Source organism: Bacillota bacterium (assembly GCA_013177945.1).
Lineage (GTDB): Bacteria > Bacillota > DSM-12270 > Thermacetogeniales > Thermacetogeniaceae > Ch130.
The window spans coordinates 1-192403 of the sequence record JABLXW010000013.1; the positions used below are offsets into that span (position 1 = coordinate 1).

General features: G+C 54.1%; 193 protein-coding genes, 8 tRNA genes, 1 other RNA gene, 3 pseudogenes, 2 riboswitches and 3 other annotated features. Of the genes and pseudogenes, 183 read left to right on the top strand and 22 right to left on the bottom strand.

Annotated elements, in window-relative coordinates:
* Nucleotides 1-455, bottom strand: a 455-nt coding sequence (locus HPY58_08140; GenBank protein ID NPV29611.1) for a hypothetical protein, incomplete at its 3' end; no start/stop codon positions are given.
* Between the two features lie 142 nt (nt 456-597).
* On the opposite strand from HPY58_08140, the gene HPY58_08145 reads away from it, so the two are divergent.
* Complete coding sequence (locus HPY58_08145; GenBank protein ID NPV29612.1) at nt 598-747, top strand: DUF1540 domain-containing protein; 150 nt, start codon at nt 598-600, stop codon at nt 745-747.
* Nucleotides 748-866: 119 nt separating this feature from the next.
* On the top strand, nt 867-1364 hold the full coding sequence (gene mobB / locus HPY58_08150; protein NPV29613.1) for a molybdopterin-guanine dinucleotide biosynthesis protein B: 498 nt from the start codon (nt 867-869) through the stop codon (nt 1362-1364).
* 54 nt (nt 1365-1418) lie between these two features.
* Here the strand turns inward: mobB and HPY58_08155 are convergent, their stop codons facing one another.
* Entirely contained in the window at nt 1419-2714 is a 1296-nt protein-coding gene (locus tag HPY58_08155) for a DUF1015 domain-containing protein (GenBank protein ID NPV29614.1), read from the bottom strand.
* Nucleotides 2715-2865: 151 nt separating this feature from the next.
* Between HPY58_08155 and HPY58_08160 the strand changes: the two genes are divergently transcribed.
* The 19 genes from HPY58_08160 to HPY58_08250 all read left to right on the top strand — a co-directional run bounded on the left by HPY58_08160 (nt 2866) and on the right by HPY58_08250 (nt 15806).
* Nucleotides 2866-3627 (top strand): histidinol-phosphatase HisJ family protein, encoded by a 762-nt coding sequence (locus tag HPY58_08160; protein ID NPV29615.1) that lies wholly within the window; start codon nt 2866-2868, stop codon nt 3625-3627.
* A 21-nt stretch (nt 3628-3648) separates the two neighbouring features.
* Complete coding sequence (locus tag HPY58_08165) at nt 3649-4656, top strand: sodium:calcium antiporter (GenBank protein NPV29616.1); 1008 nt, start codon at nt 3649-3651, stop codon at nt 4654-4656.
* Nucleotides 4657-4687: 31 nt separating this feature from the next.
* The gene (locus HPY58_08170) at nt 4688-5155 is read left to right on the top strand and encodes a RidA family protein (GenBank protein NPV29617.1); all 468 of its coding nucleotides are present in this window, start codon (nt 4688-4690) and stop codon (nt 5153-5155) included.
* Nucleotides 5152-5835 (top strand): LysE family transporter, encoded by a 684-nt coding sequence (locus HPY58_08175; GenBank protein NPV29618.1) that lies wholly within the window; start codon nt 5152-5154, stop codon nt 5833-5835. The genes HPY58_08170 and HPY58_08175 overlap by 4 nt, the downstream gene beginning before the upstream one ends.
* 15 nt (nt 5836-5850) lie before the next feature.
* Entirely contained in the window at nt 5851-6219 is a 369-nt protein-coding gene (locus HPY58_08180) for a YlbF family regulator (GenBank protein NPV29619.1), read from the top strand.
* A gap of 102 nt (nt 6220-6321) precedes the next feature.
* Nucleotides 6322-8709: a nucleotidyltransferase gene (locus HPY58_08185; protein ID NPV29620.1), complete on the top strand. Its 2388-nt coding sequence runs from the start codon at nt 6322-6324 to the stop codon at nt 8707-8709.
* Between the two features lie 34 nt (nt 8710-8743).
* Nucleotides 8744-10726, top strand: a complete 1983-nt coding sequence (locus tag HPY58_08190) for a glycoside hydrolase family 15 protein (GenBank protein NPV29621.1) — start codon at nt 8744-8746, stop codon at nt 10724-10726.
* Between the two features lie 88 nt (nt 10727-10814).
* Entirely contained in the window at nt 10815-11588 is a 774-nt protein-coding gene (gene cbiQ, locus HPY58_08195; GenBank protein NPV29622.1) for a cobalt ECF transporter T component CbiQ, read from the top strand.
* The gene (locus HPY58_08200; protein ID NPV29623.1) at nt 11567-12421 is read left to right on the top strand and encodes an ATP-binding cassette domain-containing protein; all 855 of its coding nucleotides are present in this window, start codon (nt 11567-11569) and stop codon (nt 12419-12421) included. The genes cbiQ and HPY58_08200 overlap by 22 nt, the downstream gene beginning before the upstream one ends.
* 66 nt (nt 12422-12487) lie before the next feature.
* A complete protein-coding gene (locus HPY58_08205; protein ID NPV29624.1) occupies nt 12488-12946 on the top strand; it encodes an arginine decarboxylase, pyruvoyl-dependent in 459 nt (152 codons plus the stop codon).
* Nucleotides 12947-13003: 57 nt separating this feature from the next.
* Nucleotides 13004-13846 (top strand): polyamine aminopropyltransferase, encoded by an 843-nt coding sequence (gene speE / locus HPY58_08210; protein ID NPV29625.1) that lies wholly within the window; start codon nt 13004-13006, stop codon nt 13844-13846.
* A 2-nt stretch (nt 13847-13848) separates the two neighbouring features.
* Nucleotides 13849-14730, top strand: a complete 882-nt coding sequence (gene speB, locus HPY58_08215) for an agmatinase (protein ID NPV29626.1) — start codon at nt 13849-13851, stop codon at nt 14728-14730.
* 132 nt (nt 14731-14862) lie between these two features.
* Nucleotides 14863-15093: a hypothetical protein gene (locus tag HPY58_08220; protein NPV29627.1), complete on the top strand. Its 231-nt coding sequence runs from the start codon at nt 14863-14865 to the stop codon at nt 15091-15093.
* A gap of 98 nt (nt 15094-15191) precedes the next feature.
* Nucleotides 15192-15267, top strand: a tRNA-Val gene (locus HPY58_08225).
* Nucleotides 15268-15303: 36 nt separating this feature from the next.
* A tRNA-Asp gene (locus tag HPY58_08230) sits at nt 15304-15380 on the top strand.
* 23 nt (nt 15381-15403) lie between these two features.
* Nucleotides 15404-15479 (top strand) — tRNA-Phe (locus HPY58_08235).
* Nucleotides 15480-15493: 14 nt separating this feature from the next.
* Nucleotides 15494-15568, top strand: a tRNA-Gly gene (locus tag HPY58_08240).
* 25 nt (nt 15569-15593) lie between these two features.
* Nucleotides 15594-15668: transfer RNA gene (locus HPY58_08245), tRNA-Cys, on the top strand.
* A 49-nt stretch (nt 15669-15717) separates the two neighbouring features.
* Nucleotides 15718-15806: transfer RNA gene (locus HPY58_08250), tRNA-Leu, on the top strand.
* Between the two features lie 93 nt (nt 15807-15899).
* Here the strand turns inward: HPY58_08250 and HPY58_08255 are convergent.
* The gene (locus HPY58_08255; protein ID NPV29628.1) at nt 15900-16139 is read right to left on the bottom strand and encodes a hypothetical protein; all 240 of its coding nucleotides are present in this window, start codon (nt 16137-16139) and stop codon (nt 15900-15902) included.
* On the opposite strand from HPY58_08255, the gene HPY58_08260 reads away from it, so the two are divergent.
* From HPY58_08260 to HPY58_08270, 3 genes are all read left to right on the top strand, one after another.
* On the top strand, nt 16080-16265 hold the full coding sequence (locus tag HPY58_08260) for a DUF4405 domain-containing protein (protein NPV29629.1): 186 nt from the start codon (nt 16080-16082) through the stop codon (nt 16263-16265). The two genes, HPY58_08255 and HPY58_08260, sit on opposite strands and share 60 nt — an antisense overlap.
* 40 nt (nt 16266-16305) lie before the next feature.
* Entirely contained in the window at nt 16306-17001 is a 696-nt protein-coding gene (locus HPY58_08265) for an N-acetylmuramoyl-L-alanine amidase (GenBank protein NPV29630.1), read from the top strand.
* 98 nt (nt 17002-17099) lie between these two features.
* A complete protein-coding gene (locus HPY58_08270; GenBank protein NPV29631.1) occupies nt 17100-18314 on the top strand; it encodes an NAD(P)/FAD-dependent oxidoreductase in 1215 nt (404 codons plus the stop codon).
* Here HPY58_08270 and HPY58_08275 read toward each other — a convergent pair.
* Complete coding sequence (locus HPY58_08275) at nt 18232-19221, bottom strand: L,D-transpeptidase family protein (GenBank protein ID NPV29632.1); 990 nt, start codon at nt 19219-19221, stop codon at nt 18232-18234. The two genes, HPY58_08270 and HPY58_08275, sit on opposite strands and share 83 nt — an antisense overlap.
* 54 nt (nt 19222-19275) lie before the next feature.
* Nucleotides 19276-20271, bottom strand: coding sequence for a DNA ligase (locus tag HPY58_08280; protein NPV29633.1), 996 nt, complete (start codon nt 20269-20271; stop codon nt 19276-19278).
* Nucleotides 20272-20365: 94 nt separating this feature from the next.
* Between HPY58_08280 and HPY58_08285 the strand changes: the two genes are divergently transcribed.
* The 24 genes from HPY58_08285 to HPY58_08400 all read left to right on the top strand — a co-directional run bounded on the left by HPY58_08285 (nt 20366) and on the right by HPY58_08400 (nt 45071).
* Nucleotides 20366-21010 carry a TrkA family potassium uptake protein gene (locus HPY58_08285; protein NPV29634.1) on the top strand — a complete coding sequence of 215 codons (645 nt, stop codon included), beginning with the start codon at nt 20366-20368 and terminating at the stop codon, nt 21008-21010.
* A gap of 17 nt (nt 21011-21027) precedes the next feature.
* Nucleotides 21028-21759 carry a TrkA family potassium uptake protein gene (locus HPY58_08290; protein ID NPV29635.1) on the top strand — a complete coding sequence of 244 codons (732 nt, stop codon included), beginning with the start codon at nt 21028-21030 and terminating at the stop codon, nt 21757-21759.
* A complete protein-coding gene (locus HPY58_08295) occupies nt 21737-21880 on the top strand; it encodes a hypothetical protein (protein NPV29636.1) in 144 nt (47 codons plus the stop codon). The genes HPY58_08290 and HPY58_08295 overlap by 23 nt, the downstream gene beginning before the upstream one ends.
* 59 nt (nt 21881-21939) lie before the next feature.
* A complete protein-coding gene (locus tag HPY58_08300) occupies nt 21940-23385 on the top strand; it encodes a TrkH family potassium uptake protein (protein NPV29637.1) in 1446 nt (481 codons plus the stop codon).
* A gap of 6 nt (nt 23386-23391) precedes the next feature.
* The gene (locus tag HPY58_08305) at nt 23392-23886 is read left to right on the top strand and encodes a DNA-binding protein (protein NPV29638.1); all 495 of its coding nucleotides are present in this window, start codon (nt 23392-23394) and stop codon (nt 23884-23886) included.
* A 130-nt stretch (nt 23887-24016) separates the two neighbouring features.
* Nucleotides 24017-24091 (top strand) — tRNA-Val (locus tag HPY58_08310).
* A 266-nt stretch (nt 24092-24357) separates the two neighbouring features.
* The gene (locus HPY58_08315; GenBank protein ID NPV29639.1) at nt 24358-25422 is read left to right on the top strand and encodes an HD-GYP domain-containing protein; all 1065 of its coding nucleotides are present in this window, start codon (nt 24358-24360) and stop codon (nt 25420-25422) included.
* 78 nt (nt 25423-25500) lie between these two features.
* Entirely contained in the window at nt 25501-26385 is an 885-nt protein-coding gene (locus HPY58_08320; protein ID NPV29640.1) for a hypothetical protein, read from the top strand.
* Nucleotides 26386-26448: 63 nt separating this feature from the next.
* Nucleotides 26449-26672, top strand: a binding site (T-box leader).
* Nucleotides 26673-26718: 46 nt separating this feature from the next.
* Complete coding sequence (gene thrS / locus HPY58_08325; protein ID NPV29641.1) at nt 26719-28647, top strand: threonine--tRNA ligase; 1929 nt, start codon at nt 26719-26721, stop codon at nt 28645-28647.
* 59 nt (nt 28648-28706) lie between these two features.
* Nucleotides 28707-28831, top strand: a sequence feature (ribosomal protein L20 leader region).
* 43 nt (nt 28832-28874) lie between these two features.
* Nucleotides 28875-29417: a translation initiation factor IF-3 gene (locus HPY58_08330; protein NPV29642.1), complete on the top strand. Its 543-nt coding sequence runs from the start codon at nt 28875-28877 to the stop codon at nt 29415-29417.
* Nucleotides 29410-29607, top strand: a complete 198-nt coding sequence (rpmI, locus tag HPY58_08335; protein ID NPV29643.1) for a 50S ribosomal protein L35 — start codon at nt 29410-29412, stop codon at nt 29605-29607. The genes HPY58_08330 and rpmI overlap by 8 nt, the downstream gene beginning before the upstream one ends.
* 22 nt (nt 29608-29629) lie before the next feature.
* The gene (gene rplT, locus HPY58_08340; protein NPV29644.1) at nt 29630-29983 is read left to right on the top strand and encodes a 50S ribosomal protein L20; all 354 of its coding nucleotides are present in this window, start codon (nt 29630-29632) and stop codon (nt 29981-29983) included.
* Nucleotides 29984-30071: 88 nt separating this feature from the next.
* On the top strand, nt 30072-30866 hold the full coding sequence (locus HPY58_08345; protein ID NPV29645.1) for an RNA methyltransferase: 795 nt from the start codon (nt 30072-30074) through the stop codon (nt 30864-30866).
* A 547-nt stretch (nt 30867-31413) separates the two neighbouring features.
* Nucleotides 31414-32436 (top strand): phenylalanine--tRNA ligase subunit alpha, encoded by a 1023-nt coding sequence (pheS, locus tag HPY58_08350; protein ID NPV29646.1) that lies wholly within the window; start codon nt 31414-31416, stop codon nt 32434-32436.
* Nucleotides 32437-32450: 14 nt separating this feature from the next.
* Complete coding sequence (locus tag HPY58_08355) at nt 32451-34865, top strand: phenylalanine--tRNA ligase subunit beta (protein NPV29647.1); 2415 nt, start codon at nt 32451-32453, stop codon at nt 34863-34865.
* Nucleotides 34866-34933: 68 nt separating this feature from the next.
* On the top strand, nt 34934-35218 hold the full coding sequence (zapA, locus tag HPY58_08360) for a cell division protein ZapA (protein ID NPV29648.1): 285 nt from the start codon (nt 34934-34936) through the stop codon (nt 35216-35218).
* Between the two features lie 33 nt (nt 35219-35251).
* Nucleotides 35252-36967 carry a DNA polymerase/3'-5' exonuclease PolX gene (polX, locus tag HPY58_08365; GenBank protein ID NPV29649.1) on the top strand — a complete coding sequence of 572 codons (1716 nt, stop codon included), beginning with the start codon at nt 35252-35254 and terminating at the stop codon, nt 36965-36967.
* A 19-nt stretch (nt 36968-36986) separates the two neighbouring features.
* The gene (locus HPY58_08370) at nt 36987-37928 is read left to right on the top strand and encodes a metalloenzyme (protein ID NPV29650.1); all 942 of its coding nucleotides are present in this window, start codon (nt 36987-36989) and stop codon (nt 37926-37928) included.
* 11 nt (nt 37929-37939) lie between these two features.
* Entirely contained in the window at nt 37940-38896 is a 957-nt protein-coding gene (locus HPY58_08375; protein ID NPV29651.1) for an NGG1p interacting factor NIF3, read from the top strand.
* A 75-nt stretch (nt 38897-38971) separates the two neighbouring features.
* A complete protein-coding gene (gene crcB / locus HPY58_08380; protein NPV29652.1) occupies nt 38972-39415 on the top strand; it encodes a fluoride efflux transporter CrcB in 444 nt (147 codons plus the stop codon).
* On the top strand, nt 39412-39792 hold the full coding sequence (gene crcB, locus HPY58_08385; protein NPV29653.1) for a fluoride efflux transporter CrcB: 381 nt from the start codon (nt 39412-39414) through the stop codon (nt 39790-39792). Before crcB (HPY58_08380) ends, crcB (HPY58_08385) begins: the two co-directional genes overlap by 4 nt.
* Nucleotides 39793-39825: 33 nt before the next feature.
* Entirely contained in the window at nt 39826-40146 is a 321-nt protein-coding gene (locus HPY58_08390; GenBank protein NPV29654.1) for a DUF190 domain-containing protein, read from the top strand.
* 4 nt (nt 40147-40150) lie between these two features.
* Nucleotides 40151-42718: a U32 family peptidase gene (locus tag HPY58_08395; protein ID NPV29655.1), complete on the top strand. Its 2568-nt coding sequence runs from the start codon at nt 40151-40153 to the stop codon at nt 42716-42718.
* Entirely contained in the window at nt 42711-45071 is a 2361-nt protein-coding gene (locus HPY58_08400) for an endonuclease MutS2 (GenBank protein NPV29656.1), read from the top strand. The genes HPY58_08395 and HPY58_08400 overlap by 8 nt, the downstream gene beginning before the upstream one ends.
* A 71-nt stretch (nt 45072-45142) precedes the next feature.
* On the opposite strand, the gene HPY58_08405 is transcribed toward HPY58_08400, so the two are convergent.
* Nucleotides 45143-47668, bottom strand: a complete 2526-nt coding sequence (locus HPY58_08405; protein NPV29657.1) for a penicillin-binding protein 1A — start codon at nt 47666-47668, stop codon at nt 45143-45145.
* Nucleotides 47669-47781: 113 nt separating this feature from the next.
* Complete coding sequence (locus tag HPY58_08410) at nt 47782-48519, bottom strand: GntR family transcriptional regulator (protein ID NPV29658.1); 738 nt, start codon at nt 48517-48519, stop codon at nt 47782-47784.
* 167 nt (nt 48520-48686) lie between these two features.
* Here HPY58_08410 and HPY58_08415 point away from each other — a divergent pair.
* The 7 genes from HPY58_08415 (at nt 48687) to HPY58_08445 (ending at nt 52657) form a co-directional block, all read left to right on the top strand.
* Nucleotides 48687-48774 (top strand) — tRNA-Leu (locus HPY58_08415).
* A gap of 247 nt (nt 48775-49021) precedes the next feature.
* Nucleotides 49022-49513: a hypothetical protein gene (locus HPY58_08420; GenBank protein ID NPV29659.1), complete on the top strand. Its 492-nt coding sequence runs from the start codon at nt 49022-49024 to the stop codon at nt 49511-49513.
* Between the two features lie 219 nt (nt 49514-49732).
* Nucleotides 49733-50236: a crossover junction endodeoxyribonuclease RuvC gene (ruvC, locus tag HPY58_08425; GenBank protein NPV29660.1), complete on the top strand. Its 504-nt coding sequence runs from the start codon at nt 49733-49735 to the stop codon at nt 50234-50236.
* The gene (gene ruvA / locus HPY58_08430; protein ID NPV29661.1) at nt 50233-50835 is read left to right on the top strand and encodes a Holliday junction branch migration protein RuvA; all 603 of its coding nucleotides are present in this window, start codon (nt 50233-50235) and stop codon (nt 50833-50835) included. The genes ruvC and ruvA overlap by 4 nt, the downstream gene beginning before the upstream one ends.
* A gap of 7 nt (nt 50836-50842) precedes the next feature.
* Nucleotides 50843-51898: a Holliday junction branch migration DNA helicase RuvB gene (gene ruvB / locus HPY58_08435; protein NPV29662.1), complete on the top strand. Its 1056-nt coding sequence runs from the start codon at nt 50843-50845 to the stop codon at nt 51896-51898.
* Nucleotides 51895-52437, top strand: coding sequence for an epoxyqueuosine reductase QueH (locus HPY58_08440; protein ID NPV29663.1), 543 nt, complete (start codon nt 51895-51897; stop codon nt 52435-52437). Before ruvB ends, HPY58_08440 begins: the two co-directional genes overlap by 4 nt.
* The gene (locus tag HPY58_08445; protein ID NPV29664.1) at nt 52430-52657 is read left to right on the top strand and encodes a DUF2905 domain-containing protein; all 228 of its coding nucleotides are present in this window, start codon (nt 52430-52432) and stop codon (nt 52655-52657) included. Before HPY58_08440 ends, HPY58_08445 begins: the two co-directional genes overlap by 8 nt.
* A 935-nt stretch (nt 52658-53592) precedes the next feature.
* On the opposite strand, the gene sigI is transcribed toward HPY58_08445, so the two are convergent.
* Nucleotides 53593-54309, bottom strand: a complete 717-nt coding sequence (sigI, locus tag HPY58_08450; protein ID NPV29665.1) for an RNA polymerase sigma-I factor — start codon at nt 54307-54309, stop codon at nt 53593-53595.
* 254 nt (nt 54310-54563) lie between these two features.
* On the opposite strand from sigI, the gene HPY58_08455 reads away from it, so the two are divergent.
* The 20 genes from HPY58_08455 to HPY58_08550 all read left to right on the top strand — a co-directional run bounded on the left by HPY58_08455 (nt 54564) and on the right by HPY58_08550 (nt 74161).
* The gene (locus HPY58_08455) at nt 54564-56009 is read left to right on the top strand and encodes a SpoIID/LytB domain-containing protein (GenBank protein NPV29666.1); all 1446 of its coding nucleotides are present in this window, start codon (nt 54564-54566) and stop codon (nt 56007-56009) included.
* Between the two features lie 21 nt (nt 56010-56030).
* Nucleotides 56031-57059, top strand: coding sequence for a tRNA preQ1(34) S-adenosylmethionine ribosyltransferase-isomerase QueA (gene queA, locus HPY58_08460; protein NPV29667.1), 1029 nt, complete (start codon nt 56031-56033; stop codon nt 57057-57059).
* A gap of 30 nt (nt 57060-57089) precedes the next feature.
* A complete protein-coding gene (tgt, locus tag HPY58_08465) occupies nt 57090-58217 on the top strand; it encodes a tRNA guanosine(34) transglycosylase Tgt (GenBank protein NPV29668.1) in 1128 nt (375 codons plus the stop codon).
* 74 nt (nt 58218-58291) lie between these two features.
* Nucleotides 58292-58495 carry a hypothetical protein gene (locus HPY58_08470; GenBank protein NPV29669.1) on the top strand — a complete coding sequence of 68 codons (204 nt, stop codon included), beginning with the start codon at nt 58292-58294 and terminating at the stop codon, nt 58493-58495.
* Entirely contained in the window at nt 58492-58935 is a 444-nt protein-coding gene (locus HPY58_08475) for a type II toxin-antitoxin system PemK/MazF family toxin (GenBank protein NPV29670.1), read from the top strand. The genes HPY58_08470 and HPY58_08475 overlap by 4 nt, the downstream gene beginning before the upstream one ends.
* Before the next feature lie 81 nt (nt 58936-59016).
* The gene (locus tag HPY58_08480) at nt 59017-59676 is read left to right on the top strand and encodes an HD domain-containing protein (GenBank protein NPV29671.1); all 660 of its coding nucleotides are present in this window, start codon (nt 59017-59019) and stop codon (nt 59674-59676) included.
* 67 nt (nt 59677-59743) lie between these two features.
* Entirely contained in the window at nt 59744-60952 is a 1209-nt protein-coding gene (gene secD, locus HPY58_08485; protein NPV29672.1) for a protein translocase subunit SecD, read from the top strand.
* A 20-nt stretch (nt 60953-60972) separates the two neighbouring features.
* Complete coding sequence (gene secF, locus HPY58_08490) at nt 60973-61842, top strand: protein translocase subunit SecF (protein NPV29673.1); 870 nt, start codon at nt 60973-60975, stop codon at nt 61840-61842.
* A gap of 46 nt (nt 61843-61888) precedes the next feature.
* A riboswitch (cobalamin riboswitch) is annotated at nt 61889-62074 on the top strand.
* Nucleotides 62075-62171: 97 nt separating this feature from the next.
* Nucleotides 62172-63242: a nicotinate-nucleotide--dimethylbenzimidazole phosphoribosyltransferase gene (gene cobT, locus HPY58_08495; GenBank protein NPV29674.1), complete on the top strand. Its 1071-nt coding sequence runs from the start codon at nt 62172-62174 to the stop codon at nt 63240-63242.
* 223 nt (nt 63243-63465) lie between these two features.
* Nucleotides 63466-64422: a cation transporter gene (locus HPY58_08500; protein NPV29675.1), complete on the top strand. Its 957-nt coding sequence runs from the start codon at nt 63466-63468 to the stop codon at nt 64420-64422.
* A 49-nt stretch (nt 64423-64471) separates the two neighbouring features.
* The gene (locus HPY58_08505) at nt 64472-64732 is read left to right on the top strand and encodes a LapA family protein (protein ID NPV29676.1); all 261 of its coding nucleotides are present in this window, start codon (nt 64472-64474) and stop codon (nt 64730-64732) included.
* Between the two features lie 73 nt (nt 64733-64805).
* A complete protein-coding gene (locus HPY58_08510) occupies nt 64806-66983 on the top strand; it encodes a bifunctional (p)ppGpp synthetase/guanosine-3',5'-bis(diphosphate) 3'-pyrophosphohydrolase (GenBank protein NPV29677.1) in 2178 nt (725 codons plus the stop codon).
* Between the two features lie 12 nt (nt 66984-66995).
* Nucleotides 66996-67445, top strand: coding sequence for a D-tyrosyl-tRNA(Tyr) deacylase (locus tag HPY58_08515; protein ID NPV29678.1), 450 nt, complete (start codon nt 66996-66998; stop codon nt 67443-67445).
* A gap of 11 nt (nt 67446-67456) precedes the next feature.
* Nucleotides 67457-68077: an MBL fold metallo-hydrolase gene (locus tag HPY58_08520; GenBank protein NPV29679.1), complete on the top strand. Its 621-nt coding sequence runs from the start codon at nt 67457-67459 to the stop codon at nt 68075-68077.
* A 56-nt stretch (nt 68078-68133) separates the two neighbouring features.
* Nucleotides 68134-69438 (top strand): histidine--tRNA ligase, encoded by a 1305-nt coding sequence (locus tag HPY58_08525; GenBank protein NPV29680.1) that lies wholly within the window; start codon nt 68134-68136, stop codon nt 69436-69438.
* Complete coding sequence (gene aspS / locus HPY58_08530) at nt 69417-71207, top strand: aspartate--tRNA ligase (GenBank protein NPV29681.1); 1791 nt, start codon at nt 69417-69419, stop codon at nt 71205-71207. The genes HPY58_08525 and aspS overlap by 22 nt, the downstream gene beginning before the upstream one ends.
* 61 nt (nt 71208-71268) lie before the next feature.
* A non-coding RNA gene (ssrS, locus tag HPY58_08535) (6S RNA) lies at nt 71269-71449 on the top strand.
* Nucleotides 71450-71488: 39 nt separating this feature from the next.
* On the top strand, nt 71489-72322 hold the full coding sequence (locus HPY58_08540) for a hypothetical protein (protein ID NPV29682.1): 834 nt from the start codon (nt 71489-71491) through the stop codon (nt 72320-72322).
* Nucleotides 72323-72433: 111 nt separating this feature from the next.
* Nucleotides 72434-73711: a phenylacetate--CoA ligase gene (locus tag HPY58_08545; protein ID NPV29683.1), complete on the top strand. Its 1278-nt coding sequence runs from the start codon at nt 72434-72436 to the stop codon at nt 73709-73711.
* Between the two features lie 18 nt (nt 73712-73729).
* Nucleotides 73730-74161: an ACT domain-containing protein gene (locus HPY58_08550; protein ID NPV29684.1), complete on the top strand. Its 432-nt coding sequence runs from the start codon at nt 73730-73732 to the stop codon at nt 74159-74161.
* Here the strand turns inward: HPY58_08550 and HPY58_08555 are convergent.
* On the bottom strand, nt 74149-75252 hold the full coding sequence (locus HPY58_08555) for a radical SAM protein (GenBank protein ID NPV29685.1): 1104 nt from the start codon (nt 75250-75252) through the stop codon (nt 74149-74151). The two genes, HPY58_08550 and HPY58_08555, sit on opposite strands and share 13 nt — an antisense overlap.
* A 258-nt stretch (nt 75253-75510) precedes the next feature.
* Between HPY58_08555 and HPY58_08560 the strand changes: the two genes are divergently transcribed.
* The 66 genes and pseudogenes from HPY58_08560 to HPY58_08885 all read left to right on the top strand — a co-directional run bounded on the left by HPY58_08560 (nt 75511) and on the right by HPY58_08885 (nt 133685).
* Nucleotides 75511-76131, top strand: a complete 621-nt coding sequence (locus HPY58_08560; GenBank protein NPV29686.1) for a Zn-dependent exopeptidase M28 — start codon at nt 75511-75513, stop codon at nt 76129-76131.
* A 41-nt stretch (nt 76132-76172) separates the two neighbouring features.
* Entirely contained in the window at nt 76173-77255 is a 1083-nt protein-coding gene (locus HPY58_08565) for a hypothetical protein (GenBank protein ID NPV29687.1), read from the top strand.
* 63 nt (nt 77256-77318) lie between these two features.
* Nucleotides 77319-77513: a DUF1858 domain-containing protein gene (locus HPY58_08570; protein ID NPV29688.1), complete on the top strand. Its 195-nt coding sequence runs from the start codon at nt 77319-77321 to the stop codon at nt 77511-77513.
* A gap of 135 nt (nt 77514-77648) precedes the next feature.
* Nucleotides 77649-78125: a hypothetical protein gene (locus tag HPY58_08575; GenBank protein ID NPV29689.1), complete on the top strand. Its 477-nt coding sequence runs from the start codon at nt 77649-77651 to the stop codon at nt 78123-78125.
* Nucleotides 78126-78313: 188 nt separating this feature from the next.
* On the top strand, nt 78314-78754 hold the full coding sequence (gene mraZ / locus HPY58_08580) for a division/cell wall cluster transcriptional repressor MraZ (protein ID NPV29690.1): 441 nt from the start codon (nt 78314-78316) through the stop codon (nt 78752-78754).
* A 34-nt stretch (nt 78755-78788) separates the two neighbouring features.
* Entirely contained in the window at nt 78789-79715 is a 927-nt protein-coding gene (gene rsmH / locus HPY58_08585; protein ID NPV29691.1) for a 16S rRNA (cytosine(1402)-N(4))-methyltransferase RsmH, read from the top strand.
* Nucleotides 79716-80183: a cell division protein FtsL gene (ftsL, locus tag HPY58_08590; protein ID NPV29692.1), complete on the top strand. Its 468-nt coding sequence runs from the start codon at nt 79716-79718 to the stop codon at nt 80181-80183.
* A gap of 15 nt (nt 80184-80198) precedes the next feature.
* Entirely contained in the window at nt 80199-82334 is a 2136-nt protein-coding gene (locus tag HPY58_08595; GenBank protein NPV29693.1) for a stage V sporulation protein D, read from the top strand.
* Nucleotides 82335-82401: 67 nt separating this feature from the next.
* Nucleotides 82402-83889 (top strand): UDP-N-acetylmuramoyl-L-alanyl-D-glutamate--2,6-diaminopimelate ligase, encoded by a 1488-nt coding sequence (locus HPY58_08600; GenBank protein NPV29694.1) that lies wholly within the window; start codon nt 82402-82404, stop codon nt 83887-83889.
* Nucleotides 83890-83892: 3 nt separating this feature from the next.
* Nucleotides 83893-85287 (top strand): UDP-N-acetylmuramoyl-tripeptide--D-alanyl-D-alanine ligase, encoded by a 1395-nt coding sequence (murF, locus tag HPY58_08605; GenBank protein ID NPV29695.1) that lies wholly within the window; start codon nt 83893-83895, stop codon nt 85285-85287.
* Nucleotides 85280-86257 (top strand): phospho-N-acetylmuramoyl-pentapeptide-transferase, encoded by a 978-nt coding sequence (locus HPY58_08610; protein ID NPV29696.1) that lies wholly within the window; start codon nt 85280-85282, stop codon nt 86255-86257. The genes murF and HPY58_08610 overlap by 8 nt, the downstream gene beginning before the upstream one ends.
* Before the next feature lie 3 nt (nt 86258-86260).
* The gene (murD, locus tag HPY58_08615) at nt 86261-87628 is read left to right on the top strand and encodes a UDP-N-acetylmuramoyl-L-alanine--D-glutamate ligase (protein ID NPV29697.1); all 1368 of its coding nucleotides are present in this window, start codon (nt 86261-86263) and stop codon (nt 87626-87628) included.
* Between the two features lie 12 nt (nt 87629-87640).
* A complete protein-coding gene (gene spoVE / locus HPY58_08620; GenBank protein NPV29698.1) occupies nt 87641-88741 on the top strand; it encodes a stage V sporulation protein E in 1101 nt (366 codons plus the stop codon).
* Between the two features lie 12 nt (nt 88742-88753).
* Nucleotides 88754-89881 (top strand): undecaprenyldiphospho-muramoylpentapeptide beta-N-acetylglucosaminyltransferase, encoded by a 1128-nt coding sequence (gene murG / locus HPY58_08625; protein NPV29699.1) that lies wholly within the window; start codon nt 88754-88756, stop codon nt 89879-89881.
* 129 nt (nt 89882-90010) lie between these two features.
* The gene (locus HPY58_08630) at nt 90011-91408 is read left to right on the top strand and encodes a UDP-N-acetylmuramate--L-alanine ligase (GenBank protein ID NPV29700.1); all 1398 of its coding nucleotides are present in this window, start codon (nt 90011-90013) and stop codon (nt 91406-91408) included.
* Nucleotides 91405-92322 carry a UDP-N-acetylmuramate dehydrogenase gene (gene murB, locus HPY58_08635; GenBank protein ID NPV29701.1) on the top strand — a complete coding sequence of 306 codons (918 nt, stop codon included), beginning with the start codon at nt 91405-91407 and terminating at the stop codon, nt 92320-92322. Before HPY58_08630 ends, murB begins: the two co-directional genes overlap by 4 nt.
* Nucleotides 92323-92327: 5 nt before the next feature.
* A complete protein-coding gene (murA, locus tag HPY58_08640) occupies nt 92328-93584 on the top strand; it encodes a UDP-N-acetylglucosamine 1-carboxyvinyltransferase (GenBank protein ID NPV29702.1) in 1257 nt (418 codons plus the stop codon).
* Between the two features lie 36 nt (nt 93585-93620).
* Nucleotides 93621-94406, top strand: coding sequence for an FtsQ-type POTRA domain-containing protein (locus tag HPY58_08645; protein ID NPV29703.1), 786 nt, complete (start codon nt 93621-93623; stop codon nt 94404-94406).
* Nucleotides 94407-94471: 65 nt separating this feature from the next.
* The gene (gene ftsA / locus HPY58_08650; protein ID NPV29704.1) at nt 94472-95701 is read left to right on the top strand and encodes a cell division protein FtsA; all 1230 of its coding nucleotides are present in this window, start codon (nt 94472-94474) and stop codon (nt 95699-95701) included.
* A gap of 22 nt (nt 95702-95723) precedes the next feature.
* Complete coding sequence (gene ftsZ, locus HPY58_08655) at nt 95724-96764, top strand: cell division protein FtsZ (protein NPV29705.1); 1041 nt, start codon at nt 95724-95726, stop codon at nt 96762-96764.
* A 158-nt stretch (nt 96765-96922) separates the two neighbouring features.
* Complete coding sequence (gene spoIIGA / locus HPY58_08660) at nt 96923-97873, top strand: sigma-E processing peptidase SpoIIGA (protein ID NPV29706.1); 951 nt, start codon at nt 96923-96925, stop codon at nt 97871-97873.
* 15 nt (nt 97874-97888) lie between these two features.
* Nucleotides 97889-98617 (top strand): RNA polymerase sporulation sigma factor SigE, encoded by a 729-nt coding sequence (gene sigE, locus HPY58_08665; GenBank protein NPV29707.1) that lies wholly within the window; start codon nt 97889-97891, stop codon nt 98615-98617.
* Between the two features lie 168 nt (nt 98618-98785).
* Nucleotides 98786-99556, top strand: a complete 771-nt coding sequence (gene sigG / locus HPY58_08670) for an RNA polymerase sporulation sigma factor SigG (protein ID NPV29708.1) — start codon at nt 98786-98788, stop codon at nt 99554-99556.
* Nucleotides 99557-99569: 13 nt separating this feature from the next.
* Nucleotides 99570-100193, top strand: a complete 624-nt coding sequence (gene spoIIR / locus HPY58_08675) for a stage II sporulation protein R (GenBank protein ID NPV29709.1) — start codon at nt 99570-99572, stop codon at nt 100191-100193.
* A 66-nt stretch (nt 100194-100259) separates the two neighbouring features.
* A complete protein-coding gene (locus tag HPY58_08680) occupies nt 100260-100523 on the top strand; it encodes a YlmC/YmxH family sporulation protein (GenBank protein ID NPV29710.1) in 264 nt (87 codons plus the stop codon).
* A gap of 140 nt (nt 100524-100663) precedes the next feature.
* Complete coding sequence (gene nrdR / locus HPY58_08685) at nt 100664-101137, top strand: transcriptional repressor NrdR (protein ID NPV29711.1); 474 nt, start codon at nt 100664-100666, stop codon at nt 101135-101137.
* Nucleotides 101138-101154: 17 nt separating this feature from the next.
* Nucleotides 101155-103167 (top strand): anaerobic ribonucleoside-triphosphate reductase, encoded by a 2013-nt coding sequence (nrdD, locus tag HPY58_08690; protein ID NPV29712.1) that lies wholly within the window; start codon nt 101155-101157, stop codon nt 103165-103167.
* Entirely contained in the window at nt 103160-103681 is a 522-nt protein-coding gene (gene nrdG, locus HPY58_08695; GenBank protein NPV29713.1) for an anaerobic ribonucleoside-triphosphate reductase activating protein, read from the top strand. Before nrdD ends, nrdG begins: the two co-directional genes overlap by 8 nt.
* A gap of 63 nt (nt 103682-103744) precedes the next feature.
* Nucleotides 103745-104548: a peptidoglycan editing factor PgeF gene (gene pgeF / locus HPY58_08700; GenBank protein ID NPV29714.1), complete on the top strand. Its 804-nt coding sequence runs from the start codon at nt 103745-103747 to the stop codon at nt 104546-104548.
* 61 nt (nt 104549-104609) lie between these two features.
* Nucleotides 104610-104825 (top strand): heavy-metal-associated domain-containing protein, encoded by a 216-nt coding sequence (locus HPY58_08705; protein NPV29715.1) that lies wholly within the window; start codon nt 104610-104612, stop codon nt 104823-104825.
* Between the two features lie 68 nt (nt 104826-104893).
* Nucleotides 104894-105829, top strand: coding sequence for a hypothetical protein (locus HPY58_08710; protein NPV29716.1), 936 nt, complete (start codon nt 104894-104896; stop codon nt 105827-105829).
* A gap of 51 nt (nt 105830-105880) precedes the next feature.
* Nucleotides 105881-106549: a YggS family pyridoxal phosphate-dependent enzyme gene (locus HPY58_08715; GenBank protein ID NPV29717.1), complete on the top strand. Its 669-nt coding sequence runs from the start codon at nt 105881-105883 to the stop codon at nt 106547-106549.
* A 26-nt stretch (nt 106550-106575) separates the two neighbouring features.
* A complete protein-coding gene (locus HPY58_08720; GenBank protein NPV29718.1) occupies nt 106576-107013 on the top strand; it encodes a cell division protein SepF in 438 nt (145 codons plus the stop codon).
* 3 nt (nt 107014-107016) lie between these two features.
* On the top strand, nt 107017-107862 hold the full coding sequence (gene proC, locus HPY58_08725; protein ID NPV29719.1) for a pyrroline-5-carboxylate reductase: 846 nt from the start codon (nt 107017-107019) through the stop codon (nt 107860-107862).
* Nucleotides 107859-108137 (top strand): YggT family protein, encoded by a 279-nt coding sequence (locus HPY58_08730; protein ID NPV29720.1) that lies wholly within the window; start codon nt 107859-107861, stop codon nt 108135-108137. Before proC ends, HPY58_08730 begins: the two co-directional genes overlap by 4 nt.
* A 3-nt stretch (nt 108138-108140) precedes the next feature.
* On the top strand, nt 108141-108446 hold the full coding sequence (locus HPY58_08735) for a YggU family protein (protein NPV29721.1): 306 nt from the start codon (nt 108141-108143) through the stop codon (nt 108444-108446).
* Nucleotides 108447-108515: 69 nt separating this feature from the next.
* Nucleotides 108516-108857 (top strand): hypothetical protein, encoded by a 342-nt coding sequence (locus tag HPY58_08740; GenBank protein ID NPV29722.1) that lies wholly within the window; start codon nt 108516-108518, stop codon nt 108855-108857.
* Nucleotides 108858-109177: 320 nt separating this feature from the next.
* Nucleotides 109178-109365 (top strand): annotated as a pseudogene (locus tag HPY58_08745) (hypothetical protein).
* A 107-nt stretch (nt 109366-109472) separates the two neighbouring features.
* Nucleotides 109473-109693, top strand: a binding site (T-box leader).
* A gap of 47 nt (nt 109694-109740) precedes the next feature.
* Complete coding sequence (gene ileS, locus HPY58_08750) at nt 109741-112554, top strand: isoleucine--tRNA ligase (GenBank protein NPV29723.1); 2814 nt, start codon at nt 109741-109743, stop codon at nt 112552-112554.
* A gap of 17 nt (nt 112555-112571) precedes the next feature.
* On the top strand, nt 112572-113036 hold the full coding sequence (locus HPY58_08755) for an ACT domain-containing protein (GenBank protein NPV29724.1): 465 nt from the start codon (nt 112572-112574) through the stop codon (nt 113034-113036).
* The gene (locus HPY58_08760) at nt 113002-114417 is read left to right on the top strand and encodes a PFL family protein (GenBank protein NPV29725.1); all 1416 of its coding nucleotides are present in this window, start codon (nt 113002-113004) and stop codon (nt 114415-114417) included. The genes HPY58_08755 and HPY58_08760 overlap by 35 nt, the downstream gene beginning before the upstream one ends.
* A 37-nt stretch (nt 114418-114454) precedes the next feature.
* Entirely contained in the window at nt 114455-114784 is a 330-nt protein-coding gene (locus HPY58_08765) for a hypothetical protein (protein ID NPV29726.1), read from the top strand.
* Between the two features lie 13 nt (nt 114785-114797).
* Nucleotides 114798-115322, top strand: coding sequence for a nitroreductase family protein (locus tag HPY58_08770; GenBank protein ID NPV29727.1), 525 nt, complete (start codon nt 114798-114800; stop codon nt 115320-115322).
* Complete coding sequence (locus tag HPY58_08775; protein ID NPV29728.1) at nt 115322-116047, top strand: conjugal transfer protein TraR; 726 nt, start codon at nt 115322-115324, stop codon at nt 116045-116047. Before HPY58_08770 ends, HPY58_08775 begins: the two co-directional genes overlap by 1 nt.
* Before the next feature lie 23 nt (nt 116048-116070).
* Nucleotides 116071-117249 (top strand): glycosyltransferase family 4 protein, encoded by a 1179-nt coding sequence (locus HPY58_08780; protein ID NPV29729.1) that lies wholly within the window; start codon nt 116071-116073, stop codon nt 117247-117249.
* Between the two features lie 117 nt (nt 117250-117366).
* Nucleotides 117367-117816, top strand: a complete 450-nt coding sequence (lspA, locus tag HPY58_08785; GenBank protein ID NPV29730.1) for a signal peptidase II — start codon at nt 117367-117369, stop codon at nt 117814-117816.
* 4 nt (nt 117817-117820) lie between these two features.
* Nucleotides 117821-118765, top strand: a complete 945-nt coding sequence (locus HPY58_08790; GenBank protein NPV29731.1) for an RluA family pseudouridine synthase — start codon at nt 117821-117823, stop codon at nt 118763-118765.
* A 107-nt stretch (nt 118766-118872) separates the two neighbouring features.
* Entirely contained in the window at nt 118873-119679 is an 807-nt protein-coding gene (locus tag HPY58_08795) for a hypothetical protein (GenBank protein ID NPV29732.1), read from the top strand.
* Nucleotides 119680-120040: 361 nt separating this feature from the next.
* Complete coding sequence (locus HPY58_08800; protein ID NPV29733.1) at nt 120041-120169, top strand: cyclic lactone autoinducer peptide; 129 nt, start codon at nt 120041-120043, stop codon at nt 120167-120169.
* A gap of 389 nt (nt 120170-120558) precedes the next feature.
* Complete coding sequence (locus tag HPY58_08805; GenBank protein NPV29734.1) at nt 120559-120840, top strand: nucleotidyl transferase AbiEii/AbiGii toxin family protein; 282 nt, start codon at nt 120559-120561, stop codon at nt 120838-120840.
* 176 nt (nt 120841-121016) lie between these two features.
* On the top strand, nt 121017-121931 hold the full coding sequence (locus tag HPY58_08810) for a copper amine oxidase N-terminal domain-containing protein (GenBank protein ID NPV29735.1): 915 nt from the start codon (nt 121017-121019) through the stop codon (nt 121929-121931).
* Nucleotides 121932-122772: 841 nt separating this feature from the next.
* Nucleotides 122773-123006: an AbrB/MazE/SpoVT family DNA-binding domain-containing protein gene (locus tag HPY58_08815; GenBank protein ID NPV29736.1), complete on the top strand. Its 234-nt coding sequence runs from the start codon at nt 122773-122775 to the stop codon at nt 123004-123006.
* Nucleotides 123000-123347, top strand: a complete 348-nt coding sequence (gene mazF / locus HPY58_08820) for an endoribonuclease MazF (GenBank protein NPV29737.1) — start codon at nt 123000-123002, stop codon at nt 123345-123347. Before HPY58_08815 ends, mazF begins: the two co-directional genes overlap by 7 nt.
* A gap of 91 nt (nt 123348-123438) precedes the next feature.
* A complete protein-coding gene (locus HPY58_08825) occupies nt 123439-123579 on the top strand; it encodes a hypothetical protein (GenBank protein ID NPV29738.1) in 141 nt (46 codons plus the stop codon).
* A gap of 110 nt (nt 123580-123689) precedes the next feature.
* The gene (locus tag HPY58_08830; protein NPV29739.1) at nt 123690-124196 is read left to right on the top strand and encodes a hypothetical protein; all 507 of its coding nucleotides are present in this window, start codon (nt 123690-123692) and stop codon (nt 124194-124196) included.
* Entirely contained in the window at nt 124180-125043 is an 864-nt protein-coding gene (locus tag HPY58_08835; GenBank protein NPV29740.1) for a GHKL domain-containing protein, read from the top strand. Before HPY58_08830 ends, HPY58_08835 begins: the two co-directional genes overlap by 17 nt.
* Before the next feature lies 1 nt (nt 125044).
* Nucleotides 125045-125712 (top strand): annotated as a pseudogene (locus HPY58_08840) (accessory gene regulator B family protein).
* Nucleotides 125684-126394: a response regulator transcription factor gene (locus HPY58_08845; protein ID NPV29741.1), complete on the top strand. Its 711-nt coding sequence runs from the start codon at nt 125684-125686 to the stop codon at nt 126392-126394. The pseudogene HPY58_08840 and the gene HPY58_08845 overlap by 29 nt, the downstream one beginning before the upstream one ends.
* Before the next feature lie 203 nt (nt 126395-126597).
* Nucleotides 126598-126726, top strand: a complete 129-nt coding sequence (locus tag HPY58_08850) for a cyclic lactone autoinducer peptide (protein NPV29742.1) — start codon at nt 126598-126600, stop codon at nt 126724-126726.
* Nucleotides 126727-126957: 231 nt separating this feature from the next.
* The gene (locus HPY58_08855) at nt 126958-127362 is read left to right on the top strand and encodes a hypothetical protein (GenBank protein NPV29743.1); all 405 of its coding nucleotides are present in this window, start codon (nt 126958-126960) and stop codon (nt 127360-127362) included.
* On the top strand, nt 127355-128143 hold the full coding sequence (locus HPY58_08860; GenBank protein ID NPV29744.1) for a hypothetical protein: 789 nt from the start codon (nt 127355-127357) through the stop codon (nt 128141-128143). The genes HPY58_08855 and HPY58_08860 overlap by 8 nt, the downstream gene beginning before the upstream one ends.
* 484 nt (nt 128144-128627) lie before the next feature.
* On the top strand, nt 128628-129290 hold the full coding sequence (locus HPY58_08865; GenBank protein NPV29745.1) for a hypothetical protein: 663 nt from the start codon (nt 128628-128630) through the stop codon (nt 129288-129290).
* Nucleotides 129291-129405: 115 nt separating this feature from the next.
* Nucleotides 129406-129822, top strand: a complete 417-nt coding sequence (locus HPY58_08870) for a transposase (GenBank protein NPV29746.1) — start codon at nt 129406-129408, stop codon at nt 129820-129822.
* Between the two features lie 410 nt (nt 129823-130232).
* Nucleotides 130233-130511 carry a hypothetical protein gene (locus HPY58_08875; protein ID NPV29747.1) on the top strand — a complete coding sequence of 93 codons (279 nt, stop codon included), beginning with the start codon at nt 130233-130235 and terminating at the stop codon, nt 130509-130511.
* A 305-nt stretch (nt 130512-130816) separates the two neighbouring features.
* Complete coding sequence (locus tag HPY58_08880; protein NPV29748.1) at nt 130817-132190, top strand: ABC transporter ATP-binding protein; 1374 nt, start codon at nt 130817-130819, stop codon at nt 132188-132190.
* The gene (locus HPY58_08885; protein ID NPV29749.1) at nt 132159-133685 is read left to right on the top strand and encodes a hypothetical protein; all 1527 of its coding nucleotides are present in this window, start codon (nt 132159-132161) and stop codon (nt 133683-133685) included. The genes HPY58_08880 and HPY58_08885 overlap by 32 nt, the downstream gene beginning before the upstream one ends.
* 83 nt (nt 133686-133768) lie before the next feature.
* Here the strand turns inward: HPY58_08885 and HPY58_08890 are convergent, their stop codons facing one another.
* Entirely contained in the window at nt 133769-134227 is a 459-nt protein-coding gene (locus HPY58_08890; protein NPV29750.1) for a nucleotidyltransferase domain-containing protein, read from the bottom strand.
* A 261-nt stretch (nt 134228-134488) separates the two neighbouring features.
* Here HPY58_08890 and HPY58_08895 point away from each other — a divergent pair, with 261 nt between their 5' ends.
* Nucleotides 134489-135745 carry a glycosyltransferase gene (locus HPY58_08895; GenBank protein ID NPV29751.1) on the top strand — a complete coding sequence of 419 codons (1257 nt, stop codon included), beginning with the start codon at nt 134489-134491 and terminating at the stop codon, nt 135743-135745.
* Nucleotides 135723-136475: an HAD-IIB family hydrolase gene (locus HPY58_08900; GenBank protein ID NPV29752.1), complete on the top strand. Its 753-nt coding sequence runs from the start codon at nt 135723-135725 to the stop codon at nt 136473-136475. Before HPY58_08895 ends, HPY58_08900 begins: the two co-directional genes overlap by 23 nt.
* Before the next feature lie 70 nt (nt 136476-136545).
* Here HPY58_08900 and HPY58_08905 read toward each other — a convergent pair whose 3' ends face one another.
* From HPY58_08905 to HPY58_08950, 10 genes are all read right to left on the bottom strand, one after another.
* Nucleotides 136546-136695: a CBS domain-containing protein gene (locus HPY58_08905; GenBank protein NPV29753.1), complete on the bottom strand. Its 150-nt coding sequence runs from the start codon at nt 136693-136695 to the stop codon at nt 136546-136548.
* A gap of 308 nt (nt 136696-137003) precedes the next feature.
* A complete protein-coding gene (locus tag HPY58_08910) occupies nt 137004-137837 on the bottom strand; it encodes a phosphoenolpyruvate hydrolase family protein (GenBank protein ID NPV29754.1) in 834 nt (277 codons plus the stop codon).
* 11 nt (nt 137838-137848) lie between these two features.
* The gene (locus tag HPY58_08915; protein ID NPV29755.1) at nt 137849-139192 is read right to left on the bottom strand and encodes a Tm-1-like ATP-binding domain-containing protein; all 1344 of its coding nucleotides are present in this window, start codon (nt 139190-139192) and stop codon (nt 137849-137851) included.
* A gap of 26 nt (nt 139193-139218) precedes the next feature.
* Nucleotides 139219-139977 carry a 2-phosphosulfolactate phosphatase gene (locus tag HPY58_08920; GenBank protein NPV29756.1) on the bottom strand — a complete coding sequence of 253 codons (759 nt, stop codon included), beginning with the start codon at nt 139975-139977 and terminating at the stop codon, nt 139219-139221.
* A gap of 24 nt (nt 139978-140001) precedes the next feature.
* Nucleotides 140002-140844, bottom strand: coding sequence for a phosphoenolpyruvate hydrolase family protein (locus HPY58_08925; GenBank protein ID NPV29757.1), 843 nt, complete (start codon nt 140842-140844; stop codon nt 140002-140004).
* A gap of 27 nt (nt 140845-140871) precedes the next feature.
* A complete protein-coding gene (locus tag HPY58_08930) occupies nt 140872-142188 on the bottom strand; it encodes a ribulose 1,5-bisphosphate carboxylase (protein NPV29758.1) in 1317 nt (438 codons plus the stop codon).
* Nucleotides 142189-142423: 235 nt separating this feature from the next.
* The gene (locus HPY58_08935) at nt 142424-143008 is read right to left on the bottom strand and encodes a glycerol-3-phosphate responsive antiterminator (protein NPV29759.1); all 585 of its coding nucleotides are present in this window, start codon (nt 143006-143008) and stop codon (nt 142424-142426) included.
* Between the two features lie 319 nt (nt 143009-143327).
* On the bottom strand, nt 143328-145343 hold the full coding sequence (locus tag HPY58_08940; protein ID NPV29760.1) for an ABC transporter permease: 2016 nt from the start codon (nt 145341-145343) through the stop codon (nt 143328-143330).
* Nucleotides 145318-146217 carry an ABC transporter ATP-binding protein gene (locus HPY58_08945; protein ID NPV29761.1) on the bottom strand — a complete coding sequence of 300 codons (900 nt, stop codon included), beginning with the start codon at nt 146215-146217 and terminating at the stop codon, nt 145318-145320. Before HPY58_08945 ends, HPY58_08940 begins: the two co-directional genes overlap by 26 nt.
* Nucleotides 146214-146594: a GntR family transcriptional regulator gene (locus tag HPY58_08950; GenBank protein ID NPV29762.1), complete on the bottom strand. Its 381-nt coding sequence runs from the start codon at nt 146592-146594 to the stop codon at nt 146214-146216. The genes HPY58_08945 and HPY58_08950 overlap by 4 nt, the downstream gene beginning before the upstream one ends.
* Nucleotides 146595-147078: 484 nt before the next feature.
* Between HPY58_08950 and pyrR the strand changes: the two genes are divergently transcribed.
* The 9 genes from pyrR to HPY58_08995 all read left to right on the top strand — a co-directional run bounded on the left by pyrR (nt 147079) and on the right by HPY58_08995 (nt 157369).
* Nucleotides 147079-147621 carry a bifunctional pyr operon transcriptional regulator/uracil phosphoribosyltransferase PyrR gene (pyrR, locus tag HPY58_08955; protein NPV29763.1) on the top strand — a complete coding sequence of 181 codons (543 nt, stop codon included), beginning with the start codon at nt 147079-147081 and terminating at the stop codon, nt 147619-147621.
* Between the two features lie 138 nt (nt 147622-147759).
* Nucleotides 147760-148701, top strand: coding sequence for an aspartate carbamoyltransferase catalytic subunit (locus HPY58_08960; GenBank protein NPV29764.1), 942 nt, complete (start codon nt 147760-147762; stop codon nt 148699-148701).
* Nucleotides 148685-149983 (top strand): dihydroorotase, encoded by a 1299-nt coding sequence (locus HPY58_08965; protein NPV29765.1) that lies wholly within the window; start codon nt 148685-148687, stop codon nt 149981-149983. Before HPY58_08960 ends, HPY58_08965 begins: the two co-directional genes overlap by 17 nt.
* Nucleotides 149984-149990: 7 nt before the next feature.
* A complete protein-coding gene (gene carA / locus HPY58_08970; GenBank protein ID NPV29766.1) occupies nt 149991-151058 on the top strand; it encodes a glutamine-hydrolyzing carbamoyl-phosphate synthase small subunit in 1068 nt (355 codons plus the stop codon).
* A gap of 43 nt (nt 151059-151101) precedes the next feature.
* Nucleotides 151102-154344, top strand: coding sequence for a carbamoyl-phosphate synthase large subunit (gene carB, locus HPY58_08975; GenBank protein NPV29767.1), 3243 nt, complete (start codon nt 151102-151104; stop codon nt 154342-154344).
* Nucleotides 154341-155141 (top strand): dihydroorotate dehydrogenase electron transfer subunit, encoded by an 801-nt coding sequence (locus HPY58_08980; GenBank protein NPV29768.1) that lies wholly within the window; start codon nt 154341-154343, stop codon nt 155139-155141. Before carB ends, HPY58_08980 begins: the two co-directional genes overlap by 4 nt.
* Nucleotides 155138-156091, top strand: a complete 954-nt coding sequence (locus tag HPY58_08985; GenBank protein NPV29769.1) for a dihydroorotate dehydrogenase — start codon at nt 155138-155140, stop codon at nt 156089-156091. Before HPY58_08980 ends, HPY58_08985 begins: the two co-directional genes overlap by 4 nt.
* A complete protein-coding gene (gene pyrF, locus HPY58_08990) occupies nt 156057-156794 on the top strand; it encodes an orotidine-5'-phosphate decarboxylase (GenBank protein NPV29770.1) in 738 nt (245 codons plus the stop codon). The genes HPY58_08985 and pyrF overlap by 35 nt, the downstream gene beginning before the upstream one ends.
* The gene (locus HPY58_08995) at nt 156773-157369 is read left to right on the top strand and encodes an orotate phosphoribosyltransferase (GenBank protein ID NPV29771.1); all 597 of its coding nucleotides are present in this window, start codon (nt 156773-156775) and stop codon (nt 157367-157369) included. Before pyrF ends, HPY58_08995 begins: the two co-directional genes overlap by 22 nt.
* Here HPY58_08995 and HPY58_09000 read toward each other — a convergent pair.
* Nucleotides 157366-159153 (bottom strand): fibronectin/fibrinogen-binding protein, encoded by a 1788-nt coding sequence (locus tag HPY58_09000; protein ID NPV29772.1) that lies wholly within the window; start codon nt 159151-159153, stop codon nt 157366-157368. The genes HPY58_08995 and HPY58_09000 overlap by 4 nt on opposite strands.
* 216 nt (nt 159154-159369) lie before the next feature.
* On the opposite strand from HPY58_09000, the gene HPY58_09005 reads away from it, so the two are divergent.
* The 28 genes and pseudogenes from HPY58_09005 to yfcE all read left to right on the top strand — a co-directional run bounded on the left by HPY58_09005 (nt 159370) and on the right by yfcE (nt 187664).
* Nucleotides 159370-162147 (top strand): cation-translocating P-type ATPase, encoded by a 2778-nt coding sequence (locus tag HPY58_09005; protein ID NPV29773.1) that lies wholly within the window; start codon nt 159370-159372, stop codon nt 162145-162147.
* A gap of 1 nt (nt 162148) precedes the next feature.
* Nucleotides 162149-163009, top strand: a complete 861-nt coding sequence (locus HPY58_09010; GenBank protein ID NPV29774.1) for a diaminopimelate epimerase — start codon at nt 162149-162151, stop codon at nt 163007-163009.
* Nucleotides 163010-163030: 21 nt separating this feature from the next.
* Nucleotides 163031-164200: an LL-diaminopimelate aminotransferase gene (locus HPY58_09015; GenBank protein NPV29775.1), complete on the top strand. Its 1170-nt coding sequence runs from the start codon at nt 163031-163033 to the stop codon at nt 164198-164200.
* A 98-nt stretch (nt 164201-164298) separates the two neighbouring features.
* Complete coding sequence (locus HPY58_09020; protein NPV29776.1) at nt 164299-165177, top strand: YicC family protein; 879 nt, start codon at nt 164299-164301, stop codon at nt 165175-165177.
* Between the two features lie 33 nt (nt 165178-165210).
* Complete coding sequence (locus HPY58_09025) at nt 165211-165480, top strand: DUF370 domain-containing protein (protein NPV29777.1); 270 nt, start codon at nt 165211-165213, stop codon at nt 165478-165480.
* 27 nt (nt 165481-165507) lie between these two features.
* Entirely contained in the window at nt 165508-166116 is a 609-nt protein-coding gene (gene gmk / locus HPY58_09030) for a guanylate kinase (GenBank protein ID NPV29778.1), read from the top strand.
* Entirely contained in the window at nt 166097-166306 is a 210-nt protein-coding gene (rpoZ, locus tag HPY58_09035) for a DNA-directed RNA polymerase subunit omega (GenBank protein ID NPV29779.1), read from the top strand. Before gmk ends, rpoZ begins: the two co-directional genes overlap by 20 nt.
* Before the next feature lie 37 nt (nt 166307-166343).
* Nucleotides 166344-167549: a bifunctional phosphopantothenoylcysteine decarboxylase/phosphopantothenate--cysteine ligase CoaBC gene (gene coaBC / locus HPY58_09040; protein NPV29780.1), complete on the top strand. Its 1206-nt coding sequence runs from the start codon at nt 166344-166346 to the stop codon at nt 167547-167549.
* Nucleotides 167550-167604: 55 nt separating this feature from the next.
* Nucleotides 167605-168813 carry a methionine adenosyltransferase gene (locus tag HPY58_09045; GenBank protein ID NPV29781.1) on the top strand — a complete coding sequence of 403 codons (1209 nt, stop codon included), beginning with the start codon at nt 167605-167607 and terminating at the stop codon, nt 168811-168813.
* A gap of 229 nt (nt 168814-169042) precedes the next feature.
* Nucleotides 169043-169228, top strand: a complete 186-nt coding sequence (locus tag HPY58_09050; GenBank protein NPV29782.1) for a hypothetical protein — start codon at nt 169043-169045, stop codon at nt 169226-169228.
* Nucleotides 169207-169782 (top strand): hypothetical protein, encoded by a 576-nt coding sequence (locus HPY58_09055; protein ID NPV29783.1) that lies wholly within the window; start codon nt 169207-169209, stop codon nt 169780-169782. Before HPY58_09050 ends, HPY58_09055 begins: the two co-directional genes overlap by 22 nt.
* A gap of 221 nt (nt 169783-170003) precedes the next feature.
* Nucleotides 170004-171998, top strand: coding sequence for a primosomal protein N' (priA, locus tag HPY58_09060; GenBank protein ID NPV29784.1), 1995 nt, complete (start codon nt 170004-170006; stop codon nt 171996-171998).
* 33 nt (nt 171999-172031) lie between these two features.
* Complete coding sequence (def, locus tag HPY58_09065; GenBank protein NPV29785.1) at nt 172032-172484, top strand: peptide deformylase; 453 nt, start codon at nt 172032-172034, stop codon at nt 172482-172484.
* Between the two features lie 22 nt (nt 172485-172506).
* The gene (locus tag HPY58_09070) at nt 172507-173445 is read left to right on the top strand and encodes a methionyl-tRNA formyltransferase (protein NPV29786.1); all 939 of its coding nucleotides are present in this window, start codon (nt 172507-172509) and stop codon (nt 173443-173445) included.
* Nucleotides 173446-173454: 9 nt separating this feature from the next.
* Nucleotides 173455-174249: a DUF116 domain-containing protein gene (locus HPY58_09075; GenBank protein NPV29787.1), complete on the top strand. Its 795-nt coding sequence runs from the start codon at nt 173455-173457 to the stop codon at nt 174247-174249.
* A gap of 44 nt (nt 174250-174293) precedes the next feature.
* Nucleotides 174294-175706 (top strand): 16S rRNA (cytosine(967)-C(5))-methyltransferase RsmB, encoded by a 1413-nt coding sequence (gene rsmB, locus HPY58_09080; GenBank protein NPV29788.1) that lies wholly within the window; start codon nt 174294-174296, stop codon nt 175704-175706.
* Nucleotides 175676-176452 carry a DUF3662 and FHA domain-containing protein gene (locus tag HPY58_09085; protein NPV29789.1) on the top strand — a complete coding sequence of 259 codons (777 nt, stop codon included), beginning with the start codon at nt 175676-175678 and terminating at the stop codon, nt 176450-176452. The genes rsmB and HPY58_09085 overlap by 31 nt, the downstream gene beginning before the upstream one ends.
* Nucleotides 176406-176792, top strand: a pseudogene (locus tag HPY58_09090) (FHA domain-containing protein). The gene HPY58_09085 and the pseudogene HPY58_09090 overlap by 47 nt, the downstream one beginning before the upstream one ends.
* Nucleotides 176793-178131: 1339 nt before the next feature.
* The gene (locus HPY58_09095) at nt 178132-179520 is read left to right on the top strand and encodes a hypothetical protein (GenBank protein ID NPV29790.1); all 1389 of its coding nucleotides are present in this window, start codon (nt 178132-178134) and stop codon (nt 179518-179520) included.
* Nucleotides 179521-179534: 14 nt separating this feature from the next.
* Nucleotides 179535-181349 carry a Stk1 family PASTA domain-containing Ser/Thr kinase gene (gene pknB, locus HPY58_09100; protein NPV29791.1) on the top strand — a complete coding sequence of 605 codons (1815 nt, stop codon included), beginning with the start codon at nt 179535-179537 and terminating at the stop codon, nt 181347-181349.
* Between the two features lie 22 nt (nt 181350-181371).
* Nucleotides 181372-182247 (top strand): ribosome small subunit-dependent GTPase A, encoded by an 876-nt coding sequence (gene rsgA, locus HPY58_09105; GenBank protein ID NPV29792.1) that lies wholly within the window; start codon nt 181372-181374, stop codon nt 182245-182247.
* Nucleotides 182244-182948, top strand: coding sequence for a ribulose-phosphate 3-epimerase (locus HPY58_09110; protein NPV29793.1), 705 nt, complete (start codon nt 182244-182246; stop codon nt 182946-182948). The genes rsgA and HPY58_09110 overlap by 4 nt, the downstream gene beginning before the upstream one ends.
* A 111-nt stretch (nt 182949-183059) precedes the next feature.
* Nucleotides 183060-183257 (top strand): hypothetical protein, encoded by a 198-nt coding sequence (locus tag HPY58_09115; protein NPV29794.1) that lies wholly within the window; start codon nt 183060-183062, stop codon nt 183255-183257.
* Nucleotides 183258-183344: 87 nt separating this feature from the next.
* Nucleotides 183345-183497: riboswitch (FMN riboswitch) on the top strand.
* A gap of 88 nt (nt 183498-183585) precedes the next feature.
* Nucleotides 183586-184692 (top strand): bifunctional diaminohydroxyphosphoribosylaminopyrimidine deaminase/5-amino-6-(5-phosphoribosylamino)uracil reductase RibD, encoded by a 1107-nt coding sequence (ribD, locus tag HPY58_09120; GenBank protein ID NPV29795.1) that lies wholly within the window; start codon nt 183586-183588, stop codon nt 184690-184692.
* A gap of 14 nt (nt 184693-184706) precedes the next feature.
* Nucleotides 184707-185354 carry a riboflavin synthase gene (locus tag HPY58_09125; protein NPV29796.1) on the top strand — a complete coding sequence of 216 codons (648 nt, stop codon included), beginning with the start codon at nt 184707-184709 and terminating at the stop codon, nt 185352-185354.
* Between the two features lie 24 nt (nt 185355-185378).
* Nucleotides 185379-186593, top strand: coding sequence for a bifunctional 3,4-dihydroxy-2-butanone-4-phosphate synthase/GTP cyclohydrolase II (locus HPY58_09130; GenBank protein ID NPV29797.1), 1215 nt, complete (start codon nt 185379-185381; stop codon nt 186591-186593).
* Between the two features lie 18 nt (nt 186594-186611).
* Nucleotides 186612-187097: a 6,7-dimethyl-8-ribityllumazine synthase gene (locus HPY58_09135; GenBank protein ID NPV29798.1), complete on the top strand. Its 486-nt coding sequence runs from the start codon at nt 186612-186614 to the stop codon at nt 187095-187097.
* 12 nt (nt 187098-187109) lie between these two features.
* Nucleotides 187110-187664 carry a phosphodiesterase gene (gene yfcE / locus HPY58_09140; GenBank protein NPV29799.1) on the top strand — a complete coding sequence of 185 codons (555 nt, stop codon included), beginning with the start codon at nt 187110-187112 and terminating at the stop codon, nt 187662-187664.
* 2 nt (nt 187665-187666) lie between these two features.
* Here the strand turns inward: yfcE and HPY58_09145 are convergent, their stop codons facing one another.
* On the bottom strand, nt 187667-187855 hold the full coding sequence (locus HPY58_09145) for a 50S ribosomal protein L28 (protein ID NPV29800.1): 189 nt from the start codon (nt 187853-187855) through the stop codon (nt 187667-187669).
* Nucleotides 187856-188084: 229 nt separating this feature from the next.
* Between HPY58_09145 and HPY58_09150 the strand changes: the two genes are divergently transcribed.
* The 3 genes from HPY58_09150 to recG are packed head-to-tail and all read left to right on the top strand — an operon-like array spanning nt 188085 to nt 192206.
* Nucleotides 188085-188438: an Asp23/Gls24 family envelope stress response protein gene (locus HPY58_09150; GenBank protein ID NPV29801.1), complete on the top strand. Its 354-nt coding sequence runs from the start codon at nt 188085-188087 to the stop codon at nt 188436-188438.
* 20 nt (nt 188439-188458) lie between these two features.
* A complete protein-coding gene (locus tag HPY58_09155; protein ID NPV29802.1) occupies nt 188459-190102 on the top strand; it encodes a DAK2 domain-containing protein in 1644 nt (547 codons plus the stop codon).
* Between the two features lie 46 nt (nt 190103-190148).
* Complete coding sequence (gene recG, locus HPY58_09160) at nt 190149-192206, top strand: ATP-dependent DNA helicase RecG (protein NPV29803.1); 2058 nt, start codon at nt 190149-190151, stop codon at nt 192204-192206.
* Nucleotides 192207-192403: the final 197 nt, after the last annotated feature.

Genomic DNA, 192403 nt, shown 5'->3' on the forward strand with positions numbered 1-192403 from the left:
GCGCCAAATTGACGCAAAGTGTTTGCCGCATCATTCAGTTTTGGACCGCTGCTCTGAACGGCCACGAGGATCTTGCCCTGCCGGACATCCTCTTCGTAATGACGCCCTTCTTCTGCCGGAATCCCCCAATCGACAAGGCCGCCTGCCAGCCCCCCTGTTGCGGCTCCCGATAAAAGTCCTGCAATGGGGCCTGCTGCCACAAGGGGGCCGATGCCGGGAATCACCAGCGCCCCCGCCCCGGCGGCAAGTCCGGCGAGGCCCCCCAGAACCCCGCCTGCGGCAATTCCCTCTGCTGCTGTATCCGCGTCTCCGCCCATTCGGAGCCCTTCTTCACCTTTTCCTTCGTCTCGGGCAAGGACCGAAATTTCTTTGTGAAAACCTTTGTTGCGGAGCTCCTGAACCGCCCTTTCCGCCTGGTCGCGGGAATCGAATACCCCCAGGACTACTTTTCCCATTGTAACAGTCCCTCCTGGTTTGAAGATTTTCTTTTTTATTATTCAACACCCCCCTGCAAATTATTCTCGATATCTTTGCATGAAAGAGGTTCATTTCGGGTAAAATGAGCTTAGTTAAGAGGATGAAAGGGAGGTGACCAGAATGCCGGAGATCAAGTGTACGGTAACCGAATGTGCTTATAACAGTGACGTGCAGTGCGGCGCTCCCATGATTCAGGTGGACCGCAACGGGGCAGCAAGCGCCGTCAAGTCAGATCAAACCAAGTGTGAAACCTTTAAACGGAAGAGCTAGGAGAATGGTTTGAGCATGCGGAAAAAAGCCGGTTGTCAAGGCAACCGGCTTGCTTGTTTTGCGGCCCTTTTTCGGGTAAGATTCAAGAAGAGCCGGAAGGAGGGTTGCTAACAGTTCAAATGATCCCTGTCGTCTCAATTGTAGGTTTTTCCAGCACGGGGAAAACGCGGCTTGTGCGGAAGCTGATCGAGGTTTTAAAAAACAGGGGGTACCGGGTTGCGGCGATCAAGCACGCGGCGCACGGGTATGATCTTGACAGCACCGGCAAGGATTCCTGGCACTACTACCAGGCAGGCGCCGACCAGGTTCTCATTCTGGGCCCGGAATCTCTGACGGTCCACACCCGGCACCGCAAGAAGCCGGCGCTGCGAGAAGTCTGCGAACGGATCGAGGGGGTGGATCTCGTTCTTGCGGAAGGGTTTAAGGGGGAGCCGGGCCCCAAGATCGAGGTTTTTCGAAAAAACTTTTCTCCCGCAAGGCTTTCCCTGGGCGGGGACCTGATCGCTGTTGTAAGCGATCTCCCTCTCCAGGAGGCCGTTCCCTGCTTTTCTCCGAACGAAGTGGAGAAGCTGGCGGATTTCATCATCAAGCACTTTTTGAATTCTCCCCAATCATGAGGCAGCCCCCCTCCTGCTCTGCAATTATTCGGATGCCCGGCAGAGTGCCGACTGTCAGGATCTCAGATCGTTGAGAACGAGGCCGGTAAGCAATTTAGGATAAAAATAAGTGGATTTCTGGGGCATTTTATCTCCTGCTGCAGCAACCGCCGTTACCTGTTCTATTCTTGTAGGGTTGAGAAAGAATACCAGCTGGCTCTCTCCCTTTAAAAGGGTGTTGAAAGCCTCCTCTTCATCCCGGGTGTAAGCCAGGTTCTCCTGACGGGAAATTTTTTCGGGCCCGATTCCGAGCAGTTCCTGAAATATCAGGAGATGGAGTGCTGCTACGTCAAGGCTGCACCAGGCTGCCGACATGTGGGGAGCCAGCGCCCTCACTTTTTGGTGATTTTTCAGGACCAGAAGGTAAGCGGCGGGTTCCCCCGTTCCCATAATAAAGGCGGTTTTTCCCTGTTGCTGCTGCACCCTTAAGATCTTCGGGACCGCTTCAGGTTCGGGAAGCGGGATTTTTTCAACGAGAAAGTCCTGCTCCAGCCGCCCTTTTAAAAGGGGCAGGTCGAGTTCCGGCAGGCTGTGGACAATTCTGTGTGTGGGCAGGATGACAAGGCCGGGGTCCCGGGTGTTCACAAGATACATGAGGATGTATGCCGCGCCCGGGTATTTTTCTTTTGTTGCCTCGTAAAATGCGAGAGCTGTTTCGTAGCGATGGTGGCCGTCTGCGATGTAGAGCACTCTGCCGGTGAAGGATGTGGTGATTTTTTTGTGGAATTCTGGATCGGTGCTTACCCAGACCCGGTGTTTTTCTCCGACCTCGTCCGTTAATTCGATTTCAGGGGGTCTTCTTTTTATCTGATTGAAGTCTTCTTCCAGCTTCAGTTCCGACTCCTCATAAAGGGCAAAAACGGGGCTGAAGTTGGCCCGGCAGGCATGCATCAGGGCAAGCCGGTCCGCTTTCGGTTTCGCCAGAGTCTCTTCGTGGGGGCGAATCTTTCCGCTCTCATAATTTTCTAGCTGCACGCGGGCAAAAAAGCCGGTTCTCCGGTGTATCTGCCCGCTCACGGAAAATTCCTGTTCGTAAAGATAAACGGCTTCCCTGGCCTCCTGCACCAGGATTCCTTCTGCCAGCCAGGCCTGGTAATCCCTTGCAGCTCTGAGATACCGGTTGTCGAGTTCGTTGTCGGTGGGGAACTGGTAGCCCAGCTCGAGGCGGATCATATTAAAGGGGTGTTTTTCATAATATTTTTTCTGGGCTTCAGAATCGATGACATCATACGGGGGTGTTACCACTGCTGCAAGATCCCCGATTTTTGCCAGATTGTAGCGCACCCCCCGGAATGGAATCACCTTTGCCATTTGTTTTCTCCTCTCCTTTTTTGCTCGTTTTATTTTATTATGTTTCCCGGAAGATGACAAGCTGGCCGTATTGAAAAGTCCCGAAATTCGTGTTTTAATTCAAAGTGTAGGTTTTTTCAGGACAACCTTTTACGGGGCAGGAGAAACTGCATTGCTGGTTGACTATCACATTCACGTTTTGGGCCACCGGGGCGGGTGCTATACCCGGGAGCTCTTGGAAGAATATTTTGCTGCCGCCCGGGCGCAAAAGATCGACGAAATCGGTTTGACCGAACATGATGAGTACGCGGCAGGCCTGGATCAAAAGGCGCTTGAAGAAGCGCTGGCCTCTTACCCCCATTTGAGCGTCAGGCTGGGCCTGGAAATCAGCTACTGGCCTGGAAGAGAAAAAGAAATCGCCGGCCTGGCGCAGAAGTATAACTTTGACTATTTAATCGGTTCCGTCCACCACATTGAAAACTGGATGTTCGACCACCCTGATTTTAGAGCCGCTTACTCGGAATGGGACTTTGCCCTCCTGTATCAAAGGTATTTCGGGTTGGTAGAAAAACTTGCCTCCTGCGGCTGCTTTGATGTTGTCGGCCACTTCGATTTGATTAAAGTCTTTGGTTACCGGCCCCCGGGAGATGTAGTCTCCCTTGCAGCACCTGCGCTCATGGCCATCAGAAAAGCCGGTCTTGCGGTGGAGGTAAACACTGCCGGGCTCTACAAGCCGTGCGGGGAGATCTATCCGGCAGAGGATTTGCTGGCGAGGTGCTATGAGTTGAATATACCCGTTACCCTCGGGTCGGATGCCCATCACCCTGGCGAGGTCGGGCGCGATCTGGTGTGCGTCCGGGACCTTCTATACCGGATCGGCTACCGCAAGATTGCAACTTTTTCTCAGCGCAGGCGGCTTCTCAAGCATTTATAAAAGTGAAGGGTTGGGCGGCTGATGCTTCTCTCTGCCTTGGAGTTGTTCTTCAGTTTGGGGCTTATTCTCTTCGCGGCAGAAGTATTTACAAACGGGGTTGAATGGCTGGGATTAAGGCTTCGCCTCGCCGAGGGGGCGGTGGGGAGCATTCTGGCTGCGGTGGGTACGGCGCTGCCGGAATCGCTGATCCCGTTAATTGCCTTTCTCCTGGGAAAGGGCGTGGAGCAGCAGCATATCGGGATCGGCGCCATTATCGGGGCACCTTTTATGCTCAGCACCCTTGCCTTCTTTATCAGCGGCCTGGTTGTGAGTGTCGATGCCGGCAAACGACCCGATTTTCCCAATTTGAGAATAGATCCCCGCGTGATCCGGCGCGACCTGGGCTTTTTCTTTGGCGGCTATTCCCTCGGGATCGGGGCCGCCTTTATCCCCGATCTTGCTGCGAAAAAGGTAGTCGCCGGCGGGCTCCTGCTCTGGTATTCCCTTTATGTTTTCTTGACATTGCGCGGCGGCTCTGCCGGGCAGCCCTCCAGCCTCCGGCCCTTGTTTTTTGGCGTTTCGAAGAAAAAGCCCGGGCTGGTTTTAATTTTATCCCAGATCGCCTTTGCCCTGGCGGTGCTCATCGGCGGAGCGCAGCTCTTTATCAGAAGTGTTTCTGAAATTGCCCGGATGCTGGGGGTACCCTCCTTTTTTCTTTCTCTGATCATTGCGCCAATCGCCACAGAGCTTCCAGAAAAATTCAACAGCATCATCTGGTTGAAACAGCAGAAGGATACCCTTGCCCTGGGCAACATCACAGGAGCGATGACTTTTCAGAGCACGATCCTCCCGGCTCTTGGAATTATTTTCACGGACTGGCATTTCGTTGCCGGGTCCTGGGCCCCCATCCTCCTGACCTTTGCTTCTGCCGGATTGGTGCTGATCAGCCTTTCAAATGGGAAAAAACTTACCTCGTATACGCTTCTGATGGGCGGCCTGTTTTATCTTATTTTTCTGGGAACAACCCTCTGTTCAAAAGGTTGGTTTTAGATAAATTTTTTCTTATAAGGTGGGGAGAGACATGGGAAAGAATGAGCAAAGGCTGCGGGAGCTTGGAATCGAGATTCCGGCTCCGCCTTTGCCGCAGGCGAGCTACCTTCCGGCAGTAAAGGCAAACGGCTTTGTTCAAACCTCAGGCCAGCTTCCCCTGCAGGATGGAAAGCTCGTTTACCAGGGGAAGGTGGGAAAGGACCTGACGGTTGAAGAAGGGGCGGCGGCGGCCCGGCTCTGTTGCCTCAACTGTCTTGCGGCAATCAGGAACCTCCTGGGGAGCCTTGACCTGATTGAGCAAATCGTCATGGTGAGAGGTTACGTTAACAGCGCCCCGGACTTTTCCGGGCAGGCCCTCGTGCTGGAGGGAGCCTCGAAGCTTTTGATTGAGATTTTTGGAGACTCCGGAAAACACGCGCGTCTTGCGGTTGGGGTAAGTGACTTGCCGGGCGGGGCTGCTGTGGAACTGGAACTTCTTGCTGAAGCAACGTCGCCATGAACTTGCTGCTCATTTTTACCACCTCCTATCTTGTCGCCCTTTCCGGAGCTCTCATGCCGGGTCCCATGTTCACGGTGACCGTGAAAGAGAGTCTGCTGCGGGGCGGCCGGGCGGGCTTCCTGATCGTGGGGGGCCACGGCCTCGCCGAAATTTTCTTGCTGGGGTTGTTTGCCCTGGGTTTGAGTCAGGTGCTCCAGGCGTTGTGGATTTCTGCCGTCGTGGGGATCGGAGGGGGAGCAGTCCTCCTTTTGATGGGTGCCGGCATCCTGCGCAGCGCGCTTTCCGCGCAAGATTATCTAGAGCTCCAGGAAAAAGAGGCTTTTGGCAGCTGGGAAGGCAGCGGGGGCCGGCGCTTCGGCTCCAGTCTGCGGCCCTTTGGAGAGGGCATCATCGTCAGCCTCGCAAATCCCACCTGGATCCTGTGGTGGTTTTCCATTGGCGTGCTTTACGTCACCCAGGCCCTGCGGTACGGGTGGCTGGGCCTGTTCGCCTTTTATTCAGGGCACATTCTGGCGGATCTGAGCTGGTACGTGTTTGTATCCTGCACGGTGGCGGCAGGCAAAAAGTTTTTAAGCCCCGCCGTCTACCGGGGGATTTTGGCCTGCTGCGGCGCCTTTTTAGTGCTCCTGGCGTTGTTTTTCGGCTATCAGGGAGTTCGCGCCGCGCTGAACCTTTTCTGACAGGGGGGAAGGGAAGTGAACGTTTATGACCGCGCCTACGAACTGGCGCGCGCTCTTAAAAAATCCGACGAGTACCGGGCCCTGCTTGAAGCGCGGGCGCGGGTCGAAGAAGACCCTAAAAATAAGGAAATGCTTCTCGAGTTCAAAAAGCGCCAGTTGAAAATTCAAAAGGAGCGCCTGCTGGGGAGGGAAGTAGATGAAGCGGAACTGCGGAGACTGGAGCAGCTTTCTGAACTCGTAAACCTGAATCCCACGCTGAAGGAGTTCCTGAGCGCGGAGTTCAGGTTCACCCGCTTGATGGGGGATATTCAGAAGATTTTGTCCGAACCTCTCTCGGAGTGGCTTCAGATGACGGAGGAAATGTTTGGCAGCGAAAAGGAATAGCAGGTTTTTGCTTTCGAGTGTGGAATTCTTTAATGGAGAGCTCGGGGAGGGGAGGGGATTCCTGTAAAGGCTGTGATCACGGCCGGGGGGAAAGGAGTTGGATTGCGGCCTTTAACCTGCAACAAGCCGAAGCCCTTGCTTCCTGTCCTCAACAAGCCCATCATGGAACATTTGCTGCAGCACCTCGCAGCCCAGGGTTTCCTGGAGATAGCCGTAACCCTCCAGTATCTGCCTGAATTGATTAAGGGATGCTTCGGAGAGGGGCAGCTCTACGGGTTAAGGCTCTACTACTTTGAAGAGATTTCTCCCCTCGGCACCGCAGGGGGGATTAAAAACGCGGAAAGCTTTCTGGATCAAACCTTTCTCGTCATCCCTGGCGATAATCTGGTTGATTTTGATTTTCAGCCGGCCCTTGATTTTCACCGGGCGCGGGGGGCCCTTGCCACCCTGATTTTGGCCGGAACCGGGGCAGGTGCCGGCGCGGGGCGCGGTGTTGTGGTCGATCAGGATGGGCTGGTTCTGGATGTGGAGACTTCCCGGGAGTCCGGTCGGGAAAGAATCGCCCCCAATTTTATCAGTACGGGAATATATATTTTCCAGCCTGAAGTCCTTCAGTATTTTCCCCGCGAAGCCATTTTCGACCTCCAGGCCGATTTGTTGCCCCTCCTCCTGCGGGAAAAGCGGCCCGTATACGGCTTCCCTGCCGGGGGTTACTGGTGCGACATCGGAGAGCTTCTTCAGTACCGCCAGGCCAACAGGGATTTTTTAAATGGCAGGGTGAAGCTGCCAGTTTCCGGCCGCCAGGTTCTTCCCGGTGTATGGGTAGGGGAAAACACCGAAATTCACCCCACAGCAGAGTTGAAGGCACCGGTTTATTTAGGCAGCAACTGTTATCTGGAGCAGAACGTATGTTTGGACAGCTTCTGCGTTATCGGGAATAACACGATCATTAAATCAGATTCCTTTCTCAAAGATTCAATTATCTGGAATAATGTTTATCTCGACCAGGGGGTTCAGCTGAAAGGCGCCACCATTGCCGACCACGTCCGGATTAAGGCGCGGGCGGTTGTGCATGAGGATGCCGTGATTGGCTACGACTCGGTAATCGGCCAGCGCAGCGTAATCCGGCCGGGTGTCAGGGTATGGCCCAGTAAAGTGATCGAGGACAACGTGAGTGTCTGTTCCTCGCTTGTTTGGGGGCAGCGGATGGGCAAGAGCCTTTTTGGCCTTTTTGGGATTAAAGGGCTGATGAACGTGGAAATTACGGCAGACTTCGCGGCAAAGCTGGCAGCGGCGTACGGGTCAAGCCTGCGGGCCGGGGCAAAGGTAGTGGTGGGTGCAGACGGCCACCAGTTTTCGCAAATCCTTAAGCGGGTTTTTACTGCCGGTCTTGTCGGGACCGGGGCGCGGGTTGTTGACCTGGGCCAGGTGACGACACCAGTCACGCGGTACGCCGTGAAGAGTTTGGGGGCGGACGGGGGGGTTCACATCCGGCAGGGACGCCCCGCACCGACAAATGAGGTTGTGATTGAGTTTTTCGATCAAAACGGGATTAACATCGACCGGAGCATGGAAAGGAAAGTCGAAAACACCTTTCGCCAGGAAGATTTCCGCCGGGCCGGGCCGGACCAGATAGGAGAAATCACCTTCTTCCCGCAGCTTCCGGAGGCGTACCAGCAGGCTCTCCTGCGTCTGGTGGACATCGACCTGATCCGCCGGCGCCGCTTTAAGATTGTTGTCGGATACGAGGACCCGGCCCTGGCGATGCTGGTGACCCCCCTTCTGGAAAAGCTGGGGTGCCAGGTTGCCGCGCTGCACTGGGTGCCGGGCAGCCGGGAAGAGGATCTGGCTCAGGTCGTGGGAAGGGCCCAGGCCCACCTGGGCGCCGGTCTGGACAGCAACACCGAGGTGCTGACCCTGGTAACCGAAGAGGGAAAGGTGGTAGGCGACGAGCTTTTGCTGGCCTTGGTTGCGCTGATTTATTTGGCAGGCGAGAGAGCGGCGACCCTGGGAGTGCCGGTGACGGCGCCGGATGTCCTTGAGCAGCTTGCAGGGGAAAGCGAGGGGCAGGTGGTACGTACGAAGGTCAATCCCAGGGCCCTGATGGAGGCTACAAGCGGAGCCTTCCAGCCCCTTTTCGACGCCGTTTATTTACTGGTTCTGGTCCTTGATTATCTTGCCCGGAAAGGCTGCACCCTTTCAGAAGTGGTCAGGCTGGTTCCTCCCTTCTACATCCACAAAGAATCCGTCTTCTGCCCGTGGGAGGAAAAGGGGAAAGTGATGCGCAAGCTTGTCGAAGAGGCGAGGGAGCAGCGGGCCGAAATGATCGACGGCGTGAAGATTTTCCATGAATACGGCTGGGTCGTCGTGCTGCCGGATGCTGACGAACCTGTCTGCAGGGTTGTTGCGGAGGCGCAGTCCCAGAAAGCGGCGGAGGAGATGGCTGCGAGCTACGTCCTGAAAATTAAGCAGATTCTGGAAAGTGCCTGACGACGCGGCGCGGAAGAGAAAAAGGGGGATGGCAGTGCCGCGGGAACTGGTTTTGGGCAACGGGTCTTTTCTTGTTAATTTCGACGGGAACTTGAATATGCGGGATTTTTACTATCCCTATGTGGGAGAACTGAATCACATCGGGGGAAGCAAAAACAGCATTGGAATCTGGTCGGAGGGGCAGTTTTCCTGGCTTGACGAGACGAGCTGGGAGAGGCGCCTTGCATACAAACCTGACTGCCTGATCACCAATGTTACGGCGAAAAATGACGCGATGGGCCTCGCCCTCGTCATGAACAGTACGGTGCACTACAGCGACAACGTTTATTTGATGAAAATGGCAGTTCATAATCTCCGCAAGGAAGAGCGCGAGGTCCGGATCTTTTTTACGCATGACTTTTCAATTGATGAGACCGAGGTGGGGGATACTGCCGTCTATAACCCCACACTGAATGCCGTTTACCACTACAAGAGGAATCGCTATATTCTGGTGAACGGGCGCACGAAGACCGAGGGCATTTTCCAGTACGCGACGGGAACGAAGCGCTTTCAGGGTGCAGAAGGAACCTGGCGCGATGCTGAAGATGGCATCTTAGAGGGAAATCCCATTGCGCAGGGTTCGGTGGACAGCACCATCAGTTTTCGCCTTTTTCTTCCTCCGCGAGGGGAGCAGGTTTTATATTACTGGATTGTTGTGGGGGAAAATTTCACCGAAGTGAGGAATTTGAACAATTATGTTCTTGAGCAAACCCCTCCTACCATTTTTGAGAAAGTCGAAACCTACTGGCAGCGCTGGGTTAACAGGCACACCTTTAATTTCGGCAACCTCACTCCAGAGATCATCGAGCTTTTCAAGCGCAGCCTCCTGATCATGAGGACGCAGATTGACCGGAAGGGTGCGATTGTGGCAGCAACCGATTCGGATATTCTGCAATTTAACAGGGATCACTACTGCTACGTCTGGCCCCGGGACGGAGCGCTGGTTGCCCTCGCCTTGATCAAGGCTGGCTACCCCGAGCTCACAGAGAACTTTTTTCTTTTCTGCCAGCGCGGGCTTACGGAGGAGGGCTACCTGCTGCATAAATACAATCCCGATGGAACACCTGGTTCCAGCTGGCACCCCTGGATCTGCGGCAGCAAACCCCAGCTTCCCATCCAGGAGGATGAAACGGCTCTCGTCCTCTTTGCCCTCTGGGAATACTACCAGCGGGTTCGGGATCTTGATTTCCTCCAGAGCCTTTACAGAAATTTAATCCTTCCTGCTGCCGATTTTCTGGTAAGATATATTTATCCGGAACTGAATCTGCCGATTGAAAGTTACGATCTTTGGGAGGAAAGAAGGGGGATCTTCACCTTTACGACGGCTGCAGTGTATGGGGGGCTGATGGCTGCAGCCAACTTTGCCCGCCTTTTTGCCGACGGCAGTAAAACCGAGGAATACGAGAGGACCGCCCAGCAGTTGCGGAAAGGGATGCTCGAACATCTTTACGATGACTCCCTGGGCCGTTTTATCAGGGGAGTTTACATAGACCAGGAAGGAAACCTCCACCGGGATTTAACCCTGGAAAGCAGCCTCTTTGGTCTTTTCGAATTCGGCGCTTTCGAACCTGCAGACCCGAAGGTAATTGCCACGATGCAGGCAATTGAGGCGGGTCTCAGGGTCAAAACGGAAGTGGGTGGAATCGCCCGCTATACCGATGATCACTATTTCCAGAAATCCCGGGACATTGAAAACGTCCCGGGAAATCCCTGGCTCATCTGCACCCTCTGGTTAGGTGAATGGTACATTGCCTGTGCCACGGCGCCGGAACATTTAAAGCGCCCCCTGCAGATTCTCCAGTGGGTTGCCCGCCACGCTTTAAAAACGGGGATTTTGCCGGAACAGCTCCACCCCTACACCGGGGAACCGGTTTCCGTTGCTCCCCTTACGTGGGCTCACGGCACCTTCGTTTTAGCGGTCCTGAAATACCTGGAGAAGTTCCACCAGCTTGGCTGGTACCACCAGCTGGAGTGGTAACTTCAGCCCGGTGCCGGCAACTGGTGCGAGCGGGAAGGGGAGATGAAGTCTGGATCAGGCCCACATCCATCTTGACGAATTTGCAAGAATGAAAACTTTCTTTCACAGCTTCGACCCCAGGGTGAAACTGATCAGCTGCCTGATTTTCCTGGTTGTTGCGGTTTCCCTCCGCACCCTTGCGGGGCTGGCGGCGGCACTTCTGGTGATCGGTTTTTTTATCCTGGGCTCCCGTTTGCCCGTAGGGCGGATTTTTAAGAGGCTTGGTTTGATCGTCCCGGTGGTCCTGATGCTTGGTCTTTTTCTGCCCCTCCTTAGGCCCGGAACCCCTTTCTTCCAGTTGAAGCTCGGGATCACGACGCTGACCTTTACCTGGGAGGGTTTGCAGGCGGGGGCCATCTTCATGCTCCGCTTCCTTTGCGGAGCCCTCCTGTTGATCCTGGTTACCTTCACCACTCCTTTTCACGTTTTGCTCCGCTCCCTGTCTGACTTGAAGATCCCCCAGATTTTTACCCAGCTTATCCAGTTCACGCTGCGCTACTTTTTTGTTTTATACGACGAGGTAATCCGGATGCAGCGGGCGCGGCGCGCCCGCAATTTCCGGCCGGCACGGTCTTTATGGAACCGCCACACTTTAGCCACGCTGGGGGGATTGGTGGGAGTGCTCTTTATCCGCTCCTTTGAACGGGGAGAGAGGGTCTACCACGCCATGCTGGCACGCGGCTTTCAGGGGGAGATCCGGACCCTTGACCACTTTGAGGTTTGCCCAAAGGATCTTTTCCTGGGCGCGGTTATCTTGCTTTTAGGTGGACTAAGCCTGATGATTGACCGGGGAGGATGGGTATGGCTGCACTTATTGAAGTAGAGGACCTGCATTTCCGGTACCACGATGGAACACCGGCCTTGCAGGGCATTACTTTAAAGATCGACCAGGGCGAAAAGGTTGCGATTTTGGGCCCCAACGGAGCAGGAAAGTCCACGCTGCTCCTTCACTTAAACGGAATTTACCACGCCCAGCAGGGGGTAGTCAGGGTAGCAGGGGAGAAAATTACCCGCGCCAACGAAAACTGGGTGCGGGGAAAGGTTGGTCTTGTTTTTCAGGATCCCGATGACCAGGTTTTTTCACCTACCGTCTGGGATGATGTAGCTTTTGGCCCCTTGAACCAGGGTCTGGACAGAACAACAGTTGAGGCGCGGGTCATGGAGGCCCTCCGGGCCGTCGGAATGTGGGATTTGCGGGCGAGGGCCCCCCATCATTTGAGCTACGGGCAAAAAAAGCGGGTTGCAATTGCGGGGATCCTTGCCATGAATCCGGAGATTATCATCCTCGATGAACCTACCGCCTTTCTCGATCCCGCAGGCCAGAGGGCGCTTTTTGAGATTTTGGAAAAGCTTCATGCGCGGGGAAAGACGATCATCATCGCGACTCACGATGTGGACCTTGCGGCCGAATGGGCCACTTCAGTTATTTTTCTCAAGGAGGGGAAATTGCTGGCCCAGGGCGACACCAGCCTTCTGGTGGAGGACTCCCTGGTACGGGAGGCGGATTTGAGACATCCCATCGTGAGTCAGGTATTCCGGCAGGTTCCCGCCCTGGTCATCCGCCCCCTCCCCAAGACGGTTGCAGAAGGCGCTCATCTGATCGCCCAGTTAGTTGGAGAAAAAGAGAGGAGGCGCGGGTTTTACATAATTTCTTGACACTCCAGATCTCCCTTGGTATAATCTGTCTAGTTTGCATTCATGATATGGGGGAAGGGTTAGAGGATGCTACCAGTGCCTAACCGTTATACCCTGGTCGCAGCGGCTGCAGAAGGAAAAAAGGAACTGACTGCCTTTGACCAGGCGCTTCTCAAAGCAGGAATTGGGAATGTAAATTTACTTCGCGTCAGCAGTATCCTGCCTCCGGGTGCCGAGTATACACCTGCCCTGGCGGTGCCTCCTGGTTCCCTGGTTCCGATTGCCTACGGATCCCTGGTAAGCGAGGAGAAGGGATCTTTAATTGCCGCCGCTGTTGCGGTGGGAGTTGCTGCGAAGGATTTTGGAGTTATCATGGAATTTGCCGGTTACTGCAGGCAAAGAGAGGCCGAGGACCGGGTTCGCGAGATGATCGAGGAAGCTTTTGCATACCGCGGGATGAAGCTTCAGGAAATCAAGGTAATCGGGGTCGAACACAGGGTAATTCACTGCGGGTGCGTTTTTGCAGGCGTCCCCCTCTGGTACTGACCGAACCCAATAAGCTGTCACCAGTCTAATTGAAGTAAGGAGCGCGAGAAGTCGGCAATGGAATTGTGGTTTACCGAAAGGCAGAAATCCGGTGTGGGAATAACTTGCAAAGTGCTTCGGATTCTTCACCGCGAGATTACACCCTACCAGGAAATCGTCGTGCTTGATACCGAACAATTTGGGCGCATGCTGGTTCTTGACGGAATGATTCAAACGACAATCTTCGATGAATTCGTTTACCATGAAATGCTGGCCCACGTACCCCTGTACACTCATCCTGCGCCTAGAGATGTCCTGATTATCGGAGGCGGAGATGGGGGAACGGCCCGGGAGGTCTTGCGCCACCCCGAGGTGGAAAAAATTACTCTCGTCGAGATCGATCGCAGGGTTGTGGAAATAAGCTCGCATTTCTTACCGGAACTGGCCTGTGCTTTCGACCACCCCAAGGTCGAGGTATGTTTTGAGGACGGCGTGGAATACGTGCGGAAAAAGGAAGCAAGTTATGACGTGATTCTGGTGGATTCCCCGGAACCCGTGGGACAGGCTGCCCGCCTGTTCAGCTCCGAATTTTATCAGGGGATTTTTCAGGCTCTCCGCCCTGATGGTCTTTTTGTTGCCCAAACGGAGTCCCCATTTTACAACAATGATTTAATTGCTAAAGTTTATCAAGAGGTCCACCGTATTTTTCCCATTGCTAAACTTTACCTGGCCGTGATCCCCACCTACCCGAGCGGACTCTGGAGTTTTACGCTGGGTTCTAAAAGATTCGATCCTGAAGCGATTTCCGAACATTGCAGCCTCTCCCGGGCATTTCGATACTATTCTCCGGAGATTCACCAGGCCGCTTTCAAGCTGCCGGCCTTTGTCAGAGCAATTCTTCCTCAGGGGGTAAAATCTTGAGGCTGAGCAGCCTTTGCACCCGGGAGAGGTACTTTCTTGAAGCAAAGGACTCCTATGAAGAGGCCAAAATTGTTTTAATCGGCGTTCCTCTTGATCTAACGGTTACCTTCCGCCCCGGGGCGCGTGAGGGGCCCCAGGCGATCCGCAGCGCCTCTCAGGGGCTGGAGGATTACAGCCCTTATCTCGACCGGACTCTGGTTGAGTGTGATTTCTACGATGGAGGGGATTTAATTTTACCTTTCGGGAACCTTGAAATTTCCTTTAAAAGGATCGAGGAAACCTGCCGGGTGCTCCTGGAAGATCAAAAGTTTCCCTTCTTCTTGGGCGGAGAACACCTCCTCAGTTTTCCGGTTGTTAGGGTCCTTGCGGAGTTTTACCCGAACCTTGCCGTTTTGCATTTCGATGCCCATGCCGATCTGCGTAATGACTATCTCGGTGAAAATTATTCCCATGCCACGGTGATCAGAAGAATTTGTGAAATTGTGGGGGGCCGGAACGTCTTTCAGTTCGGAATCCGCTCTGGAACAAAAGAGGAGTTTCTCTACGGCCGTTCCTTCACCAATTTCTATCCTTTTGTTCTGAGCGAGGCCCTGGAGGCCTGCCGGGCGCGCCTCACGGGGCGCCCCCTTTACGTGACGGTAGATCTCGATCTGGTGGACCCTGCTTTTGCGCCCGGAACCGGTACCCCCGAACCGGGGGGGTTCACCCCTCAGGAGGTCTTTGGGATTTTAGGCATCCTCCAGGACCTTCATGTGGTTGGCTGCGATTTCGTTGAACTGGCGCCGCCTTACGACACCAACGGAATCACTGCTCTGCTTGCCGCAAAACTGGTGCGGGAAAGCCTGCTGGCCTTCTCCCGAAGCCTGGCTGTCTTTCCGGGTTAGAGGTTGAGGTGAAACAGGCTCGGGTTTCTCTTTTTGATGAGGTTAGACTGCGGGGGAAGGAAAAAAGTTTTTCCAGGAGAATAAGTGATATTAACAGGCAAGATTTTAAAACGTGAAAGGAGGCTCTTGGAGATGTGTGAATGCTGTACGCCAAAGGAGCACCTTGGGCATCTTCACCTTCACGGAGTTAGGGAAAAAGGGTGGGATCACCTCAACGAAGCAGTGCAGGGGTTGCCCGGCGTTTTTCGGGCCGTGCCAGCAGATCACGGCGATGCCGAAGCAGTGATTCTCTTCGACCGGCGCGTGATTTCCGAGGAGCGCCTGAAAAATACTCTGAACGAAAAAGGCTTTCGGGTTTCGTGAGCTTTTTGGCCTGCCGGGTAACTGTTGACTTGAGGAAAAAGGGATGCTATAATAAAACTGCTCTTGAGAAGAGCATAAGGAAGGACTTGAGAATCAACGGGCGATTAGCTCAGCTGGGAGAGCACCTGCCTTACAAGCAGGGGGTCGGCAGTTCGAGCCTGTCATCGCCCACCACTGTGGCAACTTCCCGGCATGCTGCCGGAAGAATGCGGAGCTGTGGTGTAGTGGTTTAACACGCCGGCCTGTCAAGCCGGAGATCGCGGGTTCGAGTCCCGTCAGCTCCGCCATAACAAAAAATAGCAAAAGATTTGGCTCGGTAGCTCAGTTGGTAGAGCAGCGGACTGAAAATCCGCGTGTCGGCGGTTCGATTCCGCCCTGAGCCACCATTTGAGAATTATGGGCGGAAGTAGCTCAGTGGTAGAGCATCGCCTTGCCAAGGCGAGGGCCGCGGGTTCAAATCCCGTCTTCCGCTCCATTTTATAAATTAAGGGTCTCCACGAGGGCAAGTGGCGAAGTGGCAACGCTGCGGACTGCAAATCCGCCATGCGCCGGTTCGAATCCGGCCTTGCCCTCCATTTTTTCTGTCTTGAAATTTAAAGGTCGCGGAATGCTAAACCGGAGGATGCCGGGGTGGCGGAACTGGCAGACGCACGGGACTTAAAATCCCGGGGGCAGCAATGCCCGTACCGGTTCGATTCCGGTCCCCGGCACCAGCATTTTTAAGGGTTTCAGGGTTTCTAACCCCCTCTGCAAAAACCCCGACAAAAAGAAATTAACAACAATCTGACAACAATCAGAGCGCCCTATCAAGGTGCCCCAGGTTCGAATCCTGGATAGCTCACCATCTGGAAATCGGACGACGCAAGGTTTTGCGGCGTTTTTTCTTTTTTGCTTTCAGTTAACCGGAGGATCTTTTGCCGCCCAAATAACTTATCGAAGCGCTCTGCCGCTGCTTTCTGCCTGCCCCGGTAAAGCGTGGGAGCAGCATGCGCGGCCTGGGGCCTGTTTTCATATTCACGAGGCATACCTGGACGGATATTCACCATTTGCTGGCAATAATTTTTTCTTTACTTGTTTTTATTCACATATATCTGCACTGGGAGTGGTTTGTTTCAACAACGAGAAAGGTTTTCGGCCTGAGAATATGTAGAATATACTGGAAGTGGAAGTAAATGATACCTGAGAAAAATTCAGGTATCAGGAGGGGCGAAAATGCTTGTTGTGATCGATCCGGGTCATGGAGGAAGGGATCCGGGCACCGTTTCTTCAAAGGGAGATCTGGAGAAGGATCAGGTATTGCAAATTGCCTGCATAGTCAAAGATCTGGAGCCCGGTTTTCAGCATGAAGTAAGGTTTTATTTGACCCGGACCGGCGACTGGGACCTGAGCCTTGAGGCGAGGGCAAGCCTGGCGAACCGGCTCCGGGCCGATTACTTTATTTCTCTGCATCAGAACAGCGACCCCCTCCGTAAAGGAAGGGGAATTGAAGTGTTTGTCCTGGCGCCGGGTGGCGAGGGGGAAAGGCTGGGCAGAGTAATCCTCCAGAAGTTGGTTACCCGCACGGGCCTGGTTAACAGGGGCTTGAAGTTTGCGGGATTTACGGTTCTGCGGCAAACCAGCATGCCCGCTGTCCTGTGTGAATGTGGTTTTTTGGGAACCCCGGAAGAGGCGCAAATCGTGACCAGTCCCCTTTTCCACCAGCAGGCAGGGTTGGCGATCTGCGAAGGGCTGGCCGAGCATCTCCGCATTTCTTTTCACCCTCCCACTGTTTGGGACCCCGCAGCGGAAATTGAGAAGCTGCACCAATCGGGGTTGATTGTCTCCCCTCACAAACCAGATGAGCCTGTTAACTGGGGGGAGTTTGCAACCGTTCTCAACCGCATTCTCGCCAGGCACTCGAAGTCCTGAATGCCGTGTAAATTTTTTTTCTCCCTGGAGATGATATAGCTGAGCAGGAAATGCGGCCGGGAAAGCCAATTAGAGAAAGAGGAACAGGGGGACGGCAAATGGAGCAGAGGATTTGCGTTGTTGGAGGCGGACCTGCAGGTTTGGCGGCAGCGATTGAAGGGGCAAAGCTTGGGCTGCAGGTTGACCTTTACGAGCGAAACCGGATCGGGGACCACATCCGGTGCGCGGAAGGTTTTATTGATTCCCTGCGTTTATTGGGGCAGCCCGAAGCTGGTGTTCGGTTTAAGGTTGATGAAGCGATCCTGGAGGTGAAAAGGGAGTTTCGGGTCAACTGCAGGAAAGTAAACCTCTGGATGATCGACCGGGCGGAGTGGCAGCGTTTCCTCGGTGAGCGGGCCCGGGCGGCGGGTGTTAAAATTTACGAAAAAACAAGGATTACAAGAGAAGCTTTTCGGGAGCTGCAGAAGAATTACCGGTGGGTTATCGACGCCAGCGGTGTTCCTTCGATCAGTTCTCTCTGCTTTGGATTCCGCGATTATTACCGCCGGTACGGGGCGGTTACTGCCCAGTATGTAATTGAAGGAGACTTCTCCCGCCTGGGAAGGCGGCTTAAATTCAGGCTTTTTCCCGGCTACAGGGGGTATTACTGGGTTTTTCCAAAAGGCCGCGATGCCCAGGGGCGTGAAACCGCAAATGTGGGAATTGGCTGGTTCCGGCAGGGGATAAAGAAAAGCGACCCGGAAATTTCTTTGTGGCAAGAACTCAACCGGGTTTTGGTTCGGGAGCAGATTGAGGGGAAAGTCGTCAGGCGCCACGGGGGAATCGTGCCGATTAGGTTGCGCGAGCAGCTGCAGCACGGAAACGTCTTGCTGGTGGGGGATGCAGCAGGATGTGCTTCCCCCCTCCACGGAGGCGGGATCGATACCGCTTTCTTAACCGGCCGTCTGGCGGCAAGGTGGATTGCCTCCCGGCAGAATGGCCTGCCCGGGACGGATTTTTCCAGGTATGTCTGGCATATTTTAAAACCAAAGCTCGAAGTGGAGCAGCGCTTGAGCGAGCTCTGGCTGCAGCTTGATTTTGATACTCTCGACAACCTTGCCTGTTTTATCACCAGGGACTACAGACAGATCAGGGGGTGGGTTCTGCTCCGCCATTTCTGGATGCTGCTCCGGGACGCGGGAACCGGGATTCGCTTCTGGTCGGGACTGACCCGGGGAAAATGGGAAAGATTCAGGGTTCCGGGTCGGGCGGAACGGGAATCCCTCCCTGTTTCTGGAGCAGGAGGTAGGTGGCCTCATCAACCTCGCCGGTAACAGGAAGTCCTGCGCTTGCTTGAAAGTACCGGACCGCAAGAGCGGTTAAATGATTGTAGCGGCCGTCGCAAAGGGAGGGGTAGAGCCCCAGTTTTTTCAAGGAAAGCTGAACGTAGACCACATCGGGACCGAAGCATCCCCCGGTGAGAAGACGGCGCCAGATCTTTGTCGTCCAGTGGGGCGGCCCGATGATTCTGACCGGGGTATGGAGTTGAACCCATTCGAACACCTGGAGCACGTCTTCGTTGAACATGCGGATGCACCCCGCCGAGGTGGGAGTGCCGATGGTCCAGGGTTTATTTGTTCCGTGAATTCCGTAAATACCCCACGGCACATCGAGCCCGAGCCAGCGGACTCCAAAACCCCCGCCCCAGTTGTAGCCTTTGTGGATGATTTTCCAGTCTCCGACCGGGGTAGGGGTTTTTGGTTTGCCGACGGCAACGGGAAACTGCCGGAAAGCCTTGTTGTCGACCATCACCGTTAGGGTGCGCTTTTCGGTGTCGATGACGATTTCCAGATCCCCCGGCGGGGGGGCTGCAGGCAGGGTATTAGCCGGTTGTCCGGATGCTTTTAGAAGGGATGACCGGGCCAGCAGGTCCGCTCTTCCCAGGGGAAGCCGGTTTGCTCTCTGGTAAGAGGAAACTGCCGCCGCAGTGCGGGGGCCGTAGATTCCGTCGCAGGGGCCGGGATCAAACCCCATCTCCTTCAGGCGCAGCTGGAGTTCCAGAACATCAACCCCTTGCAGATAGGGATTTGTGAGGTATAAATCCCGATCGTGATCGCCGCATTTAGGCCCGCTTTGAGCAAATGATGCCTGGGGGGACAGAACCAGATTTGAGAAAATAACCGCACCAAGGACTACAATTGTTGTGACAAGAAACCTGAAAAACTTCTTGCGGGGCGCCACTGTTGCCGATTCTCCCTTTTCTTTGTTTTATTAATGTTTTATTAATATTTTTGGCTAAATTTTGAGTTTGAATACCGGGTAATTTTGCTGCAAGTTTCCGGGAGCAAGCTGGCAGGCCTCCGGCGGTTTTCTGACTATTTTTCTGAGAACCGGCTGGCGGAGCTTCAGGTCGGGTGTCCACTCTAGAAATTCGATTTCGACCACAACTTCAGGCAGCACCCAGACAACTTCTTCTTTGAAGCGAGGTGCGGGGACAAAAGGGCACCGGTCGGTGCGCAGAGAATTAAGCAGGGGGAGGAGTTCTGCTTCCCTCGTGAGGCCCGTTCCGACCCGTCCCAGATAATGGAGCTTATTTTCAAAAAATGCCCCTGCAAGGATTGCACTCAAAGTGCGATGCTTCAGGAGATAGCCGCCGACAACCGCCAGCTGCTGCCGGCGTGCTTTAATCTTCAGCCAGTGCCTGCTTTTCCTCCCGGGCAGGTAAGGAGCCTTTATTTCTTTTGCAACAATTCCTTCAAGCCCCTCTTTTTTGACGGCATCGAAAAGAGGCTGCCCCTTTTCCAGGAAAACCGGAGACAGGAAGCAGAAAGGCCCAGTTTCGAAGATTTCTAAAAGAAGTTTTTTTCGTTCACCAAGAGGCATATTGAGCAGTTCTGTTCCGTTGAGGTAAAGGAGGTCGAAGACGATATAGAGAGCGGGTATTTTTTTGGCGAGAAAGGAGATCCTGCTTTGGGAACCGGCGAGGCAGCGCTTCATGAGGAGCGGAAAGCTGGGCTTCCGGTCTGCCAGAACAACCATCTCTCCGTCAAGGACGGCCTCGCGCGCCCTGATGTGGCGGAAGAGATCTGCCAGTTCCGGGAATAATTTAGTTCTCTCTTGGAGATGGCGGTTCTGGAGCCGCACCGTTCGGTTCTCAATAAAGCTCAGCATCCGCATTCCATCCCATTTGATTTCAAAAAGGTGCTGGGGGGAGTTAAAGGGTTCGGGATATGATTGAGGTTCCATGGGTTTAAGCTGGCCGGGAGACCACTTCACTTTTTCCACCCCCATTTTTATTATTCCCCTTATCTCTGACAATTGACGCGGGGAGGCCCAGGTGCTAGAATTAGCGGGAGAACAAAGGTTTTAACGGGGGAGTTTATCCGTGCACGTAATCATAGTGGGATGCGGGCGCCTGGGGGCCCTGCTCGCCCAGATTCTTTCTGCCGAAGGCCACGATGTTGTTGTCATTGACCGGGAGAGCAGCGCCTTCGAGCGCCTTGGATCCGGTTTTAACGGAACGACCCTTGTGGGGACGGGGATTGACATCGATATTTTGCGCAAGGCCGGAATTGAAACTGCAGACGCCCTTGCTGCCGTGACTACTGACGATAACACCAACATCATGGCGGCGCAGGTGGCCCGGGAGCTTTTTCGGGTTCCAAAGGTGATTGCAAGGATTTACGATCCGGAACGGGAGCAGATTTACCACGAGTTCGGTCTGGAAACGGTATCCCCGATTACTCTTGCCGCGAGTCAAATCAGATACGCTTTCGACACAAAAGGGTTTCGGCACCGCTTCTCGCCGAGTGAAGACCTGGAACTTGTTGAACTTGAAGTTCCTGCGCAGTATTCCGGAAGGACAATCAAGGACCTGGAAATGGCGGGCCGCTTCCGCGTTGCAGGAATCCTCCGCCACGGGGAAGGTATTATTCCCCAGGAGAGTTTCGTTTTAGAAGCCGGCGATACAGTGTTGGGGTTGGCGGCCCGCAGCCACATTCCGAAGATCCGGGCGAAGTTACACCTTTAGGCAGGAGGAGGTCCATCATGAAGGTTCTGGTGGCAGGAGGGGGGAAGGTAGGGTACTACCTTGTGAAAACCCTGCTGGATGAAGGCCATGAAGTTTCACTGGTGGAGCGAGATGAAGGAGTCTGTCAGAATATTGCTTCAGAGCTGGACGTGCTGGTTATTAACGGCGACGCGACGAGCCTGGATATCCTCGCGGATGCGGGGGTTCAAGATGCCGATGTCATTGCTGCGGTAACCGGAAAGGATGAAGTTAACCTCGTCATCTGCCAGCTGGCGAGGCGCAGATTCGGCGTCCCCCGGACGGTGGCGCGGGTCAACAACCCGAAAAATCAGAGGGCTTTGGAATTGCTGGGTGTAGATGTTGCCGTGAGCAGCACTGCGGTGATCGCCCACTTCATTGAGGAGAGCCTGGCGCGCTGGCACTGGAAAACTCTCTTGACCTTCCACCGGGGAAACATGCACATTGTGGAGATGGAACTGGATCCTCATTCCCCGTCCGTGGGGAAAAGAGTGGAAGAACTCGAACTCCCACATGATTGCGTTTTGGTGGCGGTAATCAGGGGGCATGATGTACTGATTCCCAGAGGCAGCACTTCGCTTCAGGTGGGTGATGAAATTTTGGCGGTAACCCGCTCCGATACCCAGTTTGAGCTTGTCGAAAAACTTACCGGCAAAAAGCCGCATGGTCTTTTGCGTAAAGAATTAAACCGGATGGGGGCAGTCTTGCGTGGCAGAAAACCAGTCCGTTAAAAGGGCCAGGGGAGTTTTTTCTCCTTTTAACATTTTCATTGGGATTTTAACCGAATTGGGAGGGGTTGCCCTCCTGGTGGGGCTCGGTTTGTTGATCAGCTGGCTGGTGAAGGGCTTGTGAGGTTCCGGCGTTTGAAACTGGATTTACAGGTGATTATTTACTACACTGCCCGGATTCTGATGGGACTGGCAGCCCTCATGGTAATTCCCCTCATCACGGCTTTGTTTTTTCAGGAATGGAACATTGCGCTGGACTTTCTGATCGGCATTTTTTTGTCTTTAATTACAGCATATACGCTCACCCTGCTTGCGTCCCCGGAGGCTTACAAATCAAAACTTTCCTGGGTTGACGGCCTGGTGGCAGTTACCGTGGCCTGGCTGCTCGGGATGATCCTTGCTGCTGTCCCGTACTATTTAAGCGGTTTTTACGGTTCTTTTCTCGATGCAACCTTTGATGTGATGAGCGGCTTAACAACCACCGGTTTGGTGCTGATTCAGGATCTTGATCACGTGCCTTACGGGATTAACATGTGGCGGCACCTCCTCACCTTTCTTGGCGGGCAGGGAATGGTCGTCCTCGCCCTTACCTTTCTTTTTCGCGAAATTTCTGGAGCTTTTAAACTGTATGTAGGGGAAGCGAAAGATGAGCAGCTTCTACCCAATGCAAAAAATACGGCGCGGGTGATCTGGTTCATCAGCATTATTTACCTGCTCGTCGGCACCTTTATCTTCTGGGTGGCCGGGTTGTTTATTGGATTGTCGCCGCTCAGGTCCTTTTTCCACGGTTTGTGGGTTTTTATGGCGGCCTGGAGCACGGGAGGCTTCGCTCCCCAGAGCCAGAATGTTTTGTATTACCACAGCACCCTCTACGAACTGGTGACCGTTTTATTTTTTACGGTAGGGTCGTTTAACTTTGCCCTCCACTATACAATCTGGCGGGGAAACAGGCGGGAAATCTTCCGGAATCTGGAGATCATTTCCTTCTTTATTACCGTTAATCTTCTTTTCTCCCTCACCGCCGGGGGGTTGGCTCAGTCAGATGTTTACACCGGCTTCTGGGACATCTTTCGCAAGGGGTACTATCATCTTATTTCCGGCCATACGACAACAGGGTTTATGACAGTTTATGCTTCTCAATTCCAGGGGTGGAGCGACCTCGCTCTTATAGGTTTAATTATTTCCATGCTTTTTGGGGCGAGTGCCTGTTCTACGGCGGGTGGTTTTAAGGCCCTCCGGATCGGGATTATCTGGCATACTTTAATCCGAGAGGTCAAACGGGTGATCAACCCTGAGCGGGCTGTTGTGACCGAGAAGTTTCATCACTTGCGGGATGTTCTTTTGGAGGAGCGCCACATGCGAAGCGCCCTCCTGATTGTGATTCTTTATATCACTACGTTTACGATTGCCACCGTGGCAGGTGTTGCCTCCGGCTACCCCCTGATCCACTCCATGTTTGAAGCTGCTTCTGCAACCGGAAACGTGGGCCTGAGCATCGGGGTTGTCGCGCCTTCGATGCCCGGCTTGCTCAAAGCCCTTTACATTTTGGTGATGTGGGTGGGACGCCTGGAATTTATGGCAGTTCTGGCAGGAGTGGCCTTTATCATTGAGGCTTTTAGGAGGAAGTAGAATTTAATGGAACGGAGACTGGCCTGGTTTGCCCTTGGAGTTGCTTTGTTTTTTATCTTTCCGCGTCAGGTGTCGGCAGCGCCCGTCTCGAGTGCCGACCTCCTCAACTACGGAAGCAGGTACCAGGGAAAGCTTATTGAATTTGAGGGGGAAGTGATCGGCGATCTGATGAAGCGCGGGGAATATGCCTGGATTCCCGTCAGCGACGGCCTGAACACGATCGGTGTTTGGGCCCCTGCTTTATATGTAGAACAGATTAAATATGTCGGGAGCTACCGGTACCGGGGAGACAGGGTTCGGGTAATCGGGATCTTCCACCAGGCTTGCCGCCAGCACGGGGGGGACCTGGACATTCATGCCAAAAGTCTTGAGATCATCAAGCAGGGTTGCCGGATTTCGCATCCTTTGGACCGGGCGCGTGTTCTTGGCGCCGGAATTCTGGGCCTCTTTGCAGTTATTCTTTTCTTTGTCAACCGTTTCAGAGTGCGGGACCTTTCTTGATTTGGCTGATGGAACCTTGGTTGCCTGGTAGAATCCTTAATGGGGCCCGGGAAGGTGGGGATGCCTCTCAGGACATTTTTCCTGTTCTTGACCGGCCGCTTTTTTTAGGATATAATGAAGAGGCAAGCGTGGGCGCGTAGCTCAGTGGGAGAGCACCTCCTTGACGCGGAGGGGGTCGCAGGTTCAATCCCTGCCGCGCCCACCATTGTTTTTTCCCCCAGCATTCATGCGGGTTCTAGCTATTCCTGATTTCGCTTTTCTGGCTTTTGCCTGGATGCAAACACGGGAGTGATGCGGTTTTTCAGGAAGACAGGGGATGGTCATGAAGAGCTGGCGCGCGGTCGCAAATCTCGTCAGGCCAGCTCTTTTTTATTTTTTTAAATTTTTCTTAAATACTTTAGTATAATTTAGGACTTTCTGGTATAATAAGGCTGGAAAACAGGGAGGAAGGTTTTGTAGGGGGAGGTCAGGATGCGGCGGATACCCGTAGAAAAACTGGAGGCAGGAATGCAGTTGGCCCGGCCTATCTACAGTAAGGGAGGGCGGGTTCTGCTCGACAAAGGAATCAAATTAAAGGAAAGCTATATCAAACGCCTTGTCGAATTTGGCATCACCCATGTTTATGTTTACGATGAGCGGATTGGGGACCTGGATGTCAACGAAATCGTAAACGAAGAGACGCGGCTTCAAGCCGCAGAAATTGTCCGCCAGGCTGTTGCCAACATCAGGTTTGGCGTCGGTTTGAACGTTCGTGAGATTAAGCGGGTGGTAATGGAAATCATGGACCAGATCCTTTTCAACCGCGAGACCCTTGCCCACCTTTCCGAAATCAGAATTGTCGGGGAATTCCTTTTTCACCACTCGGTAAATGTGGCGATTTACGCTCTTTTAACGGGAATTGCTATGAGCTACAACAGCAGCCAGCTGCTTGATTTGGGGACAGGCGCCCTCCTGCATGATATCGGGAAAAGCAGGATGCCGGCCCGCCTCCTGAACAAATGCGAACCCCTCACGGGGCCTGAGGCAGAGGAAATGAAAAAACACACCGTTTACGGGTTTGACCTGCTCCGAAAAGAAAACGACTTGAGCCTTCTTTCGGCACACGTGGCCTTTCAGCATCACGAGCGTTTTGACGGCACCGGATACCCCCGCGGCCTGAAAGGAACGGAAATCCACGAGTATGCCCGCATTGCTGCTGTAGCCAATACGTACGACCTTCTCGTAGGCGGGCTTGAAGGGACGCGCCTTCTCCCTTACCAGACGGTAGAATATATCGTGGCACAGGCGGGGCACGCCTTCGACCCCGAAGTTGTGAAACTGTTTTCGACAAATATTGCCGTTTATCCCCTGGGGAGTCTGGTGCGTTTGAATACCGGAGAAAAGGGGGTCGTCATTCAGATTCCCAGGAATTATCCCACCCGTCCCGTTGTTAAGCTCCTTTATGATGGAGCAGGCAAACCATATCAGGGGGAGTTTCCTGAAGTCGATCTCCTTAAAGAATTGACTGTTTTCGTGGAAGAGGTGCTGGAAGAGTAATTTTTCTTGTATAACGAGAAAACCCCTTCCGTATAATAACATATCATGTATTGAAGAGAGAGGAAGGGGTGAAAGTTGTTGGCCTCTTATCTTACGCTTGGAACGGCTATATATAAAAACGAAGTGCGGGAACGGCTGAAGGCGGAACTCCTCTTTTTGACCCGCGAAGGTCTGTCTGTGGAACTGGAGGAGAAGGAAAGAGCCCCGTGGACGTTTTTCGTTCTCTGCGACTCCCATGAAAAAAAACGCGGGGAGAAAAGGATTGCCTGTCGTTTTGCTGTTGCCAAGGCAATTTCAGATCTCCTTGTCAACCATGTAGAAGTCATCTTCGTAAAGAAGCATGTTGACAAATGCTATAAACACTGGCTCTCCCACGAACGGGAGGAAGTGGCGAGCCGGGCTCTGGAAGTTCTCGAAAAACTGCGGGTTATCCGGAGAAACAGATTGCTGCAGAATCTCTACGACTACCTGGCCGACCATCAGGTTTTAATCATTGAAGGGTACGCCAGTTTCCGCTTGAAGGATTACTGGAACCAGCTTCGAAGAATGGTTAACCGGGTTGGCCAGGAGTTTTTGGCCGCAAAGGATTACCTTGAGTTTATCCGCCTGCTTCGCTATTTTATAGAGATTCAGGAGCCGAAAATTAAAGAAGTTCACGTTTTGATCAGTCCGGCGGGAACCTGCTACCTTTCTGATCAAAAAGGAAACATTATCCGGAAAGAGCTTCTCAAGGCCCCGTCCCTGGCCGTTAATAAAGAAGGGTTCAGCTATGAGGATTTTTTGCTGAGCATTTTAATTACTCTGGCACCCCAAAGAATTACCTTTCATGTTCCCGACCGGATCTGGCACTGTGAATCCCTTCAGGTAATTCAGCAGGTCTTTGGTGGTCGGGTGGCGCGCTGCGGCGGTTGCGAGAAATGCCAGCATCTGCCTGCCCTGCCCACGAAAATGCGAACCGATTGACAAATTGCTTTATCCGCCTTATAATTGCTCCGTAGGCAAACCTTCCGTAAAGTTAATATGGAAAAACGCACGATGAAGGGAAGAGTACCTTTACACTGGCCCCAGAGAGGAGGTGCAGCTTGCTGGAAGCACCTCTGGCAAAAGGTAAAGGGAAAACCACCCCGGAGGGTTCTCTGAAAAGCAGCACGCGTTAAGGAGAACGGCGGCACTCCGTTAGATGTGCAGACGAGAGGGCGGTCAAAAACCGTCAATTGGGGTGGAACCGCGAGGAAAATCTCGTCCCCGGTGGGGGATGAGATTTTTTATTTTAAAAGATCATCAGGAGGATGTGGTATGAAGGAGAATCTCGAACAGGGTCTAATCCCGGTTATTCTGAAGGATGGAAGTGTTTGCGAGGTCCCGCCCGGGAGCACCTGGGGTGATGTTGCTGCCGGGATCAGCAGAAGGCTAGCCAGAGAGGCGGTCGTGGCCAGGGTTGACGGGGAACTCCGGGATCTCCAGAGCCCTGCCCGGGCCGGGGAGAAGGTAGAGTTTCTCACTTTTGAGGCTGAAGCAGGGAGGGCGGTTTACCGCCACACTTCCGCCCACATTCTCGCCCAGGCAGTGAAGCGCCTTTTTCCCGAAGCCAGGCTCGCGATAGGTCCTGCCATTGAAGACGGTTTTTATTACGATTTTGACCTCGACCATTCCTTTACACCCGAAGATCTCGTGCGGATTGAGGCGGAAATGAAGAAGATTATCCAGGCGGACTACCCTGTGGTAAGAAGGGAAGTATCCCGCGCCGAGGCGGAGGAGTATTTTAAAAATCGGGGAGAAACGTACAAACTGGAGTTAATTCAGGAATTGCCTCCTGATGCCGGGATTAGTCTTTATCAGCAGGGGGAGTTTACAGATCTTTGTTTGGGGCCCCACCTGCCCCGGACGGGCATGGTCGGAGCCCTGAAATTGCTCAGCGTCGCCGGGGCCTACTGGCGCGGAAGCGAAAAGAACAAGATGCTCCAGCGGATCTACGGCACTTCATTCCCCAGACAGAAGGATCTGGAGGAGTACCTCAACCGTTTGGAGGAGGCAAAACGAAGGGACCACCGGAAGCTGGGGCAGGAGCTGGACCTCTTCGGCATCGTCGGGGAAGGGCCGGGATTCCCCTTCTTTTACCCGCGGGGGATGATTATCCGGACCGAGCTGGAAAACTTTTGGAGGGAGGAGCACCGGCGCCGGGGCTACCAGGAAATTAAAAGTCCGGTAATCCTGCACCGTTCGCTCTGGGAAAGGTCAGGCCACTGGGATCTGTATAAAGAAAACATGTACTTTTTAAAGATCGATGACGAAGACTTTGCCGTCAAGCCGATGAACTGCCCCGGCGCCATTCTTTATTATAAAACAAGGCTTCATTCTTATCGCGAATTCCCGCTCCGCATCGCTGAACTCGGCCTGGTGCACCGCCATGAACGTTCCGGTGTTCTGCACGGCCTTTTGCGGGTCCGCTGCTTTACCCAGGACGATGCCCACATCTTCATGCTTCCCAGTCAGGTGACAGATGAAATCATCGGAGTGATTGACCTTGTTGATTATTTTTACAGAACCTTTAATTTTCCTTACCGCGTAGAGTTGTCAACAAGGCCGGAGAAGGCCCTGGGCTCCCAGGAGGTTTGGGATCAGGCAACCCGGAGTTTAAGGGAGGCATTGGATAAAAAAGGAATTTCTTATCGGGTGAACGAAGGCGAAGGCGCCTTTTACGGCCCGAAAATCGACTTCCACCTGGAGGACTCGCTCGGACGAAGCTGGCAGTGCGGGACAATTCAGCTGGACTTCGTGAATCCTGAAAATTTCGATCTCACCTACATTGGAGAAGATGGGCAGAAACACAGACCGGTTATGATTCACCGGGTTGTTTTCGGGAGCATCGAGCGTTTTTTGGGGATCCTTACAGAGCACTATGGCGGGGCCTTTCCTGTCTGGCTGGCTCCCGTTCAGGTGAAAATAATTTCCGTTGCCTCCCGCCATGCTCCCTATGCGCATGAAGTCGCAAGATTTCTCGAAACAAGAGGAATCAGAGTGGAAGTGGATGATCGGAACGAGAGGGTGGGTTACAAGATCAGGGAGGGCGAACTCGAAAAGGTTCCGTATTTACTTGTCGTTGGTGACCAGGAAGTGGAGGCAGGAGTCGTAAGGGTAAGGGCGCGCGGCCTGGGGGATCAGGGTCCTGCCGTTCTGGAGCAGTTTTTCCGGCAGCTTCGGGAAGAAATCGAACAGAAGCAATGATTGACATGAACAAAACCTCGTGTTATACTAAACTCGGCTTTATTTCAGGAAGATCTGGCATGACAAAGCAGAAGCCACTCGCTTCTCACCTTAGGGCGCGTTGCTGCTAAGGTTCCCGGAGAAAAAAACCGGAAAAAGTTGCCTGGATCAAAAGCGGGTGGGATGCCCGCTTTTTGTCGTATTTTTTGCTGCATCTTAAATGTTCCTGCCCAAGGAGGTGACACCTGATTAACAAAGATTTACGGGTTAACGAAGAAATCCGTGCCCGGGAAGTTCGTTTAGTGAACAGCGACGGTCAGCAACTCGGAATTATGCCCCTCAAAGAGGGACTCCGCGTCGCAATGGAGCAGGGTCTGGACCTGGTCGAGGTAGCCCCGCACGCCAAACCCCCCGTCTGCCGGATTATGGATTACGGAAAGTACAAGTACGAGCAGAGCAAAAGGGAGCGGGAAGCCCGCAAGAAGCAGCGCATTATCAATGTAAAAGAGTTGAAGTTGCGGCCCAATATCGAAGAACACGACTTTCGGGTTAAGGTTAAGAACGCCCAGCGCTTCCTGATGGACGGGGATAAGGTCAAGATTACTTTGATGTTTCGGGGACGCGAGATCTCCCATGCCGAGTTGGGGCACAACCTCTGTCTCAGATTCTACGAGCAGGTGCGGGACCTGGCGGTTATGGAGAAAGAGCCGAAAATCGAAGGAAGAAACATGATCATGATCCTGGCGCCGAAAAACCAGGAGCAGGTGAAAGGAGATTTAAGAGATGCCTAAAATGAAAACTCATCGGGGCGCAGCAAAAAGGTTTAAACGGACTGCGAACGGACTCTGGAAGCGGGCAAGAGCATGGAAAAGCCACCTTTTGGCGAAGAAATCAAGCAGACGAAAGCGCCGGCTCCGGCACCCTGACCTGATCAGCGCTGCGGACCGGAAGCGGGTAGAGAGGCTTTTGCCTTATCTGTAAAAATTTAAGGAGGTTTTTGGTCATGGCGAGAGTAAAAGGCGGTCCGGTAACACGGCGCCGGCATAAAAAAATCCTAAAGCTTGCCCGTGGTTACCGGGGGGCAAAGAGCAAGTTATACCGCCCGGCACGCGAGCAGGTAATGAAATCCCTTTTTTATGCTTATGTGCACAGAAGGCTGCGGAAGCGGGATTTCCGGAAGTTGTGGATTACCAGGATCAACGCCGCTGCTCGTCTAAACGGGCTGTCTTACAGCAGATTTATGAACGGTTTGAAGAAGGCCGGGGTTGCCGTCAACCGGAAGATGCTTGCGGAGCTGGCCGTCAACGATGAGGCTGCTTTTGGAAAACTGGTAGATCTTGCGAAAAAGCACCTGTAGTTTGATATTTTTCTCCACACGAGTATGGTGTCCAGCCATACTTTTTTTATGGCCTTAACCAAATCCATCAGAGGAAGGGTGGCTCCTTGTGGAGCAGATGTTGAAAAAACAGGTGCTGCAGTTTGCCCGCAATCTGAAAAAACGAAGTGCACGCGAGGCCGGACGGCGCTTCCTTATCGAAGGGCCGAACTTTGTGGCGGAGGCCTTAAAAGCGGGGGTGTGCCTCGATTTTATTCTTTATACGGAAAAAATCCTGCGGCGGGAAAAAGGGAGAAATGTTCTCCAGCAGGCCCGCCTGCGCCGGATTCCTTCTTTCCTGATCGGAGAGCGGGAATTTCAAAGGCTTTCGGAGACAGAAACTCCCCAGGGGATTCTCGCGGTGGGAGCAAAGCCGGTCTGGCGGGAAGAGGAACTGCTTGCACAGCCCGAAGGAATATTTCTTGCCCTCGACGGCATCCAGGACCCGGGCAATCTGGGGACGATCATCAGGACCGGGGACGGAGTTGGGGTGAGTGCTGTTTACCTGGGGCGGGGGACGGTTGATCTGTATAACCCCAAGGTCCTCCGGGCAACGATGGGGTCGATTTTCCGCGTCCCTGCATTTTCTAAGGTAGACCTCTCTGAACTGCTTGAAAAAATGAGACGGCTGAACGTTTTTATTGTTGCCTCTGTTCCTCATGCCGGGGTGGCGTATTTTAGGGCAAACTTGAGGCACTCCCGCCTTGTCCTGGTCATCGGCAACGAGGCGCGGGGGATTAGCGCGGAACTCAAAACCTTGGCAGATGAAATTGTGAGCATTCCCACCCGACCTGAGGTTGACTCGCTAAACGCAGCAGTCGCGGCATCCCTGATCCTCTATGAAATTTACCGCCAGAAATCCTGAAAATTTTTAAAATGTCCAAAACCCCCGCGGCCGGGGGCGCCCCGGTCAAGTAGCTGTTGTGGGGAAGCAGAAGGTTGTGATATAATCCTGTCAAGGATGAAAGGAATTTTTCTGAGAGGATGTGGCCTTTTGTCCCTTCCGGCGCGCTTTTTCTGGCGTTTATTTGAATCAACCGGATCTGTTTATGCTTATATCCTTTACCGCAAGTTTTTGCTTCAATAACTTGAAATGCAAAAATCGGGTTGTAAAGAGTTATACCGGAAACGACCATGCCCGGGAGAGTAGGAATTGCCGGGTTCTTTCAGGGAGGTTGCACCCCAGACTGAAAGTGCGGCCAGAACCCGCATTCTGAAGTTCACCCGGAAGTCGCAGTGCTGAACGTTTTGAAGACCAGTAGGTGCTGCCGGTCTTCCCGTTAAAGAAGCATTGCCCTAAAGAGGGCCTCAGGGCCAAGAAGGGTGGTACCGCGCGGGCAAGACGAGCCTCCGTCCCTTGTGAACGGAGGTTTCTTTTTTATATTTTATTGTTGGGGGTGGATTTGAAAAAAATGGAGCAGAAGATACGCCAGATTAAGGAAAATGCTCTGTCAGAGCTGGAAAAGGCGCAGACTAAGGACTCGCTTCAAGCCGTAAGAATTAAGTATCTCGGCAAGAAAGGAGAGCTGACAGGGGTTTTGAGAGAGATGGGGGGCCTCCCTCCGGAAGAGCGCCCCAGGCTTGGCCAGCTTGCGAACGAGGTGCGAACCTTTCTCGAAAGCGAAATTGGCCGGAGGCTTTCAATTTTAGCCGAAAGAGAGAAGCAAAAGAAGCTGGAATCCGAAGTGATTGATGTAACCCTGCCGGGGCGCCCCCTGCGCCGGGGCCGCAAACACCCTCTAACCCTTGTCCTGGACGAAATCAAGCAGATTTTTACGGCAATGGGATTTGAAATTGCCGAAGGGCCTGAGGTCGAGTGGGATTATTACAACTTCGAAGCATTAAATATTCCTAAGGGGCACCCCGCCCGGGACATGCAGGATTCCTTTTATATCACCGGTGAAATCCTGCTGCGGACCCACACCTCACCGGTTCAGGTGCGCACCCTGGAGAAAACGGTTCCCCGTGTTCCGGTGCGGATTATCGCGCCGGGAAAAGTCTACCGGAGGGATGATGATGCCACCCATTCTCCGATGTTTCACCAGGTGGAGGGCCTGCTGGTTGACAGGCGGTGCACCTTCGGCGACTTGAAGGGAGTCCTGCTGGCCTTTGCCCGCCAGATGTTCGGAGAGGACCGGGAAATCCGGCTGCGGCCGAGCTTTTTCCCTTTTACCGAACCCAGTGCCGAGGTTGATATCTCCTGCATCAGGTGCCGGGGAGAGGGGTGCCGGGTGTGCGCGGGAACGGGCTGGCTTGAAATACTGGGGGCAGGAATGGTGCACCCCAAAGTTCTTGAAAATGTTGGTTACGATCCGGAAGAGGTGGTGGGTTTTGCCTTCGGCATGGGAGTTGAGCGGATTGCCATGTTAAAGTATGGAATTAGCGACCTGCGCCTCTTTTTTGAAAATGACATCCGGTTCTTGCACCAGTTTTAAGGGGGAATGAAATTTTGCGCGTCTCGTATCACTGGCTGAAAGATTACATAGATCTCAATCTTTCTGCAGAGGAACTGGCGGAAAAGTTGACAATGGCGGGCCTCGCCGTGGAGGGAGTGGCCCCTCCGGTGCCCGGTTTAGAGCAGATTGTTGTGGGTAAAATTACTGCGCTTGCTCCCCACCCCAACTCGGAACACCTTTTGATATGCAGAGTGGAAACAGGTGCCGGAGTTTTGCAAATCGTGAGTGGGGCCCCTAACCTGGAGGTCGGGATTAACGTTGCCGTGGCGCGTCCAGGGACGACTCTGCCCTCCGGGATGCAGGTAACAAGCCGTTTCATTAGAGGAATAGCTTCAGAGGGCCTCCTCTGTTCTGGTGCCGAGTTGGGCACCCAGGAATGGGGATACGGAGACGAGCGGGGGGTGCTTGTTCTGGACCCCGAGATTCCGCCGGGTACGAGGCTCGACCGCGCCCTTGGCCTCGATGACCAGATCCTGGAATTTGATTTAACTCCCAACAGGGGAGACTGCCTGGCGGTTGTCAATATCGCCCGGGAGGCCAGTGCGCTTACGGGCGGGAGGCTGGATTTTCCCGAAATCAGAGTTCACGAGAGCGGAGAGCGCACGGAAAACTTCATCCGGGTGGAAATCGCGGAGCCTGCCCTGTGCCGGCGCTATGCGGGCCGGATCGTGCGCAACGTGAAAATCGCTCCTTCGCCTCCCTGGCTCCGTTACAGGCTCAGGGCCGCCGGGATCAGGCCGATCAACAATATTGTTGATGTAACAAACTACGTGATGCTGGAGCTGGGCCAGCCCCTCCATGCCTTCGACTACGACCGCCTGCAGGGGGCTCAAATCATCGTGCGCCGGGCGCGGCCCGGGGAGAAACTGGTTTCCCTGGATGGAGTTACAAGGGTTTTAAATGAAGAGATGCTGGTGATTGCAGATGCCCGCACACCCGTTGCCCTGGCGGGCATCATGGGCGGGCTGGCCAGCGAAGTGACGGAGCAAACGCGCACCGTGCTCTTGGAAGCAGCCTACTTCGATCCCTTAAACATCAGGCGTACCGCGAAGCTTCTTGACATGCGGACCGAGTCTTCCCTGCGCTTTGAAAAGGGGATTAATCTTGATGGTGTCGTGCGGGCGCTCAACCGGGCGGCGCAGCTGATTGAACAGCTGGGTGCCGGAACTGTTGCGGCAGGGGTGGTCGACGAGTACATTCGCCCCGCTGCACCCCTTGCAATCCGGCTCAGAACTGCACGGGTGAACCATGTGCTGGGCACCAGTTTAACCCGGGCCGAGGTCCAGGAAATTTTGAGCAGGCTTGGCTTCATTTGCGAACTCTGCGGCCCGGACAGCCTCCTTGTAAACATTCCCCCCTATCGGGTTGATATCGGGGAAGAGATCGATCTAATCGAAGAAGTGGCCAGGCTTTACGGCTACGACCGGATCCGGGCGACAATCCCTGTTGGGGTTCTTTCTCAGGGGGTGCGCCGGCGGGATGAGGAGATAAAGGATTTAGTTGCTGAAGTGATGCTCAGCGCAGGTCTTGATGAAGCCATCACCTACAGCTTCATTAATGAGGGTTCCCTGGCAAGACTTGGACTCCCCGAAGAGAGCCCTTACCGGCAGGTAGTTCGCCTTAAAAATCCCCTCCGGGAAGAGCAGGGGGTTCTGCGCCCCCTCCTCCTGCCCGGTTTACTTGAAACGATTGCTTATAATTACAAGCATAAGCTGACGAATTTGGGTTTCTTTGAGCTGGGGAAGATTTTCGAGCCGGCCGGGGAGGGAGAACTCCCGCACGAAAAGTTCCATTTGGGGATTGCCGTATGTGGTGAAACTGATCGGGGCTGGCAGGAGCCGGGACAGGTGCGCGATTTTTACGAGGTCAAGGGGATCGTGGAGCATCTTCTGGCAACTTTGGGCATTAAAGACTTTGCTTTCCTGCCCTGGCGTGATTTCCCTCCTCTCCACCCCGGGCGCGCGGCGCAAATTTTTGTCGGTTCCCTGGAGGTGGGTTTCCTCGGGGAGCTGCACCCTGATGTTCTGGAAAATTTGGAAATTTCTGCCCGGGTTGTTGGATGCGAACTTGATCTGGCAAAAATCTTACCCCTGGCCGATTTGCGGAAGGTTTTTGAACCGCTCCCGCGCTACCCGGGCATCACCAGAGACCTTGCGGTTGTGGCTCCGCTTGAGGTGCCGGCCGCACGGATCACCGAGGTGATCAGGAAGGCAGGGGGTTCGCTCTTGAGAGAATGCCGGCTCTTTGATGTTTACCAGGGTCCTCAGGTGCCTGCAGGATCCCGGAGCCTCGCTTATTCGTTGTTTTTCCAGTCGCCCGACCGCACCCTGACCGACGAAGAAGTGTCGGCGATTCACCGGCAGATTCTTGAGGCCCTTGCCGCCCAGACGGGTGCAAGGCTCAGGTAAAGGCGGCAGGAATTCACTTTTCAAAGGGAGAAACATAACATATCAGGCGACCTGAGGGGAGGTTAATCATGGCCGGTAGGGAACAGGAACCCGGAGAAGAAAAAAGCAGGGTGACGGTTAAAATTTATGGAGAAGAGTATGTGGTGAAGGGATACGCGGAGCCCGAGTACATTGAAGGGATTGCTGCTTACGTTGATAAAAAAATGCGCCTGATCGGGCAAAAAAACCCCCATCTTTCGGTAAGCAAAGTGGCCGTGTTAGCTGCTTTAAACATCGCCGATGAGCTGACCAGGCTCCAGGAGGACTACGACAGCCTGGTGAGGCTGCTGGAGGAAGAAAAATCCCTGAAGTAGTTTAAACCGAAAAACCGAATTGGGAGACATCCGATGACCAATTGGGAGATAGGCCAGGTTTTTGACGAAATTGCAGATCTTCTGGAAATCCTCGGGGAGAATCCCTTTAAGGCCCGGGCTTATCGCAGGGCTGCCCGCGTCCTGGAAAACACCTACCTTGACGTAGAGCGGCTGGTGAAGGAAGACAGGCTTGAAGAGCTTCCCGGAATCGGGTCGGCGCTGGCGGCAAAGATTAAGGAACTTGTGGAAACAGGGGAGCTCCGCTATTACAAGGACCTAAAGCAGAAGGTGCCTCCGGGCCTCCGGGAAATGCTGCAGATTCCTGGAGTGGGAGCAAAGACCGTTCAGATGTTGTACCAGCACCTCCGCCTCGCTTCACTTGAAGAACTGGAGGCTGCCGCGAGGGCGCGGCGCCTTCGGGAGTTGCCAGGCATTGGCAAAAAAACCGAGGAGGCGATTTTGCGTGGAATTGAATCCATGCGGGAGCGCCAGAAACGCTATCCCCTGCATATTGCCACCGCAGTTGCGCGGGAAATCAAGAAATACCTGGAAAAGCAGGTGATGGTCGAAAAGGTGGAAGTTGCCGGAAGCTACCGGCGGGGGAAGGAAACCGTAGGAGATCTGGATTTCGTTGTGGCTGCCGACCATCCCTCCCTTGTTGTGAAGAAATTCGTTGAGGCTCCCTGGGTGCAGGAAGTCGTGGCAGAAGGAGAAATGAAGACAACGGTGCTTACCCGTTGGGGGATCCAGGCAGATCTTCTTGCAGTAAAACCGCCTCTTTTTATTTCGGCTCTTCAGCATTTTACCGGCTCCCCTGCCCATAACATCTCCCTGCGTGAGAGGGCGCGCGAGCAGGGTTGGAAAATCAGCGAATACGGGATTTTTCAAGGAGGGAAGCCTTGCCATCCGGAGTCAGAGGAGGATTTCTACAAACTTTTGGGAATGTCTTACATTCCTCCGGAATTGAGGGAGGACCAGGGGGAAATCGAGGCGGCCCAGCTTGATAAGCTCCCCCGTCTGGTTGAAAAAACGGATATCAAAGGGGATCTCCATGTTCACAGCGACTGGAGCGATGGGGTGAACACCCTTGAGGAGCTGGCGCTGGCAGCCCGGGCGCGGGGTTACCAGTATCTGGCGATTACCGACCATTCGAAGTCGCTGGGTGTTACCCATGGCCTTACGGAGGAGAAGCTGCTCCAGCAGCGGGATGCGATCTCCCGGTTGAATCAGGAGCTTAAAGGTTTTCGCCTGCTGGCCGGAATCGAGGTCGACATTCTCTCGAACGCGAAGCTGGATTTCGATGATAAAATTTTGGCGGAAATGGACCTCGTGGTTGCCTCCATTCATTCCGGTTTTAAACAGGACCGGGAAAGCTTAACCGAACGGATCATTGCGGCCCTGAAAAACGAACATGTGGATATTCTCGGACACCCTACCGGACGCCTGCTGGGGCGCAGAGATCCCTATCCTCTGGATATCACGCGGGTTTTGGAGGCGGCTGCAAAAACGGGAACAGCACTAGAAATTAACGCCTCTCCCGACCGCCTCGACCTCAAAGACGTTTATATCCGGGAGGGAAAAGAGTTGGGGGTACTTTTTGCGGTGAACACAGATGCCCACGAAATTTCCTACCTGGATGATATGCAGTACGGCGTTCTTACTGCACGGCGGGGGTGGGCCGAGGCAAAGGATATCATCAATACCTTTTCTTATCAAAAATTAAAGAGGTGGCTGAAAAAAAGAGGGTAGCAATGGGGTTGCACAGGCAATGAAGGTGCTCATGGTCTTTCTGGACGGTTTTGGTTTAGGGGAGCCGGATGAGATAAAAAATCCCTACGTCACGGCGCATACCCCCTTTCTGGACGAGATTTTAGGCGGACACTTCCTTTACCGGAGAGAGGACCCGCTCATAACCCCCCATGCGGCGATGATCCCGACAGAAACCGGGTTGGGAATTCCCGGTCTTCCCCAGAGCGCTTCGGGGCAGACAACCCTCTGGACGGGGGTCAATGCCGCGGCTCGGGTTGGGTTCCATGTGAACGGTTATCCAACGGGGCCCTTGATTAAAATTTTAGAAGAGGCCAGCATTTTCAAAAGACTCAAAGATTCTGGAAAAAGGGTGGCCTTCGCCAACGCCTACCGCCCCGAATATTTCGAGCAGGTGGCGCGGCGCCGGCGGCGCCACTCTACCTCTACGGTGGCTGCGCTGAGCGCCGGTTTAACCCTGCGTACCCTGGACGACCTCCGCTGCGGGAGGGCTGTCTACCAGGATATCACCAACGAAATTCTCTCCAGTTTGGGTTACGAGGTGCCCGTGATTTCTCCCGAAGAGGCGGGAGCGAGGCTGGCCAGGCTTGCCGCCGGCTACGACTTCACTTTGTTTGAGTATTTCCAGACCGATATTACCGGACACCGCCAGGATTTTTCCCGGGCCCAGCGCCTTTTTAGCCTGCTGGATGCTTTTCTAAAAGCTGTTGCCGATCATCTTGATCCCCGCGAGTTTCTTTTGCTGGTGGTGAGCGACCACGGCAACATCGAAGATTTGTCAGCAGGCGCCCATACTGTCAATCCGGTTCCCACCCTGATCATCGGCCGGGAAGCGGGGAGGTTCTGCGGTTTGGTGAACTCCCTGGAGGATATTACTCCTCTTGTTTTTGAAATACTAAGCGGGGAACGCAATTGCGGCAAACAGAGCCTTTTCACCAGTTAAGGGGGGATTTTGTGTTAATTCGGGAGATCTACGAACTGGCGCTGCAAAAGGGAATGGCGTCGGATCCGCGCGGGGAGGCCGAGGTTGCAAGAATTCTGGAAAAGCAGCGCAAGGAGTACGAGGAGCTGAAGGAAAGCGAGAAAAAGGAGTTTGATTTGGAGAAGCTGAAAAATCCTTACAGCGACACCCGGATTTTAAACGGCGACGAAGACCGGGAGGTCCGGGGAGTCTTGAGCGGAATCGATATCGAGGTCGGAGAAGTTCTCCTGGCCGACCGCTTGCGGGAAAAGGGGAGGCAGATCGATCTCATTATCTCTCACCATCCTGAGGGGAAGGCAATGGCCGCCCTCTATGAAGTGATGCACCTCCAGGAGGATATTTTAAACCGTTTAGGGGTGCCGATTAACGTTGCCGAGGGGATTTTGGCGGGGAGAATCGCCGAGGTCGCCCGCCGGCTGCTGCCCCTCAACCACAACCGCGCTGTCGATGTTGCAAGGCTTCTCGATCTCCCTTTGATGTGCGTGCATACCCCGGCCGATAATTTGGTGACAAAGTTTCTGGAGCAGTTTTTTGCAGAAAAGGCTCCCGAGACTGTGGGAGATATCCTCAAGACCCTCAAGGAGTTGCCCGAGTACCGGGAGGCGGTTAAGGTTAACGCCGGCCCAAAGGTGCTTGTTGGCAGCGAAAAAAAGCGGGCCGGGAAGATCTTTGTGGACATGACGGGCGGCACCGGCGGGGCCAAAGAGGCATTTGAAAAACTGGCAACAGCAGGGGTTGGAACGGTTGTCTGCATGCACATCTCTGAAGAGCACCGAAAAGAGGCGGAAAAACACCACATCAACGTGGTTGTGGCAGGCCACATCGCCAGCGACTCGCTGGGAATGAACCTTTTCCTGGACGAACTGGACCGGCGGGGAATTGAAATCTTTGCCTGCTCGGGTTTGATCCGGGTAAGCCGGGTCGAGTAAAACTCAACTCTGGGGGAAGAATGATTTCAGGAGGAAGCCCTGGAAAGAACCGGGGCTGAACTGGAGGATAGGCGCATGGAATTTTTTTGGGTAGGCCTGGGCGGCTTTTTTGGGGCCCTGGCCCGTTACGGGGTAGGAGAGGTGTTTCGCTTTTTGGGCAGCGGCTTTCCTTACGGTACGATGGCGGCGAATATTACCGGAAGCTTCCTTTTGGGTTTTATTCAGGTCCTGGCCCTCGAGAGGTTTTTGCTGAGCCCCCGCCTGCGCCTTCTGCTGGGAGTCGGTTTTTGCGGTGCGTACACCACCTTTTCTACCTTTACAAAGGAGACTTTTAAGCTCATCCATAGCAGGCTCCTGTTTGAGGCTCTTTTCTATGTTGGGGGAACGGTTATCCTGTGTTTGCTGGGGGCGTGGCTGGGTGTGGTTGCAGGAAGGGTTCTCTTTGCTCTGGAAAGCAGGGAGCTTGCGGGTAAGCTGAGTCAAACCCCTGGAGAAAATTTCGGGAATGGGGAGAAATGATGGCTCTTTTCTTGCTCAGCGTCGGTCTTGGAGGGGTTGCGGGTGCACTGGCACGTTATTACGCGGGACGCACCATCATGGAAAAGTGGGGCCGCACTTTTCCTCTGGGAACCTTTTTCGTGAACGTGACCGGTTCCTTTCTCCTTTGCATGATTTATGCCTGGACGGTTAAAGGGGGAGCCTTTCCACCTTTTTTGGAGGCCGCCCTGACAACCGGATTTCTCGGTGCCTATACGACTTTTTCCACTTATGCCTACGAAACTGTTAAGCTCCTGGAGGATCGGGAAAATTTGACGGCTTTTGCTTATGCAATTGGGAGTGTGCTGCTGGGGCTGGGGGCCGGTTGGCTGGGTTTGCTGGCGGGCTTCTGCTTGTAACAGAACTTTACCCTTTGTAGAGGAGGAAAAGGAATGCTGGAAAAGGGTTCGGCTAAGCTTTTAAAAATTTATACCGGGGAAAATGAACACTGGGAGGGCCATGCCCTTTATCACGCCCTTGTCCTCAAGTTCCGGGAACTCGGCCTGGCCGGAGCAACCGTTTACCGGGGGATGGAGGGGTATGGGCCGGAAAAGAGGCTGCGTACCAGCAGGATCCTGGACCTGTCGGTTGACCTGCCCATCATTATCGAGGTTGTTGACACCGAAGCGAATATTAACAGGGTTTTGCCTCTCGTGAAGGAGGCGGTGCAAAAGGGACTGATAATTATCAGCGATGTGGAGGTTGTAAAGTAGAATAATGCAAAAAAAGAAGCCGGAACTGCTTGCTCCTGCAGGTGACCCCCAGTCTCTTCGGGCTGCTGTAGAAAATGGAGCCGATGCCGTTTATTTGGGGGGGAAGTCCTTCGGGGCGCGCGCCTACGCAGAAAACTTTACCCGGGAAGAGCTTGCTGAAGCCCTCCGGTACGCCCATGTGCGGGGCGTGAAGGTTTACGTTACGGTTAATACCCTGGTTGACAACAGGGAATTCGGGAAGCTGGCCGATTACCTGTTTTTTTTGTATCAGGCAGGGGTGGATGCCCTGCTCGTCCAGGATTTGGGGGTGGCCAGGTTTGCGAGAAGCCTGCTTCCCGATTTTCCCCTCCACGGCAGCACTCAGATGACCGTTCACAATGCGGCAGGGGTCAGGTTTCTTGCCGGGCTTGGCTTTGCGCGGGTTGTCCTCGCCCGGGAGACCTCTTTTGCGGATTTGCGGGAGATCAGGCGGCAGGCGCCTCTGGAACTGGAGGTCTTCGTCCACGGGGCACTCTGCATTTGCTACTCCGGCCAGTGTCTTTTCAGCAGTCTGGTGGGGGGGCGGAGCGGAAACCGGGGCCGCTGCGCCCAGCCCTGCAGGCTTCCTTACGCTCTAGTCGACGGGAGAGGGAGGAACCTCGGCGCCGCCTGTTCCGGTGAACATCTGCTGAGCCCCAAGGACCTCATGCTCCTTCGGGAGCTTCCGGCTCTCGTTCAGCTCGGCATTGATGCCTTGAAGATTGAAGGGCGGATGAAGCGGCCGGAGTACGTGGCAACAGTAGTGAGAATCTACCGGAACGCCCTTGAGAGGGCCTTCCGGGACCCTGAGCATTACGAAGTGAGCCCGGATGAGGTTCGGGAACTGGCCCAGATCTTCAACCGGGGGTTCACCACCGGGTATTTTTACGGAAACCCGCGCCAGGCCTTAGTGGGCTACCACAGGCCCAGCAACCGCGGTCTTTACCTGGGGCGCGTCATTCAGGCAGATCCTAAAGAGGGCAGGGTTGCCTTCCGGACCCGGCTTCCGCTCCGGATCGGAGATGGGGTTGAGTTCTGGACAGGAGGGGGAAGGGAGGGTATGACGGTTTCCGGCCTTTTCGTCCGGGGAAGCTTTCGCAAAGAAGCGGAGCCGGGAAGCGAAGTGGAGCTTAGCGTTCCTTTTTCTGTGAGGCCGGGGGACCGGGTCTTTAAGACCCACGATCAGAAGTTGATTCGGCTGGCACGGGAATCTTTTACCGGGCCCTCGCGGCGGAGGGTGCCGATTGTTGTGAAGGTTCGCGCCCGAAAGGGAGAGCCCTTGCTTCTTGAGGCCTGGGATCCCGAAGGTCTTCACGCTGCGGTAAAGGGTAATCTCATCGGGGAGCGCGCCCTCAAGCACCCGCTCACACCGGAGGTGCTAAGGGCCCAGGTGGACCGCCTGGGGAACACTCCCTTTGCCCTTGCCGAACTTGAATGCGAAATCGAGCAGGACGTGATTTTTCCTGTGAGCGAAATCAACGCCGTCCGCCGCTCTCTTGTTGCTGCCCTCGCGGAGGCCCGGCTTCGGAGATTTGAACGCGTTCTGCCGGAAGAGGTTCGCAGCCGGGAAGCTTCTTTTTGGGACGCGTTGAGGATTCGGGCCAGAACCGCCGGAAAACCCCCTCGAAGGCCCCTGCTTGCGGTTGCCGTAGGCGACTATGCCGGCCTGGAGGCGGCCCTTGCCGGGGGTGCAGATGTTCTGTATTTTGGCGGTGTTTCTTTCCGGGGAAGGGAAGCCTGGGACCGGGAACGGATCGCGCGGGGTGCGGCGCTGTGCCGGAATCAGGGAGCTGCTGCCTGCCTGATCCTTCCCCGCATCTGGCAGGAGCGGGACCGGGCAGCCGTAAACGAATGCCTTGAAAGGGCGCAAGAGTTTAATTTTGACGGGGTGCTTGCAGGTGATCTGGGAGGCCTCTTTCTTGCTCTCCGCAAAAGTTTCCCGGTTGTGACCGACTTTTCGATCCCGGTTTTTAACGATGCCGCAGTTCTCCTGCTTCTAGAGCTGGGTGGGATGCGGTTTACGCTTTCTCCCGAGCTGAACCGGGAGCAGCTCCAAAATTTTGTTTTTCGGGAAACGACATTCCTCGAGTTGCTGGTACACGGTACAATTCCTGTCATGATCAGCGAACACTGCGCAGCGGGGGCGGTGACCTCAGGGGGGAATGGCTGTCATCGGGTTTGTCAGAAAACCCCGTGTTATTTAAAGGACCGCCGGGGATACCTCTTCCCCCTCATCATGGATGAAAACTGCCGGATGACCCTTTACAACGCCCGGGAACTCTGCCTGATTGAGCACCTTGATGAAATTTTAAGAGGTGGCTGCGGCGCCATCAGGCTGGAACTTCGTTTTTACCGGGCGGAACTCGTCCGGGAAATTACCGCGATTTACCGCGAGGCCTGTGATTTGATTCAGGCAGGCCGCTGGGAGAAGGAGCGGGGGAGGAAAGCCTGGGACCGCCTGGCCCGGCTGGCACCTCTGGGTTTGACCCGGGGCCACTATTTCCGCGGCGTCCTGGATGAAGATGGGGAAGGGGCGGAAGGTCTGGATGGATAGGTATACACTCAAAAAACTTGAGTTCCATAAAATAAAGGAAATGCTGGAGGCTGCCTGCAGCACCCCCTTGGGGATTCCCCGCGTCCAGAATTTGGAACCAACAGGCGAGTCTTTCGAGGAGGTTCTGAGCGGCCAGGCGGAAACTTCAGAAGCAGTTCATGTGCTCCGGTTGCAGCCGGATTTGAGTTTTGAAGGGGTTCATGACCTGGCCCCTTTTCTGAGGCGCGCCGTGGTCGGTGGAGTTCTCGAACCGCGGGAACTTTTGCTCTGCCGGGATACGCTGGCGGCGGCGGAAAGAATTAAAAAAGATCTTGCGCGCCTTCAAAAAAGCGCTCCGCACCTTGGCGAGAGAGCCGCAGGTCTGGAAGCGTGCAAGCCCCTTCAGGAAAAGATTGATCTGTGCCTCCTTCCCGGGGGAGAGATTGCCGATGCGGCTTCTCCCACCCTGGCCCGCCTGCGGAGGCAGATAAAGGATCTGGAGGCCAGGGCGCGCGCCCAGCTGGACGAAGTCCTCACCAGGCCGGAGTGGAGCAGGTTTCTCCAGGAGCCGATCTTTACCGTCCGGGGGGACCGCTACGTGGTCCCTGTCAAGCAGGAGTACCGCAACCAGTTCCCCGGTCTCATCCACGATCAATCGGCAAGCGGTGCCACCGTCTTTATGGAACCCCTGCCGCTTGTCAGGCTGATGAACGAACTGGCAGCTGCGCGGGCGGCTGCCCAGCAGGAGGAATTCCGGATCCTGGAAGAACTGACAAGACTGGTGGCTGCTTACCACGAGGAAATACAAAAAAACCTTGAGCTCCTGGGAAAGCTGGACTTTGCCTTTGCTAAAGGGCGCTTGAGCATCAGGCTTAAGGGGCGCGAACCCCAGTTTGCCGGAGAGGGTTGCCTTGTGCTCCGGGGAGCACGCCACCCGCTGCTGAAGGGGGAAGTGGTTCCCCTGGATATCCGGCTGGGAAAGGACTTTGACTGCCTGGTGATTACCGGGCCTAATACGGGGGGGAAGACGGTGGCCTTAAAAACGGTGGGCCTCCTCGTCCTCATGGCCCAGGCGGGGCTTCACATTCCTGCGGAGGAGGGGACTGTCCTTCCTTTTCTCCAGAATGTTTTTGCCGATATCGGAGATGAGCAGAGCATCGAGCAATCTCTCAGCACTTTTTCGGGCCACATGAAGAATATCGTCAGGATCCTTCAGGATGCCGGAAAGGGGTCTCTGGTGCTTTTGGATGAACTCGGGGCGGGAACCGACCCCGAGCAGGGCGCTGCCCTGGGGATGGCGATCCTGGAATATCTGATGCAGAAGGGCGCTTTGACCATCGCCACTACACACTACAGCGAGCTCAAGATTTTTGCGTATGCAAGGCCGCGCGCCGAGAACGCCTGTGTTGAGTTCGACAGCAAAACCCTGCAGCCCACCTACCGGCTCTCCATCGGGGTTCCGGGCGAGAGCAATGCCTTTGAAATCGCCCGGCGATTGGGGCTTTTTCCGGAGGTTGTGGCGCGTGCCCGGGACTTCCTGAAGCCGGAGCAGCGCGAGCTTTCCGAGTTGATCCAGCATCTCAAAGAGGACCAGGCCGCTGCCTCCGCAGCCCGGTATGAAGCCGAACAATTGCGCCGCGAAGTGGAGCAGCTGCGCAATAAGATTCAGCGGGAAGAAGAAAAAATCCGGGAGAAGGAAAGAGAGGTCCTGACAAAAGCCGCCTGGGAGGCCCGGGAGCTGGTTCGCACCGCACGCCGGGAGGCGGAGCAGTTGATTCGCACCCTGAGGGAGCAGCAGAGGCTGGGGGTTCAGGAAAGACTCAAGAGCGCCCAGGCGGTAAGAAGCAAACTTCGGGGCCTCGCAGAAAAAATTGAGGAACAGGCGGGCGAAGGGAGACTTCTCGCCCCGGGCGAGGTGATCGAAGACTTGAAACCTGGCGAAACCGTAGAAATCCCCCGCTTTAAGCAGCAGGGGGTTGTGCTTGAGAAGCCCACACCCCAGGGAGAAGTAATGGTCCAGGTTGGTGTTCTTAAATTGAACCTCCCTGTAACAGAACTGCGCAGGGCCCCCAAAACAGAAAAGCCCCGGGACGATACCAGGAGATTGCCGGATCTGGAGCAAAGAGCTGCAGTGGCACCAGAGCTGGATTTCCGGGGGCTCAGGGTTGAAGAAGCACTGGAAAAGGTTGATAGATACCTGGATGCGGCCTATTTAGCCGGCCTCAGCAAGGTTTCCCTGATCCACGGAAAGGGGACGGGGGCGCTGCGGGAGGCGATCCGCAGCTACCTTGCCAAACACCCCTTTGTGGCATCCTACCGCTCCGGAGGTTACTATGAAGGAGGGGCCGGGGTTACCATCGTCGAGTTCAAGTAAGCAGTGCCCGGCGGTGCTTTATTCGAATTCTTCCTGCTATCGCCGTTGGTTTCGGATCCTGCCTGTTTGTTTTAGTAATTCGTTGTTAAGTCCTGTGATTCTCTCCTCCGTGCTTCCAGGCCGGGCACCCACTGCCCGGTATTTGGTTCCCTTTGCTGGGGCTGGCTACCCTGGTTCCGGATGAAGGGAAGATTTAAAAGATCTGTTTTCTTTACCTGGTGATCTGGAAGCGAGCAGCGCAGCTGCGGAACCTCGCCGGCCGGGTATTCCCGCTCCTCTACAAATTCGGGAGGGCACCCTCCTGTTTCAAGCAGTCCAGGTTGATTCGCTAAATACGGAATTCCGTTGTGCCGCGGGTCGGTGCAGACTTTAACCCTGACCTTTTGCTCCGGTCCGATTCCGCTCCCATGCACCGTGCAGACCTGGGTGGGCAACTCCTCCCGCGCGTCTTCCGGTTTTACTTTTCCGTAGGGTTTTGGTCTTTTTAGAAAAACTCCACTGATGCGATTTGGGCAGTAAGGACCCGCCAGCTGTCCGGAGTCGGGGCAGATTTCTGCCCGGACGTGGACGTTGCAGGTTTGGGTTGGCACCGTCCCCTGCACAAACAGTTCGCTGATCAGGTCGCTTTCGGGGCAGAAGGCATTTGGGAGAAGCCCGGATTTGCCGCAGACCGTAGCCCGCACAAGGCCGGGGGGCTGCCGGAACTCCCGGATTGGGAGACCCGCGGTTGCCTTTTGCATCACTGTTTGCCAGATCTGGGCCGGAAAATTCCCTCCGTAAACCCCCTTCATTCCCTCTTCTTTGTCGAATCCCATCCAGACTGCTGCCGTGAACTCCGGGGTGTAGCCCACGAACCAGGCGTCTACGTCCCCCGAGGTGGTACCTGTTTTTCCTGCGACCGGGCGGTTTAACTGGGCCCTTCTTCCGGTTCCCGCTCTGACTACAGTGCGGAGCAAATCAGTTATGATGTAGGCTGTTTGCTCCGACATCACGACGCGCTGTTGAGGATGGGCTTCGTAAAGGACGTTCCCATTCCGGTCCTCGATTTTCCTTACTGCATGGGGGGGGATGTAAATTCCCTGATTTGCAAAGGCCGCGTATGCTCCCGCCATTTCCAGGGGAGAAATCCCGTAGGTGATCCCTCCCAGGGCCAGGGAGAGGTACCGGTCGCGTACGGGGTCGAGGCTTGTTATTCCCAGTTTTTTAGCAAATTCGTATCCGTAATCAACCCCAATGAGGTGAAGGAGATTTACGGCATAGGTGTTGATGGACCACTGGACCGCGACGCGCATCGGAATTAAACCCCGGTATCTGCCGTCATAGTTGTAAAATGTTTTACTGCCGTAGGTTGCCGGCACGTCGTCAAGAACCAGGGCTGTTGTATATCCCTTTTCCAGGGCGGGAACATAAACCACTATCGGCTTGATGGCGGAGCCAGGCTGGCGTTTGGCCTGGGTCGCCCGGTTGAAAGAGCGGAGCTGGGAGCCGCCGCGCTTGCGCCCTCCTACAAGAGCCTGAATTTCTCCGTTGTGGTGATCCAGGAGCACCATTGCTCCCTGCACCTGTTGTCTGTTTTGATCTGGGGGAAAGTAAGAATCGTTTGCGAAAACCTCTTCCATTTTCTGCTGGACCTGGGTATTCAGAGATGTATAAATTTTCAGGCCACCCCGGAATACCAGGTTTTGGCTTGCCTCCCGCGTCAGGCCCTGCTGCTGGAGAATCGCTTCTGTTTCGCTGATGACGTGGTCGGTGAAATAAGGATAGCGGTACGTATTTGTGAGCGCCCCTTCGTTGAGTTTTAACTTTTCGGCTTTCGCGCGTGCAGCTTCATGAGGGGTGATCTTGCCGTGCTCGACCATAAGGTCGAGCACAAGTTCCTGGCGCTGTTTTGCCAGTTCCGGGTTGCTGAGGGGGTTGTAATTATTGGGGCTCTTAACGATCCCTGCCAGCATGGCGCTTTCTGCAAGGGAGAGCTCCTTCGCGTTTTTGCCAAAATACAGCTGGGCTGCTGTCTGGATGCCATAAGCGCCGTTTCCAAAGTAAATCCGGTTCAAGTAGAATTCGAGAATCTCTTCTTTTGAGTAGCGGCGCTCAACTTCCAGGGCGAGAATCGCCTCCTGGATTTTGCGCTTGAATGTTTTTTCAGAGCTGAGGAAGGCGTTTTTCACAAGCTGCTGGGTGATCGTGCTCCCCCCCTCTGTTCCGATTCCTCCTTTGATATTGGCAATCAGGGCGCGTCCGATCGCCTTTATGTCAACTCCAAAGTGTTCATAGAAGCGTTCATCTTCTACCGCGATGAAAGCAGCAGGGAGGTAGGGGGGGAGTTCGGCAAGGGGAACCGGGGTGCGGTTTTCCTCGGCAAATACCTTGGCAGCAGGACGTCCGTACTTATCGTAAATAACTGTGGATTCGCTGCCGGCCAGCTTTGCAGGGTCCCAAGCCGGCAGGGTTGCAATTGCCCCGGCAAAGTAGCCGCAGCCTACACCTAAAAGGCTGAGGCCCGTTAACAGCAGGATAAGAAGCGCGACCCGGGAGAACTTTAATTTCCTCTTTTTGCTTTTTTTTAGCTGGTGAGCTTCTGTCTCTCTGAGCGGCATTTTCCTTCCTCCGCAACCCTGGGAAATCTGGTGGTTTCTAGTCCTATCTATGCAGGCTCTTGCTGTAATTATAACACAAAATAGCCTGCGGACTCCCTTTCCAAAAGAAGCCCTTAATCCCGGAAGCTCGAATCCCGGGGTTCGGTTAGTGCGGGCGAGAGCCCTGTAACCGGAGTGAGATTCAGTTCTCTGGTATGTTCAATTGCCTCCGGGGGGGCGATGACAATGAGGATGTCGCCCGGCTGGATGACTGTATGGGCTTCAGGTGAAACGATTTCTTTGCCGTTGCGCTGGATTGCGAGGACCGTCCCTCCTGTGCGGGCGCGAAACTGGACATCCTCCAGGCTTTTTCCTGCCAGTGGGGAGTTGTTTTCCACCCGGAACTCCTGAATTCGCTGAAGGCGTGTTGCCATTTTAAAGGTATAATCCAGGAGTTCGTTTGTAAGGCGGGCGATTTCTAAATCCAGTCTGCTTCTCTCTTCCAGGTATGTGTACAGGCGCTTTTGGATGTCTGCTAGGATCTGGCGCTGGCCGTATTCCGCCAGGTAGTTTTCTGCAGCTGCCGGGGACCGTACCGTGACCCCGACTCCGGGGTGGAGTTCCACGATTCCTCTTTCTTCTAAAATGGCAAGGGCGCGGCGGATTGTTTCGGGCGAGACGCTGTACCTTCCCGCAAGAGAGGAACGGCCGAAGATCCGCTGCCCCTCCTGATACTCACCCCTTACGATCCTGGTGGCAATGTCTACGGCGATGTTAATGTAGCGGGCTGAACGACTTCGATGCAGACTCTCGGGCACTTCCAGGTCATCCTTTCTTGAAGCTTTCTTGCTCTCTTGTAAAGTATAGCACATCGAATTTCCCCCTGAAAGATTAATTAATCAGAGTTATTTTGTGTTCGCTTTCTGCGCATTCAGAGATCCTTTGAACCGCCTCCTTCAGGCTGAAAACCCTTGAAAAAGAGAGGGGGGTCGGGTATAATATGCTTGACAGCCTTCAAAGGAATATTTTAAGGCTCAGTGCCGAAGTGGCGGAACTGGCAGACGCGGCGGACTCAAAATCCGCTGGGGCCCTACCCCGTGTGGGTTCGACTCCCACCTTCGGCACCAGGAAAATCAAGGCTTCAGGGCCTTTTGTGGCGGCGCGGTGTTGCCGCCTTTTTTGTCTCTTTTTGGTGAGTTGCCGCCCGTTTGCCCGCATCGGCGGCTTCCCTCTGTAAATAAAAAAACTCATTGCCGGCCAGGTGCGAACTGGTCTGGCCTTTAAAATCCTGGTATACTTAGCTTGAAACCTGACAGGGGGCATTCAGGATGAGCAAACTTGAGCGGAGGATTTTTGACTAGACCTGGGGCGTAGTTGATTACGGCCGCCCGCATCAAGAAACGCCGGAGCAACATCATTACAACGGAAGGGGTGAGTACCAGAATGGGCCCCGAGTGGGTGATTTCCGGTGTTCTGGCGAAGTCGGCGCGCCCGGGGCGGGAATTGGGTCGAGAGGCAAAGGTCCCCCGGGAGGTTGTTGACCGGTGGCTTGAAGTGGTGAGGGAAATGGGAGTCCGGTCCATCATCTGTTTGCTGGATGAGGACGATCTTGCCTGCTACTACGAAGATGTGCCCGGGGGGTTGCTGGACTACTACCGCCAGAATGCCTTCGGGGTGGCCCATCTCTCGATCGAGGATCCGGAGCACCACCCCGAGGGATGGGAGGCCCTGGAGAAAAGTCTCGAACAAGCCTGGCAGGTCTTTCAAGCCCTGCCCAAACCCGTTCTTGTCCACTGCAGCGCCGGGAAGACCCGGTCGCGTAAGGTTGCGGAATATATTTGCAAAAAAATTTCCTCTGAAGTTTAAGCTGAAGTTTGAGCACGGGCATGATTTTCTTAAACATGGTGTTCCCGGAGGCGAATGATTTTTCATCAGCGCGGAGAACTCCTCAAAGTGCCTGTACATCTCCTGGTGGTGTCCCTTGAGGGCTTTCCTGTCTCCCCGGTGGTTTTTTCTGGAAGCTTCCAGGACTTAAGCAGGAACAGGCGTTTCAGGAAAGAATTTAAACAAGAGGGAGGGATTGGCATGGTTATCCTGGGAATCGACCCCGGGGTAGTTTCAACAGGATACGGGGTTTTAAAAATCAAGGGGAGGCAGATCGAGATGATCGATTATGGTACAATAAAGGTTGACAGCAAAGGTGAATTTCCCTCCCGGCTGGCCGGTGTTTATAAAAGGCTGGAAGAAATTTGTGCCTGCTATCAACCGGACGCAATGGCGCTTGAAGATGTATTTTTTAACCGGAATACCAGGACGGCCCTTGCGGTCGGCCACATGCGGGGTGTGATTATGCTTGCTGCTGTTCACAGCGGCCTTGAGGTTTATACCTATACACCCCTGCAGATTAAGCAGGCGATTACGGGCTACGGGCGGGCCGGCAAGGAGCAGGTGCGGCGGATGCTGAAGATCATCCTGAAGCTTCCAGAACTCCCCCGGCCCGATCACGCCGCCGACGCCCTGGCGGCGGCCCTCTGCCACCATTACCTGCAGCAATACCAGGATCGGGTAACACTGGGGGAAGGCCGATGATCTCTTTTCTGCGGGGGAATCTCGTCTGCATCGAGGAAAACCGGATTACCCTTGATGTGCACGGGATCGGGTATGAAGTCTTCGTTCCTTCGGGTGTAATCGGGAGCCTTCCCTCTCCCGGGCAGGAGGTTGCGGTGCACACACACCTGTACGTCCGGGAGGAGTGCCTCCAGCTCTACGGTTTCCTCACTCCCCAGGACCGGATGCTTTTTCGTCTCCTGCTGAAGATACCCGGGATCGGCCCCCGTCTTGCCCTGACGATCCTGGATACCCTGCCGGGGGAAGAGCTTTTTTCCCTGGTCTCCCAGGGTGATCTTGAGGGGCTCCTCCGGGTCCCGGGAGTCGGAAAAAAGTGCGCGCAGCGGCTCATCCTCGAGCTTAAGGGGAAGCTTCCGGGCCAGCTTGCGCAAGGGGAGCAGGGAGGGCCCTCCTGCGCTCCGCCGGTTTTTGGGGAGGTTTCTCAGGCTCTTTTGGCTCTTGGCTACAGCCGTCAGGAGACCGACCAGGTATTAAAAAAATTAAAAGAAAGCAGATCAACTGCCTCTGCACCCGAACTTTTACGGGATGCCCTCAGGGTATTAGGCAAGGGGGAGGAGTAAAGGCGTTATGGAGGAGAGAATTGTTTCCGCGGCGCGCCTGCCGCAGGATGGGGAAGGGGATATTTCCTTAAGACCTCGCCTGCTCCGGGATTTCATAGGGCAGTCCCAGATCAAAGAAAACCTCGAGGTTTTTATTCGTGCGGCAATCATGCGCGGGGAGGCGCTGGACCACGTCCTGCTTTATGGGCCGCCTGGTTTGGGCAAGACCACTCTTGCCCACATCATCGCCCAGGAACTGGGGGTGCGTCTTTACCCCACTTCGGGGCCGGCTCTGGAGCGCCCGGGCGACATGGCAGCACTTCTTACGAATCTTGAACCCAACGAAGTCCTTTTTATAGACGAGATTCACAGGCTGCCCCGGGTTGTGGAGGAGATCCTTTACCCCGCCCTCGAGGAGTTCCGCCTTGACATCATCATCGGAAAGGGGCCCGGAGCGAAGTCCCTTCGGATCGACCTTCCTCCTTTCACCCTGGTCGGAGCAACCACGCGGGCGGGACTTGTCAGCCTGCCGCTCCGGGATCGTTTCGGGATTATTTTGAGGCTTGACTACTACCCAAAGGAGGATCTCTTTCAGATCGTGACCAGGGCCGCCTCTCTGCTGGGGATCGAATTGGAGGAGGAGGGGGCCTGGGAAATCGCCGGAAGGGCGCGGGGGACCCCCCGGATTGCAACCCGCCTCTTGCGCCGGATTCGTGATTTTGCGGAGGTTGCAGGCACCAAACGGATTTCCCTGGATCTTGTAAGGGCGGGCCTGGAGCGGCTGGAGGTTGATGAGGCGGGGCTCGATAAGGTTGACCGGATTCTGCTGACAACGGTCATCGAGAAATTCCAGGGGGGCCCGGTAGGCCTGGATACCCTGGCCGCCGCGGCGCGGGAGGAGCCCGGAACCATCGAGGATGTTTATGAACCTTATCTTCTGCAGATGGGTTACCTGCAGCGGACGCCCCGGGGCCGGGTGGCAACTCCCTCCGCCTACGCCCACCTGGGCATCAGCTACCCGCATTCGGGGGCATCCCCTTCCCTTCGGCAGGCAGCTCTTTTTCCGGAGGAGAATAAAAAATGAAGGTTTTACTGCACGTTTGCTGCGGACCCTGCGCGCTTTACCCTGTTCAGGATCTCCGCAGACGGGGCTATCCAGTTACCGGGTTTTTTGCCAACCCCAATATCCATCCCTACCAGGAGTATTTTAGGCGCCGGGAAGCCGCCCGGGAAATGGCCCGGCAGCTTGAACTTCCTCTTTGCTTTGAGGAAGATTACCGGCCTGAGGTCTATTTCCGGGAAGTCGTTTTTCGCGAAGCGGAGCGTTGCCGTTTTTGCTACCTGTTGCGCCTGAAAGAAGCCGCAAAACGCGCCCGGGAGGAGGGTTTTGAGGGTTTCACCACAACCCTCCTGGTGAGCCCGTGGCAGAAACATGAGCTGATCCAGGAGGCTGGAGAGGAGGCTGCGCAGGAGTTCAAAGTCCCCTTTCTTTATTTCGACTGGCGGTCCGGCTACCGGGAGGGCCGGCGCAAGGCGCGCGAGATGGGCCTCTACAGCCAGCAGTACTGCGGGTGCCTTTTCAGCGAAAGAGAACGGTACGCAGAGGTGAGAAAGAATGGATAACCTCGCGGCAATTGCGAAAATGTTGATGGTCTTCGGAGTTCTCCTTTTTTTGGGCGGAGGCTTCCTCCTCTTATTGGGCAAGATCGCGCCGCTGGGCAGGCTGCCCGGGGATCTTTTTGTGCAGCGGGGAAATTTTACCTTTTACTTCCCGCTTGTTACCTGTTTGCTCTTGAGCCTCCTTCTGACCTTGTTCCTCAATTTGTTCTTCTGGCGCCGCTGAAATCCCGGTCGGAGGCGCGACACGTTCCTGCGCGGCGCGCCCGTTTTCTTCTGAATCTTCTGAATGGGGCAGCAACGGAGTCTTTTCCTTTGAAGGTTTAACCTTCTCCTCCCCCGGCGGGAGTGAAGGGAATTGTTTCCCGGTATTTCCTGAGGGTTGGCGGCCCGGGGAGTCCGGCTGCCCGGAAGGAACAGCCTGGAGGAGATGGTTGAGAGCATCTTGATGTTTCCGGGTCAGGATTGACCACTTTTCTTCCCTCAACTCCGGAAGAGAAATTGTTATCCCTTTTTTTTGAGCTTCCAGGTGCAGGAGGTACCTGCCCGGCGAAATTCTTTTTTGTTGGGCTTCCACCCGGACCCGGGGGGAAATTGCTTTGACCTGATAGGGCACGGAAACAGGCTGGGCCTCCAGCACCCGGCTGATGGTCTCCATCACTTGAGCCTGGAATCCGGGAGGGATTTCTTTTGCCCGGCCCGGGGTAAAAGTGCAGAGCACGGGTTCGGGCGACTCGGGTTTCAGCCCTTTTGCGAGGATGAGGGTCAGCCCCTGTTTGAGATCGCTGCCCCGGAGGGCCAGTTTGGCAATCAGAGCTTCCCCCTCGCGATTTAAAGAACGGGCTTTAATAATTTCACCCTTCTCGTTAAGAGCAAGCTCAAGGCTGGGCCCGAAATCCAGGGAGACATAAGCGGCAGCCTGAGGAAGAAAAGTCCAGAAAAGCTGCCAGGTGAGCAGAGCAACCAGGAGGGCCGCTGCAAGGCTTGCCAGGCGGAGGTGCCTGGCCGGCCCGGGTCTGCAGATCACCTCGGCGCCGGGACGGTTCTCCGGAAAAGCATAGGGCACCCGGATGAATTCCCCGTCCGGCGTCAGAATGATGCTGGAACGGGATTCTTTTTTCACCAGCATTCCTTTAATTTCTCCCATAATGAACTCCTCCCTCAGGATGTCGGGGCTTGCGAGGCTTTGAGATAAGAAGCAAGGTAAATGTACTCATCAGACTTACGGTAGATTAAAGCCAGTCCGATAATATATGGACGGTGTTTCTCCAGGGTTTTCCGGCTGATGTTGCCCAGGTTGCAGAGCGCCTGAACGGGAAGGCGCTTCTGGGCTTGGAGATACCGGAAGAGCTCCCCGTCCCCGGCCAGGGTTCTGGCAATTTTCTGGAGAAGCGCCCGGGAGTCGCGGTGTTTGGGCGAAGTTCGGACGAGGTCTTTGAGTTCCACCCCATATGTTTTCAGTTCCTCTTCGTACTGGAGCAGTTCTTCCTCCCGTTCCCTTGCTGCAACCTCCTCCGCGAACTTTTCCCATGCGTTCTCCTTTTCCCCTGGCAGAAGTTCGGCTTCAAAGTCAAGATTGGTTAAACTCGAAGCGCGCTCCCGAGCTTCGCGCCGGAAGAAATCAACCAGGCGGCTCCTGATGACGAGCCTGGCGTACGCCAGGAAGGGGACCCCGTATTTAAGCTTAAAACTGTCAATCGCCTCGTTGAAGGCCAGGAGGGCGATTGAAAGCTCGTCATCTTCTCCCCAGTTCAGGTGTCTCTTGCAGATTGAACTGGCGGTTTTATGAATAAAGGGTTGGTGGGCTTCGAGCAATTGATTGCGCATCCGGAGGTCTCCGTTTTTTGCCTGGAGGACCTGTTCGTCAATCAGCCCCATGGCTGCACCTCACCCAGGGTTTCTTTGTTTAAAGTATAAACCACGCGAAAAAGGTATGGCTACTGTTTTTGCATACCGGTTGGGGGCAGGGGGCCTGGCCGGTTGCACCAGAATCGCGAACAGCTCTTTTGTTTTAAATACGAGGAAAGCGGCTTTTTTCGGGGAGGAAAGAGGGGAAGTCTGGGAGCAGGATTTTAAAAATCGGTTGCAGAAGTTAAAGGTGAAATTCACCAGCAAATAAGGATGGGGTGGAAATGGAGATGCGGAGGGAACACCTGGCCCTGTTCTGTCTCTTTGTGCTGACTGCCATCTGCATTTTCGCGAATCCCGACCGGGCAGCGGCCGCGGAAGCCCCTCTCATCCGGGTCGCCCTTGATGAGGGGGTTCCGGCTGCGGTGTTCAATGTGGTGCAGGGGGGTTATGCTCTGGTTGACGGGGCCTCAGGCATTTCCCTGGGCGCTCCTGCGCCGGGCGAGACCTGGTCCGTGACCGCCTCCGGGACCGCGCTTTTGGTTCAGGGGGGCGGCTTAACGAGGGCCGAGCCCTTTCAGGGACCCCTCCTCTTGCAGGCAAAAGAGAAGGAGCAGCTCAATCTCTTTGCATACAAGGGGGTCCAGTACCGGGGGGACCTGGTTGTGCAAAATCTCGGCGGCAGGCTCCTGGTGGTTAACCTGATCGATCTCGAGAGATATCTTTACGGTGTGGTGGGAAGAGAGATGGGAGGGGGAGCTGCTCCTGAGGCGTACTGCGCCCAGGCGGTTGTTTCCCGTTCTTATGCCCTTGCTATGAAGGGCCTCAACCCCTGGTATGATGTGGGGAAGGACGCAGCCACCCAGGTTTACGGTGGATACACCGGGGAGGCTGCATATGCCGTAAACGGGAAAAACCCTGTCGTGGAAGCGGTGGAGAGAACGAGGGGGGAGGTGCTTGAATATCTTGGTACACTGGTGAGGGCGTTCTTTCATGCCAATGCCGGGGGTCACACCGAAGATTCGGAGAACGTCTGGCTGGAGGCCCTTCCCTATTTGAGGGGCGTCCCCAGCCCGGCTGACGCCTACGCGGAAACTTACGGGAGTTGGGCCGCCGGCACCTACCGCTGGACGAAAACTGTGGAGCGGAAGGATTTGGAGGCAAAGCTGGGTATCGGCAGGATCAGGGAGATTCGGGTCTCCCGCTGCCGCACCACGGTGACCCGGGATCCTGTGACGGGCAAGTTGCGCAGGGAGTTTCTCCCGGGAACGCGCACCGTCTCGGGAAGGGTGACCGAAGTTACGATTATCGGGAGTGAAGGGGTGAAGAGTTTTTACAGAGATGGAATCCGCGCCCCCTTCGGCCTTAAGAGCACCCTGTTTGATCTTTCTTTTGAAGGAGGCCTCCGGGTCTTGAACGCACAGGGGGAGGTGCAGGCCCTTGCGGAGCCCGGGGTCTGGATCCTGAGAAAAGGGGACCGGCTGGTTTCTTTCCAGGATCGGGGAGACTTTTGCGTGATCGGCCGGGGGGGCAGGCTGAACTCTTCAGGCAGCTCGTTTGAAAGGCTGGTCTTTGCCGGGCGGGGGTACGGGCATGGAGTGGGTTTGAGCCAGTGGGGAGCGCGGGGCCTCGCGGTTCAGGGGTATACTTACCGTGAAATCTTGGAACTTTATTATAATCAGGGAAAAAACAACGGGAACCTCCAAATTGTCGGGAATTATGGATTCTGATACCGGGGAGATTTGCTTCTTGTGAAGGTAAGCGATTTCGACTACTATCTTCCTCTGGAACTCATTGCCCAGTACCCTGCCCCCGAACGAGAGGGCTCCCGTCTCCTTGTTTTATTTCGGAACACCGGTGAAATCCTCCACACCGTTTTTTCGGCGGTGCCGGACTATCTCGCGCCCGGCGATGTCCTGGTGCTTAACGAGACCAAAGTATTTCCCGCGCGCCTGATCGGAAGGAGGGCCGACACCGGGGGGCGGCTGGAAGTTGTGCTGTTAAATGAGAAGGAGCCGGGCCTCTGGGAAGCGCTGGTGCGGCCCGGGCGCCGCGCCCGTCCGGGTCTGACCCTGGTTTTTGGAGATGGGGAGCTTCAGGCGGAAGTAGGGGAGCGGACGGAAGCGGGGGGGAGGATGCTGAAATTTTCCGATGCCTCTGCTTTTTGGGAAAAACTGTTCCGAATCGGAGAGGTCCCTCTTCCTCCCTATATCAAGAGAAAACCTGAAAAAATAGACCAAGCGCGGTATCAAACTGTTTACGCCCGGGTGCCGGGTTCAGTTGCCGCGCCTACGGCAGGACTCCACTTTACTCCCGAATTGCTTCACAAGATTGAGCAGAAAGGGGTTCACCTTGTCCGCACGCTGCTCCACGTGGGCTTGGGAACCTTTCGTCCTGTCCGCGTCGAAGAGGTAGAGAGGCACCAGATGCACGCGGAATACTGGAAGCTGGAAGAAGGGGCGGCGAGCCTGATCAACGCGGCCCGGAGGCGGGGAAGCCGCGTGATTGCCGTCGGCACCACCGTGGTGAGGGTCCTGGAAACCGCCGCTGAGGGTGATTATGTAAAAGCCGGCGAAGGCTGGACGCGCCTGTTCATCTATCCTGGTTACCGTTTTCGCATCATCGACGGACTGATTACAAATTTTCACCTCCCCCGTTCTACCCTTTTGATGCTTGTCTGCGCCTTTGCGGGGCGGACGCGCGTCCTGCACGCCTACCAGGAAGCCGTAGCTCGCAGGTACCGTTTTTTTAGCTACGGTGACGCAATGTTAATTATCTGAAATTTTTGCTTCCGTGAGGGGGCTGCCCGGATGGGGTCGTTTCATTTTGAGGTGCTCAAAAAATGCAGGAAAACCGGGGCGCGTCTGGGAAGACTCCACACCGCAAGGGGGATTGTCCACACCCCGGCGTTTATGCCCGTTGGCACCCAGGCGACAGTCAAAACCTTGACTCCGGAAGAGGTAAGGGATCTGGGTGCGGAAATGATTTTGTGCAATACCTACCACTTGTATCTGAGGCCGGGGCCGGAGGTTATCCGGGCGGCCGGAGGACTGCACCGCTTTATGAACTGGAGAGGGCCCATTCTAACCGACAGCGGCGGGTATCAGGTCTTCAGCCTTGCCCCCCTGCGGGAGGTGAGCGATGAAGGTGTTCACTTCCGTTCTCATCTTGATGGTTCGCACCATTTCCTCAGCCCCGAAAAGGTGATGGAAGTTCAGGCAATTCTTGGTTCCGATATTGCGATGGTCCTTGATGAATGCCCTCCTTTTCCGTGCTCTTACGAGGAAGCCTTGAACGCCGTGGATCGAACAACACTCTGGGCGGAAAGGTGCCGCCGCGTTTCGCCCCCTCCCGGCCAGGCGGTTTTCGGAATCGTACAGGGGAGCGTCTTTCCGGAGCTGCGCTTAAGGTCTGCCCGCGCCCTGACCGCGCTCGATTTTGCAGGTTACGCAGTTGGCGGGCTCAGTGTGGGGGAACCGAAAGACGTGATGTACGAGATTCTGGAATATACTGTTTCTTTTCTTCCTGAGGATAAGCCCAGGTATCTGATGGGTGTGGGAAGTGCGGATTGCTTGCTGGAGGGGGTTTTCCGGGGGTTTGATCTTTTTGACTGCGTCCTGCCGACCAGGGTGGCGCGCAACGGAACGGCCCTCACTGCCTGGGGCAAGGTTGTCGTCCGGAACGCGGAGTATGCGGACGACTTTCAACCTGTAGAGCCGGGGTGTGGCTGTTATACCTGCCGGAATTTTACAAGGGCTTACCTGAGGCATCTTTTTAAAGCGGGGGAAATTCTGGGCCACCGTCTCCTGACGATCCACAACCTTTACTTCACCCTGAATCTTATGAAGAGAATCCGCCGGGCTCTTTGGGAAGATCGTTTTGAAGAGTTGCGGGAGGATTTTACGAATCGGATAATTCAACAAAATAACCGGAAATGAGACAAATGCCGCGGCAGGAACGCCTGAATTCTTGTCCAATATATGGTAAAAAGCCTGCCAAGGAGTTGATCAGGGTGGAGATTGGGTTGAGACCTGGTTGGAAGAAGATCTTAAAAGCCTGGCAGTTCTGGTGCCTGGAGGAGATCCGGAAAAGACGGTTGAAGTCTGATTACTTGAAGATCGCGCGCTTTTTGAGCGGTGCTCAAGATTGCTGGAAAGATGGAGAAAACAGACTTCTTTTGAAGATTGTCAGGGATGCAGGGGAGGGGCGGCGGTGATCGTTACCAGGGACGGTTTCTACATCGAACGGGGCGACATTTTCCTGATAGAACTGGGAACCGACGGGAACGGGGAGAAAATCAGGCAGCCCGTTCTCGTAATTCAGAACGACATCGGCAACCGCTTCTGCAATTCGGTAATCGTTGTCCCCCTTTATCCCAACCTTCAACTGAAGCACCTTTTGCTGGGAGTGGTTTTAGAAGCAGGAGGGGGCGTCGGTCTGGCGACGGATCATGTGGCCCTGTTTACCCAGATAAGAACTGTAGACAAGGCATGCTTTCGGAGAGATAATTTTTTAGGACACCCTGATGCTCAGGTGATGGCTCGGGTTGACGAAGCCATTAAGTTGAGCCTGGGCCTGAGCACGATTCAGCGTTTGCAAACCAGGCAGCAGCTTTTTCAGAAGTGGCGGATGCAAACGAGAAATAAAGTGTGCTGAAGAAAGGATTCTGCTGATAAAGGGCGAATATTATGCTCTGCGATCTTGGGTTCACGAGGAGAAGAGGAAGTGCATAAGCATCTGGTCACATTAGATGATGTTAAAAAGGACAGCTGCGTGGATACCCTGATTCGCGTGGGAAATGAAAATCTGGGAATTATGGGGTACACCGAGCACGGTTTCCGGCACCTGAATCTGGTGGCCAGCATCGCTTACAACGTTATGAAAAGGTTGGGCTACCCCCAGCGGGAGGCCGAACTGGCTGCCATTGCGGGGTACCTTCACGATATCGGAAATGTTGTGAACAGGAACGGTCACCACTGGTCGGGAGCCGTTCTTGCTTATTTTATCTTGAACAGGCTGGGAATGGATCCCGAAGAGGTCAGCACAATTGTTGCTGCCATTGGAAACCATGACGAGCAGACAGGACAGCCCGTCAGCAATGTCGCGGCTGCCCTGATTCTTGCAGATAAGTCCGACGTCCACCGGACGCGGGTCAGGAATCCGGAGCGCAGCAGCTTCGATATTCACGACCGGGTCAATTTTGCTGTTGAGCGCTCTTTTTTGCGGGTTGAAGAAGGAAAAAGGGCGATCATTCTGGAATTAGAGATCGATTCCAGGGTCAGCCCTGTAATGGACTACTTTGAAATCTTTCTCACCCGCATGCTGATGTGCCGGCGCGCTGCCAATTTTTTAGGTTGCAGGTTTGGCCTTCAAATAAACGGGAACAGACTCCTTTAAACTGGGGGAAGGTGAGGAAATTGTGAAAGCAAAAGGAACCGGGGAAAAGGCAGCCCCCATCAACTGGCTGGAAACGGGGAAACTTTTGTTCCTGGTGCTGCTCATCCTCTGTGTTGCTGTTTTTTCCGCGAGGCCCCTGGCAGCGCAGCTGCAGAGGCGTTTGGGGCTCGATCTCAAGGGAGGCGTTCATGTCGTTTACGAGGCGGTTTCCACCCCTGATGCTCCTGTGACTTCGGATTCGATCACCAGGCTCATCGGCATCATCAGGAACAGGGTCGATGCCCTGGGTGTTACCGAGCCCCTCATTCAAAAAGAAGGCGCGAGGCGGGTTGTGGTGGAATTGCCGGGAGTCAGGGATCCGGAGGAGGCAGTTCGCTTGATCGGGCGCACCGCCCATCTGGAATTTAAAACCGAGGACGGGAAAACCGTTCTGACGGGAAAGGATCTGAAAGATGCCCGTGCCCAGTTGAACCCTAACACAAACGAACCCGAGGTTCTCCTGAAGTTTAACAAAGAAGGGGCAAGAATTTTCGGTCAGGTCACAACGGCAAATGTCAAAAAGAGGATCGCCATTTACCTGGATGATAGACTCTTGACTGCTCCTGTTGTGGATGAGCCGATTACAACGGGCGATGCGGTGATCAGGGGAGGGTACCAGACCCTGGAGGAGGCCCAGCGGGAGGCGGTTTTATTGCGCTCCGGCGCTCTCCCCGTCAAGGTTAAATTGATGGAAAAGCGGAGCATTGGGCCTCTTTTGGGAAAGGATTCTCTGGATCGGAGCCTGCGGGCCGGGATCATCGGGGTTGCGCTCATTTTTATCTTCATGGTGCTTTATTACCGGCTCCCGGGTCTGGTCGCCGACCTTTCGCTGATCGTTTACGGCTTGATCGTAATCGGGGTTTTCCTTTTAATTAAAGCAACACTCACCCTGCCGGGAATTGCCGGTTTCATCCTCTCCGTCGGGATGGCGGTGGATGCCAACATCATTATCTACGAGCGCCTCAAAGAAGAGTTAAGAACGGGAAAGACTCTCCGTGCTGCGATTGACGCCGGCTTCCACCATGCCTTCCGCACCATTCTGGATGCCAATATTACGACTCTGATTGCGGCGGCAGTGCTGTACTACTTTGGTAGCGGTCCCATCCGGGGTTTTGCCGTGACTTTAAGCATTGGTATTTTAACCAGCATGTTTACAGCGATCACATTCACCCGTTTTGTTTTGCATTCGATCGCGCGGTCGCGGCTGGTGCTGAATCCTAAGGCTTACGGTGCCTGATTTGGGGAGGCTCAGATTTTATGAATTTAATCAAACTGCGCAAGTTCTGGTATCTCCTCTCGCTCCTGGTAATTATTCCAGGGTTGCTCTCTTTTTTTGCAAAGTGGCATGTTCTGGGGAAGCCGCTGAATTACGGGATTGATTTTACCGGGGGGAGCCTTATTGAGATCAGGTTCCAGCGCCCCGTGAATTCAGGGGAGGTCCGGGCCGTGCTCTCTGAACTGGGTCTGGCCGAGGGTGGCAGGGTCCAAACCACTGCCGGAAATGCAGTTCTCATCCGCACCCGTGACCTTACCCAGGAGGAGAGCGACAGGCTGCTCAAAGGCCTGGAACAGAAGGTGGGAGCCCTGGAGCTGTTGAGGAATGAAAAGGTTGGGCCCGCGATCGGCAAAGAACTCAGAAATAAAGCCATTTTATCTCTGGTAATTGCCTTTGCTTTGATGATCATTTACATCACAATCCGGTTCGAGTTTCGTTTTGCCCTGGCAGCAATTGCCGCCCTGCTGCACGATATTCTGGTGACGGTAGGTCTGGTTTCCCTGCTCTGGCTGGAGGTGGACGGCGCCTTTATTGCCGCCCTTTTGACCATAGTGGGTTATTCCATTAACGATACTATTGTCATCTTCGACCGGATCCGGGAAAACCTGGCCCAGCGGAAAAAAGAACCCCTTGATGAAGTGATTCACAACAGCATCATCCAAACCCTGGCCCGCTCCATCAACACCGTCCTGACCGTAATCTTCTGTTTGGTGGTGCTGATCATCTTCGGGGGAGTGACGATCAGGTCCTTTATGGTGACAATGCTGATCGGGGTGATCAGCGGCTGCTACTCATCGATCTTTAACGCCAGCCCCTTGTGGTACGATCTCCGGCGCCTCACCGGATCTTGAAATTTACTGGTGGTTGTGTTATTCTTACGTGGCAGGGAAAAGTGGAGAGATGAACAGGGCGACAGGTGCCCGCAAGACGGGAGAATAGGGAATCAGGTGAAAATCCTGAGCGGTCCCGCCACTGTAAGCAGGAACAAACCCAGGGTAGCCACCGGGCCGGCCCACCGGCCTGGGAAGGGTGGGGGAGGATGAACTGCGAGCCAGGAGACCTGCCTGTCAGCCGGATTTCCCTTACGGGATAAGGGAAAAACTGCGGGATGATGGCAAAGTCCCCAAACGGAATGGTTGGGGACTTTTTATGATGCTTTTTTATGATTAATTTTTTTAACATGGGAGGGTTTGCTTTGCTGCTGGAGAGCACGATTGGGAAGATCGGAGAAATCTGTGACGAGGCGCGGGCGAAGGCGCGGGAGAGGCTGGATCAGCTCACAAAACCCCGGGGGAGCCTGGGGATGCTGGAGGATGTGGCAGCCCAAATTGCAGGGATTACGGGGCAAAGCTTGCCCCGGCTTGAAAACAAGGCCGTCATCGTCATGGCGGGGGACCACGGGGTGGTGGCAGAGGGGGTAAGCGCCTATCCTCAAGAGGTAACTCCTCAGATGGTGCGGAATTTTTTAAGGGGCGGAGCGGCCATCAACGTCCTGGCGCGGCAGGCCGGCGCCAGGGTTGTTTGTGTGGATATGGGGGTGGCCGCGCCTCTTGACGAACCAGGGCTGATTAACCGTAAGATTGCCCCCGGTACGAAAAACTTTATCTCAGGTCCTGCCATGACGCGGGAGGAGGCGAGGGCGGCCGTTGAGGCGGGGATTGAGATCGCAAATCAGGCCATTTCAGAAGGGGTGAATTTGCTGGCAACGGGAGACATGGGGATCGGCAACACAACCCCCAGCACCGCGATTTTGGCCGCCTTTACGGGTTTCCCTGTTCCTTTGATTACCGGGAGAGGAACGGGGTTGGATCAGCCTGGGGTGCAGCGGAAGGTGGAAGTGATAGAGCAGGCTTTAAAGGTGAACAACCCCGACCCCCGCGACGGTCTGGATGTTCTGGCAAAAGTAGGGGGTTTTGAAATCGGGGGGCTGGCCGGGGTGATCCTGGGGGCTGCTGCGGCCCGCGTTCCGGTTGTGATAGATGGTTTCATCTCCGGGGCGGCTGCGATGGTTGCCCGCTCCCTTGCACCCCGCGCGGTTAATTACGTGATCGCCTCACACCTTTCCGAGGAGCCGGGTCACCGGGTTATGCTGACGTGGTTGGGGATAAAACCCATGCTGCAGATGCAGATGCGTCTGGGTGAAGGAACAGGAGCGGTGCTTGCCTTTCACCTGGTGGAGGCGGCCTTGAGAATTCTGCGGGAAATGGCCACCTTCGGCGAGGCCGGGGTAACAGGAGAGATGGTTGTTTAAGGGGGGGCCTTGAGAAAAATTTTCATTTAGTTGTGGCGGTCTGGAGGGGTGTGTTAGAATTTAAAAGACAAAGTCAGGCTGGATTTAGCTTATCCAGCCGGGCTCTTCAGGAGCAGCGGGTTTTCGGAGAACCCCGTGGGACTTCATCAAGAAAAAAGGAACTTGGTGAAGTCCCTTTTTATATGAGAAAGATGGCCAAAAGTTTGGAAAGGTGGTCTTGATTGTGAATGTATATGAAAAGGTAAGGGTGGCAAGGCTCTCGGTTTTTTCCAATACCCTGCTCGTTCTTTTTAAGCTGGTAGTAGGATTGATGATTAATTCTGTAAGTGTGCTTTCAGAGGCAATTCATTCCGGGCTGGATCTCCTTGCCGCCCTCTTCGCCCTCTTTGCCGTGCGTCAGAGCGGGAAGCCGCCTGACGAAGAGCACCAGTTCGGGCACGGCAAGTTTGAAAATGTGGCGGGAGTTCTGGAGGCGGTTCTGATCTTTCTCGCGGCGGTTTGGATTATCCGGGAGGCAGTTCAGAAGCTTTTCTCAGGGGCGCATGTGGCCGCTCCCCTCTGGGGTTTGATCGTGATGGGGGTGTCGGGGGGCGTCAATCTCATAGTTTCCTCGGTGCTTATGAAAACCGCACACGCCACGGACTCCGTTGCTTTAGAGGCAGATGCCTGGCACCTCAGAACAGATGTTTATACCTCTCTGGGAGTGGCTGCAGGGTTATTTCTCCTGTGGCTCACCGGGTTTCAAATATTTGACCCCCTGATTGCGATCGGTATTGCCCTGTTAATTGTTAAGGCATCCTTCGATTTAATTGCGAAAGCCCTTCTCCCTCTTCTGGATACCAAGCTGCCGCCCGAGGAAGAGAGAATTATTAAAGAAATCATCAGTCGGTACGGGCGGAGCTACGTGAGTTTTCATAAACTGCGAAGCCGGAAGGCGGGTTCAGAGCGCCATATTGACCTTCATCTTGTGGTCCCTCAAAACAGGAGTGTTGCTACAAGCCACGAACTGTGTGATGAAATTGAAAAGGCTATTCGTGAAAGGTTTGCGGATGTTCATGTTTTAATTCACGTTGAGCCCTGCCGGAGAGGGGACGTCTGTTTAACCTGTCCGGAACGCTGTGAATTGTTTCCGTGTCCGGGCGGCGGTTCTGAAAGGAATTTGCCAAAAGAGGGAGAATAATTTCGGGTAAAGCTTTGCTTTGAAGCGGCAGCCTCTGGAGGGTGATGAGATGCAGCGTTATACGATTGGGGTCCTTTTGTTTGCCCTGCTGATCTCGATTTTTGCGGTGCAGAACGCAGGCCCCGTCAGGATTAAGCTTTTTTTCTGGACGGTTCCCGAGATCCCCCTTGTCCTGGTGATTTTAGGAACGACCTTATGCGGGCTCGTTGTCGGGATTTTGCTCGCCCGTTTTGCCCGGAAAAGGGAAGCCCCTCCACGCGCCTCCTTTTCCAAAACCAGGGAAAGAACGAGAGATGAGGATGTTTCTTGACAAAGTAGTTAGAAAAAACATACGATAATCAAAAAAAGCGCTGATTTAGCAAGATTCGGGGGGTGGCAAAGGGATGAGCCTGCAGCGGCTCCTGGCAAAAATTGAGGGCTACTATCCTAAATTTGACGCGAGGTTGGTCGAGAATGCCTATTTTTTTGCCCAGGGCGCCCATGCCGGTCAATTTCGCAACTCCGGAGAGGCTTTTATCCATCACCCCCTGGAGGTTGCCTGTATTCTGGCCGAACTCGAGCTTGATTTGACAACGATTGTTGCCGGCCTTCTTCACGATGTTGTGGAGGACACCCGCGTTACCCTGGAAGAAATCGAGGCCCAGTTCGGCCCGGAAGTCAGTTTTCTTGTTGCGGGTGTCACGAAGCTGGGAAAAATCGAATACAAGTCCAAGGAAGAGACTCATGCGGAAAACCTGCGCCGGATGTTCCTGGCGATGGCGCGGGACATCCGGGTGATTTTGATCAAACTCGCAGACCGCCTTCACAATATGCGCACTTTAAACCATCACCCCGTTCCAAAGCAGCGTGAAATTGCCCAGGAAACGCTGGAAATTTTCGCACCTCTCGCCCACCGCCTGGGGATCTACAAGATCAAGTGGGAGATTGAGGACCTCGCCTTTCGGTATCTGGAGCCCGAAAAGTATTACGATCTGGTAGAACGGATCAAGAAAAAACGCCGGGAGCGGGAGGATTATATTAATCTTGTCATTGCAAAGCTCCGGGAACAGCTGGAGGAGGCGGGGATTACGGCGGAAATTTCGGGAAGGCCGAAGAACTTTTACAGCATTTACCGGAAGATGGTTGATCAGGGGAAGGACCTGGCAGAAATTTACGACTTAATTGCGGTAAGGGTTATTGTGAATACGGTCAGGGACTGCTATGCCACCCTGGGAATTGTTCATACGATGTGGAAGCCAATTCCGGGGCGGTTTAAGGATTATATTGCGATGCCCAAGCAGAATATGTACCAGTCTCTCCATACCACGCTGGTGGGGCCCCTGGGTGAACCTTTTGAGCTTCAGATCAGGACCTGGGAAATGCACCGCACTGCCGAATACGGGATCGCAGCCCACTGGCGTTATAAGGAGGGAGGACGCCCCTCAGACCCCCAATTTGAAGAGAAATTATCCTGGCTCCGGCAGATTCTGGAATGGCAGCACGACTTGAGAGATGCCAGAGAGTTTATGGAATCCCTTAAAATAGATTTATTTTCAGATGTTGTTTTTGTTTTTACCCCGAAGGGAGATGTCATCGAGCTTCCGGCAGGTTCGGTCCCGATTGATTTTGCCTACCGGATCCACACCGAGGTCGGTCACCACTGCATCGGAGCCAAAGTAAACGGGAGGATCGTGCCCCTTGATTATAAATTAGCCAACGGAGATATTGTAGAAATCCTTACCTCAAAACAAAGCAGCGGTCCGAGCCGGGACTGGCTCTCGATTGTTAAAACTTCCCATGCAAAAAATCGGATTCGCCAGTGGTTTAAAAAAGAAAAAAGGGAGGAAAACATCTTAAAGGGGCGGGAGCTTCTCGAGAAAGAGGTCAGAAGGATCGGCGCCGAGCCTTCGGATTTCTTCAAGCTCGAAGTAATGGAAGATCTCGCCCGGCGCTTTGGTTTCCAGAGCGAAGACGACCTGTATGCCGGAATCGGTGACGGAGCGGTTACCGCCTCCCAGGTTGTGGGGAAAGTCCGGGATGAACTCCGCAAAAAGGAAGAGGCGCAGCCCGTTCTTTCGATTTCCGAACCGCAGCTTTTGGCTAAAATTCCCGACCGTCCGAGACCGGTGACGACGGGAATCAAAGTAAAGGGAGAAAGAAATCTTGCCGTCCGCCTTGCCCATTGCTGCAACCCCTTGCCCGGCGATCAGATTATCGGTTATATTACTCGGGGGAGGGGCGTCTCCGTTCACCGGGTAGACTGCCCGAATATTGCTTATTATTACAGTGATGAAACGGAGCGGCTGATTGAGGTGAACTGGGATGAGGAAGCTCCGGCAACCTACCAGGTCGAGATTGAGGTCAAGGCCTTTGACCGGCCGCGCCTGACCACGGACATCATGAATACCATCGCAGATACAAAAACCATCATTAATGCGGTTAATGCCCGCGCGAAGAAGAATAAAATGGCTCTGGTTACCTTAAAGATCGAGATCCGGGACCTCGACCACCTCTACACCATTATGCAGAAGGTAAGCCGCGTGAGCGACGTCCTCGAGGTTCACCGGGTTGTGCCTTCGTGAGGGTGGATTTCTGTGCGTGCCGTTGTCCAGAGGGTGAGTCGGGCCTGGGTAAAGGCGGGGGGAAAGGAAATCGGTTCAATTGGGCGCGGTCTTGTTGTTCTGGTCGGGGTCGCGGGGGATGACGCGGTTGAGGACGCCCATTATTTGGCGGAAAAAGTCTTGAATTTAAGGATTTTTCCTGACCAGGCAGGAAAGTTTAACTATTCGGTGAGGGACCTGCCGGGGGAAATTCTGGTTGTTTCCCAGTTTACTTTATTTGGGGATTGCCGCAAGGGAAGGCGCCCCAGCTTTGCGGAGGCGGCGCCGCCTCCGGTTGCCCTTCCGTTGTATGAAGAATTTTTAGATGCACTCTCCAGAAGCGAGATCCGGATCGTTACGGGAGAGTTTCGGTCTGCGATGGAGGTTGGAATCGTCAACGATGGTCCTGTAACCATTCTCCTTGATAGCAAAAAGAAATTTTAGGAGGTTGCAAAATGGTTGTCAAATGCCTCGCGGTTGGCCCCATGCAGGCCAACTGTTATCTTGTCTGGTGCGAGGAGACAAAAGAAGCCCTGGTGATCGATCCCGGGGGAGAGGGAGAAAGGATTTTGGCAGAAATTAAGAGGGAGCAGCTTCAGGTTCGGTACATTGTAAATACGCACGGGCATGTGGATCACATCGCGGCCAACCGTGAGGTTAAAGAGGGAACGGGAGCCAGGATCCTCATCCATTCCGAGGATGCCCCTCTCCTCACCAGCCCCAATTTAAATCTTTCAATCTATGTAGGGATTCCGGTTCAGGGCCCCCGCGCTGACATGTTGCTCTGCGAAGGCGAGGAAATCACCGTAGGAAAACAGGTGAGGTTGAGTGTGCTCCATACCCCCGGCCATACCCGGGGAGGAATTTGTTTGAGCGCCGGTGACGCCATTTTCACCGGGGATACTTTGTTTGCAGGATCGATCGGGAGAACCGATTTTCCCGGCGGTTCTTACCAGGAGCTTCTGAATTCCATTAAAAGCAAGATTCTTCCAAATCACGACGATGTTGTAATCTACCCGGGGCATGGCCCCACTTCAACGGTAGGTTACGAGCGAAAGCATAATCCCTTTCTTTGATTAAACTTGTTGCAAGATGTGGCGGAAAGGCTTTGATCGCAAAGGAGTGGACTTGCATGGTAAGAGCACCCCGGGGGACAAAGGATCTGCTGCCGGGTGAGATTGAAAAGTGGCAGTACCTCGAAAAACTGGCCCGGGAACTCTGCAAAATCTACGGTTATCAGGAAATCAGAACCCCCATTTTCGAACACACCGAGCTGTTCCTGCGCGGAATTGGGGAAGAAACAGATATCGTTCAAAAGGAGATGTATACCTTTACCGACCGGGGGGGGAGAAGCATCACGCTCCGTCCTGAAGGAACGGCTCCGGTGGTGCGGGCTTATCTCGAGCATCGCCTTGATGCCCAACCCCAGCCTGTCAAGCTTTACTACCTGGGCCCCATGTTTCGCTACGACCGGCCTCAGGCCGGACGCTTCCGGCAGTTTCACCAGTTCGGTTTTGAGGTTTTTGGAAGCCACGATCCTGCTGTGGATGCCGAAGTAATTTCGCTTGCATGGGATTTTTTGAGCAGGCTCGGGTTGAGCGGGCTCCAGGTGGAGCTGAACAGCGTTGGCTGCCCTGCCTGCAGGCCTTCCTTTGCGGAGTCTCTGCGAACATTTTTTGGCATGCACCGGGACTCCCTTTGCTCTTTTTGCCAGGCGCGCTTGGAGCGCAACCCCCTGCGCCTGCTTGACTGCAAAATTCCCGGGTGCCGGGAGGTAGGCAGGGACGCCCCTTTGCTTCTTGATTATTTGTGCGATGATTGCTGTGCTCATTTTTCAAAGTTGCAGGACCTGCTCGGCGTCCTGAACATTCCTTTCCAGGTAAATGCCAGGCTGGTGCGGGGGCTTGACTACTATACCCGGACGGTGTTTGAAGTTTCCCTGGAGGCGCTCGGTGCTCAGAGTTCCCTTGCCGGAGGGGGGCGCTACAACAATCTTGTGGAGGCCTGCGGGGGGGAGCCGACACCTGGAATTGGCGTGGCGCTTGGGCTGGAACGCGTGCTGCTTGCCCTTGAAAAGCTGGGGGTCGGACTGCCTCTCGAAGCGCCGGAGCTTGTTTTTGTTGCGGCGGTTGGGGAAACGAATTTTCAGCAGCTAAACCGGGAGGCGCTTCGCCTTGTTGCCGAGTTGAGGCGCGCCGGGTATGCTGCGGATAAGGATTATCTGGGGCGGAGTTTGAAGGCGCAGATGAAGTTCGCAGGGAAAATAGGTGCGCGCTATGTAATCATAATGGGCGAAAAGGAGCTGCGCGAGGGGAACTTCATCCTGAGAGACATGAAGGAGGGAACTCAGTTTCTCCTGCGGCGGGAAGGGATTTTTGAATTTTTAGAGGATCTCAGAAACGGGGAGGAAGGCAAGTGGAAGGCCTCGGAGAATTAAAACGGACCCACGGGTGCGGCGAAATTCGCAGCCTGCACGCAGGCCAGGATGCGGTCTTAATGGGGTGGGTGCAGAGAAGGCGCGACCACGGGGGAGTAATTTTTTTAGATCTCCGGGATCGGAGCGGGGTTGTTCAGGCGGTCTTGAGTCCCGATCTCGATGCTCGCGCCTTTGAAAAGGGCCAGACCGTACGCGCCGAATATGTGGTTGCGGTCCGGGGGGAGGTAAGGCGCCGCCCCCCCGGCACGGAGAACCCCAACCTGGCGACTGGTGAAGTTGAGGTGGCCGTTGCGGAGCTCAGGGTTTTAAATCCGGCAAAACCGCTCCCTTTTTACCCTGGGGAAGCTGCTGATGTTGATGAAGCGGTGCGCCTGCGCTACCGTTATCTCGATCTGCGGCGCCCCGAGTGCTGGCAGGTCTTCAGGTTGAGACACCAGGCAACGATGGTGGTGAGGGAGTTCTTATCGAACAGGGGATTTCTGGAAATAGAAACCCCCATGCTCACCCGGAGCACTCCTGAAGGAGCGCGGGACTACCTGGTTCCGAGCCGGATTTACCCCGGCCATTTTTACGCGCTTCCGCAGTCACCCCAGCTCTTCAAGCAGGTCCTCATGGTGGCTGGTTTTGAGCGTTACTTCCAGTTTGCGAGGTGCTTCCGGGATGAAGACCTCAGGGCGGACCGCCAGCCTGAGTTCACCCAGCTGGATCTGGAGATGTCTTTTGTAAGCGAAGAAGAGATTTTCAGCTTGGTGGAGGAAATGCTTGCGGAGCTTTTTCGCGCGGTGCTCGGCGAAGAATTGGATGTTCCCTTTCCGCGCCTGAAATACCAAGAAGCCTTGAGCTGTTATGGTACGGACAAGCCGGATCTGCGCTATGGAATGAAAATTACCGATGTTTCGGAACTTGTAGGGAGCAGCTCCTGCCAGGTTTTTGCCAGGGCGGTGCAAGAGGGAGGAGTTGTGAAGGGGATCCGCGTCCCCGGGGGCAGCGCCTCTTTTTCCCGCCGTGCTCTTGATGAACTTGCCAGGCTGGTTGTGGGCTGGGGGGCGCGGGGGCTGGCATGGTTCCTTCTGGGAGACGAGGAGATTAAATCCCCCCTTGCAAAACTGTTTACTCCCCAGGAGTTGAAGGAGCTTGTGGCGCAGATGGAAGGGGAGCCGGGCGACCTTCTTCTTTTCCTCGCCGACCGGAAGGAGGTTGCCGAAAAGGTGCTGGGCCAGCTGCGGCTGGAACTGGGGAGGCGCCTGAACTTGGCCGATTCCCGCCGGTTTTCCTTTGTCTGGATCACTGATTTTCCCCTTCTTGAATATAATCAGGACGAGAAGCGGTACGAAGCTGTTCACCATCCCTTCACGGCTCCTTGCGAAGCCGACCTTCCATTTCTGGAGGAGGCTCCGGAGAGGGTTAGGGCAAGGGCGTACGATCTGATTTTGAACGGCACCGAAATCGGCGGCGGCAGCATCAGAAACCACCGGCGCGATTTGCAGGAGCGCATCTTTCAGGTCATCGGTCTCCCTCCCGGGGAAGCCGAAGAAAAGTTTGGCTTTCTGCTCGAAGCGCTTGATTACGGGGCTCCTCCCCATGGAGGCATTGCCTTTGGTTTTGATCGCCTTCTCATGTTGATGCTGGAACGCGAGACGATCCGCGATGTGATTGCCTTTCCCAAGACCCAGAGTGCCACCTGTCTCCTGACCCGCGCTCCGGCCCCCGTCGCCTTAAAGCAGCTTCAGGAGCTCCACCTTGTGTGCCGGGAGAAGATCCTTAAATAGGACGAGGGTTTTCTTGAATTAAGGGGGATGGTGTGATATTATTTTAACAGCCACAAGAGATAAAACCCTGCAATGTGCGTGGAAGTCAGGGAGTTTTGAGCCAACACCAATACAAGAGGAACCTGGGCTCTGGTTGTGGCTTGTAGGCCCTGCAGCAGGGAAACAAAAAGCAGCCAGGAGGGTACCACCGTGCGGAGCTGAGGTTCAGAAACGCCCGATTCCACGGCATTTGTGGGGTTTTTTGGTGGTCAAAAAGGCGACTTTCAAATGGGAGGTTGGCAATGACACCATTTGACTTTTTCTGGATTTTTCTGATTCTGGTGAGCTTTATTCCGATGATCAAACAGCACTATATTAATACCACCAGGCTTCGGCTTTTCAAGAGGATTGAAGAAAAGCGAAAATCCCGGGTGATCAGTTTAATCCACCGTCAGGAGTCGCTGAGTTTCCTGGGAATTCCTTTTAGCCGTTACATTGACATCGAGGACTCCGAACAGGTTTTGCGCGCCATCAGGCTCACACCCGATGATATGCCAATCGACCTGATCCTTCACACTCCTGGCGGCCTTGTGCTGGCGGCGGAGCAGATTGCCTATGCCCTGCGCAAACATCCCGCCAGGGTAACCGTTTTTATCCCTCATTATGCAATGTCGGGAGGGACTCTCATTGCCCTGGCTGCAGATGAAATCGTGATGGACGAGAACGCGGTGCTGGGTCCGGTTGATCCCCAGCTGGGGAAGTATCCGGCCGTTTCCATTCTTCAGGCGATCGAGCAGAAGGACCCCAACGAGATTGAAGATGAAACCCTCATCCTGGCAGATATTGCGAGAAAAGCAGTCCGGCAGGTTGAGGAGACGCTGCGCACCATTCTCAGCGATAAAATGAGCGAGGAGGAAGCAAGCCGGGTTGCGAAGGTTTTTACCGAGGGAAGGTGGACCCACGATTACCCGATCACCTGCGAGGTTTTGCGGGAACTGGGTCTTCCCGTCTCAACAGATCTCCCCAAAGAGGTTTATCTTTTGATGGATCTCTATCCCCAGCCTCCTCAGCGGCGCCCCTCGGTGCAGTTTGTACCTCTTCCTTACGGAAGGAGGGAACAGAACGGGGGCGCGTGATTTGCTGTTGACAAATGTTCTCCAGGTCCTTTAAGATCAGGCCATAGACTGGAGAGAGAAACGGGGGCGAGGAGGAGCGCAGAGGTGTACTGGAACGAAAAGTATGAATGCATGCCTCACGATGAGTTGCGTGCTCTTCAGGAAGAGCGCCTGCGGGCGACGGTGGAGCGGGTTTATTACGAAGTGCCCTTTTACCGGCGCGCTTTACAGGAGCGGGGTTTGGGGCCGCACGAAATTCGCTCCCTTTCCCTTGGTGATTTAACAAAACTTCCCTTCACCACAAAAGAGGACCTGCGCGATAACTATCCTTACGGCCTTTTTGCCGTGCCGTTGAGCGAAGTGGTGAGGCTGCATGCTTCTTCGGGAACGACCGGCAAGCCCACCGTGGTGGGATACACGCGGCAGGATCTCGATATCTGGGCCGAGGTGATGGCCCGCGCCCTTACCTGCTGCGGGACAACAAAGCACTCGATGATCCACAACGCCTATGGCTACGGTCTTTTTACGGGGGGGCTGGGTGTCCACTACGGTGCAGAGCGGATTGGAGCCTCGGTGATACCCGTGTCGGGGGGGCACACGAAGCGTCAGGTGATGATCATGAAGGATTTCGGCAGTACAATTCTCACCTGCACCCCCTCCTATGCCCTTTACATTGCAGAAGTAATGGAAGAGATGGGAATTTCCAAAGAGGATCTGAGGCTTAAGGGAGGCCTCTTTGGAGCGGAGCCCTGGTCCGAAAACATGCGGACCCAGATCGAGGCGCGCCTGGGGCTCACGGCCCTGGATGTCTACGGAATCAGCGAAATTATCGGGCCCGGTGTTGCCGTCGAATGCCCCGCAAAACAGGGCCTTCACATCTTCGAAGACCACTTTTTACCGGAAATCATCGATCCTGAAACCGGGGAACAGCTTCCCCCCGGAACACCCGGAGAACTGGTAATCACGACCATTACGAAGCAGGCACTTCCTTTGCTGCGTTATCGGACCCGGGATATCACTGCATTAATTCCCGGTCCCTGCCCCTGCGGACGGACTCACGTGAGGATGGAGCGTATTAAAGGCCGCACCGATGACATGCTGGTGATTAGAGGGGTTAACGTCTTCCCCTCCCAAATTGAAGAGGTTCTCTTCCGAATCAGCCATACCGAGCCCCATTATCTGATCATCGTTGAGCGCCGGGAGCAGCTGGACGAGCTGGAGGTTTGGGTGGAGGTTTCGGAGTCGGTTTTTTCTGATGAGGTGAAAAAACTCGAGCGTTTGGAATACCAGATTGCGCGGGAAATTCAGGATATTCTGGGAATTTCTGTAAGGGTAAAACTGGTGGAGCCGAGAACCATTGAACGGAGTGAGGGCAAGGCGAAGCGGGTTGTTGACCGCCGCCAGCTTTGAAAAGGGAGGAGGGGGCAGATGCCGGTTAAGCAGATTTCCGTTTTTTTGGAAAACAAGTGTGGTAGACTGGCCAGTGTAACAAGGGCGCTGGGCAGCCGCGATATTAACATCCGGGCCTTTTCGATTGCAGATACGACGGATTTCGGGATTTTGCGCCTGATCGTAAACCGGCCTGAGGAGGCTTATCAGGCCCTGCGAGATGAGGGGTTCACAGTGAGCATTACCGATGTGATTGCCGTCCGGATACCGGACAGGCCCGGCGGACTGGCAGATGTGCTGGAATTAATGCAGGAGGCGGGGGTCAACATTGAATACATGTATGCATTTGTAGAAAAAGTTTCGCGGGATGCCCTGGCCGTCTTCCGGGTTGAAAATGTGGATGCTGCCTTAAGACTGATGAGGGAAAAGGGGATTAAAGTGCTCAGTGGTGAAGAAGTCTACAATTTGTAGCGCACCTTGAGCCCATACCGGCGGGCGAGGTCGAGTGCTTCCCTGTATTCCTCGCGGGTGATGCGGCGATTCAGGGGAGGAAACTCGTGGGCGCGGTTTTCCGGGCGGTACTGGCTCATAATGTTGATAAACATCTGGGGAGATACGGTGGCAAGGTATCTCATGCAGCCTTCGGTTCCGGCCAGCCCGCCGGGAAGAACGAGATGCCGGACAATCAGGCCCCGTACGGCAATCCCCCGCTCGTCTACTACCAGATCGCCTACCTGCCGGTGCATTTCCCGGAGCGCAAGGCGCGCGATCTGGGGATAGTCGCGGACCCCTGAATATTTCTGGGCGATTTCCGGGTCGTCGTATTTGAAATCTGGCATGTAAATGTCGATGATGCCGTCGAGAAGCTTCAGGGTTTTTAAATCTTCGTAGCCCCCGCAGTTGTAGACCAGGGGAAGCCGCAGGCCTTTTTTGATGGCGAGTTCCAGAGCGGCCAGGATTGGGGGCACAAAATGCGTGGGTGTGACAAGGTTGATGTTATGGCACCTGTAGTAGTCTTGAAGCTCCAGCATGATTCCTGCGAGTTCTTCAGAAGTAACGGGCCGGCCGACACCCAGCCAGCTGATTTCGTAGTTCTGGCAGTAAACACATCTCATGTTGCAAAAGGTAAAGAAAATCGTGCCCGAGCCGTTGGTTCCTACAAGCGGCTGTTCTTCCCCGAAATGAGGTGCATAACTGGAAATAACAGCCTGGCTTCCGGAGCGGCAAAATCCCGTTTCCTCCTTTAACCTGTTGACTCCGCAATGGTGCGGGCAGATATCGCAGGCTGCAAGGCGCTCATAGCCCTCCTTGACTTTTCTGGAAAGCTCGCTGGAGCGGTAGGCTTGAAGGTAGCGAGGTTCCGGGTTCACTTGATTCACATCCCGAACACAATTTTTTCTATTTTGCCCATGGATTATACCACAATCCGGAGAAGGGAGAAAGGCAGGATACTTAAGCGAAGCGTCTATCTTTTTTTGCTGCTTTTTTTTGGGACAGTATTCTTTTGCGGCCTTTCTTTTTACAACCGGAGCTTTCCCGCGGTCCAAAGGCCGGAAGGGCATGGGGGAGTTTCGGAGCCATCGGGTGAGTTTGCGCTTTTTCACGTCCGAAAACTGGCATCCTTTTATTTTCAAGGGAGGGCGCCCGGCACAAAAGGGGGCTATCGGGCGGCCCGCTACCTGGCAGAGTGGTTTCAAAAGTCGGGCCTGAAGCCCGGGGGGGAAGGTGGAACCTACTATCAGACTGTATTGGGGCCCTGCTTTAAGCTGGCTATTCAGGAAAACCGGTGGAAACCCCAGATTTCAGGGGAAAAAAAGATAGTGAGCGAAAATGTTTTGGGGTTTCTCGGTGATGAGGCAGGCGCCGGCAGGGGTGTGGTTATCCTTTCGGCCCATTACGATCATCTGGGTGCGCTGAACGGAAATTTTTTTCCGGGCGCAAATGACAACGCCTCAGGGCTGGGAGTGTTGCTGGAGGTGGCGCGGGTTTTGGGGAGCCGCCCCGACCCTCCCAGGCACCGCATTCTTTTTGCCGCCTGGACCTTTGAGGAGGAGGGCCTCTACGGTTCCACCTTTTTCGCATCAACTTATCCGGCGGATAAAGTCAAGGCTGTAATCAACCTTGATTCGCTGGGCACCGGCGAGGCAAGGGAATTCCTTTTATGGACGCATCAGCAAAAAAATCCGCTGGCACCTCTGGTTACGGGAACAGGGGAGAAGCTCGGTTTGCGTCTTTCTTCCAGGGTTCTCCCTTCGCAAACACCTCACACCAGCGATCACCAGCCGTTTGCGGAGCGTGGCGTTCCTGCTGTAACCATTTTGTCACCGAACTGGCTGGAGAAAAATCATACCTTGCAGGATGTAGAGGGTGAAATCAATGCCGGTAAATTAGAGAATGCGGCGAGGCTGGTAGTCAGGGTTGTTGAAAAGCTGGCATACTAGCATGCCTTGAAGCAAATTACTTTGAAGGAGGAGAACACGGGATGGAATTTCGACCGGCCGGACTCGCGACGGGAATTGGAAGTCTCCCGCACACAGATCCCTTTTTTGCCGTCACCCTGGTCAGGAAGTACTTTCCCTACCTGCCGCACTGGCCCCAGCTCCCCAGGGCTACCCCAAAGGAGGGGTATCTGACGCAGTTCTTGCAGTTATTGCAGGAGTTGGGGCTTCTGCGGGTGCAGAGTGGCAACTGGGCCTGTTTTACCAGTGATGAGCCCTCCTGGGCCGAACGCCTGGCCCGGTTCTACGAGATTTACCTTCAAGCTGCTTCGGGAGAGGAGGAGAGCCTGGGCTGTTTTGCTTTCCCTCCTGGCGCGGCGGAAGGCTTTTACCAGCTTTGCAGGGATCTCGTGGAGAATGGGACAGGTGCGGCGCGTTTTCTTAAAGGCCAGGTTGTGGGTTTATTGACGGTGGGTTTTCAGCTTACCGATCCGGAGGGCCGCCCCGCCTACTACGACCCCCACCTGCGTGATGTTCTTTTAAAGCAGTTGTCGCTCCAGGCGGCATGGCAGGTGCGGACCCTGGGAGGGTTTGGGCTTCCGGTTCTTATTTTCATGGACGACCCGGTGATTTACAGTTACGGAATGTCAGAAAGGATTGGAGTCACCAGGGAGGAAATTATTGCTGCCTTGGGGGAATTTGCTGCCGTGGTCCGGGGTCAGGGGGGCCTGGCGGGGGTTCATTCCTGTGCCGACCTTGACTGGTCGCTTCTTTTAGAGGCCGACATTGATGTGATCAGCTTCGACGCCTACCAGTTTTCTGGAAGCTTCTCCCTTTATCCTGAGTTTATCCAATCCTTTCTGGCGAAAGGAGGAGTCATCGCCTGGGGTCTGATTCCAACCTCCAGCGAGATCTTAAAAGAGGATGCTGCTTCTTTAACAAGGCGAGCCTATCATCTTTTACACGACCTGCGTGAGAAAAAAGTAGACCTGGAATTGCTCCGAACCCAGGCGCTGGTTACTCCTGCCTGCGGAACGGGAACATTAACAGAAGAGCTTGCCCTTCGTGTTTATGAATTAACGGCAGATCTGGCATCCAGATGGGACGCAGTCTTCGAAAGGCTTTAACCCAAATTGCTTAGGAGCGGAACATATGGTAAAATTAGAAAAAAATCAGGGAGGGGAGAAGAGATGATCACCAAGGATATGACCATTGCCGAAGTTCTTGCAAGAAGCCCCCAAACAGCCGAGGTTTTTCTCTCCTATGGGATGCACTGTTTGGATTGCCCAACCGCAAGGGCCGAAAGTGTTGAAGAGGCAGCAGAAGCACACGGGATCAATGTAGAGGAACTCTTAAGCCAGCTGAACAGGTTGGCCATCCACTGAAAAAAAGAACCGGAGAAAAGAACTCCGGTTCTTGTTTTTCCGGAAAATTTTTGTTTCGGATACTGTATTCTTACATAAAAAAAGAAAAGATGGGGATAATTGAAATGTTAAAGATTAACAAGGAGGTGAATGGTAATGCCGGTTAAACTGGTGTGGCTGGCCCTGTTTTTCTTGCTGTGGGCGGTCGTGTTTCTGGTAGTGCCGCGGGACCGGATCGTCAATTTGCTTTTGCCGAGCTTTCTTGGAGGGACTGTGGTTGCGCTTGTTGTCAACCTGATCGGGGCATCGGTTTTGGGGTTGTGGCGCTTTCCGGTTGCCCTGGTGCCAGTCCTGGGCATCCCTCTTTTCTTTCTGCTGGCCTATATGCCGGCCATGTTATTGTTCCTTCATTATTGGGACCATCTGCCTGGAGGAAGCACTGAAAAGGTGCTTTATCTGATCACCTTCAGCCTTGCAAATACGGTTCTGGCATACTTCGCCCTCAGCCTGGGGTATGTCGTTTTCATCCGGTGGAATCTCCTTTATTTCTTTCTTTTAGCATTAGCTCTCTACGGATTGGTTGCTCTTCTCTTTTTTGCACCTGGTGTTCGCGCGGTGCTCCGAAAGATATAAAACCTGTTTCCTATCCCCCCATTTTTTTAAGATTTAATCTCCACCGCTCAGGTGGAGTTTCTTTTTAAGTCCTAAAAAATTTTTTAATTTTTTTTGATCAAGAAGGATTTTGCCGGGGGGACGGAGAATATGAGGTGGCAATGAGTGGTGGAAAGTGGTTAACTGGTTAATCAAAGTGGGGAGAAAGTGTGTTCATCGGTGAATACCACCACATCCTTGATGGAAAAGGACGGCTCATTCTTCCGGCAAAGTTTCGCATTCGCCTCGGAGATCGCTGCATCGCGACCCGGGGTCTGGATCACTGTCTTTTTATCTTCCCCCTGGAGGAGTGGCGCTCCCTTGAGCAGAGGCTGCGGAATCTTCCTTTGACCAAACCCGAGGCAAGGGCCTTTTCCCGCTTCTTTTTTTCGGGAGCTACGGAATGCGAACTGGATGGGCAGGGGCGGATTCTGGTTCCTCCTTCGCTTCGCACCTACGCGGGAATCAGCAAAGAAGTGGTCATTATTGGCGTTTCTACAAGGATCGAAATCTGGGCGAAAGAAAGCTGGCTGGAGTACTGCACGAAAGCGGAAGAAGCCTACGAGGAATTGGCGGAAAAGATGGGGGAGGGTGGCATGATTGGTGCCTGAGCTTGAGCACAAACCCGTCCTCCTGGCAGAGACCATGGAAATGCTCGCGGTGCAAGAGGCTGGGGTTTACGTTGACTGCACTCTGGGGTCAGGGGGGCACGCGCGGGAGATCCTTGCAAGGATGGGCCCCCGGGGGCGTTTGATCGGAATAGACAAGGACCAGAGTGCTTTGAGTCTGGCGCAGGAGGCGCTTGCCCCATTTCGCGACCAGGTTACTTTTGTCGCGCGGGATTTCCGGCATCTTCGAGATATTTTAACGGAACTGGGAATTTCCCGGGTTGACGGGATTCTATTTGACCTGGGAGTTTCCGCTTTCCAGGTGCTCGATCCCCAGCGGGGATTCAGTTACAGCCACGATGCCCCCTTAGACATGAGGATGGACCGGACGGCAAGCGTGACCGCATCAGATCTGGTAAATAATCTTGATGAAAAAGAGTTGGCCTCTTTAATTTTTCGCTACGGTGAGGAGAAGTGGGCGCGCAGGATTGCTTCTCTGATTGTCGCGCGCAGGAGAAAGGCTCCGATTACAACGACCGGCCAGCTTGTTGAGATTATTAAGGCCGCCATCCCTGCCCCCGCGCGCCGCAGGGGTCCCCACCCGGCCAAGCGCACCTTTCAGGCGCTTCGCATCGCCGTAAATGACGAGCTGGCCGGACTTGCCGAGGGCCTGCAGGCGGGGATTTCCTTTTTAGCTCCCGGAGGGCGGATCGTAGTTATTTCTTTTCACTCTCTGGAGGACCGGATCGTGAAAAACATTTTCCGGGACTATGCTTCTTCCTGTGTCTGCCGCGACCGCCGGGTGTGCACCTGCGGAAAGGGGATCTTGCGTATTTTAACCCGAAAACCTCTCACACCAACAAGCTGTGAAGTTAAACTCAACCCCAGGGCGCGGAGCGCGAAGCTGCGGGCGGCTGAAAGAATTGATTCTGCTGCGGGGTGTACTACCGGAAAAAAGAGGTGAATAGATTTGGTATTGGCAGAAAAGAGATCCTTGGCTTACTCCCCCGGGCCAGAGCCGGAAATCCGGCCTCAAAGAAAACCGTTTTTAAAATACGTCCAGGTAGCCGGCCTGATTTTGTCTCTTTTTGGTTTCGGTTTATTTTACACCTATAAACATACCAGGGTCATTGCCCTGGGGTACGAGATCGAGAAGGCAAGGCAAAATATTGCTGCTTTGCAAAGGGAGAACGAGCGATTAGAATTAGAAATAGCGAAGCTTCAGAGGCCTGAACGTATTGAGGAGATCGCAAGAACGAAATTAGGAATGGAAGAGCCTGAAAAAGTCCTCCTTGCATCCCTTCCTCCGGAGCCAGAGCGTACTGAGGGTGCACTTCAGGCAACTGCTCAAAATCGGGAAAAGGGATGGAAAAGGATAATCCTCCTTGTGGCTTATCAGTTCACTGGTCGGGCCGAAGCTTCGCCCCGCTGACGGGGTGAAAGTTGCTTGCCGAAAAGAAACATCGAAGTTCGGAAAAGGGTCACCGTTCTCTTTTTTGGCATCATGGCCGTTTTTTTTCTCCTGGTGCTGCGTTTGGCCTGGCTGCAGCTGGTGCGGGGGACCTGGTACCAGCAGCAGGCCCTCCGGAACCGGATCCGGGAGGTTGTGGTTGAACCCAAGCGGGGAGTGATTTACGACCGCAAGGGAAATGAACTCGCCGTCAGCATCAGCGCAGACGCGGTTTACGGAATTCCCGCCGAGGTGAAGCAGTCGGGAAAAGCTGCCTGGATCGCCCGGAAAGTGGCAGAGATCCTTAACATGAAGGAAAGCGAGGTTTACGAGCGCCTTACCAGGAACCAGCACTCGGTATGGGTTAAATTCAAGGTGGAGCCGGAGCAGGCGCGGGCCCTGCGGCGGTTGCGTTTGCCTGGAATTGGAATCGTTCCCAAGCCCCAGCGTTTTTATCCAAAGAAGAATCTTGCCGCTCATGTTCTGGGAATTGCCGGGGATTATAACCAGGGGCTGGAGGGGATTGAAGTGGCTTATGATCGAGAACTTTCCGGAATTCCGGGCCGCCTGCTGGTGGAGTACGACGCTGCAGGCCGGGAAATTCCCGAATCTACCCATAAATTTATTGAACCCGAGCAGGGTTTAAACCTTGTTCTCACCATTGACCAGACGATTCAATATTTCGCCGAACGGGAACTGGAAAAGGTGGTTCGGGAGCGCCGCCCGAAAAGCGCCACCATCATTGTGATGGACCCCCGGACAGGGGAAATTCTTGCCCTGGCCAACAGGCCCGATTTCGATCCCAACGAATATCACAAGTATCCTGCCCAGGCCCGGAGAAATATCGCCATTTCGAACAGCTACGAGCCCGGTTCTACCTTTAAGGTTGTGACCCTTGCGGCAGCTCTCGAGGAGGGTCTGGTCAGCAGAAATGACCGTTTTTTCGATCCGGGTTATATTAAAGTGGGGGACCGGATTATGCACTGCTGGCTCCCAGGTGGGCACGGGAGCGAATCCCTCGCGGAAGTTGTTCAGAATTCGTGCAACCCCGGGTTTATCTCGATCGGTCTCAGGGTGGGAACGGAAAAGTTTTATAAGTACATAAAGGCCTTTGGGTTTGGCCAGCCGCTCGGGATCGATTTGCCCGGCGAGGCGGCGGGGATACTCATGCCCCAAAAGAATGTCAAGCAGGTGGATCTGGCCAGCATGTCGATCGGCCAGGCAAATGCCGTAACCCCTTTGCAGTTGATATCCGCGTTTGCGGCGATTGCCAACGGGGGGAAGCTGATGAGGCCCCATCTGGTCAAGGAATTGCGGAACAGCAAGGGCGAGGTAGTCAAGCGTTTTCAGCCCCAGGTGATTCGCCAGGTAATTTCAGCAGAAACCGCCCGCGAAATGCAGGATCTGCTGGAAAAAGTGGTTTCCAACGGTACAGGCCGCAATGCTTATATTGAGGGTTACTCGGTTGCCGGAAAGACCGGTACTGCACAAAAACCAGCCCCTGGAGGAGGTTATTCTCAAACAGACTACGTGGCATCCTTTGTAGGTTTTGCCCCGGTTGATGATCCCCGCCTTGCTGTTTTAGTGGTGGTTGACACTCCGCAGGGTTACCCCTATTACGGAGGCACCGTCGCGGCCCCGATTTTCCGTGAAGTTGTCCGGGACAGTTTGCGCTATTTAGGGGTGCCGTTCCGCTATCAATCAAAAGAACCTGCTCCAGGCGAAGAGATGGCGGTTGTTCCCCCGGTTGTCAATTTGCCTGTTGAGGAAGCGGAAAGGGTTTTGAATGAGGCGGGCCTTGAAGGGGTGCGCGTCGGTCAGGGTAATCTGGTCTACCGGCAGGTGCCTGTAGACGGCGTAAAGATGAAGAAGGGGAGCAGGGTTCTCCTCGATCTGGAACAACCCCCCCAGGACTCCGGGCAGGAACTGGTTGTTCCCGACTTAAAAGGGAAAAGCCTCCGGGAGGCAGCCGAACTTTTAGGAATGATGAACCTTGTTCTGGTTTTTGAAGGAGAACCTTTTCCAACAGGAATAGCCGAGGAGCAGGAGCCGCCTGCCGGAGTCAAGGTTCCGCCGGGGAGCAGAGTCAGGGTCAGGTTTCGCCCCCCTTCGGTATCGGGTCCGGGTCCTTAACTAAGCCAGGGAAATTTTGGATAAAATAGAAATGAAAACTGTGGCAGGAAAACTGGGAGATGGTTGAATGGGAGTTACCTTTCAGGATCTGCTTCAGGGGATTGAAATTGCGGCTGCCAGGGGTTTGGAGACTCCTGTGGAAGGAATTCACTACGATTCCCGTCAGGTAAAACCTGGTTTTATCTTTGTGGCGATTAAAGGATTCCGCACCGACGGCCATTTCTATCTTGACGAGGCCGTGGCGCGGGGCGCCGTCGGGCTGGTTGTTGAAAGGGAGGTTCCGGTGCCGCCCGGGGCCGCCTGGGCGCGCGTCAGGGACACGCGGCGCGCCCTGGCTTCTCTTGCTGCGAATTTTTACGGGCATCCCAGCCGGGAACTTACCCTTATCGGAGTGACCGGAACAAACGGAAAGACAACCACAACCCATTTGATCGAGGCGGTTTTGCGTGCGAAAGGGATTAAGACGGGGCTGATCGGAACGGTTTGGAATAAAATAGGTGAGAAGGAACTGCCGGTTCTTCATACAACTCCCGAATCCCTGGAACTTCAATCTTTGCTCCGGGAAATGGTTGGTGCAGGCGTCGCGGCAGTTGCAATGGAGGTTTCTTCCCACGGCCTTTTTTTAAAGCGGGTGGCAGAATGCGAGTTTGACGCCGCCGTTTTTACAAATTTAACCCGGGATCACCTCGACTTTCACAAAAACCTGGATGAGTATCTGGCGGCAAAAATGCTTCTTTTTACAGGGCTCGGAAAAAACCGGACCAAAAAGCGGCCCTGTTATGCAGTTGTCAACATTGACGATCCTGCAGGCAGGGAAATCGCGCGCAGCGTTGACCTGCCTGTAATCACTTACGGAATTCGGGAGAATGCCGGCGTGAGGGCGGAAAAGGTCAACTTATCGGCAAGAGGAACTGAATTTACTGTAAGATACCAGAAAGAGGAAATACCCTTCTTCCTCTCGCTTCCGGGGGAGTTTAATGTTTATAATGGTCTTGCGGCAATCTGTGTTGGTCTTCAGGAGGGTGTTGAGGTATCATTTTTGCAGGAGACGCTTCAGAAGGCGAAAGGAGCCCCTGGACGTTTTGAGGTGGTGGAGCAGGGTCAGGACTTCACGGTAGTCGTCGACTATGCCCATACTCCCGATGGGCTGGAGAATGTCCTGCGCACCGCCCGTGCCCTTACCCAAGGCAGGATCATTACTGTATTCGGCTGCGGGGGGGACCGGGACCCCGGTAAAAGACCGCTGATGGGGAGGATTTCAGGTGAGCTGAGCGATTTTACAATTATCACCTCGGATAACCCCCGCAGTGAAGACCCTGTCCAGATCCTGGCTCAAATTGAAGCCGGGATCAAGCAGATACCGAATGCCAGGTATCTGGTGATCGAAGACCGCTATGAGGCAATCCGGGCCGCCTTGCATCACGCCCGCGCCGGTGATTTTGTGATCATTGCAGGGAAGGGGCACGAAGACTACCAGATCATCGGCGAGAAGGTGGTGCCCTTTAGCGATCGCTCTGTAGCCCGGGAAATTATCGCAAAGGAGATTTTAAGTTAGGAAATGGAGCCGCTTCGAATTGCCGAAGTTGTACGTGCTGTTAAGGGGCAGCTTGTTCAGGGAAATCCGGAAACGGTAGTAACCGGTATTGCCACGGATAGCCGGAGCGTGCAGGCGGGGCAGCTGTTTTTTGCTTTTCCGGGGAGCCGGGTGGACGGACATTCCTTCGTTGAGGATGCCCTGAGGAGCGGCGCCTCCGGAGCGGTGATTTCGAAGTCTGTTAAGGCTGCTGCCGACAAGCCCCTGGTCCTGGTTCCTGACACCTTTCAGGCCCTCCGGGATCTTGCCCAGCATTACCGGTCCCTTTTTCAGATCCCGGTAATTGCGGTAACCGGGAGCACCGGCAAGACAACCACCAAGGATTTAATTGCTGGAGTCCTCGCAACCCGCTTTTCTGTCTTAAAAACCGAAGGAAATCAGAACAACGAAATCGGGGTCCCTTTAACGATTTTACGTATTGAGCAGCCACACAATGCCGTGGTTCTGGAAATGGCGATGCGCGGGCGGGGAGAAATCGCCGAGCTTTGCCGGATTGCCCGGCCCCAGGTAGGAGTTATTACAAATATCGGAAAAACACACCTGGAAAGGCTTGGCACCCAGGCGGCGGTTGCCGAGGCCAAGGGGGAGCTCCTTGCGGCACTTCCCCCTGGGGGCTGCGCCGTCCTGAACGGGCAGGACCCCTGGCAGCTGACCCTGGCCCGGCGCTTTCGGGGAGATATCATTTTCTACGGCGTGGGAAAGGATTTTCCCGTTTGCGCCCTGGATATCAGGCTGCGCGGCCTGGAGGGGACGGAATTTCTTCTGCGGACCCCCCGCGGGGAAAACGTTTGCTTTCTTCCCCTTCCGGGCCGGCATAACGTTCTCAACGCCCTGGCAGCGGCAGCGGTGGGCCACCGGTTTGGCTTGACACCCGGGGAGATCAGCAGGGGTTTGGCGTCTGCTGCAGGAACCCGGATGCGGTTCGAGGTCAAAGAAGGCGCAAGAGGAAGCAAAATTATCGATGACACCTACAATGCCAGTCCGGCTTCTGTAATTGCGGCCTTGCAATTGCTCGCCGGGGTTCCCTGCAGGGGGCGGACCATTGCGGTTCTCGGTGATATGTATGAGTTGGGCTGGTATACAGTCCAGGGGCACCGGGAAGTGGGGAGGGTTGCCGGAGAATTGAAGCTGGACTGCCTGTGTACGGTAGGGGAATTAGCCAGGGAGATCGCCTGCGGGGCCCGGGAAGCGGGGATGGACCGGGAGAAAGTAAAAGTCTTCCTGGATAAGATGGAGGCGCTGGCCTTTCTCAGAGAATTTCTGGAACCGGGAGATCTTGTGCTTGTCAAAGGGTCCCGCGCTCTCAAAATGGAAGAAATTGTTGCAGGCCTCTGTGACCGGGTGATCTCCCATGGATGAAATTTTCCAGGCCGGAATCGCCTTCGGGATCAGTTTGATTATCACCTTGCTTTTGGGGCCCTTTTTTATCCCCCTCCTCTACCGTCTGAATTTCGGCCAGGAGATCAGGAATGACGGCCCCCGCTCTCACCTGCAAAAACGCGGCACCGCCACAATGGGAGGCTTCATGATTCTTACCGGGACGGCCCTGGCCAGTTTTCTCGTTGCCGGCTATGCTCCCCAGAACCTTCTTTTGCTGGGGGTTATGTTTGGATGTGGTTTGCTGGGGTTTGCAGACGATTTTTTAAAAGTAGTGCTCAGACGGCCGCTGGGCTTAAAGGCCCGCATGAAAATTTCAGGCCAGTTAATCCTCGGTTTTTTACTGGCCTGGGGTGCGCTTTTGCTCCAGAGAGGCACTTCGCTTCTGCTCCCCCTGGCGGGGCTTACCCTGGACCTCAAACTTTTTTATATCTTCTTCGTGGTCCTGGTTTTGGTGGCAACCACAAACGCCGTCAACCTAACCGACGGGCTCGACGGCCTGGCCGGCGGCTTGATTGTGATTGCAGGCCTGGCGTACATGATAATTGCCTGGATGACCGGGCAAAATCAGGCTGCTGTTTTTGCAGCTGCTTTAGCAGGGAGTTGCCTGGGTTTTCTCCGCTATAATTTTCATCCCGCCCGGGTTTTTATGGGGGATACCGGTTCCCTGGCTTTGGGAGGAGGTCTTGCCGGGCTTGCCGTTCTTACTCGTTCTGAACTGGTCCTGGTCATCATCGGAGGGGTGTTTGTTCTGGAGGCTCTTTCCGTAATTATTCAGGTTGTCTCTTTCCGGTGCACGGGAAGGCGGGTTTTTCGGATGAGTCCGCTCCATCACCACTTTGAGTTAAAGGGGTGGCCCGAGGTTAAGGTGGTCTACTTTTTCTGGCTGCTTGGTTTGTGTTTCGCAATTGTGGGGCTGCTGGCAATGCAGGGAATGGGCAGGAGTGTTTGAAAAATGCTTGATCTGAGGCAGAAAAAGGTTCTTGTAATCGGGATGGCGCGAAGCGGGCAGGCCGCCCTCCGCTTTTTGGCAGGCTCAGGAGCCCGGGTGACCGCGGCCGACCTCAAGCGCGAGGAGGAGCTGGGAAAAGAATTTCAGGAACTGAAAAAGCTCCCCGCAACCTTTGTAACCGGGGGTTACCCCCCGGTAAGGCCTGGCGAGTACGATTTGATCATTGTCAGCCCTGGCGTTCCCCCGACGATTCCTCCTGTTAAAAGGGCCAGGGATTTCGGCATCCCTGTTTGGAGCGAACTGGAACTGGCGGCGCGGTTTATCAAGCAACCGATCATTGCTGTGACAGGCACAAACGGAAAAACGACCACAACCTCGCTTTTAGGGTTTATTTTTCAAAAGGCCGGAATCAGGTGTGTTGTTGCAGGCAACATTGGGGTCCCTTTGATTCAGGAAGTTGAAAGGATTAATAAGAGCGGGGAGCATGTTGCTTACTGGATTGTAGAGGTAAGTTCCTTTCAACTGGAACTTATTGCTGCTTTCCGGCCGTGGATCGCAGTTTTTTTAAATTTGACTCCCGATCACCTTGACAGGCACGGCACCCTGGAGAACTACGGCAAAATCAAGGCCCGGATCTTCGAAAACCAGGGTCCCGGTGATTTTGCGGTGCTCAACCGGGATGACCCCTGGCTTGCGAAAATGCCCTCCCGCCTGAAGAGTCAGGTTTACTGGTTTTCCCGGCTGGGGATTCCAAATCAGGGAATCGGAAGGGAGGGTGACCGGATTGTTTTTGCCCGTCAGGGTGAAAAGGAGATTTTATGCACCACCCGGGATATCAGTTTGCCGGGGCCCCACAATCTGGAAAACGCCCTTGCGGCAGCTGCAGCCTCCCTTTTGGCGGGAGTGGAAAAGGAAGCGGTGGTTCAGGCCCTTTCCACCTTCCCCGGTGTCCCTCACCGTTTGGAACTCGTGCGAATTGTTAACAGGGTAAAGTATATCAACGATTCAAAAGGCACCAACCCGGAATCGGTTTTGAAAGCCCTTGATGCTTACCAGGAGCCGATCATCCTGATCGCCGGGGGAAAGAACAAGGGGAGCGACTTTCGCCTTCTTGCCGAAAAAATTCAAGAGAGGGTAAAGGCTCTTATTTTACTCGGCGAAGCAGCCCCTTTAATCCGGGAGGCGGTTCGTGCGACCGGATTTAGCCAGATCCGGGAGGCTGCCTCCCTTGCTGAAGCGGTTCGGATCGCCCACAGTTTCGCGCGGCCTGGCGATGTGGTTCTTCTTTCTCCTGCCTGCGCCAGCTGGGATATGTTTCGGGATTTTGAAGAAAGAGGCGACCTCTTCCGGCAGCTGGTGGCGCAACTTTAAGGGGGGGATGAGTTGAAACCGCGCAAAAAAGCCCCGGATTTTGTGCTCTTTGTGGTGACCCTTTTGCTTTTGACGGTGGGCGTGATCATGGTTCTCAGCGCCAGTTACGTAATTGCAGAGACGCGCTATGCCGACGGGTATTACTTCCTGAAAAGGCAGCTTCTGTGGGCCCTTCTGGGCATCGCCGGGATGACCACGGTGATGAAGATCGATTATTCGCGCTTTAAGAAATGGGCAACCCCCCTTTTCGGCCTGGCGGTGCTCCTTTTGGTTCTCGTTTTAATTCCGGGGGTCGGGATCTCGATTAAAGGGGCAAGCCGCTGGCTCGGGGTGGGCTCCCTTACCTTCCAGCCCTCTGAAGTTGCCAAACTTGCACTTGTCGTCTTTCTGGCAAAAAATCTTGCTGCCCGGCCAGATCAGATCAAGTTCTTTTTCCAGGGGTTTTTCCCCAAGATCCTGATCGTGGGACTCATTTGCGGCCTGATTCTTGCCCAGCCTGACCTGGGAACCGCGGTGGCCATTGCCGGAACCTCGTACCTGCTCTTTCTTGCTGCAGGTGCACGGAAAACCCATCTGGCCGGTCTCGCCCTTTTAGGGTTAGCGCTGGTTGGAGCTGCAATTTATGTGGCGCCCTACCGGATGGCACGTTTTACGGCTTTTTTAAACCCTTGGGCCGACCCCCTGGGAAACGGGTTCCAAACCATTCAGTCTCTCTACGCGGTAGGTTCGGGAAGGCTCTTTGGGATGGGCTTAGGGCAGGGGAGGCAGAAATTTCTTTATCTTCCTGAGCAGCATACCGATTTCATCTATGCCGTCTTATGTGAAGAACTCGGGTTTCTTGGAGCCCTTTTTGTTCTCCTGCTTTTTTTTGCCTTTATGTGGCGCGGCCTGAAAATCGCCTTAAAGGCGCCTGACACCTTTGGGGCCCTCCTTGCCACAGGGATCACCATCATGGTCGTGCTGCAGGCCCTGATAAACATCGGTGTTGTTACCGGGAGCTTGCCTGTAACCGGGATTACCCTCCCTTTAATCAGCTTTGGAGGCTCTTCACTCACTTTGAACTTAGTGGGAATTGGAATTCTGTTAAATATTTCTCAACATCTCGAAGAATAGGGGATTCAAGGGGTGCGTGTTTTAATCACAGGAGGAGGAACGGGCGGCCACCTTTATCCCGCCCTTGCCGTGGCAGATCTTTTGAGAGAAAAGGATCCTGCAGGAAAAATCTTATTTGTTGGAACCAGGACCGGCCTGGAGGGCCGTGTTGTTCCGGCGCGAGGTTACCCTTTCCGGGAGATTGCGGCGGTAAAATGGCCGCGCGGAATCTCCCTCAGGATGGTTAGCTTCTTGATTTCTTTAGGAAAGGGATATCGCCAGGGATTGAATATCATCAGGGAGTTCCGGCCCGAGGTGGTGTTCGCAACAGGGGGTTACGTTTCGGTTCCCCTCGTGCTGGCCGCGGCCCGCCTGAAAGTTCCCATTTTTTTGCATGAGCAGAACTCGGTCCCGGGGCTGGCCAATAAATTCCTGGCGCGCTGGGCGCGGGTTGTTTTCACAACATTTCCCCCCCGGTCCCGGGATTTCCCTCCCGGAAAGAGGGTAGTTTATGCAGGTCTTCCGGTCCGCAGAGAAATCCTTCAGACGGAGCGGTCTGCCGGAATCAAATATTTCGGTCTCGATCCGGCTCATCCCACTTTGCTGATTATGGGAGGGAGCCGGGGAGCGCGAAGAATTAATGAAACCATGCTGGAGATCTACCAGATGATTGGAAGGGGGCAAGTAGCAAACCTCCCGTTTTTGCAAATCATTCACATTACAGGAAGGGATGAGTATGAGGATTTCTGCAAACAGATGGAACAAAAGGGAATAAAAGAAGATAAAATTGGAAAATTACTTATTAAACCTTATCTGGAGGAAATGGAATACGCCTTGGCCTCGGCTGATTTAATCATCAGCCGCGCCGGGGCCGCAACTCTTGCAGAGGTGACGGCGCGGGGGATCCCTGCGATTTTGATTCCCTACCCCTTTGCCACCGGAAACCACCAGTACTACAACGCACTGTTTTTGGCCGAAAAAGGGGCGGCGGTTTTAATCCCCGAAAAAGACCTGACGCCCGTTTCCCTTCTCGAGCATATCGAGAAATTGGTTTTCGACCCCTCTTTGAGGGCGGCCCTGGGGGAGCAGGCCCGTCGCTTTGGCCGCCCTGAGGCCGGAGAAATAATCGCGCGCGCAATCATGAGATCAGGGTACAAGTAAAAGGAATTTGATAAGGGCTTGATTTTTTGGGACAGGCCCTGTAACCTCTTTGGAAAGAAAGACATAGAATGTTGTTGCAACCAGCTTGAAAACGGTTAAAGGCAGCGCAGCTAGGGAGGAGATGAAAGAGTGGACGGGAAGTGGTACCACTTTATCGGAATCGGCGGCGCAGGGATGAGCGGACTTGCCAGAATTTTGCTGGCATCCGGCATCCGGGTGAGCGGCTCGGATCTGGCCGCTTCGCCGGTGATCAGTAAGTTGAGGGAGAGCGGAGCCCAGGTATTCATTGGACACGCGCCGGAAAACCTGCAGGAGGGTGTTGACCGGGTTGTGGTCTCTTCTGCTATTCCTCCCTCGAACGTGGAGCTGCGCGCCGCCCGCGAGAGGGGCTTGGAGGTTATGAGCCGGGGTGAACTCCTTGCCCGGGTTATGAGCCGTTACAGAGGGATCGCCGTCGCCGGCGCCCACGGGAAAACCACCACAAGTTCGATGATTTCTCTTGTTCTTGCCCAGTGCGGGCTTGATCCCACCTTTATCATCGGAGGTGAGGTGAACGACATAGGCGGGAATGCGAAGCTGGGAAAAGGAGAATTCCTGGTGGCCGAGGCAGATGAAAGTGATGGTTCTTTTCTTAAGCTTGAACCCTATGCTGCTGTCATTACTAATATAGACAACGACCACCTGGATTATTACAAAAACGTTGAAGAAATCGCGCGAGCTTTTCAAAAATTTTTATCCAGCCTGAAGCCCGGGGGTTTTGCCGTGCTCTGCACCGACAACGCCCGGGTGAGAGAACTTAGACCCGGTAAAATTGAAGTACTTACCTACGGTCTTGAGGGCACCCCGGATTTCAGGGCAGAAGAAGTTACGCAAACCGGATTTAAAACACAGGCCGTAATTTTTCGAAATAATCGCAAGCTGGGCAGGCTCACCCTGGCCGTACCGGGCCTCCACAACGTCCAGAACTCCCTTGCTGCAATTGCCGTAGGAATGCGGCTGGGTTTGAGTTTCCCTGCTATTGTAGAGGCCCTCGCAACTTTCCGGGGAGCCCAGCGCCGTTTCCAGCTGGTTGCGCAGTTCAATGGAATAAGGGTTATTGATGACTACGCTCACCATCCTGCGGAAATCAGGGCATTGCTTCAGGCAGTTGTAGGATTGCAACCCCAGCGTACAATTGTTGTTTTTCAACCCCACCGCTACACGAGAACCTATTTCTTAAAAGAAGAATTTGGCGAAGCATTTCAGGGAGCCGACCTTGTGATCGTAACCGATATTTATGCTGCCGGGGAAAAACCCCTGGACGGTGTGACCTCTGAACTGATTGTGGAGGCCCTGAGAAAAAACGGGCAGCATGTCGTTTATTTAGGGCAGCTTGAGGCAGCAGAGGAGTTCCTCCTGCAGGAGCACCGTCCGGGTGACGTGATTCTTACGGTTGGGGCCGGAAATGTTTGGACTGTAGGGCAGAATTTTGCCCGGCTCTTAAAAGACAGGTCGCCGAAAAGGAGTCGAGATCCTCAGAGGATATGATGGACTGGAACAGGCTGGCAGAGGAACTCGGTCGAAAGGTGAGGGGCCGGGTATTCCCCCGGGCTTCCATGAAAGAGCATACCACCTGGCGGGTTGGGGGGCCTGCGGATCTTCTTTTAATTCCGCAGACTGAAGACGATGTGATCCGGGCCCTGGACTGCGCCGGAGAGAACGCTCTTCCGGTTACGGTAATCGGCAACGGTTCCAATCTCCTTGTTCGGGACGGCGGAATTCGAGGCTTGACTCTTAAAATAGCAAGGGGTCTCACCACTTGCCGGGTCAAGGAAGATAAAATCGAAGCCGGGGCGGGCGTTTTGTTGCCTCACCTGGCGCGGCTGGCTTTGCGAGCGGAGTTGAGCGGGCTTGAGTTTGCCCTGGGTATTCCCGCCTCCCTGGGCGGCGCCCTGGTGATGAACGCAGGCGCCTTCGGTCAGCAACTGGGAGACCTGGTGAGAGAAGTCCAGACCGTTGATCTTCGCGGGGCAAGAAGGGTTTGGGACCACATGCAGTTGTCTTTTTCCTACCGCCGGTCCTCTTTGCTGGAGCAGAACCTGATCGTTTTGAGGGCAGTGCTTTCTTTGAATCCGGCCCGCGCCTCCCTGATTGCGGAAAGAATGAAGCAGAACCTTGCCCGACGCAGAGAAACGCAGCCGCTGGGTTTGCCTACTGCTGGATGTGTTTTTCGCAATCCTCCGGGCCGCTACGCGGGGCAGTTAATTGAGATGGCGGGCCTGAAAGGATTGCGTGTGGGAGATGCCCAGGTTTCTCCGAAGCACGCGAATTTCATCGTGAACCTGGGGAATGCAACTGCAGGCCAGATTCTTGCGCTGATGGAGCTCATTCAAGAGAAGGTCAGGAGCCAGTTTGGTGTGAATCTGGAGCCGGAGGTGCGGATGGTGGGGGAGGAGGGGTGAGATGGTTGGAAAAGCTCATCATTTCGGGAGGCGTCAGGCTGGAAGGAGTTGTCACAATCAGCGGCGCAAAAAACGCGATTCTTCCAATTCTTGCAGCTTCCATCTTAAACAGCAGTCCCGTTTTTCTTGAGGGAGTTCCCCGCCTGGACGATGTAAAAACCATGAAAGAGGTGCTGGAGGCTCTCGGCGCAAAGGTGAAGTGGGAAGGGGATCTGATGGAAATAGATCCCACCACGGTTTGCTCCACCGAGGTTCCTCCCGAACTGATGCGCCGGATGCGCGCCTCCAACCTGGTGATGGGATCGCTCTTGGGGCGCTACGGCCGGGTCAGGGTTTCCTATCCCGGGGGGTGTACGATCGGCTCGCGGCCAATGGACCTGCACATTAAGGGGTTTGTTGCCCTGGGGGCGCGGGTTTGGGAAAAGCACGGTTTTATTGAGGCAGAAGCCCCCTGTTTGCTGCAGGGAACCGAAATTCACCTGGATTTTCCAAGTGTTGGGGCAACAGAAAATATCATGATGGCTGCCGTCCTGGCAAGAGGAACAACGGTGATCAGGAATGCCGCCCGGGAACCTGAAATCGTTGACCTCCAGAATTTTCTTAATAAAATGGGGGCGCGGATCAAGGGGGCCGGCCTTGATACGATCCGCATCGACGGTGTATCCACCCTGGGGCGAGAAGTTTTCTACCGGGTGATTCCGGACCGGATTGAAACGGGAACCTTCATGGTGGCTGCCGCCCTCACCCGGGGTGAAGTGCTTATTAGAAATACAATTCCCAGGCATGTGGAGCCTGTTGCTGCAAAATTGAGAGAGGCCGGCGTAAAAATTCAAGAAAAAGATGATGCCATCTCCGTGACCGGCGTCGAAAGCTGGAATGCTTTGGATATCCGGACCTTTCCCTTTCCCGGTTTTCCCACGGATATGCAGCCCCAGATGATGGTTTTTCTCAGCCTGGCTAAAGGAACGAGCATTATTACCGAAAATATATTTGAAAATCGCTTTCAGCATGTCGGCGAATTAAGGCGGATGGGGGCGCAGATTCACGTAGAGGGGCGGAGCGCGATCATTAAAGGCGTTCCGTACCTTACCGGGACGGCTGTCGAGGCCACAGATCTCAGGGCCGGGGCCGCCCTGGTGCTGGGGGGGCTGGCGGCGGAAAACACCACGATCGTTGAAGGCCTCCACCACCTGGACCGGGGCTACGAGAGGTTCGAAGAAAAACTCCGGCTTCTTGGCGCGAAAATCGCGCGCGAAAAATGAATTTCGCAATTTTTTTCTCCCGGGAGGGGACAGGCTTTGCACCGTTCTTGCAGATCCCGCAGGAGGAACACCCGGCTGGATGTGCGCAGCTTCTTGAGTATTTTAGAAAAGATTCTGATTTGCGCAACAGGCGTCCTGGCCTTATATTATTTCAGTCAGTCCCCTTTTTTTGCCTTGAAGGAGATCAAAGTTCAGGGGCTGAAGCGTCTGTCCCTGGCCGAGGTGAGCAGAGTCAGCGGCTTGAGCAAGGGAACCAATTTATTCCGAATAGATTTGCGCCTGGTTGAAAAACGTCTTCTCGCCCATCCCCTTATTGAACAGGTTGAGGTGAGGCGCCGCTTTCCGCGCACCGTCCTCATCGAAATTTCCGAAAGAGAACCACGTGCTTTGCTTTTAGTTAACAATGGCTTTCTTGTCCTGGATAAAAAGGGATTCTGTATAGATAAACTTACTTCTTTAGGATCTTATAGCCTTCCCATCATCACCGGCTTAAAGCCAGATTCGACTGCTTTAGGTGAGCGGGTGAGCCGGAACGGTGATCTGGCGGCTGTTTTAGGGGCTCTGGAAGCAGAGGTTCAACCCTTTTTTTCCGAGGTTAATCTGGCCGACTCCGATCACATCATAGGCTACAGCAGGGAAGGCATCCCAATTCTGCTGGGCACTTCTCAGGATCTGCCCGCGAAGTTCCGCCTCGCGGTGTCTTTTGCGGGGAGCTTGGAAAACGGCCAGCCTGTTGAATATATCGATCTCACGGCGATCCAGGCTCCTGCGGTAAAATACCTGGAAAACGAAACGGGGAGCAAGGAAAAAATGTTGAGGTGAAAGGGAAATCTTGATTCACGTTGAATTTTACCTTTTAAGTAAAAAACCGGGTGGAGGTGCCGTGATTGGCCCGGGGGAACACGATTGTTGGCCTTGATGCCGGAAGCACGAAAATTGCCGTGATTGTGGGAGAGGTTGGATTAGATGGACAGCTTCAGATCCTGGGTTTAGGAACCGTTCCCTCGGCCGGGATCCGGAAGGGGGCTATCATAGATATCGAAAGTACGGTGCGTTCGATCGAAGAGGCGATTGAAAAGGCGGAGCAGATGAGCGGACGCCCTATTGACGGGGGCTATGTCGGAATTACAGGAGCAGCCATTTCTTCCCTCAATAACCGGGGGGTTGTGGCGGTTTCCAGCCCCCACCAGGAAATTACCCAGGAAGATGTGGAAAGGGTTCTCCAGGCGGCCCGGGTAATAGCCCTCCCTCACGACCGGCGGATTATCCACGTAATTCCGCGGCAGTTTATCGTCGATGGAAATGAGAGTATTCGTGATCCCGTTGGAATGCTGGGAGCACGGCTCGAGGTGGAAACCCATATCGTTACCAGCACCCACGCTGTTGTTCAGAATCTTCTCAAGTGCTGTGAAAGGGCGGGCTTTCACGTCCAGGAATTTGTTTTAAACGCATATGCCTCGGGTGAAGCTGTTCTTTTCCCGGCAGAAAAGGAACTGGGCGTAGCCGTCGTCGATATTGGGGGTGGTACGACCGACATTGCCATTTTTGAGCAGGGTTCCCTTTGGTTTACGTCTGTCCTGCCTGTGGGCGGGGATTATATTACCAGCGATCTGGCGGTGGGGTTGAGAACTCCTTTAACTCAGGCAGAAATCGTGAAAAAAGAGTTTGGCTGCACCCTGCCGGCTTTAACCTCTGACAGCGAATATGTTGAAATTCCCAGCGTAGGGGGAAAAGAGATCCGGCGCGTTTCAAAGAAAACAATTGCAGATATCATTCAGCCCCGCGTGCAGGAAATTCTTGGTCTGGTTAAGGATCAACTGGAGAGATCGGGGTACCGGGGGTTGCTGCCCGGGGGGGTTGTTCTGACCGGGGGTACGGCTTTGACCGAGGGAATTGTAGAACTGGCCACCGAGGAGTTGCAGAGGCCGGTCCGGATAGGCTATCCTGAAGCGGTTGGCGGCCTTGCCGATGTGGTCTCGAGTCCGGTCTACGCAACGGGAATCGGGCTTTTGTTGTACGGCGCAAAAAGGCAGAACAGCTACAGAGAAGAATCAGAAGGGTTGTCCTGGAGGAGTTTGGTCAATAAGGTAAAAAAGTTATTTAAAGATCTTTTTTAGAAAGCGAGGGGTAAATGGGAAGATGCTGGAACTGGAGCTTGAAGTGAATCAATTCGCCAATATTAAAGTAATTGGAGTTGGAGGCGGGGGGAATAACGCGGTAAACAGGATGATTCAGGCCGGGCTTAAGGGAGTTCAATTCATTGCTGTAAACACCGATGCCCAGGCTCTGAGTTTGTCTCTCTCGGAACACAAGATCCAGATCGGAGCAAAGTTGACAAAAGGGCTGGGGGCGGGAGCAGACCCGGAAATCGGCTTCAAAGCTGCCCAGGAAAGCAGGGAAGAATTAATGCAGGCACTGCGCGGCGCCGATATGGTTTTTGTAACGGCAGGGATGGGAGGCGGAACGGGCACCGGAGGAGCTCCTGTAGTCGCCGAGGTGGCAAAGGAAATAGGAGCCCTGACGGTTGGAGTTGTAACACGCCCCTTCACCTTTGAAGGGCGGAAGCGGGCGGCTCAGGCAGAAAGAGGGATCCAGGAATTAAAATCCAAGGTTGACACCCTGATTACCATTCCTAACGACAGGCTGCTTCAGGTTGTGGACCGGAATACTTCTATTAACGAGGCTTTCCGGATCGCGGATGATGTCCTGCGGCAGGGAGTTCAGGGCATTTCAGATCTGATTGCAGTTCCCGGATTGATCAATCTCGATTTTGCAGATGTCAAGACGATTATGATGGAGACAGGCTCGGCGTTGATGGGAATCGGGAGCGCCCGGGGGGAAAACCGGGCGGTGGAGGCGGCCCAGATGGCAATTTCAAGCCCGCTTCTGGAAACCTCCATTGAAGGGGCGAAGGGGGTTCTCCTGAACATTACCGGGGGGCCCAACCTGGGTCTTTTTGAGGTAAACGAAGCAGCCGAAATTATTTCCCAGGCAGCCGATCCCGATGCAAATATCATCTTTGGTGCCGTGATTGACGAGAGCCTGGATGATGAAGTAAGGGTTACGGTAATCGCCACAGGATTTGATTCTAAACCGCTCCCCAAAGACTCGACGGTGATCGATCTGAGGTCCTTTACCTCCGAGGATCTAGATATTCCCGCCTTTTTGCGCCGCCGCTAGAATGGCCTGAAAAGCGAAATTTTAACCAGCCGGCTGAAAATCATCTGATTTCAGCCTTTTTTGTGCCCTTACAGTGGTAATTTTTGACATATTTTACTTTTTTGATCGTTTATAATAATCCTGGTCTGGGTGCAAACAGCTCCGCATATAAATGGTAAATGAGAGAGCAGCAGGAATTACATGAGGTGACCCCTGTGCCCGGAACTCCCTATATCTATGTTGATATGCTATTTTTAATCAATTTTTTAATGGATTATGCGGTTCTTTGGGCGGCAGCCCGCCTTGCCCAAGTCCGGATTGTACCCTGGCGGCTGGGGAGCGCGGCCGTTGCTGGCGCCCTGTACAGTGTCCTTGTTCTTCTCCCCGGGTTAAAATTTTTGTCCCCCCTCTGGGTCAGGCTTTTAATGTCTTTGTTAATGCTGATCATCGGGTTTGTGCCTTTGTCCTGGCAGAGGTTTGGCCAGCTGTTTCTTTACTTTTATCTGGTTGCTTTCACGATGGGAGGTGCCGTGCTCGGGTTTATTTATTTTATCGGCAATATTTCCATTCATCCCGCCTTTGGCAATCTTCCTCTTCCGTATCTCTGGCTTGCCGTTGCGCTGGGAACGGCAGTTCTCCTTGGCAAATGGGGGGCCGCTTTTCTCCAGAGAACCTTCCTGCAGGGCCTTTTAAAGGTTCCCGTGAGGATCAAAATCCAGGAGCACGAAGTAAGGGTCGACGGCCTGGTCGACACCGGAAATCAACTGGTAGATCCCCTCACGGGAGCACCGGTAATCATTGTCGAGTACGGGGTCCTGGCCCCCTTTTTGCCGGCAGGTATTAAAAATATATTCAGCAGTGGAGGGGAAGTGGATACGGTAAAGTTATCCGAAGGTTTTCAGGAAGAAGGGTGGCCGCTTTCCTTGAGGCTGATTCCCTTCACCACGATCGGAAAGCGCCACGGGATGCTGGTGGGGTTTAAACCTGCAGAGATATCGCTCTTCATAGGTGACCGTCAGGTGCGAAAAAACAATGTGATCGTGGGGATTTACAGCAGGCGCTTATCCCCGAGGGGGACCTACCGGGCCCTGCTCCATCCCGATTTGATTTATGCCTCGGCCAACTCTTAAAAAAGGGGGATCTTTATGGGAGTTATCAGGTTCCAGTTAGGCTGGTTTTTCAAGCTTTTATTGATTCGAGTCCTGCAGAGGTTGAGGTACCCTTCTCACCTTTACTATATCGGCAATCACGAAGCACTCCCGCCGCCCCTGACCAGCGACGAGGAAACGGTTCTCTTGAATCAATTAGAAACGGGGGACATTAGTGTCAGAAACGCCCTCATCGAAAGAAATTTAAGGCTGGTGGTTTATATTGCTAGAAAATTCGAAAGCACCGGAATTGGAATCGAGGACCTGGTTTCCATTGGCACGATTGGCTTGATCAAGGCGGTTAATACCTTTAAACCCCAGCGTAAAATTAAGCTGGCAACATACGCTTCCCGTTGCATCGAAAACGAAATTTTAATGCACCTGCGCCGGAGCAGCAAAGCGCGGGCAGAAGTCTCCTTTGACGAACCTCTCAATATAGATTGGGATGGGAACGAACTCCTTCTCTCGGATGTCCTGGGCACGGAAAACGATCTCATTTACCGGGAGCTGGAGGAGGAAGTAGACCGGAAACTTCTTTATCAGGCGATCGGTAAGCTTTCCCCCAGGGAGCGGAAGATCATGGAACTCCGGTTCGGGCTCTCCGGGGGGAAGGAAAAAACCCAGAAGGAGGTCGCGGATCTTTTAGGGATTTCGCAGTCTTACATTTCACGCCTCGAGAAGCGGATTATTAAGCGTTTGAAGAAAGAGATTTGCCGTTTTGAATAGTTTTAAAAAAGCTGATTTAAAAAAGCTGACATGTTTAAGTGAATGGGTTCAAAACCCATTTTTTTATTTTCAAGTTAAATTCCTCCGCTTCCCTTTTCGGTATAATTTGAGAGCACCCCGGTAATAATGAAGAACGACCAGAGCATTACTGGGGAGGATCGGAGCGGAATGGTTAACAAAGTTGAGATTTGCGGTGTAAATACAGCTAAACTCTCAGTTTTAACAAATTCCCAGATGCGTGAACTGTTTCTTGCGGTAAAGGCGGGTGACAGGTCGGCGCGCGAGAAGCTGATCAGAGGAAATCTTCGCCTTGTACTCAGCGTCATCCAGCGCTTTGCAAACCGGGGGGAGTATGTTGACGATTTATTTCAGGTAGGGTGCATCGGCTTGATTAAGGCAATCGATAACTTCGATCTCAGCCAAAATGTGAAATTTTCGACCTATGCTGTTCCCATGATCATTGGGGAGATCCGGCGCTACCTGAGAGACAACAATCCCATCCGGGTCAGCCGCTCCCTGCGTGATATTGCTTACAAGGCAATTCAGGTAAGGGAGTCGCTGATTAACAGGCACTCCCGGGAGCCTTCTCTGAATGAAATCGCCGGAGAACTGAATATTCCCAGGGAAGAAGTTATTTTTGCAATGGATGCCATCCAGGAACCGGTCTCCCTGTTTGAACCCATCTATCACGACGGTGGAGATCCCATTTTCGTCATGGATCAAATTGGAGATGAAAAAAACCAGGATGCCAACTGGCTGGAAAGGATTGCTGTTCGGGAAGCCCTCCGGAAGTTGAGCGACCGGGAAAAGCTGATCCTTGCCTTGCGTTTTTTCGAAGGAAAAACTCAGATGGAGGTAGCCGAGGAAATCGGAATTTCTCAGGCGCAGGTATCCCGCCTGGAGAAGGCAGCCTTAAATCACATGCGGAAATACATTTAAGGGGGGCGAAAAGATGAAGCACAGGTTGAGAGCTCTCTTGCTTTTGGGGATCTTGGTGACAGGAAGTCTCCTTTTTCGGGAGAATCTGCAGGCAAAGAAAGCTTATACAAGGGACAATTTGATCAGGCTCCACATCATTGCAAACAGTGATGAGGCGCGGGATCAGGCTGTCAAGTACCGGGTCCGGGATGCCCTGATTGAAAGCTTAAAGCCCAGGTTGAAAGGTTTAAATTACAGAGAAGTCAAGACCTATCTCGAGCAAAACCGCGTCCGGATTGCCAAAATTGCTGCCCAGGCTGCGGCTGCCTCCGGTTTTTCCTATCCTGTCCGGGTTGAAGTCGGGAGGTTTGAATTTCCTGCCCGCGCCTACGGGGATGTCGTGTATCCGGCAGGCAGGTACGAGGCAGTGCGCGTCGTTCTCGGGAAGGGAGAGGGAAGCAACTGGTGGTGCGTCCTCTTTCCACCCCTTTGTTTTGTAGATCTGTCAAGTGCAAACCAAACAAGTGTGAGTCAGGCAGCTGGGGAAGCGCTGACCCAGGAAGACGGTTCGGAACAGGATGTTTTCAGTCTCCGGCTGCGGGTTTGGGACTGGCTCCAGGATGAGGCCGAACACCTGGCGCGTTTGATCAGTTCTTAGAATTTTCCCCTCCGGCGACACAAACCACCTCCTCATTTCATATATTAATCCGAGGAGGTGGCAGCCATGGTAAAAATATCGGAACTCCGGCTGCGTGATGTAATAAATATTGTTGACGGAAAAAGGCTGGGGACGATTAAAGATATTGAGATTGACGTGGAGGCCGGAAAGATAAAAGCCCTTGTTCTCCCGGGAACCGCCCGCTTCTTAGGTTTTCTCACAAGGAGCGATGAAGTAATCGTTCCCTGGGAAAAAATTATCAGAATCGGTGTTGATGTGATTCTTGTAGAGCTGAATTCCTTTAGCCAGCCGAAGCGCTCCGAAACCTGAGACCCCGCACTTTCGGTTAAGGCTGTAGTCCCAAAAAAGATGGGACTTTTTTTATGGCCCGGCAAGCAGGAATTAAACACAAGATGTTGTAGATATTAGATAAAAGCACCCAATATCTTGTAACGCCGGGGGGAACCATTTTGCGTTGTCCTTACTGCAAAAAAGAGGAGTCAAGGGTCCTCGATTCCCGCTCTGCCGAAGATGGATATGCAATCAGACGCCGCCGTGAGTGTTTTCACTGCGGCCGGCGCTTTACAACGTACGAGCGGATTGAGGAGACCCCCCTGTGGGTGGTCAAAAAAGACGGGCGGAGAGAGCTTTTTAACCGGGAAAAGCTGTTGCGGGGGATGATGAAAGCCTGCGAAAAAAGGTACGCAACCTTAGAGACGCTGTCGGGTTTGGTGGATGAGATCGAGCGCACACTAAGGGAGGGCCCCGAGAACGAAGTTTTCAGCCAAACCATTGGGCATCTGGTCATGGAGCATTTGCGGAAGGTGGACAAGGTAGCTTACGTCCGCTTCGCCTCGGTCTACAGGGAATTTAAGGATGTCGGGGAAATCCTCACCTGTTTAGAAGAGCTGGGTGTTGAGAGAAAGACTGAAGAAATATGTTAGGAAGGGAGGAGAATCTTTTGTTTACCAGGATCAAGAAGAGAGATGGGCGGGAGGTCCCCTTTGATGATACGAAGATTACCGATGCGATCTTTAAAGCCGCCCGCGCGGTGGGAGGGGAAGACCGGGAAACCGCGGTTGCCCTGACCCTGGAAGTGCTCCGCATGCTGAAGCAGAGGTACAACGGGCAGATCTTCGGGGTTGAGGATGTCCAGGATGTGGTAGAAAAGGTTCTCATCGAAAAGGGTCATGCCAGGACCGCCAAGGCGTACATCCTCTACCGGGACAAGCGCACCCGGATTCGTGAAGCCAAAAGCGAACTGATGGATGTGGTGGAGGAGATCATTAAAGAGACCGACCGCGACAATGCAAATGTTGGAAACTCTCCCTCTGCAAAAATGCTGCAGATTGCCAGTGCCGCCAGCAGGAAGTATTATCTCTCCCGACTCCTGGATGACGATTTTTCCCTTGCCCACAGCCGGGGGGACATTCACATCCACGACCTCGACTTCTACGCCACCACTATAAATTGCCTGCAGATCCCGCTGGAGAGATTGCTCCAGGAAGGTTTCAATACCGGGCACGGCTACATCAGGCCCCCCAAGCGGCCGGGTTCGGCCACGGCCCTTGCCGCCATCATTCTCCAGAGCTCCCAGAACGATATGTTCGGCGGGCAGTCCTTTCCCTTTTTTGACCGCCAGATGGCTCCCTTTGTTGAGGGAGCGGATGAGAACGAGGTCTACCAGGCCATGGAGGCCCTTGTTTATAACCTTAACAGCATGCATTCCCGGGCGGGAAGCCAGGTGCCTTTTTCATCAATCAACCTGGGCACAGATACCTCCGAGGCCGGGCGAAAGGTGACACGCAACTTCCTGCTGGCCTACGAGGCGGGGCTGGGGCGCGGGGAGAACCCCATCTTCCCCAATGTGATCTTCAGGGTGAAAAAGGGCGTCAACTTCGACCCCGGAGACCCGAACTATGATTTATTCAAGCTGGCCGTACGGGTTGCCAGCAAGCGCCTGAACCCTACCTTCAGCTTCATGGACGCCCCCTTTAACGCGCCTTTTGGAGATCAGGTAGCCTATATGGGATGCCGGAGCAGGGTGATGGACAACCGCCGGGGGCCTGCTGTCACAACCGGACGGGGCAATCTTTCCTTCACCACCATTAATCTGCCGCGCCTTGCCATTAAAGCTGAGCGCAGCCTGAAAGCATTTTACCGGCTCCTGGACGAAGTTATGGAACTGGCCGTCAATCAGCTTTTCCACCGCTTTAAGGTACAGTGCAAATTGAAGGTGAAGGATCTTCCCTTTGTGATGGGACAGGGGCTTTATTTGGGTTCGGAGGGGCTCAAGCAGGAGGATTCCATAGAACCTGCCATCATCAATGGAACCCTTGCTGTCGGACTGATCGGACTGGCCGAGGCCCTGGTTGCCCTGACGGGTTACCACCACGGACAGTGCGAGGAAGCCCAGGCTCTGGGCCTGGAGATTGTCGCTTACATGCGCAAGAAGGTTGATGAGGCAGCTGAGAGATTTAATCTGAATTACACCTTGCTGGCTACACCTGCCGAAGGGCTGGCGGGCCGCTTCGTGAAGCTGGATCGCAAGGAGTTCGGGATCATCCCGGGTGTCACAAACCGCGAGTATTATACCAACTCTTTCCATATTCCTGTTTACCATCCCATCAGCATCTACGACAAGATCCGTCTCGAGGGCCCCTACCACAAATATTGCAATGCCGGTCACATCAGCTATGTGGAGCTGGCCTCACCGCCCCAGCACAACCCGGAGGCAGTTGAGGCCATCGTGCGCCACATGAGCTCATGCGGGATGGGGTATGCCGGCATCAACTACCCTGTTGATTTCTGCTGCAACTGCAACCTGTCCGGAGTGATCAATGAGAGCACCTGCCCCCGCTGCGGATCCGCCGAGATCCGCCGCATCCGGAGGATCACCGGGTATCTGAGCACCATTGACCGCTTCAACGACAGCAAGATTTGCGAATTGAACGATCGTCTCATCCATGGTTAGTGAGGTGGCTGCCGTGATAAGAATCGCGGGAATAACCAGAGAGAGTGTTGTGGACGGCCCGGGCCTGCGGTTTGTGATTTTCGCCCAGGGGTGCCCCCACCGCTGCGCGGGCTGCCATAACCCCGAAACCTGGGACTTTGAAGGCGGCCGGGAAGTGGATGAGGAAGAGCTTTTAAAATTGATCCAGGAGAGCAAATTGATCCGGGGTGTCACCTTTTCCGGGGGAGAGCCTTTTGCCCAGGCAAAGGGCTTTGCCTCCCTTGCGGGCCGGATTAAAGAAATGGGTTTGGATCTCGTCACCTATACAGGGTATACTTTTGAAGAGATTCTTGCGAAATCTAAAGAAGATCGGGATACGGAGCGCCTCCTGAAATTGACCGATCTCCTTGTAGACGGCCCGTATCTTTCACATGAGCGGGACCTCTCCCTGCCCTTTCGCGGCTCCCGGAACCAGCGTTTGATCCTCGTGCCTGCCTCTCTCGCGGCAGGAAGGGTGGTTCTTGCGGATCTTTAGACGGGAAAGGTTGATTTAAACAGGGGGTTTCGGAAACCCCGGGGCTTCAGGAGTGCAGGAGAAATGGCTTTTGTTTTAAAAAAGAAGGGCAGCGTCCCCTACCTCGTCGTGCCCCGTTTCGGGGGAAAGGCCCACGTCCGGGTTGTATTCTCTACGCGTCACGGGGGAATCAGCCAGGGCCCCTTCGCCTCACTCAATTTAGGTTTCCATACCGGGGACTTCCCCGCACGGGTTGCCGCGAACCGGAGGATCCTGTACAGCATCCTGGGCCTGAAAGAGGAACAAACTTTTACGACCCGGCAGGTTCACGGGAACCGGGTTTTCGTCATCAAAGACAGCCGGGATCTGGCCGTGAAAGGGTTGGTGGAGGCAGACGCCCAGGTAACAGCACTGAAGGGTGTGGCCCTCACCGGTTTTTTTGCCGACTGCCTTGCGGTTTATCTCTACGATCCGGTGGGGGATGTCATCGGTCTGGCCCACGCGGGCTGGCGCGGCACCGTGTCCGGCATTGCCCGGAAGTGTCTTGAGGCCATGAGACAACATTTCGGAAGTGAGCCGGAAAGGTGTTTTGCCGCCCTGTCTCCCGCTGCAGGTCCCTGCTGCTATGAAGTGGGAGAGGTGGTTGCAGACGCGGTCAGGAAGGTGTTTCCGGAGGAATGGGGGGTGCTTCTCCCGGCCGGTGCAGGCAGGTGGAAACTGGATCTCTGGCGGGCTAATTTTGAAATGCTGCATGAGATTGGCCTCAAAAGAGAAAATATTACTGTAAGCAGGCTCTGCACAATCTGCCGCCAGGATTTATTTTTCTCCTACCGGGGGAGCGGAGGGACCACGGGCCGGATGGCGGCCCTCTTGCTGCTTGAAGTATAAATACGTGTTTCAGGAGGAGAGAAGGATGTCTGAGCACAACTCTGTTCGGAAGGGAAAAGGCTTGAAAGATTTAACCCTGGTTGTTACGGGAATGAGCTGCGGCCATTGCAAAAAAGCGGTTGAAGAAGGGGTGAAAAGGCTGGCCGGGGTGGAGGAGGCGGTTGCAGATCTGGAACGGGGCCTGCTGAGGGTGACCTTCGATCCTCATAAGGTTTCTCTGGCCGAGATTCAGGACGCCGTAGTGGAGGCTGGCTACGGGGTGCAGCCTGCAAGGTGAGACAGGCTCGACATTTGAGAAAGGAGAGGCTCAAGAAAGCTGCCTGCGCAAGAAAAATCCGAATTTTCTTGGGTTTCCTCCTTTTTCTTGCGATCGGCGGGGCTTTCATTTTTTGGAGCGGTCGCCAGATTTACTACTTTTGCCTGACACGCGCGGTGCGCACAGCACCGGCGCAGGCAGGAACCCTTTCGGTTGCTTATCCGGCCGCGGGCATTGTTTTGCGCAGCGAAACAGTGGTAGCGGCGCCCATGCCGGGAAAGCTTATTCCGCTCGCGCCGGAAGGAAAAAGGGTTCGCGCCGGCGCCGTTGTGGCGCGTCTGGAGGGCTTGCCTGATTTAGAGCGTGCACCGGGCCGCGTGGAGCTGAGAAGCCCCCAGGCCGGTTTTCTCTGTTATCATTTGGATGGTTGGGAGGGGGTCCTCACACCAGATAACTGGGAGAGGCTCGATCCTTTACTTTTGTTTAAAAACATAAACAAAAACACAGGCCGGATTGAAAACATCGCCCGGGCCGTCAATACCGGGGAGCCGGTGTTTAAAGTTATCGATAACCTGGTCAGTCCCTGTTTAATTTTAAAAATTGAGCACGAGCGCCCCCTGACTTTCAACGCGGGGGATAAAGTTGACCTGGAGTGGGAGGGAGCGAAAAAGGGAAGGGGAAGGGTGCTTGCCTGGAGAAAAATACCGGGTGGGCTGGTTATCAATGTAGAGCTGCTTGAGGCGAATTCCAGCTTTCTATGCTCCCGTTTCTTTCGGCTCCGGGTGGCGGACCGGAAATACGAGGGGGTGATCGTGCCCGTCTGTTCCCTGGCCAGAACAGAGAAGGGGATCGGGGTTTACACCTCATCTCCTGTTGGATTCAAATTCCAGAAAGTTGACCTCATCGGGAGGCTGGGCGATCGCGCTGCGGTTCAGGGAATCAGCCCCGGTGTCGAAGTTGTTTTAAATCCGGAACTGTTAAAAAGGATCAAAAGGGAAAATATAATTTCTGGTGGAAGGATTTAGATATTCTTTGTCGAATGGGAGAAGGAGGTAAGCCCCTTGGCCGAACAGGTCATCCGGCGCCTGGAGCAGGTTGCTGCCAGGATTGCCCGGGCAGCTCAGCGGGCGGGCCGTAACCCCTCAGAGGTAAAGCTCGTGGCCGTGACTAAAGGAGTAAACACGGAGCGGCTGAAAAAGGTTTTACCTTACGGTTTGAGGGTTTTTGGCGAGAACCGTGTCCAGGAGTTTCTTAAAAAATACGAAATCCTGGGAGAACAGGCAGAGTGGCATATGATCGGCCACCTGCAGCGCAATAAGGCAAAATACCTGGCGGGGAAGGTTGCCCTGATTCATTCCCTCGAGAGCCTTGAACTGGCAAAGCTTCTCGATAGGCTGAGCCCCGCTCATGGCCGTTCGTGGCGGGTTTTGATCCAGGTAAACGTTGCCGGGGAGGCCACCAAATACGGTGTCGCCCCCTCAAGGCTGGGTCAGTTTTTAGATGCAATCAGGGATCTGCAGGGGTTGGAGGTATGCGGCCTCATGACCATTGCACCCTACTGCGAGGATCCGGAGGAGGTGCGGCCGGTATTCCGGAGGCTGCGGGAGCTGAGAGAAGAAATGGCAGAGACCAGGCGCTGGCTTAATCTGGAGCATCTTTCGATGGGGATGAGCAACGATTTCGAGGTTGCGGTAGAGGAGGGAGCAACCCTGGTAAGGATCGGGAGCGCATTGTTCGGCGGTTAAGTTTAGAAAACGCGGAAGGTGAGGAAATGAGTTCTGGTTGGTTTGAAAAAATCATGTCTTTTATCGGATTTGCAGAAAGCTACGAGGGTGAAGAGGATGAAGAGCCCATCCAGGCGGTGGCTGAGGACCGCGGGCGGAAGCGCGCCCCGGTTTTGAGTCTCCATACTTCGCCTGAGGCAAAGATTATCGTGGCGTCGCCAGTTGCCTTTGACGAAGCTGAAAAGATTGCAGGCCACTTAAAGAGCCGGAAGTCTGTAATCGTAAACTTCGAACATACTCCAAAAGATGTGGCGCAGCGGATTATTGACTTTTTGAGTGGAGCTGTTTTCGTGCTGAACGGCAGCACTTTAAAAATTACTGCGGAGACCTTTCTTTTTGTGCCCAGCAATTTTTCGATTCATTCTGAGGGTTTGGCAGGTGAGTGGAAGGAAAACCCTTTTTTGAGATGGGACCGGGAGGGGTAAAAGATCGCTGCTAGAAGAAAGGTTGGCGTCATCGGCGCCGGGGCGATGGGAAGCGCGCTTGTGGCAGGATTCTTACAGGCAGGCCTCGTAAATCCGGAGGACATTTTTGTCAGCGACATCAGGCGTGAATGCCTTGAGGTGCTGGCAGGGCGGTTACAGGTGGCGGTGACGGAAGACAACAGAGAGGTTGCCCGGGCCGGGGAGGTGGTGATCTGCGCCGTCAAACCTGCTCAGGTAAAATCTGTTTTAACCGAAATTGCTCCCTACCTTACCCCAGGCCATTTATTTATCTCGGTTGCGGCGGGAATCACGATTTCTTTTATCGAGGCCAGTTTGCCCCCCGGAATTCCCGTGCTCAGAGCGATGCCAAATGTACCCGCTTTGATCGGGGAGGGGATCACAGCCCTCGCCCTGGGCAAACACGCAGGTGCAAGGGAAAGGGAGGAAGGGGAGGCCCTCTTCGGTGCGGTGGGCAGGGTCGTTGTCCTGCCGGAGGAGAATATGGATGCTGTCACAGGTTTGAGTGGAAGCGGACCCGCCTATATCGCGATAATTCTGGAGGCTCTGGCAGATGGCGGGGTAAAGGCAGGGCTTCCCAGACAGGTGGCTTTTGAACTTGCTCTTCAGACAATGATCGGCACCGCCAGGATGATCCAGTGCACCGGGGACCACCCCGGTCTTCTTAAAGACAGGGTTGCCTCCCCGGGCGGCAGCACGATTTACGGGCTCCACGTCTTGGAGGCAGGCGGCCTGCGAGGTCTTTTGGTTGGTGCTGTAGAAGCTGCTTCGCAAAGAGCCAGGGCATTACAAATTTCTTTCGAGGAAAATAAAGGATCGAAGAACTCATGAATTACGGCCGTTTTCTGATTGCCTTGATTTCAGTTGGAGTAGAGATCTATGTATGGCTTATTCTGGCAAGGGTAATTCTTTCTTTTCTCCGCCCCCGCACTTTCAACCCGATCATCAGGTTTATTTACGAAGTGACCGAGCCCCTTCTTGCCCTTTGCCGTAGATTTTTGCCGGGCCCCGCGCTGGGCCTCGATTTTTCTCCTCTGCTGGCGATTATTTTTCTGGAGCTGATGAAGTACGCGCTGGTCAACCTGGTGGCGCGCTTGCTCCTCTAGGGGGTGCCGAACTTGAGGCCGTGGGTAAATCCGACCGGCAACTGTGTCAGAATCCAGGTTAAGGTGCAGCCCCGGGCGGCCAGGAACGAGATTGCAGGGGTGGCCGGGGATTATGTCAAGGTGAGGCTCACTGCTCCTCCCGTAGAGGGAGAGGCCAACAAACTCCTGCAAAAGTTTCTCGGAGAAGTTTTCGGGTGCGGGGCCGGGAATGTTAAAATTTTAAAGGGGTTGACCAGCTCAAGGAAGCTGGTGGAAATAAACGGTGTTACGCTCGAAGAAGTGGCCCGCCTGGTAGAAAGTTCTTCCTAACCGGAAGTATAATCACCCTGCCGTCCATCTCATACTAACTTTGAAAAAATAAAAAAAGGAGTGAGATGGATGGAGAAGGATAAACATGTGCTTCCCGATACTGATGATACCTTTGCCGCCCGCGTCAGGAGAACGGCCGGAGACACCGAGCGGGGAACGATTTACGGACCCGACAACGAACCGCTGACCCGGGTTGGTGTTGAAACTGCGAGGGAAATCACTCCCGGCAGGGCGGCGCCGGGGCGGGAGGCCGCACCGGGAAGGGATACAGGAACAAGGGATGTAGAGACCGCGCGGGAAATCACCCCGGGACGGGACGCGAGGCGGGACGCGGAAACGGCAAGGGAAGTCACCCCGACCAGGGTAGACGTGGACAGGGAAACTCCGGTAGGCCCCGGCCGCGCGAGATAGTTACGGCACTTCGAGAACAGCGAACGAACGAGGTCTTCCTCAAGAGAAGCACCTCGTTTTTTATTTTTGAAAAACCTACTAAGAGCATAAGGTCGTGAATTAGCCTTGGAAATCTTTTTTGGTCGATCCTTTTGTGTAAAATGTTTAGGGCAACCCTCAAAGACTGGTGCATTTTTAGGCAAAACTGCTTTTTTGCTTTATGTAAATTGCCAGTGTTTGCCAGTTTAAAGATCCTCAAGAGAAGGCACCCTCGCGCTGATGTCCACTACCGCGGCACTTCAATGGAAGAGAGCCTTGCGATGGTGGAGAAGGTGGCTTCGGTGATGACCCTGATCATCGGGGCGGTAGCCGCGATCGCCCTTCTCGTCGGGGGTGTTGGGGTGATGAACATCATGCTGGTGGCGGTTGCCGAGCGGACGCGGGAGATCGGAAGGGCCTCTTCTTCGGTCTTTACCCTGCCAGCCGGGCGGCGTCCTTGAGTCCCGCCGAGGCGCTCCGGCACCTTTAAAAACCTGCAAGAATGTATCGTGCTGTAATTCTTGACAGAAGAGCGTGAAATTCCGTATAATTACTTCGAAGTCGAAACCGGCACATGGTTTAAAAGGGAAAAGGGCGAACAACGCGATGAGCGGGACGTTTATGCTGTTTCCAGGGAGCAGCGAGCCGGGGAGGGTGCAAGCCCGGTCCTCATCAGGAGCAGCAGAAAATCACCCGGGAGTGCCCTCCTGAAAACTTTTCCGGTGATTAAGGAGGGCCGGTGGGGGCCGTTATTCCGATGCAAAAGAGCCTTCAAGGAAGGAAAAAGGGTGGTACCGCGGGAACCTCTCGCCCCTGAGGTGAGGGGTTCTCATTTTTGAGATTTTTAAAATCATGAGGTGAAGTGATGGAATACAAGGCAACATTAAATCTGCCCCGGACAGATTTTCCGATGAGGGCCAATTTACCTCAGCGCGAGCCTGAGATTTTGCGTTTTTGGGAGGAGGCGCACCTTTACCGGCAGGTTCAAAACAGCACTCGGGGAAAACCAAAATTTATCCTGCATGACGGCCCTCCCTATGCCAACGGTGACATCCATTTGGGCCATACCCTGAACAAAATTTTAAAGGACATAATTGTCAAGTACCGGACGATGACGGGGCATGATGCCCCCTATGTACCCGGCTGGGATACACACGGTTTGCCCATTGAGCAGCAGGCGATTAAAACCCTGGGTGTTGACCGGAATCAGGTGGATGTTTTAGAGTTCCGCCGCATCTGCAAGGAGTATGCCCTTAAATACGTGACCATTCAGCGGGAGCAGTTCAAGCGCCTGGGAGTGCAGGGGGATTGGGACAATCCCTATTTAACTCTGGAGCCGGCGTACGAAGCGGTGCAAATCGGAATTTTCGGAGAAATGGCGAAACGCGGGTTTATTTATAAAGGCTTAAAACCGGTTTACTGGTGTGCCGACTGCGAAACCGCCCTTGCGGAAGCGGAAGTGGAATATCAGGAAAAAGAATCCCCCTCTATTTACGTTCTGTTTCCCGTGAAAGAAAGCAAGGGGCTCTTCCCGCTTGACGACCGGACCTATATCCTGATCTGGACCACGACGCCCTGGACGATTCCCGGAAACACTGCCATCAGCCTGCACCCGGACTTCGACTATGTTCTGGCCGAGGTTGCCGGGATGAAAATCATCGTGGCGGAAAAGCTTTTGGCTCCGGTGAGCGGCATCAAAGGGAAAAAAAGCCCCCGCGTGCTCGGCGGCTGGAAAGGACGCCAGCTGGAAGGAATCCGCTGTGCACACCCCTTTTATGATAGGGATTCCCTCGTGGTGCTGGGTGAGCATGTAACCCTGGAGCAGGGCACCGGTGCGGTTCATACTGCCCCTGCCCACGGCATGGAAGACTTTGAGGTTTGCCAGGCGTATCACATTCCCGTTGTTTCCCTGGTGGATGGAAAGGGAATCTTTGTCTCCGAGGCCGGCCCCTTCGCCGGGATGAAGATCTGGGATGCCAATCAGAGTGTAATCGAGGAACTGGAGAGGCGGGGCCTGTTATACCACCAGGAAAAGATTGTCCACCAGTACCCCCACTGCTGGCGGTGCAAAGATCCCCTGCTCTTCCGGGCGGCAGAGCAGTGGTTCGCCTCAATTGACGGTTTCCGGAAAGAGGCCCTCAAGGCGATTGAAGAGGTGCAGTGGATCCCTGCCTGGGGAAAAGAGCGCATTTACAACATGGTGGCGGAGCGGGGGGACTGGTGCATTTCCCGCCAGCGCGTTTGGGGAGTGCCGATTCCCATTTTTTACTGCAACGACTGCCAGAGGACCATCATCAACGATCTGACCATCACCCGGCTCCAGGACCTCTTCCGCCGCTACGGCTCCGATGTTTGGTTTGAGCGGAGCGCGGAGGAGCTTTTGCCTCCCGGTTTTGTGTGTCCCGAATGCGGCGGAAAAGCTTTCCGGAAAGAGAGCGATACGATGGATGTCTGGTTCGATTCCGGTTCCAGCCACGCTGCGGTTTTGGAGCAGCGCCCGGAACTCAGGTGGCCCGCGGACCTCTACCTTGAAGGGAGCGATCAGCACCGGGGCTGGTTCAACTCATCCCTCTGCACCGCGGTGGCAACCCGGGGCGCTGCGCCATACCGGGCCGTTCTGACGCACGGTTTTGTGGTGGATGAAGAAGGGCGGAAGATGTCAAAGTCCCTGGGGAACGTCATTGATCCCCAGGAGTTAATCGAGAAATTTGGAGCCGATATTTTGCGCCTCTGGGTTTCCTCTTCAGACTACCGGAGTGATGTCGCTGTTTCCCAGAACATTATGAACCAGCTTGCCGAAGCCTACCGGAAAATCCGCAACACCTTCCGCTTTATGCTGGGCAATCTCTACGATTTCGACCCTGTTCGGGATCGCCTTTCTTATGAAGATCTAAGCCTGCTTGACCGGTGGGCCTTGCTGAAGCTGCATCGTTTGATCCAGAGGGTGACGAAGGCTTACGAGACCTACGAGTTCCACATGGTTTACCATGCCATCTCTAACTTCTGTGTTGTTGATTTGAGTTCCTTTTATCTTGATGTTACGAAGGATGCTTTATATTGCTCCTATCCCTCAAGCCGGGAGCGCCGCGGCATCCAGACCGTCCTTTACGAGATGGTCAACGTGCTGGCGCGCCTGCTGGCGCCTGTTCTGAGCTTTACGGCAGAAGAGGTTTGGGGCCATCTCCCCCGCGCCAGGGAGCAGTTCTTCAGCGTTCATCTGGCTCCCTGGCCTCAGGTTGACGGGCGCTGCCTGGATCAGGAACTTGAAGCAAAGTGGGAGCAGATTTTAAAGATCCGGGAGGAAATCACGAGGGCGCTGGAGGCTGCAAGAAAAGAAAAGGTAATCGGCCCTTCCACCGAGGCGTTTGTTTTCCTTTACCCCGAAAACGAAGAATCTGCTGCCTTCTTAAGAGAAATCGAAGCCGACCTGGCAACTATTTTGATTGTTTCCGGGGTGAAAGTTTACGAAACGTGGGTGGCAGCACCCGGGGGGTCCCTTAGTGCGGAGAACACCTATGCAATGAAGATCCTGATCCAAAGGGCTCCGGGCAGGAAGTGTGCGCGTTGCTGGCTCTACCACGAGTCGGTAGGCGCTTCAGGCGAGCATCCTGCCTTGTGTGAGCGCTGTTATCATGTGGTAAAACAGTACGAGTCCGGGGCGGCGGGTTCAGAAGCTTAGCAAGAAGGGGAGAAAAGATGCGGGAGGTTATCACGAGGGCAAAAATTGAAAAACTTGGCGACCAGAAAGAGCTTGTTTTCCCGGCAGGCACGATTCTTACGGAGGCAGCCAGGCAGTGGATTAAAGAAAAAGGAGTCAAAATTACCTTTAAGCACGAGGCTCCTCAGGAAGGAGAGGCGGCGGCCTCCGGCCGGGAGAGAGAGAAAGAGGTGAACCGGGCAATTGTCACCGTCCTCGGCCATGATAAGGTGGGCATTATTGCCGGGATTGCGGGGGTTCTGGCAAGTGTCAACGTGAATATTCTGGATATCAGCCAGACCGTTTTACAGGAATTCTTCGCGATGATCATGATCGTGGATCTTACAGGATGCAATGTTGATTTCTCCACTTTAAGGAAAATGCTGGAAGACAAGGGAGAGGAGCTGGAGTTAAAAGTAACCCTTCAGCATGAAGACATCTTCCGTTTCATGCATCGCGTCTAGGAAAGGAGAGGTGCTCTTGCCTTTTCCTTATACTCCGGAGGAAATCTTCGAAACGATCCGGATGGTGGAGTTAGAAAACCTGGATATCAGAACGATTACCCTGGGGATCAGCCTCCTGGACTGCGGGGGTTCTGATGTAAAAAAAATCGGAGCCAGGATTTACGATAAGATCCTCCGTTGCGCTGCCAATCTCGTGGAGGTGGGGGAGGAGCTGGAGCGCGCTTACGGAATTCCGATTATTAACAAACGGGTCGCGGTGACTCCCCTTGCCTTGATTGGAGGCAACTGTTCCGGTGATTATTTTTACCTCGCTCAGGTTTTGGAAAACGCCGCCCGGGAAATAGGTGTTAATTTTATCGGCGGCTATGCTGCCCTGGTTCATAAAGGCTTTACAGAAGGGGATCGAAGACTGATTGAGTCTCTTCCCCGTGCCCTGTCCCAAACGGAGCGCGTCTGTGCCGCAGTAAATGTGGGAACCACAAAAGCCGGAATCAACATGGAAGCGGTTTCTATGATGGGAAGGGTGATTAAAGAGACGGCAGAGCTTACCGCGGCGCAGGGGGGGATCGGCTGCGCGAAGCTGGTTGTATTTTGCAACGCACCAGAAGACAATCCTTTCATGGCAGGCGCCTTTCACGGAGTTGGAGAGCCTGAATGCACCCTCAATGTCGGGGTAAGCGGGCCCGGGGTAATTTTAAACGTGGTCCGCAGTCATCCCGACGCCGACCTCGGCACCCTTGCTTCTTTAATCAAGCAGACCGCATTTAAGGTTACGAGGATGGGGGAGCTCATCGGCCGCGCTGCATCCAGGAGGCTGGGGATTCCCTTCGGAGTCGTAGACCTTTCCCTGGCTCCCACTCCGGCGTTTGGAGACAGTGTTGCCGAGATCCTCGAAGCGATGGGGCTGGAGCGCTGCGGCGCCCCGGGCAGTACGGCGGCCCTCGCGATTTTGAACGATGCCGTTAAAAAGGGGGGCGCGATGGCCTCTTCTTATGTTGGAGGTTTAAGCGGAGCCTTTATACCGGTAAGCGAGGATGCCGGGATGGCGCGCGCCGCGGCTGAGGGAGCGCTTACGATTGAAAAACTCGAGGCAATGACCTGCGTTTGTTCCGTTGGTCTGGATATGGTCGTGATTCCAGGTGATACCCCGGCGGAAACGATTGCAGCTTTAATTGCCGACGAGGCTGCAATCGGGATGATCAACAACAAAACTACGGGTATCCGGATCATACCGGCACCCGGAAGGCAGCCCGGTGATTATGTCGAGTTCGGAGGGCTCCTGGGAAGAGCCCCGGTAATGCAGGTGAACAGGTACAGTCCTGCCGCTTTCATCCGGCGGGGCGGCCGGATTCCTGCGCCCCTTCAGGCCCTTACCAATTAGCCGCAGAAAATAATTGAAAACGTGATTTTTGGGGAGAATGAAGCCAGGGGTGCATCCGTTGCAGGGAATATGCTCTGATTTAATCAAGGCCCTGAAAGAAAAGATTGAAGAACTCTCCCTGAACATCGAGCGGATGAAACTTGCCGAGTATGTGGAACTGCTGAACAGACCGGGGCGGCTGTTGTTTGTCAATTTTATTTCAGGGGTGGCCCGGGGGTTGGGAATTGCGGTTGGTTTTACTCTCCTGGGAGCACTTGTTCTCTTTTTTTTGCAGCGCCTGGTTGTTCTCAATCTTCCTGTTCTGAGTGATTTTATCGCGGAGATCGTGCGTCTGGTTCAAAGTCAACTTCAGGGCGGAATCAAATAGGGAGGCGAGGAGATTGAGCGGAAATATCGTGGATGTTATCAAAAAACGGCGCTCTGTGCGGGCCTTTAAAGGAGAGCCGGTTCCCGAAGGGGTGCTGGCCCAAATTTTAGATGCAGCCCGGTGGGCTCCCTCTGCGGGGAACCTGCAGCCGTGGGAATTTTATGTCGTAAGAAATCAAGACACTAAGAAGGGGCTTGCAAAGGCCGCACTCGGCCAGATGTTCCTGGCCGAGGCGCCGGTGGTGATCGTTGTTTGCGCCGTTCCGGCCCGTTCGGGGCGCCGTTACCGGGAGCGGGGGGAAAAATTATACTGCCTTCAGGATACTGCTGCGGCCGTTCAGAACATTCTGCTTGCTGCTGCAGGTTTTGGCCTCGGTTCCTGCTGGGTGGGTGCCTTTGACGAGGAGGGGGCGCGCCGCGTTTTAGGTCTGGGGCCGGACTTGAGACCTGTTGCAATGGTTCCTCTTGGATACCCCGCGGAAGCGCCTTCCGCTCCAGGCCGCCGCTCCCTGGAAGAAATTGTTCATGTAGTGGATTAGTGCAGTCTCGAGATTACGGGAAACGGGGGATTAATTTGGAGCAGGATAAACTGAACTACTTTCGCCGGCGCCTGCGTTTGGAACGGGAGGAGGCTCTTGCCCGCCTTTCCCGCCTGGAGGAGGCGGAACAGCTGGGGGGTTTGCGCGATGCCCTTCAGGAGCTTTCGATGTACGACAACCACCCCGGAGATCTCGGAACGGAAACCTTTGAGCGGAGCAAAGACCTCGGGCTGCGCGACCTGGCGCGCGTCCGGTTAGGCAAGATTGAAGAGGCCCTTGAGAAAATTGAAAAGGGTGCCTACGGAATTTGTGAAGTTTGCGGGGAGGAAATTCCTGACGCCAGGCTGGAAGCGGTTCCGACCGCGGCGCTCTGTTTCCGGTGCCAGCAGGAGAGAGAAGAAAACGGCAGGACAAAGCGGAGGCCCGTTGAAGAAGGTGTGGTGATGCCGCCCTTCGGAGGGTTTCCCGAGGACTGGTTTTCTAAGGAGAACAGGGAAAGGATCATGTATGACGGCGAAGACAGCTGGCAGGAGGTGGCCCGCTACGGAACCTCTTCCGACGTGGTGCACGGGGAGTCTGGCCTTCCCCCGGAACTGGCAGAGGAAAAAAGGGGATCCGTAGAAGATGTGGAATCCCTCCCGTACTGGCGTGATCGTCGCGATGGGACATTTTACCAGGATTTCCGGGGACGGGATGACGAAGAAAGGCCGGGAGGACCCGTCTAGAGGTTCGGGGAGACGGAAGGGCCATGAAGATTGGAATTTTTACGGATAGCTACAGACCCTATGTAAGCGGAGTAGTTCGCTCCATCGAAACTTTTGCCCGGGAACTGATTAACCGGGGCCACGAAGTCTACGTTTTCGCTCCCCGCTACCCGGACGCCCGACAGAACGAGGAAAATATCTACCGCTTTCCTTCTTTTCGCACCCCCTTTCACCCGGAATTTTACATCGGTTTGCCTTTCCCCTGGCAGGCCAGGCAGTATGCGAGGAAATGGGGACTGGACATCATTCACGTTCATTCGCCTTTTTTGCTCGGGCGTTTGGGGGCGTCCTTTGCCCGGCGCTTAGATGTCCCCCTTGTCTTCACGTATCATACCCTGTACGACCAGTATATCCATTATTTTCCCTTCGCCCGGGGGCTTGCGCGGCACGTGGTGATTTACCTGGCCCGGGAGTTTTGCAACCGCTGCGACCTGGTGATCGCACCGACCGGGGTGATCAAAAACCTCCTGGAAGGCTACGGGGTCAGGCGTCCAATTGTTCCCATTCCCACCGGGATTCACCCCGAACGGTTTCAGGACGGAGATCCCAATTTTCTTTATGAAAATTTTGGGGTCCCGCGGGAAGACAGAGTTCTCCTTTTTGTGGGGAGACTGGGTAAGGAGAAAAACCTTGACTTCCTTTTGAGGGTCTTCAGTCTGGTGCTTCAAAAGCAGCGCGCGGCAACCCTGGTTCTGGTGGGAAGCGGCCCCGAAAAAGAGGCCCTGGGCGCTTTTGCGAAAGAGCTGGGAATTGGCACAAAGGTTGTTTTTACCGGCCTTCTCGCGCCGGATGTTGTGGCAGGGGCTTACCGGAGCGCGGATCTTTTTGTTTTTCCTTCGGTAACGGAAACCCAGGGTCTTGTGCTGCTCGAGGCGATGGCTGCCGGTTTGCCGGTTGTGGCAAGGGCGGCATTTGGTTCGCTGGCCATGGTCCGGGATGGGGTGACCGGGTTTCTCTGCAGTGAGTGTGAAGAAGAATTTGCAGCAAAAATCCTCCTTCTCCTTGAGCAGCCTTTGTTAAAAAGGCAAATGGGAGAGGCAGCAAGGGCGAGGGCGCTCTCCCTTTCTGCCGAAAAAATGGCGCTGCGTTTGGAAAAAACGTACCACGCCCTGCTCGAAGGTGATCGCGAACTCTTAGAAACTTTAGCTCGAGAGGAAATTTGATAAAGGGAGGAATAGACTTGGGGGTTACGGAAAAGAAGGTTAATAACAAGAGGCCTTTGCGGCGTTCAGCAAGGCCCTCGGCCGGTTAGAACTCAATTGACCGGAGGGGGCAGTTGCTTGGTCCGATTCGTAATTGTAACATTAGCGGCTTTTGCAGTTGACCAGTTGGGAAAGTTCTTCATCACGCGTCATCTTCGTCCGGGTGAATCGATCGAGGTTTTGCCCCGCATTTTTCACCTTACTTACATCAAAAATCCGGGCGGGGCCTTTGGGATCCTGGCCTATCAAACACAAATTTTCGTTGTCTTAAGTATTTTTACAGTGCTTTTGCTCGCGGTGGCCGTCTTTTACTGCAGGCAGGAGCGCAAGCCAGGCTGGAGTTTGGCGTTCCTCACAGCAGGAGTTTTGGGAAATTTGGTGGACCGGCTGCGGACCGGATATGTTATTGATTTTCTTGATTTTCGGGTTTGGCCTGTTTTTAACCCCGCTGATGTTTTTATTTTCATTGGGGCTGTCTCTCTTTTCTGGATATTAGTTGGTTTTCGAGGCACCAAAAAGGAATGGTGAGGGGATGAGTGAGGAAACCTACCGTTTTGAAGTACCTCCAGAAGCAGACGGCAAGCGGCTGGATTATTTCTTGAGCAGGCAAACCCCTTTTTTGAGCCGAAGCCAGGTGCAGCGCCTGATTGAAAAGGGTCTTGTCCTGGTAAATTTCCGGCAGGCGCGTTCCAGCTACCGGGTGCGGGCAAATGATCAAATTGAAATGAAGGTTCCTCCTCCCGATGAGGTTGCTCTCCGCCCCGAGTCCATTCCGCTGGAGATTGTTTACGAAGACGACGACCTGCTGGTTGTAAATAAACCGCCCGGGCTCGTTGTCCACCCTGCTCCCGGACACAGCGGAGGCACCCTGGTGAATGCGCTGCTCAATCACTGCCCCAATTTGCCGGGAATCGGGGGGTACCTGCGGCCGGGCATCGTCCACCGCCTGGACAAAGACACCTCCGGTCTGCTTGTGGTGAGCAAAACCGACCTTGCCCACCAGAGTCTGACTGCCCAGCTCAAGGCCCGCCAGATCAAGAGAAAGTACCTTGCTCTGGTGCATGGAGAAGTGCGCGAAGAAGAGGGCATGATCGATGCTCCTTTGGGGAGAGATCCAAAAAATCGCAAAAAGATCGCCGTAGTTCCGAACGGGAAGGAGGCACGCACCTTTTACCGCGTCAAAGAGCGGTTCCCCGGTTACACACTCCTTGACGTGGAACTGGAAACAGGGCGGACCCACCAGATCCGGGTTCACCTGGCTTACGCAGGGTATCCGGTCGCCGGGGATCCTGTCTACGGCCCCCGCCGCAACCCCCTCGACCTGCCCGGTCAGGCCCTTCATGCCTACCGGATCACGTTCACCCACCCCCGCACCGGGGAATTCCTTTCCTTTGAAGCACCGCTCCCCCCCGCCTTTGCTGCAGCCGTCACTATCCTGAGGGAGGCTGCGGGTGTTTCCCGGAAGACCTCCTGCTGAAAGATGAAAAGAAAAAATTTCTTTATTCGCAGCTTTGGTCACAAGGTGGCCCGGGCTCATTTGGCTCAGATAACGAAAGCCTAAAAAGTCAAAGGAGGCTGGCATTTATGTTGCGCGTAAACCCCAGGTGCAGACCCTGGTTCCGGTGCATGGCGGCCATTATGATGGCTTTGATTCTGGCCGGGATTTCCCTCGCGGTTTCCCCGGCACAGAAGAGCGTCTTTCCGGGGAAGGAGAACGCTGTTTATGCCGAAAAACCAAAAAACACCAGAGCAGAGGAGACTATCAAAGCCAGCGGCCAATTTGTCCGCTCCCACAAGGATCTGCTCAAAAGAGCTGTCCGGAGCCTGAAGAATATAGAACAGCCGCCTGACCAGATCGCTGCCTGGATTGAGGCAGTGCCTCTTACAGTTGGCGAACTGGAGTTCAGGAAAGGCCTAGCTGCATCTGCCGGCCCTGCGCTTGAAAAACGCGCCGTTGACGTTCTGTTTGAAGAAAAAGTTCTCCTGAACGAGGCCCTAAAGAGAAAGATACTTCCCACTCCAGAAGAACTCGACGCATTCCTGGCATGGGAAAAGAAAGAATACCAGACAAACCCGGAGTACCGCGCGGTAGTGGATCTGATCATCAAGGAATGGGGGCTTTCCGCGGCCGAGTACTGGGAAGAATACGAGTGGTACAACGCCTTCCGGATCACCATGTGCGACAAACTGTACAAAGCTGTGATTAAAGAAGCAGAAGAGGCCGGGCAACTCCTGAAACCGGACAGCAGCGGAGTAATAACCCCTGAAGTCCAGGAAGCAAGGGAATCCTACTGGAACCGTTACACTCTGGAACTCAAGAGAAAAGCAAACGTTCTGGTCAATCAGGGTGTTGTGAAGGAACTGAAATTCGACCGGAATTTTCGGGAATGAATTGTCGCTCTAACGCCTTGGCGGCCTTCTTTAGAACGCGAAAGGTTCTTTCCAAGTTAAGTCCGTTCCCGCGACATAATCCTGGATTCCGGAGACAGGGTTTTCTTAAGCAGGGGAAGGGAAAAGGAGTTGCGGGAAAGATTCACAATAAAATAGGAATCTGCCTCATTTCCCGGGGTTTCGTTGAGGATTTCTAACGGCAACCGTTGTTACAACGGCTATTTTTTATGTATACAAAGCCCGTTCGTGCACCATATAACCCGTTTGTGCCGCCTTTTGACCCGTTTGGGAAGATCAGGCAGGAATGCGTTCTTCCGCGTCTAAAGGGATCTTCAACACCGATTTCCGGGAGATTAGAGGTATGTTCGAGGCGGTTAAGACAAACCTTCTGCGATTTGCTTCAGCGCTGCTTCTGCTCGTAGCGGCAACGGGAGCAAGCACCGCTCGCTGGTTCCACTGGTATCAGCCGAAGCTGCCGGAAAAGGGATAACTGATATTTTTGTGGGGTCATTGAACTGACAGCCCTCGGTGAACCGGCAGGCCGTCAAACAACTCTTCACCGGTGTGAATACCCTTCTCTTGCAGAGCAAGGTATAGGCGAAATTAATTGTAGCCTGAACTCGGCTTTTGTAAAGGAAAGTACGAAAGGAGGAATAATTTACGACAAAAATAAAATATTGTTAAAACATTTACAAACCCGAGCAGCACCGATAAAAAGTACAGTGTTCAAATATTTAACCTGTATACAGATGTTTCTTTACAGGATATCGTCAGGTTTATAACAGGATACGGCATCTCAGATGCAGATTTTTTCGCATACTACAAGCTTTTTGTTAAAAAATATTTACCCGAACCCGGAACTGGAGGAGATATTTGACCATGTGGTTTGAACTCCTCAAGAAAGCTTTTTCTGTTTTGAAAGCGTCGGAGATAAAGGATAGCGAATGGACTTTCGGTGGAGGTACCGCCCTGGCACTCATCTTTCGTCATCGGGAAAGCAGGGACGTTGATATCTTCTTCAGCGACGCCCAGATGCTGACCCTGATCACCCCTCGCCTGAAGGAAGGTAGAGAGGCTGACAGACGATTACGTGGAGGGTTCATCGTTCCTGAAGCTGCGGTTCGGAGAAGGAAGATCGATTTTCTGTCACCCCTCACCTGATCCCCGGTTACTAACTTCAAAGTAAATGCAATGTTGCAGAGAAAATATACAGGTAGAAATCCCTGAGGAGATAGTGCTCAACTGACTCGGTGTTTCTGCAGTGGAATCATTTAGGTATTTGAAAATCTATTGAAAGGGGAGTTAAAGATTTGATTAAAAAGTTTTTGCTGGCAACTATGGCTTTTTTGTTGACACTGTCACTTGCCTCATCTGCTATTGCGGGTAACAATTATTGCTTGGCCAATGCTAAAGTTTTTGTTAATGGAAAACAACTTATATTTGATCAAGAGCCTATAATAACCAATGATAGAATATTAGTTCCAGTACGAGCTATTGCAGAGTCTCTAGGTGCAACCGTAGAATGGCAAGATCCCAAGGTAACTATAAAAAAAGGAGCAACAGAAATAATTTTAACCATTAATTCTGAAATGGCTCAAAGAGAAAACAGGAAAATATTCTTTATGGAACAGCCGCCAATTATTGTCAACGGGCGTACGATGGTATCTCTTCGCTTTGTAGCAGAAGCACTTGGGGCAAGTGTTGCCTGGGACGATAACACCAGAGCCGTTACCATTACATCGAATGGTGACTTTACGGCGTCCAACCAACCAATTGATGAAGGTGCTGGAGATAATTACTATAAATTATATGACCCAGTCATTGGTCCTGACACTGGTCCTATTCCTGAGGAAGCAAGAAAGTATGTTCTAGAACACAGACTTTTGAAAGACATAAGGAATATACAGTATGTTCCTACTCGTTTTCTTGAATTCGGAAGTTACGACACAATGATTTCCGGGACCGACGAATCTGGCCAGGAAAAGCTTGTTTGGTTAACCAAGAACAAGTATACAGGCGAGATTTCTGTAACAGGCTCGGTTTTTCCTGATAAAGGTATCTCTCAGGAAACGGTTATATCCACCCTTGAAAAAAAGGAAATAAAGAAAGAAAGCATTAAAAAGATATATATTGCTCCCTACGAAAAAAATCAAATCTATTGGTTTGTTATAGCGGAACAGGGAGATAAGAAATATTATTACTGTTTGGATTTCTACACAGGTGATATTATTATAGAAAATATTGTTACTTGATATAAAATGAACTACGATCAGGTCTATCGTCCGGGCACGAAAACATTGACCCTGACGCCACCCAGGCGATCAATGATGTCGGCGGTATCGGCGTGGACCGGGCTGACTGAGCGCTTTTCATGACCCATTATTGGGCTGGGAACTATGATCCGGGGCGATATGGTCCACCGTCCTGTCCAACCGACGGATGGATGTGGCAGAAAGGCACTGTGCAGAGGTAAAGATGCTTAAGCACAGGTTTTTACGGTTGCTTTTGAAAAGTGCTCTCTTTATCCTGCTTATTTTTTCCACTATCACAACCAACACCGAGGCGATAAGCGCCTCTGCATCGTGCTCCCATGCCATTTATAGTCACCAGCTGGCAGGTAATCTCCCGATGACATAAGGGCAAAGGGGAAGACCTGCACAGGAAGTGTGGTCTTTCGGAAAGAGCTGACTTTGAAGCTGGATCACCTATCTTAAACCCCAAGGAGAAAGAGGTGCTCATTCCGGTATTTACGTACGAAGAAAAAGGAACAGTAGCGGGCGCGGTTTACTCCTGCCGCTCCGGTGAAGTAGAAAAAGCAGGAAACTGCATCATACTTGTGGCTTACAGTCGGCGTGGCTCCGCCTTGCTCTGCGGTGCGCTCCTTCTCTATCGGAAACGGGGAGTTGAAAAGCGAAGGTAGAATTAGTGACACCCTTTCTGCCCGAAGCAGGCTTGCCGGTGACAGATTACTGCCCCTACCTCTGCACCGGCTTGAACTTGAAGCCTCCTCCACGCGCAGGGGCATTTATACACTTGTATTAATGGCATCGAAGGTTTATACTATGTATAAACAAAGAAGGAGTGAAAATCATCATGCAACCTCATGTGCAAAAGTGGGGCAATAGCTTGGGGATTCGCATCCCTTTAGCGCTGGCCCAAAAAATTGGCCTTAAAGAAGGCACACCGGTTGATTTAGAGGCAAAGGATGACGCAATTATTATCCGCCGCAAACGTTATAGCCTGGAACAATTGCTGTCCCAGGTTACACCTGATAATATTCATGGCGAAGTATATACAGGACCTCAGGTTGGGCGGGAAATATGGTAAACGAGGTGGAAACCTATATTCCTGAACGCGGTGATCTTGTCTGGCTCCGGTTCGATCCTCAGGCAGGACATGAGCAAGCCGGAAGGCGGCCGGCGCTGGTAATTTCCCCGCAGCTTTATAACGGTAAGGTGGGGCTGGCCCTTTTCTGTCCTGTTACTGCAAAGGCGAAGGGCTATCCTTTTGAAGTAGAGATACCTGCCGGTTTAAAGATTACAGGAGTGATCCTGGCAGACCAGGTAAAAAGTCTTGACTGGCGGGCACGGGATGCACAATTTGCCTGCAAGGTCCCGGCAGGGGTGATAGCAGAAGTTCAGGCTAAACTTCAGCTGTTGATTTCCTGACCCACTACTGTGCTTGTAGCCCGTCCATTGCTTCCCTCTTTTTTCCTGCCCCGCTTCTTTGCCCACCGGGTTTTTCACCCGCCTGATGCTTATGGGAATTCCTTCATCTCCTGGATTTGCGCCGGCACGGCCACCGCTTCCGGGGGCGGGGATCGGCCTGACCGCCAGGTGCGCCGAAATGGGCGGAGCCGATCTCATCGGCATCTACAGCACCGCCCACTGGATTTGGTGAGTAACAATTTGCTCATTTATACAGGAAATTGCCAGGAGATGGCGAAATATCCACTAAGACATTCGGCTCCCGGGGGGGCGGGGAGCGCCGGGAGAAAAGAGGCCTTGCTGATGGACAGGATGCCCTTTTACCTGGTGGTGTTTCATTCCATTCCGGAAACAGCCATCCTTATTTCTCTGGGTTTAATCTTAACCGGATATAAGCCGAAGCTGAAAAGCGTTCTGGTCATTGCTTCTCTTGAATCGTTAGTTTCCTTCCTGATCCGCAGCCTGCCGCTACTCCCCGGAGTCAATGTTTTCCTGCAGCTGCCCGTTTTGATCGTCTTAACGGCCTGCTGCTGCGGCCTGAGTTTGCTGGATGCGGCACTTGCCTCTCTGCTCGGCCTGGTCGTGTTAGCGCTGACGGAAACGGCGTTTAATTTTCTGATTTCTGCAGTTAGCGGGATTGCCGTCCGGCAGGCCCTTGAGGATCCCCTGCTGCGGGTGTTGTTCCCACTTCCCGAGTTTGTTTTTCTAACAGGAGCAGTGTTGATCTTGAGGCGATACAATTTAACTCTTTTCGATCTTCAGGAACTGAAGAATCTGGAGCAGTTGAAAGGTGATGAAAAAAAACAATAACTTATTTGTCGTCTTAACCATATTGATTTTCGCTGTAATCCTGGTAACTTTGGGGTTTTATCTTGAACGCCTGGTTGAAATCGGCCATGTGGTTTCCTCCGAAATAGCAGTTGCTGTCATTAATGCGGCGATTTTCACCATAGTGCTGTTCTTTCTCGTCATCTTAAGGAAGATGTTCTTACTGGAGAGGCACGAGAAATTCCTGAAGGTGAAAGAAATTTATATCGAGCATCTCCGGGAACTTGTCAGAGTGACGAGGGCCCAGAGGCATGATTTCGTCAATCACCTGCAGGTCGTTTACGCTTTGCTGAAGACCGGCAAAATCGAGCAGGCGCAGAGGTATATCGAAAACCTTTATCATGATGTCCGGATATCCGGGGAGATCCTGCGGGTGAATATCCCGGAGCTGGCGGCCCTGTTGCTGGTAAAGATGGGCATTGCCTCATTAAAGAACATCTCCTTCACTATCGAAGTCGATGCGAACCTGAGTACGCTCCGGCTGAGGCCCCTCGATTTGAACACGTTGGTCGGAAATCTGGTGGATAATGCCTTCGAGGCCGTCGAGTCTTTAGCTGCGGATAAAAGGACGGTTGCCCTGAGAATATTCGAGGCCGGCAGGCATTTTGTCTTTCAGACCGTCAATCCCGGTTTTATTGAGAAGGAACTCAGGGACAAAATATTTGAGCCGGGCTTTTCCACCAGGTCCGGCAATAGGGGATTCGGCCTGGCTTCCGTCAGGTCGGTGGTCGATAAAAACGGGGGGAAAATCCTGGTGAGCAGCTTCAAGGACCGGGGGACGAAGTTCACCGTGATTTTCCCTAAACAACAAAGGGGAAGGGGGCGGTAGCATGCCGACCATCCACGGACTGGCAGAAAAAGCCGCGGGTTACATCGTCCGCGAGCTGGGGAGCGACAGGCAAAAAGAGGGCATGCTGGTCTTCGGCCTGGAGCTGCTGCTGGGCTCGGCTCTGGAGTTTGCCCTGATCATGGCGCTGGCCTGTCTCTTCGGAATATTCCGGGAGACCCTGATCCTGGTTTTAACTGCAGGGACCCTGCGCCTGGTTTCCGGGGGCGAGCACTGCCAAGGGTATTACCGCTGTCTGATCGGGGGGACGGTCTTCTTTTTACTGATGGGCTGGCTGGTTAAGTGGCTGAAGTCCGCTATTGCTTTCCAGGGCCTTATTTTGTTAATGATAATTACCTTCATAGCGGTTATCGCGATCATTGGAAGTATGCCCCCGGGGAAACGGAAAACAAGCCGCTGACCGAAGCGGAGAGGGTCAGAGGCAGAAGGCTGTCTTTTGCAGTTGCCGGAATTTTCTTTGCCGTGGTGATTCTGCTGTTAATTCATAAAGCCGATCAAGCGTACGTGCTTCCGGTAATCGTTGGTGTATTATGTCAAAGCTTTACCCTCACCCCGTGGGGATACCGGTTTATCAGGTGGGTTGACGCCATGTTGAATTTCAGGGATCAAGGTGGTGTCGACAGTGGGCCTGAGGGTGCTGATAGCCGATGACAACCCGGCTACCGCAGCGTACTTGAAGAGGGTGATCGAAGAGGTGCCTGGGGTCGAAGTGATTTCCATCGCCGGGGACGGCAAGGAGACCATCAGGCAGGTGGAAATTTATCAGCCCGATGTGGTGTTTCTGGATATCGATATGCCGGGAATGAACGGATTGGATGCAGCCAGGGAGCTGGCAGAAATGCAGCCGGGCCTCTTTTTCGTTTTCGCCACCGCCTTTCCCGATTTCGCCCTGGAAGCGTTTGAGCTGTATTCCTTTGACTACATTTTAAAGCCTTTCGATGAGGCAAGGATCCGAAGGACGGTCCGGCGCCTGAAGGATAGAATTTGCAAACCCCAGAACCGGCGCAATGAATTTATCTTAATCAAATCGGATAAGCGCAAGCTGGTGATTCACCCGGAAGAAATTCTTTTCATTGAAGGCCGCCGGCACAAAATTCTCATTAAAACGGAAAAAGGGGAACACCTTGTACCAGGTAAATTGGGCGAACTGGAACGGCAGCTTGATCCCCTTGGTTTCTTCAGGTGCCACAAGGGATATCTCGTTAATTTAGAAAAGATCAGGGAAATTGTCCCTTCAGGTCAGGCATATAACATTGTTCTGCACTCTGGCGACAGGGTTTTCTTAAGCCGGGAGCGAGAGAAAGCCCTGCTTAAAAGGCTCGGAATAGAGTAGACTTTTTCCGGTAGTAGGATTTAGGATAAGCGAACGCGCATCATCATAACCGTTAGTTCAACGGTTATTTTTGTTTAAAATCCGTTCATGCAGCAATATCATCCGTTTGTGCAGCGATATGCTCCGTCTGGGAAGATCAGGCAGGAGAATGGTTTTCCACGTCTAAAGAGATTTGCAAAACCAATTTCCCGGAGGTGAGTAGCATGTTCAAACCGCTTAAGACAAATCTTCTGCGATTTGCTTCGGCCTTGCTCCTGCTCGTAGCGGCGACGGGAGCCAGCACCACTTGCTGGTTCCACTGGTATCAGCCGAAAGTGCCGGAAAAGGGATAACCAATATTCTATTTAGGGGTTATTCAATGAACAGCCCCCGATGAACCGGCAGATCGTTGACCATCATTCACAAGGGGCGAATACACTCCCTTTGCAGAGCAAAGGCGCAGGCATATTTATCTTACCTGTTACTCCACCTTTGTAAAGAAAGGCCAAAAAGAGGAAAGGTAATTCTTCTCTAAAGAGTGGCTCCTGTAGCTGGCAAATAGCCCGGGTATTGGGGGTATTATGATGAAAAAACTATTGACCTTTGTAATAGCTGTAACCATCATTTTCTCGCTCTATGTTATCTGGCTCAAAAGGAAAACCACTTGCTCATCCTGTGGCTTTGCCACCCTCGGTTTACCGGTTAACGAGCTTACATTGGCAATTCTTGCATTAGGTGGGTCATTGGTTATCGCTATCAGTTACTACCTTTCTCAAAAAGTGCGGGGATTTCAATACGTGAGCCTGGGCATTTCAGGCATTTCAGCCGCCGTTGCGTCTTTTCTGATGGCAGTCCAAATGAAGCGCATCATCTGTTGGCCGTGTCTCATCACAGACATTTTGTTTTATTTAATTTTTGTTTTAGTGTGCTTGGATACTTTTTGCCATCTTAAAGGAAAAATAAAATTAGGAGGGATTGAAAATGATTAAGATCCTTGGAAAGTCCTGGCAACGGGTTGTTGCGGTTATGCTAGCTGTCGTTATGCTAGCAACACCGGCAATTGCTGGTGTTGCTACTGCAAGTGTAACAGGTTTAATTTCTGGGAATGGATTATTATATAGGGACAAAAAGTCTAACGAGGTAGGTCCTGAAGCGAAAAAATTAGGAGTAAGATCATATAAGGTAGAGACTGATGGCGATATAACTATTGTAAACTATACCCATGAGTCAACTGCTAAAGGTGGCGTTTTACGCATAAACCGGTATGATAGGGAATATTTGGCATTAGAACTGAGAAATTCAAAGGGTTTGAGTAGTATTGAATGGGATTTACCGAACGGCAAGTTTACTTATATTGACACGAAAGGTCGGTCTGCAGTTTTTAAGTACAATTCTACTGAAAGAAAATGGTCGGCTGATAGTGATCTTTCAAAAAATATTGTAGACGAGAACAAATTCGATATTGCTCTTATGGCTGCAATAGCTGCAGATTTCGATCCGATAATAAGAACAAAACCAGCCGAAACTTCTTCCGAGATACAAATGCAACAGAGTCTTTGTAGTGATTACGAACACCCGGTCGTTGGCAGTAGTGTTGCTACTACGAGAAGTCTGGGATGTTATAAGGCGCGACAAGATGCTGCCCCTAAATGTTCCAATCAATGGTGCATTGGGTGCCATGAATACTTGAGCTGTGACTGTGCCTGTGGAATAGGTGATTATTTTTGCATTTGCTCTATAATTGGTTTTCCTTGTGAGCCATGTTATTGAAGCATATTGTCAGGCATTTATCACCACTGGGGAAGATTTTACTAAAAAATCTTCCCCAGCTTTACGTATTTTGGTAATAAGTTTTGGTAAATTCAGGTAGGGATGTACTATGAACAGTTTAGATGCTCTAGTTTTGCCACAAGCTTTAATAGTACTTCTACTGGCATCAATCTTAACAATATATTGGACTTGGCAACTTATAAGGTGTTACCGCCAGGAACCTGACGGAATAAATAAGGTAGCATGGCTGGTGTTTATCGCTTTAACTCATTCTGCAGGAGCTACCGTTTACTTATTGTATAGGTTGATTTATAAAAGGCGAGATGGAAATCATCAACGCAAGAGTTGGAGATAACCCCAAACTCCCTAACCTAACCGTTTTTCCGGTAGCGTAAAATCAATTGTGTAAAAAGGAAAAACCACAAAAAAGGGCGTACCCTCAAATATAGACAATTCCCAAAACAACCAAAAGGAGGGTACACCTTTGAAAATCAGTTTACCAGAAGAAATGCAGGATGTCGAGGTCAACGAGAAATGGGGGCAGGAAATTCTCATCAACGATCTGGCTCTCTATATCAGGCAGTTCATCAAACATGCCCTCCAAGAAGCAATCAAGCAGGAACTGACCAAATTTCTGGGTTACGAGCAGTACCAGAGGGGAAATGGCAAAAGGGATAACAACCGCAACGGGTATTACGAAAGGGATCTCCTCACCCGGTTTGGCTTGATTGAAGATATTCAAGTGGAGAGATGCGTAACGGCGAATTTGAATCGAAGGTTCTCCCTCGCTACAGGCGGAGAGAAGAAAAAATCGACAGGCAGATTATTAGATCTTTTCATCGGCGGGATCAGCACCCGGAAAATGAAGAAGATCACGAAGGAACTATTGGGCAAGGGTTATTCTCCCGGAACCATTTCCAGGATCAACAAAGAGCTGACTCAGGAAATGCGGGCCTGGCTGGAGCAGCCTCTTGAGGACAATATCATGTATATTTTCTTAGACGGCTTGAATCTTCCCGTAAAGAGGTTCACAGTAAGCAAAGAATCGCTTCTGGTGGCCATCGGCATCACCACCGAGGGTTACAGGAAGATCCTGGGGGTCCAGCTTGGAGAGAGATGCGCGCCTCCTCCTGGAGGGAGTTCTTGAAAGACTTAAAAAGGCGGGGGCTCAAAGGAGAAAATCTCATCATGGGAATCATGGACGGCCTGCCGGGCCTTGAGAGTGCCTTCACCGAGGCTTTCCCTAACACATCAGTGCAGAGGTGTGTCGTCCACAAGCTCCGGAACATCGCGGCAAAACTTTCCCGCAAAATCCGAAAAAGTTTTGTCTCGACCACGCCAAGCGCATCTTTTATGCCGGCTCCCATGAAGAAGCTGAAGAACGCTTTCATGCCTGGAAAGATGCCTGGGAGAAAATAGCGCCTACAGCCGTAGCGTGCCTGGAAAAAGACCTGCAAGCAGTGCTTCAGTTCTATACCCAGCCCAAGCCGTTGTGGAAGCTCCTGCGCTCCACCAACACCATTGAACGCACCTTCAAGGAATTTAAAAGAAGGACAAGGCAGATGGAAAGCCCTGAGGACTGCTGCCTAAGGTGCATTTTTGTAATATCCCTGAATCGAACCTGGTCGGAAAAGAGGATTGATGGGTTCTTGAAAATGCAGCAGAAAGTGGTTGCCTAAAAATGCTAATCTTTGAGGGTTGCCCTAAACATAAAAAATTTTACACAAGAGTATTGACACTACCTTAATCGGAAATCAAGGATCTGAATGAAGCCAGTATAACAAATTTCGATGCACGATTATAACACCGTATTAAGGAAAGTGGGGTCGACAAATGGAGAAATTAACGACCAACATGAGTTTATCATTGTGAACAACGACATAAGCCAAGTAGCAGGGTTCCATCAAGGGGTTCGGCAGTTGGGCTCTGCGTGTCGGGCCTTTTTTCTTTTTTGCTTTTTGGATTGAGCTCTATCAAGCTGGATGCGTTGTTAGCAGTAGAAAGATGATAGGATGCGGCGAAGTTGTTAATAATTTTTTGAGTATAAAGTTAATCATTTTATGAAGCTATCAATTTAAGGAGGGAACTCATGGATTTTAAGATCGTTCTCACATTAGTATTGTTGCTGGGTTTAATTTACTACTTTCGCCAAGCACATACTTCACAAAAAAACAAAAGCAGAATCATCGATCTTCTGGTAATCGGAGTTGTTCTTTTAGTTTCTCCAAGACTGAGTGCTTACATTGAAGCAAGTTTCTCCTCTCAGCCGGCCGGGATCAATGACCCTTTTGAAGTTGCCGGAATCTTGCTCTTTGCTTATGGATGGCTGATTTTGATTGTAGAAAAATTTTGGGAGGGACTCAAATGAAATTGTACAAAAGTATAAAAGTGTCTGGTGCAGCTTCGGTGATGATTGGGAATTCACTGTTCCTGCATGGCAAATTTCTTTACCTGGAAAAAACCTGGAGGCATCAGGTTTAGAATGTTGAAAATGGACCGATGGAAAACAGTTTTGTTTTTCGTGCTGATAATCGGAGCTGGAGGGTTGATGGTGGTTGGACAGCGGTTTAAAGAGGATTACGGTTAGGAGGTAATACATTGTCCGGGAACAGCAAAGAAATCTTTAGGAACACCGGGAAATCCACCCAACTCCGGCAATTCATGTTCGGGTTAATGCCGATCATTTTTATTGAACTGTTTGTAGTAGGGATCGCTGTCTATCTTTTATTGCCCAAAAGTTGGCCGCTTTTTCTGATCATTGCCATATTGCTTTCCTTATATTGCTATGCGGTTAACTCCATACGTTTAATGCTTCAATCTGCCCATGTTTTAACAGGCGACGAACTCTTCATCCGTTTGGGTTCGCGGTTTAAAAGCCGGATTCCGCTCCCGCTGGTGACTGCTGTTGAAAGGGCATCTCCGGCCTCGCTCCCCAAGCCCGATATCGCCGGCATTGCCGTTATCCGGGATGGAGATTGCCTGTATTGCCTCTCACGCACGAGCGATGTTATTCGGATCATGCTCTCAAAGCAGATCATGGTAAAAGCTCCGGCGGCGGGAAGCAGAAGCAGGCAGGGGTTGGTTCGGGAGATTTTGATCAACGCCGACGAGCCGGAGGGGTTTATCGAGAGACTAACTGCAATCACCGGTTCAAGGCAACGGCCCGATCCAGGAGTGTCCGGCAAAAACATAGTTCCTGGAGTTGGAGAAGAAAGAATATTAGTGGAACAAGCAATGAGAACCGGACTGTTTGAAGCAAACAGCACCCCTAACCTGGAGCTCAAGGGCCTGACCAGGTATTACGGTGATTACCCTGCCGTTCAAGACCTCTCTTTGCAGGTCTTTCCCGGCGAAATATTCGGCTTTCTCGGCGCAAATGGAGCAGGGAAGACCACCACCATCAAAATGATCACAGGCCTCCTGCGGCCGACGGCGGGAACGGTGCTGGCGCTGGGAGAGGATTTATGGAAACCGGGCGCGGCTGTTCGCCGTCGCATCGGATATGTTCCCGACTCACCGCTGGTTTATGAAAGGTTAACGGCAAGAGAGCACCTTACTATGGCAGGCTGCCTCTACAATCTGCCGCAGGACAGGATCAAGAAGAGAGTGGAAGAACTCCTGGCCATCCTTGACCTTCAGAATTGGGCCGATCAGATGATTGCAACCTATTCCATGGGAATGCAGCGCAAGGTCTCATTCGCTCTCGCCCTTCTTACCGATCCGGAGATTATTATTGTTGATGAACTTACCAATGCCTTCGATGCTCCAACTCTGGCCGATATCAAAGAAATTCTAATCAGTCTCAGAAACGACGGGAAAACGGTGTTTCTCTCCACCCATGTGATGGATGTTGCCGAAAAACTCTGCGATCGCGTGGGCATCATTCACAAGGGGCGGCTTATCGCCCTGGGCAAGGTGGAGGAGCTTTGCCGGGCGGCAGGGGTTGAAGGCGGTCTCGAGCCTTTGTTTTTAAAGCTTACCGGCATTCAGGCGAAAGCAAGGGGGTGGACTGCCAATGGGCAACTGGTGGACACTGGCAAAAAATAAACTCAAAGAAACCTGGAATGAGCGGATGCGATTCGGCCGCTCCGGCTTATGGTTCGTACTGTTAGAACTGGCAACACTCGTGATGATATGTTTTGGAATGGGTTCAGTCCTTAAAAACCGGGCGGATGGTCTGGAACCGGCGGGTATTTTGGGTTTCCTTACGGTAATGACTTTTCTGGTGGCCTTCGGCAACGGCTACCTCTTTTCCGAACGGATGCTGTTCGGACGCACCGCCCGGGTGGACCGGCTGCTTGCCGTAGCCCCGCGGGATGTCGTTTTGTCCACGGTCCTCGTTGCTTACCTGGCGAACCTGCGGCCGACCCTGCTGAGCCCTATTCTGATGGCCCTGGCGCTGGCGCACGCGTGGTTTCCTGAGAAGCAGATCCCTCTTTTGGGTCTGGCGTTTCTTGCCCCATTCTTCGGTACTGCCCTGGCGGTTTTGGCGGTCGTGCTTGTCAAGAAGTTCCTGAACAGGTTGAGCGGTCTGGCCTTCATCATCGCACCCGCACTGCAGGTCGGTGGGCTCGCAGGAACTGTGTGGCTGGTAATAGACCTGGCAGGAAGACGGACGATAACACGGGAAGCGTGGATCAACTTGCCGGCATTCCAGCACCTCCTTTGGTGGGCACCGGCACTGCTCATGACAGGCGGCATACTCCTTTTCGCCCTGGCGCGATTGGCGCATTTATGGGAGGAAACTCAGTGGCAGCTGGAAGGCCGGGGCAGCCGGAGGCAGGAAAAAAATCAAGTTCGCAGTATCCTGGCATTGCTGTCGGCTTTCCGTCTGCCGCCACCCATCCAGGCGGTTATATTGAAAGAATGGTTGTCCCTCAGGCGAAACCCTTTAACCACCCTCCGGATTGTGGCCTGGGCTATCATTTCACTGGCTCCACTTCTGTCCCCTGGATTACGCTCGTTGATTTCTACCTTTCCTTCTCCATTAATTGCAGTATTTGCAATCTGGTTTTTCTGCTTCGGGGAGCTGGTTGCCACGGCCTACCAGGCCGAGGGCCGCCGCCTGGGGCTGTTGTGGCTGGCGGCCGTTTCACCCGGCCAATTAGCTCTGGGGAAATTCTTAGCCTACCTTCCTCTGGCTTTGTTTGCAGCGGGAACGGCGGGCGTGATGATTTTAATCTTCAGTTTGCAGAGGGCATCGGCCTTGCCGATGATCATCCTTGCTTTTACCGGTACAGTGGCGGGAATCGCCCTGTCCCTGGCCCCGGCAAGCCTTTCCATGAATACGGTCAATTACCAGGGCAACTCTCTTACTGAATTGGCCTTCGAGCAAGTCCCTACAACGTTTTACAGCATTGCTTCAACAATCATCTTAGGGGGGCTCCTGGCAGCCTTTAGCATTGCGCCTGTTTTCCTGAAAAGCACCGGGATGGTACCGCTCTTCTCCGCTTGGATTGGTGCCGTTGCCGGTTCTGCAATCATAGGAATTGCGGGGATAGCAGCAGCCAGTTATTTGTTGAAACGGCGCTTTCTGTTGTAACAATCGCCTGGAGTAACTGTGCCGGGAGGGGTAAGAATTAAAAACTTACTGGAGCACTTCTTGAAAGTTCGGAGAGAAAAAGGTCAAGATCGTTTTTCAACTCTAAGGTGGTCATACTTCACGCTTCCAGGGCCTCCTTCAAGTAGCGCTTCCGGAGCGGGGGGCAAAATCGTAATACTCGATGGTGTCTGCTCCTGAAAGGCAACCCGGAGGTCTTCGTCTTTTTCAAGAATGCGAGTTCCATTACGGAGTACGCTATACTTAAATGAAAGGGGCGCCTCGTTTAAAATACGGAGATCGACGGGATAATGTATCAGTTCTTCCAGGGCGCTTTCCAGAGCCAACTCATAATAAGTGCCGCTTCCTGCTGGCACCGGAGAGAGATAGATAGCGAGATCAATATCTCCAAATGTTTCTTGCTCTAGAAATGAGCCATGGGCGTACGCGAAGCTTATCTCCGGTTGCGCCTCCAGAAGGTTTTTGATCTTGGCAAGGATTACCTCTTTTTTTCTTGCGCCAGGTAATACCTTTTCTTTAACAATTTTCTCACTCTAGAAATTTATCTAAATTTAAAGGATTTGCCCATCATATAATGAAAAACTGCTAAATTATTTGTCTATCCGCTTAATCTTTGGATTTGAAAATAATTAGCAAATAAATTATATTATTTACGAACAACCTCAATTAATTAACTAAGTTGTTTGTTCAAATACATTGCAAGTTGAGATTTATCAGAGGAATAGGGTTATCCACAGATCCGTAAATAAGGGTGGTTGGTTCTTTACAGCAAAAGGGGGGTAGTTATGAACTTTCATGGCAAAATGTTGTTTATCTCTGTCCACGGCGATCCTTTCGCCAGACTGGGCAATATTCAGTCGGGAGGTCAGAATGTCTACGTCAGGGAATTGGTACAGGCGCTTGATTCCTTGGGCATCGAGGTAGATGTTTTCACTCATTATTCAGATCCGAAGTTTCCCGAAGAGGAACCCCTGGGCAAGAACTCTCAAGTAATAAGGCTTCAGGCAGGATATAAAGGATTTAGATCCAAACATCAAATGTTACAGATCCTTCCCAAGTTCACGAGTGAGCTTAAACAATATATGGGGAAACGTAATAAATATACTTTAATACACAGCAATTACTGGCTGTCTGGCTGGGTAGGGTTACAACTGCAAAAGATCTATCGTATACCCCGGGTACATACCTCCCATTCGCTCGGAATCGTCAGAAAGAACGCTCTGGGTACGAATAACCCGTTGCTTTCAGTTCGCCTGCAAATAGAAAAAGAAGTGCTGCAGAAAGCGGATAAGGTGATAGCGACAACCCCTCTTGAGCAAAAAATATTATCCGACTACTACTCGGTAGATCCCCAAAACATATCGTTGGTGCCCTGTGGTGTAAACACCAATCTTTTTCATCCTGCTGAAGACAATAAGCCTCTAGGGCTGGTGAAAGAAAACAAAAAGATCATTCTTTTTGTGGGTCGGTTTGAGGAAAATAAAGGTCTGCAGGTTCTCTTAAAATCATTCGACATTTTAAAGAAAAAGCACCCCTCAACGGCGGCGGAGACCTTGCTGGTAATTGTCGGTGGTGATAGTTTGGATACACCACCGGCCTCCCTGAGCCCCGAAAAAAAGAAATATATGAAGTTCATTCGGGAAAATGGGCTTTCCGACCAGGTTGTCTTTACAGGGCCGGTACAACATAGTTCGCTCCCTTCCTGGTATGCCGGTGCATGGGTTACAGTGGTCCCTTCATATTATGAATCTTTCGGGCTGGTTGCCTTGGAGGCGATGGCCTGCGGGTGTCCTGTAATAGCTTCCCGTACCGGAGGTTTACAACAAAACGTTCTCCATGGTAAAACTGGACTGCTTGTGGAGCCAAAAAACCCGATGGATCTGGCAACAGCAATAAATTATCTGATTACGAACGAAAAGGCCAGGAACGAAATGGCGAAGCAAGCAGCACTTCATGGAAAAAAATTTACTTGGAAAAAAACAGCTTCAAACCTTGTAGCAATTTATAAGGAGGTTGCAGATGGCGGGAGAAAGTCCAAGTAAAAAACCTAAATATATCCTGGCAACAGATCTCGATGGCACGCTTGTGGGTAGCCGATCGGCATTGAGTGAGTTCAACCGCTTGATGTTAAAACACAAAAATGATATTCTTCTGGTTTACATCACAGGAAGAACCCTTATATCAGCTTGGCAGCTCATTGTTCAGGAAAACCTTCTGTATCCCCATGTGCTGATTACAGATGTGGGAACAGAGATTTACACTCCCCCCTGGTTTAGACCGGACCTGGTATGGGAGAGCCTAATGGCATCCAACTGGGACGAGAAAGAAATCAGGTCTGTAATTGAAAGGATAGAAGGCTTGCAAAAACAAGAAGTGCATGCAAGATTCCGGCTTGCTTACTATACTGACAGGACAACATTTAAAGAGACTGTTGCACGGCTTTTCGAATCTGTCAGACAGACCAAACTGCCTGTAACAATAGTTCCTTCTATGGGATACATCATTGATGCTATCCCTTCTTGTGCAGGGAAGGGGGCAGCGCTCCAATATGTACAGAAGCTTTATTGCATTAAAAGAGAGCATACCCTCGTTTGTGGCGACAGCGGGAATGACCTGTCCATGTTTTTAAAAGGGTATAAAGGAATTGTGGTCGGGAACGCCCAGCCGGAACTTAAAGAAAGTATCAAAAACATCCCTGATGAGATTTATTTATCCAGGTCACACTATGCAGAAGGAATACTGGAAGGTCTGAAATCATACGGGGTTATTTAACACCCCAGGTAATAACCCAACTCCTAATACGATAATTCCTGCAAAAATCAGACCGGTTATATTCTGTTCATCAAAAAAAACCACCCTCTTCTTTTAAGAGATAACGGTTATAAGCACTAACGATATCGCTTCTGGTAATAACACCTATCACTTTTCTGCTGCCCTTTTCTTCCACAACGGGAACTCTCCCAATGTCTCGCAGTGCAAATTTCCGTGATATTTCTTCCGCAGTTTAATTTGGATGGTACAGGGCTTCCCCAGTTAAGCCTGCCTGCCTGAGCATGAATCCGTCTATCCTAACTCCCCAGGTTATCCAGCCTTCGAGCTTTCCCACTTCACGCAAGGTCACCCACCTGGAGAGCCAACCCCGGTTAGCTCATTCCATGCTCTTCCTTCGGCCTTCTTCAGACCCGCCGTTGCCGGCGACGCCCTTGCCTGCGGATGGTCTTCCCGCTTACTCAGTGACAGGGTTTCTTTCAATCCACCGGCTCAGCAGGCATGCTGGGCGAACGTAAAACGGCTGGGGGTTTACCCCAGCCGGATCTCCTTGTACTGCCTGGTGATCTCCACTATCGCCGTCTCGGTGGGCAGGCGCTCACCGCTGGAACCGGCGGCATATCCCACCGCACCGGAGTTCATAATGGAATACCGGGCGGTTTCCACGTCCTTGAAGGGGCCGCCGTGGGTGAGAACGAGCACCTCCGGGTTCACCTCTCTGGCAGCCCTGCAGATCTCCTGGATGTGCCTGGTGGCATCCTCGAGGCTCTGGGACTTTTTCGCCCCCGTCAGGCCGCCGACGGTCACCCCCACAATGGCGCCGATCACGTCGGCGCCGGCTTCGGCCATGATCCGCCCCTCCTCCGGGGTAAAGGCCCAGGCCACCGTGAAGACATCCTTCCTGTGGGCGGTTCTGATCAGTTCCACTTCCCGGGAGAAGCCGATCCCCGCAGCCTCGAGCTGCTCCGCAAACTCCCTGCCGTAAATGCCCACAAAGGGCTCGTTGGTAATCCCGGAAAAGCCCATCTCCAGCAATTCGTCAATGAACTTTTCCATATTCAGGGCGGGGTCGTGGGCGCCGATCCCGGCGATGCACGGGGTTTCCCTCACCGCCGGAAGGGTCTCCCGGGCCATCCTAGCCACGTGTTCGTTGGCGTTGGAATAGGGGAGCCAAGCCAGCAGGGAGGGCTGACCCATCATCCGGTAGTAGGCGGTGCTGTAGACGCCGATGAGATCGGCTCCGCCCATTTCGGCGCACCTGGCGGTCAGGCCGATCCCCGCCCCGAACATGAGGAGGGCCTTTCCCTGCCGGACCTGGCCGCGCAGGCGCTCCAGCACCTCTTGCCGCGTATAGCGCTTAGCCACCGGAACACCCCCTAGAACGGAACGACGTAGGGAAGGTCCTGGTGGCTTCCCTTCTTCCACTTGCCGTTCAGCATCTCTTCCAGCAGTTCCGCCATCAGGTCGGCGAACTCGGGCTCGTTCAGGTGCCTGTCGACGATGATCACGTCGAGATTCGGCTTGTCCCTGTCAATGACCTTGCGCAGGGCGGATACGAAATAGCCGCTCCGCAGCGACCATCCGGGATGATCCGGGTCTTCCGCCCAAACGGGTCCCGGCCCGGGCCCCGCCCAGCCGAGATCCTTGTTCGGCGCCGGAAGGTCGCAGGCACCCCAGCCCCGCATCGGCACGCAGAGCACCGTCGGCCCCTTTGCCCTGTTGAGCTTTTCGGCGATATGCTCCCCGATGCGGTACGCCTCCTCGGTGGACACCCCGATGCACGTCACCATCGGGTTGTGGACGTAGAGGCCGCGGCCGGGCCGGTCGGTCTCCTTGAGCAGCCTCTCCGGCACCGTATCCTTGGGCCCGAAGTTGATCAGGTCGAGGCCGCCCGGTGCCACAACCTGGGGAATTCCCTTCTCCCCGGCGGCTGTGAGGCGATCCGGGCCCGCACTGAGCACGCCTCCCAGCAAAAAGTCACCGATCTCGTGGGTGGTGATGTCCAGGATCCCCACGATGTAGCCGTCCCGGATCAGTTCCTCCATCGACCGGCCGCCGCTGCCCACGGCGTGGTTGATCATAACATCGTAGCCCCGGTCCTCAAAGTACTTTGACGCCCGCAGAACGCAGGGGGTGGTGACCCCGAACATCATGCACCCGATGAGCGGCTTTTCTGCAACCGCCCCTGTTTCCGGAGCATTTGCCATACCCACAATGGCGCCTGCGGCGTTGTTCAGAATCCGGCGGGTCACCTTGTTGAGGCCGGCCTCGGCGATGGGATACATCAGGCAGAGGTCCTTGGTCCCCACGTAAGGGCTGACGTCCCCGGAGGCCATGGTGGTCAGCATGAACTTCGGGAGTCCGATGGGGAGGGTCTGCATGATGCGGGTGGCGATGCTCGCCCCCATGGACCCGCCGTAGGCGATCATCCCGTCCAGCCTGCCTTCCCTGAGCAGTCTGGCGACAAGTTTCGAGGCGGCTTCGACGATGATGTCGGAGGCCTTGCCCCGGTCCAGGGCGAAGATCTCCTCCTTTGTGCGGCCGATCTCACCCAGGACCTGGCCGATGCCGATGTCGGCCCAGCCCACTTCCCGCCCGACGCTCAATTCCAGTATGGTCGGCTCGCCGCCGGCGGCCCTGACTCGTTCGGCCAGGTACCTAATCTCCTGCCCCTTGGTATCCAGGATTCCCGCCACGATAATGCTCGGTCCCTTTCCCATAGCTTTGTCCTCCTTTCCGGACAACCTCAGGTTAAAGGCGTGAATTCGCAGGGATTGCTGTTGATGAGGACGGGCACCAGATCAGAAACGTCGACCCTGCTGCAGGAGGCAATGTCCTCCTCTCGTTTTATCTCCACCAAGCGCCGCCCGCTGCTAGACTCCATAAAGCAGGACCTGATGTCCGGGTAGGAGTCAAACAGCCGGTGGGCGGCCCGGGCGGCGTCGGAGACCATCAGATCAAGTTCCATTTCCTTTCCCGTACGCAGCAGGGTTTTGACCAGGTAACCGGCGCAGCAGGCATCGTCCAGGACGAATCTTCCCTTTTCGCCGGCGCAGACGATCCCGACTCCTGTACCGTGTTCCCGGACAAGCTCCAGTGCCCTCCTGCAGCAGGCGGATGCGTTGAGAAAACAGCCGATAAGCACCGCCCGGGAAAAGGCCGCCTTTTTGATTACCTTTGTCCCGTTGGTGGTGGTCAGAACGGCCTTTTTCCCCCGGAGATTCATCCCCTCCAGCTCAAAGGGGGAATTGCCGAAATCGAACCCTCTTACTGTCAGGCCGTTGCGTTCCCCGCCGATGAGCCACCCCTTTTCCCGGGCCAGGGCCCGGGCCCCGGCAACTGATCCTACAGTATAGACGCTCCGGCAGCCCTTATCCAGAAGAGTGACGATGGTGGAACTGGCGCGGATCACGTCCACCACGATGCAGACCAGGTCTCTCCAGGCAGGCCGCACCTCGGATGGCACCAGGGCAACGTCGACTAAAAGCGTGCCCATCCCCATCAAAGCTCATCCCCCTAAACTGCGGTTCTATTTCTTCAGCGGAACGTTCTTAAACTGGCGTACCGCCTCGGTGAGCGGCACCTCGATCGGAATGCGCTCGATGCTGGAGGCACCCAGGAAGCCTACCGCCTCGGTGTGCTGGTAGATGTAAGCGGTGTCCTCGGGACTGGAGATGGGGCCGCCGTGGGCGAAGATCATGATGTCCGGGTAGCCTTGCCTGGCCGCCCTGGTCATCTCCCGGATGAGCTCCGCGGACTGCTCCAGGGTCATGGTTTCGGCATACTTGGAGCCGATAGAACCCCCCTTGGTGAGGCCCATGTGGCAGATGAGGACGTCCAGCTGGGCCCGGCCGACCATGGCCGCTTCCTCCACGTTGAAGGCATAGCCGAGGGTGAAGAAGCCAAGCTCCTTGGCCAGCTTCAGGGCTTCAATCTCCACGCCGTAGCCCATTCCGGTGTCCTCCAGTTCCTTGCGGAACCTCCCGTCAATGAGGCCTACGGTGGGGAAGTTCATGACGGCCGAGAAGCCGATCTCCTTGAGCTGCTTCAGGTAATAGCGCATCTCCCGGGTGGGGTCCGTCCCGCAGATCCCGGCGATCATGGGGGTCTCCTTGATTACCGGGAAGACCCGGTTGGCCAGGTCGATGACGATCTGGTTGGCGTCCCCGTAAGGCATCAACCCGGCCAGGGAGCCCTTGCCGTCCATCCGGAACAGCCCGGAGTTGTAGACCCCGATCAGGTCGACACCCCCCCTCTCCGCAAACTTACCGGAGATCCCGGTGCCGGCACCGGCGATGATGACCGGTTTCCCCTCCGCAATGGTCTTCTTCAAGCGGGCCAATACCTCTTCTCTGGTGTACTGCTTTGCCATTTCCCGACAACCTCCTTGTTTTTTTATTTAAGCCTTGATTTCAAAGATGCCCGGCCTTTCCTCATCGGGATAGCCCCAGGCATCAAGCGCAGCCTTTAATTCGGGATGATCTTTGGCCGCATCCCGCAGGTCGATGCCGTTCATGGCGGCGTCGATTGCCTGCCGCATCGCCCTTCCCCCGGCCTCGGGGCCCATCGGGTGACCGTGAATGGCGCCTCCAGCCCCCAGAATGCAGTCGTTCCCCAGGTCTCTGATGATGGCGGGCACCACAGAAGGCATCACCCCGCCGCCCGGCATGGGAAAAGCCGGCTTAAAGTGCAGCCACTTACTTAAAAGATGATGCCCGATCTCCAGATAGCGTTCCCTCAGGAACGGGAATTTGCCGAAGGGGCTCGGGTAAACCACGATGTCGGCCCCTGCCAGCCGGGCCAGCTTGCCCAGGATGAGGTGGGAGCTCATACCGGAATAGGGGGATTCGTACATGGTTCCTGCAAAATCCAGGTGCGCCAGGATCGGCACGTTGATCTCCGGGTCCTCGGCCAGTGCCTGCAGCACCGAAATACCGACGGTCAGGTAGTTGAGCATGATGCCGTTTGCCCCGGCATCGATCGCCCGCCTGGCGTTGTCCCGGACCCTGTCGGCCCGGTCGGTAACGTTTACGGTGTAAAGCACCTTGTGCCCCGTCTCTTCGTAAATACGTCTGGCCTCCTCCATGTAGAGCCTGACCCTGTCCACCATCGGGCAGAATACCGGATCGGCGATCAGTTCATCATCCTTGACGATGTCAACACCCCCCCGGGCGGCACGGGAAAACAGCTTGGCGCCGACCTCCGGGGTGTAGCCGGTGCAGGGCTTGATCATGTTGTTCAACAGCGGCCGCTTTTCCACTCCCAGGATCTCCCGGACTCCCTTCGTTCCGAACTTGGGGCCCTTGAAGCCCTTCAGGAAGGGTGTGGGGAATTTGAGGTCCAGGAGCTTCAATTTCCCGGACATGGAGATGTTGCCGATAACAGTACTCAAGAGCATGGGGATCTGGGGGCCGAAATTCACCACCGGATAGGCGAGCTGGAAGACGAACTGCCTTGTCCTGGCTTCTGCGGGCACCTCAAACTCGTACCCCGGCACTTCGTAAATACCCACTACCTTTGCCACGTGCTTTTCACGCACTTCCGGGGTTTCTTCGGGGACCGCAACCCAGGTTCCTGTTGTTTGCTCTACCGCGATGGCGCTGATCTTCGAGACGATATCGCTCCCGACACCTGTTTCCAGATAGTAGGTGGCGATCACGTAACTGTCCTCTTTTTCGATCTGTTCAGGAATGGCAAGCATGTCCAATGACGACACTAAAATCTCCTCCTTGTCCGTGGGCCGTATCGCACGTAGCATTTAGAGTATCTCCCCAAATACACCGCCTTATCAGACCCTCATGGCAGCCATCACCTCGATCACGCCGGTGTAAACAAAAAGTCCCACCCCTGTAACCTTACGGTTACTCCAGGAGTGGGACTTACTCTCGTCTCTAGTCCCGGCTTAATATGACTTTCAGTTTATATCTTCGATATGAAATTTAAAACTCCTTCTAAAGATTTTCGACGTTCCACAATTTTTCCGCGCTGGTGTCCACGGCAACCGCTCCGGCCTTGAGAACCAGCCGGAGATCCTGGATGCCTTTGATCAGTCCCGCTGCGATAATCGGCTGTTGAAAGTGCTCCCTGAGCTCGTCCATCACCCGGAGCACGGCCAGCCCCGGCAGGACCTCGATGAAGTGGGGTTTCGACTGTTTCAAAACACTGATGCCGGTGGCGATGGAAGGGGAATCGTGGGCGAACAGCCTCTGCACCGTGAGCAGTCCTTCCTTGCGCGCCGCGGTGATCAGCTGGCTGCCAGGCGTGACTATCCCGGTGACCCGGGCCTTCTCTTTCAAGAACCTGACGGCGGTGTGATCCCTGCCCAGCCCGGCTATGAGATCCACGTGGACCAGCACCAGTTTGTTGTGCTTCTCCAGTTCACGGCCGATCTCTTCTACGTTGAAAATATCACCGGAAGAGATCAGAACAACCCGCGCTCTGCAGGAAAGCGCAACCGGCAGCAGTTCCTCCCTGCGGAGCGACGCAATCACCGGGTAGGCTTTGATCGCCTGCATGAATTCCGCTATCCGGGGCATCTCATATTACCCTTTTTCCTCAAAAGATTCAAATGTCGCCTTTTGATGAAAGCGAAATACAATTCAGGGGCCACCTACTCCTTTTTGGAAAAACCGAAGCTGCCGAGTTTGCCTTCAACGGAACGGCATTCGCGGATGCAGAATGCATAAGGTTCTGCTCTTTTATTTTTGCTGCTTTATTTTTAATTATACCACACCGGTTATATACGAAACATTTCAGTCAAGAAATGTCGTCGAAGATGCAAGGGGTGAGATAAAAAGGCCGGGAGGTGCATTGCTCCCGGCCTGATTAACGGTTTTCGGGTGTGATCCGAACTAATTAATCCAGCTGTTCCAGGTATTCTCTCAACGCCTCCGAAGCCGGCCAATCCCGCCGGATGGAGCGGTGGTACTGGAAGGCGCCCGCTGCCGTCTTTCCGTAAAAGGTTACTTCGACGGTTTTTCGCGGGCCGGGGCTGCCCTCGGGGCCGGATATGTAGAGCAGTTCCTCGATCAGCTGCCGGTCCCTGATCTCAATCTGCCCGGTCACCCGGCCGGTCTCATCAACCTCGGGAGGTACGCGATATTCCAGGACGGCATATTCGACCTCCTCCGGCAGCAGCGCGACTTTCTCATAATACCCCTTTTCGTTGAGCCAGGCAACAGCCGACCTGTAACTGGTTCGAAGGTTGTAGTATTCCGGAACCGGATGGTTTACCGGCATTCCGGCGGAGTACACGATGCTGGCATGCAGGTGCTCTCCGGTATCGGCGGTCATTTCTTCAAAAGTGGTGTTGAGCAAATCCTGCTTCAACCGGGCGGTAAACTCTTCGATTTCAGCCTTGTCTACCAAGAAGATCGGCCCTTTTGGGGTCCTGTCATCGTCGATCTCGATCATTTTTATCCTGGCAGGGTTCTGCACCAACACCGGGAACCTGGCCTGTTTATACTCCAGGGACTCGTACAGGGGTTTAAGAAGGGAGGCGTAATCCCTCTCGTCGAAGGAATACCGGCGGGCCAGATAGCCGTCATCCAGGATATAAACGAGGTAATGGTCAATCCCTTCTTTAGGGCGAGGATGCTTCAGCAACTGCCGGTGCAGGAGAATGATGTTTTTGATGTTGTTTCGATCTTTGAAAAAGGTGCCGCCTCTGTACCCTATGTTTTGCTCTCCGGTGCTTTCCTGCTCGTCTTGAAGCATCCAACCACCGATACTGGTGCCGAAGTAAACCTTCTTCACCTTTTCCGGGGCGGGAACCCGGTGCACATAACCGGTGGCGTCGGTGGCAATCCCCAGCAGCAGCACCGCCACCACCACGGCATATCCCAGGTAACCCTTGTACGACGACCAGACCTTCAAAGATTTCTGCAGCAGGGCCTCGGCCGTCAGGTACCCCAGCAGGGAACCCAGCACGTAGCCCAGGGCGATGACGGGGAAAGCGCCTTGATACGCGGCGGCAAAGTAGGCTCCCGCCAGCAGCATGGTGCAGGCGGTCACTCCGTACTTGAAAACCGGGCGCAGGACCGGAAAGGCAACCACCTCGCCGGCGGCTTCGGCGGGCCTCCACCTGTAAACAAGGAGGGCGACGGCCAGGAAGAAGAGGGCCGCCAGAAGGTATACCGCAACGGTTCCGGAAACGTTTTCGGCGGCGGAGAGATTCCTGGAAGTGGCGCCGGCAAACACCATTAGAGGAAAATTATACTGTAGTTTGTCGGGTTGGGTGATGACGGCATAGCCGTAAACCAGGTGCCGGAGGTTTTCGGACAGGAGCACGTGCAAACCGCTGGGCAGGACCTGCAGGATGTAGGTGAAGATGATGTGGGCAACAGTATTCCCCGTGAACATTCCTACAAAAACGGCGATGGAAAAGGTTAATGTGTCGAAAAGGGCCGTCATGCCCATCCACCGGAGAATGTCCCACGCCGTATAATACTCCTTCAAATGGGTAGCGGCATTCAGGGCCAGGAGCACCAGGCCCGTGGCCAAAACGGGCAGGAGCAGCAGCACCAGCCCCGCCGCTGTGTGGCTGAGAAAGAGGGTCTTCCGGTCGAGGGGGAGGCTGTGCAGGACTGCCGTTGCCCGTCCGTTGTGTAGATATTGAAAAAGCAGCATTGCCAGGATGACGGGCACGGTGCAGATCAGGAGGGCCTGCAGCCCGCTCCCGCCGGAGAAAATATCCAGCGAGCGCCGCAGCATTTCCCCGACCCATTCACTGTCTACGGGCAAATTCTTCATCATGTGGTCGAAGGGCAGGATTAAGAGCAGGGCGATGCCGTACAGGGCGCCGATCCACCAGAACCTTTTGAGATCGCTGGCAATCACTCCTTTACTAAATAAGGACACTTTGAATGTCATAGCCGATTCCCCCCAGCTCATAGATAAAAATCTCCTCCAGTGTCAACGGCAAAATATCCAGAACGACCGGGTTGGCCCGCCGCACCTCGGACAGAAGCCGGTCTTTATCCCCCCTCACAATCAACTGAAGGATGCTCCCGCTTTGCTGCCGGTGCAGAACCGTTTCCGTCTGAAGGAGGTCTGGAGGCACTTCTCCGGCAAACGCAACCTGAATTTTATGAATATCCGTCTTTAACTCATCGAGATCTCTTTCCACCAGGATTGTGCCGTTGTGCAGGATCCCCACATGATCGCAGACATCCTCCAGCTCCCGCAGGTTGTGGGAGGAGACCAGCACCGTGGTTTCGCGTTCGGCCACATCCTGAAGCACCAGGTTCCAGACCTGTTTCCGCATCACCGGGTCCAGGCCGTCCACCGGCTCGTCCAGGAGCATCACCCGGGGCATGGCGCAGATCCCCAGCCAGAAGGCCACCTGTTTCTGCATCCCCCGGGACAGACGGGTGACTTTTCTTCTGGGGTCGATGGAGAACACCTGCTTCAAGAGCCGGTATCTCTCCCAGCTCCAGGCGGGGTAGAGGCCGGCATAAAACCGGGCCGTTTCCTCAATGCTGTATTGGGAGAAGAAATAGAGCTCGTCGGGTACGTAAACCAGGTGCGCCTTAACCTCGGGATTCTCGTAAACCGCCCGCCCGTCGATGGTGACGGTTCCTGCATCCTGCCGGTAGACACCGGCCAGATGCTTGATGAGGGTGGTCTTGCCGGCTCCGTTAGGCCCCACCAAGCCGTAAACGGAGCCTTTCTTGACATTGATACTGACGTTCTCCAGAGCTTTGATTTTGCCAAAGCTCTTGCTGAGCTTTCTGACCTCTATCACTCAATCAGGCCTCCTTTCCTGTAGATGGCGCGAACGACCTCCATCAGGTGCTCGAGCGGTTCGTTCAGATACATCAGCTCAGAAACGGTTTTTTCCAGTTCCCGAAGCAGCTCCTCCCGCCGGGGGTTGTGGGCCGACCGGTCCTGTGGGGCGACAAAGCTGCCCTTGGCCCGGATGGAGTAAATGAACCCCTCCGCCTCCAGGTCCTTGTAGGCCTTCTGGATGGTGTTGGGATTGACGGTCAGCATCTGGGCGAGTTCGCGCACCGAGGGTAACCGCTCGTCCGGCTTCAACACCCCGCTGATGATCAGCGTCTTGATTTTTTCCTTGATCTGTTCGTGCAGGGGTCGGCGATCCCTGAAGTCCAGCTGTAACATAGGCACCTCCTCTCTGTATTAATAACATTAATACAGTTAATACAGTACTATAATATACCGGCCCCGGCAGGCTGTCAAGTCTTTAATCAAGACTTTAACTTAATTGAATATCGTTACCTACTTTTCCGCATCCTGAAGGATTAAACAACACCAATTCCGGGGTCAAAACTGATAGGACAGATCTTTGCGATTTGTTGTAGGACTTTGTAGTGCTGTTTCTGTGTCATCGCATTTTTAGACCGGCGGTTTTAAGAGTCCTGAGCGCCCCGTGCAGAACGAAGATCGTTTTACCCCAGAAAGGTTGACATCGATTGAAAAGATGTTATACTGTTTAAGAGGTTCCTTTAAGGTCAGTCCCGTGAGACTGACAAGGACGAAATACCGGAAGCGCCTGAAGTCCGTCTAAAAGAAGCCTGCCCTGCAAGGAACCTTGTAGAGCAGGTTTTTTTGTGAGGTTTTCAGCAAGGAGGAGATTGTGGTGCCCCTGCAGGAGAAGGCCCAGATTATGGATGCCGAGGGCATCCGGCGGGCTTTGACGCGAATCGCCCATGAAATTCTGGAGAGAAACAAGGGGACGCATGACCTCGTCCTGATCGGTATCAGGTGCCGGGGGGTTCCCCTTGCCCAGCGGATTGCGGCAAAGATTAAAGAGATCGAGGGGACTGCAGTTCCTCTGGGGACTCTTGATATCACCCTGTACCGGGATGATTTGAGCAGGCTTGGGTACCATCCGGTGCTCCGCAAAACGGAAGTTCCGTTCAGCATTACCGACAAGAAAGTAGTTCTGGTGGATGATGTGTTGTATACAGGAAGAACGGTTCGTGCCGCATTAGATGCCTTGATGGATTTAGGCCGCCCCCAGTTGATTCAGCTGGCTGTATTGGTTGACAGGGGGCACCGCGAGCTCCCGATCAGAGCGGACTTTGTCGGAAAGAACGTACCGACTTCACGAAGAGAGGTAATTTCCGTTCACCTCCAGGAGGTGGATGGAGTTGATAAAGTGGTGATAGAGGAGCCGGTTGAGTGAAGCAAGAGGTTACACCCTTTCAAACTAGTCCTGTGAGGCTAGAAAAGGGGTCGCACAAAGGAGAAAAACCTCTTTGTCTGGCCTCGCAGGAGGAAGGCAAGGAGGTTTTTTTGTGGGGAAAAAGAGGGGGGAAGGGATTTGAAGCTCAAGCGAAAAGATATTCTGGGCCTTCGGGATCTGAGTGTAGAAGAAATAAATCTGATCCTTGATACCGCAGAGCCCATGAAAGAAATTCTGGCCCGGGAGATCAAAAAAGTTCCCACTTTGCGGGGGCGCTCGGTAGTTACCCTTTTCTACGAACCGAGCACCCGGACGCGGACTTCTTTTGAGCTGGCGGCCAAATACCTGAGTGCCGACACGGCAAGCATTTCGGTGGCGACGAGCAGTGTGCAAAAGGGCGAAAGCCTGAGGGATACCGCAAAAACCATCGAGGTGATGGGGGCGGACGCAATCATCATCAGGCATTCCGTATCTGGCGCTCCCCATTTTTTGGCCCGGATGGTCGACGCCCGCGTCATTAACGCCGGAGACGGCGCCCACGAGCATCCCACCCAGGCCCTGCTTGATATGTTCACGATCAGGGAAAAGAAGGGCCGTCTTGCGGGGCTCAAAGTCGCTATTCTCGGAGACATTACCCATAGCAGGGTGGCCCGCTCCAACATCTGGGGTCTCACCAAAATGGGGGCGGAGGTGCGGGTGGTGGGCCCTCCCACGCTGATGCCGCCTTTTATCCAGGATCTGGGGGTAAAGGTTTTTTACAGGTGCGAGGAGGGGCTGGAAGGTGCGGATGTGATCAATGTTTTGAGGATCCAGCTGGAGCGCCAGCAGAGAGGCCTGTTTCCCAGCATTCGCGAGTATACCAGACTTTTCGGCCTTGACGAGAGGAAACTCCGTTATGCGAAGCCCGATGTCCTTGTTCTCCACCCGGGCCCTGTCAACCGGGGAATCGAGATCAGCCCCGAGGTCCAGGATGGCCCCCATTCCGTGATTAACGAACAGGTTACAAACGGGGTTGCGGTAAGGATGGCGCTCCTTTATCTCCTGATGAGCGGGGGTGAGGCTAATGAGCTTGCTTCTTAAAGGAGGCTTTGTGGTCGATCCGGTAAAGGGCACGACGTCCCGGCTTGATGTGCTGGTGGAAGGAGGAAAAATTGCCGCCCTTGCCCCGCAAATTGACGCTTCTGCCGGAGAAGTTGTTTTGGTAGATGGGTGCTACGTTTGCCCTGGTTTCGTTGACATGCACTGCCACCTCCGCGAGCCAGGCGAAGAGTATAAAGAAACGATCCTGACGGGGGCGCGGGCGGCAGCAAGAGGCGGATTCACCGCCGTTGTCTGCATGGGAAACACGAGGCCGCCGGCCGACAGCCGGGCGGTGATCGAGTTCATCAAAAGGCAGGCCGGAGCGGCTCCTGTTCCCGTTTATCCCGTGGGCTGCGCCACCAAGGAGCGAAAAGGGGAGGAACTTGCGGAAATCGGGGATCTTGCAGAAGCCGGTGTAGTTGCCCTCTCTGATGATGGGAACCCGATCATGAACAGTGAAGTTCTGAGGCGAGTGCTTGAATACAGTCTTATGTTCGATCTCCCGGTGATCAGTCACTGCGAGGATCAGAATCTCAGCGCGAACGGTGTAATGCACGAAGGCTTCGTCTCCACGGTGCTTGGCCTGCGGGGGATTCCCCGCGCCGCAGAAGAGGTTCATGTGGCCCGCGACCTGATATTGGCTGAAATGACGGGGGCGCGCCTCCACGTCGCCCACGTGAGCAGCGCGGGTTCGGTAGAACTCATCAGGGATGCCAAAAGGCGCGGCGTCCGGGTGACCGCCGAGGCGACTCCCCACCACCTCTGCCTGACCGACGAGGCGGTCCAGACGTTTGACACCAACACCAAGGTAAATCCTCCCCTGCGCACGAGACGCGACATCGAGGCGCTGGTTGCGGGGCTGCAGGATGGAACGATTGACGTCATCGCCACCGATCACGCTCCCCATTCCCTCGAAGAAAAGGAGGTAGAGTTCAATTACGCGCCCTTTGGGATTTCGGGCCTCGAGACGGCGGTACCCCTGGTGTGGGAGCACCTGGTGGCGAGGGGGATTTTAAGCCCGGTTCAGCTTGTGCAGAAGATGGCCTTCAACCCCGCGCGGATTTTGGGGCTGCCGGAGCGGGTGATTGAAGCCGGAAAAGAGGCCAACCTTACGGTGATCGATCCCGGTTTAAAGCTTCTGGTTCGGGTTAAGGACTTTGTTTCGCTGGGCAAGAACTCCCCCTTCGACGGCTGGGAACTCCGGGGCTGGCCCGTGCTCACGGTCGTCGCCGGGGAAATTGTTATGCATCGAGAAGATTGCGGAAGGAGAGAAGGGAATTAAACTTGAAATGATTGCATACCTTGCTTTAGAAGACGGTACGGTTTTCCAGGGAAAGGCTTTTGGAAGCGAAGGAAAGGAATTCGGAGAAGTCGTTTTTAACACAGGAATGACCGGGTACCAGAAGATTTTGACAGATCCCTCCTACTGCGGTCAGATTGTAGTGCTCACTTACCCCCTGGTGGGAAATTACGGCATTAACCGGGATGACTTCGAATCGGAAAGGCCCTGGGTGCGGGGTTTCGTCATTAAAGAGCTGTGCACCTATCCGAGCAACTGGCGCTGCTGGATCAAACTTGAAGAATTTTGCAGGCGGTACGGAATTATCGGTCTGGTCGGAATAGACACCCGGGCCTTGACGAGACGCCTGCGCAATTACGGTACGATGCGGGGGATCATTGCAACCGGAGAGCAGGATCCCGCCCGGTTGGTGAAGGAGGCAGGAGAGGCTCCACCTCTCTCGGGACAGGACCTCGTTCGCACCGTTTCCACCCCCAGGGCAAGGGTTTGGGGCGAGGGCCCCATTAAAGTTGTTGTCGTGGATTTTGGGGTTAAATACAACATTTTGCGTTCCCTGGTGCAGCGCAACTGCACTGTTTATTTGGTCCCGGCCTGGACTCCGGCCGAGGAGATCTTGAGCTACCGGCCGCGCGGGGTTGTTCTCTCCAACGGACCCGGCGACCCGAAAGATGTCTGGTATGCCGTTGAGGCGACCCGGAAGCTGATCGGGAAGGTTCCTCTGATGGGCATCTGCCTGGGGCACCAGATTCTGGGCCTCGCCTTCGGAGGAGATACGTACAGGCTGAAGTTCGGCCACCGGGGCTCCAACCACCCCGTGAAAGATCTGGAAACGGGCCGGGTTTACATTACTTCGCAAAATCACGGTTTTGCCGTAGACGAGCGGAGCCTCCCTCACGGCGAAGTTGTTGTGAGCCACCGGAATTTAAACGACGGTACGGTGGAGGGTTTGAAGCACCGGAAGCTCCCGGTGTTCTCGGTCCAGTTCCACCCCGAGGGGGCCCCGGGACCCCTGGATTCTACTTATCTTTTCGATCGTTTCATGTCATTCCTTGAATAAAAAGCAGGTAAATTTTGCCTGGTTGGAAGAGGAGGAACCAGTCATGCCCCGTAATCCGGAACTGAAAAGGGTAATGGTAATCGGCTCGGGCCCCATTGTGATCGGCCAGGCTGCGGAGTTCGACTACGCAGGGACTCAGGCCTGCCGGGCCCTCAAAGAGGAAGGGATCGAGGTCGTCCTGGTCAACAGCAACCCTGCGACCATCATGACGGACCTGGAGATGGCGGACAGGATTTATATTGAGCCTCTGACCCCGGACTTTTTAACAAGAGTGATCGCAAGGGAACGGCCCCAGGGCCTCCTTCCCACCCTGGGAGGGCAGGTGGGGCTGAATTTGGCAGTGCAGCTGGCCGAGGCCGGGGTCCTGGATAAGTATCATGTATCTCTTCTGGGAACACCTTTAGAGGCAATTAAAAGGGCCGAGGACCGCGAGCTTTTCAAAGAGATGCTCCGGGCCATTGGGGAACCGGTGCCGGAGAGCAAAGTGGTGGGTACGGTTGAAGAGGCCGTTGCTTTCAGCCGCGAGATCGGCTTTCCGGTGGTGGTTCGGCCGGCTTACACGCTGGGCGGAACGGGAGGCGGCCTGGCCCGGAACGAGGCGGAACTCCGGGAGATTGCAAGCCGGGGCCTCGCTTTAAGCATGATCCGGCAGGTGCTGATCGAGCGCAGCGTGGCGGGCTGGAAGGAGATCGAGTACGAGGTAATGAGGGATGCTGCGGACAACTGCATTACCGTATGCAACATGGAAAATATCGATCCGATGGGCATCCATACAGGTGACAGCATCGTTGTGGCTCCTTCCCAGACGTTGAGCGACCACGAGTACCAGATGCTCCGGACTGCCTCTCTGAAAATCATCCGTGCCTTAGGAGTCGAGGGCGGCTGCAACATCCAGTTTGCCCTCGACCCCGAAAGCTTCCGCTACTATGTAATCGAGGTCAATCCCCGCGTGAGCCGGTCGAGCGCCCTGGCCTCCAAGGCCACCGGCTACCCGATTGCCCGCGTTGCGGCAAAGATCGCGTTGGGGCTTCACCTTGACGAAATAGAAAACTTTGTGACCAGAAAAACGAGGGCATGCTTCGAGCCGGCTCTTGATTACTGTGTCGTGAAATTTCCCCGCTGGCCCTTTGACAAGTTCGGGGAAGCGGACCGCACGCTGGGCACCCAGATGAAGGCAACGGGGGAAGTGATGGCCATCGACCGGACCTTTGAGGGGGCGCTTCTCAAGGCCGTCCGCTCTCTTGAGCTTTCGGTAGCGGGGTTGTCTTTCCCGGGCCTGTGTGAACTTGAGACCCCGGTGCTGCGCGCAAAGCTCTCTGCTCCTTCAGACGAACGGCTGTTTCTGATTGCGGAAGCCATCAGGAGAGGGTTCAAGATCGAAGAGCTGAACGCGCTTACCGGAATTGACAGGTTCTTTTTAGCCAAGATCAGAGAAATTACCAAACTCGAGATGGCCCTTAAGGAAATGAAAGACGCGCGGCAGTTCGACCGGAAGGTAATCGCCAGGGCGAAGCGAATGGGTTTCAGCGACGCGATGATCGGCGAGCTGATGGGCATCGACCCTGCGGCGGTGAAGGGTTTCCGGGTGCAGCACGGAATCAACCCCGTCTATAAAATGGTGGACACCTGCGCCGGGGAATTCGAGGCTGTTACTCCCTATTTTTATTCGACCTACGATCTTGAGAATGAGGCCATTCCCACTTCCAGGCGCAAGGTTCTCGTAATCGGGTCGGGTCCCATCCGCATCGGGCAGGGAATCGAGTTCGACTACTGCTCGGTGCACTCGGTTTGGGCCCTCAAGGAGGAGGGAGTTGAGGCTTTAATCATCAACAACAACCCGGAAACCGTAAGCACCGACTCCGACACCGCAGACAGGCTCTACTTTGAACCCCTCACCCTGGAGGATGTGCTTCACGTAATAGAACGGGAAAGGCCCGAGGGGGTAATCGTCCAGTTTGGGGGCCAGACTGCCATTAACCTTGCCTGGCCCCTGGCGGAGGCAGGTGTTCCGATCTTGGGAACACCGGTGGAGAAGATTGACGAAGCCGAGAACCGCGAGAAGTTCGAGAGGCTGCTGGCGCGGCTCGGGATCCCGAAACCCCCCGGCCGGGGGGCCTCTTCGCTGGAAGCATCCCTCGCGATCGCGCGGGAGATCGGTTTTCCTGTGCTGGTCCGCCCCTCCTATGTTTTGGGAGGGAGGGCAATGGAAATCGTTTATGATGAAGAAGATCTGAAGACCTTTGTGGCCTCGGCCGCCGCTGTTTCCCCGCACCATCCGATCCTCGTGGATAAATATTTGCAGGGAAAAGAAATCGAGGTTGATGCCGTTTGCGACGGGGAAGATGTTCTAATCCCCGGCATTATGGAACACATTGAGAGGGCCGGGGTCCACTCGGGCGACAGCATTGCGGTCTACCCGGCGCGCCTTCCGGAGCATGTGGAGGCAAAAATTGTAGAAAACACGGTGAAGCTGGCCCGGGCGCTGGAGATCAGGGGCCTCCTCAACATCCAGTTTGTCTATTACCAGGATGAGGTTTATGTGCTTGAGGTCAATCCCCGTGCAAGCCGCACGGTTCCTTATTTAAGCAAGATCACCGGGATTCCAATGGTGCGGTTGGGGACAAAAGTCATGCTGGGGAAAAAGCTCCGGGATCTGGGATACGAAGGAGGACTCCTCCACCCCGGTGCGCTGGTGGCTGTGAAAGTTCCTGTTTTCTCTTTCGGAAAGCTGCACCAGGTCGACACCTACCTGGGGCCCGAAATGAAGTCTACCGGGGAGGTAATGGGGGTGGACACCTCCGTGCCCTGTGCCCTCTACAAGGGTTTGCTGGCGGCGGGTTGCTCTATCCCCCGCGCCGGGACGGTGCTTGTCACCATTGCCGACCGCGATAAAGAAGAAGCCCTTCCGATCGTGGAGGGTCTGGCCTCGCTGGGGCTTAAATTCTATGCCACCCGGGGAACGGCGCGCTTTTTAAGGAAGCACGGCATCGAAGTTCAGGAAGTGCGCAAAATTGAAGAGGGCTCTCCCCACGTGGTTGACCTGATCAGGGAGGGAAAGGTGAATTTTGTGATCAATACCCTCAGCGGGGGGGAGGGGCCGGCTCGGGACGGGTTCCAGATCAGGCGGGCCGCCGTAGAACACGGCATCCCCTGTCTCACCTCACTGGATACCGCAAGAGCCCTCCTGGGGGTGATCCACTTTTTGCAGAGCGGCGGAAAAAGCGCCATTATCGCTCTGGATGAGTATACTGCGCCTGGTTTTGCGAAAGCACTCGGGAAAGGATGAGGAAAATCGTGGGAAAACAGCCGGGAGAATATCAATGTGCGGTTCTTGAACAGGTCAGTGTCGCCCCGGGGTGCCTTCTTCTGTTCCTGGCCGCGCCCCAGATTGCCCGGTCCGCGGCGCCCGGGCAGTTTGTCTTGATCGGCTGCGGGACGCGGTATGACCCTTTTTTGAGGCGCCCTTTAAGCATCCACCAGGTAAAGAGGGAGCAGGGAGAGGTCGGCTTTCTTTATCGGGTCAGGGGAATCGGGACCCAATGGCTTGCCGAAAGACGCAAAGGCGATGTGGTTTCCCTGCTGGGGCCTTTAGGGCGCGGGTTTACCTATCCAGGGAGAGGAAAGAAGGGACTGCTGGTAGGGGCAGGGGTTGGAGTTGCTCCCCTCCTCTTTCTGGCCGGGGAGCTGGCCGCCCTGGACTGGAAACTTGCGATTCTGATCGGGGCGCGGACGAGGACGGAGATCTTTCGTTCCGGGGCCTTTATGGAGTACGGGACCGTCAAAACCGTTGCCGAGGATGGCAGCACAGAAAGGAGGGGCACAGTTCTCGAACTTTTGTACGATGAACTGAGGGAAGGTGTTTGGGATGGGATTTACGCCTGTGGCCCCCGCCCCGTACTTAAAGGGGTTCAGAGAATCAGCAAGGAAACCGGAATTCCGGCGCAAATCGCCCTTGAGGAGCGAATGGCCTGCGGAGTGGGTGCCTGCCTGGGCTGCGTTTGCCAGGGAGCAGGGGAGGCCCCGCGCTATCTGCGGGTTTGCCGGGAAGGGCCGGTATTCGATGCCTGGGAGGTGATTCTGTGATTGACCTCTCCGTGGAAATCGCCGGGATAAAAATGAAAAATCCCGTGATGGTGGCCTCCGGTACTTTTGGTTTCGGCGCGGAGTACGCCGCCTTTTTCGATTTAAGTAAATTAGGCGCCCTTGTAACCAAAGGGCTAACCCTGGAGCCCTGCCCCGGGAATCCTCCTCCCCGCGTCTGCGAAACCCCGGCGGGCATGCTCAATGCGGTCGGGCTGCAGAACCCCGGGGTGGAAGTTTTTCTCAGTGAAATCCTGCCGGCGATGAAAGCTTTCGGAGTCCCCATCATCGCCAACATCGCCGGTTTCACCGTTGAGGAATACGCGGCGCTGGCCTCCCGCCTCACGGTTCCGGGGATCGCAGGGATTGAGGTGAACATTTCCTGCCCCAACGTGAAAACGGGAGGGATGGCCCTGGGAACCGCGCCCGAACTTGCTGCCGAGGTTGTGGAGGCGGTTGTAAAAGCAACCCCCCTGCCGGTGATCGTGAAGCTCACCCCTAATGTCACCGACATCGTGGCCCTTGCGAGGGCGGTTGCAGAAGCCGGGGCGCACGCTCTTTCCCTGATCAACACCCTGCTGGGAATGGCCATCGATGTCAATACCAGGCGGCCCGTTCTGGCCAACATCATGGGCGGCCTGTCCGGCCCTGCCATTCGTCCTGTGGCGGTGCGGGCGGTCTGGCAGGTGGCCCGGGCGGTGGATCTGCCTATCATCGGGATGGGAGGGATCTGTACGGGCAGCGATGCCCTCGAGTTTATCCTGGCAGGAGCTTCCGCAGTTGCGGTGGGTTCGGCGCACTTCCGGGACCCCCTGGCTGCAGTAAAAATTCTTGCCGAACTGGAGCAGTACTGCATCAAGAACAAAGTTAAAAACTGGCAGGAGCTCATCGGTGCTGCCTGGAAGGAGGGACCTTTTTATGGATGCTCGAGAACGGTTGATTGTCGCCCTTGACGTTGAAACAAGAGAGCAGGCAGAGACTCTTGTGGGGGAACTGCGGGACTGCGTGGGGTTTTTCAAGGTTGGACTGGAGCTTTTCTGCCGCTACGGCCCCCCGGTGGTCTCCATGATCCGGGAGCAGGGGGCGCGCCTTTTTCTCGATTTGAAGTTCCACGACATCCCCCGGACCGCAGCGCAGGCCGCCCGGGCAGCGGTGAGGATGGGAGCTGCGATGCTTACCGTCCACGTCGCCGGGGGGAGGGAAATGCTGCGGTCTGTTGTGGAGGCCGTCCGGGCGGAGGCAGGGGCCGGCGAGGCTCCCAGGGTCCTGGGGGTTACCGTCCTGACAAGTCTCGGGACCGAACAGCTGAAAGACGACCTGGGCCTTTTCCGTTCACCCCTGGAACAGGTGCTCTTCTGGGCGGAGCTGGCAAAGAGCTGCGGCCTTTCCGGGGTTGTTGCTTCTGCCCGGGAAGCCGCGGCAATTCGAAACCGGTGCGGCCCCGATTTCTTAATCGTCACACCGGGCATCCGTCCGGCCGGTTCGGGAGGAGATGATCAAAAACGGGTCAGCTCGCCCGGAGAGGCCCTGCGGGCCGGGGCCGACTACCTGGTGGTGGGGAGGCCGATCTTGCAGGCTCCGGAGCCGCGCCGGGCTGCTCTGGCCTTGATCAGGGAAATGGAGGAGGGTTTGGCATGCCGGAACAGGAATTGTTAGAAGTTTTTCGGCAGCACGGGGCCCTGCTGGAGGGTCACTTCCTGCTGAGTTCGGGGCTTCACAGCGACCGCTACATCCAGTGCGCCCGGGTGCTCCAGTACCCCGAAGTGGCCGCGGACCTGGGGAGAAGGCTTGCAAGTTGCTTCCGGGGCCTTCCCGTGGACCTCGTGGTGGGCCCGGCTTTAGGGGGGGTCCTGGTGGCGCATGAAGTGGCGCGGGCCTTGAAGGTCAGGGCGCTCTTCACCGAGCGCGAGCAGGGAGTGATGACTTTGCGCCGGGGTTTTGCGGTGGCACCCGGTGAAAACGTCCTTGTGGTTGAGGATGTTGTTACCACCGGGGGCTCAACCCGCGAGGTGGTTGCGGTAATGCGGCAAGCGGGCGCAAGAGTTGTTGGAATCGGCGCTCTGGTGGACCGCCGCACCGGGAGCCTGGACTTCGATGTCCCCTTTCATGCCCTGTTGACGTTGCAGATTGCAACCTACTCCCCGGAGTCATGCCCCCTTTGCCGGGAAGGAAAACCGCTGTTGAAGCCGGGGAGCAGGGAACAGATACAGGTAGAGGAGCGCCGCCCCTAACCTTCCGGGTTGGAAAGACGCGGCGCTTTTTCGGGCTCCTCCGGATTAACGAAGATGGTTTCGTAATTTTCGTAAATGACAAAACCCGGACGCGCCCCGGTCGGTTTTGAGACATTTTTGCGGTTCGTGTAGTCCACAGGCACCTTGGAGGAGTGGCGGGCCTCGCTGAAATAGGCGGCAAGGCGCGCCGCCTGTTCCAGAGTTTCCGGCGGAATAGTCCTTCCCGGCTGCGCCTTCACAACCACATGGGCTCCTGCCGTGTCTTTTGCATGAAGCCAGAGGTCCTCATCTTTAGCCAGGCGCATGGTGAGGTAGTCGTTCTGCCTGTTGTTTTTGCCAACCAGGATCTCGAATCCATCAGGTGAGGTAAACCGAAGGATCTGGGGCCGCAGTTTTGAAGTCTGCCCTTTTCCTTTCACCTGCTTCTTGTTTTTAGCCTTAAGATACCCCTCCTCCTCCAGCTCTGTTCTAATTTCATCCAGTTCCTGGAGGGTTTCGGCCTGGTCGAGGGCGTTGCGGATGCTGGCCAGGTACTTTTGTTCTTCCTCCGCCTGCGCGATCTGTTTCTTTGCGAAGTTGAGGGTGTTCCGCGCCTTTGCATACTTGCGGAACAACTGCTGGGCATTCTGGCTTGGCGTCAGAGACGGGTTCAGTTCGATTTCAACGGGAGGGGCGTCCGGGTCGTAAAGATTGGGAAGAACTACCTGCTCCTGGCCGCGGGGTATCTGGTGGAGGTGGGCAAGGAGCATTTCTCCCTGCAGGCGGTACTTTTCCGCCTTTTCTGCTTCTGCCAGTGCCTGCCGGGAAAGACTGATTTTCTTGAGGCAGCGCTCCTCTTCTCTCTTGACCGTGCTTTTGAGTGTACTCAGGAGCTGCTGAAAGCGGCCGAGTTCCTGGCGGGCGGCGTAGTACTGGTCAAGGGCCTGATTCATCGATTGCTGGGCCACCGCACGGAGGCCCTGATACTGGACTAAGGGAACAGGAGCGCAACAGATCGGGCGGTTTCCCTCGTAAATCAGGGTTGGCCTGGATTCCCCGCGAAGCAGGGGAGGAACCAGCTTCTGGAACGCCAGCCAAAGCGCCCTGAGTTCGTGTTCACCGCAGTACTCCAGGCGGAGGTCGCAGTCAAGGCCGGCGCGCACCGTAATTTCGCGCCCCAGGACGGGCCCGATCCCTGCAATATGGTGCGTGAGAAGTTCGGCAAGCGTTTCCCCCCAGGGGCCTTTGAGCAAAGTCTCGCGAAATTTATCTTCATCAAGGTCGAGCGGGTGGATCTTTTCCTGGGCGGGAGGGGGAAGATAGGGACGGCCTGGCAGGACCTCCCGATAACGGCTTAAAGCGTGGGAGTAGCGTTTGATCCCGTCTATGATTGTTTCTGTTTTCGGCTCGAGAAGAATGATGTTGCTGTGCTTTCCCATGATTTCGACGACCAGGGTGCGCTCCTGCGAGACGCCGCTTTCCTCCAGCCGGGTAAAGGTAAACCTGAGGATGCGGTCGAGAGCAATTTGCTCGATCCGCAGCAGGCGGCTCCCCTCAAGGTGCTTCCTGAGCACGAGGCAAAAGAGGGGGGGAGACGGGGGATTTTTCTTTTCTTTCTCCGTCAGGTGGACCCGCGCCCCCTCTGCCTGGGCGGAGAGGAGAAGGCGGTAACCCTGCCCCGGCCGGCGGATGTTCAGGATGATCTCGTGCTGTTCGGGCTGGAAGACCCTTTCGACCTTTCCCTGAATCAGAAGCTCCTGAAGTTCCCGTACGATTAAGGAGAGCGTAACTCCATCCGGTGACATGAAAATCCTCTTTTCTCGGCCCGCTCTTTTGGTAATTCCCTTTGCAGTATAAGCCCCTTGGTTCCTGCCCGTCAAGCATTTGCCTTTGGTTCTCCTTGCATTTTCCCTCTTTTGCGAGATTTTGCCCGGACGGGACGGTCTGGTTTAAAGCTCCGGTATTTTCTAAATTCCCCCTGAATATGAATTTGTAGAAAAAGATACCGGAGGGAGCAATTGATGGAAAAGGGTCCCGCCTGGCATGCTTTGGAGATTCAAACTGTTGTCGACACCCTGGTTACCGATCTCGAGAGAGGGCTTTCTCTTAAAGAAGCTGCGCGCCGATTCAGGTTTTTTGGCCCCAACAAGCTCGCCGAACAAAAGCAGGTTTCCCCCTGGCTCATTTTTTTCTCCCAGTTTAAAAATTTTATGGTGGTGGTGCTTTGCGGAGCCGCCGTCATTTCCCTTTTTTTAGGGGAAACGGCTGATGCCTTTACCATTGTGGCGATAATTTTTCTTAACGCCTGCCTGGGTTTTATCCAGGAGTTTCGGGCGGAACGCACCCTCGCGGCTCTAAAGCAGCTTTCATCTCCTGAAGCGACGGTAGTTCGAGACGGTTTGGAGGTGCGCATTCCTGCAACGGAACTGGTGCCCGGAGATTTAGTGAAACTGGAGGCGGGGGACCGCGTCCCCGCAGACCTCCGCCTGATCCAGGCAATCGGTATGGAGGTCGAGGAGTCAATTCTGACCGGTGAATCGGAACCGGTTTCCAAAGATGCAGGAGTAGTTCTCCCTGTTCATGCAAATTTTGGCGACCGGCTCAACATGGTTTTCCAGGGCTGCTTGATTACAAAAGGACGCGGTCAGGGTCTTGTCGTGGGCACCGGAATGAACACGGAAATGGGAAAGATCTGCGGGATGCTCAAGGAGGTCGAACAGGGTCCCACCCCCCTCCAGCGCCGCCTGGAAAGGCTGGGAAAAGTGCTGGTTGTGGTTTGTCTTGCCCTTTGCGCCTTGATTACGGTTTCAGGTATCATGCGGGGAGAACCGGTTTACGAGATGTTTTTGTCCGGGGTAAGCCTTGCTGTTGCGGCGATCCCCGAGGGCTTGCCTGCAATTGTGACCATCGCCCTTGCGACCGGAGTGCAGCGGTTGAGCAGGCGGGCTGCAATTATGCGCCAGTTGCACGCTGTTGAGACGCTTGGGTGCACCACGGTTATCTGCTGCGATAAAACAGGCACCCTCACGCAAAACGAAATGACCCTTCAGGAAGTTGTTTTCCCTGATTGTAAATTCTATCTCTCCGGAGCCGGTTACCGGCCGGTAGGCGATTTTTTTGATCAAGAGATGCAGAGGGTTGAGGTTCAGGATCATCCCCAACTGCTTCTTTTTCTGGAGATGGCAGCTCTTTGTAATAACGCCCAACTGTGCCGGGGTGAAGTCACCCGGCCCGGCTTTTTAAGATGGAGGCGCTGGGAAGTTAAAGGAGATCCCACCGAGGGCGCCCTGCTTGTTGCGGCAGCAAAAGGAGGAGTATGGAGGGAAACCCTGGAACGAAGGTACGGGGCGCGGCTCGATGAGATTCCTTTTACGCCAGAACGGAAGATGATGAGTGTGATCTACCGGAACCGGAAGGGCAATCGAAGTGTCTTAGTAAAGGGTGCGCCTGAAGTGATTTTGGCCCGTTGCCGGACCGCTCTGAGCGGAGGCCGGGAAATTCTTTTAACCTCTTCCTTAAAGGAAAAGATCCTGGAGCAGGGGCAGAACATGGCCGGCCGGGCGCTCCGGGTCCTGGCCTTTGCTTATCGAGAAGTAGATTACCATACTGGGGGAAGCCGGGCTGAGGAGAAGGAAAAACTGGAGCAGAATTTAACTTTCGTCGGTTTAGCGGGAATAAAGGATCCCCACCGCCCTGCCGCCAGGCGTGCTGTAGAGATCTGCAGAAAAGCGGGAATCAAGGTTGTGATGATTACCGGCGATCACCCCCTTACCGCCCTTGCTGTTGGAAAGGAGCTTGGGCTGGCCGGGGGGGATCAGAAAACCGTCCTCACGGGCCGGGAAGTAGAAGAGATGAGCGAGGAAGAATTAGTAAAAAATTTAAACCGGGTTCAGATTTTTGCCAGGGTTTCTCCTCTCCATAAGCTCCGCATCGTTCAGGCCTACAAGAGGGCCGGGGAGATTGTCGCCATGACGGGAGACGGGGTCAACGATGCCCCTGCTTTAAAAGAAGCGGATGTTGGAATCGCCATGGGGCGGAGCGGGACGGATGCAACCAGGGAGGCGGCGGCGGTGATCCTTGTAAATGACGAACTGAATACGATTGTAAGGGCGATCGAAGAGGGAAGGGGGATTTACGAGAATATCAGAAAATTCATCCGCTATCTTCTTGCCTGCAATATTGGGGAGGTTTTGACCATGTTTTTCGCAACACTGGCCGGATTACCTCTTCCCCTCTTGCCGATTCAAATTTTATGGGTTAATCTAGTAACAGATGGCCTTCCGGCAATTGCGCTGGGGTTGGATGCCTCAGACTCGAATCTCATGGAAAGACCGCCCCGCCCTCCGGGTGAAGATATTTTCGCACGGGGCCTGGCCAGAAAAATTCTGGCCTGGGGATTTTTGATTGCGTTAAGCTCGATCCTGATTTTTGCAGGCGTCCTTTACTACAGCGGTGACCTGGCACGGGCGCGAACCGCTGCCTTTAGTTGCCTTGTACTGGCCCAGCTGTTCCATGTCTTCGATTGCCGCTCCGAGCAGCGGTCCCTTTTTGAGGTAAGGATTTTTAATCTTTATCTTTTAGGGGCAGTTGGTTGCTCCCTGATGATGCAGCTGGCTGTGATTTATTTTTCTGCCTGTCAAAGGATTTTTCACACCGTTCCTCTCACGGCTGGCGAGTGGGCGCTGATCATTCTGGCTGCAGGAGGGACAACCATCGGAAACGGAATCATCCGTTGGGTCTACGGCATGTTTCGGCACCGCCTGGTCGCCTTTAATTTAAGCCTTGCGAGGGGGAAATAAAGTGAACTTTTCGAAATGGCAGGGCCTGGGGAACGATTTTATCCTCGTGGAATCTGCGGAGCTTGGCTTTCTTTCTGAAGAAAAACTGCCGGCTTTTGGCCGCCGGATTTGCGACCGGAATTTTGGAGTAGGGGGAGACGGTCTGGTTCTTTTATCGCCGGGAACCCGGGGGGTTCTGGCCATGCGGATTTTTAATCCCGATGGTTCAGAAGCCGAAATGTGCGGAAACGCGCTGCGCTGTGTGGCGAAGTATGCATACGAACGGGGTCTTGTTCAGGAGCGGGCCTTTAAAATCGAAACGAAGGCGGGAGTAAAAGTTCCCGAAATAATCCTGGAGGATCAATGTGTTACTGCGGTGCGGGTGGACATGGGTGAACCTGTTCTGGAGCGGGGTTTGATCCCGGTGCTGGGCCCCGCGGGGACAAGGGTGATTGAAGAAGAAATCAGGGTTGACGGGGAATCTTTGAAGTATACTGCTGTTTCCATGGGCAACCCCCATTGTTTGATCTTTGTACCCGATGTCTCCCAGGTTCCGGTTCGGAATTTGGGCCCTCGTCTGGAGCACCATGAGCTTTTTCCCAGGCGGATAAATGTAGAATTTATCCAGGTCCTGAGCCCGGAGGAGATTGTTGTGCGCGTCTGGGAGCGGGGGGCAGGCGAGACCCTGGCATGCGGGACGGGGGCCTGCGCCTCGGTTGTGGGCGGAGTTCTCACCGGAAGGACGGGTTCCCGTGTTCGGGTAAATTTGCCGGGAGGGCAGCTTTTCGTAGAATGGGCCGAAAATAATCATGTCTATATGACGGGCCCCGCCTCCGAAGTTTTTCAAGGCACTTTGAGCAAATTTTTTCTGGATCAACTTTAAGGGGAGAGGAGAGCTGACTGGATGAAAGAAGCAGAACGTCTGGCCTCTTTGCCGCCTTACCTTTTTGCCCGAATTGAGCAAAAAATTGAGGATGCCAGAAAGCGGGGGGTTGATGTTATTGATCTGGGGATCGGAGACCCTGATCGCCCCACACCCTCCCACATCGTTCGGGCTTTGATTGAGCAGGCTCAGGTGCCCGAAAACCACCGCTACCCAACCTCAACCGGGTTGCTGGCATTTCGGACTGCTGTAGCCGGCTGGTATCGGAGGAGGTTCGGAGTTGATCTCGATCCGCAAAATGAAGTCGTTAGTTTGATCGGGTCAAAGGAAGGAATTGCCCATATTTCGTTTTGTTACCTGGAATCCGGCGACCTGGCCCTCATCCCCGACCCCGGCTATCCTGTTTACGGGATCGGTGCTGCTCTGGCGGGGGCGGAAAACTACCTGATGCCCCTCCGTGCAGATCGCGGTTTTCTTCCTGATTTGAGCAGCATCCCTGCTGAGGTAGCACGGAGAGCAAAGTTGATGTTTCTCAATTATCCCAATAATCCGACAGGTGCCACCGCAACGAAAGAATTTTTTGAAGATGTGGTTGCCTTTGCGCGCGATTTCGACATCCTGGTGTGCCACGATGCAGCTTACTCGGAGATTACTTTCGATGGTTATGTGGCGCCAAGTTTTCTTGAAGTACCGGGAGCAAAGGATGTCGGGATCGAGTTCCACTCTCTTTCCAAAACCTACAATATGACGGGGTGGCGTTTGGGCTGGGCAGCCGGCAAACCGGAAGTGGTCAGGGCCCTGGGGAAATTGAAATCCAACCTTGATTCTGGCGTCTTTCAGGCGATTCAATACGCAGGGATCAGCGCCCTGGAGGGACCCCAGGATTGTGTTCAGGAGATGCGGAGGGTTTATGAAGAAAGACGGAATGCTGCAGTTGCCGGACTCCGCAGTTTGGGCTGGGAAGTTCCCTTGCCCCAGGCAACGATTTACATCTGGGTGCCGGTTCCACCCGGCTACACTTCAACCGACTTTGCAGAACTGGTTCTGGAGAAAACGGGTGTTGTGATTACGCCAGGAATCGGCTACGGGAGGTACGGCGAGGGCTATTTCCGCATTGCTTTAACTACCGAAAAGGGCCGGATTGAGGAAGCCTTCAACCGTATGCGGCGCGCTTTTGGGAGCTTTTTTTAAGTTTGCATAACAGTTTTGAAATAACCAGGAAGGAGAGTGGAAAGCCTGGTTTAAGCGAAAGGGTCTTAAAATTGAATTGCGCGAACCAGGTGTTTGCTGTGCTGAAGAGTATGACGGGTTTTGGTCGGGGTGAGTGGGAAGAGGAGGGCCTGCGGGCGACCGTGGAAATTCGGAGCGTAAACCACCGGTTTTGCGAAGTCGTGATCCGGGTTGCCCGGCCCTACCTTTTCCTGGAGGAACGGATTAAGGAGGAGGTTCAAAAAAGGGTGGCCCGCGGCCACCTGGATATTTATGTCAACATTGTGGATTACCGCGAAAAAAAGCGTAAAGTCAAGCTTGACAAAGAATTGGTTGTTGCATATTATAATTGCTTGAGGGAATTAGCTGAAATGCTGAAAATTGATTTTCAGTTGAATCTTCATCAGCTTGCCCAGTATCCTGATGTCATCCTTGTGGAGGAACAGGAGGAAGATCTGGAGGGCTTCTGGCCTGTTGTGAAAAAGGCCCTGGACGGGGCTCTGGATCAGTTGATTTTAATGCGGACGCGGGAAGGAGCGCGGCTGTACGAGGATTTTATCCAGCGGAAAATCCAGATTGCGAAGTCTCTCGAATTGATCAAGCAGCGTGCACCTTTCCTGAGCGAGGAGATGAAGTCTCGCCTTAAAAACCGCCTGGCAGCTTTTCTAGGGGAATTTGAGGTTGATGAGGGCCGGCTTTTAAACGAGGTAGTTCTCTATGCAGAAAGAAGCAGTATTGCGGAGGAAGTGGTGCGTTTATCCTCCCACCTTGAGCAGCTGGCGGAGATGCTGAATTCCCCAGGGCCCGTGGGAAGAAAACTGGACTTTTTACTGCAGGAGATGAATCGGGAGATCAATACGATTGGAGCAAAGGCAGCAGATCAGATTATTTCGCCCCTGGTTATTGAAATCAAGAGTGAACTGGAGAAGATGCGGGAACAGGCTCAAAACGTCGAGTAGTTTCTGGTGTGGTCCATGCGAGGGAGGTAAATTATGGACATTAAGCTGATTAACATTGGTTTCGGAAACATCGTCTCCGCGAACCGGATTATTGCCATTGTAAGTCCGGAATCGGCACCGATCAAGCGCATTATTCAAGAAGCACGGGACCGGGGGATGCTGATTGATGCTACGTACGGGAGAAGAACCAGAGCCGTTATTATTACCGACAGTGATCACGTCATTCTTTCTGCCGTTCAGCCCGAAACCGTGGCTCATCGTCTTTCCGTCAAGGAAGTGCCTGCCCAGCAGCCTGAAGAATAAATTCCGCAGCAGGGAGCCCCAAGAAAATTGAGCGCGAAGCCCCTTCTCATTATCATCTCAGGACCCTCGGGTTCAGGAAAAGGCACTTTATGCAACAGACTGCGCCAGGCACTTCCCGATTTAATGTATTCGGTTTCAGTGACAACACGCCCCTCCCGTCCGGGTGAAATCCACGGGGTGGATTATTTTTTTATTACAGAGGCCGATTTCCTCAAGCAGCTGCAGGCCGGAGAGTTTCTCGAGTGGGCAGAAGTATACGGGAATTATTACGGCACCCCTCGGCGGCCGGTTGAAACCTGGCTTCGTGAGGGAAAAGATGTTTTGCTGGAACTGGATATTCAAGGGGCTCAGCAGGTGAGGAAAATTTTCCCTCAGGCATTGCTTATTTTTATCACCCCTCCCTCGTTAGAAGAACTTGGAGTGCGAATCACGAAAAGGGGAACAGATACTGAAGAAACGATCCGGAAACGGTTGAAGTTTGCCCCGGCAGAGATTCAGGCTGCAAAAGATTACAACTACGTCGTAGTCAATGATCGAGAAGAACGTGCCCTGGCCGAATTACTGAGTATTATTGAGAAGGAAAAAGAGCGCTTGAACGCAGAAAGGGGAGACCGTCATGGAACAGCCGAGCCTTGATATTTTGATGACAAAGATGAGCAGTAAGTACGAACTGGTGGTGGTAGCAGCAAAAAGGGCGCGCATTCTTAATGAAATCAGCCGTCCCGGCGGAGAGCCGCGTGCTCTGAAGCCGGTTACCGTTGCTCTTGAGGAAATTGCTACAGGTAAGTTAAAGGTGGAGCGCCCCAAGGGCAAGGCGACCAAGTAGGCGCGGTACGGATAAGGAAAACAGGAGATGATTACAGTTGAAATCGAAGACCATTGTTTTAGGAGTGACCGGCAGCATTGCGGCATATAAAGCAGCAGAACTGGCAAGTACCCTGGTGAAGCGGGGCTACTCGGTTCATGTCATTATGACCCGCGCCGCGACAAAATTCATCACTCCTCTCACGTTCCAGACTCTTTCCCAGAACCCCGTTTACCATGAGATGTTTGAACCTCCAAGGGATTGGGAGATCTCACACATCAGCCTTGCGCAGCGCGCCGATCTTGTGCTGGTAGCCCCAGCTACCGCTAATTTTATTTGTAAACTTGCCGCGGGGCTGGCCGATGATCTTCTATCCGCAACAATACTCGCGACCAGAGCACCTGTCCTGATTGCTCCGGCAATGAACGAAGGAATGTACGAAAATCCTGTTTTCCAGCATCATATGAAGTTTTTGCAAAGCTTTGGGTACTCTTTTGTCGAGCCGGATACGGGAAGGCTGGCCTGTGGGGTCAGGGGAAAAGGGAGGCTTGCGGAGATTCAAAAGATTGTCGAAGCTGTAGAGAGAATTCTCAACCCCAAAAGGGACCTTTCTGGAAAGCGCATCCTTGTGACTGCCGGCCCCACACGGGAACCCCTCGACCCGGTGCGTTTTTTATCCAACTACAGTTCGGGTAAAATGGGTTATGCAATTGCTGAGGCGGCGCGGGAAAGGGGCGCCGAAGTAATTCTCGTGAGCGGTCCCACAGATCTGGAACCTCCCAGGGGTGTGGAACTGGTTCCTGTAGAAACCGCACAGGAGATGTTCGACGCCGTGGTCGCGCGTTTTCCCGGGGTCGATGTCGTGATCAAAGCAGCAGCAGTTTCTGATTTCCGCCCCCGGGCAAAGGCTCAGACGAAGATTAAAAAACAGGAAGCCCTGGTTCTTGAACTGGAACAAACGCCGGATATTCTGGCTTATTTGGGAAAGCATAAAAGAGGTGACCAGATTCTGGTTGGTTTTGCTGCCGAGACGGAAAGGATTTTACACAATGCTGAAGAAAAGTTAAAAGAGAAAAATCTTGATCTGCTGGTGGCTAATGACCTTACCAGGGAAGGAGCAGGGTTTGGAGCGGACACCAACATCGCGATTCTTCTGTACCCCGGCGGGGCGGCGGTTGATCTTCCTAAAATGACAAAAAAGGAACTCGCGGGAGTAATTCTGGATGCAGTGGCCAAATTGCTTGAGCCTTCCCCGACAGGTTAAAGCCGGTTTGGATTGCCACGATTCCAACATTTACGAAAGAGGGTGAAAACGAAGGATGGCGCGGCGTTTCTTTACTTCGGAGTCTGTTACCGAGGGGCATCCGGACAAAATTGCAGACCAAATCTCTGATGCAATTCTGGATGCCATTGTCGAGAAGGACCCTGTGGCTCGGGTTGCGTGTGAAACGATGGTGGCAACCGGCCTTGTTTTTGTTGCCGGCCAGATTACGACGGAGTGCTACGTAGACATCCCGCGGATAGCCCGGGAGACGATCAGGGAAATCGGGTATACCAGGGCTAAGTACGGTTTTGATTGCGATACATGTGCGGTTATTACGGCGATTGAAGAACAATCCCCCGATATTGCGTTGGGTGTGGACCAGGCCCTTGAAGTAAAGTTGGGGGAAATTGCAGATGCTCAGGAATTGGGTGCCGGGGATCAGGGGATGGTGTTCGGATACGCCACAGATGAGTGCCCTAATTTGATGCCGCTCCCGATCGATCTTGCGCACAGACTGGCACGCCGCCTTGCCGAGGTTCGCAAGAAGCGGATCATCCCGTATCTCCGGCCCGATGGGAAAACTCAGGTTACGGTAGAATACGAAGGCGACCGGCCGATCCGGGTGGACGCGGTGGTTGTTTCCGCCCAGCACCGCCCCGATGTCCCCCTGAAAACAATCAGGGATGATATTATTGAGCAGGTTATTAAATACACCATTCCTCCCGAGTATATTGATAAAAATACCCGGTTTTATGTCAACCCTACCGGGCGTTTTGTGATCGGCGGCCCTCAGGGAGACACCGGTTTGACGGGCCGGAAGATCATAGTAGATACCTACGGGGGAATGGCGAGACACGGCGGGGGCTGTTTTTCTGGAAAGGATCCTACCAAGGTGGACCGGTCGGGCTCTTACGCGGCAAGGCACATCGCGAAGAACATCGTTGCCGCCGGCCTGGCGCGGCGCTGTGAAATTCAGATTGCATATGCGATCGGGGTGGCCAGCCCCGTCTCGGTTCAGGTAGATACCTTTGGTACGGGGGTAATTCCTGATGAGGCAATTTGCCAGCTTGTTAAGGACAATTTTAATTTGAGGCCAGCTGCGATCATTCGGGAGCTGGATTTACGGCGCCCCATTTATAAGCAAACCTCTGCTTACGGTCACTTCGGGCGTTCCGATCTGGACCTGCCCTGGGAGAGGGTCGACCGTGCGGAGCACCTCCGAAAAGAGGCAGAAAAACTCACCTGTTCGGTTCGGCGCCAGTAGTCGGTGCGCCGGGTTTTCGGGGCGCCGCGGGATTAAAAACACCTTTAAGAAGCAGAAAAGCCCGGTTTTCCGCCGGGTTTTTCCGCGTCTAGATAGCAAAAAAGCTGGGCCTGACTGTCGCGACGCTTTATAACCACATGGGCAAAAGCCTTCGACCGACGGCAGCAGGATAATTGCAGTCCTTTTTCAGGTAGACATTTTCTGGTATACTGAGCAAGGAGGGATAAAATTGAAGAAACGTGAGAACGGCTGTTATCCCGTCGGCGCCTACCGTTCGGTCACACGGGATGAAAGATACTGGAAACAACTTGCAGAAATGACTCCGGAAGAAAAGGTGCTCTGGCTGGAAAAAACCAAAAATATGGTATGCGCCCTGCGGGAGGCGGTTAAGAAATGCAGGAAGAGCATCCTTTAATTCAGGTGGCCCGGGTTTTAGAGAACGCCAATCTTCCCTACTGCCTCATTGGCGGTTACGCCGTGGCCGTTTACGGAGAGCCTCGCGCCACTTATGACGTAGATTTTCTTGTTGGCTGTTCCAGGGAAGACTTCAAAAAGTTCCTCGAGAGGTGTAAAGGACTTGGATGGTCTGCTGAATTGCGGGGGGCAGACCCCGGAGATCCAGTGGGGGACGTCCTGAGGGTATACCGCCCCTTTGCGGCTGATTTCCTTAGGGCACGTCCTGGTTTGGAAGAAAGCTGTATTGAGTGCGCGGAGCAGGTTGTGTTGTTTGATCAGAAAGTGTATATTGTAAGGCCTGAATACCTTATCCTGCTCCTCCTCCGGGCGGGAGACCCACGTAGTTTCTACGACGCGCTGGGCATTCTTCGTGTTCAGGAGCTGTCAAGAAAAAGGCTTGACAAAGAGGAGCTTCGGTGCCTGGCGCGAGATTACGGGCTGGAACGAAACGTGGAGCTTCTCTTGCGGGGAGAATTTCGCTGGAATCTCCGCCGTCCTCCCGGGCTGTTTTAGGAGACTGTTGCAAATAACCTTATTTTCATCTCGCCCCGTTGGGCTTGAAAAATTGCATCAGACCAAAATGATACATAAACCCATGATAACCAGCCCAACTCAAGAGATCAGTTCCCTGTTACACTCTCTGTTGTTTCTTGGTTTCCTGATACAGCGAAGGGCTCTCTTGCTATAATAAGTTAGCAACGGGAGCTAAGATTTTCCCGAGGGGGATTTTTAAAGTGGAGGAAGAGTGTGCTGAGGTTGTAGTCAACGTCAATCATCCCAGGCTTGACAGAATTTATCACTACCGGGTACCCGAGCACTGGGAGCGGCCGGAGGTAGGGGTTCGGGTGACCGTTCCCTTTGGCTACCAGACCGTTCAGGGTTGGCTTGTCGGATACAGCTCGCCTCCTGCGGGAATCCCTCTCAAGGAGATAAGCGGGGTTTCCAGTCCGGAACCCGTTTTAACGCGCGAGCTTATCGCAATCGCGCGCTGGATGGCGGAACACTACCTGCATCCTTTATCCGAAATCCTGAAAATCATGACTCCTCCGGAAAGGCCCCGGCGCCGGCTCCGGTCTCCGGTGCCGTTGAAAATTTTAAGCCCTCCCCGGCCCGGAAAGGTGATTTTAACGCGGGAGCAGGTGGTTGCTTTAAAAGAAATTATAAGTTCCCTGCGGGCGCGGGAAGCAAGGCGGTTTCTTCTTTACGGGGTCACCGGAAGCGGAAAAACAGAGGTCTATCTCCGTGCCGCGGCTGCAGCCATTTCCCTTGGGCGCCAGGTCCTCTATCTCGTTCCCGAGATTGCCCTCACCCCCCAGGCAGGAGCCTGGTTTCGAGCGGTTTTTGGGGAACGGGTGGCAGTCTGGCACAGCAGATTATCCCGGGGCGAGAAATACCGGATTTGGGAGGGTGTTAAGCGGGGGGAATTGCGAGTTCTCATCGGCCCCCGCTCTGCAGTTTTGGCTCCCTTTTCCGATCTTGGCCTGATCGTTGTCGATGAAGAACACGATCCTTCTTACAAGCAGCAGGAAAAACCCTATTATCATGCCCGGGATGTTGCCGAACAGCGTGCTCTTTTAAACAAGGCAGTGCTTGTATTGGGGAGCGCCACGCCTTCCCTGGAAAGCTACAACCGGGCAGGAGAAGGAAGCTACAGGTTATTAACAATGTTCAGGCGGCCTCAGGGGCGGACTTTCCCCCGCATCTCCGTTATCGATCTGCGGACGGAACAGGACCTGGGGGCGGGTTTCCTGAGCCGGTACCTGAGAGAACAGATTCAGCTCCGCCTGGAACGGCGCGAGCAGGTAATATTGTTTCTCAACCGCCGGGGTTTTGCCCCCCTTGTTTTTTGCCCTGTTTGCGGTTACGTTTTAAAGTGCAAAAACTGCTCGATTTCTCTCGTCTACCACCGGACGACAGGGGACCTGCGGTGCCACTACTGCAACTCCAGGTGCCGGCTTCCCGAGCGCTGTCCCTGGTGCGGAAGCGCAAAGAAGCTGACTCTGCTGGGGTCCGGAACGCAGCGGGTTGAGTATTTTATCCGCCGCCTTTACCCGGAGGCCCGCATCCAACGCCTGGATCTGGATGCAACCCGGAAAAGGGAGGCGTTTGCCCGGATTCTGGACAGTTTTGCCAGAAAGGAGATCGATATTCTTCTCGGCACCCAAATGGTGACAAAAGGGCACGACTTCCCCGGAGTAACCCTTGTCGGAGTTCTGAATGCCGATCTCGCTTTGAACCTGCCGGATTACCGCGCTGCCGAACGCACCTTTCAGCTCCTCACTCAGGTTGCGGGAAGGGCAGGACGCGGCCGCATCCCGGGCGAGGTTGTGATTCAGACCTACCATCCCGGCCACTACAGCATCTGGAGCGCCTGCCGCAGGGATTACCTTTCTTTTTACCGGGAAGAGATAAGAAACCGGGCCTATCTGGGCTACCCGCCCTTTGAGGAGCTGATCCGCGTTCGGATCCTGGGAGAACGAGAGCAGGAAGTAAAATCTTTAGCTTCTGCCCTTGCTGAGGAGTTCCGGGAGCTTCTCCAGGAGGCTCCGGTCGCCGTTTTGGGGCCCGCCCCGGCACCGGTGTTGAAGGCCAGGGGGTACTACAGGTGGCAAATCATGTTGAAGGGAAAGTGCAGCGGGAGCCATGGCAAGATCAAAGCCTGTCTTGACCGCTATTATGACAAAACAAATGTTATAATAAATGTAGAAGTAGATCCATTTGGATTTTAAAAATTGACGACTTCTTTGGGAGTGAATGGAGAAGTGGCCGTTTACAAAATTGTAGAATTAGGAGACCCCGTGCTGCGGGAGAAGGCCCGCCCTGTCCCGGAGGTCAACAACAACATCCGGAAATTGCTCGCCAACCTGGCCGAAACCATGTATGCGGCGAAGGGAGTGGGGCTTGCTGCTCCTCAAATCGGCATTTCCAAGCGGGTGATCGTAGTAGATGTAGGGGAAGGGCTCTGGGAGTTGATTAATCCAGAAATAGTTTCCAGGCAGGGAGAGGAGATCGGAGTCGAGGGATGCCTGAGCATTCCCGGTGTTGCCGGAGAGGTTAAACGCGCCGCCCGGGTCGTTGTAAAGGGATGGGGCCGCGATGGGAACCAGGTTGAGATCAGAGCGAGCGGCTTGGGGGCGCGTGCCCTGCAGCATGAGATAGATCATCTGGACGGAATCCTCTTCATCGACAAGGTAATCAAGTTTATAGAGGGCTGAGGCCAGGAGGCAGGGGGGAATCGTGGAAATCCTTTTTTTCGGAACATCGGAATTCGCGCTTCCTACTTTGAAATTGCTGCTTGAAAGCAAGTGGAAGCTGGCCGGAGCTGTCACGCAGCCTGACCGGCCGCGGGGGCGCGGCCGGAAGGTTGCTCCTCCCCCGGTCAAAAGTTTTCTTGCCGGCTCCGGGGTCCCGGTTTTTCAGGTGGAATCGCCAAAAAACCTCTTCGGCCTCCCGGCGTTTCGGCATTTGCGGCCTGCGGTGGCCGTTGTCGTTGCCTACGGGAAGCTGCTCCCCCCCCAGATCCTCAGTCTTCCTCCCAAGGGGTGCATTAACCTCCATCCCTCCCTGCTTCCTGCTTACCGGGGAGCGGCTCCCATTCAAAGGGCGATCATCAACGGCGAGAAAAAAACGGGAGTGACAACGATGTACCTGAGCCCGGAAATGGATGCTGGAGATATCATTCTCCAGGAGGAGGTCGCAATCGAAGATGATGCCACCTATGGGGAGCTTGCGGAGCTTTTAGCAGAGAAGGGCGCGGCTCTTGTGCTTAAAACCCTGACCATGATCGATCAGGGGAGCGCCCCCCGCCGCTCCCAGGACCACAGCAAGGCAACCTATGCCCCTCCGCTTCAACCCTGGGAGGAGAGAATCGCCTGGGAGAAAAAGGCCGAAGACCTGTACAATCTGATCAGGGGTATGAATCCCTGCCCGGGGGCGTATACTTTCTTTAAAGGAAGAATTCTCAAGATCTGGCGTGCTCAGGTAATCGATCAGGATGCAGGGGATTTCGGCCCGGGTCAGGTCGTGGCTGTTGATCCCAAGCTCGGCTTCACCGTTCAAACGGGCCAGGGCCGGCTTTTGCTTCAAGAGGTCCAGCCTGCAGGCCGCCCCCGGATGAGCGGCGCCGAATTTTCGCGTGGCTACAGGATCGAACCCGGCATCCTTTTGGGAGAGTAGGGTTTCCCGGTGCGCGCCAGGAAGCGTCTTTTTATCGGATTGCTTGGCCTCGGGGTGGCTCTGATCCTGCTCCTTGTGATTTTTACAGTTTACCTTGCAATCAACTGGGAACGGCCCCTGAATCGAATCATTTTGCTGATTCTTGCGCTTTTGATCATAGCAGTCCTGGGGATTGTTTCCTTTGGAATTGCCGGCATCATCCTGACGCTTTGGAGCGCAAGGACGATTCCTTCATTCGAGCATTTAATCCGGGTGACTCTCACCCTGCTTTTCCCAATCTCTTTGATGTTGGGGCGCATTTTGGGTTTCGGCCAGGAAAAGGTGCAGGCCTCCTTTGTGGAAGTGAACAACCAGCTGGTCCGGGCAAGGCGGAAGCGGGTTCTGCCAGGCCAGCTCCTCCTCCTTGCTCCTCATTGTCTCCAAAATGCCGAGTGTCCTCACAAAATTACGCTTTACCCTGACAACTGCAAAAGGTGCGGCAGGTGCCAGGTGTCTGAACTCCTTTCCTTGCGGGACCGATACGGAATCAGGCTTGCTTTTGCAACAGGGGGAACCCTGGCCCGTCGCTTTATCCAGCTTTACCGGCCCCAGGCGATCATTGCAATTGCCTGCGAGCGGGATCTTGCGAGCGGGATTCAGGATACCAGCCCCCTCCCGGTGCTCGGCGTTTTGAATCAAAGACCGTACGGCCCCTGCTTCAACACCCGTGTTGACTTAAAAGAGGTGGAAGGCGCGGTTCTTTATTTTTTGCAAACCCGGGAGCCTCGGGAGCAGAGGTTGTCACAGGAACCGGAAAGCGGGTAGAATTACCTTAGGGTGGAATTGAACAGGTGAAGCAAGGAGATCTTTTGCAAAACTTTTCCTCGGCACGGGATGGGGCGCTTCGGATACTTTTGGCGGTGGAGCGCGAGGGGGCTTACGCCAACCTTGCTCTCCAGAAGCTGACACGGTCCCGCCGCCTCAACCCTGCAGAGATGGCTTTGCTGACGGAGCTTGCATACGGCACCCTCCGTTTGAGGAACACCCTTGATTGGGTGATCGGCAAATTCAGCAAGGTTCCTGTTGAGCGCTTGAATTATGTGATCCGGAATATTTTGCGGCTCGCCGTTTACCAGTTGCTCTTTTTAGAGCGGGTTCCGGCCGCCGCTGTTTGCAACGAATCCGTGAATCTGGCAAGGAAATGGAGGCTTGACAGTCTGGCGGGGTTTGTTAATGGAGTGCTGCGCAATATCGTGCGCCACCCGGAAAGAATTGAGTACCCTTCGCTGCAGGAAGATCCTGTGCTCCATATCAGCGTGAAATACTCCCATCCCGCCTGGCTCGTGGAGCGCTGGTTAAGGCGTTTTGGGGAGGAGGAAACGATTGCTTTATGCAGGACAAACAACATGCCGCCTCCTCTTGTGCTCCGCTGCAACACGCTGAAAGCTTCACCCGAGCAGTTGCGTAAAATATTAGAAGAGGAAGGGATATCCGCCCGGCCAAGCCCTCTCATCCCGGAGGGATTGAGGGTTTCCCGGCTTGCTTTTTTGCCCGACTGCGCTTCTTTCCGAGAAGGTTTTTTTGTCGTCCAGGATGAAAGTTCGATGCTTGCCTCTCTTGTCCTGAATCCTCAACCCGGGTCCTTTGTTGTTGACGCGTGCAGCGGCCCCGGAGGGAAAACGAGTCACCTTGCCCAGATCATGAAAAACAAGGGAAGGGTTCTGGCGCTGGATATTCACGAGCACCGGCTGAGGCTGGTCCAGAAAACCTGTCTCAGGCTGGGGATTTCCATCGTCGAAACCTCTCTCCTCGATGCCCGGTTTCTTCCTGAAGAGTTGTGGGGAAGGGCAGATTACTTGCTGGTGGATGCGCCGTGCTCCGGCCTTGGTGTAATCAGGCGGCGCCCCGACTTGCGCTGGCGCGTTTGCCCCGAGGAACTGGTCCATCACGCCCAGGCGCAACTGGCGATCCTGGAAGGTGCCGGGAAGTGCTTAAAAAAGGGCGGGGTTCTGGTCTACAGCACCTGTTCAACCGAGCCCGAAGAGAATCTCGAGGTGGTAACGCGTTTTTTAACCGACCATCCAGATTTTGAACCTCAAGAGATCGTTTCCCGGCTTCCTTTCCCGCTTGTATATGACGAAGATCGAGTTTCGGCACGGGCCGGCCACCTCCAGCTCTTGCCTCACCGCCACGGAACCGATGGTTTTTTTCTGGCGTGCCTGAAGAAGACAAGCGAAGAGCAGGTGAGAAGATGGATTTGCAAGTATGGGAAAAGTGGTTAACCAACTTCTGGGAAGGCATTTTTCGGAGAAAAGGCAACCGACCTATCCAGCCCGTAGAGATTGCCCGGGCCCTCGTGAGGGAAATGAATGCCCAGCGGCGGGTAAGCGTTTCCCGGGTTTATGCTCCCAATACTTTTACCGTGAGCCTGGGGAGGGCCGATTACGAAAAATGCGCTCCTCTCCAGGAGCCCTTCAGCAGAGAACTTGAAGAATACCTTCAGGTTAAAGCTGCCGAAAAGGGGTTTACCTTAATCGGGAGGCCGCGGGTTTCTTTTCTTGAAGATCCCTCGCTGGGAATTGGCGAAATTCGGGTAAAATCCTCGTTTGCCTCCTCCAGAGAAGAACGGGAGTCGCCTGAAGTTGAAGAGCCGGTAACCGGCCCGGCCCGGAGCGAGGAAATTCGCCAGATTGACCATACGATGATTTTTAGTAAAAAAGGACTTCAGGAAAGGGAGGGCTTTTTTCTCAAGGTGGTACAGGGGCCCGACCAGGGAAAGGTCTTTTCTCTCGGCAGGGAAGAACGGTACACAATCGGGCGAAAAAGCACAAACCAGATTGTGCTTTCGGATTTAAACACCTCCCGGGAGCATGCCCTGCTTGAATGGCGCGACGGCAATCTCTATTTAACCGATCTCCAGAGCCGGAACGGCACGCTGGTAAACGGGATTCCGATTAAACAGAAGTGCCTCAAGATCGGGGATAGAATCCAGATTGGAGAGAACATCTTGCAGGTTGAAGGGGGCTGAAGCAGTGGTCTGGCTCACCTTGGCCTTCAAGTATCTGGTTCTTGTCTTGCTCTATCTTTTTTTCTTCTGGGTGGTTTCTTTAATCGTTAAGGATCTGAAAGGGGAGGTACGGGCATCCAGAAGGCCGGCAGCTACACTGACGGTTCTTCTTTCAGAGTGCCTTGCGGTGGCACCGGGGACAAGGTGGGTTCTCAAAAACGATGTAATAATTGGAAGAGGTCCGGATTGCGATATTAATCTCCCGGATCATTACGTTTCTTCCCGCCACGCCAGAATTTACCTTTCCGGAGGAGAGTACTTCGTAGAGGATCTGGGCAGCACCAACGGGACCTTTTTAAACAACAAACCCCTTTTTGCAGCTGCGAGAATCAGGCCGGGGGACCGGCTGCAAATCGGACGGGTTACCCTTGCTTTAACTTCAGGGGATGTTCAGGTTAAAGGCTTCACCTCTTATCTTTTGTCTTTTTGCCCCGGTGTCTTTCCGATTGCCGGCGGGGCGGCCCTGTATGCAGAGAGGTTTATCGGGCTGCACGATTTTGCGCTCCTTGCCTTTGTTGGTTTTCTTCTCGGGGCAAGTTCCCTTGTTTGCCACCTGCGGAGAAGGGGAGACCCTTTTTTATTCTCTTTGTTTGGGGTCCTGGCTTCACTCGGCCTGATTTTTCTCTACCGCATCAACCCCTTTTTCGGACTGCGGCAGTCCATTTGGGTCCTGCTGGGCCTGCTCATCATCTGGCTGGTTCAGGCATTTTTGCGCAACTACAGGCGTTTGACCGACTATAAATATCTCTTTATGGCCTTGGGGATCGTTTTCCTTTTTCTCACCATTTTCTTGGGAACCGGGGCAGGGGGAGCCCGAAGCTGGCTTGCCCTGGGTTCTTTTCGCTTTCAGCCTTCCGAGGCCGTGAAAATCTTTATGGTGATTTTTTTAGCAGGATACCTGGATGAAAACCGGGAAATTTTAACGCGGGGGACGAGGAAAATCGGCCCTTTTTTAGTCCCGGACTGGCCTTATCTGGGCCCCCTGCTGGCCGCCTGCGGCCTTTCCCTCCTGCTTCTCGTCTTTCAGCGGGATTTGGGAATGGCCCTCCTTTTTTTTGCCACCTTTTTGCTGATGGTTTATCTTGCCACGCAGCGTTTTTCATATCTGTTGACGGGCATCCTCCTTTTCCTGGGAGGCGCCCTTCTGTGTTATTTTCTTTTTCCTCACGTGCGTACCAGAATTGCGGTTTATCTTAACCCCTGGCAGTCGCCGGGAGGCGGGGGCTACCAGATCCTCCAATCACTTTTCGCCCTGGGAAGCGGCGGCCTTTTGGGTTGGGGTCTGGGGAGCGGCTTCCCTGAATTGATCCCCGCCGTTCATACCGATTTCATTTTTTCTTTAATTGGAGAAGAATTCGGTCTCGCGGGAACTTTGGGCATCATCACCCTTTATCTTTTCTTCGTCTGGCGGGGGCTGCGGATCGCTTTCCGGATGCCTGAAGGGTTCGGATGCCTGCTGATCTTCGGGTTCAGCTCCCTGTTCGCCCTCCAGGCATTGATCATTCTCGGAGGGGTGGTTAATCTCATTCCTTTAACGGGGCTCCCTTTACCCTTTCTCAGTTACGGGGGAAGCTCTCTGGTTTCTAACTGCTTCCTGACCGGAACCCTGCTGAAGGTGAGTGAGTGGGTGAAAACAGGTCATGCAGGATTCCATCAGAAAGTTTAGCCTCTTTATCGTCGGGTGTTTTGTAATTTACTCTCTTTACCTGGTTTACGTCCAGATCTGGAAGGGGCCCGCCTTGTGTAAAAACAGCGCAAACCCCCGGCCCTGGCTTCTGGAAAAGCGCGTGGTTCGGGGAGGAATCTACGCCCGGGAGGGCGAAAAAATAGCAGAAAGTCTCCGCCTGGGAAAGGGCTTCTTCCGGCGCTACCGGTTCGGACCCCTTTATGCCCACCTTGTCGGTTACGAATCCCGGCGTTTGGGTAAAGCAGGGCTGGAGGAGATTTACGATCACGAGCTTTTAGGCATGAGGGGATCAATTGTTAAAAGCTGGGAGGTGCGTTGGGGGTTAAAGGAGGTCCGGGGGAATGATCTCTATCTTACGATTAGCCATAAAATGCAGGAGAGAGCCTGGCAACTGCTTGCGCCTCACCGGGGCGCTGCGGTTGTTTTAAATCCCCAAACCGGAGAAATCCTTGCCATGGTAAGCACTCCGGGCTTTGACCCCAACCCGCGCGAGCTTGAAGAAAACTGGGAAAAGCTCAAAAGTAACCCCGGACACCCTCTTTTAAACCGGGCTGCCGCCGGTTTGTATCCACCCGGATCGACTTTAAAAATTGTGACTGCAGCGATTGGTGTAAAAGAGTTTCCACAACTCCCCGGTGAATCCGTTTTTTGCCGGGGGGAACTGGAGATTCAGGGAGGGCGTCTGCGCGATCTCCGCCCGCACGGATGGGTTGATTTAAACCGCGCCCTGGCGGTTTCCTGCAACAGCTATTTTGGTGGTTTGGGGCTGCGGCTGGGAGCCGCACGTTTTGCGGAGGGCCTTCGAAATTTCGGTTGGGGGAAAGGGGTTCCCCTGGAACTGCCGGCAGAGCCGATTCCTCTGCCGGAGGAAAGCTTTGCGAGCGCAAGCGGCCTCGCCGAGGCGGCGGTGGGGCAGGGTAAAATCGTTGCCAGTCCTTTGTTTATGGCGCTTGTAGCCGGTTCCCTTGGCAATGATGGGGTGATGATGAAGCCTTACCTGGTGCGCGAAATTCGGAGCCCCGGAGGAGAAGTAATCTGGAGGGCCCGGCCCCGTGTTTTAAGGCGAACCGTACCTTCTCCGGTTGCGGCAAGAGTGCGGGAGGCAATGGTGGAGGCCGTTGCAAGGGGTACGGGAAGGGCTGCGTCTCTTCCGGGAATTCAGGTGGCGGGCAAAACCGGCTCCGCAGAAAATCCGGCAGGCTCCCCTCATGCCTGGTTTGTCGCCTTTGCCCCTGCGGACCGGCCCCGGGTAGCCGTCAGTGTCTTGATCGAAAACGGAGGGCAGGGAGGCAGGGTGGCAGCACCCATAGCCCGGGAATTGATGAAGCTTGCCTTGTTCTGAGGGGGTTTGACTCAATGGTGGGAAAAATTTTGGGCAATAGATACGAAATCGTGGCAAAACTCGGCTCCGGAGGCATGGCCCATGTTTATCAGGCAAGGTGCAGGATCCTGAACAGGATCGTCACCGTAAAAATCCTGCGGGCCGAGCTGGCAGAAGACAAGGAATTCGTACAGCGTTTCCGGCGGGAGGCCCAGACTGTAGCAAGCCTCTCTCACCCGAACGTTGTGAGCATCTACGATATCGGCGAGGAAGCGGGTATTCCCTACCTTGTTATGGAGTATGTTGAGGGGTCCAATTTAAAAGAGATTATTGAAAGGGAAGGGCCGCTCCCCCCGGCGGAAGCAGCTAATCTCGGCGCCCAGGTTTGCGCGGCCCTGGCCCATGCCCACGAAAAAGGAATTATCCACCGGGACATTAAGCCCCACAATATTCTGGTGACGCCTGCAGGGCGGGTAAAGGTAACGGACTTTGGGTTGGCAAGGGTGCTTTCCCTGCCCAGCGCCACCCAGTCCGGCTCGGTGATGGGTTCGGTACACTACTTTTCGCCAGAGCAGGCCCGGGGTGAAGAAGTGGGCCCGAAATCTGATCTCTACTCCCTGGGCGTTGTGCTCTACGAAGTGGTTACAGGGCATGTACCCTTTCGCGGTGACAACCCGATTTCAGTTGCCCTGAAGCATTTGCAGGAATTACCCCCCGCTCCCAGCAAAGAGAACCCCGCGGTCCCCCGGTGGCTGGAAAAAATTATTTTTAAGGCAATGGCAAAAGACCCGCGGCAGCGTTTTGCTTCTGCAAGAGAGATGCAGAGGGCGCTGGCAGAGGAGTTCGCCCCGCGCGAAGATATTGAGGATGAGAATAACAATGGAGAATTGGCGCACCTGACTTCCGGCGCACCAGAGGGCTCCCCGCAGCGGCGCTTTCGCCCTGCTGCCTGGCTGGCGCTGTTTGCCCTCTTGGTCCTGATCACTGCGGGAAGTGTTTGGGCGGCATCGAAATGGTTTTTCGTCAGGGATGTCACTGTTCCCCCGGTAACCCAAATTCCCCTTGCCGATGCGGAGGCTAAAATAAAAGCCTTGGGGCTGGATCCCAGGGCCCACGAAATCTATGATCCCCAGGTCCCTGCCGGAATTGTCTTGCGCCAGAGCCCGCTGGCAGGAACGCCTGTGAAAAAGGGGCGTGTTGTCGAGCTGTGGGTGAGCAAAGGGCCGCGCCTTGTCTGGCTGCCTGATGTCACGGGCTACCCGTTGAGGGAAGCAAAAGCCTACTTAACAAACGCCGGTTTTCAGGTCAAAGTGGAAGAAGTTTACGACCAGGACGTTCCCCCCCAGGCGATAGCAGGGCAGGTGCCTGCCGGAGACCGTCGGGTAACGGAGGGGAGCGAAGTTACTCTTCGGGTGAGCAAGGGGCCCCCTCCGGGAGATCTTGTCATGCCCTCCCTGATCGGCCTTACGGTGGAACAGGCGCGGGAGGTCCTGGACAGCGTGGGGCTGGGATTGGGTGAAATCAGGGACGAGGCCAGTCTTGACTATCCGGAGGGAATCATTTTTGGTCAAAGCATCAGCCAGGGCACACCGGTTCGCCCCGGCGATGTTGTAAACGTAATCCGCAGCAAGGGCCCCGGGCCCCAGCAGCGTCTGGTTCCTCTGGAACTGAAGGTACGCGATTCGGGAGAGGTTAAGGTTGTTGTCCAGGATGCCCGGGGCACGCGGGTTGTTTACCAGCAGTTCCACCAGGCAGGAGAGAAGATTAAAAAAGAATTCCTGGTTTTCGGCGCCGGAGAAATCCAGATTTATTTCCAGGGCCAGTTTTTTGAAAAATACTCCATAGAATAGGCGGGGTTAAGAGGAGGCATTCATGCACGAAGGATTGATCGTTAAGGGCTATGGAGGCTTCTATTTCGTTCAATCAGACCAGAAGATCTGGCGGTGCCGGGGGCGGGGCCGCCTCCAGTTTAAAGAACAGTTCTTGCTCCCGGGCGACCGCGTGCTGTTTTCGCCTGTGGAGGAGGGAATGGGGGTCATCGAGGCCATCCTCCCACGCAAGAACACCCTCCGCCGTCCGGCCGTCGCAAACGTGGATCAGGCAATTTTGGTTTTTTCCCTGGCGCAGCCCGAACCGGACTTGAAACTACTGGATCGCCTTCTCGTCTTGTGCGGTGTTGAAGGGATCGACGCCGTCATCTGCTTCAACAAGCTGGATCTTGTTGACGGAGAGTTTGCGGCCGGCCTGGCCTCCCTCTACCGGGGGATAGGTTATGTGGCAATTCTTGTCTCCGCACTCCAGGGCAGGGGGGTCGAAAATTTGCGTGACCTGATCAAAGGCAGGCTTTCTGTTTTAGCCGGGCCCTCGGGTGCCGGCAAGTCAACGCTCCTCAATGCTCTGGAGCCCGGCCTCTCTTTGAAAACAGGGGAGGTCAGCAGGAAGCTGAAGAGGGGAAGGCATACCACCAGATATGTGGAGCTTCTGCCCCTTGCAGGAGGCTTAATTGCCGACACCCCCGGTTTTAGCAACCTGGATTTGCCCCGCCTGGAAAGAACGGAGCTCGGTTATTATTTTCCGGAAATTCACGAGCTGTCTAAGGGCTGCCGGTTTCACGATTGCTTGCATATGCAGGAACCCGGTTGTGCGGTGAGGGCTGCTTTTCAGGAAGGGAGGATCAACCCCACCCGCTATCGAAACTATCTGAGTATGCTTTTTGAAGTTCTTGCCAGGGAGCGGATTTACGAATGAAGATCCAGCTTGCCCCCTCTATTTTGACAGCCGATTTTGGCAATCTTGCAGTTCAGATCCGCCGCCTTGAAGAAGGCGGGGCTGACTCCCTGCATCTTGACATTATGGATGGGCGCTTTGTTCCGAATCTTACCTTTGGCCCTCCGGTCGTGGCCTCCCTCCGCAAGATTACCAGACTTCCCTTTGATATTCACCTGATGGTGCAGGAGCCCGAACGTTTCCTGGAGGCTTTTGCCGGGGCAGGGGGAAACAGTTTAACCGTTCATGCCGAGTCTTCCCCTCACCTCCACCGCGTGGTTAAGGCCATCAAAGGACTGGGTTTGAAGGCAGGAGTTGCCTTAAATCCCGCCACTCCTCTTCATGCCCTGGAATTTGTTCTGGAAGAGGTCGATCTGGTTTTGCTAATGACCGTGAATCCGGGGTGGGGAGGCCAGGAGTTTATCCCCCAGATGCTCCGGAAGATTAAAAAATTAAGAAAGAGAATTTTACGCGCCCGGCTCCCGGTGGAGATTCAGGTTGACGGCGGGATCAACCGTGCAACCCTGGCAGGGGTTGTTGCTGCCGGGGCAGATCACCTCGTGATCGGCTCTGCCCTGTTTAACGAAGAAGACCCGGGAAAGGCCCTCCAGGAGTACCGGAGCCAGGCGGAAGGGGCCTTCCGCGAAAGCTGGTGGGGAAATTTCCAGGATTCGGAGGTTTAACCACCTGCCGGCGGTTGCTTAGAAGAAACCTCCCAAGCACCATGTAAATCCCCTGAGAAATTTTTGCTTTAGATAAATTTTTTAAAGGTTTATTTTAGGAGGTGGATTCTTGTGGAGTGCCAGAGGGAAAAGAATCTTGAGAATTGCTCCTGCACCTATCAACACTGCGAGAAAAAAGGGATCTGCTGCGAGTGCGTTGCTTACCACAGAAAGCGCGGCGAGCTGCCTGGCTGCTTTTTCCCACCGGAAGTTGAGCGCACCTATGACCGCTCAATTGTGGCCTTCCTCCGCTGCTGCGCCGGAAAGTAAAAACTTTTTTGAAAAAAGGTTGACCTGTTCAAGAGAAGGGTGTAAAATCACAAGAGAATTGAAAAAACCAGATAAGTCAGGGCCTGAAGGCTCCTTCGGGGGCAGGTGGAATTCCGCACCGGCGGTGATGCCTTGCAGTGAGGTTAAGCCCGCGAGTCCGGCACTCCCGTTTGTGAGTGCTGGATTGATCCGGTGAGAATCCGGAGCCGACAGTGAAAGTCTGGAGGGGAGAGGGAAGTTCTTCTGTGCAGTTGGTGCTTTGTGTTTCAATCCCGGGCCTTCGGCTGCGGGATTTTTTATGATCCGCTAAAATCTGGAGGAAGATCTGGTGGAAAGAGAATCCTTCTTTATGGCGCGGGCATTGGAGCTGGCCGCTTTAGCCCGGGGGAAAACGAGCCCCAATCCGCTTGTGGGAGCAGTCGTGGTTAAGAACGGGTTGATCGTGGGAGAGGGATACCACCGGAAAGCCGGCACCTCCCACGCAGAGGTTCTTGCCCTGCAGCAGGCGGGTGAAAAGGCAGAGGGTGCAACCCTTTACGTTTCTCTGGAACCCTGTTGCCACTATGGACGGACCCCTCCCTGCACCGAGGCCATCATCCGCGCCGGGATCAAACAGGTTTATGTGGCCACTCCAGATCCCAACCCGCTGGTGGCCGGAAAAGGAATCCAGGCTTTGCGGGAAGCGGGCATTGACGTTCGGGTGGGCCTTCTGGAAGAGGAGGCGCGCCGCCTGAACGAGGCCTTTTTTAAATACATCGTTTCAAAGGAGCCTTTTGTTACCCTGAAGGTGGCGATGAGCCTTGATGGAAAAATTGCCACCTGCACCGGGGATTCTCGGTGGATTACGGGAAAAGAAGCGCGGGCCTGCGTCCACCGCCTGCGGGCGGAAAATGATGCCGTCATGGTGGGCATCGGGACCGTGCTTTCCGATGATCCCCTGCTTACCGTGAGGCTGCCGGGCGAAGATAAACAACCCCTGCGCGTCGTTGTGGACAGCAGATTGCGAATTCCCCTTGAGGCCCGCCTTGTCCAGACCGCGCAGGAAGTGCCGACAGTAGTTGCTGCCGTGAAAGGAAAATTTCAGGCGGAAAAGAAAACATTATTGGCCGCTTCCGGTGTGGAAGTTTGGGAGCTGCCGGAGCAGGAGGGCCGGGTTAACCTCCGGTCGCTGATGGTGGAACTCGGCAAAAGGGAGGTTTTAAGTGTTCTCCTCGAGGGAGGGGGAACCTTAAACGCGGGCGCCCTTGCAGCAGGAATTATCGATAAATTTATTTTCTTTCTTGCCCCGAAAATCATCGGAGGAAGCCGCGCCCCGGGGCCCTTTGGGGGCCCCGGTTTTGAAAGCTTGAAGGACGCCTTTTTGATTTCCGAACTGGTCTGCACCAAAGCGGGCGATGATTTAATGATCACCGGATACCCGGCGCGGCGCGCGTAAGGGAGTGAAAGCGGTTGTTTACGGGCCTTGTGGAAGAGAAGGGACTCGTCCGGAGTTTTGTGAAAGGCGGGCCCTCGGGCTTTTTGACCATAGAGGCCCGCAGGGTGCTTGAGGGCCTGGAAGAAGGGGACAGCATCGCCGTAAACGGCGTCTGTCTTACGGTAACCGGCTTCGATTCCTGTGCTTTCACGGTAGATGTGATGGCGGAAACCCTTGAAAAGACAAACATCGGGCTCTTGGCGCCGGGTGCTGTCGTTAACCTGGAGCGGGCCCTGAAGATAGGGGGGAGGTTGGGCGGCCACTTTGTAACGGGACACGTAGATGCGACCGGAGCGATCTTGAGTTCCCGGCCGCGGGGTATTGCTGTTGAATTGTGGATCAAGGCCCCACCGGAGGTGGAAAGTTTTCTGGTGCCCCAGGGTTCTGTAGCCCTGGACGGAGTAAGCCTCACTGTCGCAGATTTAAAACCGGGCGCCTTTATGGTCAGCTTGATTCCCCATACCAGGGAAAAAACCACATTGGGAAGCAAACGGGTGGGCGATCTCCTCAACATTGAGGCGGATATCATGGGAAAATATATCAGCTACTTGCTCATGAGGCGAGGGATTGGACAAAGCGAGAGAATAACTCCGGAATTTCTAGCCGAACACGGGTTTATTTGATTGAGAGATTGGGGAGGAGCAGACATGGAGCACTGCGGACAGTTTCACAGCATCGAGGAGGCCATTGAAGAGATTAAAGCAGGCCGGATGGTTATTGTCGTGGACGATGAGGACCGGGAAAACGAGGGGGATCTTGTCATTGCCGCAGAGAAGGTCACCCCGGAAGCCATTAACTTCATGGCTACCTACGGGAAAGGACTCATCTGCATGCCGGTTATCGGTGAGCGCCTGGATGAGTTGGAGATTCAGCCAATGGTTGCCCAGAATACGGAAAGTTTAGAAACGGCTTTCACGGTTTCCGTAGACGCGGCCACCGTTACCACAGGGATTTCTGCTTTTGAGCGCGCCTTCACCATTCGCACCATTCTTGATCCCAAAACCAAACCACAGGACCTGCGGCGGCCCGGGCATGTTTTTCCTCTGCGGGCAAAGGAAGGCGGCGTCTTGAGAAGGGCCGGCCATACGGAGGCAGCCGTGGACCTGGCGCGCCTGGCCGGTCTTTATCCTGCCGGTGTTATCTGCGAAATTATGAATGACGACGGAACAATGGCGCGCGTGCCGGAGCTGCTCAAGTTTGCTCAAAAACACGGCTTGAAGATTATTACCATTGCCGATCTCATCGAATACCGGCGCCGGACGGAGAAACTGATCAGGAAGGTTGCTGCCACACTCCTTCCCACCAGGTACGGAGAGTTTAAGGCCGTTGCGTATGAGAGCATTCTGGACCACAACTGCCACCTTGCCCTGGTAAAGGGTGAGATTCAGCCTCAGAATCCGGTTCTTACCCGTGTTCACTCGGAATGCTTGACCGGGGATGTTTTCGGATCCCTCCGCTGCGATTGCGGTGAGCAGCTTGCCCAGGCCCTCAAGATGATTGCGCGGGAAGGAACCGGCGTCCTGTTGTATATGAGGCAGGAGGGGAGGGGAATCGGGCTTCTCAATAAAATCAAAGCTTATAAACTTCAAGATCAGGGGTGCGATACCGTTGAAGCCAACGAGCTGCTCGGCTTTCCCCCGGATTTGCGCGATTACGGGATAGGAGCTCAAATTCTTGTGGATTTGGGTTTAAAGAAGATCCGGTTGCTCACGAACAACCCCCGGAAAATCGCGGGTCTGGAGGGGTACGGACTGGAGATTGTGGAAAGGGTCCCCATTGAAATCCCTCCCATTGCGGAGAATCACCGCTATTTAAAGACGAAAAAAGAAAAATTGGGGCACCTTCTGGCCCTGAAAAAGTAGAGGGAGGAGAAGAAGCCGATGGTGAAAATTTTCGAAGGGAAGCTTCTAGGCCAGGGACTGCGCTTCGGAATCGTTGTGGCCAGGTTTAACGACTTCATTACAAGCCGTCTCCTGAGCGGTGCCCTTGACACCCTCCGGAGGCACGGGGTGGGCGACCAGGATCTTGAGGTGGCATGGGTTCCCGGCGCCTTCGAAATACCCCTTGCAGCAAAAAAAATGGCGGCGCGCGGCTACGATGGAGTGATCTGCCTGGGTGCTGTAATCAGAGGGGCGACACCCCACTTCGATTATATTGCCGGCGAGGTCACCAAGGGAATTGCACAGGTTGGGCTGGAGACGGGGGTTCCTGTTGTCTACGGTTTGATTACCGCCGACACCCTGGAGCAGGCGATCGAACGGGCGGGGACAAAGGCGGGGAACAAGGGCTCGGAGGCGGCCCTGACGGCCCTGGAAATGGTCAACCTCTTCCGGGAATTGCAGCGGGATGCAGGATTTCAGGTATAAAGGAGAGTGTTTATGCGCCTCGGGATAATCAGCGACACTCACGGTTCTGCTGCCGCGTGGGAAAAGGCAATGAGTGCTGTTTTCAAGGAAGTGGAACTGATCATCCACGCAGGAGATGTTCTTTACCACGGCCCCCGCAATCCCCTGCCGGAGGGATACGATCCCCAAAGGCTGGCGGCTTTGATCAATAAGGCCCCGGTGCCGGTGATCATTGCGCGGGGAAACTGCGACGCAGAGATCGATCAGCTTTTAATCGAGTGGCCGCTTCAGGCCCCTTACGCCTTTTTGCAGGTAGAAAGCCTGCGCCTTCTGGTAACTCACGGGCATCAGGCCCCGTTCCAGGAATTGCAGGCGCAGGCAGAGCGCTACCGGGTTCGGCTGCTGATTTCCGGACATACTCACCTTCCCGAAATTTCAAAGGAGAGGGGAGTCGTTTTTCTCAATCCCGGCTCTCCTTCTCTCCCAAAGGGCACCCCGGCAAGACCCACGGCTGCTCTGGTTGATGAAAGAAGCGTCCGGCTGATTGATGCAGAAACCGGCCAAACCCTGAACGAGGTTTTCTTTTAAAGCTACAGAGCGCGTTTTACCTTGCCTGCTTTAAGACAGCGCGTGCAAACTTTAAGACGAACAGGCCTTCCGTTGACGACCGTCCGGATGGATTGCAGGTTCGGAGACCAGGTTCTTTTGGTGCGGATGTGGGAATGGCTGACCTGCATTCCAACCTTTACCCCTTTTCCGCAAAGGGCACATTTTGCCATTTGAACACCCTCCTTTCTCACAAGCCCTATTCTAGCAAATAGAAGATCCCCTGGCAAGAAAAACGGCAAAAAACTCGCGCGGCCTTCGGCAGGCTCTCAAGCCGCCTTGTCATCTCCTTTGTTTGACCGGTTTTTAAAAAACAGGATATAATTTTCGGAAGGAAAAATCACAACAAGAGCGAAAAATAAGGTTTGTGTGGCTGGAGAAGAGCCTTAAGGAGGCTGAAAAATGAGCGGGAACCAGAGGACCGGTTACGGCAGCATTGAGATCGCGCGGGAGGCTCTGGCTACCATTGCCGGCGCCGCAGCCGTCCGCTGCTATGGGATCGTGGGAATGGCCCCCCGGGGACTGCGGCAGGGTGTTGCCGAAATCTTGGGAAGGGATTCCCTGGGTCAGGGAGTAGAGGTCCGGATAGAGGGGGAAGAAGTCAAGGTTGATCTTTGGGTTGTGATGTGCTACGGCGTTAAAATTGCTGAAGTTGCCCATAACGTGATGGAGGCGGTTCGTTATGAAATCGAAAAGATGACGGGTCTCCGGACCGCCGAGGTTAACGTCAATGTTGTGGGTGTTAAGGTTTTTTAGCAAGGTGGGGTGGAAAAGGATTGACTTCGGAGGGTGTGACTGGGGAGCAGGTAAAACAGCTTTTCGAGGGAGGCCTCGCTTTTCTTGCAGAAAAACAGAAGGAGATCGACCGGCTCAACGTTTTTCCGGTTCCCGATGGAGATACGGGCCGCAACATGTATCTCACCCTGGTTGCCGCGGTGAAAGAAGCACAAAAGGTTAAAACATCAAGCATCGGCAAAGTTGGTGAGGCCCTGGCAAAGGGTTCCCTGATGGGTGCGCGCGGAAATTCGGGTGTCATCCTGTCCCAGCTCATCCGCGGTCTGGCGGAGGCAGTTAAAGGAAAAGAAAGGGTCACGTTCCAGGAATTTGCAAAAGCCTGGCAGGCTGCAGTCGCAACAGCTTACCGGGCCGTAATTAAACCTGTAGAAGGTACAATGTTGACCGTGGCCCACGGGGTGGCGCGGGGGTTCAGCGAAGCCGCGACAACGGCAAGGGATTTGGGGGAGATTCTGTCCCGGGCAATCCAGAGGGGCTCTGAGGCCCTCCAGCGAACCCCTGACCTGCTCCCTGTCCTAAAGAAGGCGGGGGTTGTCGATGCAGGAGGAAAAGGGCTGCTTGTCATCCTCGAGGGTGGCCTGAAGAGCCTCCTGGATGGACGACTTTCTCCTTCGGAAGCCAGGGTGAGTTTGGGCCTGGAGCAGCCCTCCCTCCCAACAGGAGAGGGAGACTTTACATGCCTCTACTGTGTGGAGTTTTTGCTGCGCGGGAAGCCGTTTCCAAAGAGCCAGTTTCAGGCCGGTCTCCAGGAATTAGGGGAGAGTCTCCTGATCGGAGGCGGCGGTGATTTAACCAGGATTCACATCCACACAAACCATCCGGGCAAAGTCCTGGAGCACTGCCTCCAATTCGGTACACTTCACAATATTCAGATCAGCAATATGAGAGACCAGTGGGAGGAGAGTATGCGGGAAGGCGAGGAGGAGCAGCCGCCGGGAGCCGGCGCCGGGGATCCGGCGCCGAACCCGGCACAGATAGGGATTGTTGCGGTGGCGTCCGGGGAAGGAATCAAAAAGATCTTTTTTAACTTGGGAGTCGACCAGATCATCGAGGGCGGCCAGACGATGAATCCGCCCGTCGAAGAGTTCGTGAATGCGATTGAACAGGTGCCGGCTCCGCAGGTGCTGGTTCTTCCCAATAACAAAAATTTAATACTGGCTGCAGAGCAGGCAAAGCAGCTTGTAAACCGGGCCGTAGAGGTTATACCCTCCCACAGTGTCCCTGCGGGAATCGCCGCCCTCCTGAGTTTTAACCCTTCGTCTTCACTTCAAGAGAACAGGGACAAAATGACCCGGCATTTGGCTCAGGTGAAGGTCGGGGAAGTCACATACGCAGTTCGGGACGCCGCTTCAAAAGGCATCTTTATTAAGGAAGGAGATTTAATTGGTCTTCATGGAAGGGAAATTGTTGCAGCCGGTTCTTCTTTAGACCAGGTTGTTCTCGAATTGATAGACAGGATGCTGGCCGAAGGGGACGGGCTGATTACCCTCTATGCCGGAAAAGATGTTGCCGGCGAAGAGGCGGAAAAAATTGCCGGGCAGGTTCGGGCGCGTTACCCGGAGCAGGAAGTTGAGCTTCACTACGGAGGGCAGCCGGTTTATTACTTTTTGATTGGCATTGAATAGAAAGGAAGGAAGACTTGATGAAACCGGGGTAGACGCCAGGACCAGAATGAAAACCAGATCGTTGACCGCGCGGGAACTCGGCATGATCAAGATTACAGAACTGCCCCAGGTGGGAGAGAGCCGCGCCAGGCTTTTCAACAAGCTGGGAATTTACTCCCTGTTTGATCTGCTTTACTACCTCCCGCGGCGCTATGAGGACAGGCGCCTGCTTCCGGCAATCGCCGCTTTAAAACCGGGCGAAGTGGGGACGGTAAAGGGAGTTATCTGCGGTGTTGAAGAAACCTCTTCAAGGCGCGGGTTTTCCATTTTGCGGGTGGAGATAAAAGATGCATCCGGCAGCGCGGTAGCCGTCTGGTTTAATCAGCCCTTTTTAAAAAAATTATTTCGGAAGGGTTTGCCCCTTACGGTAACAGGGAAAGCCGAACGCAGCCTTTTTGCCTTTGAAATTGCGGCGATAGATTACGAAGTCGGGAGCAGCAGCACACCCGTCCACGTTGGTCGCATTGTTCCCGTCTACGGGGCAACCGAAGAATTAAGCCAGCGCTCTTTAAGGCGCTTCATGTACCGGTGCCTGAAGGCGTACGCAGGATGGGCAAAGGATCTTCTTCCCCTTGAACTGAAGGAGAGGCTGGGCCTGCTTCCGCTTGCCGAAGCCCTCTTTCAAATCCACTTTCCCCGCGATTTTGAGGCCCTCAAAAAAGCGCGCGAGCGTCTGGTTTTTGAGGAACTTTTTTTGTTTCAAATCGGTTTGTCGACAATTCAAAAGAAAATCCAGAGCAGGGGGAGAAGGCATCTTCCGAAGTCCGATTTGCCCGAAAATTTTCTTAGATCGCTGCCCTTTTCCCTGACGCCTGCCCAGCTCCGGGTGCTTGAGGAAATCAAAAACGATTTGACAAGCGAGCGGAGGATGTACCGCCTCCTTCAGGGTGACGTTGGGTGCGGGAAAACTGTTGTGGCCTTGTATGCACTATTTACGGTTGTTGCTGCAGGCTGCCAGGGCGCTCTGATGGCGCCTACCGAGGTTCTGGCCGAACAGCATTACCTCGCACTGCGAAGGTATGCAGCACCGCTGGGGGTTCGCGTCGCAATTTTAACCGGTTCCCTTTCCAGGCGGGAGCGGGAGGAATGTTTGAGCCGGCTGAGGGAGGGGCAGCTTGAGATCCTGGTGGGCACCCATGCACTCCTTGAAGAACAGGTTGTTTTCAACAACCTCGGGCTCATTGTCATCGATGAGCAGCACCGTTTCGGAGTCCAGCAGCGCGATCTCCTGCTGGCAAAATCTCCTGATGCAGATGTTCTGGTGATGACCGCAACCCCAATTCCCCGGAGTCTTGCCCTCACCGTTTACGGCGATCTTGATCTGTCGGTGATTGATGAGTTTCCACCGGGGAGGAAGGGAGTAAAAACCTATTATCTCCCTGTCCGCGACAGGGAAAAGGCATACCAGTTTCTCAAAAAAGAGTTAAAAGCAGGCCGCCAGGCCTACGTGATTTGCCCCCTCATTGAAGAATCGGAAAAAATAGATGTGGATGCCGCCGTAAAACGGGCTGCAGAGCTGGCAGGGGAGTTTTCGGAATACCGCGTCGGCCTCTTGCACGGAAAGCTTGCCATCAGGGAAAAGGAAAGGGTCATGGAGGCCTTTCGGAAAGGGGAAATTCAGCTCCTGGTGGCTACTTCGGTGATCGAGGTTGGAATTGATGTGCCGAACGCCTCTCTCATTATTATCGAAGGAGCCGAAAGGTTTGGGCTGGCTCAGCTTCACCAGCTGCGCGGGCGCGTCGGGAGAGGGGGCGCACCAGGTTTTTGCATCCTGATCGGCAATCCCCAGACGCAGGAGGCCAGGGAACGGATCAAGGCTCTTTTAAAATGCCAGAATGGATTTCAGGTTGCCGAAAGAGACCTGTATTTAAGGGGGCCCGGTGAATTGATGGGAACGAGACAGCATGGTTTATCTGACTTCCGGGTTGTCGATATTTTCCAGGATGGCCCTCTTCTGGAAAAAACGAAAAAGGCTGCGCAGCTGTACTTTGAAAGGGTTGATCAAGAGCTCAGGGAGGAAATCAATTATCGATTCCCTTCGCTGATGAATACTTTTAAATACTAATTTTTGGAGAAAATTCATAAAAAAGGATCTTCAGTATAAAAAGCCTCGCTCTTTAAAGAACGGGGCTTTTTTGGTTTGATCTTACTCGTATTAATCTCTTTTTTTCGTCTACACTAGTAGTGAAAACAAAATGCTGCTCGGGAAATAATGCTAGGATAAAAAACTTCGCGGCGACAATACTAAAAATAAAAAAAGAA

Coding starts and splice junctions, on each gene's coding strand:
- HPY58_08370 (NPV29650.1), top strand. CDS start 36,987: ATGAAGGTGCTCATGGTCTTTCTGGACGGTTTTGGTTTAGGGGAGCCG.
- pknB (NPV29791.1), top strand. CDS start 179,535: ATGGTGGGAAAAATTTTGGGCAATAGATACGAAATCGTGGCAAAACTC.
- cbiQ (NPV29622.1), top strand. CDS start 10,815: ATGAAAACTTTCTTTCACAGCTTCGACCCCAGGGTGAAACTGATCAGC.
- HPY58_08740 (NPV29722.1), top strand. CDS start 108,516: ATGGAGAAGGATAAACATGTGCTTCCCGATACTGATGATACCTTTGCC.
- HPY58_08410 (NPV29658.1), bottom strand. CDS start 48,519: ATGTGCTATACTTTACAAGAGAGCAAGAAAGCTTCAAGAAAGGATGAC.
- HPY58_08855 (NPV29743.1), top strand. CDS start 126,958: ATGAAAAAACTATTGACCTTTGTAATAGCTGTAACCATCATTTTCTCG.
- HPY58_08875 (NPV29747.1), top strand. CDS start 130,233: ATGGATTTTAAGATCGTTCTCACATTAGTATTGTTGCTGGGTTTAATT.
- ruvB (NPV29662.1), top strand. CDS start 50,843: ATGGAGGAGAGAATTGTTTCCGCGGCGCGCCTGCCGCAGGATGGGGAA.
- HPY58_08610 (NPV29696.1), top strand. CDS start 85,280: ATGGATGAAATTTTCCAGGCCGGAATCGCCTTCGGGATCAGTTTGATT.
- HPY58_09025 (NPV29777.1), top strand. CDS start 165,211: ATGGACATTAAGCTGATTAACATTGGTTTCGGAAACATCGTCTCCGCG.
- murD (NPV29697.1), top strand. CDS start 86,261: ATGCTTGATCTGAGGCAGAAAAAGGTTCTTGTAATCGGGATGGCGCGA.
- HPY58_09110 (NPV29793.1), top strand. CDS start 182,244: ATGAAGATCCAGCTTGCCCCCTCTATTTTGACAGCCGATTTTGGCAAT.
- murF (NPV29695.1), top strand. CDS start 83,893: ATGGAGCCGCTTCGAATTGCCGAAGTTGTACGTGCTGTTAAGGGGCAG.
- HPY58_08155 (NPV29614.1), bottom strand. CDS start 2,714: ATGGCAAAGGTGATTCCATTCCGGGGGGTGCGCTACAATCTGGCAAAA.
- ruvA (NPV29661.1), top strand. CDS start 50,233: ATGATCTCTTTTCTGCGGGGGAATCTCGTCTGCATCGAGGAAAACCGG.
- HPY58_08545 (NPV29683.1), top strand. CDS start 72,434: ATGCCTCACGATGAGTTGCGTGCTCTTCAGGAAGAGCGCCTGCGGGCG.
- thrS (NPV29641.1), top strand. CDS start 26,719: ATGAAGGAGAATCTCGAACAGGGTCTAATCCCGGTTATTCTGAAGGAT.
- HPY58_09135 (NPV29798.1), top strand. CDS start 186,612: ATGGTGAAAATTTTCGAAGGGAAGCTTCTAGGCCAGGGACTGCGCTTC.
- pyrF (NPV29770.1), top strand. CDS start 156,057: ATGGATGCTCGAGAACGGTTGATTGTCGCCCTTGACGTTGAAACAAGA.
- crcB (NPV29652.1), top strand. CDS start 38,972: ATGGAATTTTTTTGGGTAGGCCTGGGCGGCTTTTTTGGGGCCCTGGCC.
- HPY58_08795 (NPV29732.1), top strand. CDS start 118,873: ATGTTGCGCGTAAACCCCAGGTGCAGACCCTGGTTCCGGTGCATGGCG.
- polX (NPV29649.1), top strand. CDS start 35,252: ATGACCAATTGGGAGATAGGCCAGGTTTTTGACGAAATTGCAGATCTT.
- HPY58_08825 (NPV29738.1), top strand. CDS start 123,439: ATGGGAATTCCTTCATCTCCTGGATTTGCGCCGGCACGGCCACCGCTT.
- HPY58_08815 (NPV29736.1), top strand. CDS start 122,773: ATGCAACCTCATGTGCAAAAGTGGGGCAATAGCTTGGGGATTCGCATC.
- pgeF (NPV29714.1), top strand. CDS start 103,745: ATGGCTTTTGTTTTAAAAAAGAAGGGCAGCGTCCCCTACCTCGTCGTG.
- ileS (NPV29723.1), top strand. CDS start 109,741: ATGGAATACAAGGCAACATTAAATCTGCCCCGGACAGATTTTCCGATG.
- sigE (NPV29707.1), top strand. CDS start 97,889: ATGGGAGTTATCAGGTTCCAGTTAGGCTGGTTTTTCAAGCTTTTATTG.
- sigG (NPV29708.1), top strand. CDS start 98,786: ATGGTTAACAAAGTTGAGATTTGCGGTGTAAATACAGCTAAACTCTCA.
- HPY58_08540 (NPV29682.1), top strand. CDS start 71,489: ATGACACCATTTGACTTTTTCTGGATTTTTCTGATTCTGGTGAGCTTT.
- HPY58_08980 (NPV29768.1), top strand. CDS start 154,341: ATGAGGAAAATCGTGGGAAAACAGCCGGGAGAATATCAATGTGCGGTT.
- carB (NPV29767.1), top strand. CDS start 151,102: ATGCCCCGTAATCCGGAACTGAAAAGGGTAATGGTAATCGGCTCGGGC.
- HPY58_08305 (NPV29638.1), top strand. CDS start 23,392: ATGGAACGGAGACTGGCCTGGTTTGCCCTTGGAGTTGCTTTGTTTTTT.
- HPY58_08810 (NPV29735.1), top strand. CDS start 121,017: ATGGCTTTTTTGTTGACACTGTCACTTGCCTCATCTGCTATTGCGGGT.
- HPY58_08455 (NPV29666.1), top strand. CDS start 54,564: ATGGAGATGCGGAGGGAACACCTGGCCCTGTTCTGTCTCTTTGTGCTG.
- HPY58_09095 (NPV29790.1), top strand. CDS start 178,132: ATGCAGGATTCCATCAGAAAGTTTAGCCTCTTTATCGTCGGGTGTTTT.
- mobB (NPV29613.1), top strand. CDS start 867: ATGATCCCTGTCGTCTCAATTGTAGGTTTTTCCAGCACGGGGAAAACG.
- rsmH (NPV29691.1), top strand. CDS start 78,789: ATGGAAATGCTCGCGGTGCAAGAGGCTGGGGTTTACGTTGACTGCACT.
- HPY58_08400 (NPV29656.1), top strand. CDS start 42,711: ATGGATAGGTATACACTCAAAAAACTTGAGTTCCATAAAATAAAGGAA.
- HPY58_08300 (NPV29637.1), top strand. CDS start 21,940: ATGGGACTGGCAGCCCTCATGGTAATTCCCCTCATCACGGCTTTGTTT.
- HPY58_08790 (NPV29731.1), top strand. CDS start 117,821: ATGAGTGAGGAAACCTACCGTTTTGAAGTACCTCCAGAAGCAGACGGC.
- HPY58_08995 (NPV29771.1), top strand. CDS start 156,773: ATGCCGGAACAGGAATTGTTAGAAGTTTTTCGGCAGCACGGGGCCCTG.
- zapA (NPV29648.1), top strand. CDS start 34,934: ATGGCCGGTAGGGAACAGGAACCCGGAGAAGAAAAAAGCAGGGTGACG.
- rpmI (NPV29643.1), top strand. CDS start 29,410: ATGCCTAAAATGAAAACTCATCGGGGCGCAGCAAAAAGGTTTAAACGG.
- HPY58_08765 (NPV29726.1), top strand. CDS start 114,455: ATGAAGCCAGGGGTGCATCCGTTGCAGGGAATATGCTCTGATTTAATC.
- HPY58_08280 (NPV29633.1), bottom strand. CDS start 20,271: ATGGGGGTGGAAAAAGTGAAGTGGTCTCCCGGCCAGCTTAAACCCATG.
- carA (NPV29766.1), top strand. CDS start 149,991: ATGATTGCATACCTTGCTTTAGAAGACGGTACGGTTTTCCAGGGAAAG.
- HPY58_08780 (NPV29729.1), top strand. CDS start 116,071: ATGAAGATTGGAATTTTTACGGATAGCTACAGACCCTATGTAAGCGGA.
- HPY58_09000 (NPV29772.1), bottom strand. CDS start 159,153: ATGTCACCGGATGGAGTTACGCTCTCCTTAATCGTACGGGAACTTCAG.
- HPY58_08805 (NPV29734.1), top strand. CDS start 120,559: ATGTGGTTTGAACTCCTCAAGAAAGCTTTTTCTGTTTTGAAAGCGTCG.
- cobT (NPV29674.1), top strand. CDS start 62,172: ATGGGAGGGTTTGCTTTGCTGCTGGAGAGCACGATTGGGAAGATCGGA.
- HPY58_08950 (NPV29762.1), bottom strand. CDS start 146,594: ATGTTACAGCTGGACTTCAGGGATCGCCGACCCCTGCACGAACAGATC.
- HPY58_08175 (NPV29618.1), top strand. CDS start 5,152: ATGAACTTGCTGCTCATTTTTACCACCTCCTATCTTGTCGCCCTTTCC.
- HPY58_08575 (NPV29689.1), top strand. CDS start 77,649: ATGCCGGTTAAACTGGTGTGGCTGGCCCTGTTTTTCTTGCTGTGGGCG.
- HPY58_08145 (NPV29612.1), top strand. CDS start 598: ATGCCGGAGATCAAGTGTACGGTAACCGAATGTGCTTATAACAGTGAC.
- HPY58_08525 (NPV29680.1), top strand. CDS start 68,134: ATGGTAAGAGCACCCCGGGGGACAAAGGATCTGCTGCCGGGTGAGATT.
- HPY58_08390 (NPV29654.1), top strand. CDS start 39,826: ATGCTGGAAAAGGGTTCGGCTAAGCTTTTAAAAATTTATACCGGGGAA.
- HPY58_09015 (NPV29775.1), top strand. CDS start 163,031: ATGAAAGAAGCAGAACGTCTGGCCTCTTTGCCGCCTTACCTTTTTGCC.
- HPY58_08170 (NPV29617.1), top strand. CDS start 4,688: ATGGGAAAGAATGAGCAAAGGCTGCGGGAGCTTGGAATCGAGATTCCG.
- HPY58_09045 (NPV29781.1), top strand. CDS start 167,605: ATGGCGCGGCGTTTCTTTACTTCGGAGTCTGTTACCGAGGGGCATCCG.
- HPY58_08925 (NPV29757.1), bottom strand. CDS start 140,844: ATGGCAAAGCAGTACACCAGAGAAGAGGTATTGGCCCGCTTGAAGAAG.
- HPY58_08265 (NPV29630.1), top strand. CDS start 16,306: ATGCTTGTTGTGATCGATCCGGGTCATGGAGGAAGGGATCCGGGCACC.
- HPY58_08290 (NPV29635.1), top strand. CDS start 21,028: ATGAAGGTTCTGGTGGCAGGAGGGGGGAAGGTAGGGTACTACCTTGTG.
- HPY58_08510 (NPV29677.1), top strand. CDS start 64,806: ATGAGCCTGCAGCGGCTCCTGGCAAAAATTGAGGGCTACTATCCTAAA.
- HPY58_09055 (NPV29783.1), top strand. CDS start 169,207: ATGCAGGAAGAGCATCCTTTAATTCAGGTGGCCCGGGTTTTAGAGAAC.
- HPY58_08550 (NPV29684.1), top strand. CDS start 73,730: ATGCCGGTTAAGCAGATTTCCGTTTTTTTGGAAAACAAGTGTGGTAGA.
- HPY58_09145 (NPV29800.1), bottom strand. CDS start 187,855: ATGGCAAAATGTGCCCTTTGCGGAAAAGGGGTAAAGGTTGGAATGCAG.
- yfcE (NPV29799.1), top strand. CDS start 187,110: ATGCGCCTCGGGATAATCAGCGACACTCACGGTTCTGCTGCCGCGTGG.
- HPY58_08680 (NPV29710.1), top strand. CDS start 100,260: ATGGTAAAAATATCGGAACTCCGGCTGCGTGATGTAATAAATATTGTT.
- HPY58_08835 (NPV29740.1), top strand. CDS start 124,180: ATGAAAAAAAACAATAACTTATTTGTCGTCTTAACCATATTGATTTTC.
- HPY58_09150 (NPV29801.1), top strand. CDS start 188,085: ATGAGCGGGAACCAGAGGACCGGTTACGGCAGCATTGAGATCGCGCGG.
- rsgA (NPV29792.1), top strand. CDS start 181,372: ATGCACGAAGGATTGATCGTTAAGGGCTATGGAGGCTTCTATTTCGTT.
- HPY58_08900 (NPV29752.1), top strand. CDS start 135,723: ATGGCGGGAGAAAGTCCAAGTAAAAAACCTAAATATATCCTGGCAACA.
- HPY58_08730 (NPV29720.1), top strand. CDS start 107,859: ATGAATTACGGCCGTTTTCTGATTGCCTTGATTTCAGTTGGAGTAGAG.
- HPY58_08885 (NPV29749.1), top strand. CDS start 132,159: ATGGGCAACTGGTGGACACTGGCAAAAAATAAACTCAAAGAAACCTGG.
- HPY58_08445 (NPV29664.1), top strand. CDS start 52,430: ATGGATAACCTCGCGGCAATTGCGAAAATGTTGATGGTCTTCGGAGTT.
- spoIIR (NPV29709.1), top strand. CDS start 99,570: ATGAAGCACAGGTTGAGAGCTCTCTTGCTTTTGGGGATCTTGGTGACA.
- pheS (NPV29646.1), top strand. CDS start 31,414: ATGGAGCAGAAGATACGCCAGATTAAGGAAAATGCTCTGTCAGAGCTG.
- HPY58_09085 (NPV29789.1), top strand. CDS start 175,676: ATGGATTTGCAAGTATGGGAAAAGTGGTTAACCAACTTCTGGGAAGGC.
- HPY58_08260 (NPV29629.1), top strand. CDS start 16,080: ATGCGCGGCCTGGGGCCTGTTTTCATATTCACGAGGCATACCTGGACG.
- tgt (NPV29668.1), top strand. CDS start 57,090: ATGGGGTCGTTTCATTTTGAGGTGCTCAAAAAATGCAGGAAAACCGGG.
- sigI (NPV29665.1), bottom strand. CDS start 54,309: ATGGGGCTGATTGACGAACAGGTCCTCCAGGCAAAAAACGGAGACCTC.
- speE (NPV29625.1), top strand. CDS start 13,004: ATGGAATTGTGGTTTACCGAAAGGCAGAAATCCGGTGTGGGAATAACT.
- HPY58_08200 (NPV29623.1), top strand. CDS start 11,567: ATGGCTGCACTTATTGAAGTAGAGGACCTGCATTTCCGGTACCACGAT.
- HPY58_08565 (NPV29687.1), top strand. CDS start 76,173: ATGGAATTTCGACCGGCCGGACTCGCGACGGGAATTGGAAGTCTCCCG.
- HPY58_08880 (NPV29748.1), top strand. CDS start 130,817: ATGCCGATCATTTTTATTGAACTGTTTGTAGTAGGGATCGCTGTCTAT.
- HPY58_08395 (NPV29655.1), top strand. CDS start 40,151: ATGCAAAAAAAGAAGCCGGAACTGCTTGCTCCTGCAGGTGACCCCCAG.
- HPY58_08965 (NPV29765.1), top strand. CDS start 148,685: ATGAGCTTGCTTCTTAAAGGAGGCTTTGTGGTCGATCCGGTAAAGGGC.
- HPY58_08755 (NPV29724.1), top strand. CDS start 112,572: ATGCGGGAGGTTATCACGAGGGCAAAAATTGAAAAACTTGGCGACCAG.
- recG (NPV29803.1), top strand. CDS start 190,149: ATGAAAACCAGATCGTTGACCGCGCGGGAACTCGGCATGATCAAGATT.
- HPY58_08860 (NPV29744.1), top strand. CDS start 127,355: ATGATTAAGATCCTTGGAAAGTCCTGGCAACGGGTTGTTGCGGTTATG.
- murB (NPV29701.1), top strand. CDS start 91,405: ATGATGGACTGGAACAGGCTGGCAGAGGAACTCGGTCGAAAGGTGAGG.
- crcB (NPV29653.1), top strand. CDS start 39,412: ATGATGGCTCTTTTCTTGCTCAGCGTCGGTCTTGGAGGGGTTGCGGGT.
- spoIIGA (NPV29706.1), top strand. CDS start 96,923: ATGAGAGAGCAGCAGGAATTACATGAGGTGACCCCTGTGCCCGGAACT.
- HPY58_08935 (NPV29759.1), bottom strand. CDS start 143,008: ATGCCCCGGATAGCGGAATTCATGCAGGCGATCAAAGCCTACCCGGTG.
- HPY58_08165 (NPV29616.1), top strand. CDS start 3,649: ATGCTTCTCTCTGCCTTGGAGTTGTTCTTCAGTTTGGGGCTTATTCTC.
- HPY58_09005 (NPV29773.1), top strand. CDS start 159,370: ATGGAAAAGGGTCCCGCCTGGCATGCTTTGGAGATTCAAACTGTTGTC.
- HPY58_09130 (NPV29797.1), top strand. CDS start 185,379: ATGGAGCACTGCGGACAGTTTCACAGCATCGAGGAGGCCATTGAAGAG.
- HPY58_08895 (NPV29751.1), top strand. CDS start 134,489: ATGAACTTTCATGGCAAAATGTTGTTTATCTCTGTCCACGGCGATCCT.
- HPY58_08940 (NPV29760.1), bottom strand. CDS start 145,343: ATGACATTCAAAGTGTCCTTATTTAGTAAAGGAGTGATTGCCAGCGAT.
- HPY58_08440 (NPV29663.1), top strand. CDS start 51,895: ATGAAGGTTTTACTGCACGTTTGCTGCGGACCCTGCGCGCTTTACCCT.
- HPY58_08220 (NPV29627.1), top strand. CDS start 14,863: ATGTGTGAATGCTGTACGCCAAAGGAGCACCTTGGGCATCTTCACCTT.
- HPY58_08915 (NPV29755.1), bottom strand. CDS start 139,192: ATGGGAAAGGGACCGAGCATTATCGTGGCGGGAATCCTGGATACCAAG.
- secF (NPV29673.1), top strand. CDS start 60,973: ATGAATTTAATCAAACTGCGCAAGTTCTGGTATCTCCTCTCGCTCCTG.
- HPY58_08850 (NPV29742.1), top strand. CDS start 126,598: ATGTTCAAACCGCTTAAGACAAATCTTCTGCGATTTGCTTCGGCCTTG.
- HPY58_08205 (NPV29624.1), top strand. CDS start 12,488: ATGCTACCAGTGCCTAACCGTTATACCCTGGTCGCAGCGGCTGCAGAA.
- ruvC (NPV29660.1), top strand. CDS start 49,733: ATGGTTATCCTGGGAATCGACCCCGGGGTAGTTTCAACAGGATACGGG.
- HPY58_08315 (NPV29639.1), top strand. CDS start 24,358: ATGCGGCGGATACCCGTAGAAAAACTGGAGGCAGGAATGCAGTTGGCC.
- HPY58_08800 (NPV29733.1), top strand. CDS start 120,041: ATGTTCGAGGCGGTTAAGACAAACCTTCTGCGATTTGCTTCAGCGCTG.
- HPY58_08570 (NPV29688.1), top strand. CDS start 77,319: ATGATCACCAAGGATATGACCATTGCCGAAGTTCTTGCAAGAAGCCCC.
- HPY58_08720 (NPV29718.1), top strand. CDS start 106,576: ATGAGTTCTGGTTGGTTTGAAAAAATCATGTCTTTTATCGGATTTGCA.
- HPY58_08760 (NPV29725.1), top strand. CDS start 113,002: ATGAAGACATCTTCCGTTTCATGCATCGCGTCTAGGAAAGGAGAGGTG.
- rplT (NPV29644.1), top strand. CDS start 29,630: ATGGCGAGAGTAAAAGGCGGTCCGGTAACACGGCGCCGGCATAAAAAA.
- HPY58_08270 (NPV29631.1), top strand. CDS start 17,100: ATGGAGCAGAGGATTTGCGTTGTTGGAGGCGGACCTGCAGGTTTGGCG.
- HPY58_08830 (NPV29739.1), top strand. CDS start 123,690: ATGGACAGGATGCCCTTTTACCTGGTGGTGTTTCATTCCATTCCGGAA.
- nrdG (NPV29713.1), top strand. CDS start 103,160: ATGGTTAGTGAGGTGGCTGCCGTGATAAGAATCGCGGGAATAACCAGA.
- HPY58_08255 (NPV29628.1), bottom strand. CDS start 16,139: ATGGTGAATATCCGTCCAGGTATGCCTCGTGAATATGAAAACAGGCCC.
- HPY58_08600 (NPV29694.1), top strand. CDS start 82,402: ATGGGAGTTACCTTTCAGGATCTGCTTCAGGGGATTGAAATTGCGGCT.
- HPY58_08505 (NPV29676.1), top strand. CDS start 64,472: ATGCAGCGTTATACGATTGGGGTCCTTTTGTTTGCCCTGCTGATCTCG.
- rpoZ (NPV29779.1), top strand. CDS start 166,097: ATGGAACAGCCGAGCCTTGATATTTTGATGACAAAGATGAGCAGTAAG.
- mazF (NPV29737.1), top strand. CDS start 123,000: ATGGTAAACGAGGTGGAAACCTATATTCCTGAACGCGGTGATCTTGTC.
- ftsZ (NPV29705.1), top strand. CDS start 95,724: ATGCTGGAACTGGAGCTTGAAGTGAATCAATTCGCCAATATTAAAGTA.
- HPY58_08405 (NPV29657.1), bottom strand. CDS start 47,668: ATGCCGCTCAGAGAGACAGAAGCTCACCAGCTAAAAAAAAGCAAAAAG.
- HPY58_08555 (NPV29685.1), bottom strand. CDS start 75,252: ATGCCCTTCCGGCCTTTGGACCGCGGGAAAGCTCCGGTTGTAAAAAGA.
- HPY58_08520 (NPV29679.1), top strand. CDS start 67,457: ATGGTTGTCAAATGCCTCGCGGTTGGCCCCATGCAGGCCAACTGTTAT.